Origin of the sequence: Polycladomyces zharkentensis, from assembly GCF_016938855.1 — a bacterium.
Taxonomy (GTDB): Bacteria; Bacillota; Bacilli; order Thermoactinomycetales; family JIR-001; genus Polycladomyces; species Polycladomyces zharkentensis.
Genome location: NZ_JAFHAP010000008.1, coordinates 460145 through 643888 on the forward strand (window position 1 = coordinate 460145; position 183744 = coordinate 643888).

173 protein-coding genes, 6 pseudogenes and 1 riboswitch (1 of these 180 running past the window's edge) are annotated in these 183744 nt (G+C 53.1%); of the genes and pseudogenes, 38 read left to right on the forward strand and 141 right to left on the reverse strand.

Features of this window, described 5'->3' with window-relative positions:
* The 3 genes from ribE to JQC72_RS09500 all read right to left on the reverse strand — a co-directional run.
* Positions 1-186, reverse strand: the start of a protein-coding gene (gene ribE / locus JQC72_RS09490; RefSeq protein WP_205495053.1) for a riboflavin synthase. Its footprint begins 456 nt before the window's first position; 186 of the gene's 642 nt are visible here — the first part of the coding sequence; it begins with the start codon at positions 184-186; its stop codon lies beyond the left edge, outside the window.
* 14 nt (positions 187-200) lie between these two features.
* Entirely contained in the window at positions 201-1298 is a 1098-nt protein-coding gene (ribD, locus tag JQC72_RS09495; protein ID WP_205495055.1) for a bifunctional diaminohydroxyphosphoribosylaminopyrimidine deaminase/5-amino-6-(5-phosphoribosylamino)uracil reductase RibD, read from the reverse strand.
* 170 nt (positions 1299-1468) lie between these two features.
* A riboswitch (FMN riboswitch) is annotated at positions 1469-1608 on the reverse strand.
* A gap of 75 nt (positions 1609-1683) precedes the next feature.
* On the reverse strand, positions 1684-2616 hold the full coding sequence (locus tag JQC72_RS09500) for a COX15/CtaA family protein (RefSeq protein ID WP_205495057.1): 933 nt from the start codon (positions 2614-2616) through the stop codon (positions 1684-1686).
* Positions 2617-2819: 203 nt separating this feature from the next.
* Between JQC72_RS09500 and JQC72_RS09505 the strand changes: the two genes are divergently transcribed.
* Entirely contained in the window at positions 2820-4418 is a 1599-nt protein-coding gene (locus tag JQC72_RS09505; protein WP_205495059.1) for a PucR family transcriptional regulator, read from the forward strand.
* Between the two features lie 263 nt (positions 4419-4681).
* Here the strand turns inward: JQC72_RS09505 and ald (JQC72_RS09510) are convergent, their stop codons facing one another.
* Positions 4682-5797, reverse strand: coding sequence for an alanine dehydrogenase (ald, locus tag JQC72_RS09510; protein ID WP_205495062.1), 1116 nt, complete (start codon positions 5795-5797; stop codon positions 4682-4684).
* A gap of 107 nt (positions 5798-5904) precedes the next feature.
* Here ald (JQC72_RS09510) and JQC72_RS09515 point away from each other — a divergent pair, with 107 nt between their 5' ends.
* The 3 genes from JQC72_RS09515 to JQC72_RS09525 all read left to right on the forward strand — a co-directional run bounded on the left by JQC72_RS09515 (position 5905) and on the right by JQC72_RS09525 (position 7835).
* Positions 5905-6240, forward strand: a complete 336-nt coding sequence (locus tag JQC72_RS09515; protein ID WP_205495064.1) for a hypothetical protein — start codon at positions 5905-5907, stop codon at positions 6238-6240.
* A 30-nt stretch (positions 6241-6270) separates the two neighbouring features.
* Positions 6271-7071, forward strand: coding sequence for a class I SAM-dependent methyltransferase (locus tag JQC72_RS09520; RefSeq protein ID WP_302104670.1), 801 nt, complete (start codon positions 6271-6273; stop codon positions 7069-7071).
* 149 nt (positions 7072-7220) lie between these two features.
* Entirely contained in the window at positions 7221-7835 is a 615-nt protein-coding gene (locus JQC72_RS09525) for a DUF2269 family protein (RefSeq protein WP_335342426.1), read from the forward strand.
* Between the two features lie 251 nt (positions 7836-8086).
* Here JQC72_RS09525 and lysA read toward each other — a convergent pair whose 3' ends face one another.
* The 20 genes from lysA to JQC72_RS09625 all read right to left on the reverse strand — a co-directional run bounded on the left by lysA (position 8087) and on the right by JQC72_RS09625 (position 25464).
* Positions 8087-9430, reverse strand: coding sequence for a diaminopimelate decarboxylase (gene lysA, locus JQC72_RS09530; protein ID WP_205495066.1), 1344 nt, complete (start codon positions 9428-9430; stop codon positions 8087-8089).
* Positions 9431-9624: 194 nt separating this feature from the next.
* A complete protein-coding gene (gene spoVAEA, locus JQC72_RS09535) occupies positions 9625-10215 on the reverse strand; it encodes a stage V sporulation protein SpoVABEA (protein WP_205495067.1) in 591 nt (196 codons plus the stop codon).
* Between the two features lie 6 nt (positions 10216-10221).
* Positions 10222-10575, reverse strand: coding sequence for a stage V sporulation protein AE (gene spoVAE / locus JQC72_RS09540; protein WP_335342427.1), 354 nt, complete (start codon positions 10573-10575; stop codon positions 10222-10224).
* Between the two features lie 17 nt (positions 10576-10592).
* Positions 10593-11015 (reverse strand): stage V sporulation protein AB, encoded by a 423-nt coding sequence (locus JQC72_RS09545; protein WP_205495069.1) that lies wholly within the window; start codon positions 11013-11015, stop codon positions 10593-10595.
* Positions 11012-11611: a stage V sporulation protein AA gene (locus JQC72_RS09550; RefSeq protein ID WP_302104740.1), complete on the reverse strand. Its 600-nt coding sequence runs from the start codon at positions 11609-11611 to the stop codon at positions 11012-11014. The genes JQC72_RS09545 and JQC72_RS09550 overlap by 4 nt, the downstream gene beginning before the upstream one ends.
* A gap of 306 nt (positions 11612-11917) precedes the next feature.
* The gene (sigF, locus tag JQC72_RS09555; protein WP_205495071.1) at positions 11918-12685 is read right to left on the reverse strand and encodes an RNA polymerase sporulation sigma factor SigF; all 768 of its coding nucleotides are present in this window, start codon (positions 12683-12685) and stop codon (positions 11918-11920) included.
* Positions 12686-12694: 9 nt separating this feature from the next.
* Positions 12695-13150, reverse strand: coding sequence for an anti-sigma F factor (spoIIAB, locus tag JQC72_RS09560; protein ID WP_205495072.1), 456 nt, complete (start codon positions 13148-13150; stop codon positions 12695-12697).
* Positions 13147-13500, reverse strand: a complete 354-nt coding sequence (gene spoIIAA / locus JQC72_RS09565) for an anti-sigma F factor antagonist (protein WP_205495073.1) — start codon at positions 13498-13500, stop codon at positions 13147-13149. The genes spoIIAB and spoIIAA overlap by 4 nt, the downstream gene beginning before the upstream one ends.
* Before the next feature lie 362 nt (positions 13501-13862).
* The gene (locus JQC72_RS09570; RefSeq protein ID WP_205495076.1) at positions 13863-15047 is read right to left on the reverse strand and encodes a D-alanyl-D-alanine carboxypeptidase family protein; all 1185 of its coding nucleotides are present in this window, start codon (positions 15045-15047) and stop codon (positions 13863-13865) included.
* A gap of 74 nt (positions 15048-15121) precedes the next feature.
* Positions 15122-16108 (reverse strand): YutH/CotS family kinase-like spore coat protein, encoded by a 987-nt coding sequence (locus JQC72_RS09575; protein ID WP_205495078.1) that lies wholly within the window; start codon positions 16106-16108, stop codon positions 15122-15124.
* Between the two features lie 114 nt (positions 16109-16222).
* Positions 16223-17548: a pyrimidine-nucleoside phosphorylase gene (locus tag JQC72_RS09580; protein WP_205495080.1), complete on the reverse strand. Its 1326-nt coding sequence runs from the start codon at positions 17546-17548 to the stop codon at positions 16223-16225.
* Positions 17548-18375, reverse strand: a complete 828-nt coding sequence (locus JQC72_RS09585; RefSeq protein WP_205495082.1) for a purine-nucleoside phosphorylase — start codon at positions 18373-18375, stop codon at positions 17548-17550. Before JQC72_RS09585 ends, JQC72_RS09580 begins: the two co-directional genes overlap by 1 nt.
* 98 nt (positions 18376-18473) lie before the next feature.
* Positions 18474-19295, reverse strand: a complete 822-nt coding sequence (locus tag JQC72_RS09590) for a purine-nucleoside phosphorylase (protein ID WP_205495084.1) — start codon at positions 19293-19295, stop codon at positions 18474-18476.
* 19 nt (positions 19296-19314) lie between these two features.
* A complete protein-coding gene (gene deoB / locus JQC72_RS09595; protein ID WP_205495086.1) occupies positions 19315-20505 on the reverse strand; it encodes a phosphopentomutase in 1191 nt (396 codons plus the stop codon).
* Between the two features lie 70 nt (positions 20506-20575).
* Positions 20576-20815, reverse strand: a complete 240-nt coding sequence (locus JQC72_RS09600; RefSeq protein WP_205495087.1) for a DUF4227 family protein — start codon at positions 20813-20815, stop codon at positions 20576-20578.
* Positions 20816-20877: 62 nt separating this feature from the next.
* Positions 20878-22011: an alanine dehydrogenase gene (gene ald, locus JQC72_RS09605; RefSeq protein WP_205495088.1), complete on the reverse strand. Its 1134-nt coding sequence runs from the start codon at positions 22009-22011 to the stop codon at positions 20878-20880.
* 188 nt (positions 22012-22199) lie between these two features.
* Positions 22200-22700 (reverse strand): ferric iron uptake transcriptional regulator, encoded by a 501-nt coding sequence (gene fur / locus JQC72_RS09610; RefSeq protein WP_302104672.1) that lies wholly within the window; start codon positions 22698-22700, stop codon positions 22200-22202.
* A gap of 73 nt (positions 22701-22773) precedes the next feature.
* Positions 22774-23454: a stage II sporulation protein M gene (gene spoIIM, locus JQC72_RS09615; protein WP_335342428.1), complete on the reverse strand. Its 681-nt coding sequence runs from the start codon at positions 23452-23454 to the stop codon at positions 22774-22776.
* Positions 23455-23695: 241 nt separating this feature from the next.
* The gene (locus JQC72_RS09620) at positions 23696-24925 is read right to left on the reverse strand and encodes an endonuclease Q family protein (protein WP_205495089.1); all 1230 of its coding nucleotides are present in this window, start codon (positions 24923-24925) and stop codon (positions 23696-23698) included.
* Positions 24922-25464: an NUDIX domain-containing protein gene (locus JQC72_RS09625; protein WP_205495090.1), complete on the reverse strand. Its 543-nt coding sequence runs from the start codon at positions 25462-25464 to the stop codon at positions 24922-24924. Before JQC72_RS09625 ends, JQC72_RS09620 begins: the two co-directional genes overlap by 4 nt.
* A gap of 463 nt (positions 25465-25927) precedes the next feature.
* Here JQC72_RS09625 and JQC72_RS16740 point away from each other — a divergent pair, with 463 nt between their 5' ends.
* The 3 genes from JQC72_RS16740 (at position 25928) to JQC72_RS16525 (ending at position 28303) form a co-directional block, all read left to right on the forward strand.
* Positions 25928-26512 (forward strand): DeoR family transcriptional regulator, encoded by a 585-nt coding sequence (locus JQC72_RS16740; RefSeq protein WP_205495093.1) that lies wholly within the window; start codon positions 25928-25930, stop codon positions 26510-26512.
* A gap of 236 nt (positions 26513-26748) precedes the next feature.
* Complete coding sequence (locus JQC72_RS09635; protein ID WP_302104673.1) at positions 26749-28149, forward strand: PepSY-associated TM helix domain-containing protein; 1401 nt, start codon at positions 26749-26751, stop codon at positions 28147-28149.
* A 25-nt stretch (positions 28150-28174) separates the two neighbouring features.
* Entirely contained in the window at positions 28175-28303 is a 129-nt protein-coding gene (locus tag JQC72_RS16525; RefSeq protein WP_302104674.1) for a hypothetical protein, read from the forward strand.
* A 48-nt stretch (positions 28304-28351) separates the two neighbouring features.
* Here the strand turns inward: JQC72_RS16525 and JQC72_RS09640 are convergent, their stop codons facing one another.
* The gene (locus JQC72_RS09640) at positions 28352-28828 is read right to left on the reverse strand and encodes a hypothetical protein (protein ID WP_205495094.1); all 477 of its coding nucleotides are present in this window, start codon (positions 28826-28828) and stop codon (positions 28352-28354) included.
* A gap of 201 nt (positions 28829-29029) precedes the next feature.
* On the opposite strand from JQC72_RS09640, the gene JQC72_RS09645 reads away from it, so the two are divergent.
* Both JQC72_RS09645 and JQC72_RS09650 read left to right on the forward strand, forming a co-directional pair.
* On the forward strand, positions 29030-29809 hold the full coding sequence (locus JQC72_RS09645) for a GNAT family N-acetyltransferase (RefSeq protein WP_205495095.1): 780 nt from the start codon (positions 29030-29032) through the stop codon (positions 29807-29809).
* Positions 29810-29926: 117 nt separating this feature from the next.
* Positions 29927-31183, forward strand: coding sequence for an MFS transporter (locus tag JQC72_RS09650; protein WP_205495096.1), 1257 nt, complete (start codon positions 29927-29929; stop codon positions 31181-31183).
* A gap of 92 nt (positions 31184-31275) precedes the next feature.
* On the opposite strand, the gene JQC72_RS09655 is transcribed toward JQC72_RS09650, so the two are convergent.
* The 7 genes from JQC72_RS09655 to JQC72_RS09685 all read right to left on the reverse strand — a co-directional run bounded on the left by JQC72_RS09655 (position 31276) and on the right by JQC72_RS09685 (position 37274).
* On the reverse strand, positions 31276-31548 hold the full coding sequence (locus tag JQC72_RS09655; protein WP_205495097.1) for a hypothetical protein: 273 nt from the start codon (positions 31546-31548) through the stop codon (positions 31276-31278).
* A gap of 58 nt (positions 31549-31606) precedes the next feature.
* Positions 31607-32731: a M20/M25/M40 family metallo-hydrolase gene (locus JQC72_RS09660; RefSeq protein WP_205495099.1), complete on the reverse strand. Its 1125-nt coding sequence runs from the start codon at positions 32729-32731 to the stop codon at positions 31607-31609.
* Positions 32686-33045: a hypothetical protein gene (locus JQC72_RS09665; RefSeq protein ID WP_205495101.1), complete on the reverse strand. Its 360-nt coding sequence runs from the start codon at positions 33043-33045 to the stop codon at positions 32686-32688. The genes JQC72_RS09660 and JQC72_RS09665 overlap by 46 nt, the downstream gene beginning before the upstream one ends.
* 15 nt (positions 33046-33060) lie before the next feature.
* Positions 33061-34554, reverse strand: a complete 1494-nt coding sequence (locus JQC72_RS09670; RefSeq protein ID WP_205495379.1) for an acyl-CoA carboxylase subunit beta — start codon at positions 34552-34554, stop codon at positions 33061-33063.
* Positions 34555-34750: 196 nt separating this feature from the next.
* Complete coding sequence (gene mce / locus JQC72_RS09675; RefSeq protein WP_205495103.1) at positions 34751-35182, reverse strand: methylmalonyl-CoA epimerase; 432 nt, start codon at positions 35180-35182, stop codon at positions 34751-34753.
* Positions 35179-35589, reverse strand: coding sequence for a cobalamin B12-binding domain-containing protein (locus tag JQC72_RS09680; RefSeq protein ID WP_205495105.1), 411 nt, complete (start codon positions 35587-35589; stop codon positions 35179-35181). Before JQC72_RS09680 ends, mce begins: the two co-directional genes overlap by 4 nt.
* Before the next feature lie 32 nt (positions 35590-35621).
* Complete coding sequence (locus JQC72_RS09685) at positions 35622-37274, reverse strand: acyl-CoA mutase large subunit family protein (protein WP_335342429.1); 1653 nt, start codon at positions 37272-37274, stop codon at positions 35622-35624.
* A gap of 370 nt (positions 37275-37644) precedes the next feature.
* On the opposite strand from JQC72_RS09685, the gene JQC72_RS09690 reads away from it, so the two are divergent.
* On the forward strand, positions 37645-37815 hold the full coding sequence (locus tag JQC72_RS09690; protein ID WP_205495107.1) for a hypothetical protein: 171 nt from the start codon (positions 37645-37647) through the stop codon (positions 37813-37815).
* Between the two features lie 266 nt (positions 37816-38081).
* Here JQC72_RS09690 and JQC72_RS16530 read toward each other — a convergent pair whose 3' ends face one another.
* From JQC72_RS16530 to JQC72_RS09740, 11 genes are all read right to left on the reverse strand, one after another.
* The gene (locus tag JQC72_RS16530; protein ID WP_302104675.1) at positions 38082-38858 is read right to left on the reverse strand and encodes an arsinothricin resistance N-acetyltransferase ArsN1 family A; all 777 of its coding nucleotides are present in this window, start codon (positions 38856-38858) and stop codon (positions 38082-38084) included.
* Positions 38859-38882: 24 nt separating this feature from the next.
* Positions 38883-39350, reverse strand: coding sequence for a class I SAM-dependent methyltransferase (locus JQC72_RS09695; protein ID WP_335342430.1), 468 nt, complete (start codon positions 39348-39350; stop codon positions 38883-38885).
* A gap of 150 nt (positions 39351-39500) precedes the next feature.
* Positions 39501-40178 carry a lipoyl(octanoyl) transferase LipB gene (lipB, locus tag JQC72_RS09700; protein ID WP_335342437.1) on the reverse strand — a complete coding sequence of 226 codons (678 nt, stop codon included), beginning with the start codon at positions 40176-40178 and terminating at the stop codon, positions 39501-39503.
* A gap of 84 nt (positions 40179-40262) precedes the next feature.
* Positions 40263-41576 carry a dihydrolipoamide acetyltransferase family protein gene (locus JQC72_RS09705; protein WP_205495111.1) on the reverse strand — a complete coding sequence of 438 codons (1314 nt, stop codon included), beginning with the start codon at positions 41574-41576 and terminating at the stop codon, positions 40263-40265.
* A 24-nt stretch (positions 41577-41600) separates the two neighbouring features.
* The gene (locus JQC72_RS09710; RefSeq protein ID WP_205495113.1) at positions 41601-42584 is read right to left on the reverse strand and encodes an alpha-ketoacid dehydrogenase subunit beta; all 984 of its coding nucleotides are present in this window, start codon (positions 42582-42584) and stop codon (positions 41601-41603) included.
* Positions 42585-42596: 12 nt separating this feature from the next.
* Positions 42597-43589, reverse strand: a complete 993-nt coding sequence (locus JQC72_RS09715; protein WP_205495115.1) for a thiamine pyrophosphate-dependent dehydrogenase E1 component subunit alpha — start codon at positions 43587-43589, stop codon at positions 42597-42599.
* A gap of 49 nt (positions 43590-43638) precedes the next feature.
* Complete coding sequence (gene lpdA / locus JQC72_RS09720; protein ID WP_205495117.1) at positions 43639-45066, reverse strand: dihydrolipoyl dehydrogenase; 1428 nt, start codon at positions 45064-45066, stop codon at positions 43639-43641.
* 4 nt (positions 45067-45070) lie between these two features.
* On the reverse strand, positions 45071-46189 hold the full coding sequence (gene buk, locus JQC72_RS09725) for a butyrate kinase (RefSeq protein WP_419179853.1): 1119 nt from the start codon (positions 46187-46189) through the stop codon (positions 45071-45073).
* Between the two features lie 75 nt (positions 46190-46264).
* Positions 46265-47368, reverse strand: coding sequence for a Leu/Phe/Val dehydrogenase (locus JQC72_RS09730; protein ID WP_205495121.1), 1104 nt, complete (start codon positions 47366-47368; stop codon positions 46265-46267).
* 14 nt (positions 47369-47382) lie between these two features.
* Positions 47383-48309 carry a phosphate butyryltransferase gene (ptb, locus tag JQC72_RS09735; RefSeq protein ID WP_335342438.1) on the reverse strand — a complete coding sequence of 309 codons (927 nt, stop codon included), beginning with the start codon at positions 48307-48309 and terminating at the stop codon, positions 47383-47385.
* A gap of 252 nt (positions 48310-48561) precedes the next feature.
* Positions 48562-50625 (reverse strand): sigma 54-interacting transcriptional regulator, encoded by a 2064-nt coding sequence (locus JQC72_RS09740; protein ID WP_205495125.1) that lies wholly within the window; start codon positions 50623-50625, stop codon positions 48562-48564.
* A gap of 141 nt (positions 50626-50766) precedes the next feature.
* On the opposite strand from JQC72_RS09740, the gene JQC72_RS09745 reads away from it, so the two are divergent.
* Together JQC72_RS09745 and JQC72_RS09750 are read left to right on the forward strand one after the other, a co-directional pair.
* Positions 50767-51018, forward strand: coding sequence for a DUF2627 domain-containing protein (locus tag JQC72_RS09745; protein WP_205495127.1), 252 nt, complete (start codon positions 50767-50769; stop codon positions 51016-51018).
* A gap of 257 nt (positions 51019-51275) precedes the next feature.
* Entirely contained in the window at positions 51276-52268 is a 993-nt protein-coding gene (locus JQC72_RS09750; RefSeq protein ID WP_302104677.1) for a superoxide dismutase, read from the forward strand.
* 75 nt (positions 52269-52343) lie between these two features.
* Here the strand turns inward: JQC72_RS09750 and JQC72_RS09755 are convergent, their stop codons facing one another.
* Together JQC72_RS09755 and JQC72_RS09760 are read right to left on the reverse strand one after the other, a co-directional pair.
* The gene (locus JQC72_RS09755) at positions 52344-52535 is read right to left on the reverse strand and encodes a hypothetical protein (protein ID WP_205495129.1); all 192 of its coding nucleotides are present in this window, start codon (positions 52533-52535) and stop codon (positions 52344-52346) included.
* A 20-nt stretch (positions 52536-52555) separates the two neighbouring features.
* A complete protein-coding gene (locus JQC72_RS09760; RefSeq protein WP_205495130.1) occupies positions 52556-53089 on the reverse strand; it encodes a hypothetical protein in 534 nt (177 codons plus the stop codon).
* A 292-nt stretch (positions 53090-53381) separates the two neighbouring features.
* Between JQC72_RS09760 and JQC72_RS09765 the strand changes: the two genes are divergently transcribed.
* A complete protein-coding gene (locus tag JQC72_RS09765) occupies positions 53382-53612 on the forward strand; it encodes a hypothetical protein (RefSeq protein WP_205495131.1) in 231 nt (76 codons plus the stop codon).
* Positions 53613-53966: 354 nt separating this feature from the next.
* Here the strand turns inward: JQC72_RS09765 and JQC72_RS09770 are convergent, their stop codons facing one another.
* Positions 53967-54359 (reverse strand): class I SAM-dependent methyltransferase, encoded by a 393-nt coding sequence (locus tag JQC72_RS09770; RefSeq protein ID WP_205495132.1) that lies wholly within the window; start codon positions 54357-54359, stop codon positions 53967-53969.
* 255 nt (positions 54360-54614) lie between these two features.
* Here JQC72_RS09770 and JQC72_RS09775 point away from each other — a divergent pair, with 255 nt between their 5' ends.
* Both JQC72_RS09775 and JQC72_RS16880 read left to right on the forward strand, forming a co-directional pair.
* Positions 54615-55709: a YheC/YheD family endospore coat-associated protein gene (locus JQC72_RS09775; protein ID WP_205495133.1), complete on the forward strand. Its 1095-nt coding sequence runs from the start codon at positions 54615-54617 to the stop codon at positions 55707-55709.
* Between the two features lie 40 nt (positions 55710-55749).
* Positions 55750-56490: a HipA family kinase gene (locus JQC72_RS16880; protein ID WP_419179859.1), complete on the forward strand. Its 741-nt coding sequence runs from the start codon at positions 55750-55752 to the stop codon at positions 56488-56490.
* A 47-nt stretch (positions 56491-56537) separates the two neighbouring features.
* Here the strand turns inward: JQC72_RS16880 and JQC72_RS16535 are convergent.
* A pseudogene (locus JQC72_RS16535) lies at positions 56538-56630 on the reverse strand (VOC family protein); the annotation flags it as partial.
* Between the two features lie 141 nt (positions 56631-56771).
* Between JQC72_RS16535 and JQC72_RS09780 the strand changes: the two are divergent.
* Together JQC72_RS09780 and JQC72_RS09785 are read left to right on the forward strand one after the other, a co-directional pair.
* The gene (locus JQC72_RS09780; RefSeq protein WP_205495134.1) at positions 56772-57824 is read left to right on the forward strand and encodes a YheC/YheD family endospore coat-associated protein; all 1053 of its coding nucleotides are present in this window, start codon (positions 56772-56774) and stop codon (positions 57822-57824) included.
* A gap of 260 nt (positions 57825-58084) precedes the next feature.
* Positions 58085-58912, forward strand: coding sequence for a HipA family kinase (locus JQC72_RS09785; RefSeq protein WP_205495136.1), 828 nt, complete (start codon positions 58085-58087; stop codon positions 58910-58912).
* 190 nt (positions 58913-59102) lie between these two features.
* Here JQC72_RS09785 and JQC72_RS09790 read toward each other — a convergent pair.
* The 14 genes and pseudogenes from JQC72_RS09790 to folD form a co-directional block, all read right to left on the reverse strand.
* Positions 59103-60203 (reverse strand): annotated as a pseudogene (locus tag JQC72_RS09790) (DUF4158 domain-containing protein); the annotation flags it as partial.
* A gap of 491 nt (positions 60204-60694) precedes the next feature.
* Positions 60695-61474 (reverse strand): sporulation transcription factor Spo0A, encoded by a 780-nt coding sequence (gene spo0A, locus JQC72_RS09795; RefSeq protein ID WP_205495140.1) that lies wholly within the window; start codon positions 61472-61474, stop codon positions 60695-60697.
* A 61-nt stretch (positions 61475-61535) separates the two neighbouring features.
* A complete protein-coding gene (gene spoIVB / locus JQC72_RS09800; RefSeq protein ID WP_205495141.1) occupies positions 61536-62900 on the reverse strand; it encodes a SpoIVB peptidase in 1365 nt (454 codons plus the stop codon).
* A gap of 206 nt (positions 62901-63106) precedes the next feature.
* A complete protein-coding gene (recN, locus tag JQC72_RS09805; RefSeq protein WP_205495142.1) occupies positions 63107-64801 on the reverse strand; it encodes a DNA repair protein RecN in 1695 nt (564 codons plus the stop codon).
* A gap of 19 nt (positions 64802-64820) precedes the next feature.
* On the reverse strand, positions 64821-65267 hold the full coding sequence (gene ahrC / locus JQC72_RS09810; RefSeq protein WP_205495143.1) for a transcriptional regulator AhrC/ArgR: 447 nt from the start codon (positions 65265-65267) through the stop codon (positions 64821-64823).
* Positions 65264-66148 carry an NAD(+)/NADH kinase gene (locus JQC72_RS09815; protein ID WP_205495383.1) on the reverse strand — a complete coding sequence of 295 codons (885 nt, stop codon included), beginning with the start codon at positions 66146-66148 and terminating at the stop codon, positions 65264-65266. The genes ahrC and JQC72_RS09815 overlap by 4 nt, the downstream gene beginning before the upstream one ends.
* Before the next feature lie 25 nt (positions 66149-66173).
* Positions 66174-66701 (reverse strand): hypothetical protein, encoded by a 528-nt coding sequence (locus JQC72_RS09820; RefSeq protein ID WP_205495144.1) that lies wholly within the window; start codon positions 66699-66701, stop codon positions 66174-66176.
* 60 nt (positions 66702-66761) lie between these two features.
* The gene (locus tag JQC72_RS09825) at positions 66762-67574 is read right to left on the reverse strand and encodes a TlyA family RNA methyltransferase (RefSeq protein ID WP_205495145.1); all 813 of its coding nucleotides are present in this window, start codon (positions 67572-67574) and stop codon (positions 66762-66764) included.
* Between the two features lie 10 nt (positions 67575-67584).
* On the reverse strand, positions 67585-69480 hold the full coding sequence (gene dxs / locus JQC72_RS09830; protein WP_205495146.1) for a 1-deoxy-D-xylulose-5-phosphate synthase: 1896 nt from the start codon (positions 69478-69480) through the stop codon (positions 67585-67587).
* Positions 69461-70081, reverse strand: coding sequence for a hypothetical protein (locus JQC72_RS09835; protein ID WP_205495148.1), 621 nt, complete (start codon positions 70079-70081; stop codon positions 69461-69463). Before JQC72_RS09835 ends, dxs begins: the two co-directional genes overlap by 20 nt.
* Before the next feature lie 781 nt (positions 70082-70862).
* A complete protein-coding gene (locus tag JQC72_RS09840; protein ID WP_205495150.1) occupies positions 70863-71759 on the reverse strand; it encodes a polyprenyl synthetase family protein in 897 nt (298 codons plus the stop codon).
* Position 71760: 1 nt separating this feature from the next.
* The gene (gene xseB, locus JQC72_RS09845; protein ID WP_205495152.1) at positions 71761-72024 is read right to left on the reverse strand and encodes an exodeoxyribonuclease VII small subunit; all 264 of its coding nucleotides are present in this window, start codon (positions 72022-72024) and stop codon (positions 71761-71763) included.
* Positions 72008-73390, reverse strand: coding sequence for an exodeoxyribonuclease VII large subunit (gene xseA, locus JQC72_RS09850; protein WP_205495153.1), 1383 nt, complete (start codon positions 73388-73390; stop codon positions 72008-72010). The genes xseB and xseA overlap by 17 nt, the downstream gene beginning before the upstream one ends.
* 310 nt (positions 73391-73700) lie before the next feature.
* Positions 73701-74558: a bifunctional methylenetetrahydrofolate dehydrogenase/methenyltetrahydrofolate cyclohydrolase FolD gene (gene folD / locus JQC72_RS09855; RefSeq protein ID WP_302104679.1), complete on the reverse strand. Its 858-nt coding sequence runs from the start codon at positions 74556-74558 to the stop codon at positions 73701-73703.
* A 1203-nt stretch (positions 74559-75761) separates the two neighbouring features.
* On the opposite strand from folD, the gene JQC72_RS09860 reads away from it, so the two are divergent.
* Positions 75762-76787 carry an NCS2 family permease gene (locus JQC72_RS09860; protein WP_302104681.1) on the forward strand — a complete coding sequence of 342 codons (1026 nt, stop codon included), beginning with the start codon at positions 75762-75764 and terminating at the stop codon, positions 76785-76787.
* A 54-nt stretch (positions 76788-76841) separates the two neighbouring features.
* The gene (gene ade, locus JQC72_RS09865) at positions 76842-78614 is read left to right on the forward strand and encodes an adenine deaminase (protein ID WP_302104746.1); all 1773 of its coding nucleotides are present in this window, start codon (positions 76842-76844) and stop codon (positions 78612-78614) included.
* Between the two features lie 425 nt (positions 78615-79039).
* Here ade and JQC72_RS09870 read toward each other — a convergent pair whose 3' ends face one another.
* The 8 genes from JQC72_RS09870 to accB form a co-directional block, all read right to left on the reverse strand.
* On the reverse strand, positions 79040-79960 hold the full coding sequence (locus JQC72_RS09870) for a DMT family transporter (protein ID WP_419179854.1): 921 nt from the start codon (positions 79958-79960) through the stop codon (positions 79040-79042).
* 220 nt (positions 79961-80180) lie between these two features.
* Positions 80181-81155: a tRNA (adenosine(37)-N6)-threonylcarbamoyltransferase complex transferase subunit TsaD gene (locus JQC72_RS09875; RefSeq protein WP_205495158.1), complete on the reverse strand. Its 975-nt coding sequence runs from the start codon at positions 81153-81155 to the stop codon at positions 80181-80183.
* The gene (gene nusB / locus JQC72_RS09880; RefSeq protein ID WP_205495159.1) at positions 81152-81586 is read right to left on the reverse strand and encodes a transcription antitermination factor NusB; all 435 of its coding nucleotides are present in this window, start codon (positions 81584-81586) and stop codon (positions 81152-81154) included. Before nusB ends, JQC72_RS09875 begins: the two co-directional genes overlap by 4 nt.
* Before the next feature lie 47 nt (positions 81587-81633).
* On the reverse strand, positions 81634-81864 hold the full coding sequence (locus JQC72_RS09885) for a DUF2273 domain-containing protein (protein ID WP_205495160.1): 231 nt from the start codon (positions 81862-81864) through the stop codon (positions 81634-81636).
* A gap of 14 nt (positions 81865-81878) precedes the next feature.
* Positions 81879-82439, reverse strand: a complete 561-nt coding sequence (amaP, locus tag JQC72_RS09890; RefSeq protein ID WP_205495161.1) for an alkaline shock response membrane anchor protein AmaP — start codon at positions 82437-82439, stop codon at positions 81879-81881.
* A gap of 43 nt (positions 82440-82482) precedes the next feature.
* Positions 82483-82893, reverse strand: coding sequence for an Asp23/Gls24 family envelope stress response protein (locus tag JQC72_RS09895; RefSeq protein WP_205495162.1), 411 nt, complete (start codon positions 82891-82893; stop codon positions 82483-82485).
* Positions 82880-84250, reverse strand: coding sequence for an acetyl-CoA carboxylase biotin carboxylase subunit (gene accC, locus JQC72_RS09900; protein WP_205495163.1), 1371 nt, complete (start codon positions 84248-84250; stop codon positions 82880-82882). The genes JQC72_RS09895 and accC overlap by 14 nt, the downstream gene beginning before the upstream one ends.
* 23 nt (positions 84251-84273) lie before the next feature.
* Complete coding sequence (gene accB / locus JQC72_RS09905) at positions 84274-84795, reverse strand: acetyl-CoA carboxylase biotin carboxyl carrier protein (protein ID WP_205495164.1); 522 nt, start codon at positions 84793-84795, stop codon at positions 84274-84276.
* Positions 84796-85567: 772 nt separating this feature from the next.
* Between accB and JQC72_RS09910 the strand changes: the two genes are divergently transcribed.
* The gene (locus JQC72_RS09910; protein ID WP_205495165.1) at positions 85568-86707 is read left to right on the forward strand and encodes a ZIP family metal transporter; all 1140 of its coding nucleotides are present in this window, start codon (positions 85568-85570) and stop codon (positions 86705-86707) included.
* Between the two features lie 39 nt (positions 86708-86746).
* Here JQC72_RS09910 and JQC72_RS16885 read toward each other — a convergent pair.
* From JQC72_RS16885 to JQC72_RS09930, 3 genes and pseudogenes are all read right to left on the reverse strand, one after another.
* A pseudogene (locus tag JQC72_RS16885) lies at positions 86747-87001 on the reverse strand (zinc ribbon domain-containing protein).
* Positions 87002-87005: 4 nt separating this feature from the next.
* On the reverse strand, positions 87006-87512 hold the full coding sequence (locus JQC72_RS09925; protein ID WP_205495169.1) for an RNA-guided endonuclease InsQ/TnpB family protein: 507 nt from the start codon (positions 87510-87512) through the stop codon (positions 87006-87008).
* Positions 87484-87915 carry an RNA-guided endonuclease InsQ/TnpB family protein gene (locus JQC72_RS09930; protein ID WP_302104750.1) on the reverse strand — a complete coding sequence of 144 codons (432 nt, stop codon included), beginning with the start codon at positions 87913-87915 and terminating at the stop codon, positions 87484-87486. The genes JQC72_RS09925 and JQC72_RS09930 overlap by 29 nt, the downstream gene beginning before the upstream one ends.
* Before the next feature lie 409 nt (positions 87916-88324).
* On the opposite strand from JQC72_RS09930, the gene JQC72_RS09935 reads away from it, so the two are divergent.
* Positions 88325-88777: a MarR family winged helix-turn-helix transcriptional regulator gene (locus tag JQC72_RS09935; protein WP_205495172.1), complete on the forward strand. Its 453-nt coding sequence runs from the start codon at positions 88325-88327 to the stop codon at positions 88775-88777.
* Positions 88778-89049: 272 nt separating this feature from the next.
* Here the strand turns inward: JQC72_RS09935 and JQC72_RS09940 are convergent, their stop codons facing one another.
* The 8 genes from JQC72_RS09940 to JQC72_RS09975 form a co-directional block, all read right to left on the reverse strand.
* Positions 89050-89196 carry a hypothetical protein gene (locus JQC72_RS09940; RefSeq protein ID WP_205495173.1) on the reverse strand — a complete coding sequence of 49 codons (147 nt, stop codon included), beginning with the start codon at positions 89194-89196 and terminating at the stop codon, positions 89050-89052.
* A gap of 75 nt (positions 89197-89271) precedes the next feature.
* Positions 89272-90141, reverse strand: coding sequence for a nickel pincer cofactor biosynthesis protein LarC (gene larC, locus JQC72_RS09945; RefSeq protein ID WP_205495177.1), 870 nt, complete (start codon positions 90139-90141; stop codon positions 89272-89274).
* Positions 90142-90212: 71 nt separating this feature from the next.
* Positions 90213-90440, reverse strand: a complete 228-nt coding sequence (locus tag JQC72_RS09950; protein ID WP_205495178.1) for a hypothetical protein — start codon at positions 90438-90440, stop codon at positions 90213-90215.
* Positions 90441-90575: 135 nt separating this feature from the next.
* The gene (locus JQC72_RS09955) at positions 90576-90722 is read right to left on the reverse strand and encodes a hypothetical protein (protein ID WP_205495179.1); all 147 of its coding nucleotides are present in this window, start codon (positions 90720-90722) and stop codon (positions 90576-90578) included.
* A 227-nt stretch (positions 90723-90949) separates the two neighbouring features.
* The gene (locus JQC72_RS09960) at positions 90950-91501 is read right to left on the reverse strand and encodes a glycerol-3-phosphate responsive antiterminator (protein WP_205495180.1); all 552 of its coding nucleotides are present in this window, start codon (positions 91499-91501) and stop codon (positions 90950-90952) included.
* A 201-nt stretch (positions 91502-91702) separates the two neighbouring features.
* The gene (locus JQC72_RS09965; protein WP_205495181.1) at positions 91703-93361 is read right to left on the reverse strand and encodes a glycerol-3-phosphate dehydrogenase/oxidase; all 1659 of its coding nucleotides are present in this window, start codon (positions 93359-93361) and stop codon (positions 91703-91705) included.
* Between the two features lie 118 nt (positions 93362-93479).
* Positions 93480-94973, reverse strand: a complete 1494-nt coding sequence (gene glpK / locus JQC72_RS09970; RefSeq protein ID WP_205495182.1) for a glycerol kinase GlpK — start codon at positions 94971-94973, stop codon at positions 93480-93482.
* A gap of 231 nt (positions 94974-95204) precedes the next feature.
* Positions 95205-95918 carry an MIP/aquaporin family protein gene (locus tag JQC72_RS09975; RefSeq protein WP_205495184.1) on the reverse strand — a complete coding sequence of 238 codons (714 nt, stop codon included), beginning with the start codon at positions 95916-95918 and terminating at the stop codon, positions 95205-95207.
* Between the two features lie 455 nt (positions 95919-96373).
* Here JQC72_RS09975 and JQC72_RS09980 point away from each other — a divergent pair, with 455 nt between their 5' ends.
* On the forward strand, positions 96374-97249 hold the full coding sequence (locus JQC72_RS09980; protein WP_205495185.1) for an alpha/beta fold hydrolase: 876 nt from the start codon (positions 96374-96376) through the stop codon (positions 97247-97249).
* A 97-nt stretch (positions 97250-97346) separates the two neighbouring features.
* Here JQC72_RS09980 and JQC72_RS09985 read toward each other — a convergent pair whose 3' ends face one another.
* From JQC72_RS09985 to JQC72_RS10000, 4 genes are all read right to left on the reverse strand, one after another.
* On the reverse strand, positions 97347-98054 hold the full coding sequence (locus tag JQC72_RS09985; RefSeq protein ID WP_205495186.1) for a polymer-forming cytoskeletal protein: 708 nt from the start codon (positions 98052-98054) through the stop codon (positions 97347-97349).
* On the reverse strand, positions 98055-98690 hold the full coding sequence (locus JQC72_RS09990; protein ID WP_205495187.1) for a YhbD family protein: 636 nt from the start codon (positions 98688-98690) through the stop codon (positions 98055-98057).
* A 525-nt stretch (positions 98691-99215) separates the two neighbouring features.
* Positions 99216-99476 carry a class I SAM-dependent methyltransferase gene (locus JQC72_RS16745; protein ID WP_205495188.1) on the reverse strand — a complete coding sequence of 87 codons (261 nt, stop codon included), beginning with the start codon at positions 99474-99476 and terminating at the stop codon, positions 99216-99218.
* A 129-nt stretch (positions 99477-99605) separates the two neighbouring features.
* Positions 99606-99968, reverse strand: coding sequence for a helix-turn-helix domain-containing protein (locus JQC72_RS10000; RefSeq protein WP_205495189.1), 363 nt, complete (start codon positions 99966-99968; stop codon positions 99606-99608).
* A 223-nt stretch (positions 99969-100191) separates the two neighbouring features.
* Between JQC72_RS10000 and JQC72_RS10005 the strand changes: the two genes are divergently transcribed.
* Positions 100192-101199 carry an asparaginase gene (locus JQC72_RS10005; protein WP_205495190.1) on the forward strand — a complete coding sequence of 336 codons (1008 nt, stop codon included), beginning with the start codon at positions 100192-100194 and terminating at the stop codon, positions 101197-101199.
* Between the two features lie 208 nt (positions 101200-101407).
* Complete coding sequence (gene aspA, locus JQC72_RS10010; RefSeq protein WP_205495192.1) at positions 101408-102835, forward strand: aspartate ammonia-lyase; 1428 nt, start codon at positions 101408-101410, stop codon at positions 102833-102835.
* A 528-nt stretch (positions 102836-103363) separates the two neighbouring features.
* Here the strand turns inward: aspA and JQC72_RS10015 are convergent.
* The 9 genes from JQC72_RS10015 to JQC72_RS10055 form a co-directional block, all read right to left on the reverse strand.
* Positions 103364-103915: a SpoIIIAH-like family protein gene (locus JQC72_RS10015; protein WP_205495193.1), complete on the reverse strand. Its 552-nt coding sequence runs from the start codon at positions 103913-103915 to the stop codon at positions 103364-103366.
* A 13-nt stretch (positions 103916-103928) separates the two neighbouring features.
* Complete coding sequence (gene spoIIIAG, locus JQC72_RS10020) at positions 103929-104549, reverse strand: stage III sporulation protein AG (RefSeq protein ID WP_205495194.1); 621 nt, start codon at positions 104547-104549, stop codon at positions 103929-103931.
* A gap of 13 nt (positions 104550-104562) precedes the next feature.
* Positions 104563-105213, reverse strand: coding sequence for a stage III sporulation protein AF (spoIIIAF, locus tag JQC72_RS10025; protein ID WP_205495195.1), 651 nt, complete (start codon positions 105211-105213; stop codon positions 104563-104565).
* A gap of 12 nt (positions 105214-105225) precedes the next feature.
* Positions 105226-106410 carry a stage III sporulation protein AE gene (gene spoIIIAE / locus JQC72_RS10030; RefSeq protein WP_302104682.1) on the reverse strand — a complete coding sequence of 395 codons (1185 nt, stop codon included), beginning with the start codon at positions 106408-106410 and terminating at the stop codon, positions 105226-105228.
* Positions 106411-106422: 12 nt separating this feature from the next.
* The gene (spoIIIAD, locus tag JQC72_RS10035) at positions 106423-106818 is read right to left on the reverse strand and encodes a stage III sporulation protein AD (RefSeq protein WP_335342439.1); all 396 of its coding nucleotides are present in this window, start codon (positions 106816-106818) and stop codon (positions 106423-106425) included.
* A 9-nt stretch (positions 106819-106827) separates the two neighbouring features.
* The gene (gene spoIIIAC / locus JQC72_RS10040) at positions 106828-107034 is read right to left on the reverse strand and encodes a stage III sporulation protein AC (protein ID WP_205495199.1); all 207 of its coding nucleotides are present in this window, start codon (positions 107032-107034) and stop codon (positions 106828-106830) included.
* A gap of 37 nt (positions 107035-107071) precedes the next feature.
* On the reverse strand, positions 107072-107590 hold the full coding sequence (gene spoIIIAB / locus JQC72_RS10045; RefSeq protein ID WP_205495200.1) for a stage III sporulation protein SpoIIIAB: 519 nt from the start codon (positions 107588-107590) through the stop codon (positions 107072-107074).
* On the reverse strand, positions 107584-108549 hold the full coding sequence (gene spoIIIAA, locus JQC72_RS10050) for a stage III sporulation protein AA (protein WP_205495389.1): 966 nt from the start codon (positions 108547-108549) through the stop codon (positions 107584-107586). Before spoIIIAA ends, spoIIIAB begins: the two co-directional genes overlap by 7 nt.
* Before the next feature lie 168 nt (positions 108550-108717).
* The gene (locus JQC72_RS10055) at positions 108718-109167 is read right to left on the reverse strand and encodes a CD1247 N-terminal domain-containing protein (RefSeq protein WP_205495202.1); all 450 of its coding nucleotides are present in this window, start codon (positions 109165-109167) and stop codon (positions 108718-108720) included.
* Positions 109168-109309: 142 nt separating this feature from the next.
* On the opposite strand from JQC72_RS10055, the gene JQC72_RS10060 reads away from it, so the two are divergent.
* The 4 genes from JQC72_RS10060 (at position 109310) to JQC72_RS10075 (ending at position 112896) form a co-directional block, all read left to right on the forward strand.
* On the forward strand, positions 109310-110584 hold the full coding sequence (locus tag JQC72_RS10060) for an MFS transporter (protein ID WP_302104753.1): 1275 nt from the start codon (positions 109310-109312) through the stop codon (positions 110582-110584).
* A 274-nt stretch (positions 110585-110858) separates the two neighbouring features.
* Complete coding sequence (gene comA, locus JQC72_RS10065) at positions 110859-111671, forward strand: phosphosulfolactate synthase (RefSeq protein ID WP_205495206.1); 813 nt, start codon at positions 110859-110861, stop codon at positions 111669-111671.
* Complete coding sequence (locus JQC72_RS10070) at positions 111668-112381, forward strand: 2-phosphosulfolactate phosphatase (protein WP_205495208.1); 714 nt, start codon at positions 111668-111670, stop codon at positions 112379-112381. Before comA ends, JQC72_RS10070 begins: the two co-directional genes overlap by 4 nt.
* 56 nt (positions 112382-112437) lie before the next feature.
* Positions 112438-112896, forward strand: a complete 459-nt coding sequence (locus JQC72_RS10075; RefSeq protein WP_205495210.1) for a DUF441 domain-containing protein — start codon at positions 112438-112440, stop codon at positions 112894-112896.
* Positions 112897-112913: 17 nt separating this feature from the next.
* On the opposite strand, the gene JQC72_RS10080 is transcribed toward JQC72_RS10075, so the two are convergent.
* Positions 112914-113189, reverse strand: coding sequence for a hypothetical protein (locus JQC72_RS10080; protein ID WP_205495212.1), 276 nt, complete (start codon positions 113187-113189; stop codon positions 112914-112916).
* Positions 113190-113469: 280 nt separating this feature from the next.
* Here JQC72_RS10080 and JQC72_RS10085 point away from each other — a divergent pair, with 280 nt between their 5' ends.
* The gene (locus JQC72_RS10085) at positions 113470-115116 is read left to right on the forward strand and encodes an L-lactate permease (protein ID WP_205495213.1); all 1647 of its coding nucleotides are present in this window, start codon (positions 113470-113472) and stop codon (positions 115114-115116) included.
* Between the two features lie 105 nt (positions 115117-115221).
* On the opposite strand, the gene JQC72_RS10090 is transcribed toward JQC72_RS10085, so the two are convergent.
* From JQC72_RS10090 to JQC72_RS10110, 6 genes and pseudogenes are all read right to left on the reverse strand, one after another.
* Positions 115222-115431: a hypothetical protein gene (locus JQC72_RS10090; protein ID WP_205495214.1), complete on the reverse strand. Its 210-nt coding sequence runs from the start codon at positions 115429-115431 to the stop codon at positions 115222-115224.
* Positions 115432-115529: 98 nt separating this feature from the next.
* Complete coding sequence (gene aceB, locus JQC72_RS10095) at positions 115530-117131, reverse strand: malate synthase A (RefSeq protein WP_205495215.1); 1602 nt, start codon at positions 117129-117131, stop codon at positions 115530-115532.
* Between the two features lie 29 nt (positions 117132-117160).
* Complete coding sequence (locus tag JQC72_RS10100; RefSeq protein ID WP_302104754.1) at positions 117161-118591, reverse strand: FAD-linked oxidase C-terminal domain-containing protein; 1431 nt, start codon at positions 118589-118591, stop codon at positions 117161-117163.
* A gap of 48 nt (positions 118592-118639) precedes the next feature.
* Positions 118640-119959 (reverse strand): annotated as a pseudogene (locus tag JQC72_RS16545) ((Fe-S)-binding protein); the annotation flags it as partial.
* A 3-nt stretch (positions 119960-119962) separates the two neighbouring features.
* Complete coding sequence (locus JQC72_RS10105; RefSeq protein ID WP_205495216.1) at positions 119963-121312, reverse strand: FAD-binding oxidoreductase; 1350 nt, start codon at positions 121310-121312, stop codon at positions 119963-119965.
* Positions 121313-121361: 49 nt separating this feature from the next.
* The gene (locus JQC72_RS10110; protein ID WP_205495217.1) at positions 121362-122015 is read right to left on the reverse strand and encodes a GntR family transcriptional regulator; all 654 of its coding nucleotides are present in this window, start codon (positions 122013-122015) and stop codon (positions 121362-121364) included.
* Between the two features lie 472 nt (positions 122016-122487).
* On the opposite strand from JQC72_RS10110, the pseudogene JQC72_RS10115 reads away from it, so the two are divergent.
* Positions 122488-123186: pseudogene (locus tag JQC72_RS10115) on the forward strand (MBL fold metallo-hydrolase); the annotation flags it as partial.
* Positions 123187-123382: 196 nt separating this feature from the next.
* Here the strand turns inward: JQC72_RS10115 and efp are convergent.
* The 3 genes from efp to aroQ are packed head-to-tail and all read right to left on the reverse strand — an operon-like array spanning position 123383 to position 125508.
* Positions 123383-123940: an elongation factor P gene (gene efp, locus JQC72_RS10120; RefSeq protein WP_205495221.1), complete on the reverse strand. Its 558-nt coding sequence runs from the start codon at positions 123938-123940 to the stop codon at positions 123383-123385.
* Positions 123941-123979: 39 nt separating this feature from the next.
* Positions 123980-125053, reverse strand: a complete 1074-nt coding sequence (locus JQC72_RS10125; protein ID WP_302104757.1) for a M24 family metallopeptidase — start codon at positions 125051-125053, stop codon at positions 123980-123982.
* An 11-nt stretch (positions 125054-125064) separates the two neighbouring features.
* Positions 125065-125508, reverse strand: a complete 444-nt coding sequence (gene aroQ / locus JQC72_RS10130) for a type II 3-dehydroquinate dehydratase (RefSeq protein WP_205495225.1) — start codon at positions 125506-125508, stop codon at positions 125065-125067.
* Positions 125509-125736: 228 nt separating this feature from the next.
* On the opposite strand from aroQ, the gene JQC72_RS10135 reads away from it, so the two are divergent.
* Both JQC72_RS10135 and JQC72_RS10140 read left to right on the forward strand, forming a co-directional pair.
* Complete coding sequence (locus JQC72_RS10135; RefSeq protein ID WP_302104758.1) at positions 125737-126648, forward strand: DUF1385 domain-containing protein; 912 nt, start codon at positions 125737-125739, stop codon at positions 126646-126648.
* Positions 126649-126689: 41 nt separating this feature from the next.
* On the forward strand, positions 126690-126995 hold the full coding sequence (locus tag JQC72_RS10140; RefSeq protein WP_205495228.1) for a hypothetical protein: 306 nt from the start codon (positions 126690-126692) through the stop codon (positions 126993-126995).
* A gap of 191 nt (positions 126996-127186) precedes the next feature.
* Here the strand turns inward: JQC72_RS10140 and JQC72_RS10145 are convergent, their stop codons facing one another.
* The 7 genes and pseudogenes from JQC72_RS10145 to JQC72_RS10175 all read right to left on the reverse strand — a co-directional run bounded on the left by JQC72_RS10145 (position 127187) and on the right by JQC72_RS10175 (position 132941).
* Entirely contained in the window at positions 127187-127543 is a 357-nt protein-coding gene (locus JQC72_RS10145) for a protease complex subunit PrcB family protein (RefSeq protein WP_205495230.1), read from the reverse strand.
* A 14-nt stretch (positions 127544-127557) separates the two neighbouring features.
* The gene (locus JQC72_RS10150) at positions 127558-128508 is read right to left on the reverse strand and encodes a patatin-like phospholipase family protein (protein ID WP_205495232.1); all 951 of its coding nucleotides are present in this window, start codon (positions 128506-128508) and stop codon (positions 127558-127560) included.
* A 598-nt stretch (positions 128509-129106) separates the two neighbouring features.
* Entirely contained in the window at positions 129107-129568 is a 462-nt protein-coding gene (mntR, locus tag JQC72_RS10155) for a transcriptional regulator MntR (protein ID WP_205495234.1), read from the reverse strand.
* 286 nt (positions 129569-129854) lie between these two features.
* On the reverse strand, positions 129855-130406 hold the full coding sequence (locus JQC72_RS10160) for an NADPH-dependent FMN reductase (protein WP_205495236.1): 552 nt from the start codon (positions 130404-130406) through the stop codon (positions 129855-129857).
* Between the two features lie 175 nt (positions 130407-130581).
* Positions 130582-131591, reverse strand: a pseudogene (locus JQC72_RS10165) (RNA-guided endonuclease InsQ/TnpB family protein).
* A gap of 180 nt (positions 131592-131771) precedes the next feature.
* The gene (locus tag JQC72_RS10170) at positions 131772-132233 is read right to left on the reverse strand and encodes a PCYCGC motif-containing (lipo)protein (protein WP_205495237.1); all 462 of its coding nucleotides are present in this window, start codon (positions 132231-132233) and stop codon (positions 131772-131774) included.
* Positions 132234-132392: 159 nt separating this feature from the next.
* The gene (locus JQC72_RS10175) at positions 132393-132941 is read right to left on the reverse strand and encodes a hypothetical protein (RefSeq protein ID WP_205495238.1); all 549 of its coding nucleotides are present in this window, start codon (positions 132939-132941) and stop codon (positions 132393-132395) included.
* Between the two features lie 204 nt (positions 132942-133145).
* Here JQC72_RS10175 and hutH point away from each other — a divergent pair, with 204 nt between their 5' ends.
* A complete protein-coding gene (hutH, locus tag JQC72_RS10180) occupies positions 133146-134663 on the forward strand; it encodes a histidine ammonia-lyase (protein WP_419179860.1) in 1518 nt (505 codons plus the stop codon).
* Positions 134664-135090: 427 nt separating this feature from the next.
* On the opposite strand, the gene JQC72_RS10185 is transcribed toward hutH, so the two are convergent.
* Complete coding sequence (locus JQC72_RS10185; protein ID WP_205495240.1) at positions 135091-135849, reverse strand: metallophosphoesterase; 759 nt, start codon at positions 135847-135849, stop codon at positions 135091-135093.
* A gap of 124 nt (positions 135850-135973) precedes the next feature.
* Between JQC72_RS10185 and JQC72_RS10190 the strand changes: the two genes are divergently transcribed.
* The gene (locus JQC72_RS10190; RefSeq protein WP_205495241.1) at positions 135974-136630 is read left to right on the forward strand and encodes a GDSL-type esterase/lipase family protein; all 657 of its coding nucleotides are present in this window, start codon (positions 135974-135976) and stop codon (positions 136628-136630) included.
* Between the two features lie 48 nt (positions 136631-136678).
* On the opposite strand, the gene JQC72_RS10195 is transcribed toward JQC72_RS10190, so the two are convergent.
* Positions 136679-140044 carry a vitamin B12-dependent ribonucleotide reductase gene (locus tag JQC72_RS10195; RefSeq protein ID WP_205495242.1) on the reverse strand — a complete coding sequence of 1122 codons (3366 nt, stop codon included), beginning with the start codon at positions 140042-140044 and terminating at the stop codon, positions 136679-136681.
* 312 nt (positions 140045-140356) lie between these two features.
* Here JQC72_RS10195 and dat point away from each other — a divergent pair, with 312 nt between their 5' ends.
* Positions 140357-141196 carry a D-amino-acid transaminase gene (gene dat / locus JQC72_RS10200; RefSeq protein WP_205495243.1) on the forward strand — a complete coding sequence of 280 codons (840 nt, stop codon included), beginning with the start codon at positions 140357-140359 and terminating at the stop codon, positions 141194-141196.
* Between the two features lie 133 nt (positions 141197-141329).
* Positions 141330-141605, forward strand: a complete 276-nt coding sequence (locus JQC72_RS10205) for a hypothetical protein (RefSeq protein ID WP_205495245.1) — start codon at positions 141330-141332, stop codon at positions 141603-141605.
* Between the two features lie 73 nt (positions 141606-141678).
* Here JQC72_RS10205 and JQC72_RS10210 read toward each other — a convergent pair whose 3' ends face one another.
* The 15 genes from JQC72_RS10210 to speB all read right to left on the reverse strand — a co-directional run bounded on the left by JQC72_RS10210 (position 141679) and on the right by speB (position 163096).
* Positions 141679-143238 (reverse strand): hydantoinase/oxoprolinase N-terminal domain-containing protein, encoded by a 1560-nt coding sequence (locus JQC72_RS10210; RefSeq protein WP_205495247.1) that lies wholly within the window; start codon positions 143236-143238, stop codon positions 141679-141681.
* Entirely contained in the window at positions 143235-144326 is a 1092-nt protein-coding gene (locus JQC72_RS10215) for an S-methyl thiohydantoin desulfurase family protein (protein WP_205495249.1), read from the reverse strand. The genes JQC72_RS10210 and JQC72_RS10215 overlap by 4 nt, the downstream gene beginning before the upstream one ends.
* A 7-nt stretch (positions 144327-144333) precedes the next feature.
* Entirely contained in the window at positions 144334-145668 is a 1335-nt protein-coding gene (locus JQC72_RS10220; RefSeq protein WP_205495251.1) for a cytosine permease, read from the reverse strand.
* Positions 145669-145699: 31 nt separating this feature from the next.
* A complete protein-coding gene (locus JQC72_RS10225; RefSeq protein ID WP_205495252.1) occupies positions 145700-147412 on the reverse strand; it encodes a serine/threonine-protein kinase in 1713 nt (570 codons plus the stop codon).
* Positions 147413-147541: 129 nt separating this feature from the next.
* Complete coding sequence (locus JQC72_RS10230; RefSeq protein ID WP_205495253.1) at positions 147542-148810, reverse strand: ribonuclease H-like domain-containing protein; 1269 nt, start codon at positions 148808-148810, stop codon at positions 147542-147544.
* A gap of 167 nt (positions 148811-148977) precedes the next feature.
* Positions 148978-150795, reverse strand: coding sequence for a serine/threonine-protein kinase (locus JQC72_RS10235; protein WP_205495254.1), 1818 nt, complete (start codon positions 150793-150795; stop codon positions 148978-148980).
* 462 nt (positions 150796-151257) lie between these two features.
* Positions 151258-152007 carry an SDR family oxidoreductase gene (locus tag JQC72_RS10240; protein WP_205495255.1) on the reverse strand — a complete coding sequence of 250 codons (750 nt, stop codon included), beginning with the start codon at positions 152005-152007 and terminating at the stop codon, positions 151258-151260.
* A 138-nt stretch (positions 152008-152145) separates the two neighbouring features.
* Positions 152146-154413, reverse strand: coding sequence for a DEAD/DEAH box helicase (locus tag JQC72_RS10245; RefSeq protein WP_205495403.1), 2268 nt, complete (start codon positions 154411-154413; stop codon positions 152146-152148).
* Between the two features lie 135 nt (positions 154414-154548).
* Positions 154549-155415 (reverse strand): cation diffusion facilitator family transporter, encoded by an 867-nt coding sequence (locus JQC72_RS10250; RefSeq protein ID WP_205495256.1) that lies wholly within the window; start codon positions 155413-155415, stop codon positions 154549-154551.
* Between the two features lie 533 nt (positions 155416-155948).
* Complete coding sequence (locus JQC72_RS10255) at positions 155949-157274, reverse strand: helix-turn-helix domain-containing protein (RefSeq protein ID WP_302104683.1); 1326 nt, start codon at positions 157272-157274, stop codon at positions 155949-155951.
* A 418-nt stretch (positions 157275-157692) separates the two neighbouring features.
* The gene (locus tag JQC72_RS10260; RefSeq protein ID WP_205495259.1) at positions 157693-157842 is read right to left on the reverse strand and encodes a hypothetical protein; all 150 of its coding nucleotides are present in this window, start codon (positions 157840-157842) and stop codon (positions 157693-157695) included.
* Positions 157843-157877: 35 nt separating this feature from the next.
* Positions 157878-158441 (reverse strand): alpha/beta hydrolase, encoded by a 564-nt coding sequence (locus JQC72_RS10265; RefSeq protein WP_205495261.1) that lies wholly within the window; start codon positions 158439-158441, stop codon positions 157878-157880.
* 333 nt (positions 158442-158774) lie between these two features.
* Entirely contained in the window at positions 158775-160160 is a 1386-nt protein-coding gene (locus tag JQC72_RS10270; protein WP_205495263.1) for a purine-cytosine permease family protein, read from the reverse strand.
* A gap of 14 nt (positions 160161-160174) precedes the next feature.
* Positions 160175-161629 carry an aldehyde dehydrogenase family protein gene (locus JQC72_RS10275; protein ID WP_419179861.1) on the reverse strand — a complete coding sequence of 485 codons (1455 nt, stop codon included), beginning with the start codon at positions 161627-161629 and terminating at the stop codon, positions 160175-160177.
* Between the two features lie 489 nt (positions 161630-162118).
* Positions 162119-163096 (reverse strand): agmatinase, encoded by a 978-nt coding sequence (gene speB / locus JQC72_RS10280; RefSeq protein WP_205495265.1) that lies wholly within the window; start codon positions 163094-163096, stop codon positions 162119-162121.
* Between the two features lie 378 nt (positions 163097-163474).
* On the opposite strand from speB, the gene JQC72_RS10285 reads away from it, so the two are divergent.
* Positions 163475-164221, forward strand: a complete 747-nt coding sequence (locus tag JQC72_RS10285; protein ID WP_335342431.1) for a CAP domain-containing protein — start codon at positions 163475-163477, stop codon at positions 164219-164221.
* A 261-nt stretch (positions 164222-164482) separates the two neighbouring features.
* On the opposite strand, the gene JQC72_RS10290 is transcribed toward JQC72_RS10285, so the two are convergent.
* From JQC72_RS10290 to JQC72_RS10315, 6 genes are all read right to left on the reverse strand, one after another.
* Positions 164483-166066, reverse strand: a complete 1584-nt coding sequence (locus JQC72_RS10290) for a SagB family peptide dehydrogenase (protein WP_205495267.1) — start codon at positions 166064-166066, stop codon at positions 164483-164485.
* A gap of 22 nt (positions 166067-166088) precedes the next feature.
* Complete coding sequence (locus tag JQC72_RS10295) at positions 166089-168032, reverse strand: TOMM precursor leader peptide-binding protein (protein WP_205495269.1); 1944 nt, start codon at positions 168030-168032, stop codon at positions 166089-166091.
* Positions 168029-169972 carry a putative thiazole-containing bacteriocin maturation protein gene (locus tag JQC72_RS10300; protein WP_205495271.1) on the reverse strand — a complete coding sequence of 648 codons (1944 nt, stop codon included), beginning with the start codon at positions 169970-169972 and terminating at the stop codon, positions 168029-168031. The genes JQC72_RS10295 and JQC72_RS10300 overlap by 4 nt, the downstream gene beginning before the upstream one ends.
* 180 nt (positions 169973-170152) lie before the next feature.
* A complete protein-coding gene (locus tag JQC72_RS16890) occupies positions 170153-170479 on the reverse strand; it encodes a heterocycloanthracin/sonorensin family bacteriocin (protein ID WP_205495273.1) in 327 nt (108 codons plus the stop codon).
* Between the two features lie 812 nt (positions 170480-171291).
* Entirely contained in the window at positions 171292-172461 is a 1170-nt protein-coding gene (locus JQC72_RS10310) for an iron-containing alcohol dehydrogenase (RefSeq protein ID WP_205495274.1), read from the reverse strand.
* 397 nt (positions 172462-172858) lie between these two features.
* The gene (locus tag JQC72_RS10315; protein ID WP_205495275.1) at positions 172859-174127 is read right to left on the reverse strand and encodes an APC family permease; all 1269 of its coding nucleotides are present in this window, start codon (positions 174125-174127) and stop codon (positions 172859-172861) included.
* A 135-nt stretch (positions 174128-174262) separates the two neighbouring features.
* Between JQC72_RS10315 and JQC72_RS10320 the strand changes: the two genes are divergently transcribed.
* Positions 174263-175174, forward strand: coding sequence for a LysR family transcriptional regulator (locus JQC72_RS10320; protein WP_205495276.1), 912 nt, complete (start codon positions 174263-174265; stop codon positions 175172-175174).
* Positions 175175-175254: 80 nt separating this feature from the next.
* Here JQC72_RS10320 and JQC72_RS10325 read toward each other — a convergent pair whose 3' ends face one another.
* The 8 genes from JQC72_RS10325 to JQC72_RS10360 form a co-directional block, all read right to left on the reverse strand.
* Positions 175255-175719, reverse strand: coding sequence for a GNAT family N-acetyltransferase (locus tag JQC72_RS10325; protein ID WP_205495277.1), 465 nt, complete (start codon positions 175717-175719; stop codon positions 175255-175257).
* 151 nt (positions 175720-175870) lie between these two features.
* Positions 175871-176704: an octanoyltransferase LipM gene (lipM, locus tag JQC72_RS10330; RefSeq protein ID WP_205495278.1), complete on the reverse strand. Its 834-nt coding sequence runs from the start codon at positions 176702-176704 to the stop codon at positions 175871-175873.
* A 333-nt stretch (positions 176705-177037) separates the two neighbouring features.
* Complete coding sequence (locus JQC72_RS10335) at positions 177038-178015, reverse strand: NAD-dependent epimerase/dehydratase family protein (protein ID WP_205495279.1); 978 nt, start codon at positions 178013-178015, stop codon at positions 177038-177040.
* A 96-nt stretch (positions 178016-178111) separates the two neighbouring features.
* Positions 178112-178435, reverse strand: a complete 324-nt coding sequence (tnpA, locus tag JQC72_RS10340; RefSeq protein WP_335342432.1) for an IS200/IS605 family transposase — start codon at positions 178433-178435, stop codon at positions 178112-178114.
* Positions 178407-178604 (reverse strand): hypothetical protein, encoded by a 198-nt coding sequence (locus JQC72_RS10345; RefSeq protein ID WP_205495280.1) that lies wholly within the window; start codon positions 178602-178604, stop codon positions 178407-178409. Before JQC72_RS10345 ends, tnpA begins: the two co-directional genes overlap by 29 nt.
* A gap of 46 nt (positions 178605-178650) precedes the next feature.
* Positions 178651-180033: an amino acid permease gene (locus JQC72_RS10350; RefSeq protein WP_335342433.1), complete on the reverse strand. Its 1383-nt coding sequence runs from the start codon at positions 180031-180033 to the stop codon at positions 178651-178653.
* A gap of 29 nt (positions 180034-180062) precedes the next feature.
* On the reverse strand, positions 180063-181433 hold the full coding sequence (locus JQC72_RS10355) for an aspartate aminotransferase family protein (protein WP_302104686.1): 1371 nt from the start codon (positions 181431-181433) through the stop codon (positions 180063-180065).
* A 159-nt stretch (positions 181434-181592) separates the two neighbouring features.
* Positions 181593-182993, reverse strand: coding sequence for a sigma-54 interaction domain-containing protein (locus tag JQC72_RS10360; RefSeq protein WP_302104687.1), 1401 nt, complete (start codon positions 182991-182993; stop codon positions 181593-181595).
* Positions 182994-183744 lie beyond the last annotated feature (751 nt).

Here is a 183744-nt window from a genome sequence, read left to right on the forward strand (position 1 = left end):
GACGTCGGCGGTAAAATAGTCCTCTCCGAAACGGGTCACAGTGAGACACACCCCATTGACGGCGATGCTGTCCCCCAATTGCACGCCTTCCAACACTTTGCGGCAGGCAATGGTGAGCTCCATCGCCATCCCCTGCCTGACCGCTTTCCGGATCGAACCCACTTCTTCGACAATCCCCGTAAACAACCGGATCCCTCCTTTTATGACGGGAATACGGGATATCCGATCACGCACAAATCTTCTCCAAAGCGTTGCACTTCGAGATCCCGGAGGTGAATCGCCTCCGCCATCGTCTCCCGCTCTTCCCCTTCGACGGAAGTGGGACTGTTTTTCCCACCTAACAGCTTGGGGGCAACAAATGCGATCACTTTGTCCACCAACCGTTCCCGCAACAATGCGGCGTTCAGCGTTCCGCCGCCTTCCACCAATACCGACAGCACACCGTGTTCCCCCAAAACCTGCATCACGCGGTGCAAGTCGACACGTGGACCGGGTCCGGTGGATACGATTTTGACCCCTTTGGCACGCAATTGTTCCTCTTTTTCCGGGTCACCTTCGTCAGTACAAAACACCCACGTCGGTGCTTCCGTCACGTCCGCCACCGGTGTGTCCGTCGGTAGACGCAGACGGCTGTCGATCACCACCCGGATCGGGTTGTGGCCGCCTCCCGGCAATCGCGTGGTCAACCGCGGCTTATCTGCCAATACAGTGCCGACACCCACCATGATTGCATCATGGATATGACGGAGTCTGTGCACCTCCGCCCGGGCGGCTTCTCCCGTCACCCACCGGCTGTGCCCGGTATGTGTCGCAATTTTGCCGTCCAGCGTCGTGGCCGTTTTCAATGTGACAAAGGGTCTGCCAGTCCGCCGGTGATGAAAATACGCTTCATTGAGCCGGAGGCATTCTGTCTCCAGTACGCCCATCACCACCCCGACGCCCGCTTCCTGCAAGCGTCGAATGCCGCTTCCCGCCACACGCGGATCAGGGTCCTTCGAACCGATCACGACCGTTTTCACTCCGGAGGCGATTACTTTTTCCGTACATGGAGGCGTGCGTCCATAATGATTGCATGGTTCCAGCGTGACATACAACGTGCTGCCGTGCGCTTCCGGGCCGGCCATGTCCAGCGCGTGCACTTCCGCATGCGGCGTGCCCGCACGCAAATGCGCCCCCATCCCGACCAGCCGGCCCTCCTTGACCGCCACCGCCCCCACCAGCGGATTGGGCGAGGTTTGCCCCTCGGCCGATCGCGCCAACTGCAACGCCAACCGCATCCATTTCTCATGGTGCTCCATATCCTGTCTCCTTTGCTGTCGGGGATCACGACGGTACAGAAAAAGCCCCGGGGTTCCGGGGCTTGTGAAAACATGAACAAGGATGACGCATAACAGTGTGCATAGCAAAACAAACCTTTCAGTGGAATTGGTTTATTTTCCCAATCCACAAAAAGGGTACACGCATCCCGTTCATCCTTCTCCCATCCAGACTCTCACTGTCGGCCCCGGAGTTTCACCGGATCCACCGCGAATTCGCGGGTCACGGGCTGAGGCGGAATCGTCCGCCATCACCGCCGGTCGGGAATTTCACCCTGCCCCGAAGGATGTTATCAAATGTTGCCTATACGGTTGTACTTCAAAGTATAACGGAAGTCAAAACAAAAGTCTACGGAAACGACCACCCTCACTTCACAGCTTCTTCCCTGAGGGCTGGTTCGTGACGCCAAGGCACGCCCACCCGCATGCACAAATAACACATCACCGAGAAAAAGATGGAGATGACCGTCGTGTGCAACAGGGCGATGATCAGCTGGATGCCGGACAACACACTGGCAATGCCGGTCACTGCCTGCAAGGTGACAAACCCCCATGCGAACCAAGCGGCACGCACCAACTCACGATGTTGGCGATAAGATCGGACGGTGACCCAGAGCAGCCCCGTCACCAACAGCCACAGGGAATATGCCGCGCTTCGGTGCAACAGATGGATGCCCGCCGAACTGGTCAAGTCGGGCAGCCATTGTCCGCCACAGCCGGGGAAGTTTTCTCCGCATCCCAGGCTGGAACCGGTATGGCGCACGTAAGCGCCCGTGTACACGACGAAATACGTGTAGACGGTGATCCCCCACACCCCGAACTTGTATCGGGACGACACGTTGCTGTCAGGAGAAGCAGATTCTTTGTCCTTTTGCTCCAAATACAAGACCAACAATACACAAGCCGCCAGCGACATCAGCGAAAAACCGAAGTGGGTAGCCAACACGGCGTCGGATTGACCCCACACCACGGCAGCCGCTCCCAACAGTCCCTGCAGCACCACGAAAAAAACGCTGGCGATGGACAACCACAGTACCACACGATCACGGCTGAACACTTTCCATGCCCAGACGGCCAAAATCACGACAAACAGACCGACCAGCCCGGATACGACGCGGTGGCTGTACTCCACCCACGTCTGAAACGTGGCATAGGTCGGGAACACTTCTCCGTTGCAAAACGGCCATGTATTGCCGCATCCTTTTCCCGAACCCGTTTTGGTCACCAGCGCTCCCATGAGCAATATGAGATAAAGCCCGAACGCGGTAGTCCATGCAAACCATTTCAATCCTCGACTCACCATGGTCCCTCCTCTGACGCACCACCTTCGTCCCTATCATAACACAGCACGCAAAAATTAGACCCGTTACCAGAAAAAGAGGCACAAACTTGCCACAGACCGGTTCGTTCCCTGCGTTCTGCTGGTAAAAAAACTGACTTTCTCTCTTCCCTGCCCTTGAAGTATCATGATCATGAAACCGACGCATCGTGGGAGGAAGTGCCATGGACATCCAATCGCCACTGACCGTCTCCGATATCCTGAAGCGCCCGCTGTTTCGGCACGCCAAAGTGGCGGCAGGCTCCCGCGGCCTGAACCGCGAGGTGAAATGGGTTCACATCCTGGAGATCATGGACGGATCATCTTATGTGCGGGGGAACGAAATGATTCTCATGACCGGGGTGGGGCTGGGGGAGGAAAAGGAGTTGAAGGTACAGTTCGTTCGCGAATTGTGGGAAAGTGGCGTGTCCGCCCTGGCCATCGAATTGGTCCATCAATTCGTCCACCTGTCCGAGGAAGCCAAAGCCTTTGCCGACCAGCACGCCTTCCCGATCATCGTGTTTGAAGAACCGGTTTCCTTCATTGAGATCACACAGGACATTCACGGTGATCTGATCCATCGTCATCACCGGCAGTTGCTGGCGTTGGAACGGCTCTCCCATCAATTTCACCAGCTGGTACTGAAACCACAGGGAGTGAAAAACATCCTTCGACTGCTGTATCAGGAAACAGGGTATGCGGTCCGTTTGGTCGATTATCTGGGGGAAGACCTGGTATATCCCGACTTCCGGGAAATCCCGGAACATCCGCTTATCTTTTCTCATCCGATCGTCGTCCTGGACGTACAAGTGGGTGAGCTGCAAATGAGCGGTTCCACCGCACCGACCGACTTCGCACGACTGGTCATGGAACGCGCGGCTACGGCACTCGCCCAGGAACTGTTGCGGAGCATTTCGTTGGAAGAACGCCGGTTGCGAGTGACACAAGAGTGGATGGATCACCTGATTGAATCGGGTTCGACCCGACCTCCCAAGGAGCTTTCCGCAGCAGTCGATCAAGGCGGACAACTCGCGATTGGTGCGGTTGAGCCCCGCCATGGAAACGACCCGGAATACAACCGTGTGGAAACCATGCAAAACATCGCCTTGCTGAAGTGGACGCACACCATACGAACTGAATTAACACCGCTGGGCATCGGTGTATGGACCGCTCCGCGCGAAGGACTTTGGGTGCTGGTTCTCGCCGACCTGACTCCCTCCGCCAACCTGTCGTTTCAGGACCGGTTGCGCCGCGGATTCGACCGTTTGTCCGTGCAATCTCTCAACTGGTCTCATCTCGCTCCCTTTGAATGGAAAGCGGGTGTCAGTCTGGCTTTTAATCGCTGGGAGCAAGCGCCTCAAGCGTGGCGGCAAGCCGTTGCGGCCTTGTCCCTCATCAAGCCCGCCACTGATGCCCCGGCTGACGACGGGGAAAGCATTTCGTCGGCACCTGTCGTCTACTGCGAGGATCTCCACGCTTGGCAGTTGTTTTTGCAGGTATCTCCCGCCGTTTTGGCGCAATACGTGGAGGCCCAAATCGGGCCGCTTTTGGCGTACGACCGGGAACACGGCACCCAACTGACCAAAACCCTGGAAGTGTATCTGGCTGAAAACCTCTCCAAACAGCAGACGGCCAACGCTTTGTACATTCATCGCCAAACACTGTACTATCGGTTGGAACAAATCGGGCAATTGCTGGGAAAAGATTGGGACTCCCCAGATCGTCGCCTCGCGTTGGAGACTGCTTTATCGGCACATCGGTTTCTCCAGGCACAAAGGAGATGAAGGGAAGGGGACTGTGTTTTCCCGGGAGATCGACTGACCAATCCCTTCCAAAAGCAGAACCAGTGGCGCAGGATTCAATCGCGCGGGCAATTTCTCCAAACGGACTTTGCCCGCGTCCCGCGTTCTCTCAGGACGGAGCGGCCGTCATATGCTTGCCGACAATGCGGGGGATATGGACAACATTTCCTTTGCAAAAACACCCCCACACAGCCCAAGCCGTGTGAGGGATCAAACAGGGAAAAAGAGGTTGTCATCACAAGGGATTAAACTGTCAGCTTGCTGCCCAAAGCTTCCTCAGGCGAAACGTAGTCCATGTCGAACGATTCGGCTACACCACGGTGCGTGATGTGACCTGCCGCCACGTTGACACCGCGCAACAGCGCGGGATCTTCATGCAGTTTTCCTTCGGCGAGCCGCAATACATAAGACAAGGTTGCATTGGTCAAGGCCAGCGTAGAGGTTCGCGGCACCGCACCGGGCATATTGGCCACGGAATAATGGACGACGCCATCCACCGTATAGGTGGGTTGCTCATGCGTGGTGACCCGGTCCGCCGTTTCGACGCATCCCCCTTGGTCCACGGCCACATCGACGATCACCGATCCGGGTTTCATTTTGGCGACCATGTCCCGCGTCACCAATTTCGGTGCGCGTTTACCGGGGATCAAAACTGCCCCGATCACCAAATCCGCTTGCTGCACTGCTTCTTCGATGTTGTAGCGGTTCGACATCAATGTACGGACACGACCGCCGAAGAGGTCGTCCAGTTCGCGCAGACGTTGCCCGTTCACATCCAGAATCGTCACTTGGGCACCCAGACCAACCGCCATTTTCGCGGCATTGGTTCCCACCACACCGCCGCCCACGATCACCACATTGGCCGGGGGAACGCCGGGTACACCACCCAAAAGGACACCCAATCCTCCTTTGGGCTTTTCCAACGATTGGGCACCCACCTGAACCGACATCCGTCCCGCCACTTCGCTCATCGGTGCCAACAGCGGCAATGCGCCGTTGTCGAGCTGTACCGTTTCATAAGCAACCGCCGTGACACCCGATTGCACCAACGCATCCGTCAACGCCCGATCAGCCGCCAGATGCAGATACGTAAACAGCAACAAATCGCTCCGGAAATAGCGGTACTCCTCCGGCAGCGGCTCTTTGACTTTCAACACCATATCCGCCGACCAAGCTTCTTCCGCGGACACCATTTGCGCCCCGGCCCGTACGTACTCCTCGTCGGCAAAACCGCTTCCCACTCCGGCTCCCTGTTGGACCCATACTTCGTGCCCGGCATCCTTGAGTGCCTGTACTCCCGCCGGGGTGATGGCCACCCGATATTCTCTGTTTTTGATCTCTTTCGGTACACCGACCCTCATCAGCCGTTCCTCCTGTTTCAGATCTTGCAACCGCTTACTGTTCTTAACGTTATCAAAGGGGAAACTAGGTGAAATCAGACAAATTGTAAGAAAAAAGATGGTTGTAATTGGACATTCTCATTTGCAAGACAACAATGCCATTCCGAACACACATGTGCCGAGAATTTTTGGAATTTCCCGCCGCCGTTTCCTTACTGATGCAATTAACACCTGAAGATGTGGTGGAGCAACTGAAGAAAAGAGAGCGTGCTCTTGAAGGGGCACTGGCTCGAATTGAAAACCAGTTGCAGACAGCAATGGCGGAGGGGCTTCCTCGCTTGTTTTTGCTTGAGACCGAGTATCAACGTGCGATGTTCATGACCGAATGGAATGGGTTCGATCCATCATTGACGATATACAAACGGAAAAACTGCAATGGGATGAGCAATGGCTACGTACCATAGCAACAAAATTCTCCAATAGGTGAATTGGGTATGAATGAGAAGTTGTGTGATGGAGGAGGTCCGGGTTTTGTTGGAGAAAGAATGCAGCGACGAAACCCTGTTTGTCATGTTCAAGGGGATGCTCGGGATATAGGAAACAAAAAGGAGAGAACGCATATGTCCGATCAAGCCACAAAAGGATATAAAGGAATTGGAATGGAAGGTCCCATTGCCAGGTGGTATGCGAAAAATACCCGAAAAAGCATCGCGGGTTACAAAAACGATGCAAAAAAAGTTGCGGCATGTCTTCCGGAAAAAGCTGATATTCTCGAGATTGCCCCGGGACCGGGATATTTATCCATCGAACTTGCCAAACTCGGCAACTACAAAATAACCGGTTTGGATATCAGTAAAACGTTCGTGGAGATTGCACGCGAAAATGCGAAGGAAGCAGGTCTTGAAATCGACTTTCGCCAAGGGGATGCAGCCCGGATGCCCTTTGATAGCGAAACATTTGATTTGATCATCTGCAGAGCGGCCTTTAAGAACTTTTCACAGCCAATCATTGCCCTTGACGAGATGAATCGCGTGTTGAAGGCCGGCGGAAAAGCGGTGATCCTCGATTTGCGGGGAGATGTTTCCCATGAGGCAATCGACAAACATGTAGAAGAGGATTTGGGCCTCACCGGAATCAATCGTTTATTTACAAAATGGGTTTTTAAGTTCAGTCTCATGAAACGGGCTTACACAAAAGATCAGTTCAGGGAAATGGTGTCCAAAAGCAGGTTTACGAAATGTAAGATTCAAGAGGATCCGACTGGGATTGGATTGGAGGTATGGCTGGAAAAGTGACTTCTCCTTCATCCTGTCTCGAAGATCGAAAGCTGTGATTCCTTCCTTGAGAGAACAGGGACGTTGCTCCGATCGTGACTTTTTGCCCCGACACATGATCACTGAATGGACATGCAACATACGGGTCAGATATTCTGCTGAATTTTCGAGTGAGAAAAGAAGAGAATATATCGCTCGGTATATGGACCATGCTGACAGGGCTTTTGGCCTTGGCTGGAATCATCAGTTGGATCGGGAAAAAAAGATCAAAAAAATTAAGTATGAATCAGAAAAAAGGCTGGCTGATTGCCCATATCCTCTCTGTTATCATTTATTTCAGCGGTCTGATTGGCACACTTCTATTGGCGGTTTCCACAAAATTCACTGCTGATCGTGCGCTCATCCATGCCGCACACTTGTTTATTCAGTTTTTTGACTGGTTTCTCATTATTCCCGGTGCGTTTGCCTCCCTCATTACGGGAGTTTGGCTGGCGGTACGAACGCATTGGGGAATGACAAAATATTATTGGGTGATGGCGAAATGGCTCGGGAATATTACAGCCATTGTATTCGGCGGCAATTTCATGCGAATATGGATCCATGACAATTTTGAACCGATTTTCTCAAGTTCACTTCACCCTCTGCAAAATCCCTTGTATCTTGAAAACAGGGAGATGCTGTTTACAGGCACTGCCATCAGTTTCGCCATCTTACTGTTTTTGGTTGTGATCTCATATCTGAAACCATGGGGAAAAAGGAAAGGGATTCACAAAACAACGACGTAACTTAGATAGTCTTACGGGTCACTGGTCACAACCCAACAGGATCCTATTTACCCTATACACATATCATGGATTTTACCCAGCGTTTTTTGCTGGTGTTTTTGCTGTTGACGGGTCCAACAAATGGAAAACGCCCGCGAAACAGTTTTCGCGGACGCCAGGTGACGATACATTCAAGTGTTCGTTTCCAGCGTCTTTCAGTGAAAGAATCAACGGCCCTCCGACTGCAAAACACCATTGACTGGTGCGTATTTTCATCCCACAGGCTCTTCCTCTTCCCGTTTGACCTGTACAGGCTCGGGAGAGAGACAGTCGTTGCGGATCAGATCATCCAACGTCTCCCGGCGGACGACAACCTGCGCTCGGCCGTCCCGGACGAAAACCACGGCAGGCCGCCGGATGCGGTTGTAGTTGTTGGCCATGCTGTAGTTGTAAGCCCCCGTACAGCTGACTGCCAGAATATCTCCCGTTCGGGGTGACGGCAGAGGCAGGTCCCAGATCAACATATCTCCGCTCTCGCAACATTTGCCGGCGATCGAAACGACTTCCGCCGGTTCTTCCGCAGCACGATTCGCAAGTAATGCCTCATATTTGGCTTGGTACAACGCCGGACGCAGGTTGTCCGTCATTCCCCCATCCACGGCGACATATTTGCGTACACCGGGTACCTCTTTCATCGTCCCTACCGTATAGAGCGTGGTCCCCGCCTCACCGACAATGCTGCGGCCCGGTTCCAGCCAGACTTCCGGGATCACCGGTTCTCCGGCAAACGCCGCTTTCACCGCATCGGCGATGGCTTGAACATACCGGCGGATCGGCAGAGGATGATCCCCTTTTTGATAACGAATGCCAAACCCGCCGCCCAGATTCAGAATACGGGTTTCCACCCGGAGCGTTTCCCTGCATTTACGGGCAAAGGCGGCCATCTTATCCACCACCAGACGGAATCCGTCCGTTTCGAAAATTTGTGAGCCGATATGGCAGTGAAACCCTTCCAATGACAGATGTGCCGCGTCCCGAGCCAATTTGGCAGCCTCGATCGCTTGTCCGCTGGCCAGATCAAAGCCAAACTTGGAATCTTCCTGGCCGGTTTGGATGTATTCGTGCGTATAAGCTTCAATTCCGGGCGTCACGCGAAGCAATACGCGGGCGTTCATCCCTTTTTCGCCTGCCAGATCGTTCAACATGGACAACTCCACGAAATTGTCCACGATAAACAGCCCAATCCCGGCGTTCAACGCCATCTCCAATTCAAACGGCGTTTTGTTGTTGCCGTGAAAATGAATATGTTCGGGCGGAAAGCCGGCCCGAAGCGCCGTATGCAACTCTCCGTCCGAGACGACATCCAGGTGAAGTCCCTCTTCAGCGACAAGTCGGCACATGGCCAAGGTGCAAAACGCTTTGCTGGCATAAGCCACCTGATGAGGCAATCCCGTCTCGGCCATCGCGGACCGAAATTCTCTTATCCGTTTTCGGATCAACTCTTCGTCCATCACATACAGCGGTGTGCCGAAACGGCGTGCCAATTCGACTGTATCGCATCCCCCGATTTCGAGGTGACCGTATTCGTTGATGCGGCTGGTACCATGCAAATACACCGTTGTCTCCTCCCGTAAACCTGTAGACAGTCCGTGCTTTCACACAGTGTCGTATTATTGATATTCATTATATCTCAGATGGCTTGGGGATCAACAAAAAATCGGTGCACATGCATATTGAGATGCAAAAAAAGGCGAATCGGTCAGCGAATCGCCAACAAAGTGAAAGGTCAGTACGGAAAGGCCACCGCTTGTCACAAAATCGATCTCTCAACACCCAACTCCCCGTTGGCATGTTGCAAAATCAGCTCCACCGCCTTGGTCGTCACCGGTGCTCCCCATTCCGCCCGATCATGGTCTTCCATCTTGCCGATGTCACCGATCCCGACGACGATCGGCACTTCGATCCGGTTTAAGACATCCACTGTATCTCCATAGATACGAAGCGGTTCTCGGTGCAACTCATGTCCATCCTTGTCCACCCGATGATGAACGATATTGCCATCCTGGTCCAACGCCACATCCACCGGTGTGCCATACACTTTCCGGCTGTCGGATGCCACGGCGATCACACCCAGCACCTCGATGTCGGGATGGTTGGCCACATACTCCAATGCGCGCTCTCCCCGCCCCTTTTGATTCCACCCGCAATCATCAAACATGACCAATACAGGATCATGCTTGGCCGAACGGATCATCTCCACGATTTCCTCCCCGCTCAACGGGGTTGGATTTCCCGCTGAGGCAGAGATACACCGTCCTCCCACCTGACGGGCCGCTTCCTCGACGGTCGCTTGCGCCGCACGGTCGCCGTCCGTGATCAGAATCACCTTTCGCTTGGGCATGTAGGCTCATCCTTTCGGCTTAAAGATTACCGCCGTCAAGAAACCGAAAATGATGGCCGCGGAAATCCCCGCGCTGGTGATTTGGAAAATGCCCGACAACACCCCGATCGGTCCGCTGTTCTTCGCCTCCTGCAATGCACCGTGAACCAATGCGTTGCCAAAACTGGTGATGGGGACTGTCGCACCCGCTCCGGCAAATTTGATGAGCGGTTCGTACAATCCGATCCCATCGAGAATCGCTCCTGCCACGACCAAAATACTCAGCACATGAGCCGGCGTGAGCGGTGTCAAATCCATCAACAATTGCCCGATCACACAAATCAAGCCACCGATCAAAAATGCAGTCCAAATCGTGCCCACTCTTGCTTCCCTCCATTTCACAAGTGAAACATCAGCCATTGAAAAAGCGATCCCGCCACTTTCCCCATCGCCATGGCCATCAAAAGATAGAGCAAGGCGTCCTGCATTGCCAGCCGCTTGGCCAAGATGGGCAAAACGTTGATCACCTCAGTCAACGCCGCGGCCAACAAACCGACAAAACAACCCGCCAACAATCCAACCACGGCCGTCAACCAAATGGGACCGTCAAATGACCACCCTCTCAGATCCAACCACGTTGCCGTAACAGCCCCCGCGACAATGGCAGATTCGTATGCATGAATCCGATCAGGGGTCTTGGACAACTGAGCCAGACGCGGTACGATATCCAACACCGTAATAAAAGCGACAAACCCGCTTCCTACCGCAATCCCGCCTGCAAAGCCGATCCCGATCAGCAATGCGCATTGCGACACGATCATAATCGGCTCCGCTCTTTTTGTTTTTCGTGTTCGATGACATATTGATCCAGATTTTCCTGGTACAAATACATTTCCAACTCCAACGGACTGGGTTCGTCATTTAACCGCCGTTTGAACAGATGGTTAAAAAAGACGATCATCCCGATCCCGATGCCGAATGAATACGGAATTTGCAACACCAGCGGTTCCTGTACACGTTGTCCCGTCATCAGGTAGTAGATGCGTTGATGAACTTCCCTCATGCTGACATCGGTGTGAAAATTCATGATGGCCAAAGCCGAACCCACAAACAACAGCAACCATACACCCGCCACCCACCACCGTCGCGGTCTGATACGATCCGATTGCAATTCGATGATGACTTGCGCCGGACCGATACTGCGCACATCAAGACCTGGAAACGCCGATCGGATTCGACGAACCACTTCGATCAGGTCCAGCACCGCCAGGTTTCCGTCTTTCAAGCCTGGTTCATATACCGGGATCTCCTCAACTGCGGCATGCGGTTCATCCACAATGACTTGTGCCACATCACGCAACCGCAGAATCTGCCCCGGACGAGCGGTCACTTTTTTGCGGAGACGGACATAGACCATGGAAGACACCCGGGACAACTCCTTTCCGTCCACTGTCTGGAGTTAGTATGAAACGGAACCGCCCGGAACATGCAAAGAAAAAAGCACCTCTCGGTGCTCGGGTTGTTGACAAAGTCCGCAGGCCCGAATTCCCTGTCTTCATCTCCGTATGACAAGGAAAGCTGCTATGCTAAACTGATGGTGGCTGAATTCGGACAAACGATCCTCCTCAGCTTGGTGATTGAGAAGCGAGTGGAGAAAACGGCTCACCCGATATCGCGAGTAATTTGACCACTTTGTCAACAGCCCAAGTACCTCCCGGAGCTTTCAATCGTCCGTGGTGGTGTCCATTTCCTCTCTCATTTTGCGGATGATCTTCTTCTCCAACCGGGACACCTGGACTTGCGAAATACCCAACCGCTCCGCCACTTCCGACTGTGTCTGGTCCTTATAGTAACGCAAGTACACGATCAATCGTTCCCGCTCGTTCAATCGGTCGATCGCTTCCCGCAACGCCATGGTGTCAAACCAAACTTGTTCCTTCTCATCGGCAATCTGATCCATCAGCGTAATCGGGTCTCCATCGTTTTCATACACCGTTTCGTGAATGGATGCGGGAGACCGATTGGCTTCCTGCGCGAACACGATCTCTTCCGGCGGCACCTGCAATACATCAGCGATTTCCTGAACGGTCGGTGCCCGTCCCAATTCTTTGGCCAAATCGTCCTTCACTTTCCGAATGCGATTGGCCAACTCCTTGAGGGATCGGCTGACTTTGACCATCCCGTCGTCACGGAGAAAACGTTGGATCTCGCCGATAATCATCGGCACCGCATACGTGGAAAATTTCACGTCATATGACAGGTCAAATTTGTCAATCGCTTTGAGCAGCCCGATCGAGCCGATTTGAAACAGGTCCTCCGCTTCATATCCCCTGTTCATAAACCGCTGAACCACCGACCACACGAGGCGGATGTTATGCCGAACCAACCGGTTGCGCGCGTCATCATCTCCATCCTGACTCATCCGAATCAACTTTTTGACCTCTTCATCCGACAGGTGGGGGTGCTTGGCGTTGCGTACGTCCGCATCCATGGGCAACCCTCAATTGCTCATCGTTTGATGATGGGTTTTGAGCTGCTTGACCAACCGTACCGTCGTGCCGTAGCCGGGGCGTGAGAGGATTTCCACTTCGTCCATGAAATTTTCCATGATGGTAAATCCCATGCCGGACCGCTCCAGCTCCGGTTTGGATGTATAAAGCGGCTGGCGTGCCTGATGGATGTCCGTGATCCCCACCCCTCGATCCTCGATCACAATGCTGACCTTGGAACCTTCGATTTCGGTCCGGATGGTGATGATACCGTCCTCCCGTCCCTCATATCCGTGGATGATGGCATTGGTAACCGCCTCGGACACCACGGTTTTGATATCCGTCAACTCCTCCATCGTCGGGTCCAGTTGTGAGATAAAGGAAGCGACTGCCACCCGTGCAAAAGATTCATTTTCCGACCGGCTGGCAAACCGCAATTCCATGAAGTTGTTATGTATGCGGTTCATGATGCCACCTCACAAGCCGAAATCGCTGCCTGTTCTGAGTCATATCGTTCCAATATTTTAAATAATCCGGATAGCTCAAACAATCGGGTGATTGACGGATGGACCGCACACAGCACCATCTTCCCTCCGAGTTGGGAAATTCGTTTGATCCGCCCCAGTATGACACCCAAGCCGGAACTGTCCATGAAAGTGAGTTGGGACAAGTTCAATACCAAGTCCGTATATAAGCCGGTCGACAGCTCCTCTTCAATCCGGGTTCTTAGCTGTTCAGCAGTGTGATGGTCCAATTCTCCCGACAACCGCACGACCAAAATGTGACGGTGCCGAGCCACATCAACGGCGAAGCTCAATCATCCTCACTCCCCTCTTTTTTCACCCACTATTTCTACAGTCTGGCTATTCTTTCCTTCCGCCTGACAAAAGAACAAAAAAATCGGGGACATCTGTCACCCGATTGAAAGGGACTCGCCCCACAAGGCTGAAGTGCCCGGAGGCACTCCCTTTGGTTGCCGTGGGCTTCGCGCTCCATCTGGCGCGGCAACCCACATCCATCCATGATGGATTGTTTAAGCCTGGGTGATTTTCGTTTCGTTTTCAGTGTTTTCGCACTTTCCGCCTCGTTTCTGTCGGACTTGCGAGAGGGACCAACCCCTCCCGCGTCCGACGCTCCCTTTCCTGGGTTTTCCCGCTCGTTCTTGATCAAGTATGCCCGTCAGGAAGTTGACGGGGAGCTTGCCTTCTCCGGAATCCACAGCACCGATTTGCTTACCCGTTTCCACGTCGCCCACAAACCGGCACGCGGGATCGCCAGCGGGCTGTTCAATGCCATTTTACTGACAATCCGCCCGTCCTTCACGATTTGAATCTCACCAATCTTTTGTCCTTTGGCAACGGGTGCCTTCAAATCATCCCACACAACCCGGCGTTGGTATTGTTCAGGTTTGTCTCCCTTTCTCATCAGGATGCTCAACGGATATGGTGCTTCAACACGAATCTTTCCAGGGTCCCCTTTCTCCACCCGGCGTTCGGCGATCGGATCACCTTTGCGGTAAATCAACCGGTTGGTGTACTGTGAATAAGCGAAATCCAACATGCGGGATACGTCCCGATTGCGCGACTTGGTATCCGGTTCCCCCATCACGACCGCGATGACGCGGAAAGTTCCTTTTTTGGCGGATGCAGACAAGCAGAATTTCGCTTCTGAAGTATATCCGGTTTTCAAGCCGTCCACACCGGGATAAAATTTGACCAAACGATTGGTATTGACCAGCCAGAACGGCTTGGAAGTACCCTGCCGGAGATAATCTTCGTAAATGCGCGTGAAATTGGTGATCTCCGGATGCTTCAGCAACTCTCTGGACATGATGGCAATATCATGCGCAGACGTGAAATGGCCTTCTTCCGGCAGACCGTTCACGTTGCGAAACTGTGTATCCCTCATGCCCAATGCTTGTGCGCGTCGATTCATCTCGTTGACAAAAGCTTCTTCAGTACCGCTGATATGTTCCGCCAAGGCGACGGATGCATCGTTTGCCGACGCCACTGCAACCGCTTTTAACATATCCCGCACCGTCATGCGCTCACCGGGTTCCAGATAAATTTGCGAACCGCCCATCTGCGCCGCATGCTCACTGACGCGGACAGTGTCGTCATATTTGATTCTCCCCTGATCCAACGCTTCCATCACCAGCAACATCGTCATGATTTTGGTAATGGACGCGGGCGGCAGTTTTTCTCGCCCGTTTTTCTCGTAGAGAATCGTTCCCGTATCCGCATCCATCAGGATGGCGGATCGGGCGTTGGGTGCCAAATCGCGCTCTTCCGCAAACGCGCGCGGCATCATTCCCGTGAACAACAAAGTAACCATCAAAACGGACATCACGATTCGAGATCGCATGGATCTTCCCTCCTATCCTGACTAGCTTTAGTGTGAGCGGCGGACAGGAGGATTATTCCAACACGCTGCCACTTTTAACCACGATGGTATAAATAGGTAAGATACGGGTCTTTTCGCTTTTCGGTCCGGACCGTGTCGTCCCATCGCCGAAGGAGTGAGGTCCCGCGTTCGGCGGTGACTTTGCGCGCCAAACGGAAAAATTTGGGCGGCGCGGCCATTCGGGAACATAAGGCGGCATATTCGGAAATCCGGAGCGGATATTCTTTGTGATAGCCGTCCAAAAATCGCGACATCTCCTGCTCGGGCCATCCGTGGCGCGGAAAGTGATATTGCATCAATTGGGCCAAGTCTCTTACCCGATCATCCCAAGCCATGCGTTCGTAGTCGATCAGCCAAACCTGCTTTTCCCCATCCATGAGGATGTTTTCATGATGAAGACTGCCGTGACACAATACGCTGATCGGTCCGTTCCCCGATCGTCGCCATTCCTCCGCCCGTTTCCACGACTGCCAGGCAAGTTGCAGGCGGTATTTCAAGAAAGAGAGATGCTCCATTCCGTCAACCGGGGTGGCCCAAGCGGATTGTACGCCGCTGAGCCAACGCCACTGCGCCATCAGGTATTTCGGCCATATATCGCGTTCCTGTCGCCGAGAAGGGCACCGGGAATGGCGGTACCGCTTGAAACAGGCATGATATTGCGCCAACGCACGGGCGGCCGGTCTCAGCCAATCGTGACGTTTGGGCGACACCTCTTCTACATGTTCCAGCCATTCTTCCAGATAATAGGGATGATTCCTGTATGCCACCAACCATTGATCATCCTTCGTCGCGATCGGGGCGGGAAGACGGGTGAACCCCCTTTTCTTTACATGCTCCACTACACTGGCGATAAAGCCGAGGTCTTTCATCTTGCGGGCATTTTTAAACGCATACACACCCTGATCGGTTTCCACCCGATAGGCTGCACGTACCTTCTCTAACCGGGTAACACGAAAGGGATAATGCGTCTCGACCAACATCCGCACTTGCGACGGCTCAATCGTCACATCTGCGTGTAACACAGGGCACCCTCCTCAACGACCGGACTTTTTTACTTATGTGTATGTTCCGGGAGGAGATGGGTTCGTTGCCCTGTAATCGTGAAGACAAAAAAAGGGGAACCCCACGGTTCCCCGTCATACATTTACGATCCCGTTTCGATCCACGATGTGGCGGACCAACTTCGGCGCCGTCACCGGTTGCCCGGATATTTCGTATGCCGCCAACACCTGCGCCTTCACTTCCTCGATGCGTGACAAGTCATTGGCATGAAGAGTGGCCAGCGGTGTTCCCTTTTGTACCGCATCTCCGATTTTCTTGCGGAGAACGATGCCCACCGCGTGGTCGATCCGGTCCTCCTTGGTGGTGCGCCCCGCCCCCAGCTTCATCGCCGCCAAGCCGATCTCTTCCGCCTGCAGAACGGATACCGTGCCGTCAGTCGGAGACAATACCTCAATCCGGTATTGTGCTTGCGGGAGGCGTTCCGGATGGTCCACAACGGACGCATCTCCTTGTTGAGTCCGAATAAACGAGCGAAACTTCTCCAATGCGGAGCCGTCTGCCAACTTGGATTCCAATAAGGAACGCGCTTCCGCATACGTGGACACCACCCCGGCCAGTAACACCATCTGTGCTCCCAGCGTCAAACTCAGCTCGGTGAGATCCGCCGGCCCTTCACCGCGCAGGGTGTCGATCGCCTCCTTGACTTCCAACGCATTGCCGACAGCAAACCCGAGCGGCTGGTTCATGTCGCTGATAACAGCCACCGTTTCCCGACCCACTTGGGTACCGATGGCCACCATCGCCTCCGCGAGTCGAATGGCATCCTCTTCTTTTTTCATGAAGGCGCCGTGGCCCGTTTTCACATCCAACACAATCGCATCGGCGCCTCCCGCAATTTTTTTGCTCATGATGGAGCTGGCGATCAAGGGGATGGAATCCACCGTCGCCGTTACATCGCGCAGCGCGTACAGCTGTTTGTCCGCCGGGGTCAGATCGGCTGTCTGACCGGTCACGGCGATACCAATCTCATTCACCTGGCGAACAAACGCCTCCCTCGTCAGCGAGGTGGAAAAACCCGCAATGGATTCCAGCTTGTCGATTGTGCCACCGGTATGACCCAAACCGCGCCCGGACAATTTGGCTACGGGAACCCCGGCGGCGGCCACCAGCGGCCCCACGACCAGGGTCGTTTTGTCCCCCACGCCGCCCGTGCTGTGCTTGTCCACTTTTTTGCCGCGAATCGAGGAAAGATCCACTTGCTCACCGGAGCGGACCATCGCCATCGTCAGATCGGCCGTTTCCCGATCGGTCATGCCGTTGAAATAGACCGCCATCGCCCAAGCGGACACCTGATAGTCCGGGATCTCCCCTTTGGCATATCCCCGAATGAGGAATTCGATCTCCTCCGTCGTCAATGCTTGTCCGTCCCGCTTTTTGCGAATCAAGTCCACCGTGCGCATCAAACGGCCACCTCTTTGATGATGCCCTTCACCAGCCGAATAAACCGGGGCCGTGTCCGGTTGGCCACTTCCACCACCTGTTCATGCGTCAACGGTTCCAGTTCCTCACCGATGGCTATATCGGTGATGCAAGAAATGCCCAACACGCGCAGACCGGCATGGTTGGCCGCGATCACTTCCGGCACCGTGGACATGCCGACGGCGGAACCGCCCAGATTGCGCAACATGATCAGCTCGGCCGGAGTCAGGTAGGTGGGACCGCTCACACCCGCATACACACCTTTTTGTACGCGGATATCCAGCCGTTCGGCCACCTTTTCGGCCAGCTCCACCAATTCGGGATCATATGCCCGCGACATATCCGGGAAACGCGGACCCAGCTCGGAAATATTGGGGCCGATCAACGGGTTGTCTCCGGTCATGTTCAGATGGTCGGTGATGATCATCAAATCTCCGGGTACAAACGTCGGATTCATCCCGCCCGCGGCATTGGTGGCAATCAACGTGGTGACACCGAGGAATTTCATCACGTATACGGGAAACACCACTTCCTGCTGGCTGTATCCTTCGTAATAATGAAACCGGCCTTGCATGGCAACAACATTTTTGCCTTCCAGCTTGCCGATCACCAATTGGCCCGCATGCCCTTCCACCGTCGACACCGGGAAATGCGGAATGGTTTCATAGGGAAGCTTGACCGCGTCTTCGATCTCGTCGGCCAGCACGCCCAGTCCGGAGCCCAGGATCAACCCGACTTCCGGGCGGATATCCGTTTGTTGTTCGATATATGCTTTTGCTTCCTGGATTTGTTGCAAACGATTTGCCATCTCGGTTCCTCCTCAACTTTCGCCATTATGCTCCGGTGCGCCTGTTTCCCGCAAGCAAACAGGCATCCTCCTCCTGGGTCGACATATGAGACATATGATCAGATCCGATTCAAAATGCCTTTGACCAAGCGGATAAATGTTTCTTTTACCCGTTCCGCCGTTTCCATCACTTCTTCATGACTGAGCGGTTGGGGCAAAATGCCGGCGGCCATGTTGGAGATGCACGAGATGCCCAGTACCTCAATGCCCGCGTGCCGGGCCACAATCACTTCCGGGACGGTGGACATGCCGACCGCGTCAGCTCCCAGTTTGCGCAACATGCGAATTTCGGCCGGCGTCTCATAGGATGGTCCGAGCAATCCGGCATACACTCCCTCACGCAGGCGCAATCCCTGTTCCTTGGCAACCGTATGCGCCAATTCGCGCAAGGATGCCGCATATGCTTCCGACATGTCCGGAAAACGGACGCCCAGCTCGGGATGGTTGGGACCAATCAGCGGATTGCGGCCTGTCAGATTGAGATGATCCCGGATGAGCATCAGGTCACCCGGTTCAAACGATTCATTCACGCCGCCGGCCGCATTGGTGACGATCATACGGCGTACGCCCAACGCTTTCATCACCCGGATCGGGAATGTCACCGCTGTCAGGGGATACCCTTCATACAAGTGGAAACGGCCTTGCATCGTGATGACCGATTTGCCTTCCAGCTTGCCGATCACCAATTGGCCCGCATGTCCTTCCACCGTTGATACCGGGAAATGCGGGATGGTTTCATAGGGAATTTTGACCCCATCTTTGATCTCATCGGCCAGCACGCCCAATCCGGAACCCAGGATCAATCCGATTTCCGGGCGGACCGTCAAACGCGCTTCGATGAATGCGGACGCTTCCTTGATTTTTTTCAGCATCTCTTCCATCAATCTCTCTCCTCTCCGATCACAACTGGAAACGCAACTCACCCAGAAAACTGCGGCCGTGCTTCGGCATTTTCACGCCGAAATTGTCGGCGATGGTCGCTCCCACATCTGAGAATGTTTCGCGAATGCCCAACGATTTCCCTTCTTGCACAAGTGCGGGACTCCACACCAACAACGGTACATATTCACGCGTGTGGTCGGTGCCGGTGTGCGTGGGATCGTTCCCGTGATCGGCCGTGATGATCAACAGATCGTCTTCCCCGCATGCGGATAAAATCTCCGGCACACGCGCGTCGAACTCCTCCAACGCTTGGGCATATCCATCAGGATCGCGCCGGTGGCCGTATTTGGCGTCAAAATCGACCAGGTTGACAAACGCCAAGCCGCGGAATTCTTCTTTCAACACATCCAACAACCGGTCGACGCCGTCCATGTTGGATTTCGTTTTGATCGCCCGCGTCACGCCCTCCCCGTCGTAGATGTCGGAGATTTTGCCGATCGCGATCGAGTCCCATCCCGCTTCGGCCAAATGATTCATCACCGTCGAGTGAGGCGGTTTGATCGAATAGTCCCGCCTGTTGGCCGTACGCGTGAAATTGCCCGGCTCACCCACGAACGGCCGCGCGATCACACGGGTAACCGAGTAACGCTCGTCCAATGTCAGCTCTCGTGCGATCTCGCAAATGCGATACAACTCCTCCAGCGGGATCACTTCTTCGTGTGCCGCCACTTGGAACACGCTGTCGGCTGACGTGTAGACAATGACGTCTCCCGTTTTCATGTGTTGCTCGCCCAACTCTTCGATGATGGCCGTGCCGGATGCCGGTTTGTTGCCCAACACTTTGCGGCCGATGCGCTTTTCAAAAGCGGTGATCAGTTCTTCCGGAAAACCGTTCGGATAGGTTTTGAACGGAACGGTCGTATGAATACCCATTATTTCCCAATGTCCGGTCGTCGTATCTTTTCCCGCGGAGACTTCCATCATCTTGCCGTAATGCGCCCGGGGTCTTTCCACAGGCGGAATTCCCTGCACCGGTTCGATGTTGCCCAATCCCAGCTCCTTCATGTTCGGCATATGCAAACCATTGCGATGTTCGGCGATATGTCCGAGGGTATTTACCCCCTCGTCCCCGTAATCCGCCGCATCCGGCAGGGCGCCGATGCCCACGCTGTCCAACACAATCAATGCGACACGTTTGAAACGTTTCATCTCCGATTCACCTTCCCATCCACATTTCTGAACAAAAAAGCCCGCACGGGCAAACCGACCCTTGCGGCTTTCATTCCCCCAACCAGTAAAACAGAAGGAGGCGCTCTTTCATCCCCATCTCTTCAGACGGACGGGGAATCATTTGCTGAGCGAACACTTTTACGGCCCGACCACCCGGTTCTCGGTAACGCGGCTTGGGTTCCACCAACAGACCGAAAAATGTGATCACCTGATAAAACAACAGCGTGAGCAGGATGAACAGAAGAAAAAACTTCCCCCATTCCACCCAGCGTCTGAGTGAGATGATCATGGAACCTCGTCCCTTTCAACGGTTTCCCTACAATCGTATGGAACCCCCGCCGCGTTTATGCCTTATCCCGTCAAGGCCTGTCCCATCACGTCGTCCAGAGGCGTATACGGCAGATCGAGGCTTTCGGCCACCGCTTGGTAGGTGACATGACCTTGAATCACGTTGACTCCTTTGGCCAACGGACGACTGTCTTGAATCGCTTGTTCCAACCCTTTGTTGGCGATTTGCACCGCATAGGGAATCGTGACGTTGGTCAGTGCGATCGTCGATGTCCGCGGCACGGCCCCGGGGATGTTGGGCACCGCGTAGTGCACCACGCCGTGTTTCACATAAATCGGATCGCTGTGCGTCGTAATCCGGTCGATCGTTTCGATGGACCCGCCTTGGTCGATGGCGACGTCCACAATCACCGATCCCGGCGTCATCGCTTTCACCATTTCTTCGGTGACCAGCCGGGGAGCACGCCGACCCGGGATCAACACCGCACCGATCAGCAGATCCGCTTTTTTCACGGCTTGGGCGATGTTGTAGCTGTTGGACATCAATGTCCGCAAACGGCCATGGAAAATGTCGTCCAACTGACGGAGCCGATCCGGATTGATGTCGAGCAACGTCACATTCGCTCCGAGTCCCAATGCCATTTTTGCCGCGTTGGTACCCACGACACCACCGCCGATGATTACCACTTCCCCCGGTAAAACGCCCGGGACACCACCCAACAGGACACCTTTGCCTCCTTTGGGTTTCTCCAGGAACTGTGCGCCGATCTGCACCGCCATGCGACCGGCCACTTCACTCATCGGTGTCAACAATGGCAGGGAACCATTGTCCAGCTGAATCGTTTCATAAGCAATGGCGGTCACTTTTTTCTCCATCAGTGCCTGAGTCAGCTCCGGTTCGGGAGCCAGATGGAGATAGGTAAACAGAATCAGCCCTTCGCGGAAATAGCGATATTCGGACGGTTGCGGCTCCTTCACCTTCAAAATCATGTCGGCGGAAGACCAAACCTGCTCGGCGGAGTTCAATATCTTGGCTCCGTGCGCCACATAATCTTCGTCGACAAAGCCGCTTCCTTCACCGGCACCTTTTTCGATCAGCACCTCATGCCCGGCGAGCACCAGTGCGTCCACGCCGGCGGGCGTGATCGCGACGCGGTTCTCGTTGTTCTTGATCTCTTTGGGTACCCCGATGATCATGCGAGTCCAGCCTCCTTTGGTATGTTTATCATACCACCAGACACGGGTCAATCATACAGCAGCCGGAATGGATTTGATTGCAGGGGGAGTGATCATACGGGATGTACCCGGTTACCCGTCGATTGTAAACGCTTTCTTCCTCGTCCAAGAGGAAGAGAAAACCCAAAAACGTGAGATCCCGTCGGATCTCACGTGACTTTGGAACCAACCAGTTTTTTCGGATCTTTCACCTTGTCTTTACAGCGATGACAGATACCGTGGAAAGTCAAGCGGTGATCGATGATCTGAAAATCAAACTCCCGTTCCACACGTTCTTCAATCGGTCCCAACCAGTCATCCACAATTTCATCCACCGTACCGCAGTTCAGGCAGATCAGATGGTGATGATGGTGCTCCGCTCCTTCGGCGCGGAACTCATACCGGGTGACACCATCGCCAAAGTTCAGCTTGTGGATGATCTGCAATTCACTCAACAGTTCCAATGTCCGATAAACCGTAGCCAAACCGATTTCCGGCGCCTTTTCTTTCACCAACAGGTAGACATCTTCCGCGCTCAAATGGTCTTCCTCGTTTTCCAACAGTACGCGGACGGTCGCTTCCCGTTGGGGGGTCAATTTGTAGTTATGGGCAGATAGCTGTTGTTTGATGCGGTTTACCCGTTCTTCCACATCCACACCCCCCCACTGCATTTCCTGTCCTCATTATATGGGAGGCCGTGGCAGAAAGTCAAACCTATCAAAAACCAATATTAGATAATAATCATTACAAGTTTATGATGGCACCCAGCCATGCCTGCACCTGATTCAGGGGAGGAACGGCGGAGCGCATCAGCCACGGTGACACATACGCCTCAAAAAACGACGCGATCACCAACACGACCGCCATCGCCGTAACGGAGACGGAATAGGACAAAAACTGGGGATAGATCGTCCCTCGCCGCTGGATCAGCCGGTTTTTCACCAACAGAAGCGAAAACTGCAGCCCGGACACCGCCACAAAAATCATGACCGGGACCACGAGCAAATTGTGCGGCAAAACCGCCACCATCGCAAACCACAAGCCTTTCCAGGAAAGTTGGTTCACCAAAAAGCCCACCGTGAAACCGATGCCCAACCCTTTTAAGAACACCAGGATCAAAATCATCGGCAGCCCCACGATGGACAAACCCAAGATCCACATTAAACCCAGGGTTTTCAGATGATCCCCCATCGCATGCTGGAAGGCGATACGCGGCTCGGCAATGTTGTTCCGGTTCAACCCCTGAAAGAAATATCCCATATAATGAAGTAAATCCTGTTTTTGTGAATCAGACAACGTATTGACGATGATCGCTCCGAACACCACGCCCATCACGAATAGGACGGTAACGAAAATATACAGCGACAGCAAGCTTTGCACATGCTGTTGCACCCAGATTCCGAACCGCTTCCGATTGCGTTTCACCCTGTTCCCCTCCTTGTCCTACTCTATCTCTATGAGCGTGAGTGGAGAAACATACCATCATTTAGGAGAACAGGAGAGGGAGAAACAGTGGCCGAAGTGTTTGAACCACTCGCGGTTCCGAGCTCGCCGCTCCCACTCGGTCCCGAATCGGCTCGAAAGGTCGCCAGCGGAAAAATGGCCACCCGCTGTCAGCGAAGTGGTAACGGGAAATCGGAGCCCACGGACTCAGGCAACACCTGAATCAAGTTTGGTTTTGGACCTGTTTCACTTTGCCGTACATGCCGCCGCCACCCTCGTCAAATTGCAGGCGCTGTTCCCGCGCCAAACGGATGTGCTCGGCGATGGACGTTCCGGCGATCGCCGCGATCTCTTCGATGTCGGCGTGATGGAGGATGCGCATTTCCGTGCCGAACCGGTCCAGCAGCTTATCCAGCGTTTTGGGACCCAGTTTGGGGATGAACTCCAACGGTACCTGATACACATACGGCGGGCGATGGGCAGGTGAAATCGATGGTTGGTCGGCGATTTCCGCCACGCGATCCCATACGCCCTTCACCACCTTGTGCGAGCCGCATCTCAGGCATCGCTTGGTTTCCTCGGGCGGCAACAGCGCTTCGCATCCGAGACAACGCGTCCGATAATACTTGCCCAACTTGGGGTTTAAACCATAGTTGGCAATGACACGCCGACCGCCTTGTCTGAGCAGTGCCCGCTTTAACTCCAAAAAGCTGGGAGCGACGATACACAGCTCATTATACTCACGACCGATCTTGGGGATGGAATGCGCATCCGAATTGGTGACGAACGTGAGAGCGGACAGCTCAGAAAGCCGGTCAGCCAGTGAACTGTCAGCGGACAAACCCAATTCCACCGCCGCGATCCGTTCCATGTCCAACCAATCGCGCATCCGGTCCGACGCACTGCCGTATACGCTTTTAAACGGGGTAAACACATGAGCGGGTATCATCAAACCGCCCAGTTCCGTCACTTGCTCCTGCAGATCACTCACAGGCGCGTAAAGTCGTTGGGTGCTCAACTGCACATTTTTCATTCGACCGGACAGCCAATGCGTAAACCGCCGAATCGCATCCAATGACGGAAAATATGCCAACAGATGAGCCGTTCCGAAACCGGGCTCTTTCACTTCAATCTCCGTCCCCAGTATGACGACAGTCTCACCGTAAACAAGTCCCCCGTCCGGATGCTCGCGGTACACCCCCGCTTTCAGCCGCGCCGCGATTTCTTCCTGTACCGGTGGAGAATGGGCGTCAATAATGCCGATCATGTCCAATCCTTTTCGTTGGGCGGATTCCCTTACGATCCGGTCAAACGTCAGATTGCGCGCGGCGCTGATTTTTACGGGAAGACCTCTTTCGGTACGCCCGATGTGAATGTGCAGATCGGCGAAAAAGGAACTCAGACGGGGGGAACAAAGTGGTTCCCCCGTTTCACTGTGCCCCGCTCCGTTCATTTCTGTATCTCCTTCAGTTGCCAATAATAGACGGCTGCCACTGTTTTTGCATCGCAGATTTCACCATCGGCGATCCGCTGCCAAGCTTCCGGCAACGTCAGCTCCACCAGTTCCACGAATTCGTCTTGATCCGGTTGTGCCTCTCCTTTGCGCAGTCCATTCGCCACATAGAGATGCATGATCTCGTCGGCAAATCCGGGCGAGGTATAAAATGAGACGAGCGGTGTCATCTCTTCGGCCTGATACCCCGTTTCCTCCTCCAATTCACGAAACGCGCATGCACGGGGATCTTCGCCCGGTTCCAATTTCCCTGCCGGAATCTCCAGGATCGTCTTTTCCAGCGGTTTGCGAAACTGCCGCACCAACACCAGTTTCTTTTCATCGGTAATGGCCACTACCGCCACCGCTCCCGGATGTTTGACGATCTCGCGCTGGGATGTTCCACCGTCGGGCAAAATCACTTGATCCAGTTGCACCCGAATGATGTTGCCTTCATAAATCGTTTGACTCTTGACCGTTTTTTCCTCCAACCGGCTCATGCCCTTTCACTCCCTCACACCTGTATGTTGAAAAGTGGCCGACAGGTACAGACAACCCCTATTATACACCAAGCCGAAGCGGTGTCTGACGAAACAGGAATCGTCAGTGCGGGAAAGTCTGTTGACCCCGTCGGATGCACGATTGTTTCAGACTCATAGATTACGGGCGTTACAGCCAGACGCTTTCGCCGTGGCCATTTGGTCGTTTTCAATCAATAACGCAAATGAACGGCGAAGTCTTATTTAATGAATAAACTGAATCCGGTCCCCATGATATGGGACCGGATTTTTTATGCCCACTGCCTTCCGAAGTTGATTTCTATTTTCGTGAAAAATCCATCAAAAAGCCACAAGTTTATCACATTCTTTAACCCACTTGTTTTTCAGGGATTGATACACTCTTCTTGGTTGAGTTTTGTGTGGTTATGTTATAAACATAACAAAATTCGGGGAGGGATATCAAATGTTGCCCACAGAACGAAGAGAACGGATTCGCCAACTGATTCAAAAAAGGAAGTACATGAAGATTTCCGAACTGAGCCAAATACTGAAAGTATCTGAGATGACCATACACCGGGATCTCAAACCTTTGATTGAAGAAGGATGGGTAAAAAAAACCCACGGCGGAGTGACATGGAACAGAGAAGCGAACACTGCGGCCAATACTGGATGCGTGCTATGTGGTCGTCAACCGGATTCACGCTTGATGTACCGCTTGATATTGACGGATCAACGGATTGAAACCGCTTGTTGCAGTCATTGCGGATTGCTCCGTCATCGACAGATCCAAGAAGAAGTCTTTCAGGCCATGTGCCAGGATTTCTTGACGAATACCACGATCAGTGCAGATCGGGCTTGGTATGTCATGGATACCGAAGTGGATTTCCATTGCTGTCACCCCCAGGTTTTGTCTTTTGAACAGAAGACCACAGCCGAGAAGTTTGTGAGAGGCTTCGGCGGTATAGCGCTGTCGTTTTCCGAAGCGATCGACCGGGTTCATGATCAAATGAAACGAAACTCGGGATGCGGACGCAAACATTCTCATTAAAAAAGGAGCGAAGAAGCCATGTTGTGGAAACGGATCATTTTCAGTACTGTTGTGGCATCGTTGTTTTTGTGTTTGACCGCTTGTGGCGGAGGTCAACATCATGATCATCATGAACATCATCAGGGATATGGAGAACCTTCTTCCTCTGTTCCCTTATAAGGTTTCTGATCCAATATCACTGTTCGCAAGGACAATGAGCATGTATACAAATCTGGACACATCAAGGTGGGATCTCCATGTCCGTTACCGAACCGATAACAAAGGAAAACAGGGAAATGGAAAACATTCCGCATACGGAAAAGCAGTGGTATGCCGCCATTTGGCGTTGGCATTTCTACGCGGGAATCATTTTTGCCCCGTTCATCATTTTATTGGCGATAACAGGAAGTATCTACCTGTTCAAACCTCAGATCGAATCGATGTTGTATAAAGACCTCTACTATATCCCGGCAAGCAAACAGAAGCAAATTTCACCTTCAGAACAGATTGATCAGGTGAAAAAACGTTACCCCGATGCGAAAATTACCCGTTTTACCCCGAGTTTCCAGTCCAATCGAACCTCTGAAGTGGGTATTTTACGGAGCGGGGAAATGACGACCGTTTTTGTTAACCCTTATAACGGTAAAATTGTTGGTGACTTGAATGACGACAAACGGCTTATGAATATCATTAAAAATCTGCACAACGGAGAACTGTGGGGCGGTACCTTTGGTAACCGGATGATCGAATTGACCGCTTGTTGGGCTTTTATCCTGATCCTGACCGGTATGTATCTGTGGTGGCCCCGGGGTCGCCGATTCGGACAGGGGACGCTGTTTCCCAGGTTGAGAAACGGGAAACGTACTCTTTGGCGGGATTTGCATGCCGTACCCGCTTTCTGGTTATCAGGACTGATCCTTGTCTTGATCTTTACCGGTCTGCCATGGTCCGGAGTGTGGGGAGACATGATCAATCGGGTTGCGACAGCCACTCATACAGGTTATCCTGCTTTTGCCTTCTCCTTCGGTCCGAAACCCGAATCGACTCTTCCGAAAAAAACAAAAGACGTGGCTCCGGATGTGCCTTGGGCGGCGGAAAACCTGCCGGTTCCAACGTCTTCTTCCCAAGGCCGACCACTGTCCTTGGAGAAAGTGATCCAAATCGCCGAATCGCGGAATATCCATTCCGGCTTTACCATCTATTTTCCGGAAGGACCCAAGGGAGTTTACACGATTTCCAACAAACCACAACGTCCGGAAGACCAGGCAACCCTGCACCTGGATCAATACAGCGGAAAAGTGTTGTACGATCTGCGTTTCAACGATTATGGTCCCTTGGCGAAAGCAATCTCCATCGGCATTGCTCTGCATGAGGGACGGTATTTTGGGTGGATCAACCAACTGCTGGGTTTGATCACTTGTGTGGGTCTGATCGGGATAGCAGTCATGGGGCTCATTCTATGGTGGAAGCGGAGGCCTCAAGGAAAGCTGGGCGCCCCACCCCGACTTCATTCATTCCATCTAGCAAAAGGGCTGGCTGTGATCGTTATCGCCTTAGGTCTCTTTTTCCCGCTGGTCGGTATCTCCCTGCTCTTGGTCTGGCTGTTGGACCGATGGATCATCCAGCGGATCCCTTTCATTCAACAATGGGTGGGATAAAATGCAAAGCAGGGAGAATGAACGGATGAAAAATATTGACATGATCGTGTTAACTGTCTGGGTCTTAACCGTTGCGGTGGTTTTTGACGGATGTACCGCGACGCACGAACATCATCACGGAACGAATCAGGCGACGCCATCCCCCATCATGTGATGAAAAAACAGCCCACTCCCCCTTATTTTGGGTAAGTGGGCTCTTATCTTAATCAGTGGTCTGTTTTGAGGAAGTGGTATGTGGGTCAGAAGAATCTGAGCGCAGGGTTTCTTGTTGGATCAGCCGAAGGAGGAAGAGCATGATCACGATAAAAACGACATTCATGAATCCGACCATGAGAACCGGATTCTCCGGGACGACCATTACCCCTAGCATAACTCCCATCATCCCCCCCATGATCCCGTGCAACATACTATCCAGTGAGGCGACAAGATGAAAAGGCTTTCCTATAACATACCCCATTGCCATCCCGATGAGTACGGTATAGATGGTCGGTGCCGTCATCTGTTGAAAAAGTACACCTAAAACTGTGCCTATGAGGAGACTGACCATCATGGCAGATCCCATATAGACCTTCATCCCGATCGTGGATGACAAAGTATTGCGACGACGAGAAACCGAAATAAAGAGATAGGTGGTGAAGCCCAAAACAGAGAGAACACTGCTAACGAGAACCAGCGTCAAAACAATTCCCCCTTTCTCTTATCTTTTATTCTCCATGTTTATCTCATGTATGGAAAGAGGGAGTTATCCCCCACATCTTAAACCGTGGAATTTTGTGGGTCGTTATCGTTCTCGTTTCGTTTCCGGGTTCAATAAAAAGGAAACAACATCTGCACCGTCGGGGAAAACATGATATGATAGGCTTCAAAAAGGGGATGTTCAATGGAGATTCGTCTGTTGACCCCGTCGGATGCACCATTGTTTCAGACTGTCAGGTTGCAGGCGCTAAAAGAGCAGCCAGACGCTTTCGCCGCTACATACGAGGAGACTGCTGCTCAATCGGTCGAACACGTTGCCAAACGTTTATCCCCCACCCCGGAATCATTTGTGATCGGGGCCTTTCAGGATAAACAGCTGGTAGGAAACGTGGGTTTCAAACGGGAAAAAGGCAAAAAATTGCGGCATAAGGCGGTTATCTGGGGTATGTATGTCGTACCGGAAGTCCGTCGCCACGGAGTGGGGAAAGCATTGTTGAAAGAAATAATCGCTCGCGCCCGGGAGATGGAGGGATTGGAACAGCTGATGCTCACCGTGAACGCCGAAAACGAACCGGCCCGCCGATTGTACCGTTCAATGGGGTTTTGCGTTTTTGCCACCGAACCAAGGGCGATGAAGGAAGGAAACCGGTATGTCGATGAAGACCATATGATTTTGTTTTTAAACGCCACGCCCATCGGTGGGCAAGCTGCCCGACTCACCGGGCCGGCTATGCGATGTGCACCCGATGGTCGATCAACAATGCACCTGTACACGGGTGCGGGAACCGGTGATTCAGGTGTGCCGGATCCGTCGGTCGATCCGAGAGCCGTACACAGAGGAAGAACGATCCACTTCAAAAGCGGAGCGAACATGAGCGGTTACAAATGGATGGAAGATGGTTCCATTGCCAATCGTGTGATCCGACTACCGCGAACCGATTCAGGGGTTGTGAAAGAAACCTGAACCCTTGTTCCCCTTACGGGGAGATATTTTTGGGTTATATAATAAACTTTTTTGTTTACAAATTATAAAAACAGAGTTACGATATTCTCAAACCCGATTGAGAATGGGGGATACGCCATGAAAGAGGTGTTTTTCGACCGGGACTTTCAGAAACTGTTTTTGGCCAACCTGTTCTCCGGGTTCGGTCAGGGCATGACCATGATCGGGATTTCCTGGTATTTGGTGACGGAGACCGGTTCGGCAAAACAGTTGGGAACCACGATGTTTGTCTCAGCGATCTTGATGTTTTTGCTCGGACCTTATGTCGGCACGCTGATCGACCGCTTCCCCCGCAAAACGATCCTGCTTGTGGAAAACGCCGTCGGATTTGTCATCCTGTTCGCCCTTGCCTTGTGGGGATTTTGCGCTCCTTACGGGCATTGGATGCTGATCTCGTTGTTTATTGTGACCACTCTCATCTTTCAGGTTCACTATCCGACGCAGTCCGCCCTGGTGCAGGAGAAGTTTGAGGAGCGCCACTACCGGTCGATCAACAGTCTCTTGGAAATCGAAAGTCAGACGGCCAGTGTCCTGGCCGGCGGAGCGGCGGGCCTGGTGCTCGGACGGTACGGCCTCCCGGTCGTGCTGCTGTTTGATGCCCTCACCTATCTGTTGGCACTCTTACTCATCAGCCGAATGAACTACGTGTTTACGCTGGAAAAGCATGTACGTAAAAGCCCCGAAACGGGTTGGCTGATGCAGTTCGCACAAAGCTGGCGGTACATAAAGGAAAAACGCGGCTTTCTGCTGTTCGGCGTCTCGGTTTTCATGCCCTTTATCGCCGTGATGGTGGGCAACCTGCTCGCCCCCGTGTTTGTGGCACAAACGCTTCGTGCTGACGCCCTTATTTACTCACTGCATGAGATGACTTACGCCATCGGAGCGGTGGCGGCCGGCTTCCTGGTGACCGGGATGTCAAAATGGTTGGGCGAGGTTCGTTCGCTCGTCGGCAACACGCTCTTGTTTGCGGCAGCCATGACCGCTGTTGTCGTATTCCCCTACGGATGGGCCTACGTCGCCTTGACCACGCTGTTCGGCTGGTGCAATGCCTCCGTCCGCCTTGTCCGGCAAAACCTGTACATGGTGATCGTCCCCAATCACCTGATGGGCCGAGTGCTCAGCTTTTTCCAATTGGTGGGCATGATGATGCGGCTCTCTCTGATCGGACTGTGTACGCTGACCATCGACTACACCGGTGCGGGCACCGGTTACCTTGTGCTTGCAGGGTTGTTGGTCTTGGCGGCGTGGGGCGCCCACACGTCGACTCGGCTGCTCTTGCCGTCCTCGGTTCAATCGGCCGCGACACCACAGGCGAAAGCGATTCACAGATCGTAAAACCATTGGCGGATCGGGTTTCCATTTCAGAAACAGGGGGTTGCCCGCGCCATGATCCTCCCGAGGGAGGATCTTGAGACTGCTGACTGTGGTCAGGTTGTGTCAGGCGAGTCGGTCCGCTTCGCTTTCCCGGATCGCTCCACCTGCGCCCCGCAAAGAAGCTGGTCTTGGCCTCTCCGAACTGGGGCGCGCAGGACGCGGATAAAGGACGCTTCGCTTAAAGGACATTGCCCGCGAATGGGTTCCTGCGCTTCCCGGTTCTCCGCTCGGTAGGGCTTGGTCAGTCGCTCTCCGGGAAACGTTGCGTCCTGATCGATCTGCCAGACACAAAAACGGAAAATCGGGGCACCGCGGACGATGTTCATAACCGGATTCTCTTCGGGAAGATAAAAGTCCTCCCGAGGGAGGACCTTGAGCGTTTCGTCAATGTTTCTCCGCGACCGTCCGGATGATCGACACAACCAGTTCGGCCGCTTTTTCCAGCTCGGCAATCGGCATCCGCTCGCTGGTGGTGTGAATGTTTTCGTAACCGATGCCCAAATTGACGGTCGGGACGCCGTAACCGGAGATGACGTTGGCGTCGCTGCCGCCGCCGCTGGCGAGGATCTTCGGATCGCGCCCCACCTTTTTGACCGCGGCGATCGCCGTTTGCACCACCGGATGGGATTCCTCATATTTGTACGCGGGATACATTTTTTCCGTTTCCACTTCGACACGGGCGCCCGCTTCCCGAGCCGCCTCTTCAAAGGCTTGGACCATTTTTTTCACTTGCGCTTCCAGTTTGGCTTCATCGCGACTGCGTGCTTCCGCCACGATTTCCGCCTGTTCCGCGACCACGTTGGTGGCCGTTCCGCCTCGGAACATGCCGATATTGGCCGTCGTCTCCTCATCGATCCGGCCCAACGGCATTTTGGAAATGGCGCGGCTGGCCACTTGGATGGCACTGATCCCGTCTTCCGGGTTGACGCCGGCATGAGCCGCCTTGCCGTAAATGGTCGCTTTGATGTGATACTGTGCCGGGGCTGAAGTGATGATTTCCCCCACCGGTCCGTTGGAGTCCAATGCGAAGCCGAAATCCGCCTTCAACAACGAGCGGTCCAACGCTTTGGCTCCGACCAATCCGGACTCTTCCCCGACCGTGATCACCAATTGAATCGTGCCATGGTCGATGCCCCGTTCCTTGATCAGGCGGATGCCTTCAAACAGTGCGGCGATTCCCGCTTTGTCGTCACTGCCCAGAATGGTGGTGCCGTCGGAGACGACATACCCGTCCTGAATGGAAGGTTTGACACCTTTGCCCGGTTTCACCGTGTCCATGTGGCAAGTGAAATACACGACCGGGGCATCTTTCACCGTTCCTTCCAGCGTGGCCACCAAATTACCGGCACCGTGGCCGGTATTCTCGGCCGCATCGTCTTCCACGACGTGAAAGCCGAGCGCTGTCCACTTTCGTTTCAACAGATCGCAGATTTGTCGTTCCTCTTTCGTTTCGCTGTCCGTCTTCACCAGTTCGAAAAACGTTTCCAACAATCGCTCGCGATTGACCAACCGTCCTTCCTCCCGTCTACCGTTCTCCGGTCGCGAAACCGCTCGGCGCGATGCATGACCGTTCGATCCGTCCATGAGGAGGAACCCGACACCGTCATCTGCCGCTCTCTGCCCGCCAACCGCCATTCGCTCACATCATTTGGGTTGAACAGGAAGCGGGTTTCAAATGCCCCCAGCAACTTGACCCGACTCGGCGACTCCTCCGGTTCCAACCGGACGATTGAATTGCATCCTTCCCCCGCTGGTACAGGTTTGCCCACCTTGCCGCGATTGAATACATGTACAACCACCGGGATCGTTTTATCGATCGCCATTGTTTCCTCCCCGCCTTACAACGGAATATTGCCGTGCTTTTTGGGCGGGCGGCTTTCCCGTTTGTTTCGCAGCATTTCCAGGGCTTCCCGCAGCTTTTTTCGCGTCTCGCGGGGGTCGATCACATCGTCCACCATGCCCATCGAAGCGGCCACATACGGATTGGCGAATTTCTCCCGGTATTCAGCGATGCGGGCGGCCCGCGTCGCCTCGGGATTGTCGCTTTCCCGGATTTCCTTGCTGAAAATGATGTTGGCCGCTCCTTCCGGTCCCATCACCGCCACTTCGGCGCTGGGCCAAGCGTAAACGAGATCGGCACCGATCGCTTTGCTGTTGAGCGCCACGTATGCGCCGCCGTACGCCTTGCGCGTGATCACGGTGATTTTGGGCACGGTCGCCTCCGAGTACGCATACAGGATTTTGGCTCCGTGCCGGATGATGCCGCGGTGTTCCTGGTTGACGCCGGGGAAAAACCCGGTCACGTCAACAAACGTGATCAGCGGAATGTTGAAACAATCACAGAAACGGACAAACCGGCTCAGTTTGTCGGAAGAATCGATGTCCAATCCTCCCGCCATCACCTTGGGCTGATTGGCGACAATCCCGACCGTCTGCCCTGCAATCCGTCCGAATCCGACGACGATGTTGCGGGCGAACCGCTCCTGCACTTCCAGGAACGATCCCTCGTCCACCACGCGGCGGATCACTTCCAGTACGTCATATACCTTGGTTCCTTCCACCGGGACGACCTCGGCCAACTCCTCCACCCATCCGTCGTCGTCCGACGCGTAAACGCGCGGTGGATCTTCCATGTTGTTTTGCGGCAGATAGCTGAGCAGTCGACGCACCTGATCGAGCGCTTCTGCCTCCGTCGGTGCCGTGAAATGCGCGTTTCCGCTCACGGAGGCGTGAACCCGTGCCCCGCCGAGATCCTCCGGGGTGATGGTCTCCCCCGTCACTGTTTCAATTACTTTGGGCCCGGTGATAAACATCTGGCTCGTTTTTTCCACCATTACCACGAAATCCGTAATGGCAGGCGAATAGACCGCACCGCCGGCACAGGGTCCCATGATCACCGAGATCTGCGGAATCACGCCGGAGTAAATCGAATTGCGGTAAAAAATATGTCCGTAACCGTCCAGTGAGACGACCCCTTCTTGAATCCGGGCGCCGCCGGAATCGTTCAATCCGATGATCGGCGCTCCGTTTTTGGCCGCCAAGTCCATTATACGCGCGATTTTCATCGCATGCATCTCACCCAGGGCGCCGCCGAAAACCGTGAAGTCCTGAGCAAACACATAAACGGGCCGACCGTTGATTTTTCCGTATCCCGTGACCACCCCTTCGCCCGGAGCGGACACCTTGTCCATCCCGAAATGAGTCGCCCGGTGCTCCACAAACGGATTCAGCTCCACGAACGTTCCTTCATCCAACAGCAGATCGATCCGTTCCCGAGCGGTCAGCTTCCCCTTTTCGTGCTGCGAACGGATTTTTTCCTCGCCCCCGCCCATCTCCACCCGACGTCTTCTCTCGGCCAATTCGCCAATTTTTTTGTGCACGGTTTCTCCCCCTTCCGTCGGAGATGCTGATCCCGGTTTTCATGGACCAAATCTCCTTTTCAACCCTTTCCCCTGTATCGAGTGAACCATTTTTACGCTCCGCTTTCACCATGCTCAAAGGTCGCTCGCGGGAAATGTTTCAATCCAGCTATTTCGATGAATCCGTCCCGTGTTCGCACAACTCGAACAGGACACCGCCCGTCGATTTGGGATGGAGAAAAGCCACTTTCGCATTGTGTGCCCCTTGCTTGGGACGCTCGTGAATGAGCCGGACGCCCTGCTCCGCCAACTCGGACAGGCGCCTTTCGATATCGCTCACCTCCAATGCGATATGATGGATGCCCTCTCCCCGCTTTTCCAGGTGCTTGGCGATGGCACTTTCCGGTGACAAGGGTTCCAACAGCTCGATCCGCGTTTCGCCGATCCGGAAAAAGGCGACGCGTACCTGCTCGCTTTCCACCGTCTCCGTTCCTTCCCATGCCAAGCCCAATATATCGCGGTACAGTGGTATCGCCTCATCTAAACTACGCACAGCAATGCCGATGTGACTGATTTGGCGGGGTGCCTGCCGCTGATTCATGTTTGTGCCTCCCTCGCTTTCACCGCCTGGCGGATAAACTCCGCCGTCTCCCGAGTAGTCGTACCGGATGTGAACACCTCCGCGATACCGTGCTGTTTCAAAAACGGAATATCCTCCTGCGGAATGACCCCGCCGCCGATCACGATGATGTCGTCAGCCCCTTGTTCCTTCAACAGACGCGTTACTTCCGGAAACAACTCATTGTGCGCTCCGGACAAACAGGAAAGACCGATCACATCCACGTCTTCCTGAATCGCCGTTGCCACGATCTGTGCAGGGGACTGGCGCAAACCCGTATAGATGACCTCCATCCCTTCGTCACGAAGCGCCTGCGCGATGATCAACGCGCCACGGTCATGCCCGTCCAAACCGGGTTTGGCCACCAACACGCGAATAGGTCGATTCATACCGATCACCGCCTTCTGTCATTTCATCCATGTCACACCGGTTGATACTCGCCGAACACGTCACGCAGCGCATGGCAAATCTCCCCTACCGTAGCGTACGCCTTCACGCAGGCGAGAATGTGGGGCATCAGGTTGTCCGTTCCTTCCGCCGCCCGTTTCAACGCGGCCAGTGTCTCCTGCACGCGTTGCCCGTCCCGTCTTGCGCGCAATGCCTGCACCCGTTCCACCTGTTTCCGCTCCAGAGCGGGATCGACGCGATGCAGCGGCGGCTGGGGTTCGTCTTCCAATCGGAAACGGTTCATACCGACCACCACTTCTTCCCCGGACTCGATTCTGCGCTGCGTCTCCAATGCGACGCGGTGGATTTCCCGTTGCATGTACCCTTGCTCCACTGCAGACACCGCGCCACCCAAATCATCAATTTTTTGAATGTAGCGAACCGCTTCCTCTTCGATCCGGTCCGTCAACGCCTCGACAAAATACGAACCGCCCAACGGATCGACCGTATCGGCCACCCCGCACTCATAAGCGATGATCTGCTGGGTGCGGAGGGCGATCCGCGCCGATTCCTCCGTCGGCAGTGCCAAGGCTTCATCGCGCGCATTGGTGTGCAGGCTTTGCGTTCCGCCCAACACCGCCGCCAGCGCCTGCAACGTGACGCGGACGATGTTGTTGTCCGGTTGTTGCGCGGTCAAGGTGGAACCGCCGGTCTGCGTGTGAAAACGCAGTTGCCACGACCGGGGATCGCGGGCACCGAAGCGTTCGCGCATGATGCGTGCCCACAAACGGCGCGCGGCGCGGAATTTGGCAATTTCCTCGAAAAAGTGATTGTGCGCGTTGAAGAAAAACGACAGCCTCGGCGCGAACTGATCCACGTCCAATCCCGCTTTTACCGCCGCTTCCACATAGGCGATGCCGTTGGCCAGCGTAAAAGCGACCTCCTGGACGGCCGTCGAACCGGCTTCCCGAATGTGATACCCGCTGATACTGATGGTGTTCCATTTGGGCACATGTTCCGCACTGTAGGCGAAGACGTCCGTGATCAGCCTCATCGACGGTTGGGGCGGAAAGATGTACGTTCCCCGGGCGATGTATTCCTTCAGAATGTCGTTTTGAATCGTGCCTCGCAACTGATGGGAAGGAACACCCTGTTTCTCCCCGACAGCGATATACATCGCCAACAACACGCTGGCCGGCGCGTTGATCGTCATGGAGGTGCTGACCTGATCCAGGGGAATGCCTTCCAGCAAGCGTTCCATATCTTCCAACGAATCAATCGCCACCCCAACTTTCCCCACTTCCCCTTTTGCCATGGGATCATCGGAGTCATACCCGATCTGTGTGGGCAGATCAAACGCGACGCTCAATCCCGTCTGACCTTGCTCCAGCAGATATCGGAAACGCCGGTTGGTCTCCTCCGCCGAACCGAATCCCGCATACTGGCGCATCGTCCAGAGGCGTCCGCGATACATGGTCGGCCGGATGCCGCGGGTAAACGGATATTCGCCGGGAAACCCGATCCGTTCCCAATCTGACGGATTTTCGTCGCTTCCGACATATAACCGATCCACCTCAATCCCGGAAGAGGTGACGAAAGATTGCTTTCGTTCCGGAAATTTTGTCAAAAAAGATTCGGTTTTCTCTTTCCACTCCCGGTAAGCGTCATGAAATGTCCGCTTGGTCACCGCATATCCTCCAATCGTTCTTCATTGGGGTGATCTCTGTCAAATCAGAAAGAAATGAATGCGCTATCATCTTTAATATACCAAAAAATCTTTCATCCGGGGCGGTTTCGTTCGATGGACAACCGCCAATAAATGGGCTACAATGTACACTTGAGGTGATGGAGATCGTGCGACCGTTTTGGATCAAATTTGTCGCTTACCTCATCATATTCACCATGGTGATCAGTACCATATTGCTTAGTGTGGCATTCGCGATTTGACAAAACATCACCATCAAGGGTCTGTGTATTTCGGCGGGAATTGATTATACTGAGAGTGGGTAACGAAAAACGAGGTCGGAGATCATCGTCAGAAAGCGGGTGTAATCGGTATGTACATGGTCGTCATTTTGGTCTTGATGTGCATCCTGGCCGTGCGCGGGGTCCTGTACAACAAGCGCACCCAAAACAAAAGCGGTTTCATCATCGGTGGTATTTTCACAGCGGGATTGATCGGAGTCACCCTGCTCGCCCTTTATGATACGTTTGTGGGATTGCAGTGAGTTATTGAAAAACGGCTTCTTTCCAGAAGCCGTTTTGTTGACAAAGTCACACGCCCATTTCTTCGCTCCGTGGGCAGACGGGAAAAAAAGAGACGTTTATGACAGAGAGGGTGGCCGTTTTCCCACGAACGATCGTTGAGCGTATCCGTTACAGGAGCGAGAGGAAAGAAATACGGCACACCCTCCAACGACTTTGTCAGCAATCGCTCGGCTTCCGGTGGAAGCCGTTTTTTGTGCGCTGCAACGGGGATCACACGGTTCTTTCGTCAGCCCAAGTTCTCCCCGATCAGTCGCTCCACGATGACGCAATCCACCCATTGACCGTTCCGTTTGCCATGTTTCTCATACACGCCAACCTCACGGAATCCACACGCTTGACACAATGCACGACTGGCATGATTGAAATGGAATATGCGGGATACCAGCTTCCAATAGCCGCGCCGGGCGCACGCCTCCACCAGTGCCTGAAGCAATTGCTTCCCAATGCCTTTACCCTGATGGTTTTCATCGACATAGATCGAAAACTCTCCGACTCCGCGGTAGCAATCGCGTTCACGATAGGGATGCACGCTTGCCCATCCGACGACTTGTCCATCTGTTTCCGCCACCAAAACGGGATGATGCTCACCCTGTTGCTCGATCCATCGCCGCCGTTCTTCCACGGTGACCGTCCTCGTTTCAAATGTGGCGTTTCCCGAGCGAATGCCAGCATTGTAGATGCGCGCGATGGCCCCCGCATCCCGGAGAAGTGCGGGTCGTATTTGCAGGTTCAGCTTTCCCTCTTCCTTTCGGTTTTGCTTGTTCCGCTCTGTCCCCTTGCCGGAGTCCGCTTTTTTTCTTCCTTGAATGATCAAAAAGGCGGGTTGGGTCATGAGTCGCTCATAAACTACTGGATCGATCTGCTTCAATTCGTCGATCGGTTGTGGTTCCACCACCTGTTCCACATCGAACCATTGCAAAATGTCGGTGAAAATGCGACCAATCGGCCGCCGGTAAAAAGGCACTTCCACCTTCCGATCCCCTGCGGTCCACTGATCCCGCAACAAAGTCACCCCAAAATAATCCGTTTAGTCGAATTGCATATAGTCCATAAAAGGGTGATGAGTAGAAAACAGCAACCGTCCTCCCGACTTCAATACTCTGGCAAATTCAGACAATACAGGCGCCCAATCAAGCAAATAATGCAACGACAGTGAACAAACGATCCAATCGAATTGTTCCGCTTCAAATGGAAGCGGATCTTCCAGATTGTGTAATCTCACATCCACCCTGTCGCCCAGCCTCCGTTTTGCCGCCTCCACCATACGGGGGCTCGCATCAACGGCCGTCACGCGGGCACCCAACCGGAGCAGCTGCTCACTGTACCAACCCGCGGCGCAACCGGCATCCAACACATCCATCCCGGACAGATCGTCGGGCAACATCGCCATCATCGCCGGCCGTTCATAATAGGCGTTGTACGGTCGAATCCCGTCGGTTTCTTTTTCGTACCGATCGGCCAAAGCGTCAAATGCTTCCGTCACCTGCTTGTTCACGCCACATCCCCTCCGTTTCTTAAAGATTGGCGTGTTAACTCCGGGTTCCCTTCTGGATAACTTGAAAGGTTGATATTCCGCCTGCCAGCCAATGGCATAAAAAAAGAGGGGAAACCTCCCCTCAAAATCTGTCAACATAATTAAAGTGTATCACCCGGCTTCGTTCCGACGTTTTCCTTCTTCAACGACCGGCCAACCAAATACTTGGCTGAAACCGCGCACCACCTGATTCATCACTTCTGCCATGTCGATGCGTTCACCCAGGATTTTTTCCATTGACGTAACACCGTATTGTTGAATGCCGCACGGGACGATCAGATTGAAATACCGCAGATCGGTATTGACGTTGAGCGCAAATCCGTGACTGGTGATGTATCCTTTCCGTTGGCGTCCGCGGTTGAATTTTACCCCGATAGCGGCGATTTTTTCGTCCCCCACCCAAACACCGGTGTAGGGCGGTTTGCGTCCCCCCTCAATGCCCCAGTGGCGGAGGGCAACGATCAATGCTTCCTCCACATCGCGCAAATATGCGTGCGCGTTATTGCCACGTTCGCCCAGATAAAACAGCGGATAACCCACCAGTTGTTCCGGTCCGTGATAGGTAACGTCGCCGCCGCGATCGATCTCCACCAGTTCAACACCGCGTTCTGCATATTGTTCGCGGGTCAACAGCAAGTTTTCGATATGGCTGCCGCGCCCCATCGTTACCGTATGCGGATGTTCCAACAGCAACAATTGATTGGATGTGTTTCCTTCATCGATCGATTTGACGATCTGTTTCTGCATCTCCCACGCCTCGTGATACGGCACGAGACCCAATCGCTTCACTTCAAACAACGGTGATCCCTCCCGCCTTCTGCGGACAACCTGAAGGCACCCCAACGGGTGCCTTCATACTCATTGTATCATACATCAGATTTGCGTGTCGGGACCGTACGCTTCCAGGCGCTGTTTGACCGCTTGCAGGAAGCGTCCGGCCATCAGGCCGTCCAGGATGCGGTGATCCAGTGACAAGCACAGGTTGACCCGGTCGCGAACGGCGATCATATCGTTGAAGATGACCGGCTTTTTGACGATCGCCTCCATGGAGATGATCGCCGCCTGCGGATGGTTGATGATCGGCATCGAAGCGATCGAACCGAAGGAACCGGTGTTGTTCACCGTGAAGGTACCACCCTGCAAGTCCTCCAGAGACAGTTTGCCTGCGCGCGTTTTTTCCACCAATCGGTGAATTTCCTTGGCCAGGCCCAGGATGCTCTTTTCATCCGCATCTTTGATCACCGGCACGTACAACGCATCGTCGGTGGCCACGGCAATGGAGATGTTGATCCGTTTTTTCAGGATGATCTTGTCGCCACCCCAGACAGCGTTCAGGTACGGGAATTCCTTCAGCGAATCGACGACCGCCTTGATGAAGAACGGCAGAAACGTCAAGCTGACGCCCTCGCGTTTTTTGAACTCGTCTTTCAGCTTGTTGCGCAACTGGACCAACCCGGTTACGTCGGCTTCCACCATGGTCCATGCGTGCGGCGCTTCGTGCTTGCTTTGTACCATCCGTTGGGCGATCGTTTTGCGCACGGCCGTGACCGGCACTTCTTGATCGCCTTCTTCCAGCGTGATGCCGGTTGTCGGTTTCCCGTCAGATACAGCAGGTGCGGATACCGGTGCGGTGGCTGTGCGGGCGGCTTCCGCGGCCGGTGCCTGTTGCGGTGTTTCTTCTTTTTTCGCCTGCTCGGCTTTCACCGTGTCAACTTGACCGGATTCGATGACGCGCAGAACATCCTTGCGGGTGATGCGACCGCCCGCTCCCGTTCCCTCGATTTTCTCCAGGTCGATGTTGTGCTCCTGCGCCAGGCGCAATACGGCGGGCGAGTACCGTCGTTTCATCGAGGGTTCGCCTTGATCCTTTTTGGCGGGTGCTTCCGTTTTGACTTCTTCTTCCGCCTTCGGTGCTTTCTCTTCGGCAGGGGCCTCCGTTGCCGCGGCACCTTCTTCCTCAATCCGGCAAATCAATTGCCCCACTTCCACCGTCTGTCCTTCCTCGGCGATGATCTCTTTCATCGTGCCGGAAATGGTGGCGGGCACTTCCGCGTTCACCTTGTCGGTGGCCACTTCACAGATGGGTTCATACTTGGCAACGGGATCACCCGGTTTTTTCAGCCATTTGGTGATGGTTCCCTCGGTTACGCTCTCACCGAGCTGGGGCATCGTCACATCGGTCGCCATAGTCAACCTCCTATCTGGTACATCCTAGAACTCGGCCAACTCGCGGATCGCTTTGGCCACTTTATCCACGTTCAGCATGAATTCCTTCTCCATCGGCGGACTGTACGGCATGGCCGGCACGTCCGGACCGCACAGACGGCGGATCGGCGCATCCAGCTCAAACAGCGCTTCTTCGGCGATGATGGCCGAAACTTCGCCGCCGACGCCACCGGTTTTGTTGTCTTCGTGGACGATCAGCACTTTGCCCGTCTTGGCCGCCGCTTCCAGGATCGCTTCCTTATCCAGCGGCAGCAGCGTGCGCAAATCCAGCACATGTACACTGATGCCCTCTTTTTCCAACTGTTCGGCCGCTTGCAGGGCGAAATGCAGGGTCAAACCGTAGGAGATCACGGTCACGTCGGTACCTTCCCGCTTCACTTCCGCTTTTCCGATCGGCAAGGTGTAATCGTCCTCCGGCACTTCCCCTTTGATCAGGCGGTAACACCGTTTGTGTTCAAAGAAGAGGACCGGGTCTTCGTCGCGAATGGCTGCTTTGAGCAATCCCTTGACGTCGTACGGGGTGGACGGTGCCACGATTTTCAATCCTGGTATGCCGTTAAACATTTTTTCCACGCTTTGCGAGTGGTACAACGCACCGTGCACACCGCCACCGTACGGAGCGCGGATCACGAGCGGACAATTCCAGTCGCCGTTGGAGCGGTAGCGCAGTTTGGCCGCCTCACTCACGATTTGGTTGACGGCGGGCATGATGAAATCGGCAAACTGAATCTCCGCCACCGGACGCATCCCGTAAGCGGCCGCCCCGATCGCCACACCGACGATGGCCGACTCCGTCAACGGGGTATCCAACACGCGGGCTTCCCCGAATTCCTCGTACAATCCTACCGTCGCGCGGAACACGCCGCCCCGGACGCCGACATCTTCACCCAGCACAAACACGCGATCGTCGCGGCGCATCTCCTCGCGCAACGCCATGGTTACCGCATCGATATACGAAATCACCGGCATGTTGTTCTCCTCCTATTCCGCATAAACGTGTTTGTAGGTATCTTCGGGTTGCGGGTACGGCGCCTGTTCGGCGTACTCCGTCGCTTCGTCCACTTCTTTTTGGATCGCGGCGAGCAATTCTTTTTCCTTGTCCTCGGTCAACACACCCACATCCAACAGGTATTGGCGGAATTGCACGATGGAATCCTTTTTCCGCGCTTCTTCCACTTCTTCGCGGCTTCGGTAGGTCCGGTCGTCGTCGTCACTGGAGTGAGGCACCAACCGGTACGACTCGGCTTCGACCAGAGTCGGACCTTCTCCGCGACGGGCACGCTCCACCGCTTCTTTCATCACTTTGTACACTTCCAGCGGGTCGTTGCCGTTCACTTTCACACCCGGGAAACCGTATCCCTGGGCACGTGCAGCCACGCTGCCGCCGGCCACCTGCTTGTCGAGCGGCACGGAAATGGCATACTTGTTGTTCTCCACCAGGAAAATCACCGGGAGTTTGTGCACGCCGGCAAAGTTGCACGCCTCATGGAAATCACCCTGGTTGCTGGAACCTTCTCCGCAGGAGGTAACGGCCACCAGGTCTTCGCCTTTCAGTTTGGCGGCATATGCCACGCCCACCGCGTGCAGCATCTGCGTGGTCACCGGGCTGGACCCGGAGAGAATGCGGTACTTCTTGCTGCCAAAGTGGCCCGGCATCTGCCGTCCTCCGGAGTTGGGGTCTTCCGCCTTGGCGAACGCCGACAACATCTGATCCCTCGCCGACTGCCCGAAGACCAGCACCATCCCCATGTCGCGGTAGTACGGGCAGAGAAAATCCTTCTCCCGATCCAACGCAAAAGCGGTTCCGATTTGGATGCCTTCCTGCCCCTGACAGGAAATGACGAACGGGATTTTTCCCGCGCGGTTCAACAGCCACATGCGCTCGTCGATTTTGCGGGCGAGCACCATATAGCGATACATCTCCAATACCTGCTCATCGCTCAAACCCAGTTCAGCATGACGCGATCTCGCCATCGTCGGGCTTCCTCCCATCTGTAAACCGAAAGTAGTAGCAAATCAAGAATCATCCGGCGTGAATAGCCGCTCCATCGATCGCCATCGCCACTTCCCCAAACACTTCAGACAGTGTCGGGTGCGGATGGATCGTATGGCTGATCTCCCACGGCGTGGCGTCCAGCACTTTGGCCAATCCCGCTTCGGAAATCATATCCGTGGCGTGCGGCCCAATGATGTGCACACCCAAGATGTCGTCGGTTTTCTTGTCGGCAATCAGCTTGATAAATCCGTCCGTCTCCCCGAACACAAGGGCTTTCCCCACGGCCCGGAACGGAAATTTGGCCACTTTGATATCGTAACCCTGTTCTTTGGCTTGGTCTTCCGTCAGGCCGATACTGCCGATTTCCGGCCGGCTGTAGGTGCATCGGGGCACCATGTTCGGATTGAGCGGATGCGTGTGTTTCCCCGCCATGTGTTCGACGGCAATGATCCCCTCATGCGATGCCACGTGGGCCAACTGATAACCGCCAACCACATCACCGATGGCATAGATGTGGGATTCAGCCGTCCGCATGTATTCGTTCACCTGGATGATGCCTTTTTCCACTTTGATCGACGTGTTTTCCAGCCCGATGCCTTCCACATTGGCTTGTCTTCCGACGGAGACGAGCACCTTCTCGGCGGACAGCTCGATCGTCTCTCCGCCCTTTTCCGCCTTCAGCTTCACCGTGTTGTCTTCAGCTTTCACGCTTTCCGGTATCACTTTGGTGCCGGTATGGATTTTCACTTTTCGTTTCTTCAGGATGCGTGTCATTTCCTTGCTGACGTCGGCATCTTCAAATGGCAGGATGCGATCGGCAAACTCCACGACCGTCACGTCCACCCCGAAATCATTCAGCATCGAGGCCCACTCGATGCCGATCACACCGCCTCCGATGATAACAATGGACTTCGGCAACCGGTCCATTTGCAGGGCGTGGTCGGAGTTCATCACATGAACGCCGTCGATCTCCAGACCGGGTAAACTGCGCGGACGAGAACCCGTTGCGATCAGCACGAATTGAGGTACCAGCATCTCCGCTTCCCCGCCGTCATTGCGCTCCACGGCGATGGTTCCCGGCATGGGGGAGAAAATGGACGGCCCCAGGATGCGGCCCGTTCCTTCGTAAACGGTAACGCCGTTTTTCTTCAGCAGATGCTGTACGCCCTTGTGCAATTGATCGATCACTTTCTGCTTGCGAGCCTGCACCAGATTCATGTCCAGCTTCACGTTGCCGACGGAAATACCGTAGCTTTCACTGTTTTTCATCTCATGATACAGTTCCGCGCTGCGAAGCAAAGACTTGCTGGGGATGCACCCCTTGTGCAGACAGACACCGCCCACCTTTTCCCTCTCCACGACGGCCACTTTCATTCCCAACTGTGCAGCCCGGATCGCGGCCACATAACCACCGGGCCCCGCTCCGAGAACAACCAAATCGTAGTTCTCCGCCATCGATTCACTCCACATCCTTTCTAACCGGTTCAGGCGGATACGTCAGGGCTTCCTCCTCTCCGCGTACCACGCGGAGCGCGCCTTCGGCCAACGCCTGCAACTCGTTTTCACCCGGAACGATGTGCACTGGTGCGATCCAACCGATTCGTTGGACAATCTGATCCGTGAACATCTTCCCGTATGCCAGACCGCCGGTCAAGATGATCGCATCCAGTTTCCCCTCCAAAACGGTGGCGTAAGCGCCAATCTCCTTTGCCACCTGATACGCCATGGCTGAGTAGATCAATTCGGCTTTTTTGTCGCCTTCCTCGATCCGCTTTTCCACTTCGCGCGCATCGGTGGTACCGAGATATCCCATCAGTCCACCTTTGCCGACGATCATTTTCATGATTTCGCCGGCAAAATATTTTCCCGAAAAACACAACGCCACCAGATCACCCACCGGCAATGTGCCCGCCCGTTCAGGAGAAAAGGGACCTTCGCCGTGCAATCCGTTATTCACATCGATCACACGACCGTTTTGGTGGGCGCCGACGGTGATCCCGCCACCCATATGCGCGATGACGAACCGACACTCCCGGTATGATTTCCCCAATTTGGCCGCCACCCGCCGCGCAACCGCCTTTTGGTTCAATGCGTGAAAGATACTGCGTCGTTCAATCGCCGGCATCCCGGAAATCCGAGCGATCGGTTCCAGCTCGTCCACCACGACGGGATCGACAATAAATGCGGGAATATTCAGTTTGGAAGCGATTTCATGCGCGAGTATGGCGCCCAAATTGGATGCGTGCACCCCATACTCTCCGGAGCGCAAATCATTCATCATCGCTTCGTTTACCTGATACGTGCCGCCGGGGATGGGACGGAGCAATCCACCCCGTCCCACCACGGCGCGCAGACGTGTCAGGTTGATTCCTTCTCGATCCAGTGTGTCCAAGATCAGCTGTTTGCGAAACTCATACTGATCAAACAGGTTTTCAAACTTGCTCAGCTCTTCCGGGTCGTGCCGCAACGTTTCTTCCAAAATCTGTTTCCCATCGTCAAACACGCCGATTTTGGTCGAGGTCGAACCCGGATTGATGGCCAATACCCGAATCGGTTCCTGCACGTCCATACACTCCATTTCCTACAACTCGATTGCCATGTCTGGGAGCAGTCGATACAGTCCATTCTTTTGCAATGGATCACCAGACACACTTTAACCGTGATGCGTCATATTCAAGGTGTGGCGTTCATTTTGCAAGAACATGCTGCGGGATTGGCGCAAGGTGGCGATCCGTTCCTCCGCCATCCGGTCAGCCGCCTTGTAAGTCGGGATGTTGTCCCGCTCGGCGATTTCAAACACTTTCATGATGTTGTCATAGATGCCTTCCACTTTTTTCATCGCCCGATCGCGGTTGTAACCCAACAATTCGTCGGCCACATTGATCAGGCCACCGGCGTTGATCACGTAGTCGGGTGCATACACGATTCCCTTTTCTTGGAGAATGTCGCCGTGGCGTTCCTCTTTCAGCTGGTTGTTGGCGGACCCGGCGACCACTTGGCATTTCAGGCGGTCAATCGTTTCGTCGTTGATGATCGCCCCCAATGCGCACGGGGAGAAGATATCGCACTCGACATCGTAGATTTTGTCCGGGGACACCGCTTCCGCCCCGAAATCTCGAACGGCCCGTTCCAAATTTTCCTGGTTGATGTCGGTGACGATCAATTTGGCTCCTTCTTTATGCAAGTATTTGCAGAGCTCATATGCCACGCTGCCGACCCCCTGCACCGCCACCGTTTTCCCGGACAGCGAATCATTGCCGTAAGCTTTTTTGGCCGCTGCTTTCATTCCGACATAGACACCGTAAGCCGTCACCGGGGAAGGGTTGCCGCTGGAGCCGAATGCCGGGGACACCCCCGTCACGTAGCGGGTTTCCTGATGGATGATGTCCATGTCTTCCACGGTGGTGCCCACGTCTTCGGCGGTGATGTAACGGCCGTTCAAGCCTTGGATAAACCGGCCGAACGCGCGGAACATCGCTTCGTTTTTGTCCTTGCGCGGGTCACCGATGATGACTGTTTTCCCCCCGCCCAGGTTCAAACCGGCCGCCGCCGCTTTGTAGGTCATGCCACGGGCCAAACGCAGGGCGTCGATGATGGCGTCCTCTTCGGAATCATAGGTCCACATCCGGGTACCGCCCAAAGCGGGGCCGAGCGTGGTGTCGTGAATGGCAATGATCGCTTTCAAACCGGATTCCCGGTCTTGGCAGAACAGCAATTGTTCGTAATCGTATTTTTGCAGGTAATCGAACAGCTTCATGACGGAGCTCCCCCTTATACTTGACGTTTATTGAAATCCGCCTGTAATACCGCCATCGCGATCGAGTTCAGTTTGGCTTCGTGCGTATCCGCTCGCGAAGTGAGGACAACGGGTACCTTGGCACCCAACACCAGACCGCCGATTTTGCTGCGGGCAAAGTAGACCATGGATTTGTAGAGCATGTTGCCCGCTTCGATATCGGGGACCAAAAGTACATCGGCGCGACCCGCCACCGGGCTTTTGATCCCTTTGTGCTCGGCCGCTTCCACCGATACGGCATTGTCCAGCGCAAACGGACCGTCGACGACAGCCCCCTTGATTTGTCCACGACGGTTCATTTGGGCGAGTGCCGCCGCATCCAGTGTGGGTTGCATGTTGGGATTGACGACTTCCACCGCTCCAAGTACGGCCACTTTGGGTTCGGCAAGATCCAGCGAGTGACACAACCGGACCACGTTTTGCACGATTTGCACTTTCTCCTGAAGTGACGGAGCGATGTTGAGCGCCGGGTCGGTTACGTGAATCAACCGATCGTACCCCGGCACCTCAAACGTCGCCACGTGGCTCAGCACGCCGGAGCCCCGCAAGCCCGCCTCTTTGTTGAGGACCGCCCGCAGGAAGTCTGCGGTTTGGACCATCCCCTTCATCACCACATCCGCTTGTCCTTCGCGAACAGCTTGAACCGCTTCCCGACTCGCTAGAGCAGGTTTCGGTTGATCGGTCACCATGTCCGGGTCCAGTGACAAACCAATTTCATCCGCAATCGCCCGGATTTTGTTCCGATCACCGAACAGGCGGAAATCGGCGATTTGCCGTTTTTTCGCGTCGGCGACTGCTTCCAGCACCTCCCGGTCATCCGCTGCGGCTACCGCGACAGTAACAGGTTCCAGTGCTTCCGCTTTCGCCAAGATTTGAGAAAAAGTACGAATGGGTTCCATGATTCCACCTCTTTTTTCCGACCTTGTCTTTTTTTGCTGGTTCTTTGCTCCATATTGTTCTCGAAATGGTCGGCCCTCATGCAGTTAAGTGCAAATCCCGTGCCAATCTCCGTCATCAGATGGACAACTGCGGAGAAAAAACGCATTTTCCGCTGCTATCCGTGAAATCCGACAGATGCGCAAAAAGAGCGCGAAGAAAATCCCTGCAATTTTTTGCACGCATATGATGGATCTTTCCTGCAAAAAATTGCATGATTACATCTCCATCTCCGAATCCAACTGATAACGCTCCAACTTGTAATACAGATTGCGCACGGAGATCCCCAACCGCCGGGCCGTTTCCGTCTTGTTGCCGCCACATTGCCGATAGGTGCGAAGGATGGTCTCCTTTTCGACGCGGGCCAACACTTCCTGGAGCGTTTCCCCTTCCGTCTGATCACCCATGTTCGGGAAAGACGCGCGGGACGTGGCTTCCAACGGCGGCAAATGCTCCAACCGCATGGTTCGCTCGTGATAACCCATGTTGATCATCGCACGACCCAATATGTTCTCCAGCTCCCGTACATTCCCGGGCCATGAATAGGATTGCAGGGCCTGGAGAGCGCGCGGTTCGATCGTTTCCACATTGCGTCCGTATTCCTGGTTAAACCGTTTGATCACATGCAAAGCCAAATCGGGCAAATCCTCTTTTCGTTGACGCAAGGGCGGGATGTGGATCGGCAAAACATTGAGCCGGTAGTACAAATCTTCCCGAAAGCGTTTTTCCCGAATCGACTTTTCCAAATCGACATTGGTGGCGGCAATCACCCGCACATCGACGGGAATCGGTTTGGTACCGCCGACACGGAGCACTTCCTTTTCCTGAAGGACACGCAGGAGTTTGGCTTGAATGTTGGGAGCCAACTCCCCGATTTCGTCCAAAAAAATGGTGCCCCCGCTCGCCTCCTCAAACAATCCCTTCTTGCCGCCGCGACGCGCCCCGGTAAAGGCTCCTTCCACATATCCAAACAGTTCGCTTTCCAACAGCGACTCGGAAATAGCCGCACAATTGACCCGGACGAATTGGTGGTATTTCCTGTCGCTGTCATTGTGAATGGCATGAGCGAACAGCTCTTTTCCGGTACCGGATTCCCCCCGCAACAGAACCGTCGCCCGTGTTTTCGCCGCTTGGCGGGCTTGTTCGACCGCATAGGTGAACGCCTCGCTTCGACCGATGATGTCGTCGAACGTATACTTCGCCTCCAGCGTTCGGATGATCCGACGGGCCCGTTCCAACTCCTGATTCAGCTTCTTGATCTCGGACATATCGTGCAAAATGCCGACACTGCCCTTCAGTTCCCCCTCCACGATGATCGGGGCAACATTGACGACGACATCTTTGCGGTGCGGTCCCACTTTCATCGGTACCCCGCGAACCGGTTGCCGTGTCTTCAACACCTTCATGTGCATGCTTTCCCCTTCGGAAATGTCGGTGTCGGCCGGTTTGCCAATCACATCCTCCGGCTTCAGACCGGTCAACCGGGTATAGGCGGGGTTGATCAGGATGCCGATTCCCTGTGCATCCACGACGGAGATGGCATCGTCGGAGGAGTCGATAATCGCTTGCAGCAAACTTTTCATGCTTTCCAGGTTGGTCACTTGCTGACTCAGGGAGGCCACTTCCGTGATGTCCCGAAAAACGGCCACGGCGCCGATCACGTTGCCATGACGGTCCGTAACCGGCACGCGGTTGGTCACGATTCGCGTGCCGTCGGGTAATGTCTGTTGGCGGTTCAGCTCCCGTTTGCCGGTTTTCAGCACATAATCCAACCGGGTATTGGGGATCGTCTCCGTAACCGGTTTGCCCATCACGTCGGACATCCTCATCTTCATCAATCGTTCGGCTGCCCGGTTGAACAGCGTGATTTTCCCCTGTTTGTTGACGGCGATCATCCCGTCATGCGTGGAGTTGAGGATCGCATCCAACTCCCGCTGCCGGGAACGCCATGCCTCAAACCACGTCTCTTTCTCATCAATCAATTGCAACATGAGATTGGCGACAGCACCCGAGATGACCAGTGTCCCCTGTTCCGTCAGACGGCACAATCGTTCGTAAACGGACGGGTCTCCGGTCACCTCCAAGATGACATCGGGCCGCTCTCGCAGAAAAGGGGTTACGTCCGTACCGGTCGGAATCCCCTTATCCCGGGCCAAACGAATGGCAGGAGCGTGTTCGTTCAAATCGACCACACCCATCACTGCCACTCGGTCCATTTCGGACAAGGTCCGAAGAAGTGCCGTTCCTCCCTTTCCCCCACCCACAATCAGAAACCGTTTCACAATCTCCCCCCTTTGTGGTGTGAGGTGTCAATCCGGTATCATCTTACCATAACCGGAAGTTTTTCATGTAAGACCAAACCGTGGAAAACAGACATGAATTAAGATACCATTATGGAGAGAGGAAAGAAAGGCGGTTTGGACATGTTGTACCAACGATTGCTCGCCATCGTCGTGCTGTGTATCCCCGGAGCGCTGGGCGTATACGGCTGGACGCTGATGCGTGATGTTTTCTTCAATTATTTTGCCAGCGGGCGTTTTGCGTGGCTTCCTTTTATAGGAGGACTGGCGCTGTTTTTGTTCGGATTGTGTTTTCTCGCCGGTTTTATTTTCTACCGCGACCTCAAACGCAACCAAATCCAGCCCAAACTGCGGAGATGGATCAAGAGAAAATAGGCGGTTGCCAGGGGTTCAAAATTGTGCCAACCAGCCGTTGGCTGGATGATCTTTTTACGGCGCATCTGATCGTACGATCCGATCCATCCTTTCCAAAAAGGGTGGCCTTTTTCCGGCATTCGACCTTTGGGTGGAAACGAAACAGAGGCTGAAAGGGAAGAGGCTCACCCCAATCCGATCAGAACGGGATCACAACGCACACCTCCCCGTACGGACACATATCCTGGATGGTAGCCCATCCCCGAGGAGGAACGTGCATGTCAGTTTCATACGATCGATATTGGACCTCTTCCCTTCGCCACCAGGTTTTGTCCCTCTCCCGCCAAGGTCGGCAAAAAATCGCCTCCATTCGCCCATCCATCCGCGATCTGTCCCTGATGAAACAGCTGGACCGATTTGATCAGGCATTTCAGTCGTTGGAACAGATGGCCACCGATCAGCATTGCACAGCAGATCAGTTGTATGAGGCGCTGCATCAAGTGCATCATACTCATCAGAAATTGATGATGGTGATGTTCCATCGTCCATCCCACCCCGCTTCGGTTCACGGTATGTCCGACAAGTCATCCGACGATGAGTTGCCGTCGTCCGAGACCGCTTCGGAAACCGAAATCCAAACCCACCCCGTTCCCCCGGGAAAACACAAGCTGCCGCCGCTTCCCTACCCCTACAACGCCCTGGAACCATACATCGATGAAAGAACGATGCGCCTGCACCATGACGAGCATCACAAAAGTTATGTCGACGGCTTGAACAAAGCGGAACTGATGATGGCGCAAGCGAGAAAAACCGGCGACTTCGATCTGATCAAACATTGGGAACGGGAAGCAGCCTTCAATGGAGCGGGGCATTATCTGCACACTTTGTTTTGGGAAACGATGGCTCCGCATGCCGGAGGAACACCCAAAGGCCCGATTCGAAAGCAAATCGAACGGGATTTCGGCAGTTTCCATGCGTTCAAGAATCACTTCTCGCAAGCTGCCGAAAAAGTGGAAGGAGGAGGCTGGGCGATTCTCGTCTGGGCACCGCGCGCCCAACGGTTGGAGATCCTGCAGGCGGAAAAGCACCAAAACCTGTCACAATGGGATGTGATCCCTCTCCTGCCTTTGGATGTGTGGGAACACGCCTATTATTTGAAATACCCCAACAAACGGAAAGACTACATCAAAGCCTGGTGGCACGTTGTCAACTGGCCCGCGGTCAACCGCCGTTTTGTCCGGGCGCAAACGATCCGATGGCAACCGTATTGAAAAAGGACCGATCGTCCGCCGATCGGCCTTCCACACAGCCGTGGCGGAAAATCGGTCCCTCCGTTGGGACAGAGATTATGTATCCCGGTCGTCGTTTTCATGGTGGTCCGATTGCGTTTCTTCGGATTTTTTCCGTTTGCGGAACAATCCAGGGGCCTCAAAATGAAGTCGTTCCTCAATCTGGTACTCAATTTTCACACGTCCTTTTTGCGATCGCGTTTCCAGCCATTCGTATTCGTCGTCGTACTGGTTGTTCCGTTCGGACATCCACGATTCCCTCCCGCGTTTTATCTGGAAATGAACAAAAACCAACCGTACGGCAGACAAGCCAAAACGGCCAAAGCCAGCGCAATGATGAGCGCCTGCATGCCATGGGCGAAATCATCGGCTCTGCGGTCGTTGATTCTTGAGTTGATATCCGCGCACTTGGCGTATTTTTTGATCAGCGCCTTTCTCAGAACCGCTTGTTTTTCGGGATATTGCGCTTGGATATCCCACGTCCGGGGCATCCACTCATAGTTGACCGGCCACAAAAATTTGGAGAAAAAGACCATACTGACGCAGATTGACAAAAATGATCCTCCCAATAACAACAACAAGATGCCGGATGTCAAAGGGGAAGTCATGGAAATGGCGGTTACCAGTTTTTTTGCCAAGTAATAAAAGCCGCCCATCATTGCCGTGATCATGGCAATCGGTATCTGAATGCGCATTTCCATCGTGTCTTTTCTGACCATCTCTTTGTCATACATTTCTTTCATCAACTCATAGAGCTCTTGTTCCGACATCGGTTTGTCTTGTGATGGATTCTTTTGCGTCATCCTGTATCTGCCCTCACCAACCGGCATCAATTATTTTTATTTTAACAAAAAATCAACCCGTCGGGTGATCGTTTTCATATGGTTTAATTCAGTATTTGCATGCATCGTTCACTCTCACACCTTTTTTGTTGCTTCCCATCCTTTACCCGTCTTTTGCGATGGTTCCAACAACTATAGCACATTTCGCTCTTTCAGGAGGATATGAAAAATAAGACTTGAACACTGGCCATTAAGTCCAATCGAATGGAAGATAGATTCATAATTAGAGAGAATTCAGAAAGAGGTGATAAAGATGGCGATCATTACAACCGGGGCTAATGAGAACCGCAGCAGGGATATGAAGTCTTTATCTGTTCGCGCAGCGAATATCGGCGCAGATTCGGCCGACGTGCTGCTCGAAGTGTTTCGTGCCGTCCCGTCAGCCGGGGACGGGCCGGCCTCGCAAGAGCTCTATGTGCAGCGTCTCGTTTCCGTTGAACCCAACCAGTTGCAAACCTTTGACAATATTTTTGCCGTGCCGTAACGGTGAAATTGACGACTTCAGGCCCGGGAGAGAATACGATCGCTGTTTCCGTGGCTGCCAGAGACGCGCAGCGACGAGTCATTCCCGGCTTTCCTACTGACCCGGTCTTTCCGATCACTCCGTCAGAGGCTCAACCAATCTAACTTCACAGGCTTGGACGAAGCCTTCGTAGATGGGGTAGAGGGAGCGAAGACCGATTTTGGGGCCACCTATACAGAAAGTGGAAATTTATCCGTAAAAAGTACCGAAAAACATTATGGGATTGGAACTTCCTTATCTTTTTGAGTATTCATCTAACCAAATCCAAGGTGTTTTACTTGTGAAAGCGGCGAATAAGTTCCGACACTTATACTTCTAGGAACTTTTTTGATCCGGTTTTCCATTAACTGGATAGATGGCACCAAAATCGACAGATGCTCCTTCTACCCCATATTGCTGCACCCCCTGTTTGACGGCTCTCTCAAGGCTGTCTTCGGTGTATCTCGCTCGACTGAGGGTTATGGGTGTGCTCTGGGTTCGCATTACCCACGCCAAGGCGGTCTCCTGGTCAGGGCACGACGCAGCGCGTTCAGGGTCAAAAAACTTGAGAGCCCCCGCCAGATTCCGTCCCATGTTTGTGAACTCCTCATCCGTAAACAAATGATAGGCGAGAAAATCATTAAAGATCTTTGGGGAATCGTACATAGCATGATAGGCACGAGCGTAGGCAGATATCAGTGCGGTAAGGCTAACTTGGTTTTCTTCCATCGAAAATCCTCCTTTTTAGAAAGGCCGTGAAAAGGCCGTGATCTGGAAAAGATTTTTTTGAATCGGTGGAATTGTCCTTTCCCAACTTGGGTTCTGGTGGTTGGGCTAACCTATGCTGCCTCTATAAAAAGCGAATTACGTTGTCCGCTCCGCTCGGAAATCGCCTATTCATTTTAACGCTTCAACGCTAGTCTATACCCCACCTGAATTTTAAACATATGTTGTTCTATGAGTGAAGAAAGGGGGCCGGTTCTGTTGCGTAATCAACCTAAGATCGGGATTTTATTGGGAACATCTTTACTGCGCAAAGTCATCAGGGGAGAGCCGACGTACGAGAAAGCACGTATTTATTATGAATATGGGGTTAAGAACGGTGTGCTTCCGATCCTTTTTGATCATAGAGGGTTGAATTTAAAGAAACGACAGGTTAGAGGTTTTGTTTGGAAACCGTCCGTACAACACTATGTTCTAACTGTTTGCCCCCTTCCCCGCGTCGTACACAAGCGGGTTCTGATCCGTTCCCCAAAACTTAAGGCTCTTTCCCGGCTGTTGGGTAGGCGATTGTTCAATCCCGATATTAACCGAAATAAATGGAGAATTCACCATTTGCTGAACCGAAACCCGTGTCTTAAACCCCATCTCCCGGTTACTCTGAGACTCATTGCTTCTACTCAAGGCCTGAAACTGCTTGAACGTTATCCCATCATCTTTATTAAACCGGCGATCGGATCGCTTGGGAAGGGGATTTCCCAAATCCAATCAACCGTGGATCATCATTATATATTCCGCCCCTATAGAGGGAAAAAACGTTTGCTTTCCAAGATTCAACTGAAACGTGCACTGGCGGAACAACACTTAATCAACCGTCATTTTTTAATTCAACAAGGGATCTCATTGGCGAAATACCACGGATCTCCTTTTGACTTGCGGGTATCCGTTCAAAAAGGGAGAAAAGGCGAGTGGCAAATTAGCGGTGAAACGGCCAAGGTAGCACAGGGAAAGAGAAATTTGACGAATCTGTCGCAAAACGGGAAGGCTGTTCCGGCACCTACCGTTTTGTCTCACGCTTTTCCGAAAAGAAACCCTCAGATCATTCTTCAAAAGGTCAGGCGATTAGCTTTAGAGGTATGCCGAACTTTGGAGAAAACGTATCCAGCTTTTGCTGATGCGGGACTGGACATCGGGGTCGATCAACAAGGCCATCCTTGGTTAATCGAGGTAAATTTTCGCGATTTGCGATACTCTTTTCACTCTGCCGGAAAATATGCGATGTTTAAAAACACTTACTATAACCCCATGCGTTACGCAAAATATCTGCTATCTCAAGTCGTGTTAGGAAAGGTGATTTGAAATAATGGGCGAAATACAACCGGTCAGACATATCCAAAGAATGCCAAGGGGAAGTTCCCGACCCCAATTGATACTTTTCAGCGATGGTCGCAAGTATATAGTCAAATTTAAAAACAACGCCCAGGGAACCAGAGCGCTTGTCAACGAGTACGTTGCAGGGCGATTGGCCCGATTGCTTAACCTTCCGGTGCCCCCTTTTCAAATCGTATATATACCACAAACGTTTGTCAGGGCAAACCCGATCTTATCCCAATACAACTTCGCACCTGGCTATCAATTCGCAAGCGAATTCATGCACAATTGTACACTTAATCCAGATAAACGACGCCTCCCGGTCAGAGCGAACATCATAAACGGTGGACAATTGGCCGGGATTATGGTGTTTGATCAATGGGTTAGTAACATTGACCGGAAGATAAGAAATGTTCTTTTTAAAAAAACTTCCCGTCAGGGCCGCTATAAGATCTATATGATTGATCATGGTCATAGTTTTTCTTATCATAGTTTTCGAAATATACCTAATTGTAATTGGACACCACATACACTGAGATACCTGCCACAGAAACTCAAACCGAACGCCTTTTATCAATGGTGTCTGAATCAGCTTCACAGTCCGGATGAGCTGTTACGGTTCGTAAATAGAATTGAGCAGTTGCCGGATCAGCAAATATATAAAGTGATTTCATCCATCCCGAAAGATTGGAACGTTTCCCAGGTGGAAAAAAAGTCATTATACGCTTATCTTATAAAGGCTAAAAAAATGCTGGGCAACTTTTTTTAACCCAAAAGTTATACCAAATGCATCCAGTGTTATAAGTGTTTGAACTGTAAGATGACCTTTCCATCATGAGCGATATCTTTTCGATTCCAAATGGCAAGCCTTAAGCCTGCCTGTAAGTCAAAAAAAGCTACAGCACCATGCCTGAGGAAATTTACACACAATTTCGAACTTGATCCGCGTCAGTCTATACCTTTTAATCTTTTGATCATAAGTTGTTACTGTATAGACGAAAAAAGAGGAGGCTGTTTCCTTTGCACTGTAGACATAAGGTTGGGATTTTATTGGGAACGACTTTACTAAACAGAGTCATATCGGGAAAACCGACGCATGAAAGGGCACGACTTTATTTTGAATACGGATGTAAGAATGGTGTATGCCCTATTCTTTTTGATTTAAAAGGGCTAAATTTAAAAAAGCGACAGGTGACAGGTTACGTTTGGAAACCGTCAACACAACAATATATCCGAACTGTTTGTCCACTTCCCCATGTCGTACACAAGCGGGAATTAATAAGCTCCCCGAAGCTCACGGCTCTCTCCCGGCTATTAGGCAAACGATTGTTCAATCCGCTGATTAACCGAAATAAATTAATGATTCACCGTTTACTCAGGCAAAATCCCAGGATTCAACCTTACCTCCCGGATACTCGCGGAATAAGTGCTCCCGCTCACGTCTTTCAACTGATTCAGCGTTATCCCACTGTCTTTATTAAACCGGTTATCGGATCACTCGGGAGAAATGTTTCCAAAATCCAAGCAGTCGGAAATAAACACTATATATTTTATCCCTATAAAGGTAAAGCGCGTTCGCTTTCTGAATTTCAACTTAAACAGGAACTGGCTAAACATCGCTTGACCAACAATCATTTTTTAATTCAACAAGGAATCCCCTTGGCCAAGTATCACGGCTCTCCATTTGACTTGCGAGTATCTGTGCAGAAAGGGAAGGGCGGCCGGTGGCAAATCAGCGGTGAGGTTGTCAAGGTTGCACAACATAAAGGAATTTTGACGAACCTGTCACAAAACGGAAAGGCAATTCCAGCACCCACCGTTTTATCCCACGCTTTTCCGAATAGAAATCCGCAAGACATCCTGCAAAAGGTCAGGCGTTTAGCTATAGAGGTATGCCGGACATTAGAGAAAACGTATCCGGCTTTTGCTGATGCAGGGCTGGATATCGGGCTCGATCATAAAGGACATCCTTGGTTAATCGAAGTGAACTTTCGCGATTTGCGATACTCTTTTCACTCTGCCGGGGAATACAGGATGTTCAAAAATACCTACTTTAACCCCATGCGTTATGCCAAATTTCTACTATCCTCCAAGAGTGGATAAGAACAAACGAAGCCAAGAGGGAAGTGAGGAAATTGAAATAATACCATCGACTTCACTAGCCGGGATCCCTGCAATTTTTTGATGGCTTCATCAGCAAAAATTATACCTCACGTTGACAATACAGTCCCCCGCAATGATTCCTCCGGAAACAACCCATTTTGTGTCCGTTTATTTTTGATGCCCTATGCATTCATTGGCGGCGTTGAATATGATATAAAACTCAAAACAGTGTAAATATTTTATAAAGGATGATCTGAAACATGTACAACAAGAATATACGACCGGTCAAGCATATTCGAGGAATGCCTAGAGGTAGTTCTCGTCCACAACTGATCCTCTTTAGCGACGGTCGCCTGTATATAGTTAAATTTAAAAACAACCCCAAGCAAGGGACTAGAGCGCTTGTCAACGAATACATTGCAGGTCAATTAGCTCGATTACTCAATCTTCCTGTACCTCGTTTCAAAATCGTAAATATATCAAAAAAATTTATCAGGGCGAACCGGATCTTGACCCAACATAACTTTGCACCTGGTCATCAGTTCGCAAGTGAATTCATTCATAACTGTAAACAAAATTTTACACGCCTTCTCCCGCGCAAACCGAACATAATAAACCGTAAACAACTTGCCGGGATCATTGTGTTTGATCAATGGGTCAATAACATTGACCGTTTGAAAAGAAATATCCTCTTGCAAGCTATTCCGCGTGAAGGTAGCTATAAGATCTATATGATCGATCATGGTCATAGTTTTTCGTATTATAATTTTTCGCGTAAACGTGATTGTAATTGGACGCCATACACGCTTAAGTTCCTGCCTCAGAAACTCAAATCTACCGACTTTTATAACTGGTGTGCTGATCAGGTCCGTAATCCAGGCGATTTTTTCTTGTTCGTGAACAAAATTAAACAACTACCGGATGAGCAAATATATAAAGTGATCGCATCAATCCCAAAAGATTGGAATGTATCGCAGGTGGAAAAAGAGGCATTGTGCGCTTACCTTAAAAAGGCTAAAAAAATGCTTCCGAATTTAATCACGCAATATATAAACGAAACTCATTTCAAGAAGCATCGAACCAGGTAAGTAGGGGTGTATCCTGTATGTGAGCATCCGGATTGAGAAATTGAGACACAGTGAGTCAATAGGAAAATCATTCATGACAGAGGAGAAATTGGTCCAAAAGGAGTATCGCTTTTACAAGTTAGAGCATATGTATTGCAATAAACGAACAAGGAAAAGGCGGCCCCAATGGATCGCCACACCACTTTGGTGCCAACTCCTTTAGTAAATCGCGCAACGTCTCTTCCTCGACGACAGAGAATACCACATCCTGCACGACATGTTCCTTGTTTTCCAGCAACGCTTCCAACAGGGAAGCCAAGATATTGTTTTTCCCGCGTACTTTCTTGATTTCCTGCAATATTTCGCGGTCTACCTTACGTTCGGCCTGAGCATTAATGTTATGGACAATGGTGATCAGCATTTCAACTAAGCTGTCGGTGATCTCTTGTTGTCGAGACCAAAAGAACGCCGACAACAGGGTGTAACGCACTTCTGGAGGATGGCGCCGGATCTCAACCAACTTTTCTGAAACCACACGTAACCGGTACTTCCTCAAGATTTTGGGAGGCACGTTCTTAAACAGATCGTTTGGCAACTCCAACATGCGCAATTCCTTGAGTTTTTTGATTTCCTCCTCCAAGTTCTTTCTATTGGCGCGGCCAGGGCCCATGTTGATCTTTCGGAAAGTCATTCGTTCCGGATCCGCATCCCCTTGTTCCTCAGTAACCTCATCTTCGGCATCCGCCCAATCATCAATCATCGCGTCCATTCTGGAGATAGAGGTGGGGGAAAGTCTTTGGAACGTTTGAGCGAAAAATCTCTGCTCATGGTTATGCAAAGCGGATCGGACCAGTGTTTCTACGGTATTGTCCACGGGCGGCTCGATTTTCCGCTGCCGGAGTTCGGCGTAAACGCGCTCTTTCAACACAGGAATATCATGGACGTGGGTTAATACTTTCTCCGCCAACCATTGGGAAATCTGTTGGAGATCGTCTGCTGTATGTTCGCGAAATCCAAAGAACTTCCGAATCTCAGCACGATGCCGCTTAATCGTTCTACCAGTCCAGTCATACTGACCGAAATGATCTGTACTTACTCTAAGATGCTTGGCCAAAAACTCAACTACCAAAAAAGGAACATCTTCCGGGCCATCAGGGAAACGGGCTTCGTGCTGGAAGTATTTGAACAAGACAGCAAATCCCAACCGTGTCTGAAAGTTCTTCGCCTCAATTAGTTGTCTTTCTGGGGGCAATAAAGTAAAGTGTTCAATGAGTTCTTCCTTCGTCCATTGTTGTTTCAACTCAGGTGTCAATCCTTTCTAAAGTTCCTAGAATGGTCAGAGTCGGTACTTTACCGCCTACCTGAGTATAATGAACCTTGATTTTTCAGACAAGGACAAAAGCAAAATACAGGAAGTTCCAATACCAAAATAAAATTCGGAACAACAAAAAATGACTTGAGTCCAAATGGAACTCCAAGTCATTTTCTATTTACTGGAGAGATGGCCCCAAAATCGACGTTCGCTCCCTCTACCCCTAGATGGATGGGTTGCCACGCCGGATGAAGCGAGAAGGCCTCTGGTGCTTCAGCCGTGTGGGGCAAGCCACTACAGAAATGGCTGGTATCCGAATCGAAAGAATCCAACCGGAATACCAGCCAATTGACTTGATGGATACAAATCCTGTCTGATTGGCGAGAGAGTTGATTCCTTCTTTCGTCTGACGCTCATAATCATCCCCACCCTGAAGGGATGGGTTTTCCCGGTGGCTCATGATAATCCCACGCCTTCACGTGTGTGGAGCGTCAACCCACTTTGTGCTCGATACGCAATTTGTCCGCCACCATCGCGATGAATTCGCTGTTGGTGGGTTTTGCCTTGGTCACGTTGATGGTGTATCCGAACAGGTTGCGGATGGATTCCATGTTGCCCCGGCTCCAGGCCACCTCGATCGCGTGACGAATGGCCCGTTCCACCCGGCTGGGCGTGGTGTTGTACTTCTCCGCAATCCGTGGATACAACGTTTTGGTGATGGCGCCGAGCAACTCCACTTCGTTGTACACCATCGTAATGGCTTCCCGGAGGTACAAATATCCTTTGATATGGGCCGGTACGCCAATTTCGTGGATCACGCTCGTAATGTTGGCATCCAGATTGTTGGCGCGATTCGACTGCGGATTCATTGACTTCATTGTGGTCGAAGCACCCGGTTGCCCTTTCATCTGACGAATCCGATCCGCCAATACGGCCATGTCAAATGGTTTCAGTATGTAATAGGCCGCTCCCAATTCCACTGCACGCTGGGTGATGTTTTCCTGACCGAAAGCCGTTAACATCATGATTTTGGGAACCGGTTTGATCCCCCGTTCGTGAATTTGTTCCAACACACCCAATCCGTCCAAGTGCGGCATGATGATGTCCAGCACCAAAACATCCGGCACGTCTTTCTCCAATTTTTCCAGCACCTCATTGCCGTTGTAGGCAACACCGATCACGTCCATATCGTCTTGGGAAGCAAGATATTCCCGTAACAGCTCGGCAAACTCCCGATTGTCGTCAGCCAACAAAACGCGGATTTTGTTCAAGGCAATGTCCCCCTGTCCGCTTCTTTGATTGTGCTAAGGAGTTTTTCGACATTTCCAAGGTTCATTCCTGCTTTTGGCTCAAAACACGACCATACATTTCCTTTAATGATAAAAAAAGAAAACGGGTCTCATGGAGACCCGCCGTCTGTAGTACCCCCGCATCCTGCAACATCCATTCAATCAGCGTGCCGTACCCGGAAGTGGGATCGTTGACAAAGACGTGTGTCACAGCTCCGATCAATTTGCCGTTTTGCAAGATGGGGCTGCCACTCATCCCCTGAACGATCCCTCCCGTTCTCTTTAACAACCGCGGGTCGGTAATTTTGATGATCATCCCTTTGGTCGCCGGATATTTCTGATGAACCACATGTACGATCTCAATGTTGTACCGCTCCACTTTTTGCCCTTCCACCACCGTCAGAATTTGGGCCGGTCCTTCTTTTACCTCTTCTGCCAACGCTACAGGAACCGTTCGATTGTACAGGCCCTTGTCAGGCATTCGTTCCATTCTGCCGAAGATCCCGAACGGCGTATTGCGTCGAATGGAACCGAGAACGTGATGCTCTTGGAAAAAAATCGCGCGTTTTTCCCCGGGTTCACCCGACTCTCCTTTTTGGATGGAAGTGACACTGGAACGAATGATCGTCCCCCCTCCGACTCGAATCGGTTGACCGGTATCCATATCGGATATGACGTGACCCAACGCACCATACACTTTCCGAACCGGATCATAAAACGTCAATGTGCCCACACCCGCGGCGGAATCACGGATATACAGGCCGATGCGATAGATGCCCTCCCGTTTGTCGAAGACCGGCGTCAATGTCGTCTCCCGTTTACGGTCGCCGCGTACCAGCGTCACTTTCAGTGGTTGGCCGAATGTATGCCGGACAATGGTTGACACTTGGTTGACGTTTTGAATCGGTTGATCGTTGATGCGCACGATATAGTCACCAACGCGGATATCCGCTTTTTCTCCGGGGGAAATCGCCTCATCTCCCTGCGACACCAGATGATGACCGACAACCATCACACCGGCTGATTGCAGTTTGACCCCGATCGATTGTCCGCCGGGAATCACGCGGATTTCGGGCAAAACCCGCACTTGCAAGGACTTGAGCGGAATGCGACCAAACAACCGGAGGGTCAGCCGCGTCTGTCCGCGATGCTTGGTCATGACGGTGAACGGATGATGCAAATCCAGTTTCGCACAACTTTTTCCGTTGATCGTCGCTACGTGTGGATCGGCGATGTCGGCCATCACGGTGGCCGGCATTGTCAGACGAAGTTGTTCCTGATCACCGGAAAACAGGCGCAATTCCCGGGGGAACGAAGTGAACTGTTGAAAGGTCGGTGTCATGCTGGCCCAGATAAGGAAACCAACCAGTACAATACCCCACCATTTTCTTTTCTGTTTTTCCCGCAAAACGGATCACACTCCCGCGCTCCTGCCTGCACCTCCATCGCGTTGATACCCAGTGTTGACCGTCGGTACTGTTACATTGCCCGCGGCCCGGCCCTTTTATGTTACACAAATGATTCCTGACGATCCGGGTGACGCCGACTAGAGAAGAACGAACAGAAAAGCCGCATTTGGGAACCCGACTTCCCATATGCGGCACATTTCCGCGTTCAGATCGCTTTTTTCATCTGTTCGGCCATTCGAAGCATTTCCTGCGCATGTTCGCGTGTGGTGTCCGTCACTTCCACACCGCCCAGCATCCGGGCCAGCTCCAACGTTCTTCCCTGCCTGTCCAGTTTTTCGACATGGGTTTGGGTGTGTCCAGATTCCGCTTCTTTGTAAATGTAAAAATGCGTATCCGCCATACATGCCACTTGCGGCAAATGCGTGATGCACAAGACTTGGCTTTTCCGCCCCAATGCCACCATTTTCTCGGCAATCGCCTGGGCCGCGCGTCCGCTGACCCCCGTATCGATCTCGTCAAAGATCAGGGTGGGAATGTGATCCACATCGGCAAACAGCGTTTTCAATGCCAGCATAATTCGCGACAATTCCCCGCCGGATGCAATCCTGGCCAAGGGTCTGAGCGGCTCGCCGGGGTTGGGCGCAATTTGAAACTCAATGCGATCCTTGCCGGTCGGCGTCAATCCGTTGGGCGTTTCAGAGGAATAAAAGGCGACATGAAACGTGGTGGCCCCCATATTGAGATCGGCCAGCTCTTTTTCCACCCGCTCCTCCAGACGTCTGGCCGCTTGTTTACGCAGAGCGGTCAGTTCGTCCGCCATTTGGTCCAATTCCACGCGAAGCTGCCTCATTTCCTCTTCCAGCGCTTCTTTGTTTTTATCACGGTTCAACAATCGCTCCAGCTCTTCTTGCACACGCTCGCCAAACGACAAAATGTCGCGGATCGATTCACCATATTTTCGTTTCAGTTGGCGAATCAGGTGGAGACGGTCTTCCACTTCGGCCAGCCGGTCAGGGTCAAATTCCAGTCGGTCACGATAATTTCCCAGCTCCCGGGCAGCTTCCTCCAACTGATAGTATGCGCTTTGGACCATTTCCCAAACAGATCGGATCGATCCGTCCACTTGTACAATCTCTTCCAACGCTTGCAAAGCGTCATGCAGGTGTTCCAGTCCCCGCCGTTCCCCGTACAACGCCTCATATGCCTCCGACGCGTTATAGACGATTTTTTCGGCGTGCGCCAACCGATTGCGCTCCAACTCCAGCTCTTCTTCTTCGCCTTCCGTCAACTTTGCCGCAGCAATTTCCTCCTGTTGAAAGCGAAGCAGATCGATCCGTTGGGCGATCTCTTTCTCGTCCACCGTTAAGCGTTGCCATTCACGTTCCCGATCACGGTATTTTCGGTAAACAGCTTCGTACTCCCTGCGTTTGGCCAAAACCGGTTCGCCACCGAACGCATCCAGCCATTCCACGTGCTCTTCCTGCTTGAGCAGAGATTGATGCTCATGCTGACCGTGAATGTCCAGCAGCCGTTCACCCACTCGTTTCAACATGGACAAGGTGACCATGCGTCCGTTGATCCGGCTGGTGCTTTTGCCGCTCGCCGATATTTCCCGGCGGATGATGAGGATATCTTCTTCCGGTTCGATGCCCAATTCGGACAAAACTTCTCTCACGGGGTGTCCGGCCGGCACCTCGAACAATCCCTCTATCTCCGCCTTTTCTTTTCCGTGACGTACAAAATCGGCGGAACCGCGTCCTCCGACCAAAAGGCCGATGGCATCGATCAGGATCGATTTCCCGGCACCGGTCTCCCCGGTCAGCACATGAAATCCGTCGTCAAACATCAGACGGACATGGTCGATGATGGCAAAATGGCGGATGGACATTTCCCGAAGCATCTCTATCCACTCCCACAACCTACAACATGTCGAGAAAACGTTTCACGACCTCCGGCACGACCTCTTTGTTGCGACAAATCATCAGGATCGTGTCATCGCCCGCAATCGTGCCGATAATCTCCGGCCAATCCAGATGGTCGATCAACGCTGCACATGCATGCGCATTCCCCGGCAGGGTTTTCATGACGATGAGGTTTTCGCTGTGATCGATACCGACAAACGACTCAACCAACATGCGTTTCAGTTTTTGCAACGGATTGAAGCGCCTGTCGGCAGGCAGCGAATATTTGTAACGACCATTGTTGGTCGCCACCTTGACGAGATGCAATTCTTTGATGTCGCGGGACACCGTGGCCTGGGTCACATTGAATCCCGCTTTTTTCAGTTCATCCACCAATTCCTCTTGTGTTTCGATGTCCTTGCTTGCGATGATCTCGCGAATCTTGATGTGACGCTGCGCTTTCATCGTTTGCCCTCCAACCCTGGATCCTCACCCGTATCTCCTTGCAGCTTTCTTCTCACCACTTCAAAAAAGGAGCGTTCCTGCCATTTGATCAGCAAGGTATTGTACGGAGACCGGCGTACACGGATCACATCATCCACATTTAACCGAAAACCCAGTTGACCGTCAATGGTCAAACCGATATCCTGATGCGTTGCGCTGACCCGCACTTCCAACACGCTTTCGGCCGGCAGCACCATCGGCCGGGCGGTCAACGTGTGCGGACAGATCGGTGTGAGTAAGATCGTCTGCAGTCCGGGCCATACGATCGGCCCCCCGCACGATAAGGAATAAGCAGTGGAACCGGTCGGAGTGGAGACGATGACGCCGTCTCCCGAGTACGTACCCAAGTACGAGTCGTCCATCCACACCGAGCAAGTGATCATGCGGCTGAACGAGCCTTTGGCAATGCCGACGTCATTCAATGCCACACTCCGTTCCAGCACCTGCCCGTCCCTCACCACCTCCGCATCCAGCATCAATCGTTCTTCTATGTAATAGTCCCCTGCGATCACCCGGTCAACTGCATCAGCCAGATTGTCCGGTTCCGCTTCGGAGAGAAATCCAAGGTTACCCAAATTGAATCCCAATATCGGCAACGAATGCTGCGCAAACCGACGCGCAAACCCCAACAGGGTGCCGTCTCCACCCAAGACGAACAGGATGTTGGCCCGCTCGGGAAAACGTTCCAACGGGAGACCCAGATCGGGACGACCGATCTCCTGTGCGATGTCCGGCTCCAGCACCACGCCGGCATTTCTTTCTTCCAACAATCGCACCAATTCACGCGTGACGATCCGTGTCTTGGGTTTTCCTTTATTGACGGAAATGCCAATGGTTGTCAATGACTTCACCTCGGTGATCCATGGGTTACCGGATGAAGAATGCCAAGAGCATGCCCAGAACCATGGTTATCAAATAGGATACCCACGAGCGTCGCCCGGGAAACCGAACCCCTGCAACATCGAAATGAATGCGGTGAACATGCGCCCGTTCCGGATCAACATACAAAATCCCCGCAGGATGAAATGCCAAAAACAGGGATAGAAAACGATCCCGAATGGCGGCACCGGTCATTGACAACGGTTTTTTCGGCCGCGCCACCATCACCAGGTATACGTCTGAACCCTGTTTGGCCACATAGTCCACATATAACCGGCTTTCAAACGATTGCGAACCCACATGCACAAAGACGGGGAGCTTTTGCTTGGCCGCCACCACGTCAAACCCTTCCTCCCGCAACAAATCGGGGACTTCGCCCCGTATGGCAGAGCTTGCATTGGTCCACTGCCATGCGGCGGCGACCGACCGGTCACGTTTTCGCCATTTGTGCGCCAATAACCACAACCCCGCTCCGAACAGCAGGAACAGGACCAACAGGTCCCCGGGATGAAGCAACAGTTCTCCCTCCTTTTTCCTACTTAATTCGAAGAGGGGTTCTGGAAATCCTGTCATTTTCTATGCATGACGCCGATGCGCTTCCGCCACGGCTTCTTCGATGGCTTCATCCGGCATGATCCCCTGGGAAGGACGATCGCTTTTGGTGAGACGGCACAAAAACTCAATGTTGCCTTCCCCGCCCGTAATGGGCGAAGGGATCACCCCCATCGGTTGAAAACCGCAGGATGCCGCCATGTCCAACACGGATCGGATCACCTGCCGGTGAATGGCCGGGTCGCGCACGATCCCTTTTTTGCCCACTTGTTCCTTCCCCGCTTCAAATTGCGGTTTAATCAGTGCGACCACATCCCCGCCCGTACACAGCATCGGATAAAGTGGCGGCAGGATATGGCTCAACGAGATAAAAGAAACGTCTATCGTCGCAAGATCCGGTGGCTCGCCTGGCAAATCCTCCGGTTTCATATAGCGGAAATTGGTCCGTTCCATCACGACGACCCGCGGATCTTGCCGCAATTTCCAAGCGAGCTGTCCGTACCCGACATCGACGGCATACACACGTTTGGCACCGTGTTGCAAAGCGCAATCCGTGAAGCCGCCGGTAGAAGCCCCGATATCGATCACCACGCGTTCCGTGAGATCCAGTCGGAAAGCCCGGATGGCTTCCAGCAGTTTCAGTCCGCCGCGACTGACGAAAGGATGCACTTGACCGGTCACTTCCAGCACGGCATCCGCAGGGATTTTGGTCCCCGGCTTGTCCACCCGTTCTTTATTGACGCGCACCAAACCGGCCATGATGGCCCGCTGCGCCTGTTGCCTGCTTTCGAAATATCCCTTTTCCACCAATAGAACATCCAGCCGTTGCTTGCTCAACACAAACCTCCTACGCCCGTTGTCGCTTTCGCGGCATCGCCGGTGCCACACTGCGCACCGTCTGCACAATGTTTTCCACTGTAAGTCCGACTTCCTGGCGCTGTTCTTCCACACTTCCGTGTTCGACAAAGTAGTCGGGGATCGCCAGGTTCTTGACGACCATGCCGTGAATGTCCCGATCTGCGTAAAATTCCAGCACCGCACTGCCAAACCCGCCCATGCGCGCCCCTTCTTCAATCGTGATGACGGGCATCCCCGTGCGGCTCAGCTCCAACAGCATCGTCTCGTCCAGCGGTTTGGCGAACCGGGCATTGATTACCTTGGCGGAGATTCCCTCCCGTTTCAACTGCTCCGCCGCTTCCTCGGCCAGTGCCACCATCGGGCCAAAGGCCAGCAGCGCCACGTCGTTCCCATCACGCACCACTTCGGACTGGCCGATCGGAATGGTGCGGAACGTCGTGTCCATCGATACACCCATTCCGGTGCCTCGCGGGAATCGTACCGCGATCGGACCCGCATCATAATGTACAGCCGTATACAACATATGTTGCAATTCGTTTTCATCTTTGGGCATCATAATGACGATATTCGGTACACTGCGCATGTAAGCGATATCGTACACACCCTGGTGCGTCTCACCGTCGGCACCGACCAAACCGGCGCGGTCCACCGCGATCACCACATTCAGGTTTTGACGGCACACATCGTGAATGAGTTGGTCGTACCCCCGTTGCAAAAACGTGGAGTAAATGGCCAAAACGGGCTTCATTCCCTGTGTGGCCAACCCTGCCGCAAACGTGGTCGCATGTTGTTCGGCGATCCCCACGTCGAAACAACGATCCGGGAACCGCTCGGCAAATGCGTCCAATTTGGAGCCGGTCAGCATCGCCGGCGTGATCGCCACGATCCGCGGATCTTTTTCAGCCAATTTGACCAATGTGCTGCCGAAAACCTTGGCGTAATCAGGTCCCTTACCCGCTTTTTTCATAAACTCGCCCGATTCGATTTTGTATGCCCCCACACCGTGGTAAGCGACCGAGTTTTCTTCTGCCGGTTTGTAACCGTATCCCTTTTTGGTAATGACATGTACCAAAACGGGGCCGCTGGTTTTGGCAGCCTGACGAAGGCATTCCATCAATTCATCCAGCTTGTGGCCGTCGACCGGGCCGAGATAGGTAAAACCGAGCTTTTCAAACAATACGCCGGAGATGACCAAATATTTGATGCTGTCCTTCACGCGTTCCAGCGTCTTGGCAAACGTATCGCCGGACGGCATTTTCTCCAGCCAGTACTCCACCAGTTCCTTTGCTTTTTTGTACCCTTTATAGGTGCGCAACCGACCCAAATAATTGTGTATTGCACCTACGTTGGGAGAAATCGACATCTCATTGTCGTTGAGTATCACAATCAAATCTTTTTTCTCGTTGCCGATATGGTTCATCGCTTCCAGGGCCATCCCGCCGGTCAGCGCCCCGTCGCCGATGACGGCGATCACCTTATGGTTTTCCCCTTTGAGATCACGGGCCGCCGCCATCCCCATCGCAGCCGAAAGCGAGGTACTGCTGTGGCCGGTTTCCCATACATCATGTTCACTTTCGCTCATCTTCGGAAAACCGCACAGTCCTTTGTATTGGCGCAATGTGGGGAACAAGTGCTTCCGTCCGGTCAAAATTTTGTGCACATAAGCTTGGTGACCGACATCCCAGATGATCTTATCTTTGGGGCTGTCGAACAGATAATGAAGTGCCAGCGTCAGCTCGACCACACCCAGATTGGGTGCCAGGTGGCCACCGGTCTTGGACAGGCTTTCAATCAGAAACTGACGGATTTCTTCGGCCAACTTGGGCAATTGATCGACGGGAACCTGTTTCAGTTTTTGCGGTGAATCAATTTGATCGAGGTGCATGAACAACCCCTCGCTTTCGCTTTCTTTTCTTGTTATTCTTCACATCAAACAACCGGATATGAAATCGCTTCTCCAGAAAGTAAAACAATTGGCCTACCCGAAAAATGATCTCGTTGGCATAACGGATGGAGACAGTTTTGCCCAATGCCTTGCCCCCCACCGTCAAAGCCGAAATGATGGCTACCATCATCATTTCCACCCACCAGCGGCTTTCATCCAGATGAAAAGTGACAATGAGTCCCGTAACCACGGTAAAAGCCGCCGCACCGCTCAAAATTCCGCTGATGTCCCCCACCACGTCGTTACAGAAGTTGGAGAACTGATCAGCACGACGGATAATCCCAATCGCATGTCGGGCTCCTGGCACTTTTTTGGCCGCCATCGAATGGAACGGCGCTTCGCGAGCCGCCGTTGCCGCGATGCCCAGCATGTCAAACACCACACCAATGGCGATGATCAATAGTACCACCAACAGTCCGCCGCTCCAGGACACTCCCCGCAACAACGTGTTGGACGAAGCCGAGAGTGCCATTGCCGTCAATGCGCTCACCAAACTGATGGTGGCGGCCCAGCGCAAGGATTGTTTCAACACCGTTCGCATCGAGACGTCAGATTCCCTCGCTTCCCGTCACAGTAAAATGCCGGCCACTTACGGGCCGGCAGATTTTCCGGCTTGACCGGTGCAGATGACTCTGCCCGGACCGCCTATGGCCGAGTTTGATCAAATTTTCATTCGCAAAAAAACAAAAAAGCGCCCAGGAGTGGTGACTATCCGGGTAAATCCTGCGGCTTAGGTCCAGTAGGATTTCCCAAAAAGGTATCCCGGTCGTCGCCGACCAGGCGGTTTCCCTTTACAACCTTTTTCGGCGTTGTCGCCAATCGCCGGACTGGATTGCCACTTAGTCCGCACTTCAATCCCCGGACAGCCTTGCGTTTTCGCAAACAGTCTAGGAGTTTTCCTCAACAGCCCGAGCCGTCCCCCTAGCCTCTTTTGCAGCGTACCTTTCAACGGCAGTGGCAAGGCGCCGTATCCCCGGCACGCCACTCAAGGCAGGCTACGCTACATACAGGTGGTTGTGCCCGCATGTAGGTTCATCCCCCAAGCCGTCGCTCTTCCTTTCGGTTGAGCCACGCACTTGGGCCTCCGCGGAAGAAGGGTCAACGCCCACATGCCTTTGTGGATCGCCCTTCAACCTTAACTCCCAGCATCAACCCCCGACTGGGCGTCGGAAGCCAACACCAGGAACTTCATCGATGTGCCCTTTAGCGGATTTTTAGCCCCGCCTTCAGGAGAGGTGGGCTGACTAGAATACTGCACCACTCCTATTTTACGGCCATTATAACATATTCCGCCGATGACCGACAATCAAGGCCGCCGGCAATCAACGGTCGCGTGTCGTCAAAAAATCGGCCAATTCCAGGAGTGTACGGGTATTCAACCACGTTTCTCCCTCAATCCAGCGTTTTGCTTCCCCGATCGTTTTCCGAAGGTGTTCCTTCGAAGCGGACAAGCCCAGCAAGGCGGGATACGTCGCTTTGTTTCTCGCCTCGTCGCTTCCAGTCTCTTTTCCCAATTTCTCGCGGTCGCCGATCACATCCAGAATGTCATCCTGAATTTGAAACGCCAACCCCAATCCTTCGGCAAAACGAGTCAGCTTCTCCAGTTGGGAGTCATCAGCTCCGGCCACCATACCGCCCAACCGGACGGCGAACGTGATCAGGTCACCTGTTTTGCGCCGGTGAATCGATCGGAGAGTTTCCAGTGTGACCGGTTGATTCTCGTGCAGGATGTCGTCCACCTGACCGCCCACCATGCCTTCCGCTCCTGCACGACGGGAGGCCTCCGCGATCAGATTCAAGGCAGTAGTAGCCGGAAGTCCGATCAACAGCGCCCCTTCCGCCATCAAACCGAACGCTTTGGTCAAAAGCGCGTCTCCGGCCAAAATGGCCATGGCTTCTCCGTATACCTTGTGGTTGGTCAGCCTTCCCCGCCGATAGTCGTCATCATCCATCGCCGGAAGATCGTCGTGAATCAGGGAGTACGTATGAATCATCTCCAACGCACATGCAAATGGAAGGGCTTGTTCCGCTTCCGTGCCGAGCGCCTCCGCCGTCGCCAACACCAAAACAGGCCGCAAACGCTTGCCGCCGGCCAACAGGGAATAGGCTACGGATTCTTTCAACCGCTTCGGAATATCATGCCACGATTCAACGTATTGCGTCAGTCGGTCATTCACCAGACCAGCCTTTTCCTGCAAGTATTGTTCCGCGGTTCCCACCTCAGTCCAAGTCCTCCTCCGTCCCAAAAGGCTTTTTCACCCAATCGCCGTTTTCACGCACCAGCATTTCCACTTGTTGTTCCACCCGATCCAATGTCTTGCCGCAATGGTTGGCCAGCCGCATCCCTTCCTCAAACAGCCGGATCGCCTCTTCCAGCGGTACTTCTCCGCTCTCCAGCTGTTCCACCACCGTTTCCAGCCGTTTCATCGCTTCCTCGAAAGGAAGGGATTCAACGGACTGACGCGCTTCATTCGCCTCCGCCATCAGCCGACTCCTCCTTTTTCCATACTTGACACTGCAATCGACCGTCCGCGATGCGCACATCGAGCAAATCGCCCGGCTCCACTTGTCGCACGCTTCGGATCAGTTCCTTTCCGCGATAACGATATACCAGCGAGTAGCCGCGGCGCATCACCCGCAACGGGCTGAGCGCATCCAACTGATCCACCAACCGGTCCCAATCGGCCCGGTATACGCGACAGCGTTGCTGCATGTGGGAGATGCAGTTCTTTTTCCATTGTTGCAATTGGGCGCGATATTCGCGAACCCGCTCGGCCGGCCGGTGAACCCACAATCGGTATGCCTGCCGTTCCAGGTCGCGCCGTCCGTCCCGCAGATGTGATGTCATCGCCCGCAGCAGATCGTGAACCAGATCGTCCAGACGCTGTTCGTACTGGATCAAACGGGAGTCCGGTTGACGAAGGCCCGACCGTTTTTTCAATCTCTCCAACCGGTCCCTGCTGAAATGGAGCCGCCGACGCATCGCGTTCACCAAACGTTGTTGGCAGGCGGCGAGACGATCGTGCAATTCCTCCCATCGCGGAGAAACGAGTTCAGCCGCCGCGGTGGGGGTCGCCGCTCTGACATCGGCGACAAAATCGGCGATGGTCACATCGGTCTCATGTCCCACGGCGGAAACGACGGGAATCCGGGAGCGGAAAATGCTTCGTGCCACCACTTCTTCGTTGAATGCCCACAACTCCTCCAGCGAACCGCCTCCCCTGCCGACAATGATCACGTCCACTTCTCCGCATGCATTCAAATTGTCGACGGCGGCCGCAATCGCCCGGGCCGCGCCTTCCCCCTGCACGGGAACGGGATGGAGCAGAATGTCAATGTTGGGGGAGCGTCGCCGGATCGTGGTGATGATATCCCGGATGACGGCACCCCCCGGGGCGGTGACCACCCCCACCCGCCGCGGGTAAAAAGGAAGCGGCTTCTTGTGTTCGGGATCGAACAGACCTTCCTGTTCCAAGCGGTCTTTCAGTTGCTGGAATGCCACATACAGCTCGCCCACCCCGTTGGGTTGCATCTCCTGTACATACAGCTGTACTTGCCCGTCCCGTTCGTACACGGACAAATACCCGCGAACAAGCACGTCGTCCCCGTCCTTCGGCACAAAACGAAGGCGGCGGTTGTGTCCGGCAAACATCACCGCCCGGATTTTGCTGCACTCGTCCTTTAACGTAAAATACATATGCCCCCGGTGGTGGTGATGGAAGTTGGAAATCTCGCCCCGGACCCACACCTGGGAAAGGACGGGATCTTCTTCCACATGCATCCGTAAATATCCGACCAAATCGGACACCGAAAAAACGGGGCGCTCGTTTTCTTCCAGCAACTCCAACATACCGCATCCCTCTCTCTCCAGACCGTGTCTGTCAAATTCGGTTGGTCCTCCCCGCTGGACGGGGAGTGCGTCTGGTGAATACGGTCCGGTTGCTTTCCCGGCTCGCTCCTCCTGCGTCCTCAGGAGACAGGTGATGGCCGCTCCGACCCGGAACGAGTTCACCTGGAGAAACTTGCCCGGCGATTTGATTCCCGCGCTTTCCGGGTCTCTTCATTCACCCGGGAAAGCATTTGCTACCCTACGGAATGTACCAGACACGCTCCAGGCCATCAATCTCCGGAAACAACCTGACACGATCAAGATCGTCATTTCAGTCCAACAATCGTTGGGCAGACTGCACCGTGTTGACCAGGAGCATGGCGATCGTCATCGGACCTACGCCGCCCGGAACCGGAGTGATATACGAGGCGACTTCACGTACCTCTTCAAAGTGGACATCCCCAACCAATTTCCCTTCCGGTGTACGGTTGATGCCCACGTCGATCACCACCGCTCCCGGCTTGACGTACTCCCGCGTCACCAAATGCGGTTTGCCTACCGCGGCGATCAGGATGTCCGCCTGACGTGCGACAGAAGGCAGATCCACCGTTTTGGAATGGCACATCGTCACGGTGGCATTTTCCCGCTGTAACAACAATGAAACCGGTTTGCCCACGATATTGCTGCGGCCGATCACCACCGCATGCTTCCCGGCGAGCGGAATTTCATAACGTCGCAGCAACTCCATGATCCCATGCGGCGTACAGGGCAAAAACCCCGGCTTGCCGATGACCAAGTTTCCGACACTGATCGGGTGGAATCCGTCCACATCCTTTTCCGGCACGATCGCGTCGATCACTTTTTCTTCCGAAATATGCTTCGGCAACGGCAGCTGCACCAATATGCCATGAATGCGCGCATCCCCGTTCAACCGATGCACATGTTTCAACAATTCCTCTTCCGATACCGATTCCGGCAACCGGATCAACTCGGAGTGGATGCCCACTTCGGCACAGGCCCGCACTTTGCCGCGCACATAGGTTTCCGAAGCAGGATCATTCCCGACCAGAATCACGGCCAATCCTGGATGAACCCCCCGCTCTTTCATCCGGCTCACTTGTTCTTTCAACTCTTGGCGAATCGACGCCGCCACCGCTTTTCCGTCAATGAGGATCGCTGATTGTGTCAACTTCGGTGCCTCCCCTTTTTTCACAATGGCTTTACGTTCCCCAGTGTAGCGCGTGGACCTCTGCATGTAAAGGGAATGACGAACTTTCTCCTCTCGGAAAAGCGGTTACTCTTCCGTATTAATGGATATTTCATCAACCAAATCGTTTTTTTGTTCGGAAAACAGTTTCCACTTTTTCTTGACATCTATTTTTTCGCCGATCAGGACCACGATCCCTGTTGAACTGAGAGTAAGCGTTTTGAGAACCACCGATATGTGAATGGCATCATTGCACTCCAACTTCCCGAACCCATGTCACACAGAACAAGTATCAGTGGCACTCCTTTTGGTCAGTGGGCTTCTCACTTCATCCGGTGTGGTAACCCGCATCAGACTGTGTGATTTTGTCATTTTCACTCGATGCGCGGTTTTCATCGCTTTCCCACTCCATGGCTTGATTGTACCAAAATTTCTGTCGGCCTTGCGAGAGGTCTGAATCCTCCCTCGTTCGACGCACACGATCATCTTCATCCTGAAAGGCCGTCTTTCCCGCCCTTCTTGGTCAGCAGTTTTTCCTTCGTCTCGCCATCAGAAACCCAAATGAAAGAACCGGTTTTCCATCGATCCATCATTTGTCATGTTTTCTTACTTTTTATGCTATTTTTTTTTCGAATCATTTGACTTTCCCAGTCTGATGTAATAACATCAAAGTAAACAACGGATTCCTGTACGGTATTGGATAAGAATGCCGATTTTTCGGATTCTTATTCATCGAATGGATGGTCGGTTGCTTAAACTCTGCTTGGCGGAGATTGAGTGGCCGCAGGTCGGAATGATTTGCTTCCGGTCTGCGGCCTTTTTTATCCTTTTTCGAAACATTGCGATGGAGGGTGAGTCGGATCATGATCCATTCGAAAATGGAATCCGGTACGCTGTCGCCACCTCAAGCGGACAAGAAAATATGATTGGAAACCTTGCCGGATCGAAACATCATGTCAAGACGGAAATGATTACCGGTTTGACCACGTTCATAACGATGCGTTACATTATTTTCATCCATCACTCGATCCTGTCCGACGCGGAATCCCAAAAAAAAGCCGCGTGGGCCGCCACCATCTTTTCCAGTGTGATTGGCACCCACGGCCTTGTGGGCCAATTCCCCGTGACTGTCGCCCGGGAATGGGATTGAACGCATTACCTGCACGCTGGTCCTATAAGGAAGGATTGAGCTGGCAAACTGTCCTGGGTGCGGTTTTCATCTTTGGGGTCGTGTTTTTCATTCTCACCGTGACGGGCGTACGCCGAAAATTGATGGAAGCGATCCCTGGCGTACTCCAATCCGCCATCGGTGTAGGGATCGGCTTGTTTATCGCGTTCATCGGCTTGAAAAACGCCGGTATCATTGTAAAGAACGAAGAAGCTTTTGTTTCTCTAGGCTCCGTCACGAAAACAGGCCCGCTGTTGGCCATCCTCGGCCTGATCCTGGCAGCTTTTCTCATGTCAAAACGGGTCAAAGGAGCTTTCATGATCAGCATCCTCTTGGTCACAACGGCAGCAATGGCGGCAGGCGACACACCCGTTCCCAAAAGGTTGGAAGACATCATGACTTTCTCCATTCCCGGCATATCCGAAACTTTTTTGCGTATGGACGTAACTGCGGCTTTGAAATACGGGATTTTTTCCATCATTTTTTCCTTTACCATTGTCGAATTGTTCGACAACCTGGCCACCTTGATCGCCTTGGCCAAAAAGGCTGGTTTGACGGATGAAAAGGGAAACATCCCCAACCTGAACCGAGCTCTTTCGGCGGATGCTGTCGGTACCTTGGCCAGTGCTTCGTTCGGATCCACCACCCTGAACGCCTACATCGAAAACGCTACCGGCGTCGCGGAGGGTGGAAGGACCGGGTTGTCGGCTTTGGTCGTGGCCGGTATGTTTCTTCTCTGTTTGTTTTTCGCCCCTTTGGTGACGTTGATTCCCACCACGGCCACCGCGCCGATTCTGGTCCTGGTGGGAGCATTGATGCTCGGCGAAATCAAACACATCGCCTTTGACGATTACACCGAAGTGGTTCCCGCCTTTCTCACTATCTTAATGATGCCCCTCACCTACAGCATTGCGGAGGGGTTGGCCTTCGGGTTTCTCTCCTATACGCTGCTGAAAGCACTGACGGGGAGGGCGAAGGAAGTCCACTGGATCACGTATGTGATCACTGCGGCGTTTGTCGTCAACTTTGCACTTCATGGATGATCGACAATTTTGTTTGGGAATCCTTTTCATAGGTAAGAGAGGATGATCACCTTGCTGACGAAAGAATCCCTCACCCGACGAATTGCGGTTGCCGCCGGACGGGAACCTGCGGACGTCATCATTCGTAACGGCCAAATCATCGACGTGTTCAACGCCCGGATCATCCACGGGGACCTGGCCGTGGTGGACGGGGTGTTTGTGGGAATCGGCCGGTTTGAGGGACGTGAAGTGATCGATGCGGACGGAAGGTATGTCTGCCCCGGTCTGATCGACGGGCATGTCCATGTGGAATCGGCGATGGTCACCCCTTCCGAAATGGCCAAGGTACTGCTCCCGCACGGGGTGACGTGCATCATCGCCGATCCCCATGAAATCTGCAACGTGGCGGGAATCGAAGGGCTTCGGTTTATGCTCGAAGATTCGGAATCGATCCCCATGGACGTCTATTTCATGCTCCCTTCCTGCGTTCCCGCCACCGCCTTTGAAAACGCCGGAGCCGAACTGAATGCCGACATATTGACTCCTTGGCTGAATCACCCGCGGGTTCTCGGGCTGGGAGAAGTGATGGATTTCCCCGCGGTCATGAAAGCACAGGAAGACATGATCGAGAAACTTCTCGCCGTCCACAGCCGCATGGATGGCCGGATTGACGGCCACGCTGCCGGATTGGACACAACAGGGATCAATGTGTACGCCGCCGCAGGGATCCGTACCGATCACGAATGCGTTACAGCGGAGGAAGCGGAAATCCGGCTGGAACGAGGAATGTATCTCATGATCCGGGAAGGCTCCGTCGCCAAGGATCTGAAGGCGCTCCTGCCTGTGGTGACGGAACGGAATGCCCGACGCTGCCTGTTCGTCACAGACGACAAACACTTGGACGATCTGTTGGAAGAAGGAAGCATTGATCACAACATCCGGCTGGCTGTCGAGCAAGGCCTCCCGCCACTCACCGCCATTCAGATGGCCACCCTCAACGCCGCCGAATGCTTCGGACTTCCCCGTAAAGGAGCGATCGCCCCGGGGTATGATGCGGACTTTCTCCTGTTGGAGGATCTTGATCCCTTCACCGTATCCGAAGTGTACAAAGCCGGGACGCTGGTGGCCAAGAAAGGAAAGGTGGTCCGGAATCGATTTGAATTTCGGGCTTCTCCACCGGCCAGAATCACCCAAAGCGTGCGTCTGCCCGATCTGACCCGGGATCAATTGAAGATTCCCTTGAAAAGCAAGAAGGCCCGGCTCATCGGTATCATTCCTGACAGCTTGGTAACCCGTCATCTGGTGGAGGAGGTCACGGTTGTCGACGGATTTTTCCAAACGTCGGTGGAAAAGGATCAACTGAAACTGGCCGTCATCGAACGGCACAGACAGACAGGCTCCATCGGGTTGGGTATCGTCAAGGGACTCGGGTTACGGAAAGGAGCGATCGCCTCCACCGTTGCCCATGATTCCCACAACCTGATCATCGCGGGGACCAATGATGAGGACATGATCATGGCCGCCAGGGAAATCCGACGGATGCAAGGGGGCCTCATCGTTGTGGCCGACGGAAGGACGCTGGCTTCCCTGCCTCTCCCGATCGGCGGACTCATGGCCGACCGGGAGGCAAGAGAAGTGGTGGAGGAACTGCACCGGCTGAATCGCGCTTTGGACAACATTGGCACCTTCTCTTTCAATCCCTTTTTGACGCTCTCCTTTCTGGCCCTTCCGGTCATCCCGGAATTAAAATTGACCGACCGGGGACTTTTTGACGTGGTGAAATTCCGACATATTGAAGTGGAGGCGGAAGAGGCGAAAGTGGAGGTACTGTTGGAGGATGGTATCTAAGCCCAGCTGAGCAAAGCACCGAAAGCACAGGCACGCTGAAATAAATTTTTTTCAATGGATGCGTACTTTATCCCACGTCCCCTCCCCTGTTCGGAGCGGCCATAATCTCTATATTGTTGGTCACAGGCAGGGAAGCGATACGGACAATCTAATCAGACCGCCTGGATAAGCGACTGACTCCTGCCATCGGGGTCAGCCGCTTCTTCTTTTCCTCGATTAATCACCACACAACCGGCTCCCTTCACCCCTCCCTCTCCAACAACCGGTCACCCGTTCCGGAGTGACGGGTGGTTGACGCATAGCACCGCATCATACATCGCGTTCATAAATTCCCAGGAGACCTGTCTCTTCTGGCTCCACAACGGTTATCTTCGGCCGATCCCCAAAATGGTGCATGAATCATTTGGAACGTCATGTCCCTTGATTCAGATGGTGACCCTCTCCTTTCGATCCCCTTTCTTCCACTTCCCATTCTTATTGGCATACAATACCCCCAAGATCGTGATGATTCCTCCAATGATGGAAAACCAAGTCGGAATTTCACCAAGCCAAATCCACGCAATCACAAAGGCCAATACCGGCGTTAAGTATAGAGAAGTGGAGGCTTTTGAGGCTCCAACTCGATGGGTTGTGTAGGCTAGCGCCAAATAAGAAATGACGGTTGGAAAAATACCTAAGTATACAACACTCAAAGTGGCACTCATCGGTGCGGATTCAATCTCTTTGATGATCCCGGGCGTGAACACCAGCACAAATAAAGTTCCTGCCCAAATCGCATAAGAAGTAAAAGCGAGAGAACCGTACTTTTTCAAATAAGGTTTTTGAATAACAAAATACACACTTTCTGAAAATGTTCCCAAAAGCACCAGTAACGCGCCCATATTGAGATGAAAACCTTCTCCCGTTCCAATCGAAATGAGTGATGCACCAAAAAAGCTGATCAGGGTTCCGACCCATCCGCTGAAACCAAATCGCTCATGCAAAAAAACAGACGCCAAAATACCAGTAAAGATGGGAGCCAACGAAACGATCAGGCTCGCAACCCCTGCACTGACCGTTGTTTCCCCCAAATTGACTGCAATATGATAAACTGAAAAACCCAAAAATCCCGTGATCAATATGATGGGGATATCTTTCACCTCAGGCAAACGCATACGCGTGACCCAAGCATAAATTGCCAATACAATCGAAGCAATCAATAAACGCAAAAGAGCAAGATGTTCAGGTGAATACGCCTTTAACCCGGCCCGGATCCCCGCAAAAGCCGATGCCCAAAAGAAAATGGCAATTCCATGGGCGATGATCACATCCCAATGAATATTTTTTACCAACATCATCACTCCCATAACAGGTTCCTCATCATGTTACTCCTGAAATGATTGATTTCACTATCACTTCAAATGATACTGAAAAATTATCTTATATGTAAATAATCCTTACAACACTATGTATTAATTGGCGAATCTCCTTTAAATGTAAGTTTATATTACATAATCCCTGCTATTCCTCTCTTCCATAACAGAAAACGGACAGGCGAATACACCCGTCCGCTACCTTTATCCACCATCAACCGTGGCACCCATTCACCGCCCAAAGGCCGATCCGAGCCACTCCATAGGCGTTATCCCCGGAGTAACGCGGATCGGCAAACGTCAGCCGGGCGCGGACGGCAGGATGCTCCAATCGCTTGCGCAGACGATCCCGAATCAAACTGTTGGCGGCCACTCCCCCGACGATCAGCACTTCTTTCGGATAACCCCGGTCAAACGCATGCTTAAGCAGTTTTTCCACCGTGTTGGCCACGCAGCGCAATGCGGCAAACGCCAGCGCTTCCCTGGATGCGGCCCGTTTTTCCCACAACCGCAGCAACGCTGTCTGCGGCCCGGAAAACGAACAGGTCAGCCCGTCCACCGACGACGGGATGGTGACTTGTTCTCCGCCGTCATACCGCAAGGCCAATTCCTCCACATGTTGTCCCGATGGAAACGGCAAACCCATCGCCACGCCGATCCGGTCTACCAACTGCCCGGCATGCAGATCGCTGGAGCCGCCGATCGTCTCGATCGCGTATCCCGCTTCCTTTCGTCTGACATGCAAAAGATCCGTGGTACCGCCGGACAGATGAATCGCCAGAAAGCGATCGGCAGTCCATGTTCGGTCGGCCGTCGCCTCACCGGCGGCAATGTGCCCTTCCTGGTGCGTCGTCCCGATCAGCGGCACACCCCACGCATGGGCCAAAGATTGAGCCCACGACTTCCCCACCAGAAAAACGGGCATATAGGAGCCCGTTTGCGGTCTGGGCGCCGTGCTGACCGCGACGGCCGCCACCTTTACCTGGTCAAGAGGCAGACGAAGGAACAGCTCCGGCAAACGCCGCACGTGCTGAAACACGGCATGGGACTGCTGAAGTCCCCGCTCGCCCTGTGGCACATCCAACCACTGCCGCTGTTCGGCCAAACAGTTTCCTTTGTCATCAACGAGACACAATGACGTGCAGTAATTGCTCGTATCCACGCCCAACACCGCGCGGGACGTGTTCATTCAAGCTCCTCCTTTGTCAGTCGCTCACGGATTTCCTTCTGTTTCTCCACGATTGCCCCCAGCACACCATTGACAAATTTCCCCGACTCTTCGGTGCTGTATGCTTTGGCCAATTCAACCGCTTCATTCAACGTGACTCCCGGCGGAATCTCTTCTTCAAACATCAACTCATACAACGCCATCCGCAACACCGCCCGATCGACCACGGCCAACCGGTAGAGGCTCCAACCCTTTTTCAAAAAATCGCTGAGAACCGCATCCAACCGGTCCATATGAGTAAGGACGCCCCCGACCACACGACCGAAAAATGCCCGTTCGTCCTCGGGCAAGCTCTTTTTCACCCGCTCGATCACTTTTTCGGCCGGTTCGGGGTTGAGATCCACCTGATACAACGTCTGCAATATTTTTTCGCGTACCTGTCTCCTGCTCATATTCCATCCTCCAAAAAAAACCCGCGCCGTTCGCCGGCCGGGTTTGGTTATTTTCTCATCCAACGATCAGGAAACCAATCTTCCAACACCTGTCGCAAGTCTTTCCGCCCATCCCATTCTCTCCCGACAAAATAACCGATGCCCACGATCAGCGCAAACACAAAGGTTTTCCACAATCCAACCACCAAATAGACGATGCCCAAAATCAATCCGGCCAGCGTTCCGATCAGACGCCCGCGATGGTGCACCCACAAATACTCCAACCATTTCCAATCCATTATCGGTCACCGCCTTATTCGACGCGAATCCGCGTGCGATCAGGCTGAACCGTGTCTGTGACGTAGACGGAGATTTGATCGACCGTCACCCCGGCAATCTCTTCGATATGTGTTTTGACGACCCGCTGGAGTTCTTCGGACAATGTCTGAATCGGCGTTTCCCCGTCCACGGTCAGTTTCAACCCCACGCCCACGGAGGCGTTATTGCCGCTCATCCGGACACGGGCGGTCAAGTCGCGAATCCCCCGCACCCTTCTGGCGGCTTTCACAGCCAAACTCTCCAATGTGTCCAATGAAATGCGAATATACCCGATTTCCGTCAACCGGTCCACACCGAGGTCGGCTCCGGGGCGACGAACGGTTACCAGCAAAAGTCTGAGACCGATCAGCATCAACAGCAGACTGAGACCGACAGCCGTCCATTGCCGGGCTTGGTATGCGTACAACGCCTCAACCATACGGACAGCATCGTATTTGGACAAACCCAAACCCGAAAAGAACCACACACCGAGAGCGGAGGCGACGGTCACAAAAAGGCTGAGAAATAACACAAGCACTCGGTCCAGCAGCTTCACGCCCCTACCCCCCTCCGGAATACTGACAATTCCAAGTCCGTCATCACTTCACACGCTGGGACTCGGTGTCCGTTTGTTTTTCGCTGGAAAATTTGACTGCTTCCACTTTGACGACCACTTCGCTCACGCTCAAGCCCGTCATGTTTTCCACAGCCGACTTGACCGCTTCCTGGACGTTCCGTCCCACTTCCGGGATATGGTAGCCGAACGCGATGACGAGTGCCACTTCGATTTTCGTCTCGTCACCCACTTCGACGCGAACGCCCTGACGCAAATTTTTTCGTCCCAAGAGTTGGGTCAGGTCACCGACCACCCCACCGCTGAGACCGGCCACCCCTTCCACCTGTTGGGCGGCCAGCCCGGAAATGATTTGGATCACTTCCGGTGCAATCTCAATTTTCCCCAACTCGTTCACTTGGTAATCGACATGGTCGATCGGGTTATGATTGGTCATCTTTCGAACGCTCCTCGTTCAAATTGGTTTTTTCAAGAAACTGAATATGGAAATCTCCGCTGACAAACTGTGGATGTTGCATCAGCTTCAAATGGAACGGGATCGTCGTTTTCACCCCGTCAATCGCAAACTCCTGCAACGCCCGCCGCATACGGTCAATCGCCTCTTCCCGGTCTTTGCCCCAGACGATCAACTTGGCGATCATGGAGTCGTAGTAAGGAGGAATCCGATACCCCGTATAAGCGGCACTGTCCACGCGTACTCCCGGGCCGCCCGGCGGCAAGTAAAACCGGATTTCACCCGGAGAAGGGATGAAGTTCCGATCCGGATCTTCCGCATTGATCCGGCATTCGATGGACCACCCGTCAAAACGGACGTCTTCCTGCTTGACGGACAGCGGTTCACCCGCCGCGATACGTATCTGTTCCTTCACCAGGTCGATCCCGGTCACCAGCTCTGTGACGGGGTGTTCCACCTGGATGCGGGTGTTCATCTCCATGAAGTAGAAGTTGCCTTCTTTGTCCAGCAGGAACTCCACCGTTCCGGCTCCGGAGTAATTGACCGCCTTGGCCGCGGCCACCGCCGCCTGCCCCATGCGCTCCCGCAATTCGGGAGTCAAAGCCGGGGAAGGCGCTTCCTCCACCAGTTTTTGGTATCGGCGCTGAATCGAGCAATCCCGCTCACCCAAGTGGATGACGTTGCCGTGGTTGTCCGCCAACACCTGAATCTCGATGTGACGCGGCTCGATGAGGAATTTCTCCAGATACACCCCCGGGTTGCCGAAGTTGGCTTCCGCTTCCTGCTGGGCCATACGGATTGCCCGTTTCAATTCTTCTTCGCTGTGAACCACACGCATTCCTTTTCCGCCACCGCCGGCAGTCGCCTTGACGATGACGGGAAAGCCGATTTCCCGGGCCACGGCCACCGCTTCATCGATATCCTCGATCAGCCCTTCCGTTCCCGGAACGGTTGGTACACCGGCCTCTTTCATCGTTTCCCGCGCGGTGGTCTTGTCCCCCATTTTGGTGATGGCCGATGGGTGCGGGCCGATAAAAGTGATTCCGCAAGCGGCGCACAGCTCGGCAAAATCGGCGTTTTCCGCCAAGAATCCGTAACCGGGATGGATGGCGTCCGCACCGATCAACGTGGCGGTACTCATCAGGTTGGTCATGTTGAGGTAGCTGTCTCTCGATGGCGCCGGACCGATGCAATACGCCTCATCCGCCAATTTGACGTGCAGTGCATCCTTGTCCGCCTCCGAATAGACGGCCGCCGTTTGAATTCCGAGTTCGCGGCATGCGCGAATCACGCGGACGGCGATTTCTCCGCGGTTCGCGATCAAGACTTTTTGAAACATGTTCCGATTCCCCTCCCGCCGTTTCAGGTTGTTTTCACCAAAAACAGCGGCTGTCCGTATTCAACCAGCTGTCCGTTCTCTACCAGTACTTTGACAATGGTGCCGCGAACTTCTGCTTCGATCTCGTTCATCAGTTTCATCGCTTCGACAATGCAGACGACCGTATTTTCCTCCACTTGGTCCCCCTCTTTGACGTATGGATCCGCATCCGGAGCCGGCGCACGGTAGAACGTACCCACCATGGGCGACACGATTTTATGTAAATTGGCATCCTCTTCCTCCGCCGGCTTTTGCTCAGGTTTGGCAGGAGCAGGCTGTTCTGCCGCGGGTTGTGGAGCCGGGAGCGGTGCTTGCGGGGCCGGAGGCGGCGTCGGCACAATCGGCTCCGGTTGTCCGGCGGCCGGTTGGTTCACCACGGTCGTTTGTCCTTTCGGCCCTTTTTTGATCACCAGTTTGTTTCCGTCTTTCTCGAACTCAAACAGTTCGATGTCGGTTTCGTGGATCAGCTTGATGAGTTCGCGAAATTCATGTACACGAAATTGCATGAAGCATATCCTCCCATTCAACAAAAATTCCGAAGCGCATCGGACGGGACGGTTTTATCATAATGTTTTTTGCTCGGCTTGGCCAGTCCTTGACCCGGTATTCGCATGACATCTCTTCTACATTTTGACCGAAAGACGAGAAGAAAAACCCCTTTCTGCCGCGAATAATCTCAAATCACAAATCGTAAGATGAAAGACGACTTGCCTGTGATCCCTCAACGGGGATGGGTGGAAAAAACGGAACGGTGCTCTTTTGCTGGCAGTAGGATTGCTGTACGTCAGGATGGAGATTCCAGCGGCGAACAAACCCCAAGTAAATCTTGAGAGCGGGAAAAGGAACCTGTGTACTGGTAATACCACGGGCACTTCCGTTGGTCGCAGGCACACCGCCCAAGCAGGTAGCGGCAGCGTTACTGCAAAACATCATGGAACGGGGCAATAGGCACTTGGCGTTGTCCAAAACGGCAACAGACCGCGGGCGTGAACAACCCAAGAATCCCACTTTCGACCCAAGCGAATGTACTGGTGCTTCACCGCGTGGAATGACAAACCACGTTGAAAGGGGACGTGAAAAGAAAATCGCCTAGGGCAGCACATCGATCGGCCCGCGGCTTTTCATATGACACCCCTTCATCTCAAGTGACTACTCGCATTAATTGCTGCCAGCACTGGCAAGAAAACGGAACCTTCACCGGCATCGGCTGCAAGTCAGCGTGGTTTCTCGATCTATTCATCCATATGGTCAATTTTGAGATATAAGGAGGAAACCGAAGTGGCAGGAGCTTTGGGGTGGACTCTGTTGGCCGCCTTTGGCTATGTAATCGGGGGAAGCATGGTTTGGTTCAAAAAAAGTTGGTCATCTCAAGGTTTGACCACGCTGGTGGCACTCAGTACCGGCCTGCTGTTAGCTGTGGCCATTGGCGGTATGCTGCCACACGGTTTATCCGAATCGCCGTCACAGGCCCCCTGGCTCTTGGTCGGCATGTTGGCGGCGTTCACCTTTCAGAGGTGGCATACGAAGCACCGCTTGTCTTCCAAAACAGAAATGGACCGACGCCAAGGTGCCGTCTGGAGCGTGTTATCCGGGATGGGAATCCACGCCTATTTTGAGGGGTTTGCCATAGGAGCCGGTTTCCATGTCGATCCCCACTTTGGAATCGTGGTATTGCTTGCGCTCGTGTTGCACAAAATTCCGGAAGGTGTCGCCATTTCCACCCTGACGATGGCCGGATTCCAGGAGCGGAAAAAAGCCGTTGGGGCAGCCGGAATACTGGGGATTTGCACCGTTTTCGGAACCGTAACGGCTTTATGGATAGTGGATCTTCCTTGGTTACAAGGTCAATTTTCCGGCATTGCGCTCTTATTCTCGGCCGGGATTCTGCTTTATGTAGTGGGAACGGAATTATGGCCGGCCGTTAATCGGATGGAACATTCCCAAACTGTTTGGTGGTTTTTATCCGGTATCTTACTCTATTACTTACTTGGGTGGGGAAGTACGCTGATCGCTCCCATTCATCATCACGATGCCGGCGCAACAGCGAACCCTCACCACTCCCAAGACGCCGGCCATCATCATCTGCACCCGGTTGAAATCCCGAAGGGAAAACCGATCCCCATTGTACACCTGCAAGTTCACAGGGATTCAGAATCCGGTTGGAACCTCCATGTACAAACGAAACATTTTCAGTTTACGCCTGAACTGATCAACGGACCCAACCGGATCGGCGAAGGCCATATGCATCTCTTTGTGGACGGCAACAAAATCGCCCGTTTATATGGACCGTGGTACCACTTGGACAATCTGGGCCCAGGAAAGCATGAAATACGAGTAGAACCCGTCACCAATCAACATGCCCCTTATGTCCATAACGGGAAGAAAATCGAAGATGCAACGATTGTGATTGAAAAGTGACTTGCTCCGCACGGCTAAAGCACCGGAGGCCTTCTCGCTTCATCTGGCGTGGCAACCCACATCCGTCCACGATGGCTTCGTCCAAGCCTGGAAAAGGTTTTGTTCTCGTTGTCCGTATCCCGGTTCAGGAACGTATCCCATCGCTCGATGCAGGACATTTCTTGCGGCATTGACATCTCTGTCTGCCTCATATCCGCATGAGCAACGATGGATACGTTCTTTTCATGTCTTCTTTACGGTCTGTCCACATTCGGAGCATGCCTGTGACGTGTTGTGAGGATCGACCGTGATCACCTGCTTACCGGCCCCACTCTGCCTTGTAAGTCGTGAATTGAACCAGCATCCTCCAACCTGCGTCGGCAATGCTCTTAGCCAGATTGTGATTCTTCAACATCCCCTGAACCTTCAAGTCCTCGAAAGTGATCCAATCGTAGTTGTCCACCAGATAGCGGCTGATCTTGTGTGCGGTGTCCCTTCTCTGGTTTGCTATGTATTCGTGAACCTTCGCCAACATCGCAACCGCTTTACGCCTGCGATTCGACCCTTTCTTCCTACGGGAAACCATACGCTGAAGAAAATTTAACCGTCTTGCCGCTTTCCGAAGGTACTTGGGATGATCGAAGAATTCGCCATCAGACGTGACAGCCAGATGTTTCACACCGAGATCGACGCCTGCTTGTCGACCGGTTCGGGATGACTTCGGCTCTACCTCACATGAAATACAAGCGTAATACTTCCCGTTCTTCCGTTTGATGGTGCAAGTCTTGATCTTTCCTTCAATCCGGCGGTGCAGTTTGATTCTCACATCGCCAATTTTGGAGAGCTTCAGGTACTTTCCATCCAGTTTGTAGCCGGCTTGAGGATAGGTAGGTGAAGCTGTCGTATCGGTTCTTACCTTGAAAGCGAGGGTATCCCGGTTTTTCCCCGAGTTTTACTCGAGGGAAAAACGCTTGAAATGCTTTTTCCAACCGCTTGGCTACATCTTGAAGAACCTGAGAATGGATCTCTTTAAACTCCGGGATCTCCTTCTTAAGTTCTGGAAGTTCTATTGCTTGCTTGTGATAGTTCAACGTAATACCGCGTCTTTTGTAGGCGAACTTTCGTTGTTCAAGCATGGAGTTGTAGAGCCAGCGACACATGCCCAGTGTCCATTCCATTTTCTCGATTTGCTCTTTCGTTGGTTCCAGCTTGAATTTGTAGGTTCTCATCACCGTGATTGACTCTTTTTATGGTCTTTCTCTTGTATGATACGTGATTCTACCGGCATTTTCAGAATTGATCAGAAGGGCATTCAAACAATGTCGGACTTGCGAGAGCCGAGTCCCTCCCGCGTCCGAGCCCGCTTTCATCCCAACCCTAAAGGGCTGGGTTTTCCGCTCGCTCTTTATAAAATAATTTGAAGATAACTGGATACGTGAAAACAGTCCCGGAGAAGTTTGGAACGATCATTAAGCTTGGAGAAAACAGCTGTACACGTTTCAGCTTCCGCAGCATACTGCCAGTGACCCGAATAAAGGGAGTGTTGTTTGACAAATGACAACACATTCGTTATATTGATTTCCAACCAATTCAATTTGCTGCAATTCAATTTGATCAAATGAAAATAAGGTGTGAAAGATGAAAGACCCCGAATTCTTGAAGTTGGACAATCAACTTTGCTTCACCATTTATGCCTGTTCCAGAGAAATTGGCCGCATATACCGCCCTCTGCTCGATGAATTGGGCATTACCTACCCCCAATATCTTACCCTTTTGGTGTTGTGGGAGCACCGTGAAATGACCGTTAAAGAGCTGGGAGAACGGCTCTACTTGGATTCCGGCACATTGACTCCCATGTTGAAGCGGATGGAAGCCGCCGGTCTCATCCGAAGGCAACGGTCCGCCGACGATGAGCGCAAAGTGATCGTACGTCTCACCGAACGTGGAGACGCGCTGAAGAAAAGAGCTTATTGCATTCCGAAAACCCTGCTGGAGAAAAGCGGGATTTCGGAGGAAGAGTTCCGAGAGCTTCTGTCCCGGTTCAAATCCCTTTTGCAACGGGTACATCAACAAAACCGCCTGAATGAGTGAATCTCGAGAGTGACCTCTGTTTTGCATCTCAGAAGCGTGCATAACGGGAATCAAACGAAAAAGGCGATAACTGTCACCATATGCGAAAGCAGTTATCGCCTATTTTGAGCCAGCGGTATCATTGGCGCCATGTTCAAATTCGATCCAAACAATGATCCCGAACACCAAACCTTTATCGCGAATCCGCTGCCTCTGACAATGGCCTTGGCAGAGAACCATGCACCCGTTGAATCCGAGGGCGCAGGAATTGGTGGCATCCGCAATCATACCCGTTACCGGGGAAAAAACCGCGTCCGCTGATATCCGCCGAAGTTCCGGATGGCACCGACGGAAGCCATCGTGGAGGCGGAGGCGTTATCTCCGGCCACCGCCCACGCGCTGTCCGTATGGCAGAAATAAAACGGATCGCTGTTGTCCACAGGGCCACCATGATGCCCAGGCTGTCAACAAAGGAGACAAATACAGGCGGCCGGGATGGTGCCGGTGCAGATTCTTCAATCACGGATATCCTGATGGCTGCCGCCATTTTCCCCTGAATGGTCCGGGATCGGGGCGGCCACAGCGAATTCCTCTGTCGCGGAAATCTCCCCCGTTCTCTGTACGTCGATCCGCTCTCCATCCACCTGCGATAAAGATGCATGCTGCTTTTGCACCAAAATCGCCCTCAGCACGTTCGGATGGTCGAAATCCCTCTCTCCAGCCCCGTAGCCGATCCGTTCCATCGTCAACGAGCGGAGCGGACCGAATTCATTCACCAGCGCTTTTAAAATCCCGGCACCCGTCGGTGTGGTCAGTTCGCCCTCCACAGTCAGATCCGCCAGCGGAATGCCGGTCAGCAGTTCGGCTGTGGCCGGCGCCGGGATGGGGTACATGCCGTGCGCCATCCGTACTTTACCGTATCCGGTCGGTACCGGGGAGGCGAGGATTTCGCCGATATCAAGGTTTTCCAACGCCAGACACACGCCAATGATGTCGAGGATCGAATCCATGGCACCCACTTCATGGAAATGAACATCACCTGGATCAATGCCGTGAATCTTCCCTTCCGCCAACGCGATCACATGGAAAATGGCCCGGCTGCGCCGCTTCACCCGTGGCGGCAACTCACTCTTGTCGATCATGTCGAAAATCTCTGCCGCCCGCCGGTGCCCATGGTGCTGATGGTCTCCCTTGATGTACAGCCGCAATTTTTTTGCGGCGATGCCCCGCTTCATCACCGTCTCCACGCGTATCTCAAACGGATCGACCGGCAGCTGCTTGAGATGCTCTTCGATATAGGAAAGATCGGCACCGAGATCGATCAGGGAGGCCAGTACCATGTCACCGGAAATACCGGAGAAGCAATCGAAATACAGCGCCTTCATTCACATGCGCCTCCATCACCAATTATTGGATCATCACGGTCGTACAGCCTGCGCCAATCCCGTTGTGGATGTTAACCCCCGTAATACCTGTCAAACAGGAGGACATCATCGAAAGTAACGGCATCATTCCCGGAAAATGACCCATACCCGACCGAAGTCGGCACCGCGATCAACGGCCACCGTACCATTCCACCGACGGCGCTGCCGAGCGCTCCCTCTATGCCCGCCACAACGATCAGTCCGTTTAATTCCCGCATCTTTTGCCGATAGCAGGCGTTCGATGCCGGCCACACCCACATAGCAGATCCGCCCCGCCTGGCAGCCTATCCCACTCTCCGACGTATCCGCAACCTCTCAACCGGCAAACCGGTCGTCTCCGCGTACAACCAAAGCGCCTTTCCCGTGTACTGACGGGTCTCTCGTCCACATGTCCATCACCGGGGAACCGGATCGTAACCGGAGATGAATACCCCGGTGTAGATGGACTGGCCCAACACGCCACTTCGGTACAATCGGCCTTCGCTGTCCATCCGCTCCGGCGTCGCCCGGATCATCACAGCCCGCCCGTGCGCTTCCTCCATCCCCCCACAAACGTACCTGCCTCACATTCTCCCTTGGCCGAAAATCACTTCCGGATTGCCAAGTCCTTGCTGTTGCTTCGCCGTAAAGCTCCGCTCAATCGTCTCTTTCCTTCGCTTGTAGATGGATGGGGAATCTACTTCTTGGCATCGAGACTGCTGAACTGCCACTTTGACTTTGTCAGCCTTCTCCCCCCTTTTTGACAGAAAGCTTTTCGTTTTCCATTTTATCAGCGCATTTTCCAGAGAGAACGGTTGGAGGTAGTGACGGCGACAGCACCCGCGGAGAGGGCTTGTTCTGCTTCTTCGGGTGTACGGATCAACCCGCCCGCCAGCACCGGAATCCCGGTTCGTTCATGAACTTCCCGAATCATGTGCGGGATGATCCCTGGCAACACTTCGATGTAATCCGGGCGAGACGTTTCCAACAGGCGGTAACTGGTTTCCAACGCATGGGTGTCCAGCAGGAAAATCCGTTGGATGCCGATCAGTTTCTTTTTCTTCGCCACGTGCACTACCTGGGTTCGGGTTGAAATCAACCCTGCAGGCTTGATTTGCTGACACAGAAATTCAGCGGCATGTTCATCGTTTCTGAGACCTTGAATCAAATCGACATGAAGCATTACTTTTTTGCCGTGGCGATTAGCCAGTTGGATCAGCGCCTTCAGTTGTGCGACGTGACAGTCGAGCAGGATGATGTATTGATACGAACTGTCCATGAGCATTTCAAAATCCTTGATGCTTTTGGCAGCAGGCAGAATTTTCTGTTGCTGGAAATGCATTTTCCTCCCCCTATCACTTCCATCCAGTCGGGTATGTCTTTATTTGTTTGAGATAACTGACAAGGCTCCCGCTGGAGTTAACCTGGTCCACCCCTTTTGTCTCGGCTGCCCTTTCCCTCTTATGCCTCTGTCACTTCAGCTCAAAGGCCGCTCACCTACAAAGCGGCGGTTTGATGGCTGACCAATCCTCGGGCGAAGCAATCACACCACTTCCGTCGCTTCGGTCAATCGTTGCTCCAGATTACGACGATGTTGTTCCGTTGTTTCTTCATCCCATCCCAACAGATGTGCCATCGCCGACGTCACCGGCTCTTTCCACCGGCGAACCCAGTCGATATCGAAAAACATCGCACTGGTACGGCGGATGAAGAAATCACTCGGGGTAGCGGTCATTTCATGTTCCACACCGTATACCAGAGCAGCGAACACATCCGGCGGAAGCCCGAATGAAGCAGCTTCCTCGCTTCGTTTTTTTACAATATCATACACCAAACCCACATTGGAACCGTAACGGCGAACCAATTTCTCCGCCTCTTCCCTGGCAAGCCCCCATTCCATGCCCGCTTGGATTTGTTCCTTCAAAAATGCGGGATAATGGGCAGAACCTCCGAATTTGCCGCCGGACAATGGAAGATCGGCCGTCCGGCACGGGCCGAAATTCTGTTTGGTTTCCGCCTCCAATTCGGAAGCGACAAGGTCGACCACTTTTTGCGCCATTTTCCGATACCCCGTCAGCTTCCCGCCGGCGATCGTGATGAGTCCGGAATCCGAACGGAACATCTCATCCTTGCGGGAAATCTCCGACGGGGATTTTCCTGCCTCGTGGATCAATGGTCGGATACCCGCCCAGCCGGACTCGACATCATGCGGGGTCAGCCCAAGACTGGGGAACATCCGATTGACGGCCCGCAACAAATAATCCCGATCCTCCACCGTGATGCGGGGGTGCTCGAGATCCTCATGGTAGTCGGTATCCGTCGTACCGATGTACGTTTTCCCGTCCCGAGGGATGGCAAATACCATCCGTCCGTCCGGCGTATCAAAATAGACGGCATGACGCAACGGAAAACGGGACTGATCCACCACGATGTGTACGCCTTTGGTCCAGTGCAGCGTTTTCCCCTGTTTGGAACCGTCCTTTTCACGCAAAAAATCTACCCAGGGGCCTGCCGCATTGACGATTTTCCTGGCTTTGATCACCAATTCGCGGCGTTGGAGCAAATCCATCGCTTTGACACCGATCAGCTTTCCGTCCCGATACAGGAAATCGGTCGCCTTGACATAGTTGACCGCCAAGGCACCCTGTGCCACCGCTTCCTTCAACACCTCCAGCGTCAAACGGGCATCGTCGGTGCGGTATTCGACGTAAATACAGGAACCTTTCAATCCCTCCTTGCGCAATAGCGGTTCTTTGGCCAACGTTTCTTCCGCGTTCAGCATTTTTCGTCGCTCACTTTTTTTCACGCCGGCCAGCCGGTCGTAGAGGTAAACACCGAAGGAAGCGGCCCATTTGCCGTAAGTGCCGCCCCGGACAATCGGGAGCAACATCCACTCCGGTGTGGTCACATGCGGGGCGTTCTCGTAAACGATGGCACGTTCCCGCCCCACTTCGGCAACCAATCCGAATTCCAACTGTTTGAGATAGCGCAAACCGCCATGTACCAACTTGGTGGATCGGCTGGACGTACCGGCGGCAAAATCCTGCATCTCGATCAGCGCCGTTTGGATGCCGCGAGTTTGCGCATCCAATGCAATCCCCGCACCGGTAATGCCACCGCCGATTACCAACAAGTCCCATTCCTGCTCCGATAACGTCTGTACAACACGGGAACGTTCCCGCGCAGAAAACGAATAACCCATGCCAACCCCACCTTTTTCTATTATTTGACAAAAAAGCCACAATCCCTTATGCGCACACATAAGGTATTGTGGCTGTCTCCCGTCTCCACCGTGTATCAACTTGTCACAAACAGCAGGTTTACTTGAACACCCGCGCTGCTTCCACCGCTTTTACCCATTTATTATACAGCATTTCCCGCGTATTGTGATCCATTTCAGGCTCAAAATTGCGGTCAACCTGCCAGTTCTTTGCAATCTCCTGTTTGTCGGACCAGAAACCGACGGCCAACCCAGCCAAGTAGGCGGCACCGAGCGCGGTTGTCTCCAGCACCACCGGACGTTCCACCGAAACCCCGAGAATGTCACTTTGAAACTGCATCAGGAAATTGTTGGCGGTGGCACCGCCGTCAACGCGCAACTTTTTCAGGCGAATGCCCGCATCGGCCTCCATCGCGCCCAACACGTCCCGTGTCTGATAAGCAAGGGATTCCAAAGTAGCCCGTACCAAGTGTTCCTTTTTCGTTCCGCGCGTCAAGCCGAACACCGCCCCGCGCACGTCACTGTCCCAGTAGGGCGTACCCAATCCCACAAATGCCGGTACGACGTAAACCCCGTCATTGGCATTCACTTTTTGCGCCAACTCTTCACTTTCCGCCGCCGTTTGGATCAGGCGCAACCCGTCCCGCAACCATTGGATGGCCGAACCGGCGACGAAAATGCTGCCCTCCAGCGCATACTCCACCTTGCCGTCCAGCCCCCAGGCCAGTGTGGTCAGAAGTCCGTGCCCCGAGCGGACCGCTTTCTCCCCCGTATTCATCAACATGAAGCAACCGGTGCCGTAAGTGTTTTTGGCCATGCCCGGCTCAAAACAAGCCTGGCCGAACAACGCCGCCTGCTGATCACCCGCGATGCCGGAAATGGGTACTTCTTCCCCGAAAAAGAGCGTCGGATCGGTGGTGGTGTACACCTCAGACGATGAACGCACTTCGGGCAACATGGAGCGGGGAACGGTCAACATCTCCAGCAGTTCATCATCCCAACGCAAATCGAAGATATTGTACATCAGTGTACGGGATGCATTGGAATAGTCGGTGACATGGGCCCGTCCACCGGAGAGCTTCCACACCAGCCAGGTATCGATGGTGCCAAACAGCAGGTCTCCTCGTTCCGCTTTTTCCCGTGCCCCATCAACATGATCCAGAATCCATTTCACCTTGGTACCGGAAAAATAGGCGTCGATGAGCAAGCCGGTTTTGTTGCGAACCGTTTCTTCGTAACCGTCAGCTTTCAACTGTTCGCATATATCGGCCGTCTGCCGGGATTGCCACACGATTGCATGATAGACCGGTTCACCCGTATGTTTGTCCCAGACCACGGTGGTCTCACGCTGGTTGGTGATCCCGATCGCCGCAATCTCTTGGGCCGCGACCGGATAACGGGCCAATACCTCATGGATGACGCTCTGCACGGAACCCCAAATTTCCAATGCATCATGTTCGACCCAGCCTTGTTTGGGGAAAATCTGGGTAAACTCCTTTTGCGCCACTCCGACCACTTTTCCCTCGCGATCAAAAATGATCGCCCGAGTGCTGGTGGTTCCCTGGTCAATGGCCAACACGTATTTCTTTTCCATCTTCAAACCCCTCCCATTTTTCCCTTTCGAGCGAGTTTTCTGGCAAAAATCCGGAAATCTTCGCGTCGCCTGCCTTCGCTCTGTTTTCGATTGGTGATTGTGTTGATCCGGGTGCACCGTTTTCTCTCTCTCGCCTTTCACATCTATGGGCACTTGCCGGAAAACGGCCACCCTTTTCCAAAATCGGAAGCATCATCAGAACGACACGCATTTCAAGCGCTTACAAATAAATCACTGAAATAACTGCAAATAAACCCAAGATGCCAGCACACCGCCCACAAGCGGACCGACTACGGGAATCCAGGCATAGCCCCAGTCGGAACTCCCCTTGCCGGGTATGGGCAACAGCGCATGGGCGATGCGCGGTCCCAGATCCCGGGCAGGATTGATGGCATAACCGGTGGTGCCGCCGAGCGACATCCCGACCGAAACCACCAATAACGCCACCACCAGTGTCTGCAATCCGTCGGCGAAAACGACCCCTTTGGCACCAAAGGCCAACAAGGCCAACACCAGCACGAACGTACCGATCACTTCGCTCAACAAGTTGGACCATGTATGTCGAATGGCCGGTATGGTGGAGAATACAGCCAATTTCGCTTCGGGATCGTTCGTTTCTTTCCAATGGGGCAAGTAATGCAACCAAACCACGACCGCTCCCAAAAACGCCCCGATCATCTGCGCCACGATCATGCCTGGAACTTCGGCCCACGGCAGTTTCCCCGCCATCGCGAAACCGACGGTGACGGCCGGGTTGATATAGGCACCGCTGTAATGGCCGACGCAATATGCGGCCACCATCACCGCCAAACCCCAGCCGAAGGTGATCACCACCCAACCTGCGTTTTGCGCTTTGGATTTGTTCAACACGACACCAGCAACCACACCGTCTCCCAAGATAATCAGAATCATCGTGCCGATCAATTCGGCGAGAAAATGAGACAATGTTCTCCCTCCTCTTTAGTATGTCTATTTATTCTGATGATACAGAATTATTGGAAGTCAATTTCATGAAAAAAACCACAACATCCCCTTCAACCCCGTTGAAAGGATATTGTGGTTCTCCGTCTCTCATCCACGATTAACTTGTGAGGGAACAAATCGAAAGCGGTTCCAATCATCGCAAATCCGATTTTACAACATCCGATTCCTTTTTGCAAGCGTTTTCTGTATGAAATCCTCCGGGAACGAAAGAAGCGCTTGTATTTTGCAACATATGGGTTTATCAGGTTGAATTCGGGTGAAACCTATACTATAATGAAAAATCATAAAAGTGAAAACGCTGTCACGCGATCGGAGATCATGGAGAAGGTCGTTTAACCTCAGCATATTCAGCTGGTGTTAACCGACCTTTTTTCATGATTCAACATGAATGTTGATCCGAGAAAGGGGATATGACGATGCGCAAAACTTGGATTTTCTCTTTTCTGGTGGCACTGACTCTGACCATACCGGGAATCGGTCAAGCCGCCCCCGGCCAGGTAAAGGCCACCCAGTCAACCGCCGCAAAAAAATACGACCTGGTTTTGCTGCACGGACTGCGAAACGGTCATCGGTGGAGCGACAGTTTTTTAACCACAGTGGCGAATGCCTGGGGTTCCGGCAATGTGTACGTGATTTATGCCAATGATTCGAATGAGGTGCAAACCCGGACGCTGAACGGCAAAACCGTCACCTTTATCGGCAGAAATGACAATACGGCCGGAACGGAGTATATTGCGGACTGGGCGAATCAGGTTCACGAAAAAGTGCAAATCCTTCAAAAGGAATACGGCCTCAGCAAGCAATTTGATATCATTGCCCACAGTCAAGGTGGATTGGTCGCCCGGCGCTACATTTACGATCACCCCGGAACCGTTACGGGACTGGTCACCCTGGGTACTCCGCACCATGGATCTCCACTGGCGGATGACTATGAATTTGCCGCGAAATATATCTACGGCGGCGAAAAAGCGCAATCCAATCTGAAACCTGCCTGGGTGGAAAAGTTTAACCAGCAGTATCCGGTTCAGGGAGCTCCCCTTTATAACGGCGGGAAAATCTATACGGTTCAGGGAGATGCTGACGGTTACGATACGTGGGGTGTGGAGGGAGAAAACTTCGTGGGGTGGAATACTCTGTTCATCAAACACCAAACCGACAGTGACGGATTGGTTCCGACGAGCAGCGCCTATATCGAAGGAGCGATTCATCTCGCCACCTATGATTCCTACGATCATCTGGAACTGGTGCAAAAACCCGACGTTGCGGAGAAAGCGGCAACGGTACTGCCTTGAACTAAAATGTTCCATGATCTGCAGTTGGAGGATGACGATGACAAAGAGTCCCTCACTCGGATGCACCGTCGCATCTTGGGTGGGGACTCATTCTCCATCACAGCTTCTTTGCTTCCTTTACTTTCGCACCGTGATCCCGGTGGAAATGATGGTGATACTCCACCAACCCGATTTCACAACCCGGTCCGATGGTGACGCGATTGCCCCGCACCACTTTTGCCCGGGTGTTTTCCAAGTGGATCTCATCCCCCTCGATCGTATCCACCTCCAGGTGATGCGAGAACGGCTTGAACCATGAGAAACCCTTTTTCCGCACCTCGATTTTTTCGCCGCCGATTTCCTTCGCCTGGCAGTCTCCGTACAGCTGCACCACGATTTGTCCCGCGTTCAAGAGACCGTCGATCTTGAAAATACCCTTGGCTGAGAAAGATTCCGCTTCCACATCTTCTTTCACATTGAGCTGTCCTTTCAAAGTTATCTCTTCTGCCGTCACGGGACCGCCTGCATGGAGTACCCCTTCCGCTTCCATCTGCCGGCAGGACAAGTGTCCGCCGACCTCTGCATGACCGCGAACCTGGAGCTCTTCAGATTCCACACGGCCGTCAATCCGAGTGGAGCCGTATACCTTCACATCGCTTGCTTTCACGTTACCCGTGATGTGCGACTTCCCGTGACACTTCAACTCCGTACACGCCAAATCTCCGTCCACGTGCCCGTCACCGTGGATGGACACGCGGTCAAATTCGCCACCGGCAGTGCTGGCCCTTCCGGCCACGACAAAATCCCGGCGCTCTTTCCTTTCCATTTACACCCCTCCGTCCATCATGCGGATCTTCAGCTCTTCGGCACATTGTGCCAAAGAAAGGCGTACGACTACCTTGGCATCCGCTTCGATATACAGATCCTGAACGGAATCGGTCAACAAGCTGATCGCGATCCCCATTTTGCGGATGACCCACAACTCCCCCTTTTGTTCCCGAACACGGGACGCATGTGCTTCCAACATGGACCAGACGCGATGTGCCTCTTCCAAGCTGACATCGCCCGTTTTCAGTGTGCGGGCTATGACGTACAAGCGGAGGATTTGCTCAAAATGGAGCGTCTTCACCCCGTTCCACTCATCAGCAAACAGATCCCACACTTCTTTCGAAACAATGTTACGTTTGATGATCTCCTCAACAGGCAGCATCACCTCAGCAAGATTGGGGGACAATCGCTCCGCGATTTCATCCAGCGACAAATCATCTTTCATACGTTTGATCTTGTCGATCCGGTCCAATATCTTCTGCTTCGGAAAAAAGGTTTCCTGACCCGTGTAGGTTGACTTGCGAATGAACCATTCCTCCGGGATCAGGTTCTTCCGCTTCCATCTGTAAAGTTGACCGTATGAAATGCCGGTGAGTCGCAACAATTCCTTTTTGGAGATCAACTTTTCGTCCATGGATGGCCACCTCCTCTCTCGATATCGAATATAACATAACAATGTTACGTTGTAAATCGTCATCAGCATAATAGAAGAAGCTCCCATATGGGAGCCTCCGTATCAACGCTTCAAACCACCAAAGATGGCTGTTTCCAACCATTTCAGGCAAATGTCCACATGGGAAAAGCCGTTGTGCGCAACCAATCACACGGGACTTCAATGGACAACACGATGTTTTATTCCCGGTCATCATCCCGTTATTTTTTTCCGAATTTGTTCTCCATACGACCGGTTCCGCTTCGCAAGTGGCAAGCAACCAAGGAATCGGACATCTTGCGGTGAAACAAGGTTCCGGCATACGGGTCATGGGAGGACTCATGCTTCCGACTCAGGAACTCCACGCCATTTTGGAGGCAGCTGTGGGAAAGGTGATGAATGCAGAAACCTGATACGACATTGTCAAAAGATGACCCGAAGTTAATCCACCCAACCTGGACTGGGATCAATCCATTTGTATGAAACCAATCCGGTTTTATCCCTTTTTCATCGTTGCCCCGCTTTTTCCAGCATCGGACCGGAGAAATCGACGAGTACGGCTTGGGAATGGGGGAAGCGATCCATCAGGTAATGACTGAGAATACCGTCGCCACACCCCAGATCCAGAAACAACCGGGGCGGATGCTGAGCCAGCAATTGCTCCAGCAACAATAGGTGCTCGGCAGCAAATGGAATGGATTGCCGAGTTCCTTCCAAGTAAAACGAGACCGTGTGATCGTTTTTCCAAGCACTTTGCGTATGCTGCACGTCAGTTCCTCCATTTTTCCCAATATTGACAATATCTTAACAAACTGGGAAACCACGGTCAACTGAGAAGAGTGACTGCATCAACAAACGCAAGTGAAGGGTCAACCGGCGTCGTTCTTCAAGGCACTTTCAATCATCGCCCGCATTTCCGTTTCCGGCAATCTCTCGTTTGGCTCGGATGAAGGCAATCAGTTGCTGAATCTCTTCTTCCGAAAGGGGTTGTCCGTCCACGGTCAGTTTTTGTCGGGACAACCGCGTCAATTCGATTTCCTTTCCTTCGGGACAAAAGGTGGGATCGTCGACACGACCGATCAGATAATCCACCGAGGTGTCAAACAGATCCGCGATGCTCTTGATCGCCTCCAGTGAAGGGCGGCGGTATCCCGATTCATAACCGGCATAGGTGCTTTTGGCAATCCCCAGTTGATCAGCGGTATATTGAATGGACCACTTTTTTTGTTTTCGCAAACCGATGATTCTGTCAAGGAGCATCGCCTCTCCTCCTTCTCAACCATTTTGACACACCATGAAAAGTACGCGAAACGAGTACATTTTGCTTGATTTGCGCCCTCATTCACCCTATAATTACTCATGAACGTTCGCAATAAGCGTACACTCTACGTTAATATACAATGATTCATTTGTTTCTCGCAACCATGATCCGGGATCGTTTGCATTCATGCTGAAATCCTGCGCGTGGAAGAGGTGAAGGGGTATGAAGAAATTGCTGCTTTTGGCCACCGGGGGAACGATCGCATCCGTTCCGAGCGAGGAAGGACTGACCCCGGGAATGAACGCAGAAGAGTTGGCGAGGTACCTGCCGAAGGATACAGCAGATTATGAGTTGGAAAGCAAAATGCTGATGAATATTGACAGTACCAATATGCAACCGGAATTCTGGGTCGAGATCGCGGAAGCCATCTATCGGCATTATGACCAATACGACGGTTTTATCATCACGCACGGGACGGACACGATGGCCTACACCTCCGCGGCCCTGTCCTATATGATGCAAAACGTCACCAAACCGATCGTCCTGACCGGTTCCCAAGTCCCCATCAGTTTCAAACGGACTGATGCCAAGAAAAACATTGCGGATGCCGTTCGCTTTGCATGCGAGGAGATCGGCGGCGTATTCATCGTGTTCGACGGCAAGGTGATTCAAGGCACGAGGGCCGTCAAGATGCGTACCAAGAGCTACGACGCTTTTGAAAGTATCAACTATCCGTATGTTGCATATATCAACGGGACGGACGTGACGTATTACAAATCCGTCCGCGCCAAAAAACAGGGCGAACCGATTCTGGATACTTCTCTGTGCCCGGACGTGTTTGTCATGAAATTGCACCCTGGAGCCAAACCCGAGTTGTTCGACTGCATTCGTCATCTATATAAAGGTGTGATCATCGAGAGTTTCGGGAGCGGTGGCATCCCGTTCCAAGGCAGAAATCTGCTGCCCAAACTGAGAGAGCTGACCAATGCGGGCATTGCGGTGGTGATCACCACACAATGCCTGGAAGAAGGCGAAGACATTCTGCTGTATGAAGTGGGACGAAAAGCCGCTCAAAACCTGATCATCCTGTCAAGGGACATGAATACGGAAGCGATCGTCCCCAAATTGATGTGGGCTTTGGGCAAGACAACCGATCTTAAAGAAGTGAAACGGATTATGGAAACACCCATCGCTGACGATATTTCCGTTTCGTCTGGGTTGTGTCAGTAAATCCCACGCTGCAACGGATTCCCAGGCAGCGAGTTCCCAAGCCCCCACCTTGATTCGCGGGCAATTTGCTTCAAGCGAAGCGTACTACTTTGCCCGCGCACTGCACCCCGGTTCGGAACAGCCTGATTCCGCCGTGGTGCGAGCCGGGAAAGCGATACGGATCGATTCATCAAACACGCCATCGATACGATGCAAAGGAGTGAACCCGATGATCCAAGCATCTGCATATCGCAAGGAAAAAGATTTTCTCGGGGAAAAAGACATCCCCGCTGACGCATATTACGGCATCCAAACACTGCGTGCAAAAGAAAACTTCCCGATTACGGGATACCGCCTGGACAAATCGCTCATTCGGGCGGTGGCGATGGTCAAAAAAGCGGCCGCCCTCGCCAACATGGAAATCGGTCGCCTGAATCCCCGCTTGGGAAACGCGATCGTCACAGCCGCACAGGAAATCATCGACGGTAAATGGCATGACCAATTTATCGTGGATCCGATCCAGGGCGGAGCAGGAACATCCATCAACATGAACGCCAACGAAGTGATCGCCAATCGCGCGCTGGAACTGTTGGGAGAGCAAAAAGGGAACTATTTCGCTCTCAGTCCCAATACCCATGTCAATATGTCCCAATCGACCAACGACGTCTTCCCCACCGCGATCCACATCGCGACGTTGACGCTTTTGGATCAACTGCTGGAAACCATGAAACACATGCATCAAGTGTTTGAGAAGAAAGCGGAGGAATTCGACCCGATCATCAAAATGGGGCGGACCCATCTGCAGGATGCCGTCCCCATCCGACTCGGTCAGGAGTTTGAAGCGTACAGCCGGGTGTTGGGACGCGACATCAAACGGATTGAGCAATCGCGCCAGCATCTGTACGAAGTCAACATGGGTGCCACAGCCGTTGGCACGGGATTGAACGCCGATCCACGCTACATCGAAAGTGTGGTCAAACATCTGGCCGAGATCAGCGGGTATCCGTTGGTGCGTGCCGATCATCTCGTGGATGCCACACAGAACACGGATGCGTATACGGAAGTCTCTGCGGCACTGAAAGTGTGCATGATGAACATGTCCAAGATCGCCAACGACTTGCGTCTGATGGCATCCGGTCCCCGCACGGGACTCGGGGAAATTACGCTGCCGGCCCGTCAGCCCGGCTCCTCCATCATGCCCGGAAAAGTAAACCCCGTCATGGCGGAAGTCATCAACCAGGTCGCCTTTCAAGTGATCGGCAATGATCATACCATCTGCTTGGCATCCGAAGCAGGACAGCTTGAATTGAACGTGATGGAACCCGTCCTGGTGTTTAACCTGCTGCAATCGATCAGCATCATGAACAATGCATTTCGCGTATTTACGGATTATTGCTTGTCCGGAATCCAAGCAAACAAAGAACGTTTAAAGGAGTACGTGGAAAAGAGCGTGAGCGTCATCACCGCCGTGAACCCGCACATCGGATATGAAACAGCCGCCCGGATCGCGCGGGAGGCTGTGTTGACAGGACAATCGATCCGGGAATTGTGTCTGAAGTATGATGTCCTGACCGAAGAGGAACTGGACCTCATACTGGACCCTTACGAAATGACGCATCCCGGAATCGCCGGTGCTTCTCTGTTGGACAAACAGTGACGGATCGACACCGAACGCCATCGCCATACGAAAAGCCCTTTTCAGCAGAGAAGAAACGACGTGAGATTTGCAAAGTGCTCTGCCATCCCGATTTCGGGTGAGCCGTTTTCCCTCTCGCTCTTCTTTTGCAGGCTCCAGGGGCGCTTGTGGGAAAACGGCCAACCTCCTTCAGAATAGCAGGGGGTGACTTGCCCCAAACGGCTGAAGCACCAGAGGCCTTCTCGCTCCATCCGGCGTGGCAACCCACATCCATCCACGATGGCTTCTTCCAGGCCCGGGTTCATTTTCGTAACGTGCTTTCGCTCGCATAGTCGTTTTCAATGGTTTCGCACTTCTCGACTCCATTGTACCAAAAATTCTGTCGGACTTGCGAGAGGGACAAAGCCCTCCCGCGTCCGACGCTCGCTTTCATCCAAACCCTGAAGGACTGGGTTTTCCCGCACGCTCTTTATAAATGGGGCGACTCCAGCCGTGGCTGGGGAGCGTTGACGGGATATCGGGTCCGTGAACTTGTCTTTCTCCTCATTTTCAAGGCCGATAGGCCACCGACACCTGTGTTGCCGGGATGTTCAACCGTTCTTTCACCAGACCGATCAGTTTTACCACTTGCCGGTTGGCCAATTGGTCCGCCTGCACGATCACATCCACATGACGATCGTTCGTAATCACGACGGCATCGTGATATCCCTCACTGCGGATCAGCTCTTCCAGAACGGACTCCGTTTTGTCTACTTTCATCAATTGGTTGATTTTCGCTTCTGCTTCCTTCAGTTGTTGCGGGCTTGATTCGGGGTCCGTCAGTATTTTCATGTATTCCTCCGTCATTTTGGACCTGAGCGTACTTCGCTGCAATTGGTATCCGACAAAGTAATCGCTGTTATTTTCCTCCGACAACGCCTTATTTGCGTCGGATGGCGATTTGGTCGTTTTGACACTCACATCCGCCGGAGCAGGTCCTTTCTCCTTCTGAGCCGCCTGATTGGCCGGCTCCACCGGGCCGGTCACGATATAATAAGCGGACAACACCACCATCAAGGTAAGCATCGTCACCAACCACATGGTTTGCTTGTTCATGGTCATGAATACCCCTCCTTCACCCTTTTGGCAATACGGCGATCTTGTGGATCGGGACGTCCAGCACCCGTTGAACGGCTTCGATGATAGCGGCTTTCACCTGCAGATTTTCCGCCCCTTTGGCTACGATCAACACTCCCGTTACACTCGGCTTCAACCGTTTGACCACGATGGGTCGCTCCCCGTCTCCTCCCCGGTACAGCACCACTTTTTCATCCTCACTTTGTTCCTGGATCTTACGCGTCCCCCCTCTGCGGTCGTTTTCTTCAGTCGTCTGCTCCTGCGTCCGCGAATCCTGGGCCAGCACTTCTTCTTCCGTGGATGCCATGTTGATCATCACGGTGACATCTTCCACTCCGACAATTTTGCTGAGTGTTTCGGACAGTTGCGATTCATACTCTGCTTCGTAATCATGGATCGTCATTTTTTCCGACGACTTTCTTCCTGCGCTTTCCACTGCGGGTTGCAGTTGGCGGGCGGAATCCGACGGAACCACTTCATTCTGGACGGAGAAAAATGAAGAGAGGATCATCAACCCGGCCCCCAAACACCCCAGCAGAATCAACCACCGAAATGGTTGGATGCGTGATTTCCCTTGTGCGCCGCTTCCTTCCAACTGTTCCAACAGCCGTTTGAACACCGGATTCCCCTCCCTAACCTGCTTGTTCCACCGACACGCGGATTTGGCCGGGGCGCAAATGCCATGTCTCCTCCAAGTAGGTGCGGATACGGCGGTACAGCGCCTCGTTCCCTGCCCCCTCCTGCTTTACCGGTTCCTGTTTCATCGTGTCGATCTCGACCGGTCCCACCTCCTTGACCGGTGCCACTGACGTCCGTCCCTCCCGTGATCCGGGGTCTTCCGGTATGACAACCAGCGAAACGAGCGAGACACCGGGCGGTCGGTTGTCTGCAGGTGGAGCGGCTTGGACATGTACGGAGGTAACGGTGACGTGGAAACGATTCTCGACCTCCCGCCGGATCGATTGAGCCATTTGGTCCTCTGCCTGCTCCTTGATCAGCCGGTCCTGCGTCCGGCTCAACGTTTCCCCGCGTTGCCGGATGGATTCCAATGATGTCATGTCTTGTACATCGGTACCGCCGTTCCGAAAGGCCAAGGCAGAGACATCCCAGTCTTTGCGGATCAGGGAAAAGACAGGGGACAAAATGGCCAGGATGATCAAAAGACCCATGACGAGCTTCACGTACCGATCCATCGAATGATTGGGCAACAAGAGATCGATAAACGTGGCGATGAGAACAAGCAGTACGATCTGTCGCAGCCAATCGCTGATCAGTTCTATCATGATCCCCATCACCTACCGCATCATGACCGAGATATTTCCCGCGGCGACAATAATCGTGACGGCCAGGAAAAACATCAACCCCACAGTGGCCAGCGACGCAAACACATAGATGAGTGTTTTGCCGATGATGTTGAGACATTGGATGATCGGGCTGTTGCCCAAGGGTTGCATCACCGCTGCCGAAAAGTTGTAGATGAAAGCGAGCGACAAAATCTTGACCGCAGGAAACGCACTGATCAGGAGGAGAATCAACACGCCTGCCATACCGATGGCATTTTTGACCAAGAGAGACGCCCCGATCACCGTATCCGCCGCGTCGGAAAACATGCGCCCCACCACGGGAACAAAGTTGCCTGCCACATATTTGGCCGTCCGAATCGTCACACCGTCCGCCACCGCCGCCGTAGCCCCCTGCACCGAGATCACGGCGAGAAAGATCGTGAGCAGCGACCCCAGCAAGCCGACACTGATCCTGCGCAACAAATTGGCCAACTGGTTCACCTTGTACTTCTCGGACAAACAGCTGACAATGCCCAATACCGCCGAGAAAAACAAGAGCGGAAAGACGACCGCATAGATCAACGTACCGATCGCGTGAATCATGAACACGATCAGCGGGTGGAACATCGCGACTGAGCCGACATTGCCCATCGAAGCCAAAAGCGTCAACACGAGCGGCACCAGCGCGATCATGAACTGGATCATGGTATGGATCGCCGATTTGGCTGAGTCGACGGCGGTGGAAAAGCTGTCGATGGCCAGGATGATGATGACCATGAACGCCACTGCATACGCCACTTTGCTTACCTGTTTTTGCTCGAACGCCGTTTGCAGTGTCTGGAGCAACATGCTGAACACCGTCAGGATGATGATGGTGCCCAGCAATTTTCCGTTGTACAGCACCTCGTGAAAAAAGTAACGCAACATGCCCTCCAACACGTCGCTCAACTGAAACCCGTCCCGCGATTTGGACAAGATCAGGTCAAACAAGCCGGGGGGTTGTTGACCGGGAAAAAACTTGCCGTACTCCTGTTGCAATTGTCTCCAGTAGGATTCCAACTCCTGTGTCTGCAATTGATCCAATTGCGTCTTCACTACGTGATCCTGCAAGGACGCTTCCGAGGCAGCCTGTACGATCGACGGCGCCAAGATCCAGAAAAGTGACAAGAACATCAGTAAGGACCATCGTTTGTGCATCATCCATCATCCTTATGAGGGCAAAATTTGCATCACGGTTTCGATGATCAGCGTGATGATCGGAATCGCCATCACCATGATGAGGATCTTGCCCGCCAGTTCAATCTTGGACGCGATCGCATTTTGACCGGCGTCCCGCGTCACTTGCGCACCGAACTCGGCGATGTAGGCAATGCCGATAATCTTGAGGATCGTACCCAGGAAAAGCGTATTGACCTTCGCCTTTTCCGCCAGGGATTCGATCACCCGGATCACATCGGCGATTTTATCTGCCAATGCGATAAAAATGATCACCCCGACAAATGTGGCCAACAGAAATGCGAACATCGGTTTTTGTTCTTTGATGATCAGGATGAGAAACGTGGCGATCAATCCGAGGCCAACCACCTGAATGATTTCCACCGGGATCGCCTCCCGTCACGGTCGGAACAAAAAGACGTTTTTAATCGTTTGAAACAGGTCCTGGATCAGCATGGCGACCATGAAGAGTACCACGACAAACCCGATCAGCGTTACCCAATGGGCCCAGTCCTCTTTTCCCATCTGTTTGAGGATCGTGTGAATCATCGCCACAATAATCCCGATCCCCGCGATTTGAAAGACGGCGTCGACGTCAAATGGCATCGCTTACGTCCCTCCACCTCCAAGCGGGTTGTGTTCCTCAGTACATCAGGATGACCAGCAGGGCTCCTCCCAGAACGCCCAGGCTTTTGCACATTTTCTCGTATCGGGCTTGATCATCGCGGGCATGCTGTTCCTCCGCCTGCAAATGTGCCATGGCCATCCGAATGTGTTGCAGTTGGTCCTGACGGTCGGAGACCCCCAACGTCTGTCCGAAATGAAGCAGAATCTCCCGCTCCGGTTGACGCAGGGCCGTTTGCTCCCAAGTGGCCTCGATTGCCCTTCTCCAGCATTCATAGGCGGTTGCGCCATCCAAAGTGCGCAAACGGGTTCCGCATTCTCGAAACAACGTTCCCACGGGGGATGGTTCCCGATCGGCGATATGAATCATCACTTCCGCCAGCGGGCGTGACCCATACACAATCTCCGTTTCCAAAATGGCCAATGATTGCAACAGGGCACGGATCTGGCGCGGTCGGTCGGCATACCGCTTGGCTACGCGAAAACCGGCGGTGGAGGAAGCGACCAGAATGAAAACGGCACCCAGCAGTTTCAACATCTTGCCCGCACCGACCGCTCCCGATCCATCCTGTTCAGCGAACTGTCATAAATCCCCTCGATGGTGCCGGGACGAAGGCGGCGACTCAACAACACCACACGGGAGAAGACGCCCTCACGGATCAGTCCGGTCAATCCGGGACGACGACAAATCTCATCCAGGGAACGTCCATGCGCCGTGACAAACAGGTTCACTCCGGCAAAAACAGCTTCGTAGACCGCCTCGCTGTCCTCTTTGCGACCGATTTCATCCACCACCAGAATCTCCGGGGACATCGACCGGATCATCATCATCATCCCTTCAGCCTTGGGACATGCGTCCAGCACATCCGTACGCGGGCCAACATCATGTTGGGGAACCCCCCGCAAACATCCCGCGATTTCTGAACGCTCGTCCACAATCCCAACCTTTCGAGGCTTCACGCCCCATTCCCCCGTGCTGGCAATGCGCGCAAGGTCGCGCAACAACGTGGTTTTGCCGCACTGCGGCGGGGAGACGATCAGCACGTTTTCCACGCGATCCGGTCCGAACACATACGGGATCAATGCCTTCCCCGACCCTTTCACCTGACGGGCCAACCGGATATTGAACCCGGTCACATCGCGCAAATGTTTCACTTTCCCGTTCTCCACCACCACCTTACCGGCCAAGCCGATCCGGTGGCCGCCGTCCACCGTCACGTACCCGCGTCGAAGTTCTTCCTCCAATGCATACAGAGAATGTTGGCTGATCAGATTCAGCAGTTTGAGGCAATCCTCTCTGCCGGGGACATACGCTCGTTCCGCACGGGTTCCCCATCTCCCACCCGTCGCGACAAAACCGGTTCCTTCCGCAGTCACCACCTCCAACGGGCGGTTTTCCCGAATGCGAATCTCCTCCACGCGTTGCCGAACCTCCTCGGGAAGCGCGGCGATGACATCCCGTATGGACGGCGGGAGGACCTGCAAAATGGCGTTCAACACGCGGAAAACCTCCTGTCCATGCGGGTTTTACCTAATCTATATGGCAGGCTTGTATTCTTTATGCCCAAGCCTCAAAGAAAAAGCAGCCCAATCAGGGCCGCAAGACTGTTGACATCAATGATGGGAACCACTCGATTCGGTACACCGTTTCCCTTTTGCTCTTGATCAGAGTTGTACCGTTTGTTCCGTTTCCGATTCCGCTGTCTTTTGACCGGACTCATCATCTTCATCATTGACGAGCAATACCGTATGACATTCGGGACAAAGCACTTCATATGTGTCAACGTCGTCGAAAATGTCGTCATCAATCAACACGTGCTCCCCGCACTTGGGACACTCCATCTCAAAAAATCCGGCATTCTCATCCTCTTCTTCTTCGTCTTCGTATACCAACAGCTCCAATTCGTTCAGGTCTTCATCCACCGCTTCCACGTACTCTTCCAATTCGCTCAACCGCAGATTCAATTGATGCACTTCCTCGATCAGATCATCGATCAACGTCAACAGCCGGGAGAGCACTTTCCCCTCCATACGCTGATCGATTTGGCCTGATCCTTCCATCATGCCTTGAATAAACGCGACATCTTTGCGCAAATCATGATTCGTGGTATCCATGTTGACGTTTCCTCCTTGCGAATCGACCTTCATCCCTATTGTGGTATTTCTGCGGCCACGAGATTCGTGACGGTAAAAATCCGTCGGTTGGGAAAGGCTACACAGTGTACAGGTGAAAAGGAGGAGACAGAAGTTGCCAAATATGACGGTTGCATCCCCCGGGCAAAACGCGGACGCTTCCCGTCACCACTCATGGTTGGACATCGCTGTATTGAGTTCGGTTCCACTTTTGATGGTGTTGGGGAACTCCATGATCATTCCCGCTTTGCCGTCGATTCGTGAATCACTGGGGATTACTTCGCTGCAAGTCAGTTTGCTGATCACGTTGTTTTCTGTTCCCGCTGGCATCGTCATTCCGTTGGCCGGTATTTTGTCCGACCGGTTTGGCCGAAAAAAAATCATCGCCATCAGTTTGCTTCTCTATGGTGCAGGCGGGATTGTAGCCGGGTTGTCCGCATTCGGTTCTTATACCCTGATGTTGATCGGCCGCATGATTCAAGGAATCGGGGCGGCAGGGACCGCACCGATCGCCATGGCCCTGGTGAGTGACCTATACAAAGGAAACGAGCGCAGTCAGGTCCTCGGCATGATCGAAGCGGCAAACGGGTTGGGCAAAGTGATCAGTCCGATTCTCGGATCGTTGATCGCCTTGATCTCGTGGTCTGCTCTTTTCTTCACCTTTCCGGCACTGGTCGTTCCTGCTGTTGCCGCGTTGTGGTGGATCATTCGGGAACCGCGGCGTGAAGGGGATGTTCCTGCTTTGTCACAGTACAAAGATCATGTGATCAAAACGTTCCGTCGCCAGGGAAAATGGTTGTCGGTCGCCTTTTTGTCCGGTGCCGCCACGCTGTTCATTCTCTTCGGCGTATTGTTCTTCCTGTCCGATTTGCTGGAAAAACGATACGGCATCGATGGCGTTGTGAAAGGATTGATATTGGCCATTCCGCTGTTGGCCATGAGCAGCACCTCCTATTGGTGCGGCAATCATATCGATCAAAACGTCAAACGGATGAAGCATTTCATCGTCACCGGCATGTTCACCGTCTCCGTTGTCATGGCACTGGTACCCTTGATCACCAACACATACCTTCTGTTGGGGGTTTTGTTTATCGGCGGGATCGGTTCGGGGTTGGTTCTCCCTTGTTTGAATACGTTGATCACGTCTGCGGTCAATACGGCGGAACGGGGGATCATCACATCACTGTATAACGGTGTCCGCTTTTTAGGTGTAGCGATGGGTCCTCCGATTTTCGGAGCCCTGTCCGACAACAAATGGTTGTTGTTCGGCGGCTCTTCCGCCCTCACCGCCATCACGGGGATGTTAGCCGCATTCGTGATTCATCAGCCGAGGAGACTGCGGGGAACAGGCGGCCAGTCACGTCTGTTGATACGCAAAAAACGGCTTCAACAGATATGAGGAGTGCCAATGGTCACTGACAAACGAACCGGTCAACGCTTCTCCGCACACAACAGAAAATCCGGGTCGCTTCACGATCAGAGTGGGAACGCTTTGCGCTGCCAAAAGAGGAGCGAAGGAAAAAGCTTACACGAAATCGTGAGCGGTTCAACCACTTTTTCCGCATTCTCCTTCCTTTCTTCTCTTATCACGTTCCAACATTGGGCACCGGACAACCGCTTCCGCATATCATATCAAGGGTACGATCCTTGAGGAAGGAAGCGAGGAGAAACGGATGAAATCATTGCCGGTGATGTGTTGGCCTCAGGAAATGATTGATCCGTCAGGTATCCGTCAATCCAAGCCGCGTACGACCGGATGCACGATGATACTGGACAAAGGTTTGGGACTGTCCGCTTTTCGTGATCTGGTGTCGACGGCGGGTGACTATATCGACTGGATCAAACTGGGGTTCGGCACGCCAGTACTGACCCCTGTTCCGATTTTGAGAGAAAAACTGGCCATCGCCCAATCACGAGGGGTGATCTTGTATCCGGGTGGGACGATGTTTGAGGTGGCCCATGCCCAGGGTCAGGTAGAACGTTACTTCTCCGCTCTGGTCGAACTGGGGTTCACTTATATGGAAATTTCCGACGGTACCGTGGAACTCTCCCTCAAGGAGAGGGAGCGTTATATTCGGGCAGCTTTGGCCAACGGATTGAACGTCATCACGGAAATCGGCAAAAAAGCGGATGGTTCGTTCACGCCCATCCCGCTGCTGACGGAAATGTATCATCGCGACCGCGAGGCGGGAGCCGCTTTTGTCATCGTCGAGGGACGCGAATCGGGGAAAAACGTCGGGATATACAATGAAAAAGGGGAAGCTGATCTGGAATACCTGTACACCGTTCATGAACTGATCGGTTCACGCTTTCTGATCTGGGAGGCACCGCAAAAATCCCAGCAGGTACAATTGCTCCAAGCACTGGGGCCCGACATACACCTGGGCAACGTATCCCCACAGGAAACGCTCGCGGTCGAAGCACTCCGACGCGGTCTTCGCTCGGACACGTTTTCAATCGGGTTACGCATGGAGCGCAACGAATGATGCATATCTCCGTTTGTCCTCATGTGGATGAAGTGCAAACAGATCGGCTGCACAATAAGACCGTCATCGTGATCGACGTGTTCCGGGCCATGAGTTGCATTGTTACCGCATTGGCTCACGGTGCCACCCATGTTGTTCCGTATGCCACCGTCAATGAAGCCAAACAATCCGCCAAACGGGACGGACTGTTGCTGGGCGGTGAACGATATGGCAAACGGTTGGAAGGTTCCGATCTGGGCAATTCTCCCCGTGATTACGCGTCTTCCCTCGTGAACGGAAAGGGAATCGCGCTCACGACCACCAACGGGACGCGTGCCTTGATCAAAGCGTCCAAAGGCGCTTACATTTTGGGCGGCTGCTTTCTCAACGCGAGCGCTTGCGCGGAACGGGCCTGTACCCTTCAGCAGGATCTGGTCTTACTCTGTTCCGGTACACGCGGCACATTTTCCTTGGAGGACGGGACGGCCGCCGGGTTCATGATCGACTACATCATGAAAAAGGTTCCCCATGCCGTCTGCGACGATCTGGGCCAATCCATGCGGGCCTGTTATTGGGGATGCCGCGACCGGTTGGAAGAAATCCTCTCAATGAGCCAAACCGGTCAACGATTGCTGCGCATGGGAGCTCGGGAAGATTTACGTGCCTGTCTGGAAGTGGATCGCTATTCGATTGTGCCTGCGTGGGATCAAGGGCGGATGATTTCCGTTTAATATTTTGTCCCCCTTGTACATACAGTGATGGTAAGACTGTGGGACAGGGGATGGACATGAAACCGGACCTGTTGTTGGTGGCATTGATTCTCATCGGATTGATGGGCCGATCTTCCATCATCGCAACAGCGGCCAGCCTGTTGCTCATCCTGAAGCTGACGCATCTGGAACGATATTTCGGTGCGGTGGAAAGGCGCGGGATGGAACTGGGGCTGCTGTTTTTAACCATTGCGGTACTGGTTCCCTTTGCCTCCGGCAGGATTAACCTGCGTGAAATCGTCTCCGTTTTTACCACTTGGCCGGGGGTGCTTGCACTCTTGGGAGGTGCGTTGGCCACTTATATGAACGGCAAAGGTCTTGATTTGCTGAAGGTCGACCCCCAACTGATCATTGGTTTGGTGATCGGCTCGATCTTCGGCATCCTGTTTTTGCGCGGAATTCCCGTCGGCCCGCTGATGGCCGCCGGAATCACCGCCTTTTTGCTGAAATTGTTTCAATTGTTGGGCAAGGGGTGACAAAATAAAAAGAGGCATCATGCCCCTGTGGACTTCTCCGCTTCTTTCTTTTCAGCCGGTGCATCCGGTAACGGTTTTGGCTGCGGTTTCGCGGGTTTGGCAGGTGGGATCGGTTTCGGTTCCGGTGGAACCTGCGGAATTTTCCGCGGATTCGGCTGATAGTGATACCCTTCGGTCACCTCAGACTCCTGTTTTGCTTTTCTGTCCACATCTTTCCAAGCGTACCGCATCCATGCGAAAACTCCGATCACTCCGATCACAAGGATCAACATTCCCAACCCGATTTTTTTCATACTTTCCCTCCAACTCGGAACAGGATTCACTCCATAACTTGATTGTAACAAAATTTCCGTCTCATTTGCGACTGTGAAGAAAGAATGGTCCCTGCACCCCTGTTCTGCTCTTCAAAATGCTACTTCCCGGCTATTTGTACGGAACCACGGAAGGTATTTTTCCGTATATATCGAATTATTTGATTTAACGATCTATTCATTCGCTGCTGTCCCGGTCTGTGGTCCAATGTCCACTCCACCTTTTTGTAAGCGCTAACAACAAACAAGGAGGGAAGAAGACATGTGGAAACAAATTTATGACCCGTTGTCCGGAAGTATTTGGTTATCGACATTGGCAGCAGTTTCCCCGATTGTTTACTTTTTTTGGGCGCTTGCATTCCGGCGAACCAAAGGGCATATCGCCGGCCTGATTACCGTTGCCTTGGCTTTTCTCATTTCAGTGTGGGTATACAAAATGCCCGTAAAAATGTCGGTTCTCTCTTTTGTATATGGTGGAGCGGTCGGATTATTTCCCATCGGATGGATTATTGTGACCGCTGTTTTTTTATACAAAATAACAGTCAAAACAGGAAAATTTGACATCATTCGCGCATCGGTCACCAACCTGACCGACGACCACCGCCTGCAAGCCCTCCTGATCGCCTTTTGTTTTGGCGCTTTTTTGGAAGGTTGCGCAGGGTTTGGCACCCCTGTTGTGATTACGGCCGCTCTTTTGGCCGGATTAGGGTTTCGTCCCTTATATGCCGCCGGAATATGCCTCATTGCCAATACAGCGCCTGTCGCTTTCGGGGCCATCGGGATTCCGATTACCGTGGCCGGCACGATCTCCGGATTGGACCCGTTTGCAATCAGCCAAATGGTTGGGCGTCAATTGCCGCTATTATCGGTATTTGTTCCGTTCTGGCTCGTGTTCGTCATGTGCGGATGGAAAAAGACGCGGGAGGTGATGCCGGCCATTTTCGTGACTGGCGGTACTTTTGCCATCGTCCAATATCTCTCTTCCAACTTTCTCGGCCCAGAACTGCCGGATATCCTCTCTTCTTTGATCTGTCTGCTCGTTTTGTCCTTCTTTTTGCGCATTTGGAAACCCAAACAAATTTTCCGCTTTGATTCCATAACGAAAAAATCCAAAGCCACTGAAACGGAAATAGCCGCTGCAACGGAAGGATATTCAACCGGACAAATTTTGCTCGCCTGGTCCCCTTTTATTTTACTGACCGGCTTTATCGTGCTGTGGAGCATTCCCGCAGTGAAGAACTTCCTGAATCAATGGACATTCAAATGGAGCGTACCCGTCCTTCATCAGATGGTGCTGAAAATGTCCCCGATCGTAACCAAACCGACCCCGTATGATGCCGTATATACCTTTGATTGGTTGGCTGCTGTCGGGACTGCCATCTTCATCGCTTCCTTTTTCAGCATGTTTCTGGTCGGCATGCGGTTTCGGACATGGCTGTATACTTTTTGGGAAACCTTGATGGAACTGCGTTATCCTCTTCTTACGATTTTCTCCGTGCTGGGATTGGCTTATATCTTTAATTACTCGGGGATGAGCGCTACCCTGGGGCTCGCTCTGGCCAAAACCGGTGTCTTGTTTCCCTTTTTCTCACCAATCCTCGGGTGGCTGGGTGTATTTCTCAGCGGAAGCGACACCTCTTCCAATGCCTTGTTCGGAAATTTGCAAAAGATCACCGCAAATCAGATTGGAATCGATCCGGTACTCACAGTTGCCGCCAACTCCTCCGGCGGTGTGACCGGAAAAATGATCTCTCCCCAGTCCATCGCCGTTGCGACCGCTTCGACCGGATTGGTCGGAAAAGAGAGCGATTTATTCCGGTTTACGATCAAACACAGCCTCTTTCTCGTGTTGATCATCTGTACGATCACTCTTTTACAAGCCTATGTTTTGAAATGGATGATCCCCTAGAAAAACAAGCCCGATCTTTTGTGGGCAGGCTGTTGACCGAGAAGGTCAACAGCTTTTTTGTTGATGATCAGGAATTTTTTGCTCCCAAGAATCGCAACCGTATTTTCATTTGATCGTGAGGGAATGAGCCAGCGAAGGTTTTTCTTGAATCGCCTTACAGCTCTGGCCACTGCAATGAATCAGGTCGATAGCAACCACATCCCCGTCTGCATCACTGATGATGGAGGCGATTTTCCCGAACGATACCAATTCTTTATCCAGTTTTAACGCATCATGATACGCATATCGGCTCCCATGGAAATGATCCGTCTTCATCCCCTTTTTCACTTGATCATGATGACCCTTGAAAGGAATTGACCCTGTGTAAGTCCATTTCACACAGGGTCAAAATCCATGGGTTATTTTTCACACTTCTACGCGATGCGTTCATATCCCGGCAAGGTGAGAAAATCGATGAAACGGTCGCTTTTGGTCAAGTGAATCAACAGTTCACGCGCTTCTGCATATTTTGATTCGGCGAAGCGGCTTTCGCTTAGGCGTCCCTTGATTTTCGACAGCTCTTCTTCCAAGATTTGTTCAAACAGCGAAAAGGTGATCTTGCGCCCGTCCTCCAGAATTCCTTTGGGGTGACGAATCCAGTGCCAAACCTGGGCCCTGGAGATTTCCGCCGTCGCTGCATCCTCCATCAAGTGGTCGATCGCCACTGCCCCGTTTCCGCGCAGCCACTCTTCGATATATTGCAGCCCGACGCGGATATTGGTTCTCAGGCCCGCTTCGGTAATGGTCCCTTCCGGTACGCGCAATAAATCCTCCGCCGTAACCTCAACATCTTCCCGCAACCGATCCAATTGGTTGGGATTTGGCATCTTCTCATCAAATACGGCTTTGGCCACCGGAACCAACCCGGGATGCGCGACCCATGTCCCGTCATGTCCGTCCAGCACTTCCCGCTCTTTATCCTCTTTTACCTTTCTCAGCGCTTCTCTGTTTGCCTCCGGATCATTTTTGATCGGAATTTGTGCCGCCATCCCGCCGATGGCATGGGCCCCGCGTTTATGGCAGGTTTTGATCGCCAACAAGGTGTAAGCCCTCATCATCGGCACAGTCATGGTCACCTGTTGCCGGTCCGGCAGGATTACATCCGGTTGATTGCGCAACACTTTTAGATAACTGAAAATATAATCCCAGCGGCCGCAGTTTAAGCCGGCAGCGTGATCCCGGAGTTCATACAGGATTTCATCCATTTCAAACGCCGCCAGAATCGTTTCGATCAACACTGTCGCTTTGATCGTGCCTTGTGGAATCCCCAAGGCATCCTGCGCATAAACAAATACGTCATTCCACAGTCGCGCTTCCAAGTGACTTTCCAATTTCGGAAGGTAAAAATAAGGCCCCGAACCATTCTCCAGCAAGGTACGGGCATTGTGGAAAAAGTACAATCCGAAATCGAACAGACCGCCCGGAACCGGTTTCCCGTCTACCCTGACGTGTTTTTCATCCAAATGCCAACCGCGCGGGCGAACGACGAGGGTGGCGATTTTCTCATTCAACGTATACTTTTTCCCTTCCGGGGAAGTAAAATCGATCTCCCGCCTGATCGCTTTTTTCAAGTTTACTTGTCCACCCACCGTATTCTCCCATGTCGGAGCATTTGCATCCTCAAAATCGGCCATAAACACACATGCTCCCGAGTTAAGCGCATTGATCACCATTTTGCGGTTCCCGGCAGGCCCGGTAATTTCCACCCGCCGATCTTGCAAATCTTCAGGAACGGGAGCGATTTTCCAGTCACCCTGCCGAATGGAAGCCGTTTCGGGAAGGAAATCCGGCAATTTTCCGGAATCGATGGCTTGCTGCCGCTCTATGCGCTTTTGCAACAAAGCGTCACGGGAAGCGGAGAATTTACGGGCCAAGTCTGCCACGAAATCAAGTGCCTCATCCGTCAAAATCTCTTCAAACCCCGGATGAATCGGCGCAGTCACTTCGACTCCCTTACGATTCGTTCTCGTACTCATTCCCACTCGATCTCCTCTCCCATTGTTGTTTAATCAAGAGCATCCAAAGCTTCTTCGCTGCCCTCGGGCTGTCTCTTCATCTCGGCACAACGGGCCGGGGAAGGGAATATTTTGCCCGGATTGCATAAATTCCTTGAATTGAATACCTCCCGGATCGCTGTTTGGACGGCAATCTCCTCTTCAGAAAACAAAAACCGCATTTCCTCTCTCTTTTCCAAACCAACACCATGTTCTCCGGTGATACTGCCGCCAACCTCGACACACACTTGCAAAATTTCCGATCCTGCTTGTACGGCCCGCTCTTCCTCACCGGGGATTCGTGCATCAAACATAATCAGGGGATGCAGGTTGCCATCGCCGGCGTGAAACACATTGGCAATGCGCACCCCTTTTTCGCGGCTGATTTTTTCAATCCGGGACAGAACTTCCGGCAAGCGACTGCGGGGTATCACACCATCTTGGACAAGATAATCCGGCGATATGGTTCCGATGGCGCCAAAAGCGGTTTTACGGTTATTCCACCAACTTTTTCTTTCTTCCTCCGAGGAGGCGGGTCGCACTTCCCGTACCCCGTGTTTGCGGCACACTTCCACAATGCGTTCAATCTGTTCATCCAATGCCTCCACAATACCATCCACTTCAATCAATAAAACAGCGCCAAGATCGCGCGGATACCCCACCGGGAAAGTTCCTTTTTCCACTGCTTCAATCGCCAGATTGTCCATCATCTCCAAAGCCGCCGGCAAAATTCCCGCGGCGATAATGTCGGAAACCGCTTCACTCGCCTCGCTCACTTCATCAAACATCGCGAGAACGGTGCGAACCCCTTCCGGTTTTTTTTCAAGACGGACCGTGATTTCCGTCACAATGCCCATCGTCCCTTCCGAGCCGACCACCAATCCGACCAAATCATAACCTGGTTCATCCGGAAGCCCGCCGAGTTGAACGATTTGCCCGTCGGGTAAGACCATCGTCAAACCGAGCACATGGTTTGTGGTGACACCATATTTGAGACAATGGGCACCACCGGCATTTTCACCGACATTGCCTCCGATCGTACATGCCTGCTGACTCGAGGGGTCCGGCGCATAATAGTAACCGCGGTCGGCGACGGCCTGAGTTAAATGCAGATTGATATATCCCGGTTGCACCACAGCCCGCCGATTCAGAAGGTCGACCTGCAAAAGTCGATTCATCCTCGCCAAACTGATGATCACCTCTCCTCCCGTCGGAGTGGCACCTCCGCTCAAGCCGGTTCCGGCCCCGCGCGGGATAAAAGGAATTCCCCGTTTCGAGAGCAAGCGAACAACCTCGGCTGTCTCTTCTGTACTCTTGGGAAAAACGACCGCACGCGGAACCACCTTTTTCAGGGTATAGGCGTCACATTCATAGGCCAGTAAATCTTCATGGCGGTAAAGGACCGCGTCGTCCCCGACACAGCGCTTCAGTGCGGCAATCAGTTCTTGATTTGGGTCATCCTCATTTGTGCCATCCGCCTTTGGCTCGCTCTGCTCCCCGCGCCGGTAAGCCTCGTCCAACAATTCAATCGTATGCACGACGCGTTCCCGTCCGCCACGCTGATGAACTCCCATCGCGATCTGCAGCATGCAACCGGGATTCCCCATCACAATCCGATCCACTTCTTGCGGGAAGTCATCCATTTTTCGCTTGAGCAGACGGCCCGCCATATCCGGATAAGTCAGGTTATAAATCCCCGCACTTCCGCAGCAGCGATCCGCGTGAGGCATTTCAACCAAAGTAAGCCCGGGGATTTGTTGAAGCAGTTCACGCGGCTGGTTTCTCACTTTTTGTCCGTGGACCAAATGACACGCTTCGTGATAGGTGACTGTTTCTTCAACCCTTCCCGTTGGTGGTTTTATGCCGGTTTCACATAAGAAAGCGGATACATCTTGAACCTTCTTGACAAATTCCTTCGCCTTATCTTTGTAATCCGGATCGTGCTTGAGAAGTTCGTCGTATTCTTTCATCGCTGACCCGCATCCGGCCGCATTCACAATGATTCGATCAACATCCGCTCGCAAAAACGCGTCAATGTTTTGTTTGGCCAATTTCTTCGCTGTCTCCCGGTCTCCGGCATGCACTTGCAGGGCGCCGCAACAAACCTGCCCCCGCGGCACCACCACCTCAGCTCCGTTACGGCTTAGCACCCGCACCGTCGCCTCATTGATCCCGGCGTACAAAACATCCATCACACACCCTGTCAAGATGGCAACACGATAACGCGTTTCCCCAAGCGCAGGGGTTACTTCAGCCAGAGTTTGCCGGGAAAATCGAGCCGGGATCTGCGGCAGGACGGCCTCCATATCCCGGATGTGCGCAGGGAATAACCGAAGAATCCCTGTTTTTCGAGCCAAAACCTGAAGACCCGATCGTTGGTAAAATCTCAGCAATCGGCCCAGCCAATGCAAGCGTGCGGGATGGGGAAACAAATGCCTTAAAAATAACCGGTTGATCATCCCCTTCAGTCCCTTGGGAGGCATAACCTGAAACAGTTGGCCGCGCGCTTCTTCAATCAAGGCTCCGACCTCTACTCCCGATGGACAAGCCGTTTCGCACGCACGGCAATCCAAGCACTGAAAAACCGGGTCATATAAACCTTGGTTTAACTCCAGCCGCCCTTCACCCACCGCTTTGATCAAATGAACGCGGCCACGCGGGGAATGAGCCTCCAATTGCTCTTCCTGATAGGTGGGGCACGCGTCCAAACACATTCCGCAATGAATGCATTTCGACCACTTATCCGGGTCAGGCGGATCGGCAAACGGAAATCCCGTCAATGGTTTCGTTTCCTTGATCGGGTCGGACATGGTTTAGATCCCTCCTACCCATCGTCCCGGTTGAAATCGCCCTTCAGGATCCAATTGCGCTTTGATCTTCCGCATGAGAAACAGTCCGGCCGGCGTTCTTCCCCAAACGGGAATGAGCTCTTTAAAAAAGAAAGGCGCATGCAGGATGACCACATAACCAAGTTGCTCTTCTATCCGCTGCCTGACTTTTTCGAGCAGTTCTTTTGCCATTAGCCACTGATCCCGTTTCGGCTGCAATATGGCAAATGTAATTCCCGTGCCCGTTCCCCCGTGAATCATCGCATCAATTCCCAGTTCTTCGGCCAGATAGTGAATCATTTGAACAGCAGCGGCCACTTGATCGGGAAGGGTGCTTATCTTGACAGCGACTTTCGCAGCGGAACTTTCCGAATCTTTGGCGTGAGGCATAAGCTCGCCAAAGGCTCGCCATAACGCTGCCGCCCATTCGTTTCGAAAAGTTTCCCGGAGCCTGATGCCTTCTTCCTTTGCCCATTTCAAAACTTGATCTTGTTCTTTGTCCACGGCTTTGGCTTCGTCTTCAAAACCGATCATCAATCCGAACGTGGCGTGTTCACCGGGCAAAAGCGCTGACAACACCGAGGAATTCACTATTTCTATCGCCGACGGTTCCAATGAAGAGTCCAATATGCGTCGGCTGAGCCGCAACAGGGCGTTCACATCCGAATGTTCCAACATGATCACCGTTTCCTCAGGGGGAAGGGGACGCAATTTGAATGTGCACTCCGTAATGATCCCCAAGGTTCCGAACGAGCCGACGAACAACTTGTTCATATCGTATCCGGCGACATTTTTGACGACTTTGCCGCCGGTACGAATGACCTGGCCGTCGGCCAAAATCACCCTGAGACCGATAACCCAATCGCGCGGAGTTCCGTACTTTAACCGTTTGGGTCCCGTCAGGGCCGCAGCCACGATCCCCCCTGCCGTTCTCATCTCCGGCCAACCCGGATCCAGCGGCAGCATCTGGCCTTTTTCCTTCAATACCGCTTGTAAATGACTGAGTAGCGTGCCCGCTTGCACCGTAACCGTCAAGTCGCCAACCGAATGTTCTGTAACCTGATGATATCCGGCCAAAGATAAGGTGACCGCCTCTTTTTGGACAGGATTGCCGTATCCGGCGAGTGCCCCCTGGCCTTCGGGCAAAATTGACACTTGCGATTCGCCGGCCCAGCGGATCACCTTGACCGCCTCTTGCTCCGATTCGGGAAAGACGACCCAATCACTCGCTGGACCGTATTCGGAACCCTTCGCTGGAAATGTTTGTACTTTGTCCGTCCCCAACTGTTCGATCAACCGGCTGATGTCCGTATTGGTTACATCGCTTTTACTCACGGTAACAGCCCTCTCTCCCGTAATCAAACAAGATCATGGTGCGGGTGTGTTATTTTTCACCTTGATACAATTCAATAAAGGATTGTTTCTGATTATGTAAATGTTGTTCCATTTCTTGCTCCGCCGTTCCGTTTTGAAGTCCTTCTATAATGCTCCGATGTTCACGAACAACTTCTTCGCGCCTGGACGCTCGGTGTAAAACCCGCATGCCAATCCGGCGAATCAGGTCTGACGTTTGGTTAAAAACGGAGATCAACCGCTCGTTATCCGTAAGCTCAAACAGCACTTTGTGAAAATCTTTGTCCAATCGCATGAAATCAACATCGCTCATTTGCGACGGATCGGTATTCATCGCTGCCGTGATCGCTTGCAATTGATCCAAGTTTTTCCGGTTGATCATCTGCTGAACTTTACGGACAACGCCGATTTCCAACATAAAACGCAATTCAAATACATCATGGATATCCTTAATGGTAATCGGCGAGATAAAGGTCCCTTTATAAGGGAGGTTATAGACCCATCCTTCCGCTTCAAGCGTTTGAACAGCTTCACGGAAGGGAGTGCGGCTGATTCCGAACCGCTCTAACGCCACCCGCTCCGTAATCATCTCATGATCCTGCAATATCCCGCGTATAATCGCTTCTTTCAAAATTGTATACGCTTGCACTTTGAGCGGCTTGGGATTGGATAAAAACAGCTCCACATCTTTCCCCCTTTCCAGCCATGCTCCGGTTGGTGATCGTATATCGTACACAATATATTATACATAATATTGATACTATTTGTATATACGAAATTTTCTTTCCGAAACAGGCACATGCATCGACTCCACTCTTCTTTGCCACCTCTCCGGTGGCTTTTTTGTTGGCTGTGAATCTATTGTGACTTGCCCCACACGGCTGAAGCAACGGAGGCACTCCCTTTGGTCTCCGTGGTCTTCCCGCTTCATCGAGCGTGACAACCCACATCCACCCACGATGACTTCGTCCAAACCTGGGTGATTTTCGTAACGAGTTTTCGCTCACATAGTCGTTTTAAGGTGTTTTCGCACTTATCAACTCCACTGTACTCTGTCGGACTTGCGAGAGGGACCAAGCCCTCCCGCGTCCGACGCTCATTTTATCCCGACTTGAAGGGCTGGGTTTTCCCGCTCCTTCTTTAACACCTTCGATCTCTTAGAAACCATGCGCGAAAGCAATATATACAGAAACGAAATCCAACACGAAGAAGAAGGTCTCTACAGCATCACGACAAAGCCGGGATTCGCCATCGGTCAAACGGCCTATCTTGTTCAAAATAAAGGTTTTAATCTCCTATGGGATTGTATTACATACCTGGATGACAGAACATTAGAGGAAGTAAAGAAGTTGGGAGGAGTTCAAGCTCTTGCCCTCTCCCATCCTCACTACTATTCAGCTCAAGTTGAGTGGGCGGAGGCACTCGATGCGACGATTTATATCCACGAAGATGATCAAGAATGGGTTATGCGTCCGAGTGATAAAATTCAATTTTGGTCGGGTGAAACATTGGAACTGTCAGAAGGTCTCACTCTTCATCGTCTGGGAGGACACTTTAAAGGTGGAACAGTTCTCCATTGGGAAAACGGTAACGATGGAAAAGGAGTTCTCCTTACAGGGGATATCATCCAAGTTGTTGCAGACCGCAAGTGGGTAAGCTTTATGTATAGCTATCCAAACCTGATCCCGCTACCGGCTAAAAAAGTAGCGGAGATGGCAGAGAAAGTGAAAAGACTAAAGTTTGATCGTCTATACAATGCTTTCCATCGAATTGTAATGGAGAATGCCAATGAATCTGTACAAAAATCCGCCGAAAGATATATTGCTGCACTGGAAGGTAGATTATTTACAACGTAAACCAGTGTTCTGCCATGATACTGGTTTATTGTTTGAGCATCCTGACATTCGCCTAATGAAATCAAAAAAAAAGCCCTTGATGAAGGAGCGGACGTTACCTCAAATCAAGAAGGGGAGCACGTATCTCCGCCAAGCCGCATATAAACGGTTCAAGGCGAAAAACGCGTCCCCTTCTCGCATGTTTATCCGGTTCCCATTATGCCCGGGAAACGTATTCGCCGGTCCGGGTGTCGATGATCAGCCGGTCGCCCACGTTGACGAACAGCGGCACCTGTACGACCAAGCCCGTTTCCAACGTGGCCGATTTGCTTCCGCCCGTCGCGGTATCTCCCTTGATACCCGGTTCGGTGTCGGTCACTTCCAACTCCACCGTATTGGGCAGTTGCACACCGATGGTTTCCCCTTGGTAGATCATGATGTTGACATTCATGTTTTCCTTCAGGAATTTGACCTCCCGCTCCAGACGCTCGGCCGGCAGGCTGATCTGCTCGTAAGTCTCATTGTCCATAAACGTGTACTCACCGCCGCTTTCATACAGGTATTGCATTTGGCGGGTTTCCACGTGTGCACGCGGCACTTTTTCCCCGGCGCGGAATGTCCGCTCCTGAATGTTGCCGTTGCGCAGGTTGCGCAGTTTGGAACGGACGAACGCCGCCCCTTTCCCCGGTTTGACGTGTTGGAACTCCAATACTTGCCACACGTCACCGTCCAGCTCGATTGTCAATCCAGTACGAAAATCATTTACCGAGATCATCGCATGTCTCCTCCAAACTCGATAAGATGAAGCCGATCGCTATTCGATCACGATCAGGTTTTTGGGGCTGTGCGTCAGCACTTCCTTGCCCTGCTCGGTCACGACCACATCGTCCTCGATGCGAACGCCGCCAAAACCGGGCAAATAAATACCCGGTTCAACCGTGACCACCATTCCGGATTGTAACACGGTTTCCCCGTTGACGGAAAGAGTCGGGGCTTCGTGAATTTCCAAGCCGATGCCGTGGCCGGTGCTGTGCCCGAACTGCTCGCCGTATCCCCGGTCGGTAATGATATCCCGGGCAACCTTGTCTACATCGCGTCCGGTCACTCCCGGACGAACCGCCTCCAATGCTGCTTGTTGGGCATGCAGCACAATATCGTAAATTTCCCGTTGCCGCTCGTTCGGTTTTCCTAATACAATGGTGCGCGTGATGTCCGAACAATATCCCTCATAAAGGGCGCCGAAATCCAGCGTGACCAAATCACCCTTCTCCAGCACCCGGTCCGAAGCCACGCCGTGCGGAAGTGCCGAACGCGGACCGGAGGCGACGATGATGTCAAATGAGGAAGAATCGGCCCCTTTTTCGCGCATGAGAAACTCCAGGCGAAAAGCGATGTCCCGCTCGCGCAGTCCGGGGCGGATCTCCTTGAGGATTTCCGCAAACACCTCGTCAACGATTCGCGCCGCACGACGCAACGTCTCCAACTCATCGGCATCCTTGGTTTCGCGCAGCTTTTCCACCATATTGCTTACCGGGACCACTTCCACCCCGTCGAGGATGGACTTCAGCTTTTCGGCACGGGCATACACGAGATGATCCTGTTCAAACGCCAGCCGGCTGACATTCCATTCGCGGCACAACCCCGCCACCGTGCGGAACGGCTCGCCCCCGACACGCACCACATCCAGATGAGGGGCTTGTTTTTGTGCCTGCTCCACATACCGGAAGTCGACCAGCAGTTTCGCCTCCTTTTCCGTGACCAGCACCATGCCCGCAGTGCCTGTAAACCCGGTCAGATATCTTCTGTTCATCGGATGGGTGACGAGCAAGGCTTCGAGATCTTGTTCTTTCAACCGTTCACGCAATCGGTCGATCCGCTTTTTCAACAGGTATCCTCCTCTCATTCGATCAGCCCCAACCGAATCGCTACCGCCCGGAGAGCCAGCTCATAGCTGAGAAAGCCGAGTCCCGCGATTTGACCGACGGCGGCCGGCGCCGTGACAGAATGCGCCCGAAACGCTTCGCGATTATGTATGTTGGACAGATGTACCTCGATCGCAGGTACTTCCACAGAGGCCAAGGCGTCCCGAAGGGCGTAACTGTAGTGTGTCAATGCACCGGGGTTGATGATGAGATGATCAAACGTTCCATCCGCGGCATGAATCCGGTCAATCAATTCTCCTTCATGGTTGGACTGAAACGTTTCCACTTTCAACCCCCATGCACGACCCATTTCTTCCAGACGGCGGTTTAGCTCTGCCAATGTTTTTCGGCCATATACACCGGGCTCCCTTTTCCCCAGCCGGTTCAAATTGGGGCCGTGCAGCACGAGTACCTTCGGCATCGGCACACCTCCTCTCTCCTTCGCCAATTGTACCACAAAATCCCTTGTTGACGCAGAATTTCACCGGATAACTGCGACGAACGCCGTTTCTGTGATACAATGGGAATACATCACAACACAAGAACGTATTTTCGACCGTTCTTCTATATGGAAATTACAAAAAGGCGGTGTGGGTAAGTGTCGGAAAAACCAGTCGCATACGGCGGGCAGGCCGTCATCGAAGGGGTGATGTTCGGAGGGCGTTATGTTCAAGTGACCGCCATCCGACGCAAAGACGGCTCGATCGAAACCTGGGAATTGGTACGAAATCCATCACCATTTTTATCTTTCCTGAAAAAAATCCCCCTGATTCGGGGTATCGTGGCATTGATCGAGGCGAGCGCATCCGGTGCCAAGCACCTGCAATTTGCGACGGAACGATATGAATTGGATGATTCCAATGAGGAGTCCCGGCAGGAAGATCGACGTTCCCCGTCTAAATTAACCACATATATCGGTGTGGCCGTCGTCGGTGTCCTCTCTCTGGTGATCGGAAAAATCCTTTTCACCGCATTGCCGGCTTTTTTGGCCAGTGTATTGTTTGACCGGTATGTCCATAATCTGGTCACCCAAAATCTGATCGAAGGCGGCATCAAAACTTTGCTTCTCCTTGCGTATCTTGTATTGATATCGCAGACGCCGACAGTCAAACGGGTCTTCCAATATCACGGGGCGGAACACAAAGTGATTAACGCCTATGAATCAGGGGTAGAATTAACAATAAGAAACGTCCAACGGCAGTCCACCCTTCATTACCGATGCGGCAGCAGTTTCATCATACTGACTGTTCTTGTCGGGGTGATTGTCTACTCCTTTTTTCCCTACGACAACGTCTGGGAACGCATCGGCATCCGGCTGTTGCTTCTGCCCATGGTGGTCGGACTCTCCTACGAATTGTTGAAATTGACCAACGCTTTGCGAGATGTTCCCGGCCTCTCCTATCTGGGGTATCCCGGACTCTGGCTGCAAAAGTTGACCACCCGACAACCGGATGATGATCAAGTGGAAGTGGCCATTGCCGCATTCAATAAAATGAGGGAGCTGGATTTGCAAACCGAAGCAACGGTCGCATCCTCCTCGCTGGCACACTCCCGTTCGTAAGTCGGCTTTTCGGATTCTTCATGGAATGAGGGTGAATGGTCATGGTAAGGCAACCAAACAACGGGTGGCGTCTGATCCTGTTCGTCTTGATGGGCATCGGTTTCCTCCGCCTGCTCGTCGTCAATCCTGTTCAAGTATTGATTCCCCTGCTCATTGCCGGTGTTGTCTTTTACCTGTACAAGTTTCCACCGCAATGGTTTCTGCGGTGGAACATCCCCTCTCATTCCCGGTCGATCCGCCCGCGTAAAAAAGGGCGGCCGACAGGAAACCGCTTTCGTGGCAGGCGCCCTGCTTTCCGCGTGATTGAAGGCAATAAAAAGCCGGAACAAAAAACAAAAACCCCATGACAAATCACCACCAAGAGCGAAACCCGAATTCCAACTCGAACCAGGGTGCATCCGGCGACCGTGGATTCCGATATATGGGTGGCCTTTTTGGATGAGTGACTTTTCAGCACAGCCATTCTGGATCGCAAGGAAAAAGGCCACCCGGAAGCCTGAATATGATACGAATACGGATTGGGCACAGACGCACAGACTTAAAACAATGCATCGGTGGCCTCATCCACCACTTTGGGCGTCCCGGTGACGATCCCCAACAGATAGGGTATGGTCACGATCTGCGGATAGACAAATTCGGGTTCGGGGGACAACACCTTAACCACGATCCGGGTGTAGCCCTGTCCCGTTTCCACTTTCACCAACTGAAGCCGGTAGCCCGCATTTGGTTTTTCCCCCAGCGTGATCAACAAATAGCGACGGTTGCCATAATTGTACAAATGCGTTCCTTTTTTCTTTTTATGCTGCGACAGCCACTGCAAAACCCGGGGAGACAAGCGCGACTCCTCTCGATGGGTGATCAATCTGAACCCTCTGAAATTTTTTCTCTCTGACATTTTTCTCCCCCCTCCTATCCCGACTCCGTCGGACGAATGGTGTAGGAAACACCCCGCTTCGCCCGACGTACCGCCAAATATTCAGCGAATGTCCAGTTACGGAAAAAATTTTCCGCCGCTTGTCTGCCTGCTTCATACAGTAATCGCCGTTTTTCCTTGGAGATGTGGAATTCAATCATCTTGACGTCCAGCGATGGAACCAATATGGTCCGTACCTTTTCCTGATCCTTTATATACCGGTTGTCATGCGCCTCCATCATCGTCAGAAAGAGCGCCCGCAACAGGGTAATCGGACCAAAAATGCGATGTTCCTCCCCGCTTAAATCGGAAACGAGGCGAAAACCGAATGTGGGCCATCGCGGTTGTTCCTGATCAAACAACCAAACCGGGAAGTTGCTGAGAATGGCACCATCGACAACATAGCAGATTTTTTTGGATATCCGGTTGACCACCTTCACCGGATCAAAAAAATACGGGATACTGCAACTCATCCGCACTGCTCGGGCCACGGTCAGTTTGACCGGATCGTATCCGTAGTCGCGATAATCATGAGGGAGAACCATCAGGTTTCCTCCGCTGATATCCGATGCGATGATGGACAATTCACACTCTTTCAGGTCTGCAAACGTATAGACACCCCGACGTGCCAACAGCTCGCCGACCCACTTTTCCAGCGATCCGCCCGGATACAATCCCTTGTGAATCCACAACCGCAAAGCCGGACCCACATACGGAATGCGATGGTACCACGTCTTGGGCATAAACTGCAGGAAATCTTGTTCCATCATCAGTTTGTGAATGTCACAAGCGCGGTAACCAGCCGCCAGCAGCGCCGCGATGATGGACCCGGCAGACGTACCCGCCAATCGCTTCCATCGATACCCTTTCTCCTCCGCCACAGTCAGGGCCCCGACCAAACCGATGGCTTTGACCCCGCCGCCCTCAAATACCGCATCAGCCCACAAGGTCATCCCTCCCGATATGCTCCTGGTTTATCTATATGTAACGCGAAAGAGAAAAAACTATGGAACCGCACTCCAGACTTTATCATGAGCGACCGGAAAACCCGTCCTTCAGGGTGATGACTTGCTCCGCCTACGTCTTTTTTACGATCTGACCGCCTTTCGAGAAACTTGTGACATGTTGTGAGGAATCCACTTCCATCACTGGCTCACTGACTCAGCTCTGCCTTGAAAGCCGTGAATTGGACGGCATCCTCCCAACCCGCGTCTGCAATGCTCTCGGCAAGACGATGTTTTTCACATCCCCCGGATGTTCAAGTCTTCAAAAGCGATCCCATCGTAGTTGTCCACCAAAATATCGGCTGATTTTGTAAGTGGCGTCTTTTCACGGAAGCACTGAAAACCACTATGCGAACAAGTCGTCATGAAACATCGATCACACAGGTTTGGACGAAATCTTCGTGGACGGATGTGGAAGCGGCTGCGACCCGCCGCGCAGAGCCAGTCACGACAATGTGAAACGGGAGCCGATTTCCCGCCTTCTCTCCATAGCCTGACGGCAAAGAGTCGCTCGGCAGGGAAACGGCTCCCGCTTGAACCATTATTCCACCGTTTTTCCGCTGTCCACGTCCTGTTCCGCTTCTGAAACCTCGTCGGCCTCTTTGAGCGCCCGTAGTTCTGCAATTCGTTCCGGATTTCGCTGGAAATACTCCACCAGATATTCAATGCACGTGATGGAATCCCAGCTCAGATGATGTTCGATTCCCTCGACATCCTGATAGATCTTCTCCTCGCTCACACCGATGATGCGCAGAAAATCCTCCAAAAGATCGTGGCGGTCCACCAACCGTTTGCCGATTTTTTTCCCTTTGGGGGTGAGAACCAAACCGCGATATTTCTCATATACCAAGTATTTGTCCTTGTCCAGTTTCTGCACCATCTTGGTGACGGACGAGGGGTGCACGTCCAACGCTTCGGCAATGTCGGAAACGCGCGCATAACCCTTCTGATCAATCAATTTGTAGATGTTTTCCAAGTAATCCTCCATACTGGGTGTCGGCATGCGAATCCTCCCCTGTCCGTCGTTTCCGTTCTATTAGTGAAGCACATTTATTTTACCACAAACTTGGCTGTTGTGAAGAAGTTTCTCACCAATATACCAGCAATGATGGATTGGCAAATCCCTTTTCCGACTCACTCTACCGACCTGCAAACGAATCGGGAAAGTGCTTAGCGGACATACCCGCCCAATCATTCCGTGCTTTTCCGGTTTTCTGCTCGATCGGGCTTAGGTTCTCACTCACCTGGTTCGACATTGCCCCCTGTTGAAATGACCAAACACACCCTGGTTACGCTGATCCTTTGACTGCCATCCTCACGGCTTTCACCAGTTGGCGTCCCAGTTGTTCCAAGCGGTTCTGCAATTTTTCATCCTTCAGCGTACCGTCCGGTCGAAACGCCTGATACGACTGGGGCACTGACGGCATCGACGGCAACGGCCACGCATGCAGCGTGCGGCAGATGATGTTGAGTGTATTGAGCGTGTTGGTCGCACCCATCGCACCGCCAGAGGTCCCAACCAAGGCGACGAATTTGCCTTCCAATTCCCGTGCCCCGATGAAATCGAGTGCGTTTTTCAGCGCTCCGGACACACTGCCATGATACTCCGGCGACCCGATAATGAACGCGTCGGCTTCAAGCATCCATTGTTTGAACAGGTGAACCGATTCCGGATAAGTGGACTCATCCTCACGGCAATCGTACACCGGCAGATTCAATTCGCGCAGATCGACACGTCGAACCTTGGCGCCTTCGGCTTCCGCGGCTTTTGCCACGATCTCCACCGCTTTTTTCGTCGTGGATTCCGGATTCATGCTACCGGAAACGGCAACGATGTTCATCAGCTCCACTCCTCGTTTTAAAGCAATTATCATCATTCATCGTTTACAAAAAGAGCAGCTACCACACGGCTAAAGCCGTAGGCTTGTACCTGTCCATCAGTACCAACGCTTCCAAGAAGCTCCTGCCTTGGAGTGACGGTACAGGGCAGGCTGACAGCTACCCGTCCGACACAAGTCATTGTGCCGTCCCTGCACCAAGGTACTCAATTCCCTTTCTTTGCAGATTCATCGCTGCAATACGGTCATCATTAGAAGCGTAACCACATGTTCTGCAACGAAAGATATGTTTTTTCTTGTTTCGATTTGCTTTTTCAGTGTGTCCGCATTTCGGGCAAGTTTAAGAAGTGTATTTTGGATCAACAGTAATTACAGTAGATTGGTTCATTTTCGCCTTGTATTTCATTGTGTACCAACAGGTACGCTTATTACAATAATACTGTTTTTTCCTGCTTTTTCAACGAGTGCCTTAGATACCGCATGATTCATATGCGTCATCCAACGGTTTTCTCGTTGACCAATGGCTTTCAGTCTCCTTCGGGCCGAAGGAGTTCCTCTCCTCTGAAGAGATTTTCTGATTCGTTGGAAGTGAGCTTTCTTGTCTTTGATCCACCGTCCTCTGAAGAAGGTGGTGATTCCCTTCGAGTCGTAAGCAGTTGCTATGAAATTGATTCCCGGATCAACCCTGACGACATTTCGAACTTGATTGAGATCTGCGTCTTCAAATGTCTTCAACATGGGAATATGTAAAAAGTACTTTCCTTTCTTTTGAACCAGTTTGGATGTTCCAAATTTCCATGTACCATCAAAGAAGTGTTCCATCCCTTTTGTTTCGAATGGAACCATGATTCTTCCATCCAGAGTGTTTACAGAAAATACACCTTTTGTAAGGAGGTAGTCTCTGTTCCAAAACAGATCATACTCCGGTTTCTTGAAACGGATTTTTGTCCATTGATGCCCATTGGATTGTACAGATTTATATTTAGCGATCACGGACCTTGCAACACTTTGAGCCATTTGGGATCGAAGGCCATATCCAAGCTTTGCCTGACCAAGAACCTTTGTTTTCAATACAACTTTCGAAACATGGTTCAAACCTTATTTAATGGCTCTTATGGTCTGCAACAAAAGTTCTTTCTGTTCTTCATTTGGTAGGATTTTCATCTTAGCGGTAATGGTTAATTCCATCCCTTTTTCACCACATTTCTTCAATAACTTGTAGGTAATTTAATCTATTGAAACTTATTTGTCAATTGAAAGGAGGAAAGGGCGGCTCCTCCCACGGTTAAAGCCGATGGGTTTCCGCCGCCCGATTTACTGTGGAAGGGAAGCCAGCCATTCCCTTGCAGACAGCTTGCGTTCCCTTTCTCACATTCCCTCAGGCGGTGCGGGGGTATTCGTCGGCGACAATTGTTGTCCGTATTTTTGCTCGATTTGTTGACGCACCTCTTGGAGCGTCTCCCCCGCTTCGATTCCCTTTTTGGCATCCATCACCACATTGACGCAAATCTCGCACGCGGAGCCGTGCACATTGTACTCCGTTTGACCGTTTGCTTTTTTTCCGGCAATGAAACAGCTTTTCACACTTTCATGCCCCAGTGATCCGCATCCGCAATAACACGGAATATACTGAAGCTGATCCGCATTGGCCTCGGCAAAGGCATACGCCTCCCGCACATGCGGTACCGTCGATTGTTTGACGAACGCCGGCATGGCTTGTCCTGACGTGTGCCGCTGCCCGCCCGTACCGACCTTTGCATCGGTACCATCAGCGCAACCCGCGGCAAAAAGCAAGAGTGCGGCGGTTGTTCCTATCCACCATCGTTTCACCCGTTCACTCGCTCCTCTCCATCCCGATCATCTCCCATTATATTCAAAAAATATGACGGGGAAAAGCCAAACCTCGGGGTGGGGATGATGGTGTGACGCGCGCGGCAGGCTGATAGCCCGCTTGGTAAAGGTCAACACTTCTGCCCAGTGATCCATTGTTCAGTCGACGCCATTCTCCTCCGCTTCCATTGTCTTCTTAATCCCGTGGGCTGTCACGGAGATGTAATCGACCATAACGAAACCGCTTTTGACCGAGATGGCGACCACCATGTTTTTGGTGACGGGCGATGGAGGAGGAACGATGGTGAAAAAGGTGAAAAATCGTCTGGGCTTTCTATTCGGCGGATCTACCGTCAGAGGCGTTTGGCCTAACAACCTCCCATTCTGCCCCATATAGGCAACGTTGGCTACGGCGCGTGCCCCTGCCTGTGGTGAGTGGTTCATGACGCGAAAGCGAAGGTGATACGCGCATCGCCAATTAAAAGGACCTTTTACCACCTGATAGATCAGTCCACCGGGACCCATGGCGACGGAGACATCTCCCTCCGCCATCGGATTGGCCACCAGATGAGCCTTTTTGCCGCGCCAACGGTGGAATCCGGAGGTGAAATTGCCGTTCGTCAAGATGTTTTGACCGTTGCAAGCCAAGGTGCTTCCCTCTTTTCTCATCGCTATCTCACTCATTACAATATATGCGGATTGCCGCACGTTCCCTTGGACTCCTGGTAAAAAAGGCTCGCCTCCGTCACCCACAACATTCCATTTTCACGACAAAGATGATACAATAACGTCAACAGAATCATGGGAAGATTTCGCCGACCTTGGTTGGAAAGGGGGGATGGTCACATTCCATCCCTCCTCCTCCGGGTCGGCTTTTCTTTGATAAAGGAGTGACGCATTAGTATGAATCGAATGATCGCACTGGACGGTGAACATTTAACATTGGAAGCGTTTTCGGAAATCGTGCTTCACCGGACTCCGGCCTTTTTGAGCGTTGAAGCGATCCGGCGCATGCACCGTTCCCGCGAGATGGTGGAACGCCTGATCGGGGAAAACCGGATCGTTTACGGCATCACCACCGGATTCGGCAAATTGTGCGACACGATCATCGCACCGGAACAATCCGAACTGCTGCAACTGAACCTCATCCGTTCCCATGCGTGCGGCGTTGGCGACCCATTGCCGGAGGAAGTGGTGCGGGGCATGATGCTCCTTCGTGCCAATGCACTTGCCAAGGGGTACTCCGGGGTTCGTCCCGGCGTGGTGGAATGCCTGATCGAGTGGTTAAACCTCGGCCTCCACCCCGTCGTACCCGCGCAAGGTTCACTGGGTGCCAGCGGCGACTTGGCCCCCCTCGCACATATGATCCTGCCCTTGCTCGGATACGGGGAAGTGTGGGTAAACGGCAGACGGGAACCGGCTGAAGCGGTCTGGCGCGCGCAGGGACGGTCTCCTCTGCGGTTGGCGGCAAAAGAAGGGCTGGCGCTCATCAACGGTACGCAGATGATGACGAGTCTGCTCGCCCTTGGACTGTTGCAGGCGAAACAATTGATCTTGGCTGCCGACATTATCGGGGCGATGACGGTGGAAGCTCTGCGCGGCATTCCACACGCCTTTCATCCCCTCCTGCACGAGGTTCGGGGTCAAATCGGACAGATCACCACCGCCGCCAATCTGCGCTCCCTGTTGGCGGACAGCGCCCAAGTGATGCAACCGGACGAAGTACGTGTGCAGGACGCTTACAGCCTGCGGTGCATACCGCAAGTCCACGGTGCATCCAAAGATGTCTACCATTATGTGAAAGACGTGGTATCCCGCGAATTGAACGCCGCAACCGATAACCCCCTCCTCTTTCCGGAAACGGGAGAAGCGGTCTCCGGGGGCAACTTTCACGGCCAACCGCTGGCGTTGGCGGCCGATTTTCTTACGATCGCCATGGCGGAGCTGGCCAATATCTCGGAGCGACGAACCGAACGGCTGGTCAACCCGCAACTGTCCGGATTGCCCGCCTTTTTAACCAGCCAAAGCGGTCTGCATTCCGGTTACATGATCCTGCAATACGTCGCCGCCTCGCTCGTCTCCGAAAACAAAGGTCTCTGTCATCCTGCATCGGTCGACTCCATCCCCTCTTCGGCCAACCAGGAGGATCACGTCAGCATGGGAGCCACAGCCGCCCGTAAACTGCATCATGTCCTGGACAACGTCACCCGCGTACTGGCCATTGAGTACATCTGTGCAGGACAGGCGTTGGAGTTTGCAAAACAGCGGTTGGGGAAAGGAACACTGGCGGCATATCGATTGTTGAGGCAACACGTCCCGCCATTGGTGGAAGACCGAGAGGGCCATCGTGACATAGAAACGACCGCCCGATTGATACGCGACGGCCTGTTGGTCGAAGAAGCAGGGAAAACGGTACCGATCTCGTTGTAGGTCTGTGTTGGGAATCACACGCTTGCAAGGTTGGAATTCTTGGAGCGTACGCTTCCGCAATCGCAGGACGACGACCCATTTGCGGGCTGTCTCATCAGCCCGTCCCATGCAGTTCCACAACCCGGGATGGATGTGGGTTAGGCGCCATGAAGCGCGAAGCCCACGGCGACCAAAGGGTGTGCCTCTGGTGCTTCAGCCGTGTGGAGGAAGTCACAATGGAATTAAGTTAGTTCTGTGAATTTCGTGTTTATATACCACACAAAGGGATAACAAACCAGCAAATCACACCATTTATCGTTTATCGATAAATCCGCTGATCCAGCAAAGAGCGACGTTTCTGGTCATTCACCAACAAAAAAGAAAGGTGTTCCTTTTTCCGAATGGGAGGAAGAAGGAACACCCGATTGAGATTTGACGGATCAACGACCTAGTCGTTCCTGTGATCCATTTCCGGCACCTTCACCTGTACCGGCCGAAAATCCAGATAATCGCACGCAACCAGTTGCAGCTCAATCCCTTCGTATTCTCCTTGCACCGCTTCGTCGGCCGCTTTGCCGTGCATGTGACCGTACACACAGGTGGCAACGCCAAATTCCTTCATCACGTCAAAAAAACCCGAGCCGCGGACATGCTTGGTGACCGGCGGATAGTGGAGCATCACGATGATCGGCTTGTCCGGTTCCGCTTTCACCGCCGCTTCCAATGCAAGCCGCAGGCGCCCCACCTGCCGTTCGTAGATCGGCCGATCCCGCTCTTCATCCCAAAAACGATGGTCCCCCGGCAAAGTCCAACCGCGCGTGCCGGCCACGACACACCCTTCCACCACCGTGTAATCGGCATCAATCCAGTACATTCCCTCCGGCAGCGCTTCGCGCACCTTTTTTTTGCTGGAAACGTAATAGCAGTGATTGCCGGGAGAGAGAACCTTTTTTCCCGGCAGTTGGGCGATCCAGCCAAAATCGTTTTTCGCCGTTTCGATTTTCATCGCCCAACTGATATCTCCAGGGATCAGTACCGTATCCTCCGGTTTTACCACTTCCAACCACTGATCCCGGATGCGGTCGTAGTGACGATCCCAGCCAAACACATCCATCGGCTTGGACACGTCACGGTCATGGTCGATCCCGTACAATGTCACCGGTTTGTTGAATGACAAATGCAAATCGCTGATGGCATAGATGGTCAATCTGGTACACGCCCTTCTCCTGACTTGAAACTGTTGCCATTATACCACGAAAGCCCTACCTTTTCTTCCTGTCTCGACATATTCATATAACAGGAATCGAATCGACTCCGGGGGGAGGGAGGCGATGGCACAACCTTTTGTTTACACCGCATTGGGCGACTCCATCACTGCCGGGTACAACGCACCCCGCCGTCGGGGATATGCGCATCGGCTGACCAGACGGTTGAAATACCAGGGACTTCCGGCCAAATTATACACCATCTGCATGAAAGGCTGGACGAGCGGAGATTTGCTCTTTGCATCCGCATGGCCTTCAAACCGTCTGGCCATCCGAAACGCCCATCTGATTACGGTGTACGTCGGAGGCAATGATCTCATTTTTGCCCATGTCAAATATCTGCTGACCCGCAATCCAAATGTGTTCAGTCAAGTGATCGCCACCTACGGAAACAACCTGCAACATCTGTACAAGCGAATCCGCAGGCTGTCCTCCGCTCCCGTTTATGCCTTGAACCTTTACAATCCGTTTCCCCATTCGGTATTGCCCAACACCTTGGTGCCCGCACTCAACCAAATGACTGCCGATGTATCCGCGCGTTGGGACATCACCGTCGTCAACATTTACGAATCGTTTCAAGGAATGGAACCCCTGCTGATTGACGGATACCAAACCGGCCGATTGGAGAACTATGTGCCCATCATCTCCCGAAACCCCGTACACCCCAATGAACACGGACATGAGCAGATCGCACGGGAACTGTGGGAGACGATCTCGGATTAGTGGCATAAAAACAGCGACCGCACCCTCACGGGGTACGGCCGCAAACGATCACGAACAACCGGTGGTGGCGCCGCAATCGAGACAGACATAGCAGGAGCCATTCCGTTTGGTCATGCCTCCGCACTCAATACACAACGGTGCGCCGCTGCTGGCCCGAATCGCGTCGATGTTCTGGTCGTTGCCGGGTTCCTGCGCTCCGGTCACTTCACGGTATCCCTGTTCCACTTCCGCCGATGCCCGGGTGGAGCTTGTTTCCTCCCTGGTCTCGGCTTGTTGTTTTCGTTTTTGCTCGTTGACATAACAACGCAGTTCTTCCTTTTTCGGCGGCACTTGTACGAAATCGGTGCGACCCAGGTATTCCATGCCCAACAGGCGAAACACGTAATCGATCACGGACGTGGCCATCTTGATGTTGGGATGGTCTACCGTACCGGCCGGTTCAAAGCGGGTAAACGTCATGGAATTGACGTATTTCTCCAACGGAACACCATGTTGCAGACCGAGCGAGACTGCCACGGCGAAGGCGTCCAGCAAACCGCGCATCGTGCTTCCCGCCTTGTGCATGTCGATGAAAATCTCACCCAGCGAGCCGTCCGGATACTCCCCGGTACGGACGAACACCTTTTGACCCGCGATGCGTGCTTCCTGCGTAAATCCTTCGCGTTTGCGCGGGAGGCGACGCCGCACGCTGGGAACGTGGCCGTCAGCGAACACTTCGCGCAGCTGGGAAGCTGCGGCATAGGCTTCTGCCGTTTCAGGCACTTCCGTCGGCTCTTCTTCTTTCTCCCGCTTGTCGCCCCGGGTGTTGAGCGGTTGTGAGCTCTTCGAACCGTCACGGTAGAGTGCCACCGCCTTGAGTCCCAGTTTCCAGCCTTCCAGGTAGGCATGGCAAATATCCTCCACCGTGGCCGATTCCGGCATGTTGATCGTTTTGGAGATCGCACCGCTCAGGAACGGCTGGGCGGCCGCCATCATCCGCAGGTGGCCCATGTAGTGGATGAACCGCGTACCGTGTTTACCGCATTTATTTGCGGTATCGAATACGGGGTAGTGTTCCTTTTTCAGGTGAGGTGCCCCCTCGATCGTCATCATGCCGCAGATGACGTCGTTGGCTTCCTCGATCTGCTCCTGGTTGAAGCCGAGTTCCCGCAGGAGATTGAAATCCGGCGCATTGTACTCTTCCGGTTGGAAGCCGAGCCGTTGCAGGGTTTCCTCACCCAAAGTCCACACCGTGAACGCATACGGCAATTCAAACACGGTGGGCAGCTTTTCTTCCACCTTCCGCAAATCGTCATCGGTAAACCCTTTTTCCTTCAGCGTCTCGCGGTTGATGTGCGGAGCGCCGTCCAGGGTCAGCGTACCGATCACGTAGCGCAGGATATCCTCGATTTGTTCCTCGGTGTAGCCCAGATTTTTCAGTGCCGGACGGATGGATTGGTTGGCGATTTTGAAATACCCGCCGCCGGCCAGCTTTTTGAATTTCACCAAGGCGAAATCCGGCTCAATCCCCGTCGTGTCGCAATCCATCAACAAACCGATCGTGCCCGTCGGCGCAAGCAATGTGGTCTGAGCGTTACGATACCCGTATTGTTCACCCATCTTCAGTGCCTCGTCCCAACTTTCCCGTGCCGCCTCAAGCAGATCCGGCGGGCACTTGGTCGGATGGATCCCCATCGGGGTGATCGTCAATCCTTCATATTCCTCCGCGGGAGCGTTGTACGCCGCACGCCGGTGGTTGCGGATCACGCGCAACATGTGCTCCCGGTTGATCGGAAAGGCTTTGAACGGTCCCAGCTCTTTGGCCATCTCAGCCGAGGTGGCATACGCGGTTCCGGTCATGATCGCCGTGATCGCGCCGGTGATCGCCAATGCCTCTTCGGAGTCATAGGGGATGCCGGAGACCATCAACAGCGTACCGATGTTGGCATACCCCAGCCCCAGTGTACGGTATTCATAGGAGAGCTTGGCGATTTCCCGGGACGGATATTGCGCCATCAGTACCGAGATCTCCAGCACGATCGTCCAGAGGCGCACCGCGTGTTTGAACGCCGGGATGTCAAACTGGCGACTGTCCGCGTCGAAAAACTTCATCAGGTTGAGCGACGCCAAGTTACACGCCGTATTGTCGAGGAACATGTACTCCGAGCACGGGTTGGAGGCATTGATCCGGTTGTGGCGTGCACCCACTTGGCCGTCCATCCCGGCCGGGCAGGTGTGCCATTCGTTGATCGTGCCGTCATATTGCACGCCGGGATCAGCACATTCCCATGCGGCTTGTCCGATCTGCCGCCACAAATCGCGGGCGGAGACGACTTTGGCCGTTTTGCCGTTGGTACGGTATTTGAGCGCCCAGCCGCCGTCTTCCTCCAGCGCTTTAAAGAACTCATGCGGGACGCGTACCGAGTTGTTGGAGTTTTGACCGGATACCGTCTCATACGCTTCGCCGTTGAACGAAGGATCGTATCCGGCGGCGATCAACGCGCGCACTTTTTTCTCTTCGTTGGATTTCCAGTTGATGAACTCCTCCACATCCGGGTGGTCGATGTCCAAACAGACCATTTTGGCCGCCCGACGGGTCGTTCCACCCGACTTGATCGCACCGGCGGCTCGGTCACCGATTTTGAGGAACGACAGCAATCCCGATGAGGTGCCCCCGCCGGAAAGCGGTTCACCCTTGCCGCGGATGTTGGAGAAGTTGGTGCCCGTTCCGCTTCCGTATTTGAACAGGCGGGCTTCACGCACCCACAGGTCCATGATGCCGCCTTCGTTCACCAGATCGTCCTCGACGGACTGGATGAAACAGGCGTGCGGCTGCGGCCGGCTGTAGGCGTCTTCCCCCTGTTTCAGTTCTTCCGTTTCGGGGTCGACGTAATAGTGGCCCTGTGGTTTCCCCTTGATGCCGTAGGCATAGGCCAGCCCCGTGTTAAACCATTGCGGCGAGTTGGGTGCGGCCATCTGATGCAACATCATGTACACCAATTCATCGTAAAACGCCTGCGCGTCCTCTTCGGTATCAAAATAGCCGTAACGCTCTCCCCAATCCCGCCAGCAACCGGCCAGACGGTGAACCACCTGCTTGACGCTCGTTTCCGGTCCGGTTACCGGCTGACCGTTTTCATCCAAGATCGGATTGCCGTTTTCATCCTTCTGCGGAACACCGGCTTTTCGGAAATACTTCGAGATCATGATATCGGCCGCCACCTGCGACCATGCTTTGGGCACTTCCGCCCCCTTCATCTCAAACACAACCGAACCATCCGGGTTGGTGATCCGACAGTCCCGTTTCACATACTCTACGGAGTCGAAAGGATCTTCTCCCGGACGGGTAAAGTATCGTTTGATTTTCACTCCGAAATCCTCCTCATGATCGCTTTTTTCTTTCGTTTCATCATGGTTGGTTGATGCAATCACCATTCATTTCGCAATATGTAGGTGTAAGCTTATTATACCACTACTACATATTGTGTAAAATTTGCATTTTGCCGATTGCGAGCGAATGATGCGCACCTGTTTGTCCCTGGTGGTGCTCACTCGTTATAACCGTGGATTTTCCGGTTTGATTTTCTTCCTATCCTCCCCAGTCTGACCGGAAAGCACCGTTGTTTCGATTTTTGAGAAAAGGTTGTCAACTGCCGCAACTTCATGCAAACTAAAACGTATATGGTGGATGAAGAAGCGGGAAATATGATTTCCCCGACAAATAACTGGGACAAGGAGGCCAAACGCATGACCATTCTTTTCAACGACCAATTGATCGCGCGTGACGAGGCGCGTGTGGACGTGGAAGACCGCGGATACCAGTTCGGCGACGGTGTATATGAAGTGATCCGTGTTTACGGCGGCCACCCCTTCTGCCTGGAAGAGCATCTCGACCGCCTGGAACGAAGCGCTCGGGAAATCCGCATGCCGTTGCCGTATTCCCGAGAGAAGACGGAACACCTGCTGCTGCAATTGATCGAAGCCGATCATCTCAAAGAGGGCTACCTGTATGTACAGATCACACGTGGCGTCGCCCCTCGGGATCATGCGTTTCCGTCCAAGAGCGAACCGGTGTTGACGGCCTATGCCGTTGAATCACAACGCCCCACCGATCTGATGAAAAACGGCATCCGCGCCATTACACAGGAAGACATCCGCTGGTTGCGCTGCGACATCAAAAGCCTCAACCTGCTGGGCGCGGTATTGGCCAAACAAGCTGCGGTGGATGCCGGCGCGCAGGAAGCGATTTTGCATCGGAACGGAACGGTGACGGAAGGCAGTGCCACCAACGTGTTCATCGTCAAGGACAACACCTTGTGGACACATCCCGCCAACCACCTCATTTTACACGGAATCACACGTGCCGTCACCTTGAAATTGGCGGAAAAAGAAGGGATTCCCGTTCGCGAGGAGGCATTTTCTTTGGAAGACCTCCGTTCCGCTGACGAAGTCTTCATCACCAGTACGACCAAAGAAATCGTACCGGTTGTAGCGGTGGACGGCATCCCCGTCGGGACGGGCCAACCGGGATTGGTGACGCGGAAACTTCAGCAGGCCTTTGAACAAAAAATCGGTGTCTCGGTGTAACCGACCACCTGTTCACCCGACATGATCCATCACCTGCCCGTCACAGGTTTCCTGTCCATCTCCGCGAAAACCTCCAACCATCTTTTCCCGTTATGGTATAATACGTACATGCTTTGACGGGAGGATGCGAGAATTGAAAAGAAGACGGAGGGAGCCGACCGACATGGGCGGTGTCAAAAATATCTTTGAGGTGATCCGGGGCCGTGAAGAAGATATGAAAAAACAGCTTCAGCAGGCCCTGGAGTACATCGTCAAAGAAAGCGAACATTACGAAGGCATGGTTTTGGTGGCCATCGACAAAGACGGCCAACCGATCATCCACACGGTTGGCGTCAATGTGTTTGAGGCGGTCGGCTTGATGGAGCTGGGAAAACAGATCATTTTGTCCGAAGAACCGGACGTGCCGTGAACAAATATACAAAGTGACCCCCTGAGCTGCTCAGGGGGTTTCATGTTATGAGCAAAGTCTCACAAAGGTGTATTCAGAAAGGCGATGCACATCCTTTGAACGGTCCGGCCACCTTGACACGGATCCGCACCGCGTTGCCAGGCAGATAGGCGAGCGGAATCTCCTCCACTTCCACCACTTGCAGTCGTGACGGGTCCGCCCCCGCTTGCACCGCATCGGCCCGGGCCGTTTCTTCAGCTTCAGCCAATGCCTGATCCCGCGATTGGTCGGCCAACGAATAGATTCGATCCACCTGGCCTCCGATCTGCCCGATGCCGGCCCCCACTGCGTTGGCCACTTCAAAATGATCCGGGCGGATCACCTCGCTGGCGCCTGCCAACTGTTCGGGCAACATGGCACTGCCGCCGCCCACCAGAACCACGGGAACAGGTCCGGCCTGTGTTTTCATCCGATCCAACGCTTCTTCCACTTCGGCCACCATTAGTCGGTAGACCTGTTCGCAGCGGTCACGATCCAAAAGCGGCATCCGTTCCCCCTTCATCACCCCAAGCGCGACGGCCGTATCCGTCAGTGTCCACGCATCCCCGCCGAAAGCCAGTCCTTTCTCCACAAGACGGTATCCGACGCTGTCCGGTCCGAGACGAACCCGTCCGTTTTCCACTCGCACCAGCGTTCCCCCGCCGATTCCCACTGACAGCAGATCGGGCATCCGAAAATGCGTGCGGATGCCGCCGATCTCCACCGCCACCGACGATTCTCTCGGATACCCGCGAACGAGAACCCCCACATCCGTTGTCGTTCCGCCCACATCGATGACTACCCCGTCGGTACAACCGGACAGATGGGCGGCACCACGGATGGAGTTGGTCGGACCGCAGGCTATCGTCCGAATGGGATACTTCTGCGCGTACTCCACCGACATAAGCGTGCCGTCATTTTGGCCAAAAAACAGCCGCGCCCGGATTCCCTCCCGTTCCAATGCCCGCCTGAACCCTTCGGCCACCGTACGGGCCGTCATGATCAGCGCGGCATTGACGATGGTGGCGTTTTCCCTTTCCAACAGCCCGATACTGCCGATCTCATGGGAGAGAGAGACTGGCACATCTGCTCCCATCTCCTCAGCGACGATAGCAGCCGCCCGCTCCTCATGTTCCCGACTGACAGGCGAGAAAACGGACGTAATCGCCACGGCGTCCACCTTTTCCATCATCTTTTGACACGCCGCACGAACCGCTTCCTCATCCAACGGCGCGATCATTCTGCCGTCGTACTCGACGCCTCCCTTCACCATCGCGACAGTCGGGGACAATTCCGCCTTCAGATCAGCGGGCCAGGCAGTCATCGGCGGTACTGCCGTGGTCGCGGGAAGTCCGATGCGAATGATCCCCACTCGATTGAGCCGTTTCCGCTCCACAATGGCATTGGTGCAATGAGTGGTGCCCAGCATCGCGTATCCGATGTGTTCGGGCGGGACCCCGCTATCCTTTATTACACGGTGCAACGCTTCGCAGATGCCCGTTTCCACATCGGGAGTCGTGGGCACTTTCACTTTGGTCACCAGCCGCAGCCGGTCGTCCAGCAGGACCGCATCCGTATTGGTCCCGCCCACGTCGATACCGATCCGATAGGTCACGGCCGCCCTCCTTCCAACCGTTGTTCCACCGGGACATAGTCCAAATCATAGCCGAAATAGCGGGGACCCACGGTCTCAAGTCCCTTTTCCGTCCGCCACGCCGGATGACACGGCATCGCAATCACCGCCGCGCGAATCCCGTACCGCAATCGTTCCGTGGTGAACGGCATTCCCGTTTCCGTATCCAACACGGCGATCAAATCAGGAGTGGTAGCGACCGGAATCCCTTCCCTTTCCACAACCAGAAACTCATTTTGAAAATGAAGGCACCATTGTCTGCCCTGCCATTCCCCTGTCCCGGCAAAGCGGGCTGTACCTTTGACAAAACCACCTTCTGTCCGCCGTTTCACGTCCACCACTTTTCCCCTGAACAACATCCATCCCCCGGTCACCTCCAACAGCTGCTCAACCGGGTCACGGCTCAAACGGCGCGCGTGCAGCAACACCCGACCGATTTGACGTGCCTGCGTTAACGTTTTCGGGATGGCGTGCGTCTTCACTTGCGCACCCGTAACCGGAAACCCCGCGGTGGTGGCCGTACCGCCCATCGTGACAGTCGCACTGCGCATCAAGGCTTCCAACCACAATCCGTCTTCCGTTTCAAACAACATCCGGTTTCCTTTCTCGTCCACCAATGAAACGGGATAGGGACGGATCCCCGCCAAATGAAAAGTGTCCATCTGCATTTCGGGGAATGCCCGTCCCATCCCGTCGGCATCCACGATGGGGATGCCTCTCTCCGCAGCAACCACGATTGGAATCAACGAATTCACTCCGCCGATCTCAATCGGCATTGTTGCCTGCGCCGTTTGACCACACCATTTCTCCACCATGGCAAATGCCTGTCCGCTTTCGCGACCGCTCGGAATTTTTTCCACCACCACAGTGGGCGCACCGATCATCGACAATGGAATCACCATATCGTCGTCCTGCAACTCTTCGGGATCGATACACAGAACGGGGCCGTATCGCTCAATAGCGGCCAACGCCATCAATTTGCCGAGATAGGGATCACCGCCCCCGCCTGAACCCAGCACAGCGGCTCCGACCGCGATCTCCTCGATCGCTTGCGCGTCCAGTCTATTCATGATGAGATCACTCCCCCGGAGTCACAGAAGAAGAGGCACCGGCGGCCATCTTTTCCCGCACCTTGCCCAGCACCCATTGCAGTAAAAATCCGGTCAAAAACGAATCCAGCAACGGGATGGTGGTCAGGCTGAACCAACCCAATCCGTTGGGCGCCGGGGTGGTTGCCAGCCCGATAAACGCAGCGATCACCCACACCAACACCGCATGCCAATAGAAGCCCGGTATGTACTCCTCACGAATGAATACGAACTGGAACCGTGAACGGTTCAACAGGAAAAATTCGGCCAGATAGATACCGCCGATCGGGGCGATGAAAGCGGTCAAATACGTCAAAAACGTAAGAAAGTGATTGAATATGTCCAGATACGCCAGCACCGTCCCGATCAAACCGGCGATGATCGTCAGCAGATACTTGGGTACACGGCTGAAAATGACAGAGAAACCGAGAGACGCCGAGTAAAGGTTGTTGTGGTTGGTCGTCCATTGCGCCAGGATCAACACGATAATCGCGGGAACCCCGAATCCCATCGTGACGAAAATGTGCAGGATATCCGATGATCCGGTTGCCTTGGTCAACAGGACCACAATCAACAGCATCAGACTGGTGCCGATCAGAAAACCGAAGAAAGAAGACAAAACGGCATCACGCGGGGTTTTGGCCCAACGTGCCAAATCGGGCGTGATCACGGTCCCAACCAGGAACGAGCTGGCTACCAACGAAATGGACAACCCCATCGGCAATGCTGAGCCGGTCGGCGGAGCGGTCAACAGAGCGGATAGCGGTTGACCGGTCAATGCCCATATGACCGCACCGACCAAAATGCCCACCATCAACGGAACGGACCACACATTCAACCACTCGATGGCCCGATATCCGACCACGGCCGTCGACGTCATCAACAATCCCCCCACCATCGCCAAGACCGTCGGGGACCACTTCACCCCCAGCACCTCCAGCAGGAGTGTATGAGCGGATGCGCCAAAAAATCCCGCCTGCACCCCGAACCAGCCAAACAGCGAGATTCCGATGACGCCAGAGACCAACTTTGCCCCGTGCTCACCGAAAACATAACGAGAGATCATGGCGGTGGACAGTCCGGAAACAGCACCGACATACGCAGTGAACGAACCGAGGACAGCCAACAGCAACGATCCCGCAATCACCGCCAATACAGCATTCGACAGCGTCATGCCGGCCCCCAACTGCGTTCCCAACAATACCGCCGACAGATCAATGCCAATGGCGATCCATACAAAGGCGAGCGTCAACCACTTTTTACGCTTGGCGATAGGTACCGGCTCCCGCTCGTAATCGTAAAATGTAAGATCCCGCTTTTGCATCCTCCTCACCTCTGTACATCTTGTGATGGTCCTATTGTGTTTGGGTCAACACGGTTTGTCTGATGGCACTGATTTTCGCAGACGACAGTTGATCGGAAGGAAGTGTGTGGGCCAGTGTAGCCGTATTTCTGCCCTGTTTCAAATGAACAGCCAACCCGTCGTCAACGGAAACGGACACGATGGTATTACGATCCGAGCGCAACCTTTGCTCAAACGGTTGCTTCTGCAACGGAACCGGTTTCCTTCCCATACGGAACAGTGTCATCCCGTCTGACTTCACCACCAAACGCAACGGATCACCCTGTTTCCGCTCCCATTCCATGATCAACTGTGCTTGCTGGTTGGAGCGCGGACGGAACGTCAGTGAAACCGGCACATCCGGCTGGACAGCGGCCACACTGCCGGCTCCCAGTGTCCACTCTCCTTCCTTGATCAGGGCTTCTCCTTGCACCAACGACCAGGGATGACCTCCGTTCCAGGAAGCAGCCACTTCCCCAGTCCGTGCCAAGGAGCGAACGACGCCCTCCGTTATGCTCACCCCATCGCCTCCCGACAGATTCACTTCGCCAGGAACTGAATCAATGGACGGGGCGGCCGCCATCCACTTCCATCCCCCTTTCGGATCGGACAGCGCAAACCGAACGGGCTGCCGCGGCAGCAACAGGATCTCCATCTGTGCTTCGTAGGTGCCGGTTTCACCCGGCTCCCACACCTCCCAGAACAACGACTCCTCCTCTTTTTGGACGGTAATGGTCGGGGCATCCGGAGCGGGACCCAACCGGACGACCAATGGCCAACCATTTTCCGGGACACTCACATGAAAACGGATCCAAGCACCGTCGGTCGCCTTGAAATTGACGGGGTGAAACGAGCCGCTTCCGTCAAACCGCATGGCGGAAAAAGGTTGATCCACATTCTGCCCCTGTTGTGCGATGGCAGTCTGATCCAACGGCTTCTTCTGCAGTGAGGCCTGCGTGGCCACCTGATACCCCACAATCGCGCCAAAGACCAATACAGCGGCCATAGCTGCGGAGAAAACCACCCGCTTGGAAGTGCGCTTGGTCTGAATACGGGGTCTTTCCCACTGAATATTTGATGCTTTGGATAAAATTTCCGCAACCCTTTTCTCCCTGTCAAAACATTCCCGTACCAGGGATTGCATCTCCGGGGGAATCCGGTGCTTCACACGTTCCCACTGTTTTTCAAATCCATTTCGAACCGGCCTTTCTCCTGTCAGCAAAAAAAACAGCAAATCACGCCACTGTTCGTCTTCCTGGTATGGACTGAAATGCTTGAAATGAACGAACAGGAGATAGGGATGATCCCCATCCATGATGATATTGCGAGGATCCAAGGTGGTTCCCAGGGGCAACGGCAACTGGTTGAGATCGAGCAAAGTCCGAAGTAATTTTTTAAATATTTCCAATGATTTCATCGGATGCATCACGGTTTTTTCATTCACAAGCAAGGACAATGGTTCGCCCGTCAACGGGGGATGGACCAACACCACTGAATCGGCCTCTTCCAACACATCAACAATCTTCGGCAGATGGGGATGATCCAAGTGACGAAGTACCATATCAAACCCCGGGGGCAATGCGCGACGCAACTGGATTTCCTGGAGAAAATACCGTGAGCCGTCCAACGCTCTGGCCATCAGGAGCTGACCGGATGAAAGCGTGATCACATCTTCGATGCAAAACCGAACGAGATAATTTTTTTGTGAAGCGTCAGCCGAAAACAACCCATTCCCCCCTTAAAATACAATTATTGTAAATTTAAATATCTAAAATTATAATTCATATACTTATCGTAGAATGCTTTACAACAAAAATCAATAAAAAAAAAACGGGTCCCCGATCCCGTTTTCGATTCAGATCCCCAAATCCAATTGACCCACATGGTGTCGATTGGCCAGTTTCTTCAATAATCTGCGTTCCCGCTTTCGCGCATCCTCCCATTCATATCGCCATTCTCGGGAAAACGCTCTTCCCAGCAGCCTTTTCGTTCCAAGCACTTCCAACGCCTTCTGCGTCATCTGCAGCGCTTGTTCAAAGTCCCGCACCTGATGTTCGTAGTATTTGGCCAGTTCGATCCAGCAATAGACGGACCATGGGTCGTCCTCCAACCAACGCTTCCAATGTGGCACTACGGTTTCCCACTCCCCGCCCCGTTTCCAAATCACACTCAGCAACCGTCGTGCTTCCCGGCGTAACGAAAGGGGCAATCCATTTTCCCGGGAAAGCGGAACCAGCCATGCTTCCGCTTCAGTGTCTTTTCCCGCAGCGATCCACCAACGTCCGATCGCCAGCCGTTCTTCGGGGGATCCCTCCACTTCGCCGTGTATCAGATGACACAGATGAGCCAGCAATCCCACCAGTGTCATCAGATCCTGCTCATTATGGCGAAACACCCCGTCCAACTGTGTCAGATCATGATGGCGCAAATAATCGAAGTACAGAGCTGGAGCCAAACGACCCGGTACATCACCCTGCCGTCGAATCGCCAAACATTTCGCCTCCACCTCGCTCAAACGACAACTCGGCAAACCATGACGCCACAAGCGGCGTGCAGGATACAGCAAATCCCAGTGCCGCCAAGCCGGTAAAGAAGAACGGTCAGGCATCCGGTGGAAATCGTACCGCGTCTCCACCAGTCCCCAGTCAAACCCTTTGCCGTTATAGGTGACCAACACGCGGAACGGCCGAACCGCCTCGGCGAAATCCTGCAACAACGCCCTTTCCTGTGAGATATCCGGCAGAAAATAATGCTCCACCACCAATGTGCTGTCCCGATAATACCCCAGACCGTACAAAAACACGTATGTACCGGCACCCGTACCCAAACCTGTCGTCTCTGTGTCGAAAAACAGGATTTCCTGTGGTTCCACCGGATGATCCGATCCCTCCGTCAAGCGGGCGAATGTGGAAAGCATCTCGCCGGTCAACGAGTCCAGCGGATAGGGTCCCACCCGTTTTTCCAGAGAAAAAGTGCGGCGCCGAAACAGATACCGGCCTTGTGCGTTTTCCCGCCACACAAATCCCAATGGTGCTTTTTCCGGGATGGGCGTTGGGTCCGCAGAGGGAGATTCTTTTTTCGTGCCGCCGTGATACGCACGCAATCGGTCGCGCAGGGTTCGCATGGGGTAACACTCCATTTTATCCATCTTCGGCATCGGTTTTTACCTTCATTGTAGTGGAAAGGGGCAGGCATTTCCACAATCACCGATGATGAGAACGGGACCGCTTTCCCGTTTGATCGCCTTCGATGAAAGCGAAACGGGAAAACGGTCCCGATGGAGAACCTCGCTTATGGCAAAACCAATAAGTCGATCGCTTCATGGTTGATCAAGTCCAACTCTTCCAACGAGACGGGAACGGAGTGCGTATATCCGATCGTTCCTTCATTCCCGGATTGCTTTACGCGAATGTTTAACACATTGGAATCCCCCGAAACGGCCACCGACGTTTCCTGATCCGGTTGCCACTTCCAGCCCAACGGACGGTCAGCCACCTTCTTGATTTCCTCATCCAGTCGGTACAACACCATCCGATCGGTGCGTGTCAGGACAAAGCGGAACCGATGACCGTCCGCATTGTCCATCTCCAATTGCAATGGATCTCCGAGATTACCGGACGGCCTGAGAAAGGAAAACGTGCCCGAACGCCCCAATTTCACTTGCGCGGTTGAGTTCAAGTGAAGCCGCTTGGGTTCCAAGACACCTTTCCCGTAAACCAAATCCCACGGGTGACCCTGCATCCACTCGCCTGCGGCAGAACTGGCCGCAGAACCTGTTGCCGTTTCCACGTTGTTCAACTTCGTGGCCTGTCCACCCCGGAATGTCAACGCGTAGACCGACTCCGGCGGAACGACTCCGGCCGCCAACCATCGGGCACTTTTTCCTTTTTCCCCGATCGCGAACCGCAAGGGCTCTTCCGGCATGTAATAGAAATGCCATAAATAAGTCCGATTGGGCAGCACGCGAAATTCCTCATCGGATCGCGAAAGGGTATAGGATTTGCCTGATTTGGTCATCACCAGATTGATCCGGCCTTCACCGTCCACCTGTACGCCGAACATTGGACCCTGCCCCTCTTGGGTCAGCGCGATGGTAAGGGGTTGGTTCGCTTTTTGTTGCAATTCCCCCGACAGATGTGTCGGACCCTGTACCGGTTGCGGCCACCGATACACTGATTCGCTTCCCCCTGTTAACGGAATGGTGGACACACGGGTTCCGACATTCGGTTGACGGGACTGTGTCGCACTGGCTACACCCACCTGTGTACCTGTGTGATCCGATGAGGCCACAGGTTCGCGTTCCATCCACTGTTGGAGCACATGAGACGGGTTGATCTTCGAACCAACCGCCAGCATTCCCAACAGGCCCCCCACTACAACGGTCGCCGCCGTCAGCGCCCGGTACCAGTAACGGCGACGAAAGCGGAACGATTTTTTCATCTTCGCTTGCAACAGCAACTGGCGCGACCGTTTGATCGCATCGCTCATCGAGGATGTCCCTTCCAAACAATCCAATGCCAACTGGCGGACGGGCTGGGGCACTTTTCGCAACGCTTCTCCCGTCTCAGCCGCATTCATTTCGGGATGCCACTGATGGCCGGTCAACAAAAAATACAGGAGGGAACGCCATTTCTCGTCTTTTCCTGTTTCACCGAAGCGATTGATACCGTAAAACAACAACATCGGTTGTTCTTCCACCATGCACACATTACGCGGATCGAGCGTCGTATCGATGGGGAGAGGCAATCGATTCAAATCCCGCTTCGTCTTGAGCAACCGTTCGAACACACGTACCGCTTGCAGCGGAGACATCGGCTGCTCTTTTGTCACCACCAGTGGCAGGGGATCACCCACCAACGGCGGATGGACGAGCACCACCCGGTTTTTTTCCTCCATCACATCCAATATGGGAGCCAAGTGAGGGTGCCGCAATTGGAGCAACATTTCCTTTGATCCCGGCGGCAAAGGTCTGTCGATGGCGATGTCCTGCAAAAACACTTGTGTTCCTGACCGCGATTTGGCCAGCACCAAGCGGCCGGAAAAAAAGGACAAAACGTCTTCTACCTGAAAACGCTCGTAATACTGAGTGTTTTCGCTCGTTTTGCTCATTTCGTTCCCTCCTTTTCGCGCCATATCCGACAAGAAATAGCATTCTCCGAATGAACAGAGGACAGCACTCTTATCCTAGCTGTCCACCCGGTAAAAATCAACCCACGACATTCATACTATTTAACGCTAGTACAAAAAAATAATACCCATCTCTCCCCTTGAAAGCAGACACTTTGCCCGATAAGGCCTATCTTCTAACCAAAAATTTGGGAATAACAGGGTTCAATTGGAATCTTAATATTTCACTGCGAAATCGAAACTTATGAAGGTCTTGAGATAGGTGAAGGCTCATCCTGTGGCATATCTCGGCATATATCGGCAACCGGCAGTAAAAAAGCGGTCACTTTGCAGGCTGACGAAAAAACAACACGGGAGCCGCTTTCGCCGTTGCTCCACACTGGTGGTGCAATTTGTGGAAGCAAGCTCCCGTTCCGAGATATGCATATGGTTTCGGTTTCTGTTTTACCCCCGTTTTTGTACAGGACGGACGATGACTTCATTGACGTTGACATGCTCCGGCTGGGATACCGCGTAAACGACGGCGGCGGCGATATCGGCGGCATCCAGGAACACCATATCTTTGCTTCCTTTGAGGAACGTATCCCGCACTTCCTGATCGGTGATGTGCTGAGTCAATTCGGTTGCCACCGCACCCGGCGAGATGTTGGTCACGCGGATGCCCAACCGGGACAATTCCTTCTCGATCCCTTCAGAAAAAGCACGCACCGCGAATTTGGTCGCACAGTACACGGCTGCAGAAGGGAAGATCTCGTGTCCGGCCACCGAAGAGACGTTGACGATATGACCGCTTCCTTGCTCCAACATTGTCGGCATCACGGCATGGACGCCGAACAGTACCCCTTTGATGTTGACGTCCACCATGCGCTCCCACTCGTCCACATGGTCGTTTTTCAGGTAGGACAACAGCATGACCCCGGCGTTGTTGACCAGAATATCCACCCGGCCGAACCGTCCTTTCGTTTTTTCCACCAACTGCTCCACGTCGGACCGTTTCGTCACGTCGGTGGGCACGACCAGAGATTGCGCAGCCGTTTCCCGCTCGATCGTGGCAGCCAACTTCTCCAGTCGATCCGTCCGGCGGGCAGCCAGTACAACATCGGCCCCCGCACGGGCCAACTCCAGTGCAGTCGCTTCCCCGATTCCACTGCTGGCTCCGGTGACAATGGCCACTTTCCCCTTCAACTCAGCCATGGTGAGTCTCCTTCCCGTTGTAAAGTTACTGACCAATTTTATTTTATCGAACGCGGCCCGGCTCGTCCAATCGCGAAACGTTTGCTTACAACGAATCCATGCGTTTATACGGGTGAACCTTATCCTCCCGCTCCTTGATCAGCGAGAAAAGAGACTTCCCGCAGCGGACTGATCCAACATCAATTCCAGCAACTCCAGCGTCTTGCGCTTTCCTTGCACCCCGACTTCCTCCGCAGGACCGACACAGGAGGGACAACCCGTTTCGCACCGGCAACTTGCCACGTGTTCCCGCGCCAGGTGCAACAATGTCTCGTGCAGATCGTAGAGTTTGTCGCTCAAGCCAACCCCGCCCGGATATTTGTCATACAGAAAAATGGTCGGTTTTTTGGAATGCACCGCTTTCACCTGTGTCACCACACCCAAATCTTTCGGATCGCACATCAGATACAGCGGTGCCAGATGAGAGAGCACATGGCTCAATCCGACCAGCCCCGATTGCAGATCGTCCTGTTTCCATGCCTGCAACGCGGGATGATCCACCGTCAACCAATACGCTGTCGTGTGCATCTCCTCTTCCGGCAGACGAACCGGCCCCGATCCGATATTCTCGTGTGTTCCCATCTTGATCTTTTTGAAAATGGTCACCAGGACGTTTACCGTCACCTCGCCCACACTGCGGGTACCACCCGTCACTGTCTCCTCGCGGTCCACGTCCAAGACGCGCAACTGCACGGCCAGATTGGCATCGGTGTAGTAATCGACGTTTACTTGCCGGACATACGCCTTTTTCTCTTCATAGTCCAATTTCTCCACCTGGTACTGGATGCCCTCGTGCAGGTAGATCGCTTCCTCGTGCAGCAACATCGGCGCGCTGAATCGGTCCACTTCACCGATCACGCGGTGTTTTCCCGTCACGGAGATGTCGATGATGACGAAGTTTTCCTGTGCTGCTGAACGCAAGCTGATCTCCGTCGCCGGGAAGGATTGGTCCATCCAGTACCAGCGCCCGCCACTCTCATGGAGGATGCCCTCTTCCGACAGGAAATTCAAGATCTCCTCTGTTCCGGCGACACCGAACTGTTCCCCGCGTTCAAACGGCAGTTCATACGCGGCGCATTTGATGTGATTGACGAGGATGATCAGGTTGTCCGGGTGAATCAAGGCATGTTCCGGCGTCTGACGCAAAAAATATTCCGGGTGCTGGATGATGTACTGATCCAACGGGCCGGATGAGGCGACGAGAAACGTCAACGACTTTCCGTGCCGCCGTCCCGCCCGCCCCGCCTGCTGCCACGTGCTGGCGATCGTCCCCGGATACCCGCACATCACACACGCCTCCAGCTGGCCGATGTCGATCCCCAGCTCCAACGCATTGGTGCTGACCACGCCGCGGATTTCGCCTTCCCGCAGCCCCCGCTCGATCTCCCGCCGTTGATTGGGCAGGTAGCCGCCGCGGTACCCGCGGATGTTTTTCTTCGGCATCGCCTGTTGCAGATAGGTGAGCAACAACTCCACCCGTACGCGTGAACGGGCAAACACGATGGTCTGGATGTCGTTTTTGATCAATCGTTCCGCCAGATTGCGCGCCTCCAACAAACTGCTTTTGCGGATGCCAAGCGACGCATTCACTACCGGCGGATTGTAAAAGACGAAATGCTTCTCGCCTGACGGTGCCCCGTTATTGTCCACCACCCGGACCGCTGTACCCGTCAGTTTTTCCGCAAACTCCCGCGGGTTGGCGATGGTGGCCGAAGAACAGAGAAACTGCGGATTCGACCCGTAATGACGGCAAATGCGCCTCAATCGGCGCAACACATTGGCGAAATGGCTGCCGAACACCCCCCGGTACGCGTGCAACTCGTCAATCACGACATACCGCAGGTTTTCAAACAGCTTCACCCATTTGGTATGGTGCGGCAAAATCGCCTGATGCAACATGTCCGGGTTGGTCACCACGATATGCCCGGCCTGGCGGATCGTCTGCCGTGCGGTGGGCGGCGTGTCCCCGTCGTATGTATATCCCTTGATATCCCGTCCCAACCGTTCGATCCACCGGTTCAACTCCGTCATCTGATCGTAGGCCAGCGCTTTGGTCGGAAATATGTACAGCGCTCGCGCGGACGGGTCTTCCAGTATCGTGTGCAGCACCGGCAGGTTGTAGCACAAAGTTTTCCCCGACGCCGTCGGAGTCACCGTCACGATGTGCTCCCCACTGAGCGCCGCCTCCACCGCGGTGGCCTGGTGCGTGTACAGTTGCGTGATCCCCCGCCCCTGCAACAAGCGGATCAGATCCGGATGAAGCTTGTCCGGAAATGGTGCATAACGGGCTTCCCGCGCCGGGATCACCTCCCAATGGGTGACGCAGGCTTGCCACTCCTTCTCCCTGCGCATGCGGTCGATCAGCATCTCAATGTTCACGCGCTTCGCCTCCTCTCTCCCATTAGTGTAGCGGAAAACGGGAGGAAGCGGACCAGCCTTCCAATCATTTCATGTCCATTTCTTATTTGGATGAAAAATCCTTGAAGGGCTCGAAAAACTTCTCTAGCGCTCTCTTTCATATTCCGGTTCGATGTGGATCAAAACATGCGCTTGGGGAAACGCTTTTCGGATTTCTCCCTCGATCCGGTCACACAGGTCGTGGGCATCCGCCACCGGCATATGAGACGACACAACCAGGTGCAGATCAATATGTTCTTCCGGACCGGACCTGCGGGTCCGAAGCGCATGATACTCCAGATATTCATCGGAAAAGGATTGCAGAATCTCACGGATGCGTTCCTCTTCTTCCGGTTCCAGCCGGACATCCAACAGGGGCAAAAATGATTCTTTCCCCAGCTGAACCGCTTCCCTCATGATAAACAGTGCGATCGCGATCCCGATCAGGGGATCCAGTATATACAAGTCGGTCAGGCTCACCGCGAGCAGACCGACTGCGACACCCACGGATGAGTAGACGTCCGTCAAAAGATGCAGCGCATTGGACCGCATGGCAACCGATTTGCTCTCCTCACCCACCCGCTTGACGATACGACCCACGATCCAATTGATCATGGCTCCGGTCAACATCACGGCGACCCCGACGATGGGCAGGTGAATCGGTTCGGGGGACAGCAATTTTCCTCCGGATTCCAAGATAACCCAAATCCCCGCGACTACGATCAGCAGGGTTTCGATGGTCCCGGAGATATTTTCAAATTTGCCGTGCCCGAATGGATGATCCCGATCCGGCGGCTTATTGGACATACGAACAGAAACATAGGCGATGAGAGAAGCGATGAGATCGAGAGAAGAGTGTATCGCCTCGGATAATATGGCGACCGATCCGGTGATGATGCCGGTCACGACTTTCAGCAAAACGATGGCTGTGTTACTGATGATGGAAAGTCCTGCCGCAAGATGGGGTTTCATGTTTTTCCCTCCATTCATGGCGTTTGTGAAAAAATTGGTCCGTATACAGGAAAGTTGCTGGCGGGAAACAAACAAAAAAACCGGTAACGCGCTTGGCGTTACCGGTTTTTTTCGATTTTCGCATCCCATAACCAAACCTGATCATCATGTGGACCCCTTGCGGTTTGCTCCACACGGTTAAGGTACCAGAGGCACTCCCTTGTGGCCGGTGGGCTTCTCGCTCGCTCATTCACCACGAGAAGTCAATTTCATTATAAAGCATTTGGACGAAATGGAACAGGTCATGCGCTCAAACATCAAATGGAACTGTACACCGCCTTCGTATCGTATCCCCATAATTCATGTGGCCCAAAAGGGAGAAAGTTACCATGGGAACCAACACTTCCTTAAAAATCAAAAAAGGAGGTTGCCCTCCTGTAAGAAATCAGCCGTGGCTAGGTTCACCAAAAATGGAGACGTTTGTTGTATAAAAAGTGGGTTGTTCCGGAAGTCCATACGCTAAGACAGCTAGAAATGCTAAAACAAAGATAATTTTACAAAATCTCATCACTTTCTTCCTCCTTGCTTTCCTCTGAAATGGTGGCAGCTACTTCATACATATTTTCCAAAACGGAGAGGAATTCCTCTCTGCTGTCACCTTTTTTTAGTTTGGCAAGGCGGAACAGGGCTTTGTATTCCAGATTTTTATTTCGAATCTTTCGAGATAATTCCAGAGCTTTTTTGTAAAAATCAGTTGATCCAAGTATATTTCCGCGACACTGATCGAGATCACCCATCATTAAGTAAGCATAGGTCAAGGGGATCGCATTATTTGTATCTTTCCCCAATTGGATCGCCCTGTTTAAACTTTCCTCTGCTTCCTTTTCTTTTTGAAGGCGTGTATACAAAATTCCCAATTTTGTATATGCACTGATAAGTACTCGATGCAGCTCGATTGTTTCTCCTATTTCCACGGCAGTCAGTAAACAGGTTTCTGCCTTGTTCCAATCCTGTATGGAAAGGTATACACTGCCTAAAGCTGTCCACAGCTCAAACAGACGATCCCTTTTATCAGTGAGGCGTGCTTTTTCAATCCCTTCCTTGGCGCATTGGATCGCCTCCCGAAACATTTTAGATTTTCTGAACACATTGGTTCGAATGTCATACAGATTCAAAGCAGTATCTATGTCCATTTTTTCGATATGATGCCACAACTCCTGAACAATCTTCATCGTTTCCCCAATCCGCCCCAGTTTTTCAAGATAAGCGGCTTTGTTACATGCAAACTTGTATTTGATCCAAGAATCCCCGTCTACGGTTTCCAATGCGTTTTCCGTGTATTGTATGGCTTGCTCCAAATCATTCTGGTAAAAGCTGCAAATCCCCAACTCGTTGAAACTGAGCGCTTCAATATTGTTCACCTTATTGAAAGATGAGAGTCCCGCCAGACGAATGGCATTATAGAAAGATCGTTCCGCACGTTTCAAATCTTTCAGGTTGAAATAGCATCGCCCCATCAGATAGTGGCGGTAGGCCGCCAACTTGTGCTGGTCGTCGATGGGAAGATCATGAAGCTGATTCAACAACTTCTGGTTATCGATGATATTGAGTTTGGACTCAACCGCCATCAGCTGATTGAGCAATTCCTCCAGTTTTTCGTTTTCCTCTTCCAATATCTCTGGAATCTGATCCAGAGTGATGCCAAGCTTGTCCAGCAGATACATCACTTTCTCCGAGCCGACATGGGGAACGCCCCGCTCTATGTTGCTGACAGTGGCTGAGGAGATCTTTTGATCCGCCAAATCCTCCAAGCGAAGTCCCCTGCTTTTGCGAACTTTCCGAATCACTTCACCGATCTTAATCAGATCGAGATCCGCCATGCCTCTGTATCCCCCTCCTATAAAATACTGATCATAAATATCATACTACGATTTTAAGAATCTGGAAATACGAATTTTAACCTATTTTTTTAATTTCCATTTTGAAAGGGCATTATCGTGTGTAGTCCTTGGTGTGATGAGATCAAATTTCAATTACACGTCCATCGATTCCTAAAAAGACCGTTTGAGCCTATCAGGCTTCCGGATCGACCGTAAAATGTGCCACGTTAAAAAAAGAAACCGTTGACACGGTCAGTTGAATGGATCAAATGAAACATACCGGTCGAATCCCATATACTTTCGGGTTTGTGATCTGTTGAAGGTCCACTCTCTACTCGACATTGATAGACTGTGAATCTCCACTGCGTCTGGTTATCTTGGGGCTTTTCGACAAAATCGTTTTCACGAATGAGCATGGTTAAACCGGAAAATGCTTGAAAAACCAATCTGTCGCCAGCTTCTCCACGATCGACCAATGCTCCATCAAACCATGCTTCGCCCCGTCAATGATCTCCAACTTGGAGTCAGGGGACAACCACTTCATGCCCCGTTTCGTCAACTCGCACAAAGCCCTTTCCTCTTCATCGGCATTACCGTGAATGATCAATACCGGGCAGTGTACATTTTTCGCAATTTCTCCTGGTTGATCAACTCAAAATCCAAGAGCATTTGCCGGTCAACCATGACGCTTCTGTTTCCCCTCCGTACGGTGATATGGCCTTTTTCTCTTAACTCTTGCATTTGCTCTTTTGTAAAATATTCATCCCAATCATATTTCATCGGGCCTGTTAAGGCGCCTGTCAACACCATCGTCGAAATCTGAGGTGTGTAACATTGTAAGCAAACGGTACTCCCCAAACTATTTCCATAGAGGGCAATCCTGGCATATCCCATGGATGTTACAAATGAAATGGCGGAACGCAGATCATCCACCCATTTGGCCAGTGTCAGTCGATCATCGTCACTTTCACCGCAACCGCTGAAATCAAAAACCAGGACACTATACCCTGACCGCTGAAAGGAATTTGCGAGTTGATCAAACCTGCCTCGGGACGATTTATCCGAAGTAAAGCCATGACACATGATTATGATGGATTTGGCAGAAGATGAATAAAGATTTCCTGCCAGCGTGAGATTTCGGGAATTATGAAAGGTGACCCTTTTCATCATACCATTCCTTATCTATCGACTTTGGAATTCAACACACCCAATACAACTTTTCAAGCAGCTCTGTGAATGAACATAAACGGAAATCAGCTTATCCCACTCGTGATCCCTGAGGACAATCTTTGGTTTCAAAACACTTAAAACTATTATACGAGCGAAAACTCGATCCGAAAATCACCCAGGCCTGGACGAAGCCATCGTGGATGTGGTTGCCACGCCAGATGAAGCGAGAAGCCTACGGCGACCAAAGGGAGTGCCTTTGGTACTTCAGCTGTGTGGGGCCAGTCACGAACAGTTACATCATAAAAAGCCGGTAGACACCGGCCGCAGCATTCATCTGGAAAATCTGCCTTGAAGGTTGTTCGCCTTGGTCATACCGGACAGCCTTCTTTCCTGTACGGAAAATTTCATTAACGCCCCATATACCAATGCGGTGATGATGAAAGTCAGTATGGTGGCACCTGTTGGCAGTGTGTGAATATAAGAGAAACAGTAGGCAAAAACCGCCCCCGCCACATACGCTGCATATGCCCTTGGATTCACACCCCTGAAATACCAGTACGTTTTGTTTTGCCCCGTGACGATCTCCTCCCCGTCATAGTGCATTCGTTTGAAAAGATAGTAATCAACCAAAACGATGGCAACGACGGGGATGAAGAGCGTTCCGATCATCAGCAGGAAGTTTTGGAAATGTTCCAACAACCAACTTTTCAAGAGCGCCCCGACAATACTGATGATCCCCATCACCAATGCAGGCACCCAGAAACGGTGCCGGGGGAAAATGGCCAAATAAGACATGGTTGCACTGTAGAGTGCCATCACGTTCGTCGACAATACGGACAGGAAAATCACAATGGCCGCGACAAAACCCAGAACCGGATGACTCCGGCCGATCAAGTCTACGGGATCATAGGTTTGGGTCATGTTTTCCATGAGAGAAAAACCGGATACCGTTGCCCCCAACCCCATGGCGATCAAAGTGGCAAGATTGTATCCCAGATAGGTTCCCATCATTCCCGTTTTTTCGGAAACGCAATTCCGGTTGTAATCACAAACGGTCGGCATCCAGGAAAAAGCCGTCGCCACCACGATATCAAATGCCACCATTGCTGTCATGTTCGAATTTTTTTCGGCCGCCATATGAATCAGCTTTCCAAAATCAAAGGCGGTGAACAGATAACCGAAGACGATCACGGACAATAGGATCATCAAGGTTGCCACCACCTTTTCCGTCGATTCGATTCCCCGATGACCATAAATCGTGATCGCCACCACAGCGATCTCCGTCACCACGGTAAACAGGTTGATGTTGCTGTACCCCGTCAAGTAGGTCACCGCATGATCCAAGCTTAATCCTGCCATATACGCCTGAATCCATGTCCACCCGATCAGGATGATGGCATTGACGGCGGATGGCAACACCGCTCCCCTGTCGCCGAAAGCACCTTTGGTTACGATCATGGTGGGAAGACCGGTTCTCGTGCCGATGTTGCCCATGAGAATCAGTGGAACGGCGCCAATCAGGGAGCCCAAAAGGATCACCATGATCGCGGTTGGATAATCCAGAGCAGGAACCAAAAGCATGCCGGTATAGACCGTCGTTACCACGACATTGGCCCCGATCCACAAGGAAAACGTGGCAAAGAACCCCATGCTTCTCCCATCCATCGAAACCGGTTGAACACTGTCCCGGCCAAAATTTTTGGTGAAATCGGACATGGATTCCCTCCTGTTCAGGAATACCAGCCAATGGGTTGAAGCTGATGACGGATGTTGGTATGTTTGGGTTCCATGAAAGCAGCCAAGCCGTGGGGACCCAGTTCCCGGCCAATGCCGCTTTGTTTGAATCCTCCCCATGGTGCTTCGACATAGGGAGTATGGTAACCATTGATCCAAACCGTACCGGCGCGAAGACGGGCCGCCACGCGTTTCGCCCTTTCCACATCTTTGCTGAAAATCCCGGCAGCCAGACCGTATTTTGTCCCATTGGCCAAATCAATGGCTTCCTCTTCGTCATAAAACGGCTGAACGGTGACAACGGGACCAAAGATTTCTTCCTGAACGATCCTCATCTGTTGATGCACATGGGTAAAAACAGCAGGTGTCAAGTAATACCCGTTTTCGTCGCCTGTTCGTTGTCCGCCCGCGAGCAGTGTCGCCCCTTCCGATTGACCGATTTGGATGAATTCCTCTATTTTCCGAAGATGCTGAAGACTGATCACAGGCCCCATTTCCGTCGATTCGTCCAACGGATTTCCAATCCGGATTTTCGCCAGTCTGGCCGTCAGTTTTTTCAAGAATTCCTGTTCCAATGAATGATGAACCAACAACCTGGAAGACGCCACACACACTTGTCCCTGATTGAAAAAGGAACCGTAGAGCGCCCAATCGACTGCGGTGTCCACATCTGCATCATCAAAAACGAGCAGCGGCGATTTCCCCCCCAGTTCCAGCGAGACCCGCTTCATGGTCTTGGCGCATTCCCGGTAGATGTGTTTCCCCGTCTCGGTTCCGCCCGTGAAAGAAACTTTGTCAATCTCCGGATGGCTCACAAGGGCTTGACCCACTTCCGTCCCGCCCAATATCAGATTGAACACGCCATCCGGCATCCCCACTTTTTCCGCCAATTCCGTCAGCTTGATGAAGGACAGGGGAGTCAGTTCCGACGGTTTGAAGACCACGGTATTTCCGGCGGCCAAAGCCGGAGCCAATTTCCACATCCCCAGAAGCAACGGAAAGTTCCAAGGCACAATGAGCGCACACACCCCAATGGGTTCCTCCGTGATCAGGCTGTATGTCCCGTCGTTCATCTCTTTTTGGTATTCCCTGCGTGATTCAACCAGATCGGCATAATAACGCAGGCAGGCAACGGCATCGTGAACGTCCAGGCGGGATTCGCGAATGGGCTTCCCCGTATTGCGGCTTTCGATCCGCGCCAATGCCTCCGTCGAATGTTCCAGAAGGGCGGCGAGCTGACGCAAGAGGCCGACTCGATCACTTGTATTCTGAGACCATTCTGTTTTCTCAAATGCTTTTTTTGCCGCCCATACCGCTTCATTTACCTGTTCTGATGAAGCATCCGATATCTCGGCAATAACCTTACCCGAGGAAGGATCGATAATCGCACGCGATTCTCCCTTTCCTTCGACCCATTTGCCGCCCACGTACATTTGAAACTGATCCACCATCACGCTCACATCCTGATGATTTGCTAAATGGTAATAGTTGTATATTATTTGCGTGTTGCAAAATACAAGATGGAACTCAGAATGCGTATCTTCGTCCATCCCCTCGATGGCCAATCCAATCAGCATCACCGCGGTCGAATAAAAGCGGCTCCTGCCGCCGCCTTTTCCCAAAAAACCCCGAAAATAACCGGAAAGAAACTGGAGCCTGATCATCTCGCATACCAACATCATGTGTGTCCACATACATCCTGAATCCTGACTGCATAAATGAAAACTGGTGATCCTTGGTGACTTGCTTCACACCACGAAGTGTACAGAGATACTCCCTTTGGTTTCACGGGCGTCTTGCTTCATCTGTCCGGCAATCCAAATCCATCCACGGAGTGTCTTCGTCCAAGCCCGGGTGATCTGGTTTGACGCGCCTTCAACCCAACAGGACCAAATCATCACCGTCATCTCCAATGCACCGGTTTTATGCAATCCACCATCCTATTTGGTTATTTGCATTTGGGATTGCAGCCGATTCTTTTTTGCCATGGCAATCAGCGTAATAAATTCATAGACGATATTGGAAGCGGCAGCGGCCGTAATTTGACCATGATCATAAGCGGGCAACACTTCAACCAGATCAAATCCGACAAAATCGATTCGGGTCAATCCCCGTACCAATGCCAACGCATCATCGATGCTCACTCCCGAGACTTCCGGCGTCCCTGTTCCCGGTGCATAAACGGGATCGAGGAAGTCAATGTCGAAGGATAAAAACACGGGGCCGATCCCTACACGCTGATGAATGATGTCGAGCATGTTTTCCACACCGATCCGTTTGAAGTCGTTGGTTGTATACAGTTCCAACCCCAAATCCCGTGCATCCTGAAGATCTTTCATACCGTATAAGCTACCGCGCATCCCTATCTGAATCGAACGGGATACATCCAAAAGCCCTTCCTCAATCGCCCGGCGAAAGACGGTGCCGTGATTGTATTTTTTCCCAAAGTAAGCATCCCACGTATCGGAATGCGCATCAAACTGCAGCAACGCCACAGGGCCGTATTTTTTGGAAATGGCCCGCAACTCACCCAATGTAATCGAATGATCGCCACCCAAAACAATGGGAATGATCCCTTTTTCCACAATGGGAGCCATTCTTTCTTCAATCTTTTCATACGTTTCGGAAATATAACCGGGCACAACCGGGATATCGCCATAATCCACTCCTGAAACATAATCAAAAATATGGATGTCTTGCTCCGGATTATATGGTCGCAGCAGAATGGAGAAATCTCGGATCGCCTCAGGTCCGAATCTCGCCCCCGTCCGAAAAGATTGTCCCGTATCAAATGGAATGCCGGTGATGACAAAATCCATATGCTCGTCTAACTGCTCCATAAACGGAAGACGCATAAACGTTCGAGGTCCACAAAAACGCGGTGACTCAAAAGAATCCTTGGGTTGGTACTTAACCATATGAGTCCTCCTCTCAGCAGTTTGATGAAAAACCATCGCAATGATCATGCCAAAAAGAAAAGCGCAAAAAACCGCATAAAAACAGTAGTGATCACGTTCTTCTATTCATTATTGAATTACGAAAACCGAAATCCCCCAAAAATCATTTTTGACCTGTTTTCATCATTGAATTTCTGATTCAACTCCGTGTATCGGTAATGCTTTCGTCACATCGTCCGGATCATGCGCTTCATTCTCCGAATTTCCCTCATTCCGTTATTTTATTTGTAAATGATCTTCCAACCATTTCTACTTAATAGACCATCATCTTATGTTATCATCTGAGAGTAAGAAAAAAGTTCAACGAAATTGTTGAACCACTTTAACAGGAGGGATTCTGTGAAAAGTTATCGCTTTCTTGCTTCTTTGGCAATTGCCGGAGCGTTGACCATCACAAGCCCGTTTACCGCGTTTGCTGCAAGCAAACAGGATCCGGGAACGACAAATCAACCGAACACGTCTTTTTATGGTTACTGTATTCAAATCGCTCTGAAGGATATCAATCTTGACCAACTTCTGAAACAATACGGCATCCAAGTAGATTACCATGGTCCCATTCCAATTCAACAACATTCACAACCGCAAGCGCCTCAAGCAAAAGAACAACCTCAACAGTCCCAACCAAAAAAACAACCGGCAACAAATCAAACCCGACAACAACAACCTTCCCAACCGGCAACTTCCGGGCAACAACAAACCAGCTACACCCAGAGTAAATACGAAAAACAAGTGGTTGACCTTACCAATAAAGAGCGCGCCAAATACGGATTGCCCGCCCTTAAAGTGGACCCGAAATTGAGTAAAATGGCACGCGACAAAGCACGGGATATGCATGACAATCACTATTTCGATCACAACAGTCCCACCTACGGCTCCCCGTTTGACATGATGAAACGGTATGGCATCCAGTACAAAACCGCGGGTGAAAATATTGCGATGGGACAACCCACCCCGCAAGAAGTGGTGAATGACTGGATGAACAGTAAAGGACACCGTGAAAATATCTTGAATAAAAATTACACTTATATTGGCGTGGGCTATGTAAAAGACGGGAATTACTGGGTACAAGAATTTATCGGGAAGTAATCCAGCATGAAAAACATGCAGCTCTTAGAAGGGCTGCATGTTTTTCGTATCACTCATTGTTCGAATGTCCACTCCCAATTTCCCACTGCAAACGATGGGGTGACTTGATCCACACGGTCAAAGCACCGGGGCACTTCCTTTGATTGCCGTGGTTTCATGCATGGCACCCACATCCATCCACATGGCGTTCCATACATATCTGTTTCGTCCAAGTGTTTTGCCCCCATGGCTTTATATGATTCCCGGAGCGTCTTGCCTCCCTTAACCATGCAAACTTCCCGCCCAACGCGAGCCAAGACGATAGGGACCGACCGGAATCTGGATCAAGCTGGTTTTTCCGCGCAAAGCCATCTTGTAGATCTCATCGCACAAGCTCGCATCAAATCCGAGGAGGGGATGCCCTCCCATCCCGATGGCGGACGCTGTCAGCAATAGACGCTGCACGAACATTCCCGCTTCCATCTGTTGGATGCGATATCCTCTGTAACCCAATGCCGTTTTGAGATGGTCTCGGTCCCCTGCCACATGCAGACAGAGTGGAACTTGGAACAGATTGACATTGTGTAAGGACATCCCCTGTTGCAGCCGGTGCCGATGATCTCCGAGATTTACCCGCTTCAATGCATGAGCAGCGCTGTCATAGTGATAAGCACCATCCGGAATGCCTTCAACACCGTATAAACAGCCATACAGTGTGACACGCGACTCTGGGTTTTCGTGTGTTCCGTCCAAATCATTTCGATATGAAAAGGAAGCCGCCGTCTCTTTGAGCAGAGTGGCCAGTTGCAGTTGGCTAACCTTGCCCAAAACGAAATCCATCCCTGGTGAATATCGCTTTCGACAGACCGACACCAGATCATACGACAACCGGTCCACGTTTGGCAGGGCCACCGCCTGACCCTCATCACTGTTAAGGTTCCTTTCCTCCGGGATTTCTCGAAACGATCCTGTTGATTCCAGCATGGACGCTTTGTTCAGCTTGATCAGCAGCGGATACTTCTTGACCCTCCGTGATCGTACATAGTGATCATGCTGTACCGGTGTCAACTCCCGGCACAATTCCGCAGCAGAGAGATTCCCGTCGCCGTCATTCCCGTCAGCAAACCAAGTGATCGACGGCTCGACCGCCAGCGGAATCACCGCATATACGCTCTCCTCCTGTTCGGATAGCCCGAGCAAATGGTTAACGGCCCGATCAAGAAACTGAAAGTACACGCCCGATGCGAAGCCAAACCTTTTCGCCACCTCCAGCAACTGCCCGATCAGCACGCCGGCATCGAGCCCTTGCAGACGGTAGGCAAAGTTATTGTACTTAAAGAAATTTTTCCAAAACATGGTGGAAACAAAAACAGTGCCAAAACAGGCCGATACGTCACAACGATTGCCAAGAGCCCGGGTCAGATAGGAATCGAAATCACCTTCCCGCAACAATACCAAGCGGTGGTGCGCCACATCATAATGGTACACCCCGACAGGCAAATCCTCCATTTTCAGATACACGTAACATTCGTTTGGATACAACGCTCCACCGGAGGGAACAAACCGCCGGTACAACTGCGTCGGACCCACCGCCTGTTCCGCGGAATCCTGGGCATGGACAGACGGGGAGAACTGCGTAATCCCGTATACGTACCAGAGAAAATGACCGATTCCGCGAAGGTCGGGCTTCACGTATGCTTTCCGTTCCCCAAGCGTCAGCGGTACTTCCGGAGATAACGGAACCACAGGAAGGCCACGGTAAAGCTTATACGCAAGCGGTGCGTCTGCCCAATCCACCTCCCAATCTGGCGGTTGGATCTTGTCGATGTCAAAATGCAGATCGTGCAAAAATGCCTCCAGGCCCATTCTTCTCCCTCCCTGACACGGCTTATGGAAACGGATGCGGGTGTGGATTGAGCTGTTCAATCGTCAGTGGCTGCTTCGCATACCCGAGTTCCACCGGTACCCGAAGCACCCTCTCCAGCCCTGTCACACGGGTAAGGTGATATCCGAACGTCATCGGCAACATCCCCGGAATCAGCACTTTCACGCAATACAGTCCGTTTCGCATGGTTTCCGGTGTCGTCTGGTCTACCACGATCACATCGAGGTTCAACCGACGAAACACCTGGAGAATGTCCTTCAGATCATCAGTCAGATCCGCATGTCTTTCCTTCCTTTTGAATTCCTCGTCAAATGTTCGCAACGGACGATTCTGATCCAGCAAAAATTGCAGTCGTTCCTCTGCTTGCGGCAAACTGTACAGCATGGAATGGTCCTCCATTTGCTGCACCAGGAACGGATCGCGGAGCATTTGCTCAGCCTTCTCCCGATTCGCCTCAAATTTCTCATCCAGTGTCAGCATCATACCGGCCAACTCGTGAATCGCGCTTTTTACCGCCCGTATCGGGTCCAGATGAGCTCCGGCCGCACAGATGAGATTCACTCCCTTTTGTTTCCTGTTTTTCGCCAACGCCCAAACGCTTGGAATCCCGTGTTCCATCGTCGAGTTAAACAAATACAGATCATATCCCGCCACTGCTTTCAAACGGTCGATCATCAACTGCAATTCCTGGTCGTCAGCAGAACTTGGATCCAGGCGGGTGAGCGGCAGTTGTGCGTACCAAGTCATCAGGAATGAATCCCGTTCCAACACCTCCATTATTCCGTAGAAAATCGCCTCCTCCAAACTTCCGCCTAATGCGCAGCCGTTGGAAGTTTCATAGACAAAACCATCCTCACCGCCCAAGCTGTAATAGGCGAGCAACTGCGGAACCAGAATCGGACACTCCTCCAATAACGAATAGCCCCATACCCAATCGATCGGTCGGTCAGGATCAAACGGTTTAAACGGAAAACCGGGCCGCTCATACTGTTCCTTTGCATGCAACCCTACCTTGACGGGGTTGAGCGCTTGGTCTGCCAGATTGCGGTAACTGTCATGGATCACTGGCCGTTTGCCACGGGGTGTCAGACCGCAATACCGTTCCAATCCCTCCAAAATGGCAGTCAACACGCTTTCCGCATAGGAATGCGTCCGACCTGCCGTTCCCTCATCTTCCGTGAACAACGGCAGATTAACACTCGCATCTGCAAACGGGGACATGAGGTCATGCATTTTTCCATTCAAAAGGCCCGTTCGGGAATCCAGGTAGTCTTGCACCAGAACTTCTTTCAGGTCATCCATCGAACGGCAACGGTAACTGTCGGCGCTGATCTTCGGACTTGGTTGCAGGGAGATTCGGGCCGCTTTCGGTGAATCGTCGGACAATCGGCCGCAAATCGGACACTGCGAGTCGGGCAGAAAGAAGTGACATGAGATTTTCAGCGTTTTCAGGTTGATCAAAAACATCCGCCCTTCCAAGTGGGTTCGTCTGCCTTGCAATATCCTCCGTGCCTCGGCCGTGATCAGGTGAGCCATCTGCAAAAGTCCTGTTCGCGATGCCCACGCGTCACGTGACACTCCCCCGCTCGCCGCCAGCATCTGTTGCAACTGCCACATCTCCTTGCGGTCGAATCCCGCCATGAGACGTCGAAAATCGGCACACTGGGAGCAACCCGGCGTACCCGGGCGAACCAGCGGCCCGACCACGCCCTCGCCAAATGAAACGAAGCCGCGTAACCAAGGGATGCCGGTTGGTTGCAACACCTCTTCCGCCATGTGATGAACGGAGGGATGCCAGGCATCGTGCAGCACGAGTACCAAATCCGCCGTTTGCGGTACGCCTTCCCTCAACTCGGTTTGACGAACGACCCGGTGCTGGGTGCACAGTTCTCCACATACGAAGTCCGCCAACAGACCCTCACCGACAACCGCCACGACAGCACTCACCGAGACCCCTCCTCTCGCAACAACACGCCAAATACTCCTGCCAGTTCCTCTTTCAAAAACGGTTCCATCGCCAGATCCAAGACCATGAGCCGCTTCCGGTTTCGTTTCAAGACTTGCATGACGGATGGTAAGATTTCTGATGGTACTGCCTCTTCGCATGCAGGGATCACAAGGCTTTGCGGTACCTTTTCTTCAAGTAGTACGGCAGATGCCTCCAACGCTTGCGTCGAGAATCGCGTCGATTGGTTTTGTGCCTTCGGCAGGGCCTGTTGCAGTGCATGTTGCAACGCCTGCCTGAGCGCCAATGTCACATGTAAGCCCACACTGCCATACCAACGACCGCTCGTACCGACCCACACCACAGGGCATCCGAACACTTTCTCTCCCAAACCGATTACCGGTGATCCTTGCAGCGTTGTCAACGCCTGTAAATAAAACAGACAACGTTCATCTTCCACCGCACTCAACTGCACACGAAAGACAGGCGGCGTCTGATTCGCCTTGACCAGCTCCCGGGTCAGACACTTTTGCAATCCGCGGCAAACACCTTCCGCAACCGTTTCGCCCGCTCCGACACCGACAAATTCTTGCGGTTCTACCATTCCATCCTCTACGAGCAGCCTGACCATCCGCGACACATACGCTTCAATCCCGACCAGCCCCGCTTCCCGCCGCGCTTCCTCATGCGTCAGCCCGGTACAGACAATGTCCGGCAACAGCTCAGCCGGTCCCTCCGACAACGGGTCGGCTGCCTGAACGCGGCATTGAGCCAGCGGAAGTTGCTTCAGATCCCCCTCCTCCCAAATATGGAAAATCCCCGATTCTTCCGATGTCAACAGACTGAAGGTAGGAAACAATCCATTCGGCTCAATTCTGTCCGCACTCTGTTCGAGCCGCAGATCGAGATCCTGAACCCATTCGGCTGCTGCACGCCCGGTTACCAGCGGATGGGGCAAGAACGAATGCCAGTTGCCTTCCAACGTCTCCAAATTGAGCAAGAAGAATTGATTTTTCTGTTCCGATCCGGCGATCCCCGTAACCGTTTTAAACAATTCCAATGTGATCACATTCGCCAACATCGCTCCTGCTGTGGAAGAAAAAGTGTGCAATTGCGGATCTTTGCGAAGCGCGGTATGATGCATGCGGCGCCACGCCGACTCCCAACATCCCTCAGAGTCCGGATGCACCAGCGGTCCCGCCACACCCACCTGCTCCAAAAACATGGCGGGAAGAAACACCTTCTTCTCCTCTCTGCAAACCGCATGAAGCGCCCGCAGTCCCTCAACATCTCCCTCCTGCGACACATACAAAATCCAATGATATGGCTGCACAGCCTCCCGCCAGGAACTCACCCCCTCCTTCGGCGGGACAACCTCCTCCAACGCCACCTCGGGGTCCGTTTTGCGGGCATGTGCCGCCAATTCCGCCAGCCGCTGCCGGTTGGTCTGCACCGAATCCGTGATCAGCACGTGGAACCGGGGCAATCCGGATTCGAACAAGGCCGCAACCAACGAGACCAAAAACGGTCCTGAGCCGATTGCCAACACTTTGGCCTGACGATAGCACTGAAAACGGTATGCACCCGATCCGCCTAAATGATCCAAGAATTCAATTTGTGATGCATATTTTTTGAAAACCTCATCCGGCAATTGATGCGGACGGTCTTGGCTCACATCCCGAACAAAACCGTTTTGGTACAACATTTCAGCGATTTCATACACCCGTTTCCGGTATGGGTCCGGCAATCCGTCTGTTATATCCCCCAATGTGTACTCCCCGTTAAACACCGGTATGAGTTTTTCAATCCACTGATCAATCGTCTTGCCTTTCATACGGAACGAGACCAGGTTGTTCCGAAAATACACACCGCCGTTTGGATCGGGGAGAAAAAACGTGTCCCCTTTCACTTTGAGACGCATAGAAGGGTTTAAGTTTGTCATTCCGCTCCTCCTTACCGTTAACTTGATCAAATCGCCGCCATCACTCTGGTATCTTATGTACTGCTATTTGTCCGTCATGCCTGAAACAGAAAAGCCCCTGCCAGCCCAAAAACCAGTCTGTGCAGGGGTGATCTCCGCTCCTCAGGCAGCACGTTTTTCATTAAGTTACGGATTGAGGAGTCAACGACGGCAATTAGCGCAACGGGCACAATTGGCGCAACGAGCGCAGTTGCCGCAGCGGACACAGTTGGCGCAACGAGCGCAGTTGGCGCAACGGAAGCAGTTGGCGCAGCGGACACAGTTGGCACAACGGACACAGTTGGCACAACGGACACAGTTGGCGCAGCGGACACAGTTGGCACAACGGACACAGTTGGCGCAGTTTCGGCCACATTGCTGAGCCAAGGCGGGATCGTACTCGCCTTCAAATTCCCAAGGCATCACCTCGCTCTGGATCAACTCGTCGTCAACGTTCAAATTTTCAATTTCCTTTTTGAAATCATCCATTTTTGCAACCTCCAGTTATCAAAAGGAATTGGTTTGGCCGGCTCCGCAACCGGGACCGGCATGAAATGGAACGAAGATCATCCATTTCCCAACAGGTGAATCAGCCAAAGACCCATCAGCAACTATCCCCTTCGACAAAATATGCTTATGATGAAAGCTCCGCTACTGTTACGAGTGAAAAGTTTCTTTCGTAAACCGAAGGAAGTGGGGAAACCACGATTGTAAAGAGCGAGCGGGAAAATCCGGTCCTTCAGGGTTGGGATAAAAGCGGGGTCGGACGCGGAGTGCTTTGTCCTCCTTTAGAGTGTGTCTGGTGTTGTCCACAGTGCTTTCCCGGCTCGCTCCACCTGCACCCTGCAGGGATGCAGATGATGACCGCTTCGACCCGGTCAGCGCAGGTCGCGGGCAAAGTCGCTTCGCTTTGCGGAAATTGCCCGCGATTTCAATCCTGCGCTTCCCGAATCTTCGCTCAGTCAGGGCTTGGTCAGTCGCTCGTCCGGGAAAACATTGCTCCCTTACGGAATGACCAGACACGCCCTGGTGAGACAGAATTTTGGTGCATCGAGTCGAGAAGTGCGCAAACACTGAAAACGACTGCGCGAGCGAAAACTCGCGACGAACATCACCCAGGATTGGACGAGCCATTGTGGATGCGGGTTGCCACACTGGATGAAGCGAGAAACCTTTCACCACCACAGGGAGTGCCTCCGTTGCTTCAGCCGTGCGGGGAAATTCACGAAAATCGCGAAAAAAAGAACGACTTCTTGCATACAAAAAAGCGCCCCATCCCGGAGCGCTTTCTTCAATTCCCATCACAAACTCATTCGCAATACTTCCAACACATCTGTCTTCGTCATCCGTTTGAACCTGCCGAATTCACCTTTGATCATTGATTTTTCCGCCATCAGCTCCAACTTCGAATCGTCGATCCCATAGTCAGCAAGGCGGGACGGTGCGCCGAGCGAATCCCAGAATGCCCGCAGGCGCTCGATGCCTTCCAGCGCCACTTCCCGGTCGGATTTTCCGGCGGGGTCGACATCGAAAACGCGGATGGCCAACTGCGTGAACCGTGAAACGTCTTCATCTTCATCGAGCGCATATTTCATCCAGTTGGGGAACAGGATGGCCAAGCCGCCGCCGTGAGGGATGTCGTACACCGCGGAGACAGCGTGTTCAATCCGGTGAGTGCCCCAGTCGCCGGCCATGCCCATGGCAAGCAACCCGTTCAATGCCAGCGTGCCGCAATACATGATCGTCTCTCGGTACTCATAATTCGTGAGATCTTCCATCAACTTGGGTGCGGTCTCCACGATCGTGCGAAGGATGGATTCGCAGAACCGCTCCAGCACCGGCGTGTTGGGAGACTTGCTGAAATACTGTTCCAGCACGTGCGACATCATATCGACAATGCCGTATACGGTCTGCTCTTTGGGCACCGTAAACGTATGCGTCGGATCGAGAATGGAAAACTTCGGATAGACATGGGGACTGCTCCAACCCACTTTATCCTTTGTCTCCCAGTTGGTGATCACCGAGATGTTGTTCATCTCCGATCCGGTCGCGGCATGTGTCAGCACCGTACCCAACGGCAAGGCCGAGGTCGCATTCACCCGACGCATGATAATATCCCAAACGTCCCCGTCATAGCGAGCGCCGATGGCAATCGCTTTGGTACAGTCGATCACACTCCCGCCGCCCACGGCCAACAAGAAGTCAATGTTTTCCCGTTTGCAGATCTCGATTCCTTTGTTCACCGTACTCAAACGGGGATTGGGTTCCACACCGGGCAGCTCGTACACGTTTTTCCCCATTTCCCGCAGGATGGCCATCACGCGATCGTAGATGCCGTTTCGCTTGATGCTTCCCCCGCCGTAGACGAGCAACACATTTTGGCCATAATCAGCCAATTCGGTTCGCAGTGCGGACAATTGCCCTTTTCCGAAAATCAGCTTCGTCGGATTGTGAAAAACAAAGTTCTCCATATGCCATCTCCTTCCATCCGGATTAGGGTCTCAGTATCTCATGCCCAAGGTGACCGGGGGCTTACCATGACACGTCCCATTTGATCCCGCTGTACGCCCGGGAAAAGGTCCTAACGCCGAAGTTGCAAACCATATGCGGCTGCCGGGTATCAAAAAAACCACCGCTAAGGCAATCAATCTTGGTGATGCAAGTTGAACGGAACACGAATCCCGTTGAGGTGATCTCAGTCAAATTTGAGCTTCTGTTGACGATCATTCATATATTGGTCCAGAGACGTCCACTCTCTGTCATGCACATTTTTTATTTTATCATTATTGATGATAAACTGTCCGGCTGGCCCCCCAACCATATGATCCGGCAATCATCCCGCCGGTAGTGAGTTTGGGCCTGTCTACGTCATGACCGCTCCATCGGTTGTTGTTTCAACCGCTCCGTTCGGGATCGATACAGTTGCAATCCCACCATCCCGACAATCATCAGCAGCACCCACCACGGGCTGAATGCCAGAATGATGACAAACCCCGATCCCAACAAAATCGCAACGGTTTTCATCCGTTTCTGGGGAAAAAGACGAAACGCCGCCACAATCCCGAGCAACGCGTTGCACAGAAAAAATGCATCGGCGATGGAGACCAACCGCTCCAGATGGAGCCAGCCCAATGCCGTAAATGTCAGCACCGTCAGATGGATGACGGTCAAAAATATCAGTCCGCCCACCGGTGTACGATGTCGCGACCGTCTGGACATCCACAGGGGCAATGCTCCTTCATCCGCCAGTGAGGCGACCAACCGCGATGCACTGCCCACCGCCAACAGATAGGTGCTGATGCACAGTCCCGTGGTCAGTAAGGTGATCACCGTCATCGTCGCGCGACCGAACAGCGGCGTCAATACCAACGCCAAACGAAGCGGATGTGTTCCTGCCTCCGGAACGCGGGCGGGATCAATCCATTGTGTCGCTGCCGCCACAACCAGACTGACCAGTGTCACCACCACGGCGCTGTAGGCGATCGCCCGGGGAATCGTTCTTCTGAGGTCCCGCACCTCCAAGCTGTAATTGCCGATCATTTCCCAACCGACCAATGCCCAGAACAACAGGAGTAAACCATATCCGAAGTCGGACAGGTGAAACGGCGTTTGCCACAACGATCCGCTGCGGAAATAGGGAACCGCGGCCAAACTCCCCACTACCAGCGTACCTGCCGCCAGCGAAGATAACACCAGGGAGACACGGCTCACCCATGCGAGCGGCCACAACAAGATGGTGAAACAGATTCCCAGCAGGAGAAAAGCGAGCATCATGGTATGTCCGCGATCTCCCGCCAGCCACACACTCAGATACTCGGCTGACGTGAGCATCACCGCAACCGGCCCCACAAACACGGCCGCGATCAGAAATTGCGCCGCCAACCGTTTGATCGGCCGGCCGAACGCGGTTTCCACGGCCAACGCCATACCGGCTTCACCGGGATACCGAATGGTCAAGTGCCCGAACAAATACGCAAACAAAAAACTCAGCCCCATCGTTACGGTCCATGCGATAATCGCCTGATCGCCCGCAATCCGATACACCAGCGGGGGCAAGAGGATGATGCCCGAACCCAACACCGGTCCGATGATCAATCCGCTCAACAGCACGGGCCCCAATTTTCGCTCCACTCCCATGGTTTGTCCCTTCTTTCTCTCAACAGGAGTCTCTTTTTTCAACTTTGATTATACGCCCGTATCTGCTATTAATAAAATAGATGGTTTTGATCATATGGATCGGAAAAGACGATTGATGAACCGGAGGGGAGAAACTTGGAACTGCGTCACTTGAAAACGTTCAAGGTCGTTGCCGATATGGGCGGATTCACCCGCGCTGCCGAGGCATTGGGGTATGCGCAATCCACCATCACCTCTCACATTCAGGCGCTGGAACGGGAACTGGGACGCCCGTTATTCGACCGATTGGGAAAAACAGTGGTGCTCACCTCCGCCGGTGAACGGCTGTACGAATACGCCGCGCAAATCCTCCGACTCTCTCAGGCGGCAGAATCGGCGGTGACGGACGATTCACAACCCGCAGGCAGGTTGACAATCGGTGCCCCGGAATCGTTGACGGTTTATCGTTTACCGGCCATCATGCGTGAATACAAGGAACGGTACCCCGATGTGCAAATCGTGCTGATGCCCAGTCAGTGCTGGGAAATGTCTCCCAAACTGCGTGCCGGTGAACTGGATGTCGCCTTCCTGCTGGCACCGCCCGCCGAAGAGCCGGACATGCACGTGGAAACGTTGTTGGCCGAACCGATGGCGTTGATCGCCTCACCCCGACATCCGCTGAAGGACCGGGCATGTGTCCATCCTGAAGACTTGGTTAACGAAACCCTGCTGAAAACGGAAAAAGGATGCAGTTACCGCCAGTGTTTCGAACATGACATGAAATCAGTACATCCTGCTCATGAGATCGAATTTTGGAATATCGAGGCGATCAAACAATGTGTCATGGCGGGCCTCGGCATCGCCTACCTGCCCCGGATCACGGTGGAAACCGAGCTGAACGAGGGGAAATTGATCGCACTCCCATGGTACCAGGATCAGCCGGTCGTACTCACCCAGTTGGCGTATCACAAGAACAAATGGCTGTCCCCCGCTTTGCGTGCGTTTGTCGACATGGTGCGCCAACATGCGGAACGGTGGCGGGAAAAGACGTCCATCATGCGTGTATAGTTGACCAACCCATGTCCAATAACAAAGCCGGTTCCCGATCCGAACAGACCGGGGAACCGGCTTTCACAATGACGGATGAATTATAGCTCAATCTCAAACTGGACGGCGTCAAAGTTCTGACCCGGCCAGCGAATGGTTCCAATTTCCTTGCAACCCCAACGCCGGTACATATCCGGCAGCCACGGATGATCCTTTGCCGTATCGAGATACAGTTTCTTTCGTCCCCGTTCCTTGGCCCGTTCCTGCGCAAATTCAAACAGCATTTTGCCCAGGCCTTGTCCTTTCAGCTCCGGGGCGATGCTGAACCAACTGAGTGTATCCCGCGTTTCATCGTTGTCTTGCAGCCGAACCGTTCCCCAAATGCGGTCATCCTCGTCTGCGATCACGTACAGCTCATCTTCGCGAATGCTCTCTTCCACACGCTTGACGGAAACATCCACCGCTTCCATGTTAAACCCGTACTTTTTGATCGGTCGATACGCCTTGTGCAAATGTTGCTGAATCTTGCGCGCGTCCTTTACCTGGGCAGGGCGAATCGTCCACATGATTTCTCCTCCTTCAGTTGTTGTCGCGTTGGTTTATTCCCTCCTCATTCAAAATCAAACGTGAAATTGTATTCAGGTTACAGAAATGAACGGCTGTCCCGAAAATGCTTGAAGGGTGGCTCACGAAAAAATGCCACCCTTCAGCAATGCCCTAACGTTTCAGATTCCACTCATCCCGGCCGTACCTCGTTTCCACCAATTGTTGGACAAGCGTTTCCTCATACGCCGACAGTTCACCGGGCGACAGCCGCAATCCCATCCCTTTTTCAAATCCGCGCGTAAAGGCTTCCAAGGCTTCTTCCATCATAACAGGGGTATCCCGCAGTTGATTGATGGCCACCGCTTTTTCAAGAAAACCGGCCTTCATCCGCTCCTTCACACGGTCGGAGGGAAAACGGAGCACATCGAACAGCAAGTCCGCATCCAGATCGAGCAAAATGGAACCGTGTTGCAAAATGACGCCCCGTTGCCTCGTCTGCGCACTGCCGGCCACCTTGCGCCCTTCCACGACCAGTTCATACCAGGAGGGAGAATCGAAACAAGCAGCCGATCCCATGGAAGCAAAATGTTCTTTCTCGGATTCGTCCGCCAGCGACACCATGTCCGCCTGCAAGCCCAGTTGGCGGAAGCCTTCCAGCAGTCCGTTGCTGATCACCCGATACGATTGGGTTACCGAGCGAGGGATGCCCGGATACGATTCGGATACGATGATGCTGTAAGTCAACTCCCGATCATGCAGAACAGCCCTGCCACCTGTCGGGCGCCGAACAAAGCCCAAACCATGCTTGCGTAATTGCTCCAGATCCACTTCTTTTTCGACCCGCTGAAAATAGCCGATGGACAGCGTCGGGGGATTCCATCCGTAGAACCGGATGGTGGGCGGTGCCTTGCCCTCGCTGTGCGCGATCAGAATCGCCTCATCCACCGCCATGTTTTTCGCTGCGTTTTGGTATCCCGTCCACAGCAATCGCCACGTGTTTTCCATCTTCCATGTTCCTCCGTACTGATGAAAGAGTCGTTTTCTTGGTCACCGGTACGCCTTTTCCCATCTCGTCCCCGGCAACACTCCAGCTCAAAGGTCCCTCGCCCGGAACAGGTCACCCTTTTCCGGATTCGATCGGGTATCAATACTGTCCCACCTGCGCCCTGCAAGGAAGCAGATCATGTTCGCTCCGAACCGGCGTGCAGGACGTGGAAAAATACGCTTCGCTCATAGGAAGTTGCCCATGATTTCATGCCTGCGCTTTCCGGGGCTTCGTTCCGCGGGCCTGCGCTCACCTGGGAAACATGTGCTTCCTCCAGATTTGCCAGACACGCACTAGTCAACATCCACTCTGTCGTTGCCCATTAACCAGTCAACCGTTTGCCGCATCGCCTCGTCAAACGGAGTAATCGTGTATCCCAGCTCGCGGATCGCCTTTTGCGAAGAATAATAGATGCGACGCCCCGTCAATTTGGCCAAATCCCATGATAATGCAGGTTCCCGGCCGCTGATCCAGGAAAGGGCTTCGGAAACCAGCGCAATCGGGATCGCCGCCTTCCGTTTCAACACACGGATCGGTTTGTCCGAGCCACCCAACCGGGCAATACGACGAAACGCATCCGCAAAGGGGAGATTGGTTCCGCCCAAGATGTAGCGCTCCCCGATTCGCCCTTTTTCCGCTGCCAAGAGATGACCGCGAGCCACGTCCCGCACGTCGCACAGATTGACACCGCCGTCAGGCGCGATGGTGAGCCGCCCTTTGGCCACCGCAGCTACAAAGTTGGGAGTGTATGTACGGATACCGAAGATCACGGTTGGATTGACCACCACTGCAGGCAATCCGTCGTCCACTGCCCGCAATACGATCTCCTCAGCCGTCCGTTTGGCGATCGCATATCCGACATCCAATTGTCCGCCGTCAAACGGATACGTTTCATCCACCGGCTCCTCGGAGTCAGGCAGGCCCACTGCGGCAGCAGAACTGGTCTGTACAAAACGGCGAACACCTGCCCTTTTCGCTTCGTTCACCATGTTTTGCGTCCCTTTCACATGGCTGTCGGACATGGCCCGACGGACAAAACGGCCCCAACTCACCTCTCCCGCCACATGGAACACCCAGTCAATCCCCTCACAAACGCCTCTGATGGAATCGGCATCCGTCACGTCTCCCTGCACTTTTCGAATGCCGTCGGGCAGATCGTGCAACCGGGATGTCGGACGGTGTAACAAGGTTACCTCATGCCCCTCATCATGCAACAGATGGATCAGATTGCGACCGACGAAACCGGTTCCGCCCGTTACCAAGACCCGCATCCGTTCTCCCCCTTCACCACAATTTTTCACCTTCCATCATCGTTTGACGCTCCACACGCCTAAAGTACCACAGGCCCCTATGGTCGCCGTGGGATTCTAGCGTGGTGAACGCGCTTTAGTCCATTTCGGTTTCGGGCAACCTCGGTGACAGTGATCTCGCATCACTTCCATGGCATAGATATCCCATTCGTTTTCCTGACAGATATCTTTCATCATCTGTTTGAATCGCTCTTCCACTTGGTTGATCAACACTTTTCTGCGATAACGCGGGCGGAAAACAAAGTGGGCGTGAATCAGAGAACCGCACGACAAAACGGAAACAACTGCAGTAACTCCGGCACCATCCCCTGGGGGCCAAATTTCCGAGGTCCTCCGATCCGCACAGCCATATTCACTTTTCCCACACCGCCAATGACCCAAACCATCCGGTATGTCCCGTCACTTTCTCCACCACTTCTCCACTGTAACCGGTAGTGTACTGCTTCCTTTCCCGTTGATGAATGATTTCCAGGTTCGGTTGGCGGATTGTTGCTTTGGGAGTATGAAAAGGCGCTTCAACCGTACGGCCGAAGCGCCAAGTTGTTGCCAAGTTCCGGTCTCCGGTTCCAGCCTCTGCTCTGTACCCACAACCGGTCTCAAGCCCTTTCCGTTCGTGAGGCGTCATCCGATTGACTGACGCTCCACCGTCCGCGCAACGCATAGGCCACCAACACCACCAACCAACTGAGCAGGCTGGCCCACAACTGGGACCGTATCGAGGGAATCAACGCCATGGACCCGATCACGGCCAACATGCCGGCGATGGTCACATAGGTTAGTACGGGATAGCCCCACATCCGGACTTGCAACCGTTCCGGCCGTTCCCGCTCCAGCCGGGCGCGCATGCGCAGCTGGGAGACTGCAATCAGCAGGTAGATGAACAATGCGACCGCACCCGACGAGTTTACGAGGAACAAAAAGACTTGATCCGGTGACACATACGACATGATGACGGACAGGTAGCCGACCACCGTCCCCAGCAGGATGGCGCGAATGGGAACGCCTCGCCCGTTGAGGTGCATGAACCAGCGGGGAGCGTCTCCCTTTTTCGCCAATGCGTACAACATCCGGGACGAAGTGTACAAACCGGAGTTGAGACAGGAGAGAACCGCCGTCAACACGATGATGTTCATGATCTGGTCGGCGGCGGGAATATGGAGTGCCGTCAATGCACTGACATACGGGCTTTTCAGTACGCCGGCGGCATTCCAGGGCAACATGGTGACCACCAGAAAGATCGAACCGATGTAAAACACCAGCACGCGCCAAATCACGGAGTTGGTCGCCTTGGCTACCGCCTTTTCGGGTTCGGATGATTCAGCGGCGGCGATGGTAACGATCTCCGATCCGACAAACGAAAAGATGACAATCACGATCCCCTGGAGGATGGAGGAAAACCCGTGGGGAGCAAACCCGCCGTGAGCGTAGAGATTGGAAAAGCTCATCGACGCGCCCGGCCACAATCCCAGCACAAACAAGCCGCCCAGGATCATGAAGACGACAATGGCACCCACTTTGATCGAGGCAAACCAATATTCAAACTCCCCGTAAGAGCGAACGGAAATGACATTGGTCAGCGTCAATAACACCATCAAAACCAAGCTCAATACCCACAACGGCACGCCGGGCAGCCAATATTGCAAAATGCCCGCACCGGCAGTCGCTTCCACCGCCACGACGATGACCCAGAAATACCAATACAACCAGCCGATCGAAAAACCGGCCCAGTCACCCAGCGCCAGCCGTCCGTACTCAGCGAACGATCCGATGGAGGGATATGCCGCCGCCATTTCGCCCAACATGCGCATGATCAGGACGATCAATACACCTGCCAGCAGATACGAGATCACGGCCGCCGGACCGGTCGCGTGGATGACCGCACCGCTTCCGACGAACAACCCGGCACCGATCACCCCTCCGATCGAAATCATTCGCATGTGCCGCATTTTCAAGCTTTTCTGCAGTTCTTGTTTCGTCACCCGTCTCATACCTCCCATCTGTCGGCCATTTAACTCGCGTGCTCTTGCAACGCCTGTTTCACCTTGTTGACGAGGAGATCCGCATCTTCATCTGTCAGGGACAACGGCGGAGAGATGACGATCACATTGTTGAATCCAGCCACCGTGTCCCCGTTCTTGCCGACCAACACACCCAGATCCTTGCACGTCGCGATCACCGCATTGACGCGATCCGGGGTTGCCGGTTGTCGGGTTTCCTTATCTTCCACCAGCTCAATCCCGATCAACAGACCCTTGCCACGGATCTGACCCACATGCGGCAGATCCGCCATTTCGGACAACGACGCCAAGATCTGTTCACCCAATGTTGCAGATCGTTCCACCAATTTTTCCTTTTCAAGGATGTTCAGGTTCTCAACCGCCAACGCACATGCGGCCGGATTGCCGCCGAAGGTGTTCACGTGACGGAAGTGGTCATATTCCTCCGTCCCTTTGAACGCTTCAAACAATTCTTTGCGCACCGCGGTGACCGCCAAGGGGAGATACCCGCTGGTGATCCCTTTGGCCATCGTGACGATGTCCGGTTGGATGCCGTAGTGCATAAATCCGAACGGCTTGCCTGTTCGGCCGAACCCGCAGATCACTTCATCGATGATCAACAGCGCACCGTGACGGTCGCAAATCTCCCTCACCCGACCCAAATAATCATCAGGAGGGATCAGGATACCCCCGCCCGTGATGATCGGTTCCATAATGACACCGGCCACGGTCCGGTCAATTTCCCAATTCATCGTATAGTCGAAAATTTGCGCACACTCCCTGGCGCAGGAATCCGGTGCTTTTCCAAAAGGACAGTGGTAACAGTCCGGCGGCGGAACCTGGAGAAATCCCGGAACCAACGGTTCATACCGGTATTTGCGCTGGGCTTGTCCCGTCGCCGACATCGCCCCCAGCGTATTGCCATGATAGGCGCGGTAGCGGGAAAGGAACTTGTAACGGTCGGGCTCGCCATTTTGGCGATGGTATTGACGGGCGATTTTGAAAGCCGTCTCGTTGGCTTCCGAACCGCTGTTGGAAAAGAAGAACAAATAATCGTCCCCCAACCACTCCCGCAATTTCTCACCCAACCGGATCGCGGGCAGGTGGCTTTGGGTAAGGGGGTAGTACGGCATCTCGATTAATTGCTCGTATGCCGCCCGAGCCAGCTCTTTCCTGCCGTATCCGGCATTGACACACCACAATCCCGCCATTCCGTCCAAATACTTCCGACCTTCCACATCCGTCACCCACGCACCCTCGGCCCGCGTCACCACCAGCGGGTGCGCGTCGGGATGATACCGTGCCATCTGGTGCCAAATCAGTTGTCGATCCTTGTCCCACCACTCTTTTGCCGATGAGGTTGTCATGGTTTGCCCGTTCATCCACTACTGCCTCCTTTTGAATCATGATTCCTTGCTCCTGAACATAAGCAATCTTCATGCCAATATGATATGGCCGTAGCCGTTGCCGCTGATCAGTCGTTTTGCTCCGGTTTGCTCCGGTTGGGTCGATCCAAAACTGAATCGTGATCCAAAAATGAATCATCCATGCAGGCGAATGCCGTGCTTTTTCAATTTGCGCACGACAGTCGGTTGACTGACTCCCAAAAGAGAAGCGATTTGGGCGGTTGTTCGCCCTTTTTTGGCCACTGACAGCAAGACTTCCCGCTCCACCTCATTCAGGATGACTTGCAGCGTTCGCCCTTTTTCCCATCGGAAAGCGGGGAGCGTGCCCGTTTGCCTGTAAGGCTCCGGCATATCGTCCATGCGGATCACCGTGGATTCCGTCGTCACCACCAAACGTTCCAACAGGTTTTCCAGTTCCCGGACATTCCCTTTCCACGACAGCTGTGTCAGCCAATCCACCACTTGCGGGTCCACCGTTTTGTGAACACCGTATTTGCGACAAAGCGCCTCCATCAACGAACGGATCAACAAGACAATATCTTCTTTCCGCTCCCTGAGCGGCGGAATGACGATGGGAACCACGTTGAGACGATAGTACAGATCCTGACGGAACCGCCCCTCTTTGACGAGTTGTTCCAAATCCTGATTGGTTGCGGCGATCAGACGAAAGTTGGATGTCCGCGTTTCCGTCCCGCCCACCCGATAAAACCGCTTTTCTTGAATCAGTTTCAGCACCTTCACCTGGGAGGCGGGTGACAATTCGGCGATCTCATCGAAAAACAGCGTTCCGCCGTCCGCCAATTCCGCAAATCCCGGTTTTCCTTTCCGTTGTGCACCGGTAAATGCGCCCGCCTCGTATCCGAACAACTCCGATTCCAACAACGCCTCCGGAATCGCGCCGCAATTCACCTCGATCAGCGGACCCTCGGCCCGGGCACTGCGCTGGTGAATCCAACGCGCCAATGCCGTTTTGCCGACACCGGACTCGCCCAACAACAGGATGTTCACATCCACTTTGGCTGCTTTTCGGGCCGTCTCCAGTACCTGTTGCATCGCTTTGCTCGCCGCGACAATCGGTTCATTCGTCATACGGTCGTGCCGCAGCACCTCCAGTTCCGCCTGCAAACGGTTGACCTCTTTTTCCAGGACGGCCAAATGTTCGCGCAATCGGACCGGTTCGGTGATATCCCGCGACAAACATATCACCCATCGCAACTGCCCGTTCTTGTCAAATACCGGAAGGCCCGTGACCAACATCCGGCGACCGTTCTTCGTTTGTTGCACGGCCGTCTGTTTTTCTCCCGTTTCCAGTACGCGCAATGTGACGGACGGATAAAACACCCGTTGTTTCTCCAGTTCCGCCACCGTCTTTCCAACCAATTGATGGGACGGCTGACCATACATTTTCTCAAAGTCGCCGTTGACCGTGAGAATGCGTCCCCGTTCATCGGTGATGATCAGGTCGTCGAACAGTTTCCCGATCACCGCGTCAAAGTCCCATTCTTCCGTTGTTTGTCTCCGTTGAGGATTCATCATCTGTCATCCCTCCGATGAAACAGGTTGGCACTTCTCATTCTTTTCCCTTTTTCGATACTTCAACGAACCATGACCATGATCGGCTCGCCAATCCTTCGACAAGCTTCGGTTATCGGGTCCTCTCGTGCGGTGCTCTGCCCGATGGCCCGTTCCGCCCGGGAAGGGTTTGGCAGGCAATTGGTGATACAAACGTTGCTGCAAGACGGCATTGCACAAATGGCGGCACATGATCCATAAACATCCATTTTGTTTGCCGGCTCCGCCGTCGATGGCAGGTACGACTGATCAGTTTGAACCACTCGCACCCTTCCCTTCGACTGTTTTGCAATTTCAGCATACAATAGAACGAATGTTCCGTAAAGTATGTCAATCGGGTTGGCTGGCGCCGGTCCAAGCGTTTTTTGTCTCCTTATCTACAAACGGGGAAAAATGCAAGCGTTGGAGAAGGGAGGGTGCAATCATGACAGAATTTTGGTACAATTATGTCACAGAATGTGAAATACATCCATCCACTGGATCGACTCATGATACGAAACAGAAATGGCATGGAATATACCTTCGTGGATGGATTTGGTTCCATCCCGGATGAAGCGAGACGCTCGCCCATTCATCTTCAATAGGCGCAGGAGACCCCGAACCTCTACAGGTCGGGGAGGAATGCGCCCTCCCTCCTTTCTATTGACAAACAAGTTTCAATAGATTTCTACAAGTTATTGAAGAAAGGTGGTGAAAGAAAGTATGGAGGTTACTA

Bases quoted from the DNA above. Each gene is read 5' to 3' on its own strand.
- ribD (WP_205495055.1), bottom strand. From the start codon at position 1,298: ATGGAGCACCATGAGAAATGGATGCGGTTGGCGTTGCAGTTGGCGCGA.
- JQC72_RS09505 (WP_205495059.1), top strand. From the start codon at position 2,820: ATGGACATCCAATCGCCACTGACCGTCTCCGATATCCTGAAGCGCCCG.
- ald (WP_205495062.1), bottom strand. From the start codon at position 5,797: ATGAGGGTCGGTGTACCGAAAGAGATCAAAAACAGAGAATATCGGGTG.
- JQC72_RS09520 (WP_302104670.1), top strand. From the start codon at position 6,271: ATGAATGAGAAGTTGTGTGATGGAGGAGGTCCGGGTTTTGTTGGAGAA.
- spoVAEA (WP_205495067.1), bottom strand. From the start codon at position 10,215: ATGCCCAAGCGAAAGGTGATTCTGATCACGGACGGCGACCGTGCGGCG.
- JQC72_RS09545 (WP_205495069.1), bottom strand. From the start codon at position 11,015: ATGATCGTGTCGCAATGCGCATTGCTGATCGGGATCGGCTTTGCAGGC.
- JQC72_RS09550 (WP_302104740.1), bottom strand. From the start codon at position 11,611: ATGGTCTATGTCCGTCTCCGCAAAAAAGTGACCGCTCGTCCGGGGCAG.
- sigF (WP_205495071.1), bottom strand. From the start codon at position 12,685: ATGGATGCGGACGTACGCAACGCCAAGCACCCCCACCTGTCGGATGAA.
- spoIIAB (WP_205495072.1), bottom strand. From the start codon at position 13,150: ATGAACCGCATACATAACAACTTCATGGAATTGCGGTTTGCCAGCCGG.
- JQC72_RS09570 (WP_205495076.1), bottom strand. From the start codon at position 15,047: ATGCGATCTCGAATCGTGATGTCCGTTTTGATGGTTACTTTGTTGTTC.
- JQC72_RS09580 (WP_205495080.1), bottom strand. From the start codon at position 17,548: ATGCGCACGGTGGACTTGATTCGCAAAAAGCGGGACGGACAAGCATTG.
- JQC72_RS09585 (WP_205495082.1), bottom strand. From the start codon at position 18,375: ATGGCAAATCGTTTGCAACAAATCCAGGAAGCAAAAGCATATATCGAA.
- JQC72_RS09590 (WP_205495084.1), bottom strand. From the start codon at position 19,295: ATGGAAGAGATGCTGAAAAAAATCAAGGAAGCGTCCGCATTCATCGAA.
- deoB (WP_205495086.1), bottom strand. From the start codon at position 20,505: ATGAAACGTTTCAAACGTGTCGCATTGATTGTGTTGGACAGCGTGGGC.
- JQC72_RS09600 (WP_205495087.1), bottom strand. From the start codon at position 20,815: ATGATCATCTCACTCAGACGCTGGGTGGAATGGGGGAAGTTTTTTCTT.
- ald (WP_205495088.1), bottom strand. From the start codon at position 22,011: ATGATCATCGGGGTACCCAAAGAGATCAAGAACAACGAGAACCGCGTC.
- fur (WP_302104672.1), bottom strand. From the start codon at position 22,700: ATGCAGTGGGGGGGTGTGGATGTGGAAGAACGGGTAAACCGCATCAAA.
- JQC72_RS09620 (WP_205495089.1), bottom strand. From the start codon at position 24,925: ATGAACGGAGCGGGGCACAGTGAAACGGGGGAACCACTTTGTTCCCCC.
- JQC72_RS09625 (WP_205495090.1), bottom strand. From the start codon at position 25,464: ATGAGCCGGTTGGAGGAAAAAACGGTCAAGAGTCAAACGATTTATGAA.
- JQC72_RS16740 (WP_205495093.1), top strand. From the start codon at position 25,928: ATGTTGCCCACAGAACGAAGAGAACGGATTCGCCAACTGATTCAAAAA.
- JQC72_RS09635 (WP_302104673.1), top strand. From the start codon at position 26,749: ATGTCCGTTACCGAACCGATAACAAAGGAAAACAGGGAAATGGAAAAC.
- JQC72_RS16525 (WP_302104674.1), top strand. From the start codon at position 28,175: ATGAAAAATATTGACATGATCGTGTTAACTGTCTGGGTCTTAACCGTT.
- JQC72_RS09645 (WP_205495095.1), top strand. From the start codon at position 29,030: ATGGAGATTCGTCTGTTGACCCCGTCGGATGCACCATTGTTTCAGACT.
- JQC72_RS09650 (WP_205495096.1), top strand. From the start codon at position 29,927: ATGAAAGAGGTGTTTTTCGACCGGGACTTTCAGAAACTGTTTTTGGCC.
- JQC72_RS09655 (WP_205495097.1), bottom strand. From the start codon at position 31,548: ATGAACATCGTCCGCGGTGCCCCGATTTTCCGTTTTTGTGTCTGGCAG.
- JQC72_RS09665 (WP_205495101.1), bottom strand. From the start codon at position 33,045: ATGGCGATCGATAAAACGATCCCGGTGGTTGTACATGTATTCAATCGC.
- JQC72_RS09670 (WP_205495379.1), bottom strand. From the start codon at position 34,554: ATGGGCGGGGGCGAGGAAAAAATCCGTTCGCAGCACGAAAAGGGGAAG.
- mce (WP_205495103.1), bottom strand. From the start codon at position 35,182: ATGAATCAGCGGCAGGCACCCCGCCAAATCAGTCACATCGGCATTGCT.
- JQC72_RS09680 (WP_205495105.1), bottom strand. From the start codon at position 35,589: ATGAATCGACCTATTCGCGTGTTGGTGGCCAAACCCGGTTTGGACGGG.
- JQC72_RS09690 (WP_205495107.1), top strand. From the start codon at position 37,645: ATGTACATGGTCGTCATTTTGGTCTTGATGTGCATCCTGGCCGTGCGC.
- JQC72_RS09705 (WP_205495111.1), bottom strand. From the start codon at position 41,576: ATGGCGACCGATGTGACGATGCCCCAGCTCGGTGAGAGCGTAACCGAG.
- JQC72_RS09710 (WP_205495113.1), bottom strand. From the start codon at position 42,584: ATGCCGGTGATTTCGTATATCGATGCGGTAACCATGGCGTTGCGCGAG.
- JQC72_RS09715 (WP_205495115.1), bottom strand. From the start codon at position 43,589: ATGGCGAGATCGCGTCATGCTGAACTGGGTTTGAGCGATGAGCAGGTA.
- lpdA (WP_205495117.1), bottom strand. From the start codon at position 45,066: ATGGCGGAGAACTACGATTTGGTTGTTCTCGGAGCGGGGCCCGGTGGT.
- buk (WP_419179853.1), bottom strand. From the start codon at position 46,189: ATGGAGTGTATGGACGTGCAGGAACCGATTCGGGTATTGGCCATCAAT.
- JQC72_RS09730 (WP_205495121.1), bottom strand. From the start codon at position 47,368: ATGAAGCTGTTCGATTACCTGCAAAAATACGATTACGAACAATTGCTG.
- JQC72_RS09745 (WP_205495127.1), top strand. From the start codon at position 50,767: ATGTTGTACCAACGATTGCTCGCCATCGTCGTGCTGTGTATCCCCGGA.
- JQC72_RS09750 (WP_302104677.1), top strand. From the start codon at position 51,276: ATGTCAGTTTCATACGATCGATATTGGACCTCTTCCCTTCGCCACCAG.
- JQC72_RS09755 (WP_205495129.1), bottom strand. From the start codon at position 52,535: ATGTCCGAACGGAACAACCAGTACGACGACGAATACGAATGGCTGGAA.
- JQC72_RS09760 (WP_205495130.1), bottom strand. From the start codon at position 53,089: ATGACGCAAAAGAATCCATCACAAGACAAACCGATGTCGGAACAAGAG.
- JQC72_RS09765 (WP_205495131.1), top strand. From the start codon at position 53,382: ATGGCGATCATTACAACCGGGGCTAATGAGAACCGCAGCAGGGATATG.
- JQC72_RS09770 (WP_205495132.1), bottom strand. From the start codon at position 54,359: ATGGAAGAAAACCAAGTTAGCCTTACCGCACTGATATCTGCCTACGCT.
- JQC72_RS16880 (WP_419179859.1), top strand. From the start codon at position 55,750: ATGCCAAGGGGAAGTTCCCGACCCCAATTGATACTTTTCAGCGATGGT.
- JQC72_RS09785 (WP_205495136.1), top strand. From the start codon at position 58,085: ATGTACAACAAGAATATACGACCGGTCAAGCATATTCGAGGAATGCCT.
- recN (WP_205495142.1), bottom strand. From the start codon at position 64,801: ATGCTTCGGGAAATGTCCATCCGCCATTTTGCCATCATCGACCATGTC.
- ahrC (WP_205495143.1), bottom strand. From the start codon at position 65,267: ATGAAAGCGCAGCGTCACATCAAGATTCGCGAGATCATCGCAAGCAAG.
- dxs (WP_205495146.1), bottom strand. From the start codon at position 69,480: ATGCACCTCGATCAAATTGATTCACCGCAAAAACTGAAACAGGTTCCC.
- JQC72_RS09835 (WP_205495148.1), bottom strand. From the start codon at position 70,081: ATGCGAACGGTGTTGAAACAATCCTTGCGCTGGGCCGCCACCATCAGT.
- xseB (WP_205495152.1), bottom strand. From the start codon at position 72,024: ATGGCGGAGGCGAATGAAGCGCGTCAGTCCGTTGAATCCCTTCCTTTC.
- xseA (WP_205495153.1), bottom strand. From the start codon at position 73,390: ATGTTGGAGTTGCTGGAAGAAAACGAGCGCCCCGTTTTTTCGGTGTCC.
- JQC72_RS09870 (WP_419179854.1), bottom strand. From the start codon at position 79,960: ATGGGAGTGATGATGTTGGTAAAAAATATTCATTGGGATGTGATCATC.
- JQC72_RS09875 (WP_205495158.1), bottom strand. From the start codon at position 81,155: ATGAACACGTCCCGCGCGGTGTTGGGCGTGGATACGAGCAATTACTGC.
- nusB (WP_205495159.1), bottom strand. From the start codon at position 81,586: ATGAGCAGGAGACAGGTACGCGAAAAAATATTGCAGACGTTGTATCAG.
- JQC72_RS09885 (WP_205495160.1), bottom strand. From the start codon at position 81,864: ATGGATTGGAAATGGTTGGAGTATTTGTGGGTGCACCATCGCGGGCGT.
- JQC72_RS09895 (WP_205495162.1), bottom strand. From the start codon at position 82,893: ATGACCAATCATAACCCGATCGACCATGTCGATTACCAAGTGAACGAG.
- accC (WP_205495163.1), bottom strand. From the start codon at position 84,250: ATGTTTCAAAAAGTCTTGATCGCGAACCGCGGAGAAATCGCCGTCCGC.
- accB (WP_205495164.1), bottom strand. From the start codon at position 84,795: ATGCAATTTCGTGTACATGAATTTCGCGAACTCATCAAGCTGATCCAC.
- JQC72_RS09930 (WP_302104750.1), bottom strand. From the start codon at position 87,915: ATGAGAACCTACAAATTCAAGCTGGAACCAACGAAAGAGCAAATCGAG.
- JQC72_RS09935 (WP_205495172.1), top strand. From the start codon at position 88,325: ATGAAAGACCCCGAATTCTTGAAGTTGGACAATCAACTTTGCTTCACC.
- larC (WP_205495177.1), bottom strand. From the start codon at position 90,141: ATGAAGGCGCTGTATTTCGATTGCTTCTCCGGTATTTCCGGTGACATG.
- JQC72_RS09950 (WP_205495178.1), bottom strand. From the start codon at position 90,440: ATGTGGGTGTGGCCGGCATCGAACGCCTGCTATCGGCAAAAGATGCGG.
- JQC72_RS09955 (WP_205495179.1), bottom strand. From the start codon at position 90,722: ATGGAGGAAGCGCACGGGCGGGCTGTGATGATCCGGGCGACGCCGGAG.
- JQC72_RS09960 (WP_205495180.1), bottom strand. From the start codon at position 91,501: ATGCATTTCCAGCAACAGAAAATTCTGCCTGCTGCCAAAAGCATCAAG.
- JQC72_RS09965 (WP_205495181.1), bottom strand. From the start codon at position 93,361: ATGGGTTATTCGTTTTCTGCGCGGGAACGTTCCCGTGTTGTACAGACG.
- glpK (WP_205495182.1), bottom strand. From the start codon at position 94,973: ATGGAAAAGAAATACGTGTTGGCCATTGACCAGGGAACCACCAGCACT.
- JQC72_RS09980 (WP_205495185.1), top strand. From the start codon at position 96,374: ATGCGCAAAACTTGGATTTTCTCTTTTCTGGTGGCACTGACTCTGACC.
- JQC72_RS09985 (WP_205495186.1), bottom strand. From the start codon at position 98,054: ATGGAAAGGAAAGAGCGCCGGGATTTTGTCGTGGCCGGAAGGGCCAGC.
- JQC72_RS09990 (WP_205495187.1), bottom strand. From the start codon at position 98,690: ATGGACGAAAAGTTGATCTCCAAAAAGGAATTGTTGCGACTCACCGGC.
- JQC72_RS10000 (WP_205495189.1), bottom strand. From the start codon at position 99,968: ATGCTCCTTGACAGAATCATCGGTTTGCGAAAACAAAAAAAGTGGTCC.
- JQC72_RS10005 (WP_205495190.1), top strand. From the start codon at position 100,192: ATGAAGAAATTGCTGCTTTTGGCCACCGGGGGAACGATCGCATCCGTT.
- aspA (WP_205495192.1), top strand. From the start codon at position 101,408: ATGATCCAAGCATCTGCATATCGCAAGGAAAAAGATTTTCTCGGGGAA.
- JQC72_RS10015 (WP_205495193.1), bottom strand. From the start codon at position 103,915: ATGACCATGAACAAGCAAACCATGTGGTTGGTGACGATGCTTACCTTG.
- spoIIIAF (WP_205495195.1), bottom strand. From the start codon at position 105,213: ATGATAGAACTGATCAGCGATTGGCTGCGACAGATCGTACTGCTTGTT.
- spoIIIAE (WP_302104682.1), bottom strand. From the start codon at position 106,410: ATGCACAAACGATGGTCCTTACTGATGTTCTTGTCACTTTTCTGGATC.
- spoIIIAC (WP_205495199.1), bottom strand. From the start codon at position 107,034: ATGCCATTTGACGTCGACGCCGTCTTTCAAATCGCGGGGATCGGGATT.
- spoIIIAB (WP_205495200.1), bottom strand. From the start codon at position 107,590: ATGTTGAAACTGCTGGGTGCCGTTTTCATTCTGGTCGCTTCCTCCACC.
- JQC72_RS10055 (WP_205495202.1), bottom strand. From the start codon at position 109,167: ATGGATACCACGAATCATGATTTGCGCAAAGATGTCGCGTTTATTCAA.
- JQC72_RS10060 (WP_302104753.1), top strand. From the start codon at position 109,310: ATGACGGTTGCATCCCCCGGGCAAAACGCGGACGCTTCCCGTCACCAC.
- comA (WP_205495206.1), top strand. From the start codon at position 110,859: ATGAAATCATTGCCGGTGATGTGTTGGCCTCAGGAAATGATTGATCCG.
- JQC72_RS10070 (WP_205495208.1), top strand. From the start codon at position 111,668: ATGATGCATATCTCCGTTTGTCCTCATGTGGATGAAGTGCAAACAGAT.
- JQC72_RS10075 (WP_205495210.1), top strand. From the start codon at position 112,438: ATGAAACCGGACCTGTTGTTGGTGGCATTGATTCTCATCGGATTGATG.
- JQC72_RS10080 (WP_205495212.1), bottom strand. From the start codon at position 113,189: ATGAAAAAAATCGGGTTGGGAATGTTGATCCTTGTGATCGGAGTGATC.
- JQC72_RS10085 (WP_205495213.1), top strand. From the start codon at position 113,470: ATGTGGAAACAAATTTATGACCCGTTGTCCGGAAGTATTTGGTTATCG.
- JQC72_RS10090 (WP_205495214.1), bottom strand. From the start codon at position 115,431: ATGAAGACGGATCATTTCCATGGGAGCCGATATGCGTATCATGATGCG.
- aceB (WP_205495215.1), bottom strand. From the start codon at position 117,131: ATGAGTACGAGAACGAATCGTAAGGGAGTCGAAGTGACTGCGCCGATT.
- efp (WP_205495221.1), bottom strand. From the start codon at position 123,940: ATGATCTCGGTAAATGATTTTCGTACTGGATTGACAATCGAGCTGGAC.
- aroQ (WP_205495225.1), bottom strand. From the start codon at position 125,508: ATGCCGAAGGTACTCGTGCTGCACGGCCCCAATTTGAACCGGCTGGGG.
- JQC72_RS10135 (WP_302104758.1), top strand. From the start codon at position 125,737: ATGTTCGGAGGGCGTTATGTTCAAGTGACCGCCATCCGACGCAAAGAC.
- JQC72_RS10140 (WP_205495228.1), top strand. From the start codon at position 126,690: ATGGTAAGGCAACCAAACAACGGGTGGCGTCTGATCCTGTTCGTCTTG.
- JQC72_RS10145 (WP_205495230.1), bottom strand. From the start codon at position 127,543: ATGTCAGAGAGAAAAAATTTCAGAGGGTTCAGATTGATCACCCATCGA.
- mntR (WP_205495234.1), bottom strand. From the start codon at position 129,568: ATGCCGACACCCAGTATGGAGGATTACTTGGAAAACATCTACAAATTG.
- JQC72_RS10160 (WP_205495236.1), bottom strand. From the start codon at position 130,406: ATGAACATCGTTGCCGTTTCCGGTAGCATGAATCCGGAATCCACGACG.
- hutH (WP_419179860.1), top strand. From the start codon at position 133,146: ATGATCGCACTGGACGGTGAACATTTAACATTGGAAGCGTTTTCGGAA.
- JQC72_RS10190 (WP_205495241.1), top strand. From the start codon at position 135,974: ATGGCACAACCTTTTGTTTACACCGCATTGGGCGACTCCATCACTGCC.
- JQC72_RS10195 (WP_205495242.1), bottom strand. From the start codon at position 140,044: ATGGTGATTGCATCAACCAACCATGATGAAACGAAAGAAAAAAGCGAT.
- dat (WP_205495243.1), top strand. From the start codon at position 140,357: ATGACCATTCTTTTCAACGACCAATTGATCGCGCGTGACGAGGCGCGT.
- JQC72_RS10215 (WP_205495249.1), bottom strand. From the start codon at position 144,326: ATGAATAGACTGGACGCGCAAGCGATCGAGGAGATCGCGGTCGGAGCC.
- JQC72_RS10220 (WP_205495251.1), bottom strand. From the start codon at position 145,668: ATGCAAAAGCGGGATCTTACATTTTACGATTACGAGCGGGAGCCGGTA.
- JQC72_RS10230 (WP_205495253.1), bottom strand. From the start codon at position 148,810: ATGCGAACCCTGCGCGACCGATTGCGTGCGTATCACGGCGGCACGAAA.
- JQC72_RS10235 (WP_205495254.1), bottom strand. From the start codon at position 150,795: ATGAGCAAAACGAGCGAAAACACTCAGTATTACGAGCGTTTTCAGGTA.
- JQC72_RS10240 (WP_205495255.1), bottom strand. From the start codon at position 152,007: ATGGCTGAGTTGAAGGGGAAAGTGGCCATTGTCACCGGAGCCAGCAGT.
- JQC72_RS10245 (WP_205495403.1), bottom strand. From the start codon at position 154,413: ATGCTGATCGACCGCATGCGCAGGGAGAAGGAGTGGCAAGCCTGCGTC.
- JQC72_RS10250 (WP_205495256.1), bottom strand. From the start codon at position 155,415: ATGAAACCCCATCTTGCGGCAGGACTTTCCATCATCAGTAACACAGCC.
- JQC72_RS10255 (WP_302104683.1), bottom strand. From the start codon at position 157,274: ATGGCGGATCTCGATCTGATTAAGATCGGTGAAGTGATTCGGAAAGTT.
- JQC72_RS10265 (WP_205495261.1), bottom strand. From the start codon at position 158,441: ATGAAAAGGGTCACCTTTCATAATTCCCGAAATCTCACGCTGGCAGGA.
- JQC72_RS10270 (WP_205495263.1), bottom strand. From the start codon at position 160,160: ATGTCCGATTTCACCAAAAATTTTGGCCGGGACAGTGTTCAACCGGTT.
- JQC72_RS10275 (WP_419179861.1), bottom strand. From the start codon at position 161,629: ATGGTGGATCAGTTTCAAATGTACGTGGGCGGCAAATGGGTCGAAGGA.
- speB (WP_205495265.1), bottom strand. From the start codon at position 163,096: ATGGTTAAGTACCAACCCAAGGATTCTTTTGAGTCACCGCGTTTTTGT.
- JQC72_RS10290 (WP_205495267.1), bottom strand. From the start codon at position 166,066: ATGGGCCTGGAGGCATTTTTGCACGATCTGCATTTTGACATCGACAAG.
- JQC72_RS10300 (WP_205495271.1), bottom strand. From the start codon at position 169,972: ATGACAAACTTAAACCCTTCTATGCGTCTCAAAGTGAAAGGGGACACG.
- JQC72_RS16890 (WP_205495273.1), bottom strand. From the start codon at position 170,479: ATGGATGATTTCAAAAAGGAAATTGAAAATTTGAACGTTGACGACGAG.
- JQC72_RS10310 (WP_205495274.1), bottom strand. From the start codon at position 172,461: ATGGAGAACTTTGTTTTTCACAATCCGACGAAGCTGATTTTCGGAAAA.
- JQC72_RS10315 (WP_205495275.1), bottom strand. From the start codon at position 174,127: ATGGGAGTGGAGCGAAAATTGGGGCCCGTGCTGTTGAGCGGATTGATC.
- JQC72_RS10325 (WP_205495277.1), bottom strand. From the start codon at position 175,719: ATGTGGACGATTCGCCCTGCCCAGGTAAAGGACGCGCGCAAGATTCAG.
- lipM (WP_205495278.1), bottom strand. From the start codon at position 176,704: ATGGAAAACACGTGGCGATTGCTGTGGACGGGATACCAAAACGCAGCG.
- JQC72_RS10335 (WP_205495279.1), bottom strand. From the start codon at position 178,015: ATGCGGGTCTTGGTAACGGGCGGAACCGGTTTCGTCGGTCGCAATCTG.
- JQC72_RS10355 (WP_302104686.1), bottom strand. From the start codon at position 181,433: ATGAACGGGCAAACCATGACAACCTCATCGGCAAAAGAGTGGTGGGAC.
- JQC72_RS10360 (WP_302104687.1), bottom strand. From the start codon at position 182,993: ATGATGAATCCTCAACGGAGACAAACAACGGAAGAATGGGACTTTGAC.